The sequence below is a fragment of the Trinickia violacea genome, assembly GCF_005280735.1.
GTDB lineage: Bacteria > Pseudomonadota > Gammaproteobacteria > Burkholderiales > Burkholderiaceae > Trinickia_A > Trinickia_A violacea.
On sequence record NZ_CP040077.1, the window covers coordinates 1426638 to 1657323 of the forward strand.

The window sequence follows — 230686 nt, forward strand, 5'->3', positions numbered from 1 at the left end:
GACACAGGAGGCGCTGGACCTCGTCGCGTACCTGACTTCGCTCAATCACACCTATCCCGTTGCAACCGATGAATCCGGAGCGGCCAAATGAACGACAACCGAAAGCAGGACCGAGTGCGCGCACGGGAATACGCGGAGCCAGCCGAGCGCACCAACCCTGTACCGTGGCTTCTTGGGCTCGTGGCGGCATGCCTCACGGTATGGGGTGTCAGCTACTTCCTGCTCAATCCCGGGCTTATGTCACCCAGGACCGCAGCCTCCGGTGGTGCACCAGCCGCCACGAGTGCGGCGGCTCCGGCTGCAGCGGATGGCGCACAGATCTTTGCCAGCCGCTGTGCGTCCTGCCATCAGGCGACGGGCGCAGGGCTGCCAGGTGTGTTCCCACCGTTGGCAGGCTCTGAATGGGTGAATGGCGACGCAAAGACGGTCGCACTGATCCTGCTTCTCGGCATCAATGGAAAGATCAGCGTCGCCGGCTCCACCTTTAACGGCACGATGCCCGCATTTGGCACGACACTGTCCGATGCGGAAATCGCAGCGGTGGCATCGCACGTTCGAGCGAGCTTCGGCAACAAGTCGTCTGCGCTGACGGCAGACCTCGTCAAGACAGAGCGGACCCAATTGGGTAGTCGCACGACGCCGTGGGCAGGTGGCGACGAACTGAAGTCGCAGCACTAGATCGAGCACGCAACATGCAATCCGACCGCCCCGACAGCGTCGTGCTCGATGTGCGCGGCATGTGGTGCACCAGTTGCGCCAATGCATTGGAACGCGTGCTTCAGCGTCAACCGGGTGTCCTCGACGCCAAGGTGAGCTTCGCGTCGGAATCGGCTTCGCTTCAATGGGACCCGGCGGCGATCTCGCTCGCCCAGATCCTGCAGCACGCCACCAGACTCGGGTACGAGTGCGTGCCCGAAGGCGCGGGCCACGACCGACGGGCGCATTTCGCGAAGATCAGGCATGACCTGCTGGTCCGCCTGGTCGTCGCTGCCTTTTTTTCGATGTGGGTCATGGTCGCCCAATGGACCTTGTATGTCGCACCCGAAGGCAGCCTGTCGCCGGCCGTGCAATATTGGCTCGCGCTTTTCGCGTGCCTGACAACAGTCCCGGTTATCGGCTACTGCGCGCTGCCGTTTTTTCGCGCAGCGTGGCGCACGCTGCGCGCTCGAGCGCCGGGGATGGACTTTCTGGTTGTGCTGGGCGCCAGTTCATCCTGCCTTCTGTCCGTGTGGCACCTGATTCACGGTGCGTCGACTGTCTACTTTGACTCCGCTGCCATGATCGTGACCTTCCTGCTGGCCGGACGGCTGCTGGAAACCGCCGTGCGGAGCGGGTCGTCCGACGCAGTCAGAGGTCTGCTGGAATTGCCTCCCGAGACGGCACGAGTCATCGACGCGACCGGAGCCGAAATCCGTGTGTTGGCCAAACGGGTGGAACGCGGCGACGTCATCCGCATTTGCCCCGGTGAACGCGTGCCGCTGGACGGCGTCGTCACTCGAGGCATGTCATCTCTGGACCGCTCGTTATTGACCGGTGAAACCGTATTCAAGACCGTGGAGCCGGGCGATGTTGTCGAGGCTGGTGCCCTCAATGGGGAGGGCGAATTGCTGGTTGCCGTCAAGCGCATATGGGGTGAACGGCGCGTGGACCTCATCGCGCGCAGCGTGCGGCAGATGCTGGCCCGTAAAACGGCGACCCAGGCGCTCGCCGAGCGATTCACCCGCTATCTGGCGCCGGGAATCTGCGTGCTTGCGGCGCTGACCCTCGCATGGGGCATGGCCAACAGCATGGCAATGGCCGGCGCGATCGAGCGCGCCATCGCAGTGCTGGTCATAACGTGTCCTTGTGCGCTTGGCATGGCCGTGCCGCTCGCGCTCAACGCCGGTGTCGGCAGAGCTGCGCGGGCGGGCATCCTGTTTCGCGATGTAGAGGCGATCGAGAAGGCCGGTCACATCGCGCTCTTCTTTCTGGACAAGACCGGAACGCTGACCGAGGGCACGCCTCAGCTAGTCGGCTCGCGCGTGGCGATGGGAGTTAGCGAGGCCGAACTTGTCGCAGCGGCGGCCATAGCGGGGCGGGGCAGTGAGCACCCCCTAGCGAAAGCTGTCTGCGCGCTCCTGCCTCAGTCGCGCCGGGCATCGGTCGAGGCGGCCGCCGGATCGTCCCGTGCCGTGCCGGGGTCGGGCGTCGAATGGACCGGTGCTGACGGGACTTGCATCCTCGTTGGGCGCGGCGCGTTTCTGATTGCCTGTGGCATTTGCACGCCTGAAGTCACGACCGAACATACGACGATACACGTTGCGCGCAACGGTCAATGGCTCGGTGCGCTTTACTTCTCCGATAAGCCGCGCTCAGGCGCGGCACACGCGCTTTCGCAAATACGGGCAGCAGGCGCGGGTCTCGCCATGCTGACCGGCGACCAGATGGGTGTTGCGCTGCGCATAGCAGAAGCCGTCGGCATCGACGATTGCGCCGTTTACGCGAGTCAGGCCCCCGAAGATAAGGCGCATCGGATTGTGGCCGCGCAGGCCTCAGGCGCAAAGGTGGCCTTCGTCGGCGATGGACTCAACGACGCCCCGGCGCTTGCCGCGGCCGACCTCGGCGTCGCTGTGGGCAGTGCATCGGCATCCTCGATCGCTGCAGCGTCGGTGGTGCTTGTCGATGGCGGGATTGAAAAACTGGACGTTGCGCTCTCGCTCGCTCGCCAGACCGCGCGAGCGATGCGCCAAAACCTGATTGCAGCAGCGATTTACAACGTCCTCGCGATTCCGCTCGCCGTATCGGGACTTGTGTCCCCGGCAATGGCTGCCGTACTGATGATCGCGAGCTCATTGTCGGTCACGCTGAATTCCTCTCGGCTGGCAGTGAAGGGGAAGAAGGAGCGGCGCGTCCCGAAACAGAAACAGGGCAGTGCGCCTTTGCGCATATTGCTCACTAAATAGTCGTAGAGGATTCCTATGAATAAGCATGAACGTGACATCTCCGCTCAGCGGCGCAAGCTGCTTGGCAGTCTCGGCGCGTTGGGCGTCGCCGCGTTCGGTGGTTCCCTCACGGCGAGGGGGGCGGAAAGCAGCACCATTGAGTTGCCGTTCGACAACGGCGAGCGCGCCCTGACGTCCGCCTTTCCACAGAAATCGGGCGTCATTCTGCAAAGAACACGACCGCCGTTGATAGAAACGCCATTCGACGTCTTCGACCAGGGCGTCCTCACGCCGAACAACCGCTTCTATGTTCGGTGGCACTTGGCGAGCATTCCGACTGCGGTGGATCCCGCAACGTTCCGGCTCGACATCCGCGGGCACGTCAACAGGGTAGTCAGCCTGACGCTGAATGATCTCGTAAGAAAGTTTCCGCGCTTCGAGATTGTGGCGGTCAACCAGTGTTCGGGCAATTCGCGGGGGTTCTTCAGTCCTCGGGTGCCAGGCGGGCAATGGGCCAATGGCGCGATGGGCAATGCACGCTGGACAGGTGTGCGACTGAAGGACCTGCTTGAACACGCTGGCGTGGGTGCGAATGCTGTCCAGGCGCGGTTTAACGGCCTCGAAACCGGAGTGATTCCGCAGACGCCCAAATTCATGAAATCGCTGGCGATCGATCATGCGCTCGACGGCGAAGTGATGGTGGCCTATGCGATGAACGGCGAGGCGTTGCCGCTGCTGAACGGCTACCCGTTGCGGCTGGTTGTGCCCGGATGGTACGCAACGTACTGGGTCAAGATGTTGCACGACATTGAGGTGCTCGATAAACCTGACGAAAACTTCTGGACCGCAAAGGCCTATCTCGTTCCGGATAACCATTTTGCAAACGTTCATCCGGGTGAGACAGGCTTCAATCAAGTGCCGATTCACACCATGCTGCCGCGCTCGTTCTTTACCAATGTACGCTCCGGCGCCACGGTGCGATCGGAGCAGCCGATGCTGGTGCGAGGCATCGCGTTTGGCGGCTTGAACGCACTGAAACAGGTTCAGTTTTCCGCCAATCAGGGGCAGACCTGGACCGATGCGAACCTGGGTCAGGACTATGGCAAGTACAGCTTCCGCCAGTGGCACACAGTGGTCAGCTTTCCGCAGCCGGGCAAGCAGGTGCTCATGGTGCGCGCGGTCGATGCGACTGGCCAGGCTCAGCCGAACACCCCGAACTGGAACGGGGCGGGGTTCATGCGCAATGTCATCGAGTCCGTCGACATCGATGTGGTCTAACACGCAAGGCTAAACGATGAATGCGAAGCTAAACCGAATTGCGACTGTCTGGGTGGCGCCCGTTCTGTTAGGCGCGGTTGCTGCGGTGGTGGGCAGCCACTACCTGCCGGAATCCATTGCCGAGCAGGCGAAGCGGCAGGCCGAACTGGTCCCTCCAGTTTATTTCACTGCGGTCAACGTCACGCTGCCCTCAGGCTCGGTGATGTTCCCGCCCGGTGAGGGCTCGGAAATCGCGAACGCCAACTGTGTGATGTGTCATTCGACGGGCATGGTTTTACGGCAGCCCGCAATGACGATAAGCGAGTGGAAAATCGAGATCATGAAGATGCGCGGCGCGTTTGGCGCACCGCTTCCCGCTGATCAAGTGGATGCACTCGCCCGCTACCTCGGTGTCGTTAATGGGAAGAAGAGTGAATCGGGTCCCTCTGCCGTCGACAATCAAGCAAGCTGAGACGGCAGCAGTGGCGCCAGAGGCGACAAGTCAAGGGAGAGCGTTGGCCTCTGAGGCATGCGCCTGCTGCCGCACGGTGCGCTTTCGCAGAGGGGCCAGAGCCGTTGCTGATGTGTCCGGCATCGCGTTGCAGATCGCTGCGCCGAAGTGCGCCATCTGCTGGACCACGTACGCGGGGCTTGTCAATGCGAGCTGGTTCGTCGCAGAGACCGTCAATCCGCTCTGGCTGACGTTCGCGACGCTGACTTTGATCCTGTCGCTCGCCGTCGGCGTGCGAAGGGCGTGGCAAACGCGCCGCATGGCACCGATCATGGGCACAGCGACAGCGTGGGTACTGCTCGTCGTGGGATGGTTCGCGGACGTGTCACCCGTCAGATACGCTGGATTTGCGTTGCTATTAGTCTGCTATGCAACCTCTGAAAGGATCTGGCATCGTGCGACCCTTCAAGCGAGATCTGATTTAAATTCGGACTAAAAACATAAGCAGTACTTGGAATATCGTTCGTCTTTCATCCGAAAACCTTTGATGTGACAAAACTCGTCCAATACCATCGCCGCCGCCGAGTTCCTTCGGCATGGCAGGTTTGAGGTTGCGGAGAGGGGAATGCTTCGTTGTCGGAGGATAAGTTTATATCGCCAAGATCGGTGGTGACATTACATAATCATGTAGGACCAGCGCGGCCTTTCGCGCTTCCGGAGGCCGGTTCTGGAGACTATAATTTCTTATTCGCACGCCCGAGTGAGATGTCCATTCAGCGTGTCTATCGGAGACCGACTCTACCGACGTTAATTGAGGTCTTTACCTGACCCCAGAGAGGTTCCATGGAATCCGCAAACGAACTGGTGTATTTGGTGGACGACGACAGGCGGGTGCAAGAAGCACTTTCTGCGCTGCTGCTCGCAAATGGAAGAAACGTCCGGGCATTCAGCTCCGGTGGAGAGTTTCTGAACACACCGCGTCAAAACGCCGTTGCGTGTCTGATCTTGGATATGAGAATGCCGGGCATGAGTGGCCTGGAGGTGCAGAAGCTCATCCGCATGGATTCTCCGATTCCCGTCATTTTCATTACTGGAATGGGCGACGTGCCGTCTGTGGTCCTGGCCATGAAGGGCGGGGCTGTTGATTTCCTCACAAAACCCGTCGATGAAGACGCGTTGATGCGCGCCGTCGATGCAGCCCTCGCAAGGGCGCACGTTCTTCGCAAGGAGGCGGAGGATGCGACGATGCTCCAAGCTCTCTATCAATCGTTGACGCCTCGCGAGCAGGAGATTTTGCCTTTGCTCGCAAGCGGCCTGCTCAACAAACAGGCGGCAGGAATCCTTGGTATCACCGAATACACCGTGCAGGTGCATCGCGGCCATATCATGAGAAAAATGCAAGCAGATTCATTCGCCGCTCTGGTAAAGCAGGCAAGCAAGCTACAGCTCGAAGCCTCGCCTAAAACCACGTTCAATGCCTGACCGGAGGTGGCTCGCGTTACCACCAGCCGTCGTCAATGTGCTGTTGTGCTCGACCTCGCTATCGGAAGGCTGAAGCTGAAGGTTACCCCGCGGGACACGTTGCGCACGGCCCAAATGTCACCAACGTGTGCGTCGATGATGGATCGGCAGATGGCCAGTCCAATGCCCATTCCCGTTTTTTTCGTGGTGAAAAACGGCTCGAAGATCTTCTCAAAGTCCAGTTGCCCTGGCCCATGATCCACCACGTCGACCACCACATTGTCCGCATCGCGACGCGAGCGGATCACCAGCAGCTTCGGTCGTTCCTCCGTCGTCGCTAACGCTTCGATTGCGTTGCGCACGAGGTTCACGATCACTTGCTGAATCTGAACCGCGTCGGCGCTGATCTTCGGCACGTCTTCGCCCAACATTGTCTCGAGCGAAATCGCGTTGCGCTGGATATCGTCGGCCATCAGCGTGCATACCTGAAGGATCAGCTTATTGATGTCGAGATCGACCTTTTGGGGAGCCGTGTGCCTGAAGAGCGCTCGAATACGGCTTACCACGTCAGCTGCGGCATTCGCGTCTCGGAGCACCTGCTCGGCCGAGTGTTTGGCTTCGTCAATCCTGGGCGGCGTTGCAGCGAGCCATCGCACGCATGCGCGCCCATGCGCCACGATGGCTTGGAGCGGTTGGTTGATTTCGTGGGCGATGGAGGCGGACAGTTCGGCGACAGCCGCGAGCCTCGACGCCTGCGCGAGCCTCTCCTGCGCATCGCGCAAGGCCTTCGACAGTTCTTCGCGATCGTCGATGTCGACATCGAGGCCGAAGAACTTCATCACTTGCGCGCTGGCCGCGTCAGTACCGCGTTGCTCTCGAGCGTGCTCGACTTCGAGCCTTGACAGCAAGTGCGGCTCCTCTGCCAAGCGATCGAGCAGCGCGACAAGATGGTGTCGCACACTTTCGGATTGGCGCGCGCCTTCCTCGATTGCGATGGCCAATTCCGCCCAGCGCGGCTGCCGATATTGCTCAGACAGATAGGCCCGGACAGTGATCTGTGCAATGAGATCGAAGTAATCCAAAAGATACAGCGAGACGTCTGCCAGAAGTTCTTTGGCGATACGCTCGTCCAACTCCCCCAGTGCGATGTATGTGCTCCAGATTTCCCCCAACCCTAGGCGCAACGACTGCAGGAGACTCTGCAGCGGCACGCGTTGATGCTCATGTCTTTGGCTGATTTCCCGAAAGACGTCCATGTCCTGTGCCGATGGGGGTTCGCCCGACAACAGCGTTTCGAACCATACCTTGGCTGACAGCGCAACGGATTCGTGAACGTCCTGTTTCGCTGCCGGTGCGAGCAACTTGTATCCGTCGAGCTGCGTCAGGATCGCAAGCGTACGTTCGACAACAAGCGTCAGATCGGCTGCGATTGACACGGTTCTTTCCCGCAGGTAATTGCTGATTCTAGGAACTTTGGCTAACACGGAAATATATCTATCAGTAACGGGCGTACGATTTCGATTAACAAGGAGCGCTGCGCGGCGATTTCTACGGCCGCGCAATGGCCGATATCCCGCCGCGTACCCTGCAGTGAAAATCGCTGCGGCGTATCATGTGGCGAAAAACGAGCCGTTTCCGGAGAAGCGCCGGTGAACGGCCCGGCAAGGATCGACAAGCGCTACCCGTTGTCCAGGGACGCGGATCTCAATCCTGTGCTCGTATGTTCTTCTGGCGCGACGAGTCCCACCATCCCCCTTACTGGTGGGCATCCCACCATCCCCCAATAAGGGGGATGCGCTTCAATCGATGGGGGATGGCGGCAAGCGCGGGCCCCCTCAACGACAGCGTGTGAGTAAAAAATGCGTGTGATTGTAGAAACGCCCGTGAGCGGGCCGCACCTTTTCCTTGCAACGAAGGTCGTTCCGCCGCGCTTGCCGATGGATTTGATTGATCGTCCGCGGCTCGTCGGTCTGGCTGAGCGCGTCGAGTGCAAACGTCTCACCGTGATCAAAGCGCCCGCTGGGTTCGGCAAAACTTCGCTGGCGGTCGCCTGGTTGGACCGGCTGCGCGCGAGCGGTGCACAGGTGGCGTGGCTGTCGCTCGACGCGGAGGACGACGAACCCGCGCGCTTCCTCAATTATCTGGCGCATGCGTTGCGGCATACCTGCGGCGGTGTGGGCGCTGCGGCGATCAGCCTGACCGCCGACTCCGCGTTTGTCCCTTCACACGTCGTCGTTTCCACGCTAGTTAGCGACCTTGTCGAAGTCGACGACGAGGTCGTCCTGTTTTTGGACGACTATCACCTGGTCAGCGATCCAGCCGTACACGATGCGATGTCGTTCTTTATCGAAAAGGCACCGCCGCATGTGCATGTGGTCCTCTGCAGCCGCACAGATCCATCGCTGCCGCTCGCGAGGCTGAGAGCGGGAGGCGACCTGCTGGAAATCGATGCGTCGGCGTTACGTTTCGACCTCGACGAAACGAGGCACTTCGTCGAACATGCATTGCCCGGTATGCGGAACGCCTCCTACATTGAGACGCTTTTTACGCGCACAGCAGGTTGGGCTGCGGCGTTGCGCATCTCGATGTCCGTGGTGTCGCGCAAGGAATGCCAACCGGCTCAGGGGCGTAATGCGCCGTCGGGTACGTCGCGCCCGTTCGCCGCCTACATCGAACAAATTTTCGAGCAATTGCCCACGGAAATGGTCGAGTTCATGCTGCGCACGTCGATACTCGATCGATTGAGCGCGCCGCTCTGCGAGGCGATAACAGGCCTGCGCACGAGCCAGCGCATGCTGGACGAAATCGCCGAGGGCCAGTTACTGTTGCAAGCGCTCGACTGCGACGGGCGATGGTTCCGTCATCATCATCTGATGGGCGATTACCTGCGAGCGAAGCTCGAGGTACAGCACGCCGATGAGGTGGCGGAATTGCATTGCCGCGCATGCGAGTGGTATGGCGGGCAGGAGCTTTGGGGTGAGGCGGTCAAACACGCGATCGCCGCGGGCAACACAGATAACGCGATTCGCCTGATGGAGCGGTGCGCGATGGCGCTGGTCAAGAAAGGCGATCTGCTCACGCTGCTCGATTTGCAACGCCGGTTTCCCGCGAACCAGGCTGGCGCACGGGTGAAGATTACGCTGGCGACCGCTTGGGGAATGGCGCTCGCCATGCGTTTCGACGAAGCGCTCTTGATGCTGGATACCGTCGAACGTGATATTCCGTCCCACGCTAGCGCTGAACGCGTGGAGGACCGGTGGGAATGCCAGGCGATCCGCTCGGTCGTCGCGGCACTGAAGGACGATCCCGAGCGGGGGCTCGCTCTCGCCGAGCCATGCGTCAAGCGGCAGTCCGCCGATATTTGGACAACCAATGTGGCATCCAATGTCGTGCGCCTCGCGCATTGGAAGGCCGGCAACCTGGAAGACCTTTACGCAACGCCGTGGAGTTCCTATTCAATCGAAGAAGACCAGCGCAACCTGTATTCGTCGGTCTACAGGCTGTGCCTGCTGGGACATGCGGAGATGCAGCAGTTGCACATCGGGCTTGCCGAACGGTATTTCACGGAATCGATGCGAGTAGCCGAACTCTATGCCGGTCCCGATTCGATCGCGGTAGCGCAGTGCGCACCATTGGTCGGACAAATCTGGTACGAGCAAGGCCGGCTGGACGAGACTGAAACGCTGATTGCGGGGTTAATGCCAGTGATTGACGTTGCGGTCTTGCTCGATAGCGTGTTGATCGCCTATCGCATCCTCATCCGAATCGCAGTCGCGCGTTCGGATGTGAGGCAGGCGTACGCGTTGGTCGACCGCGCGCAGGCGTTGGGCCGCGCACGTCAATGGGAACGGATGGCCGCCGTCGCCCTTGTCGAACGCATACGGCTAAATCTTGCGGAAGGTCGTGTGGTCGAGGCTGCTGCATGCGTTGCGCAACTCGATCAGGTGGCACGCTCCCATCCCCATCCTTCACATTCCATCTCGCTCGAGATCGAAAACTACCGTGCAATCGGGGCGGCCTCTGTTGCCGCGGCCCAGCAGCGGACGGAAGAGGCCACCGTGGTGCTGAGCGCCGCGCTGCAGAGCGCCGAACGACGGCATGAAGATTTCCTGGCGATACGTTTGCGAACCATGCTTGCGCTGGTCTGGCTGGCGGCGAACGAACGCACCCGTGCAATCGAGGTCTTTCGCGAAGTCCTGAAGGTCGCCGCTCCCGCAGGGGTGTGCCAATCCATCCTCGACGTGGGTCCGGAAATCGGAGAGCTGCTGCATGCCGTATATGAAGACGCGCATCAGACGGCGCAAACGAACGAGCTAATCTCCTACATCGAACATCTGCTCGATGCCTGGCGGCTGCTGTATCAGCCTGGAGGTTACCGTCAGCGCGACACTGAGCGCGGATCGCTAAGCTCAAGGGAGTGCGAGATCGTCGACTTGATTGCCGGAGGACAGTCGAACAAGGAAATTGCGAAAACGCTCGGGATTGGGGCTGAAACGGTCAAAACCCATGTGAAGAACATCTTCATGAAACTAGACGTCGATAAGCGAGCTCACGCCGTCGCACGTGCGCGGGACCTCGGTCTCTTGGGTCCGCACTAGGCCGCATGCTCACTCCGCGTTTGAACTTTAGACCCCAGCACCTTCAAGCAATACTATCCAGCAAGTCCAACAACGCGTCCCCATCGACAGGCTTTTTGAAGAAGCCCAATGCGCCTCTTTGCAGATAGTAGTCTTCCGTAAGCGCGCCCGGTTTGCCTGTGATAATGATGACGGGCGTTGCTGCGTCAGGATGAACCACTCTTTCGAGCACTTGTATGCCGTCGATGGGGCGCATTCCCAGGTCGGTGATAACGCATACGAGACCGGCGTAGCCGTCGGCAAAAAAATCCAGTGGAGATTCGTAGATCCGAGCGCCATACCCGCCAGAGGCAAGCAGGTTCGCAAGAGCTTCCAGAACGCGTCGATCGTCGTCAATCACGGCAACGGTCCGAACCGGAGGCGGGATCATTATTTTCTCCGGCTCGTCAAGTCCAACAGAGAATTAGCGTTAGCGTCAGCCATCGAACGTCAATCTCATGCGGTCGGCGCCGATAGGAAATTATAGCCGTGAGAATCGTCAGACAGAAGCGATTGAGGCCATATTGTGCATTACATGAATATGTAATGGCACTACTAAATATAAATTTGTAGGCTTATCTTTTTGCATCAGAAATAAATCCTTTGACGTTGGCAAACCCGTTCCTCGCAAGATGCCATTCCTGCACCCAGCAGACGCTCGGTCAGGACTCGCCGCAACGCGGAATTCACCACTTTTCGACAACCACGGTCGTCTATGCCAACCGCGATGGGTTTATCTTAGGTGACTAATATCTTCTATTCTTTGATACGGTTTCGACAGTCGCAATGATTCGATCGTAGGCGCTCGATCGCCCCCAAGCCAGCCTGCCGCGCGCGGCCTTCCAGCGTTCTCGCAGGGACTACGCGTCGTTCTTCAAGACGACGTAGGCCGGCCGCTCACGACTCGGGCAAGCACCAGAATGGATCGAAATTCCATGAACCAGATCGAACTCGATGTGGATCGCGCTCCGTGGCTTCGCGCGCGCGAGCGAACCGTCCTTGTTCCCGAAGATTCGGGCTACAAGCCCCTCGACGGTCTCTTCGATGCCACGATGGACTCCGGGCCCTTCTTGCGCCTCGCTATCGGCATCGCGTCGGCGCTTGCCAAAGTCCACCAGAGTGGGCTCGTGCATAAGGACGTCAAGCCGGCCAACATCCTGGTGAATCCCGATAGTGGTGAAGTCAAGCTCACGGGTTTCGGCCTCGCGACGCGGCTTACGCGAGAGCGTCAACGGCCCGAGCCACCCGAGTCTATCGCCGGTACGCTCGCCTACATGGCGCCGGAGCAGACTGGGCGGATGAATCGTTCGGTCGACTCCCGCAGCGATCTCTACGCGTTTGGCGTGACGCTCTACCAGATGCTCACGGGAAGTCTGCCATTCACCGCTGTGGATCCGATGGAATGGGTGCACTGCCACGTCGCGAGAGAGGCGGTGCCGCCGCACGAGCGCGTGGGCCACTTGGCACCGGTCCTTTCTTCGATTGTGATGAAGCTGCTCGCCAAGACTGCGGAGGAGCGCTATCAGACCGCAGCAGGCGTTGAAGCGGACCTGCGACGCTGCCTGGCGCTTTGGGAATCCAAGCGACGCATCGACGAATTCCCGCTCGGCGAGCGCGACGCATCGGACCAGTTGATGATTCCGGAGAGGCTGTATGGGCGATCAGGCGAGATCGAGACCTTGCTTGCGGCCTTCGATCGCATCGTCACAAGCGGTGCACCCGAATTGGTATTGGTCTCCGGGTACTCCGGCGTTGGCAAGTCGTCCGTCGTCAACGAACTGCACCGGGCGATGGTGCCTTCGCACGCGCTCTTCGCCTCCGGCAAATTCGATCGCTACAAAGACATCCCCTATGCGACGGTGGCGCAAGCTTTCCGGAGTCTGATACGGCCGCTGCTTGGCAAAAGCGAAGCGGAGCTTGCGGCTTGGCGCGACGCTCTGCGGGAAGCACTGGGGCCGAATGCCGGACTCGTCGTGGATCTCGTTCCTGAAGTGGCGCACATCGTCGGGCAGCCCGCACCCGCCCCCGAATTGCCTCCACAAGACGCGCGCCAGCGGTTTCAGCTCGTGTTCCGGCGGTTCATTGAAGTGTTCGCCAGGCCGGAACATCCGCTAGTGCTCTTCCTCGACGATTTGCAATGGCTCGATGTGGCGACGCTCGATCTGATAGAGGACCTGTTGAACCGGTCTCATCCGCAGAACCTCTTGCTGATCGGCGCCTATCGCGACAACGAAGTCGATTCCGCCCATCCGCTGATGCGAAAGCTCGATGCCATCAGGGCCGCGGGCGGCAAGGTGGCGACGATCGCGCTCGCGCCGCTTGCCCGGCCGCATCTCGAGCAGCTGATGGCGGACGCTCTTCGTTGTGAGCCAGCGCGGGTCGCGCCGCTCGCGCGGCTGGTGCATGACAAGACCGCCGGAAATCCGTTCTTCGCCATTCAGTTCATTGCTTCGCTGACAGAGGACGGTTCGCTTATCTTCGATCATGATGCGGCGCGCTGGTCGTGGGACCTCGATCGCATTCGCACGAAGAGTCATACCGACAATGTGGTGGAGCTCATGGTTGGCAAGCTGACTCGCCTGTCAGCAGAAACGCAGCAGGACCTGCAATTGCTGGCGTGCATGGGGAACAGCGCGGAGCTCGCCCTGCTGGAAACCGTTTCCCCGCGCGCGGAAGACGATCTCCATGAAGGGCTTTGGGAAGCCATTCGTGCGGGCCTCATTGCCTGCACGGAGCATTCCTGCAGCTTCGTGCACGACCGGGTTCAGGAGGCGGCGTACTCCCTGATTCCCGAGGAGGCGCGTGCGCAGATCCATCTCCGGATAGGCAGGGTGCTCGCTGACAGCATCCCGCCGGAAAAGCTGCCGGAGATGATCTTCGAGATCGTCAACCAGCTCAATCGCGGCGCACACCTCATCACGTCACAGGACGAGCGCGAGAAGCTCGCCGATCTGAACCTGATCGCCGGAAAGCGCGCGAAAGCATCGTGTGCCTATGCCTCCGCGCTGACGTATCTGAGTGCCGGCGCATCGCTGATACAGGAGGATGCGTGGGAATGCCGGCAGGAGCTTGCTTTCGCCCTGGAACTGCACAGGGCCGACTGCGAACTCTGGACGGGGGCGCTCCCGTCCGTCGAGAGGCGTCTTGAAGCGCTTGCAACGCGCGCTGCCGATACGGTCCAACGTGCGGCCGTCGCCAGCCGGCGTGTGGATTTATACAAGATGCTCGGGGCTAGCGACCGCGCGGTCGCGGTGGGCTTGGAATACCTCCGGCATGTGGGCATCGACTGGGTCGCTCATCCCACCCAACAGGAAGCGCATCGCGAGTACGAGCGGATCTGGTCCCAGCTCGGAAGGCGTGAGATCGAGGAACTCGTCGATCTGCCGCTGATGAAGGATCCGGCGTGTCTTGCCACGCTCGACGTGCTCACCACGCTTGGAGCGCCGACGTTATACACCGACGAGAATTTGTACGCACTCACGATCTGCAGGGCGGTCAATCTCAGCCTGGAGCGTGGCAACAGCGACGCCGCGCCTGCGCGTTACGCCGCGGTCGGACTGATCGCCGGCGACCGCTTCGGCCAATACGACGCAGGTTATCGACTCGGAAAGATGGCCTGCGATTTGACCGAACGTCGCGGATGGAAGCGCCTGGGAGGAAAAACCTATCTGCTCTTCGCGCTCGTGGTGCCGTGGACACGACCGCTTCGAGAGGGTATCGATCCGGCCCGACGTGCTTTTCAGATGGCGAACGAGCATGGCGACCCGACGTTTGCTGCATACGCCTGCCGCAACCTCAGTTCCAATCTGCTGGCCTCAGGCGATCCACTCGATCAGGTTGCCCGTGAAGCCGGTCACGGTTTGGAGTTCGCGCGCACGGTGCGGTTCGAGTTCATCGTCGACATGATCTCTGCCACGCTCGCGCTCGTGGGCACACTGCGTGGCGAAACCGCGAAATTCGGCTCGCTCGACATCGGCGTGTTTACGGAGCGGTCGTTCGAGGCGCGCCTCACCGATCTCCCGGCTCTGGCTTTGCCCGAATGTTTCTATTGGATCCGCAAGCTGCAGGCACGCTTCTTCGCCGGCGACTACGCATCGGCTGTCGATGCCTGCGAAAAGGCGGAAAAGTGCTTTTCGACGTCGGCGTCGTTTTCGGTCATGCTGCTGGAGCGAGCGGACTACCACCTCTATGCCGCTCTCTCTCGTGCGGCATGCTGCGAGCCCATGGGCCTCGATCCGTTTGCAAAACATCGGGAGGCGCTGTCGGCACACGAACGGCAACTCCGGGCATGGGCGGAAAATTGCCCACAGAACTTCGAGGATCGTTCGCTGTTGGTCGGCGCGGAGATCGCGCGCATCGAAGGGCGCTTACCCGAGGCAATGGATCTGTACGAGCGAGCCATTCGCTGTGCGCGTTCGAATGGCTTCATTCAAAACGAGGCGCTGTGCTACGAACTGGCGGCGCGCTGCTATGCGGCGCGCGGCTTCGACGAGATTGCGCACCTCTACTTGGGAAACGCACGGCGTGCTTATCTGCGGTGGGGAGCCTTTGGGAAGGTGCGACAACTCGATCGGCTCTATCCCGCGTTGAAACAAGACGATCGTGCCTCGGGCTCCGCGGGCATGATCGACGCGCCTGTCGAAGATCTGGATCTGGCCACTGTGATCAAAGTGTCGCAGGCGGTGTCGGGCGAGATCGTCCCCGAAAAGCTCATCGAATCCCTGTTGCGTACGGCCATCGAGCATGCCGGCGCGGACCGTGGGCTGCTGATTCTCCCGCGTGACGGCGAATTCCTGATTCAGGCGGAAGCGAAGACCAGCGGCACTGCTGTTTCGGTCAGCCTGCGCGAGACGCCAGTTTCCGCGGACGGGCTTCCCGAGACAGTGGTCCGCTATGCCGCGCGCACCCAGGAGAGCGTGCTTCTCAACGATACTTCAGTCGGCAGCCTGCATTTCAGCGACGAGTACATCGGCGCGCAGGGCGTCCGGTCGATACTCTGCCTGCCGTTGATTAAGCAGGGTGCGCTGGTTGCGCTGCTGTACCTGGAAAACAGGTTTGCTCCAGGTGTTTTCACGCCCGGCAGAATTTCTTTCCTGAAGGTGATTGCCTCCCAGGCTGCGATTTCGCTCGAAAACAGCAGCCTGTATCGCGAGCTGCAGAAACGGGAGGCTGAGATTCGCCGCCTGGTCGACGCCAACATTGTCGGGATCCTGATGTGGGACCGGGAAGGCCGGATTCTCGAGGCCAATGATGCGTTCCTGCGCATGGTCGGATACCGGCGCGAGGATCTCGTGTCGGGTCGGCTGCATTGGACCGACCTGACGCCTCCCGAATTACTAGCCCACCAACTCGAACAAATCTTGCCGCAGCTCGAGCAGACCGGCAGCGTGCAGCCTTTCGAAAAGGAATATCTCCACAAGGAGGGTCACCGCGTTCCCGTGCTCATCGGATCGGCCGCTTTCGACAACGAACATAGGCGTGGCGTAGCCTTTGTCATCGATATGACCGAGCGTAAGCAAGCGGAGGAAGAGCTGCGGCGCAGCCGCCAGTACCTGGCGGAGGCGCAGATGGTCAGCCACACGGGAAGCTGGGCCTGGAGCCCCGTTTCAAATGCCATTCTGTATTGGTCGGACGAGTGTTATCGGGTCATGGGCCATGACCCCGCGAAGGGTCTGCCTTCGTTCGAGCGATTGGTCGAGGACGTTCATCCTGATGACCGCCCCCGAGTTCTGGAGGGCCTGGGGAAGGCCGTGCGCGAAGGTTCCGACTGGGAAGCCGAGTACCGGCTCGTGCACTTCGATACCGGAGTGAGAACCGTCCGTTGCCTGGCGCATCCGATTCTGGACCGCGCGGGCCAGGCGATCGAATACATCGGCACCGTGATCGACGTCACGGAGCGCAAGCGTGCGGAGGAGGAGCGCGAGGAACATCTATGGTTCCTCGAGTGCATGGACCGCATCAACCGCGCCATGCAGCGAACGAACGAAGTCGAGGGCATGACGCGCGGCGTGCTCGAGGAGGCGCTGGCGATCTTCAATTGCGATCGGGCTTGGCTGGCCTATCCCTGCGACCCCGATGCGCCGACGTGTCGCGCGGTGATGGAGCATACGCATCCGGACTATCCGGGCGCCTTCGCGCTCGGCGAGGAACTCCCGGTGGACGCCCAGGCAGCGGAATGCCTGCGCGACCTGCTGCACGCCCCAGGGGCGGTGGTGGATCCAGGCATCCCGTCGGAGATTCGCGAGCGGTACAACATTCTGTCGACGATCGCGATCGCGGTTCGTCCCAGGGGCGACAGGCCGTACCTGTTCGGGCTGCATCAGTGCTCGCATTCACGCTCCTGGACCACAGTGGAGCGTAGGCTCTTCGAGGAGATTGGCAGACGCCTGGAAGATGCGTTGACGAGCGCGATCGCGCACCGCGACCTGCTCGCGAGCGAGGAGGCGCTGCGCACGAGCGAGGAGCGCTTCCGAACCCTGGTCGAACACGCGACCGATGCCATTTTCCTGTACGACGAGCAAGGCATCGTGCGCGACGTGAACCGTCAGGCGTGCGAGGCGCTCGGTTATACGCGCGAAGAGCTCATCGGCATGCGCCCCCGTCAGTTCTCCCCCGACATCACGACCGAACACACCCAGTGGGTCCGGCAGCGGCTGCGCGAGGACGGAAGCGCGACGTTCAATCACCGCCACCAGCGAAAAGACGGAAGCCTCTTTCCCGTCGAAGTGCGGGTACGGGCGTTCGACCGCGGTGGACGCCTTTTCGCCATCGGGCAAGTCAGCGACATCACCGATCGCAGGCGCCGCGAGCAGCGGCTGCTTGCGCAATTCGGCGTCACGCGGACGCTGTCGGAAGCGGGCTCGCTCGAGGAGGCGGCACCGCGCATTCTGCGCGAAATATGCGAGGCACTCGAGTGGGACTGCGGCGCATTCTGGCGCGTCGATTTGGACGCTGCGGTGCTGCGGTGCATACAAAAATGGTATTCGACCTCTGTTGCGCCCCCCAGCCTCGAGTTGGCGACGCGGGAGAGCACCTTCGGCGTGGGGCTCGCCGGGCGAGTATGGTTGAGCGGCGCACCCATATGCATTCCCGACATGACTCTCGATCAGGAGTGTCAACGGGCGGAATCTGCCGCAAAGGAAGGGCTCCACGCGGCCTTTGCCTTTCCTATCACGCTCAAGAAGGGCGTACTCGGGGTGATCGAATTCTTCAGCTGCGAGGTCCGCTATGCCGATCCCGAGCTTCTGCAGATGATGACCACCGTCGGCAGCCAGATTGGACAATTCATCGAGCGCACGCGAGCGGAAGACGCGCTGCGGCATGCGCGGGAAGGGCTTGAGCAGGCGTCACGGATGGCGACTGTAGCCGAGCTGTCCGCGTCCATTGCCCACGAAATCAACCAACCGCTGCAGGCCGTTGTGGCCAATGGGCAGGCTTGCCGGCGCTGGCTCGCAGCGACGCCGCCCGACATCGAGAAAGCCCGGCTCAGTGCCGAAGCCATCGTCCGTGACGGATATGCCACGTCGGACGTAATAAGCCGTATTCGCGCGCTGTTCAAGCGCACGGCTCCTGCAAAGGTCGAACTCGACATCAATGAGCTGATAATTCAGGTCTGCACTCTGATGGCCGACGACATTCACGGGAAGATGATCTCGCTCGAGACTCAGCTAGCCCAAGACGTGCCGATGATCAGAGCCGACGCAGTGCAGATTCAACAGGTGATCGTCAACCTTGTGCGTAACGCCGTCGAGGCGTTGGCGGCGACGTTGGAGCGCAAGAAGTGGCTAGTGATCCGCTCTCGGCGCGACGGGGACAAGGTGGTGGTGGATGTTCAGGACGAGGGCGGCGGGTTGACGAATCTGGAGACGATATTCGAGCCTTTTACCACCACAAAGGAAACCGGTATGGGCATGGGGCTCGCGATCTGCCGGTCGATTGTCGAAGCGCACGCCGGCCGTATTTGGGTCGTGCGTAATGAGGTCCGTGGCGTGACGTTTAGCTTCAGCCTTCCGATTGAAGCTTCGGATGCAACGTGAAGCGCGGCCTGCAATGTCAGTACGGTTCGATTTCGACCTTTCCGCGGAAGATGAAATACTGATAGAGGTTGTAGCCGACCATCACCGGCAAAAGCATTCCGAAACCGGCAAGCATGAAAGCGAGGGTTGAACTATCGGACGCTGCATCGTGAATCGTGAGCCGTCCAGGAATGACGTAGGGCCACAGGCTCGTCGCCAGTCCGATGAACGAACTGAGAAAGAGGGCCGCGGCGCCCGCAAATGGCGCTAGAACTCTATTCATGGCGGTAGTGACGACGATATAGAGACCCGACATCGCAGCGATGAAGGCAAAGACGAGGAGGACATGAAAGATGCTCGGCTCGGTCCATCTGGCCAAGCCGACTTCGCTAAGGGAACGGGTGCCGAAGGAAAGCACCAGCGCGCACACCATTGTGGTGAAGACGCTGAGGATGGTCCACTTCCGGGCGTTTCGCTCGACTCGACCTGTCACCTTCTTGATGAGGTACGTAGCGCCTAGCAGGATGTATCCGGATACCACCCCAAGCGCCGAGACGAGCGAGAACGCGAAGTCGGCTGTGCCCCCGGAAAATCCCGTAATGAGCCTGCCCAGTATCAGTCCTTGCGCAATGGCTGCGAGAAGGCTGCCGACTCCGAAGACGCAGTCCCATGCCCGGGGCTTTCGGGCTGCATGACGAAACTCGATGGCTGCTCCCCGCATGATGAGTGCGGCTATGAGAAGCATCACGACGCCATACATACCGCTGAGAAGCGTCGCATAGACAATCGGGAATGCGCCAAATAGCCCCCCGCCCAGAACGACCAGCCAGGTTTCGTTCGCGCCCCAAACGTGATTGATCGAATGAATCATCTGGTCTCGGTCGGAGGCGCGAGGTGTCATGAGGCTCAGAATGCCGATGCCGAGATCGAATCCGTCGGTGATGACATAGAGCGCCAAAACAATGGCCAAAAGGCAGAACCACAGGTTGGCGAGGATGTTGTGTGCCGATGTGTCTATCATTGAACTTCCCAATTGATGCTGGATTTACCGTGCCGACGGTGTCTTTTCGATAACGACGGCAGCGTGTTCAGGCGGATGCATGGTCAAGTCAGGTCCCGCATGCAACCAGCGCCGCGCGAAAAAAAAGAAGGTGGAAATCAGCACCACGTAGAAAGCAAAGAACATCGCGATGCTCAACATGGTCGCCGTAGGCGTAACGTTCACCGAGACGGCGTCCCGGGTTCGCAGCAGACCGTAGACGATCCACGGTTGGCGCCCCACCTCGCGGACAATCCATCCCGACTCGACCGCAATGTAGGGGAGGGGAATGGCGAGTATCCATGCGAGTAAAAGCCGCTTCCTGGTTGCGAGTTCGTGAGGAGCACGGCGTGTTTTCCTGATTGCCAACGCTGTCCATAGCGCGAGCAGCACGAAAGCGAAGCCGATGCCGGCCATCACCCGAAAGGCGTAATAAAGCAGCGGTATAAAAGGTGGCTGGTCGTTCCTCGGAATGTCCGCAAGTCCGATGACCTTGCCGTGCAGGCTGTGAGTGCCCAGGATGCTGAGCATGCCAGGTACTTCAACCGACCAGTCGTTCTTCTGCTCGGATTGATCTGGCCATGCAAGAAGCGACCAGGACGCGCCCGTTCCAGGTGCGTTCGTATGCCAGTGTCCTTCAATGGCGGCGCCTTTAGCTGGCTGTGTTCTGAAAATATCGACGCCGCTCGCGTCACCTAGCCAGACTTGAAGCGGTGCTACGACAACCAGCGCAATCAGGGCCATGCGAAAAGACTTGAGAAAAAAATCCGTATGGCGCTCACGGAACAGATGGTATGCAGAGATGCCTGCGACAACGAAAAGCCCTGTCTCGATAGCCGCGGTCCACATATGCGCCACACCCCACAGCATGTCGGGACTGAATATGGCCTGTGCGTAACTATCGACGAAAATCTTGCCGTCATGCACGCTCACGCCGGCAGGTGTTTGCATCCATGAATTGGCCACCATGATCCAGAATGCGGACAGAGTCGAACCCAGTGCGACCATTCCTGTGGCGAACAGGTGAACGGCGGCTGGCACGCGCCCCCAGCCAAACATGACGATGCCCATGAAACCTGCTTCGAGCATGAAAGCCATCGCGCCCTCGAAGCCGAGGATGTTTCCGAAGAACTGGCCAGTGAATTCGGAGAAGCCCGCCCAGTTTGTGCCGAACTGGAATTCCATTGGGATACCGCTGACCACGCCAACCGCAAAGTTAAGAATTAGCAGTCTTGCCCAGTGACGCGCGTGCTGGTAGTAGGCGATGTCACCGGTACGAAGCCATCTTGCCTCAAGGAAAAAGATGAATGCGGAAAGGCTAATCGAAAGGATCGGCCACAGGATATGAAATATGGCCGTCATCGCGAACTGTGCGCGAGACAGTTCGATCAGGAGATTTTCGTCCATGCTTTGTTACTGTTGCTATCGTCGATTTGAAGGAGCACCACTGCCCTGACGAGATCGCTGGACAGCCGTTATACGAGTGATGAGAGGGAAGCAGAAGCCATGAGTTGGTTGGCCGCAGATTCGAATTCGCGGACCTTGCCGTCAATGATAAGAAGCTTGTTGCGTGCCGCCTATTACATAAAGCTGCAGTCGGCGCAGTTAACAGATGTAGCGATTCTTCCTCGAGGTGAAGTGGGCGAGTTTTCGCCGGCGAAGCGCCGGAGCTTACCGATGATGCTCTGCGAAGGCGTTTCCCGACACCACTGCGACGTCACAACATAAACATGTAATAACAGTGTCGAAACCAGCTTGCTATCATCGTTCCTTACATGAGCAATGTTCAACGCACTCTGGGCTGCATGAATGAAGACATCGACAACCGAAGGGGCTATGCCTTGAACGAGGTACATGCTCACGTGGCCCAGGCCGGTGTCGATTTCTCTTTGCTTTGCAACGTAGAATCGCGCTTTGTGAGAGCGCGTGCGGCCTTGCTGAGGGAGTTGAGCCGAGCCCTCAGTGGTCTTGAGCTCGGCGTGAACGAAGCGAACGTGTTGATGGCGATCGGTAAAGGTGTTGCTGGCAGTCCTACGGGATTGTCCGAAGTGGTGGGCGTCGACTCGGCGTGCATGAGCCGATTGTTGGACCGACTGGAGAAGAGGTCGTTGCTACAGCGTTCCCGAAGCAGGGAAGACCGAAGAGTAGTGAAAGTTTCGCTGACGGAAGGTGGTACCCGCATGTATATCAGCCTCGACCAGATTACACCCAGCCTATTGAACGAGCGATTTGTCAGACTCTCGCGTGCAGAGCTGCTCGAATTGCAATGTCTTCTTGGGAAACTAATCGGCGATTGAAATAACGAGTGGTATCGACCCAGTTCCTTTTTCGCGCCATTTGTTTAGGATGACGATTTAGGCGTTTCGATTTAAGGCTTCGGGGAGCGAGAGCCCGTAAAATCTGCGATGCCCGTGAAATGGATAATGCCGCCAAAGAGGCCGGTCGCGCCCGAATCCAGCCGAACCAAGCAATTGCCGAGTTTGCCAGGGTCCTCTGGCACCTGCGCGCCATTCTGGTTCTGCTGCTGGTTCTTTTTCTCATTTTGTCTGTCGCCATGTACTACATTGGGGGCGCCGTCGATGCAGCCACGCGCACCCAATCGTCGCTAGGTCAAACTTTCTACTTTTGTGCGGTCACGGCGCTGACTATCGGCTACGGCGACGTTGTGCCGACCACCACGTTTGGTCGGATCGTGGCGGTATCGCTTGGACTGCTCGGCGTGTTGATAACGGGCGTCATAACTGCTTCCGCGGTTTATGCTATCCAGGTGGCCGCGCATCGTGCCGGGCTACTGCCTGGTAATGCAGACGACCGCTGATCTCGATAATGTGTTTAAAAACTCCGCGGCAGTACCTACCGACGACGCACATGGGATAGCGTTTTGAGCGCGCGTCGTCGTGCGAATAGGAAAGCGGCGCGCTTGACGTTTCTACAATGTGGTCCAGCGTGCCGCGGGCGAACAGCGCCAAGGGCGGCATCATCTTGTTGCCGTTTATCGTTCTCGAATCAACTTGTTTTTTCCAGGAGAAAGAATCATGAAGGCAAAGTGGGCACTCGTTTTTATCGCAGCGTCGGCATTTAGCGCGGTTTGCCAGCCGGCAAGCGCGCAGGTAGCGGGCGCGCAGACTATCGGCATCTCGGTCGAGCAGTCGCAGTTGATCGTTGAAGGGTGGAGTGTCAAGAAGAGCCTGCTCGGCAAAAGCATCTACAACGACAGCGGCGAGAAGGTCGGCGTGCTGCACGACATCATCGTCGCGCCGGATAACGCGGTATCGTTCGCAATCGTGGCGGCGCACCAGTTTCTCGGTGTGTCCCAGCACGACGTAGCGATTCCAATGTCGCAACTCGACGTTGTGGACGGAAAACTCGTGTGGGCCGGCGCCACGCGTGATGCAGTCAAGTCGATTCCGGCCTTTCAGTATGCGAAGGTCAGGGAGGTTCCGGTTGCACGCAAGGAGTACGGCCGCCGCTGACTACAGCGCCACCGGCGTGCTGGCGCGCCGCATGTCGACGCATGCTCGAAATACGACAGATGCGCATTTGGAAAAGCCGGTGGCACCCCACAAGACTAGCTCCGACCCGAGGAGCACGAGCCTATCCCCGCACGCGCAGGCTGTTACTGCTTCCCCTCTTCCGGCTTCGCCTTCTCGCTCGTCCCGCTGTCACGCGTCGCGTTGTGGATGGCGCTTTTCGTCGCGTGATACCCGTGCTCGGTGGTATTCGCCACCCAGTGCCCCGCTTTCTTAGCACCACTGGCCGTCGCATGCGCTGCATCGCGCGCACCGTGCCCGATCGCAGTGCCGGCTCCCTTCACGTCTTCCTTGAATTGGTGGGCGGCTTCATGCACGTCCGCGTACGCCGCCGATTGAAACACGCCGAGCACCAGCGCTACCAAAAGCAGTTTTCGAGTTTTCATTAACAAGGTCCCTTAAAAAATCACAAAGACAACAACGGCAGCGATCACGCGTTCGGCTTCGCGGCTTCCCCTAATGAACCCAAACCGGAAGCATCGAGAATTACGGCGGCGCGCCCTGTCATCACAAGCCGGTCACCACAGCGCAAGGTAAAGCTGTAGAGCACGTTATTCGCGTCGCCGCTAATGCGTTCGGCTTCGACAATCAATCGACCGTCGAGTATATCGAGCCGTTCCACCTGCATCTCGACGCTGCGCAAGCTCGCGAGAAACCCCGCACGCGGGCGTTGCGTCTGAGTGGCGAGCACCGCCCCGTGCACGGCCATGGCTTGCGCCGCGTATTCGATGCCGCAGACCGCAGCAAGACGCCCATTCGACCGAAGCGGATTGCTCGGTTCGAGATGACTCGTCGCCACGCAGCGAATCGCTTCGTCGCTCCATGTCTCGACGGCGTCGAGCAGGCACATCGTGCCGCTGTGCGGGATGTGCGCGGCGATCCACGTGTGATCGAACGTTGGCGAGCCGGGAGTCGTCGAGCTCATGACGCGACGTCTCCACACGAACCGCACATCGTGATGTCGACTGCGAGCCGCAGATCGTCCAGATAGTCGAGCACGACGCTCGACGAACGCCGCAAGGCAAGCGCATCGATTAACGGCAGCGCGCGCGCCGCGGGATTGTTGAGTCGCAGTGCTTCGAAATCGGAAGAGGCGAGCGTGGTCGCGGGTTCGTCGGCGAGTCGAACGTCGATGCGCGCCAGGGCTTGGTCGCTCTCTTGCGGCGTCAACACGAGCGCCACGCCGAACGAATCCTCGACAGGACGCACGTCCCGAATCGGCGCGGGGTAGTCCGCATCGAACGCGATCAAGAGCGTCGGCTTCGCATCGATCGCCACCTGCGTGATGCTTTCCAGCAGCCCCGCGGCGAAGCTGCCGTCATACGCGCACAGCACGTTCGACGGCGCCATCGAGCCCATCGCGATGCCCCAGTATCCGGCCGGCGCGTTGTGGACGGAGTTGTGAAAACGCGTCGGCGACAAGTCGCGGTCGTCGCCCGCGAGCGTTTCGCACACGACGTGGCAATTCTGGCCGTCGCCACCGGATGAAGCGAACACGGTGGCGAGCGTCGACGGGTCGCGTCCGCTCGCGAGCGCGGCTTCGCGGCCGACCGCGAGCGAGAGCTTGACGGTGGCGACGGTGCGGCGGCGTTCGGGCGGCGGAAGCTCCGACGGCACGGGCAGCACAGTGCGCTGCGGTTCGTACGCGGCCTTGCCCGCCAGCACTTGAGCCGCTTGCTCCCAGTTGCTCAAGCCCGGCCCGAGCAGCCCGATGCCTTCGATGAATGCGCTCAAGCTCTGCTTCATGACGACAAGCCCATGTTGCGTGCCGCATCCAGGCGGCCCAGCAGCAGCGCGCAATTCGTGCCGCCGAAACCGAACGAGTTGCTGAGCACGGTTCGCAAGCGCGCGTCGCGGCTCGTCGACACGTAGTTGAGCCCTAATGCCGGATCGGGATGCGTCGTCTGTACGCCGGCCGGCACAAACTGATCGCGCAAGGCCAGTGCCGCGATGACCGCTTCGAGCGCGCCGGCCGCGCCGAGCGTGTGGCCGGTCGCGCCTTTGGTGGAGCTGCAAGGCGTGCCGTCGAAAATCGCATTGACCGCGTGGCTTTCAGCGGCGTCGTTGCTCGGCGTGGCCGTGCCGTGCAGATTGATGTAGTCGACTTCGCGCGCGTGGACCTTCGCCATCGTGAGCGCCTGTTGCATGGCGAGCCGTGCACCGAGTCCTTCGGGATGCGGCGACGACATGTGATGCGCGTCGCTCGATTCGCCGACGCCGAGCAGTGCGATGGCGTCGCGGTTCGATGCGTTCGCGCGATCCGCGGCATCGCGCGGACGTTCGACCAGAACGAACGCCGCGGCCTCGCCGATCGAAATGCCTTTGCGCGCAATGTCGAAGGGCTTGCAAGGCTGCGTCGACAGCAGTTCGAGCGAGTTGAAGCCATACAGCGTCGTCAGGCACAGCGAATCGACGCCGCCGACCACGGCCGCATCGATCAACCCGGCTTCGATCATGCGGCGCGCCGAGCCGAAGACTTTGGCGCCCGACGAGCATGCCGACGAAACCGACATCGCCGGCCCGCGCAAGCCGAAGAACGCGCGCACGAACGCGGCGAGCGAATACGGATTGTGCGTATGCGCGTAGCGGAAATGCGCGGGCAGAGTGCCGGTTTCGGGATCGCGTTGCCGGAAGGCTTGTTCGGTTTCGAGAATCCCCGCCGTGCTCGTGCCCATGAAAACGCCGATCCGTCCCGCGCCGTAGCGCGCGGCGGCCGCTTCGACGGCTTCGGCGAAGCCGTCTTGCAGCAGGCCGATTTGCGCGAGCCGGTGATTGCGGCAGTCGAAGTCGCTCAAGTCCGCTCGCACGTGTTGATCGTCGACGCCCGCGACGGCGCCGATCCACGTGTCGAGCGTCGCGCGCTCGAAGTCGCAAGGCGTCAGTCCGGTGCGCCGATCGCGCAGGGCTTGCGCCGTGGCGTCGAGCCCGCGTCCGAGGCAGCTCGTGGCGGTGTAGTGCGTGAAAAGTAGCGGGTTCACTGGGTTCCGTCCGGTTGCGGGCTCGCCTCAGCGCGTGTGCCGGCGATCTGCGGGTCAGGCGTCAGCGTGGCGTGGGCGGACGACGGCTGCGAATCGAGCGCCGCACGCAGTGTTGTCCAACGCAACTGGGCGTCTTGCGCCGCGCGCAGGACCATCGGCAGCACGTCCAGCACAATCGGCCTGCCTTGCGGATTGCGCGAAGCATTGCCATCGTGCAGCAGCAGAATGTCGCGCGCGGCGAGACCGGTGACGAGCCGCCGTGCGACGTCCTCGGCATCGCGGTTGCGCGTGTCGAAGCCGCGCCGCGTCCAGCTCGCCAGCTGCAAGCCCAGCGCGCACAGCACCGGCTCGAGAAACGGATTGCGCAATCCCGCAGGCGCGCGGAAGAAAAGCGGACGAACGCCGCTGATTTCGGTCAGCGTGTTCTGTGCCGCTTCGATTTCGCGCCGCAGCGCGCGCGGCCCTTGCAGCGAGAAATTGTGGCGATGGCGCTGACTGTGATTCTCCACGGCATGGCCGCGTGCCACGATCTCCACGACTAACTCCGGATACCGGCGCACGGCATCGCCGATACAGAAGAACGTCGCACGCGCATCGTAACGATCGAGCAGATCGAGCACGCGCGGCGTGACTTCGGGGTCGGGGCCGTCGTCGATGGTGAGCGCGATTCGATTGCCTGCGCCTGGCGGCAGCGTGGTCCAGTTCGGTCCGAGAAGGTCGCTGCGCGGCCAGAGGCCCGCCGCCGCCAGGGGCACATGCGATGCGATCACGCATCCCGCCGCCCACGGCCACCACGCGGGCTGAGCCGCAACGGCGGCCGCGGCGCCCGCATGCAGCGCGAGGGTGCCGGTGAGTAACGGTGTGGGTTTCCAGCGGCGCGCGCCGCTCTCCATGCCGGCCGACGACATCGTGACGATAGGTGGGGGCGATTTCATATTGGACTCCCGGTGTGCCTGCCTTCGCTCTGTTGCAATGGCGAGCGCGACGCTTGAGGCGCGAGGATGGCGGAGAACAGCAGCGCAAGGATCGCGCCGGGGCCGACCGTCAAGCCGAACGATTCGAGCAGCGGTACGCGCGAGAGCGCAAGCAAGCCGAACCCTGCCACTGTCGCGAGATTCGCGATCAGCAGCGAAACGAGCGTGGGCGCGGCGATGAACGGTGTCTCATGCTGGGCCGTTTCGCTGCCGCGGGTGCCCCGGTTGAAGAACAACGCATAGTTCGAACCGACCGCCACGATCAGCAGGAGTCCGATCAAATGCAGGATCGTGAGCGGCACGCGCGCGAGTGCGAACCCGGCGCTCACGACGAGCACGGCGGCCACGAGCGGCGCGAGCGTACGCGCGACGCGCGCCGGATCGCGCAGCGAGGCGAGCAGCAAGACGACGATGGCCGCGAATCCCGCCAGCGAGAGGCGAATGTCCTCGTTCAAGTAGTTCACGTAGAGCCGGTCGGCTTCGGCTTTCAGGTCGACGAAGAGGGCGTCGGGCACGCCTGCTTGGGCAACGGCGGTTCGGATGGCGTCGGCGTCGAGACTCGAGTCGTCGGGTGCGCTCGTCGCTTGCGCGGACGACGGCGATGGCGCCCGCAGTGTCAACATCGCGCTCCAGCGGCCCGCGCGCTCGGTCAGGAGCGCATCGGCCGCCAACGCCATCGACGTGCCCCGCAGATCCGCGCGAGTCAGCAACGGCTGATGGCGTGCGCGTTCGACGTCGGCGAGGAAGGGCGTCAACGCGTCGGGCTTCAAGTCGATCGATTGGTTGGCGAGCGCGGCGTGAAGGCGCGGCGCGAGAACGTCGGCGGGAGGCAGACTCGCGAGCCGCGCGCGCTGCATGGCCTCGCTCGGCAGATAGCGCGCGGGGCTCTCGTAACCGGCGAGGGTGCGTTTGTCCACGAGCGGCTGCAGTTGCGCGCCGATCTTTTCCGCGCCTTCGAGCACGGCTTGCTCGCTGTCGCCCGAGACCACCACCAGATAACGCACGTCGGGCGCGCCGAGGTCGGCTCGCAGCGAGGCGTCGAGCGCCTGGCTTTGCATCGGCACCGGGCTCAACGCAGACAGTTCGTGACTCCACAATGCGCCGCGATGCAGTCCGAGGATCGCGACAGACGCCGCTATCAGCGCGAACAGGGGCCAACGCAGCGAAGGCGCGGCGCGGACCGCGCGGGCCAGCACGCCGGCGAGCCGCGACACGTCGCGAATCGCACCGGCCTTCTCGCGCATGTGGGGCAGCACGTAGCGCGTCACGGCGGCCGCCGCGAACAATCCGGCGATCGAATACAGCCCGAGCTGCACGAGGCCGGGAAAGCCGGAAAACAGCATCGACGCGAAGCCGCACACCGAAGTCAGCACGCCGAGCCGGATCGTCGGCCAGTACGCCGCGATCCACTCGCGCATGGAATCCGCGCTGCGCGAGCCTTGGGCGCGCGAGGCCGGTTTCGTCGATGGCGGATTCGTCGATTGAACAAACAGATAGATCGAGTAATCGACGGCCTCGCCGATGAGCGTCGTGCCGAAACCGAGCGTCAAACCGTGCACCGTGCCGAAGGCGAGGCTGACCGCCGCGATCCCGGCCGCGACGCCCGTGAGCACCGGCAAGAGCCCGAGCGCGAGCGTGAGCGGCGAGCGGTAGACGACGAGCAGCAAGCCGACGATCAACACGAGGCTCACGCTCGAGAGCCGCTCGACGTCATGCTTGATCGTGTCGCGCGTGTCGACGGAAAACACGCCTGGGCCGCTCAGCAGCAAATGGTACGGGGAGGCGTTGCCGGTATCGTGCGCGGCGGCGTCGAACGCTTGGCGCACCGCGCGCATCGCCCGTTCTTGTGCATCGGTATCGGAGCCTGCGCCGGCCGTCTCGACGACGAGCACCGCACGCTCGCCGTCGCGCGACGCCCAGGCGCCGTCGATCGACGACGGTTGCGCGCCGCTATCGAGCTGGCTCGCGATCGCGGCCACTTCGCCCGTGGGATCGTGCGGCAGCAATGCCTTGACCATCAAGCCCGCCGACGAGCTCAAGAGATCGAAGCTGTCGCCGAGCGCTTGATGCAGCCCTGCCTCGGTGAAGCGCTGTGGCGTCACCGCTGGGCTCAGCAGATAGCGATGGTCGAAGACGAACTGCTGATCGCGCGCCTCCGTGACGGGCTCGCCGTTATTGATGGACGCAAACTGCGGGTCACCGCGCAGGCGCGCGGCCAATTGCTTCGACAGCGTTGCGCGTCCTTGCGCATCGCCGCCTTCGATCGCGACGAGCATCAGCCGCGACACGATCCCCTCGCGCAGCTGATCGACGAGGACGCGCTGCGCCGCGCTAGGCGCGCGCGGCAGAAACGCGGAGAGGTCGGCCGTGAACGACGCGCGATGAATGAGGACCGCGCAGACGACGAGAAACAGCAGCCAGAGCTGCACGGCACGCTTGGCGCACAGCGTGCGAAGCCACGGTCCCGCGGAACGTTGGAGCGCCGGCTCGTCCATCAGTCTCTCGATTCATCCTTGAGCTGCATCACCGAGTGGTCGCCGTCGGCCTGCTCGATCACGACGGTGCGCAGCGCGTCGCGCGCGCCGCGCAGCGTCACGGTGCGGATCGCCTTCGAGGTGCGCGCGTCGAGCGGCGTCAGCGTCAACGTCCAGTCATCGCGATTGCCGTCGAGCGCCACTTGGTAGATGCGCTCGAGCGCCGGGCGATCACCGTCGAGCGTCGCGCGGATGCTCTCGATGAATGCCGACAGCTCCGGATAGCGGTTAAGCGCGAGCGTGACCGTGCGCTGATCGCGCTCGATGGTCAGCTTGTCGCCGTCGACGACGAGGCGCTCGGGCTTCGGGCTCGTCGTGAGCTTCTCCAAATGATCGGGCGCGGCGAACACGAGTTCACCCGAGGACTCCAAGGGCTTCGTCGCGATCGAGAGAGTCTTGGTCTCGACGAACGACGCACGGCCTGACTTGTTATGCGCCAGCATCGACATCAGCGCATCGAGCGTCCAGCCTGCGGTGCTTGCGGTGCCTGGGGCGGACGCTTGGGCCCAGCACGGCGACGCGCTCAAGGAGAGCGCGGCCACCGCCGCCATCGCGGCGAGCGATGCGGCGGCATGCCGGCGAAAACCGAAGCGGCGCAAGACGGTCATGGTTCAGGACTCCTCGACGACGGGCAGCCGCAGCGCAGCCCGCGATTTCTCGTCGTCGCGTTTGACACGCGGCGGGGCAGCGGCAACAGCGGCCTTGCCGCCTTGCCAGAAGTCGAAATAGTTGAACCAGTTGTAGGGCGCCGCGCGACAATGTTTTTCCAGCAGCGCGACGTAGCGCACGAGCGCGGCGTGGACCGCCTCGCTGCGTTCGCTGCGCGGCACAGCGGTGAAATCGGCGAGCGTGTCGAAGTGCACGTCGTAGCGATTGCCGCCGCGATAGAGGCCCGTCATGAAGATGACCGGGCGCCGCAGCATCGCAGCCATGCGCAGCGGCCCGAGCGGAAACGCGGCGGGCGCGCCGAGGAAGGGCAGGCGCTCGAGCGAGTCGCTGTCTTCGGAGAGCAGCGTCCGATCGGCGAGCATCCCGATCATGCAGCCGTCGTCGAGGCTCTCGCTCGCCTTGAGCATCGAATCGGCCCGTCCGAGACTGATGACGTTCGCTTTTGCAGCGGGGTTCACGGTCTCGAGAATCGCGTTGATGTTGCGCGCGTTCTCCTCATACATCATGACGGCGACGCGCAGCTCGGGCAGCGTGCGGCCGATCGTGCGCACGACTTCGAAGCTGCCCAGGTGCCCTCCGAGCAGAAACGCGCCATCGCCTTGCGCGAGCGCGGCCAGCACGTGCTCGCCGCCATGCACGCGGATGTCGAACAGATCGAAGCGCCCGGAGAGCAGGTAGATGCGATCGTGAATCGTCGTGCCGAACGTCAGCATGTGGCGATACACCTCGCGCCAGCCGGCGGGCCGGCCGAGCACGCGGCCGAGGTAGTCGCGCGAGGCTTCGCGCACCTGCGGCGAGCACAGCATGAAATAGGCGGCGATGCCCCGCAGGACGACGCGGCCGAGCGGCCGTCCGAGCCGCAGCGAAAGCCACGTCATGATGCGCAGCAGCGTCGGATTGCTGCGCTCCTCGCGCTCGGCCCAGGCGGCGCGGGCAGTGGTTCCGGGGAGCTTCATGCCGCGGCCTCCCGCTCGGATAGCACGCCTGTCGCGACCGTGCGGGCGCCGACCGTGACGGCGAACTGAATCGCACCGTTGTCGTCCGTGCGATACGTGAGTTCGAACGGCACGCCCGGCGTCGCGGAGTTCGGGAATTTCGCGGAACGGATCTTGAACGCATGCAGCGGGCGCTCGAGCGCGCGGCCGATACCGCTGATCGCATGATCGAGGAGCATCACGCCGGGCACGATCGGCTGCCCTGGGAAGTGGCCGGGCAGGGCGGGGTGGTCGAGCGGGATGTCGAAGGTGAGCGGCTGCGCTTCATGAGCGGCGTGAGGCGCGGCACTTTTCGCTGCGCGCCGCGCATGCTGAGCGGCAAGCGCAACCAGCGCTTCGCGCGGCAGCTTGCCGGCTTCGTTGCGCGGCAGCGCATCGACGAACAGCAACGGACGCGGCATGAACGCGGCATCGATGCGTTCTCGCAGCGCACGCTGCAGTTCGGCGGCTAAGAGCGCGGGGGCCACGACGAACGCAGCGAGCCGCGTGACCTTTTCATGCGCCTCGTGACCCTCGTCGTCGGCGTGAGCCGAGTTGTCCGGCATGAAAAACACGCCGTCCGTCACCCCGGGTATCGCATTCAGTTGATGGTTCAGATAGCCGAGCGACGTGCGCTTGCCCGCGATGTTGATCAGGTCGGCCTTGCGCCCGTGCAGCAGGAAGTGCGACTCGTCGAGCCGCTCCAGCACGTCGCCCATTGGCGCCGGCGCTTCGATGTGCCCTCCGGCGGCCCAGATTTCGGCATCGTCGTCCTGCGTCCCGCCGCGCGCTTGCAGTGCGACCTCCGGCACGAGTTGCCAGACGTCGCCAAGCGCCGTGCGCCGGGTCGCGATCTTGCCGGTTTCGGTGCTGCCGTAGATTTCCATCAGCGGCGCGGCGAGGCGCGCTTCGGCTTCGGCGGCCAGCGTCGTCTGAAGCGGTGCGGTGGCCGACAGGATCAGCGACGTGTGCGGTCGATGCGTGCTTTCGGACATCAACAGCGCGCGCAGATGAACGGGCGATGTGACGAGCACGCGCGGCTCGGGCACGGCTTCGAGCGCCAAGCGGATGTCGGCGGGATAGAACGGCTGACGGTTGCTGAACGCAAGCGCGCCGATCAACGCGAGCAGGATCGTGTGCTCGAAGCCGTACATGTGCTGCGGCGGCACCGTGCCGACGAGCGTCGCGCCGTGTGCGCCGGCGAGGCCGAGCGGCTCCAGTCCGGCGCGCACGCTCTTGACGAGCGCACCCCAGGTCTTGCGATGAGGGACGGGCGTGCCGGTCGAGCCCGATGTAAAGAGGTACGCGGCAACGCGCGAGGCTTCGATGCGCGGCACGGCTTCATGCACAGCGGCAGCGGCGCCGCTTGCGTCCGGGGCCGCGCGCTCCAGCTCGGGAAAGCGAAAACCCGGCAGCCCGATCGCACCCTCGTTCGAATCGTGCAGGCAGAACGTATCGGGCGCGAACGACGCAAGCTGGCGTAAGGATTCCTGCGTGTGCGTCGACGGCAGCAACGTCACTTTGCCGGCGACGAGCGCCGCGCAAAAGCCGACCGCGAACCGATAGCGGTCCTTGCACGCGTTGAAGACGTGCCCGCCCGGCGGCAAAGCCGCGGCGAGCCGGGCCACGTCGGCGAGAAACGCGCGGACCGACACCGGCGCGCCATCGCGCCAGGCAATCGGCTCATCGAGCGACGAATGGGATACGAGCGGAAAACTCGGCATAGCCTCAACAAAAGCAGTAGCAGTGCGCCCGCGCCGCGTCGAAAGCGTGCGCCGCGGACGGCGAATTCAACGTGCCCCCAATGGGCTTTCAGCGTGCCTCTACGGCGGCCCGATCGCGCATCGAGCGCCGGTAGGCGCGGACTCCGTCGAGAATGCTGGAGCGCTCGTCCGGCAACGCGAAGCGGCGGCATCCGTATTCGGCGGCAAACATCAGCGCGACGAGCGGCAACATCCAGTAATTGGCGAACGTCGACCAGACCACGATCGAACTCAGCGCGAACAACAGCGTCGACACGCCGGCCATCGTGATGAAGAACAGCGTCCACGCGAGCGTGATGCGCCGCGTGTACACGGCGACGGCCGGCGTGAGCGGCCCGTGCACCATCGCTGCGAACCGGCTGCATAGCGGCTCGTATCCCGGGCGCAGCGTGCTGCCGAACACGACGGCCATCATGAGATTGAACGACAGGTGCTCGAGATACAGCCCCCATTCGAAATGCCGTGCAAGCGGCGCGCGCAACATCCACAGCGCGGCGCACGCGCCGAGCCAAAGCGGCAGCATCCAGGCGCGACGGCTCGGCTGCAGCGCGGCGGCGAGCGTGAGCGCCAGCAGCGGTGTCAGGGCCAGCGCGAGACCGACGCCCTGCAGTCCGGGCGTGCTTACCGCGTAATGCGCGCCGAGCTCGTACCCGGCGACGAACGCGATGCCGAGCGCCGCGCGCGCGAAGCGAGCCAGCCCGTTCACGCCGCGCCCCCGGCGCGGCCACGCTGCGTTTGCAGCTGGGCGGAAAGCCGATGATTTAAGATACTGAGCATCCTAGTAGTGCGAAGCCGACAAAAAGCCGACGAAATCTGATCCGACGAAATCCGCCTGTGGCGGGGGAGCCATCCCCAACGCCTGGAGTCGACGGATGTTACGGTTTTCCTATGACGCAAAGGTTGCGTTTTGTAACCGTTTGTATGGCGCGCGAGCGGGCGTGCAAGGTGCCGATTTTAACGCATGCGTCGTTTTTTCAAGATATCTGGGCGCTTCCGCCGCCAAGCGGGGCGCCGCCGAGGCAGGCAGCCCAAGAGGTTCTGTAACCGTTTTTTCGGATACCAGGCGTCACCCGTAGTTAGAATCGCTCCGAACCTGAGCGGGCCCCGTTTCCGGGCGTCCCCGCCGCCGGGCTGGCTGCGCGCGAGCGCGGCGGTTGCCCGGCGCCGTCTCAGGCCATTTTTCGATGTCAATCCCCGTTGCACGCATGATGAACGAACTGGAAAAAGAGCTCGCTGGATTGATCATCCGCGAACTGAACCTTGAAGACATTCAGCTCGAGGACGTGTCCGCGGAGACTCCGTTGTACGGCGAAGGCTTCGGGCTCGATTCCATCGACATTTTGGAAATCGCGCTCTTGATCTCCAAGAAGTACGGCTTTGCGCTGCGTTCGGACAATCCCGACAACGCCAAGATTTTCGCCACGCTGGGCGGATTGGCCGCCTACGTCGCGGAGCACCGCGTCCGCTAGGCTCGCGCATTCAGTCTCATTCAGTCTCATTCAGGTTCACATGGGGATCATGACGAACGCACGGAAGAGAGCGCTGGTCACGGGCGGCAGCGGCGCGTTGGGGCAGGCGATCTGCGAAACCTTGGCGAAGGCCGGCCACGAAGTTTGGGTGCATGCGAACCGCAGCCTCGCGCGTGCCGAAGAAACGGTGCAGCGCATCGTCGAGACCGGGGGCGCCGCGCATGCCATCGCATTCGACGTGACCGATGCCGACGCGACACACGCTGCACTGGAAGCCGTGATCGAGGGCGGCGCGTTTCAGATCCTCGTCAACAACGCCGGCATTCACGACGACGCGCCGATGGCCGGCATGACGCAGCATCAGTGGAAGCGCGTGATCGACGTCTCGCTCAACGGTTTCTTCAATGTCACGCAGCCGCTCCTGATGCCGATGATTCGCACGCGCTGGGGGCGCATCGTCAACCTCGCGTCGCTGGCCGGTGTGATGGGCAACCGTGGACAGGCCAACTATGCGGCCGCGAAAGCCGGCTTGATCGGCGCGACGAAATCGCTTTCGCTGGAGCTGGCGTCGCGCGGCATCACCGTCAATGCGGTGGCGCCCGGCATCATCGCGTCGCCGATGATCGAGAGCGCGTTTCCGCCCGAGCGCATCAAGCAGATCGTGCCGGCGGGCAGAGCGGGCGAGCCGGCGGAAGTGGCGGCGATGGTCGCGTACCTGGTCTCGGACGCGGCCGCTTACGTCACGGGGCAAGTGCTGTCGATCAACGGCGGGCTTGCTTGATCCGCGAGCCTGTCCGTCACCGATCGATCGCCGCCCAGCCGCTCAACGAGTTCGTAGCCGAACGCAACGCAAAGCAAAGTAACGCCCGAAACGCCTCCCTTCCCCGATCACCCGATAACCATCGACCCGCTGTACCCATGCCCACTCCACGCGCGTCTTCCACCCATCTCGTCCTGATCCCGAGCTACAACTCGGGCGCGAAGCTCGACGAGACCGTGCGCAGTGCGCGAGCGCAGTGGGCGCCCGTCTGGGTCGTCGTGGACGGCAGCACCGACGGCAGCACGCCGCGTCTGCTGGCGATGGCCGAAAGCGATCCGGGGCTGCATGTGATCGTGTTGCCGGTCAATCGGGGCAAGGGCGCGGCCGTGCTCGCCGGGCTCGACGAAGCCGCGGCGAGCGGCTTCACGCATGTGCTCACGATGGACTCCGACGGACAGCATCCCGCGCATTTGATCGAAGCGTTCATGGAGGCGTCGAAGGCGGCGCCCGGAAGCATGGTGCTGGGCCTGCCGAAATTCGACGCGACGGCGCCGCGAGCCCGCGTCTACGGGCGGCGGCTATCGAATCTTTGCACCAACATCGAAACCCTCTGGGCCGGGATCGGCGATTCGCTGTTTGGTTTTCGCGTGTACCCGGTCGAGCCGCTGCGCGCGCTGATGCGCAAGCGCGCGTGGATGCGGCGCTTCGACTTCGACCCCGAAGCGGCCGTGCGGTTGTGCTGGGCCGGCGTGCGGCCGATCCGGCTCGATGCGCCGGTGCGTTACTTTCGCCGCGACGAGGGCGGCGTTTCGCATTTCCACTACGTGCGCGACAACGTTCTGCTGACGTCGATGCATCTGCGGCTGCTCTTCGGGTTTGTGCTGCGGCTGCCTTGGCTGCTGGCGCGGCGCTTGAGCGGGCATTAGCTGGGCAATGCCTCACCGTGCGTGTCATCATGCGCGGACTCGGCGCAATGGAACCAGACAATGACAAAAGAACGGCGCGGTATTCAATCGATTGAAGTCGGAGGCGCGCTGCTGCAAGCGCTCGTGGATCACGGCGGGCCGATGCTGCTCGGCGATCTCGCCAGAAAGGCGGGCATGTCCTCGGCCAAGGCGCATCCGTATCTGGTGAGCTACGGCGTGCTCGGCCTGATCCAGCAGGACGCGGCCACGGGCCGCTACGAACTGGGCCCGTTCGCGCTGCAGATGGGGCTCATCAGCCTGCAACGCTCGGACGCCGTCCGCACCGCGGTCTCGGTCATCGACGAGATGGCGCCCGGCATCGGCCATACCGTCGCGCTCGCGACGCCCGGCAGCAGCGGCCCCACCATCGTCTATATCCGGCACGCGAGCGATCCGATCTATGTGGCGATGCGTACCGGCACGGTGATGTCGCTCCTGCAGACGGCCACCGGCCTTGCGTTCGCCGCCTATCTGCCGCCCATGACCGTCGCGGCGCTCGTCGCGCTGGAGGAGTCGAACGCGGCCCGGCTCGGCGTCGCGCACCGCAAGTTCAGCCAGAAGGAGATCGACGCGAAGCTCGCCGAAGTGCGGGAGCACACGCTGGCGCGCAGCGTCGACACGCCGGTCGCCGGCATCAGCGCGATGAGCGCGCCGGTATTCGACCACACGCGCAACGTCGTGCTCGCGATCACGGCGATTGGCCCGAGCGGCTCGCTCGACACGGCCTGGCAAGGCGAACTCGCGAATGCGCTGCGCGCGAGCGCGGCGGCTGTCTCCTCCCGGCTCGGGTTTACCGCCGTTTAGGGCCCGTTTTTAGGGCTCTTTATTAGCGTGAACAGGCCCTTCTAACTCTCTTTCGCTTCCCCCTGAACTTCGTTGTCTCGTTCGCGATGCATGCCTGCGCGTGCGTCGCGGGATTTGGCTCGCCTGTTGTCTGAAGTTTCGGGGTAAACCGTGATTCAACATTGAGAAATGATTTATACAATGCTGAACCATGCGCAAGGGATTAACCCATTCGCATATGAATCGAGACATTTGGAGCGAGACAGCATGAGCTATTCCCTTTCCGCGGAGGCAGCGCCGCGCGCCGCTTCCGCCGCCGGCGATCAAGCGATGTTCCGCAAGGTGGCCTGGCGCATCATTCCGTTTCTGTTTCTTTGCTACGTCGTATCGTTTCTGGACCGCATCAACATCGGCTTCGCGCAGCTGCAGATGAAGCACGATCTCGGCTTCAGCGACGCGATGTACGGGCTCGGCGCGGCCGTGTTCTATATCGGCTACGTAGTGTGCGAAGTGCCGAGCAACCTGCTGCTCGCGCGCTTCGGCGCGCGCCGCACCTTCACGCGGATCATGCTGCTCTGGGGGCTCGCTTCGATCGGCATGATGTTCGTGTCGAAGCCCGCGCATTTCTACGTGCTGCGCTTCATGCTCGGCGTGTTCGAGGCCGGGTTCTTTCCCGGCATCGTGCTGTATCTGTCGTACTGGTTTCCCGCGAACCGGCGCGCGGCGGTGATGGCGGTCTTCTTTGCGGGCGTGGCGGTGGCGGGCGTGCTCGGCGGGCTCATGTCCGGCTGGATCATGCGCGACATGGGCGGCGTGCTGGGGCTCTACGGATGGCAGTGGATGTTCGTGATCGAAGGCTTGCCGGCCGTGGTGCTCGCGTTCTTCGCGCTGTTTCGCCTGGTCGACCGGCCGCGCGACGCGCGCTGGCTCGAGCCGGCGGAACAGGATCGGATCGAGGCGCTCTGCGCGGCCGATCAGCCCAACGGCGCAGGCGGGGCGCACAAGGAGCGCAGCTTCGGCGCGGCGCTCGTCAACCCGCGCGTGTACCTGTTCGCGTTCATCTACTTCTCGCTGACTTGCGCGTCGCTGACGCTGAACTTCTGGATGCCGCTCATGATCCGCGACTTCGGCATCAAGGACGTGCTCTCGGTGAGCCTCTACACCGTCGTGCCGAATGCGATCGGCGCCATCGGGCTGCTGCTGATCGCGCGCCGCTCCGACCGGACCGGGGAGCGGCGCAAGCATTTCGCGACCTGCACGATCGGCGGCGGACTCGCGCTTGCGGCGCTGACGCTGCACCTCTCGAGCTTTGCCGCGATGCTCGCGATCCTGTCGGTCGCGTCGATCCTGATCTTCGCCGCGCTGCCGATTTTCTGGGCGATTCCGTCGAGCTACCTGTCGGGCGAGGCGGCCGCTTCCGGCATCGCGCTGATCAGCAGCCTCGGCATCACGAGCGGCATCGTGAGCCCCTGGGTGATCGGCCAGATCCGCACGAGCACGGGGAGCATGGACCTCGCGATCTATCTGCTCGCCGGGCTTCTGCTCGCGAGCGGGATTGCGCTGATGGCGGGTATCCGGCCGGGGGCACACAAACCAGGTTGACGGGGGCGGACATCGTGCGGTGCGGCACGAAGAAAGTCGGCGGAATCTGCGTCGCGGCGGTTGCTTGCTCTATAAATAATAGTGTCGACGCGTGCTTGCGACGATCGCGCTCGTGGTCATGATCACGTTCGGCGTCCAAGGCATCGACACCCTGCTATAGGGACCAAAGCGACCGTTTTGGAGGTGCGCCGTGTTCCGCCGGTCTATTGCCCGCACCTTGCTCCATGCTGCTGTCGCAGCCGGACTTCTCGGGAGCTATTCGCAAGCGCAGCCCGCGGCGCTCGCCACAGGCACCGCGCCGCCGCCCGTCAAGGAGAAACGCGTCGCACCGCTCAACGCCGCGCTGCCGATCGACTATCCCGGCATCGTCGAACGTTACGGGCGGGCGGTCGTCAACATCAGCGCGGCGGCTCCGGACAAGCTGACGTCGCCGCCCGCTCCCGAAGCCGTCGATCCCGGCGATCCCTTCGCCGCGTTTTTCAAACGCGTCGTGCCGCAGCAGGCGGAGTCTCAAAGCAACGCGCCGCGCGCGATAGCGGGCAGCGGCTCGGGTTTCATCGTCACGCCGGACGGCCTCGTCGTGACCGCCGCGCATGTCGTGGATCAGGCGGCCGAGGTGACCGTCACGCTGACCGATCGACGCAAGTTCAAGGCAACGGTGCTCATCGTCGACACCGAAAGCGGCGTTGCGTTGCTGCAGATCGACGCCACGAAACTGCCGACCGTCAAACTGGGCGACTCGTCGCGCGTGCGCGTCGGCGAACCGGTTCTGACGATCGGCTCGCCCGACAGCTTCGCGAATACCGTGACCGACGGCATCATCAGCGCGACGCCTCGCGTGTTGCCGGACGGCAGTCCTTTCCCGTTCTTTCAGACCGACGTCGCCGCCAATCCCGACAACTCGGGCGGCCCGCTGTTCAACCGCGCCGGAGACGTGATCGGCATCGACGTGCAGATCTATACGAATGCGGAGCCTTACCAGAGCCTCACCTTCGCCATCCCGATCAATCTGGTCAACACGGTGCGGATGCAGTGGCAGGCACAGCGCGGCGGGACGAGCGGCGGTCTTGGCGCGGACGTGCAGGACATCGGCCCCGGCTTGGCGGCGGCCCTCGGACTGCCGCGACCGGCCGGCGCGCTGGTCAACGCCGTTGCGCCCGGCACGCCGGCCGCCGCGAGCGGCCTCAAGGCGGGGGACGTCGTCACGCAGATCGGCGAGAAGACCATCGATCACTCGGCCGACCTCGTCGACTATGCCAACGGCTTGCCGCCGGGCACGAAAACGGTTGTTCGGGTGATTCGCGATCGCAGGCCGATGACGCTAAGACTCATGGCCGGTACGGCCGGGGAAAGCCCCGCGGTTGGGCGTACTCCGCAGGCGAAGCCGGGTTTGGAGGCGAAGCAAGTTCCTGCCGCTGAGCCGGTTTCGGAGGCGAAGCAAGTTCCTGCCGTCGAGCCAGTCACTGGGGCGAAGCCAGTCCCTGCCGCTGAGCCGGTCTCGAAAGCGAAGCAAGCTCCTGCCGTCGAGCCAGTCACTGAGGCGAAGCAGGTTCCAGCCGCTGAGCCGGTCACTGAAGCGAAGCAGGTTCCAGCCGTCGAGCCGGTCACTGGGGCGAAGCCAGTCCCTGCCGCTGAGCCGGTCTCGGAAGCGAATCAAGTTCCTGCCGTCGAGCCAGTCACTGAGGCGAAGCAGGTTCCGGCCGCTGAGCCCGTCCCCGAGGCGACGCAAGTCCCTGCCGCTGAGCCCCTCGCGGAGGCGAAGCCGATTCCCGCTGCCGCGCGCGTCCCCTCGGCTGGGCCAATCCCATCCGCCGGACAGAATGCACCGCGCGCGGCGGATCGCCTTGGCTTGAGCATGCATGAGCTCAGCGAAGACGAGAAGCGCGCGAGCGATCTTCCCCTGGGCTTGATGGTCGACGCGGTGACAGGTCCTGCTGCACGCGCCGGCATTCAACCCGGCGATATCGTGCTGTCGTTCAACGGCGAACTGGTCGAGTCGCCGGATGAGGCGAGCTCCCTGGAAGCCAGGGCGAAGAGGCAGATTGCGGTGCTGATCCAGCGCCATAACGTGCGCCGCTTCGTGTCGATCGAGCTGAGATGAACGGCTCATAGAACGCGATAGCGACTACCCCCGCGCCTCGACGATCGCCCGGATCGTGCGCCGAACGAGATCGAGTTCGGTCGACTTGTCGAAGAAATGCTGCGCCCCTGCAGCCAGGCATTCGTGCTTGTATTCGGGTCTGGGGTTGTTGGTCACCACGATCGACACCACCGGCGATGCGCGCTCGGCGAGCTTCTTCAAAAGCGCGAGCCCGCTGCCCCTGGCGAGATGCAAGTCGACGATCGCGATATCCGCGGCGGCCTCGGCAATGCCGTCGAGCGCTGTGTCCGAATCCTCGGCTTCGCCGACGATCAGCACGCCGTCGATCGCGCCCACGAGCTTTCGCAGGCGCCGCCGAATCATCTCGGAGTCCTCGACCAAAAACACTTTCACGGGGGGGCTCGCGCTCGTCGATTTCATGCAACCAGTATGGCGCGCGGACCAGGCTTGCGAAATCAGCGATGGATAAGAGTCCTGTAGGACGGAGGGAAGGCTTGTACGCCGATTCCTACAAGCGCGCTTGAAAGCGCCCCTCAAGTGCTCGTCCCGGCGTTTGGCTCGTTCGATTCGTTCGATGCATTCGGCCCGAATCACAACTCGCCGCTTTCCTCGTCTTCGAACAGCTTGTTCTTGATCGCGTAGCGCACGAGCCCTGCATCGTGCGGAATCTGCATTTTCTCGAGGATGCGGGTCTTGTACGTGCTGACGGTTTTCGCGCTCACGCAGAGCTTGTCGGCGATTTCCGAAATCGTTTCCCCGGCGACGAGCCGCCGGAACACGTCGTATTCGCGGTCGGACAACTTGTGATGCGGCGCTTCGTCGGGCGGCGTGGAGAGGTTCAGCGCGAAGCGCTCGGCCATCGCGACGCTCACGTAGGCGTTGCCCGAGGCGATTCGCGTCACGGCCTTGACGAGCTCGGTGGGCGCGCTTTCCTTGGTCAGATAGCCCGCGGCGCCGGCCTTGAACGCACGCACCGCGTACTGCTCCTCGGCGTGCATGGTGAGCACGAGGATGCGCAGCGCGGGCATTTCTTCGTGAATTTGCTTGAGGAGCTCGAGCCCGTTACGGCCAGGCATCGACAGATCGAGCACGAGGATCTGGGCGTCGCCCTTGCGCGCGAGCTGCAGGGTCGTGGCGGCATCGGCGGCCTCGCCGACCACGGCCACGTCGGACGTGCTTTGCAGGATGCGGCGCAAACCATCGCGAACGAGGGCGTGGTCGTCGGCGAGCAAGACGCGGATCATTGCAAGGCTCCTTTGTCGCGATCGCATCCGGTGTGGCGGTCGCGTCGGTAGCGTAGGAGCAACAATTTTCCATCATACGAATGCGCTTGGCGAGCAGGAATTGCACGCAGATCCGGCGAGGCGCGTCAGCGGGCGCAAATGGGCTGAAGCGGGCTCAATGGAGCTGAATAGGGCTATAGGGCGAATGCGCCGCCGCGCTCAGGCGATTTCCGGCGTCTCGGCGGCGCGCGCTGCGGCCGCCTTCGAGGTCTTGCCGGCGCGCGGCGGCGGGCAGCAGGCGCCGCACACCATGCCGTCGCAGAGGTCGTATTTGTAGGCGACGAATTTGCCGCGGCAACGGCTGCACGGGGCCATCTGCACGATGTCGGCGCCGAAGAAGCGCACGAGCGTCCAGGCGCGCGTCAGATCGAGCAGCCGCTCGGCACCCGCCGTCCGGCAGTGCTCGACGTAGACGCGGTACGCCTTGGTCAAGGCGTCGAGGTGGGTCTCGCCCGCGTCGTGGCGCATGAACAGGTACGCGTTATAGAAGAGCGACGAGTGGATGTTCGCGAGCCACGTCATGTACCAGTCCGCCGACGAGGGCAGCAGGCCGCGCGGCGGCGCCTTGCCCTTGAGCTCGTGATAGAGGCGGATCATGCGCTCGCGCGGCAGCGTCAGCTCGGTTTCCAGCACCTGCATGCGTGCGCCCAGCTCGATCAGCTCGATGGCGCGCAGGACCTGCTGGGCGTCCTCGGCGACGCTTTTCTTCGCGGCATTGGCGGCGGACGGTTTCATGCGAAGACCTCGGCGGGCTGCGCGGCGAGCACGATGGCGGCGTGCGCCGGAATCACGTCCGCGTTCTTGGCCGCGTGCGTGAGCGACGAGAGGATCGTGTAGTCCTTGAAGCGGAAAAAGCACAGTAAATGTTGCGTCGCGGCGATCTTGACGATCTGCGCCGGCGACAGGTTCTTCAGGATGTCCGCCACTTCTGCCGAGATGCCGAGGCGATACATGCCGATCGCCTTGTCGTCGCGCAACAGCCGCTGCGCGAGGAGCATGTACGACAAGTTCAGTTCTCGAATCGAATCCAGCGGGTGCTCGCTTTGGTTCATTTCCTTTTCCCCCGATAGGTGGCGCCGCAAAGGGAGGGCTCGCGGCGTGCCGTGACGGTCCGCTTACGCGGCCACGGATTCGCGGACGGCTTGAGCGAAACGCTCGAGCGACGTCAGCGACCCGAATACGCTTTGATATTGCGCATTGCCGATGCAGCCATCGAGCGTGATCAGCATGCCCACGCCGCGGGCGAGGGCGACGATGTCGAGCGCATGCTTGGGCTCGGTCGGCTTAGGCGCGGCCGGCGTAGACGTCGCCGGCACGAAAGCGGCAGCGCTCGCTTGCTGGCCGCTGGTGTGATGACGCTCTTGAATGGCGTCGTTGTAGTAAAGGCATGTCATGGCGAACCCCCGGTAGTGTGCGGACTGCGTCTCTCAGGTATGGCGCTCGGATATCGCGCTCATGTATGACGATTTGTGACCGAAGTATTGGTCACGTCCGGAGGAATGAAAATCGGCGATGGCTTGAGTTTGCGTAGGCTTACTGGAATGCCTATAGGCGATTTCCTACAACGCGGCGGACGGTGGGTAGAGGGACAGGCGGGTTTACGCGGGGCTGTCGTCGCTGACGGCGGCGAGCGGGAGATCGACCGTCAGGCGCAGGCCCTGGCCCGGCGCGGTTTCGATGGCGGCCGTGCCGTTCAGGAGGCGCACGCGTTCGCGAATGCCGAGCAAGCCGAACGATGTGTCCTTGCGCGGCGCATCGGCGGCGATGCCGCGGCCGTTGTCGGCGACGATCACGCGCCACGCGTCGTCGACGAGCGTCGCCTGAACGTGCACTTGAGTGGCCTGCGCATGACGCGCGACGTTCGTCAGCGCTTCCTGCACGATGCGGAACACCGCAGTCGACGCGCCGGAGTTGAAGCTCGGCTCACCCGTGGGGAAGTCGAGCAGAACGGGGATGCCATAGCGGGTTTCGAAATCGCGCGCGAGCCATTCGAGTGCCGGCACGAGGCCGAGGTCGTCGAGCGCGACGGGCCGCAGGCCGGCCGCGATACGCCGCACCGAGGTCACCGTTTCGTCGATCAGCGATTGCATCGACTGCGCCTGCGCGCGGAGTTCGGGCGACATCGCGCGGTCCTGCAGATCGGCTTCGAACATCGTGAGGTCGATCTTGATGGCGGTCAGGCGCTGGCCGAGATCGTCGTGCAGCTCGCGGGCGATGCGCTTCTGTTCCTCTTCGCGCGCCGCCTGAATGCCGGCCGACAGCAGGCCCAGATGCTCGAGTTCCTTCACGCGCATGCGCTCCTGCAGGTCGCGCCGCGTGAGCGCCGCGAGCCGCGCGTAGAGCATGCCGCTTTCGACGAGCAGCACCACCAGCACGAAGCTCGCGGAGATCAGGCCGTAGATCCGGCCGACGTAGAACCCGAGGTCGAAGCGGCCGTGGTTGAGCATCGCGGCGAGCGCGATGTCGATCATCCAGGCGCACAGCACGACGCGCAGCCACATGTCGAGCGTCGAGCGCGTGCCGTAGCGCAGCAGCACGAGGAACGCGGCGAGGCTGGTCGCCCAGACGAGCGCGATCGCCACGCGATAGACAGGCGTGAAGCGGCCGTCGTGCAGCAAGTCGGGCAGCATCGCGCGGCCCGCGGTTGCAAAGGCCGCAAACCCGAGCACGAGCGCGAGCACGATCGCCGCGCACAGCAGGATCGCGCGGCGCGGCGCGATTTCCAGCATCCGGGCGAGCGGGCCGTCATCGATCCGCTCCCCCTTGAGCAGCGCATAGGCGATCACGAACAACGGAAACCCGGCGTGCCAGAACATGTAGATCCACGCCGTGCTCTGCGGGCCCGCGCCGATCAGGCCGCCGGGCGCGAAGAGGCCGGGAAACGAGAGCGCGTGCGCGACCGTCATGCCGGCCGTGAAGAGATAGCCGCAGGCGAGCGCGAGAAGGCGCTGGGATCTCAGTGAATAGAACTGCCCGAAGAGCAGCATCGAGGTGATCGAATCGGTCACCACGAGCGCCGATTCGTAGGTCGGGATGAATGCCCAGATGACCGGCCACTCGCGCTTGGCAAACGGAACGGCGACGAGAAACGCAGCCACGCTCACGAGCATCAGCGTGAGCGCGAGCCGCCGTTCGCCGGGTCCGGCTGGCACGGTCGACAGGAACATCCGATTGCCTGGCGCGAATTCGCGTCCGGCGTCGTTGCCAGGCATCCCCGAATAGCTGGCGAGCTGTTCCATTCTTGACCTCACTTCACCGCTTGTTCGATTGCCGCGAAGGGCGAGCGGCGTTTTGGAAGTAGGTGCAGAGCTTGGTGCGGGAAGTGTACTACCGGGTCAGCGGATGAGCGACGGATTCAAATACGCGTCCAGCTCGCCGGACATGGCATTGAAGCGCTCGATCAGAAAGTCGAGCAACGTACGCACGCGCGGCGCCATGTAGCGGTTGCGTTGATAGATCGCGTGCACGGGCGCATCGGGAGAGCGCCATTCGGGCATCACCACGCTCAAGCGGCCGGCGCGCAGATCGGCGCCGATGTCCCAGATCGACTTCATCGCGATGCCATAGCCCGCCACGGCCCATTCGCGGGCAACGGCGCCGTCGTTGGTTTCGCGGGCCGTCGCCAGGGGCACCGTAAACGTTTCCCGGTGCTCGCCTAGCGTGAAGCGCCATTCGTTGACGTAGCTGTTGGCCAAGGCGAGCACGATGCAGGGGAACCGTTCGAGGTCGCGCGGGTGCTCGGGCGCGCCGTGTTTCGCGAGATAGTCCGGCGACGCGCACAGCACGCGCCGGTTCGGCGCGAGGTGCCGCGCGACGAGCGCGCTATCGGGCGGCACGCCGAAGCGGATCGCCAGATCGAGATCGTCCTGCAGCAGATTCGAAACCGAATCGGACAGCACGAGCCCGAACGTGACCTCGGGATACTGCCGGTTGAACTCGTCGAGCCAACCCTTGAGGACGTGACGGCCGAAGTCGGACGTCGCCGAAACGCGCACCTTGCCGCGCACGACGCTGCTGCCGGCCTGCAGTGCGGCATGCGCGTCGTCGAGCGCCTGCAGTGCCTGCTGGCAGTGCGAGAGGTACATCCTGCCTTCCTCGGTGAGCCGCAACTGACGCGTCGTGCGCTCGAAGAGCCGCGTGTGCAGCGCTGCCTCGAGTTTGACGAGGCGCGCGCTCGCCGCCGCGGGGGAGAGGCCGAGCTTGCGGCCTGCCGCCGAAAGTCCGCCGAGATTCGCCGCTTCGACAAAAAGCCGGATGTCGCCCAGGTTGTCCACGAGTTTTCCGTTTTGTTTGAAATTGATTCAAAGCCTACGCCAATTATCAATCGGCAGCGTGGCCTGGAGAATGTGGACAAGTCCCGTTCATCACCGCCACCTCATGAAGCTCGATCACGCCACGATCGTTACGAAGGATCTCGAAGCCGCGCGGCACTTTTTCTGCGCGGTCGCGGGTCTGACGGAGGGACGGCGGCCGCCGTTCGGCGTCGACGGCCATTGGCTCTATGCCGACGGGCGGCCCGTCATTCACCTCGTCGAAGCGACCGTGCCGTCGTTCGAAGGCGCGCTTCAAGGCCGTCCCGCGCCGCGCATGGACCACGTCGCGTTTCGCGTCGGCGATGGCCACGCGTGGCGTGCGTTGATCGAACGTCTGCATTTGAACTGCGTTCCGTTTGAAGTCGCCGAGGTGCCGCTGACAGGAGAGCGGCAGGTGTTCGTCGCGCTGGGGCCGGGCGTCGTCATCGAGTTCGTGACCCGGCTCGATCGCTTCTTCGAGCGGGACTTTCGGGGATAATGCGGGCGAACCCACTCCACTTGTCCCTCCCATGCGCGTGCTGATTTCGAGCGCCCGTCTCGTCTGCGTCTTGTTCATTTGGGCCGCCATCGCCAACGGCATCGTCGCCAAGTGGGACAGCCCGGCCTTCACGCTGTCCAACTACTTCAGCTACTTCACGAACATCAGCAATCTGTTTGCGTCGGCGGTGTTGCTGGCCGGTGTATTCAGGAGCGGCCAGTCCGCGTCGCGCACGGCCGACATGCTTCGCGCGGCCGCGACGCTGTACCTGCTGGTGACCGCCATCGTCTACGCGTTGCTGCTCGCGCCGATCGATGCGCTCACGCATGCGACGCCGTCGTTCAACAACTGGGTGCTGCATCGGATCATGCCGCTGGCCATGGTCGCGGACTGGCTGATCGACCCGCCGCGCACGCGCCTGCGCCTCCGTGAGGCGTGGATGCTGCTGATCTTTCCGATCGCCTATGTGACCTACACGCTGGTCCGCGGGCCGTTCGTCGACTGGTATCCGTATTCGTTTCTCAATCCGCAGCGCAATGGCTACGGCTTCGTGTTCGAATATCTGCTCGGGATCGTCGCGGGTTCCCTCCCGTTGATCGCGGCGATTATGTGGTCGGCGAACGTGCGGCGCACGGCAAGCTCGAACGCTTGAGCTCACTGCGCCCGCGCGGGGCCAGTCGAACTTCGCACGATGAGCTTCGGCGCCGAGGTGGTGCACACACGCGGCGCCGATTCCGCCGCGCCGACATAATCCGGCGACGCGGCCAGCAACTCCCTCAATAGCCCCACCGCTAGCTCCGCGGCTTCGGCCGTCGGCACCGCCACGGTCGTCAGCGCGGGACGCGCTTCGCGCGCCGGCTGAATGTCCGTGATGCCGACCACCGACAGATCGCGCGGCACCTGCCGCCCCAGATCCGCCGCCGCGTGGAGCGCGCCGAGCGCGGGCAGATCGTTCGACGCGAAGATCGCGGTGATCCCCGGCTCTGCCTCGAGCAGCGCGCGCGTCGCGGCGTAGCCGCCTTGCACGGTGTCGGGCGCGCGGCGCAAGTGCGATTCGGGCGCGTCGAGCCCCGCCTGCGTCATCGCATCGAGGAAGCCCTGGTAGCGCGCGGCATGAATCCCCGACACCTTGCTGCCGACGATCGCGCCGATCCGCCGATGCCCCAGCTCGACGAGATGCGTGCCCGCCAGCTCGCCCGCCAGCCTGAAATCGACCGCGACGCAATGCAGCCCCGGCGGTTCCTGCGGACGCTCCCACATGCACAGCACGACCGGCGCGCCGCGCGCTTCGGTCTTGTGCAGATCGGCGAAGTCGAGATTGGCGTTCGTCACGAGCACGCCTTCGGAGAGCGTCCCCGCGATCTGCTCGAGGTAGGCGCGGCCCGTCGCCGGATCTTCGTTCGTATTGCAGACGATCACGAAATGGCCGCTCTCGCGCGCCGCGCGTTCGACTGCGAGCGCGAACTCCGGATAGAACGGGTTGGCGATGCTCGACACCATCAGCGCGATGGTCGGCGCGCGGCCTTCGGCCAGCGCGCGCGCCGCGAGGTGAGGGCGGTAGCCGAGCGCCTTCACGGCGTCGAGCACGCGCAGCCGCGTTTCTTCGCCGACCCTGCCGCGGCCGCGCAACACGTTCGACACCGTGGCGGCGGTGACGCCGGCATGGCGGGCGACTTCGCTGAGCGTGGGCATCGGTTTATCTCACTATTTAGGCTGACAGTTCATCATTTGCATCCTGCGATATGACGCGGCACTATCGGCCCCATAGACAGAACGACATCGGAGACGCCGCAAATCACGATCGCCACGCGATCGCTTTTTTCGGTCTGGCTGATTAAGCGCTTAATCTCCGATTGCGTGCCGATTAGATCACGGAGACGAGGCGATGGCGAGCATTTCGTTGAGAGGCGTGCAAAAGGCGTATGGCGACGGGCCGCCGGTGATTCGCAACGTCGATCTGGAGATCGGCGAGAACGAGTTCTGTGTGTTCCTCGGGCCGTCGGGCTGCGGCAAGTCGACCTTGCTGCGCATGATCGCCGGTCTGGAGGACGTGACCGACGGCGACCTCTCGATCGGCGGCAAGCTCGTCAACGACGTGCCCGCCGCGGAGCGGGGCGTGGCGATGGTGTTCCAGAGCTACGCGCTGTTTCCTCACATGACCGTCTTCGAGAACATGGCGTTCGGCCTCAAGCTCGCCAAGAAGCCGAAGGACGAGATCGACCGCCGCGTGCGCGAAGCCGCGCGCATCCTGCAGCTCGAAGCGCTGCTCGAACGGCGTCCGAAGGCGCTCTCGGGCGGCCAGCGCCAGCGCGTCGCGATCGGCCGCGCGATCGTGCGCGAGCCCGGCGTGTTCCTGTTCGACGAGCCGCTTTCCAATCTCGATGCCACGCTGCGCGGCCAGACCCGCGTCGAGATCGCGCGTCTGCACAAGCAGTTCGCGAAGGCGAGTGTCGTCTATGTCACGCACGACCAGATCGAAGCGATGACGCTCGCCGACAAGATCGTGCTCCTGCATTCCGGCAAGGACACCGAGCGCTACGGCAGCATTGCGCAGATCGGCGCGCCGCTCGAGCTGTATCACCGGCCGAAAAGCCGCTTCGTCGCAGGCTTCATCGGCGCGCCTCGCATGAACTTCCTGCCCGCGAAGGTGGCGTCGAGCGATGGACGCGGTGTCATGGTCACGCTCGCGGACACGGGCGAGGCGGTGCGCGTCGCAGTCGACGGCGAGCCCTTGCGCCCCGGTCAGCCCGTCACGCTCGGCGTGCGCCCCGAGCATCTCGAACTCGCCGACGACGCGAGCGCGGAGGCGACCTATCGCGCGCAGCCCGAATGCGCGGTGCTCACACGCACCGTCTCGCTCGTCGAGCAGCTCGGCGAGCACAGCTACGTGCATCTGGATCAGCCCGGCGGCGCGGCGCTGATCGCGAAGGCGCCCGGCGACACGCGCTTGAAGCAGGGCGATGGGGTGCGCTTGTTCGCGCCGTCCACGGCCTGCCATCTGTTTACCGAAGACGGCTTTGCGGTCGCCGCGCTCGAACCGCTCGAGCTTCACGCCTGAACCGGCCGCGCCTCAATCACCCCAACACAAAGACCCCAACACAAAGGACCTTAGATGCGCCTCGGAGTCTGCTACTACCCCGAACACTGGCCGGAAGCGCTGTGGGAAGACGACGCCCGGCGCATGAAAGCACTCGGCATCGAGCAGGTGCGGATCGCCGAATTCGCGTGGAGCCGCATGGAGCCGACGCCTGGCGAATACGACTGGGCCTGGCTCGATCGCGCGGTCGACGTGCTCGGCAACGCCGGTCTCAAAGTCGTGATGTGCACGCCGACCGCCACGCCGCCGAAGTGGCTGATCGACCGCCATCCGGACATCCTGCCCGTGGGCGCCGACGGCCGGCCGCGCGCGTTCGGCTCGCGCCGTCACTACGATTTTTCGTCGCCGTCGTATTACGAGGCCTCGCAGCGCATTTGCACGGCGGTGGCCGAGCGCTACGGCAAGCACCCCGCGGTCGCGTACTGGCAGACCGATAACGAATTCGGCTGCCATCAGACGGTGGTCAGCTATTCGCCCGCGGCGATCGCGCGCTTTCGCGAATGGCTCAAGGCGCGCTACGGCACGATCGATGCGCTCAATCGCGCCTGGGGCACGGTGTTCTGGAGCATGGAGTACCGCAGCTTCGACGAGGTCGACGCGCCGGTTGCGACCGTCACGGAAGCGCACCCGTCGCACCGGCTCGACTACCGGCGCTTCGCGTCGGACGAAGTCGCGCGCTACAACCGCATGCAGGTCGAGATCATCCGCGCGCATTCGCCGGGGCGGCCGATCGCGCACAACTTCATGCAGCTTTTCACGGAGTTCGATCACTACAAGGTGGCGGCCGATCTCGACGTCGCCGCATGGGACAGCTATCCGCTCGGCGCGCTCGAAGAGCTGTGGTTCGCGCCCGAGGTGAAGGCGAAGTGGCTGCGCACCGGGCACCCCGATTTCGCGTCGTTCAATCACGACGTCTATCGCGGCATGTCGAAGCTGCCGTTCTGGGTGATGGAGCAGCAGCCGGGGCCGGTCAACTGGGCGAGCTGGAACCCGTCGCCGCTGCCGGGCATGGTGCGGCTCTGGAGCTGGGAGGCGTTCGCGCACGGCGCGGGCTGCGTGTCGTATTTCCGTTGGCGCCAGGCGCCGTTCGCGCAAGAGCAGATGCACGCGGGCTTGAATACGCCCGACAACCAGCTCGATGTCGGCGGCCGCGAAGCGGAGCAGCTGGCCGCCGAACTGCGCAGCGTGCTCGCCGCCGATGCGGACGCCAAGGCCGACGCCGATGCGAACGTGCGAGCTCAAGTTGCGCTCGTCTACGATTACGAAGCGAAGTGGCTCTTCGAGATTCATCCGCAAGGCGACGACTTCCACTATCCGCGTTTCGCTTTCGAGTACTACTCGGCGTTGCGCGCGCTGGGCTTCGATGTCGATATCGTCTCCGCGCATGCGCCGCTCGACGGCTATCGCTTGATCGTGGTGCCGCCGCTGCCGGTCGTGCCCGACGATTTCGCGGAGCGCCTCGCGCGCTCGGGTGCGCAAGTCGTGATCGGACCGCGCACGGGCTCGAAAACCGTCGACCTGCAGATCCCCGCGAACCTGCCGCCGGGCGCGTTGGGCTCGGTGTTGCCGATGCGCGTGTGGCGCGTCGAATCGATGCGGCCGAACGTGTCCGCGCCGGTGCGCTTTAACGGCAGCGCGCAAGGCACGAGCGACGGCGTCGCGCGCCACTGGCGCGATCTGATCGAGCCCACCAAAACGCGCGCGCTCGAAGTGCGCGCGCAGTTCACCGATGGCCATCCTGCTTACGTGAAGAGCGGCGCATTTCACTACCTCGCGGGCTTGTTCGACGACGCACTGACTCAGCGCCTCTTCGCGCACATTGCCCACGAAGCCGGGCTCGTGGCGGCGCCGCTGGCGTACGGCGTGCGGATCAGCCGGCGCGGTGCGCTGACCTACGTCTTCAACTACGGCGAGAAGGTCTATCAGCACGCAGGCATCGCGGCCGAGCGCTACGTGATCGGCTCGCCTGAAATCGAACCCCAGGGCGTGGCTGTCTATCGATCGAACTGAGGATCGAACTGAGGTTCGAACCGACGACAAACGCCCAACCACGCAGTGCCGACGTATCGATGTATCGACTTACCGACGAAAACGACGCCAGTCCAATGACAAGGAGACACGCATGACTTTGAAACCACGCAGTATCTTCACCGCCGTCGCATTGGCTGCGGCGGCCGTCGCGATGTCGACGGCCGGCACCGCCGATGCCAGCACGCTCTCGGTCAACATCGCGTTCAAGGGTGCAAGCCAGCGCGCGGTGTGGCAGTCGGTGATCGATTCGTTCGAGAAGGCCCATCCCGGCATCGACGTCAAAGTCTCGTTCATCGACGAAGAGGCGTACAAGGTGCAGTTGCCCGGCTGGCTCACGACGGTCTCGCCCGACGTGGTGAACTGGCACGACGGCGAGCGCATGGCGTACTACGCGAAGCGCGGTCTCTTCGACGACCTCTCCGGCGACTGGAAGAAGAACGGCTGGGACGGCATGTATGCGTCGACGAAGGAAGCGTCGTCGTATAACGGCAAGCAGTACGCGGCGCCGACGTTCTACTACTCGTGGGGCCTGTTCTATCGCAAGGACTTGTTCCAGAAGGTCGGCATCGCGAGCGAGCCGAAATCGTGGGACCAGTTCATGGATGCGTGCAAGAAGCTGAAGGCCGCGGGCATCACGCCGATCGCGGTCGGCGGGCGCGACGCGTGGACGCTCGCCGGCTGGTTCGACTATCTCGACTTGCGTCTGAACGGCAACGCGTTCCATCAGCAACTGATGGCGGGCGACATCGCGTACACGGACCCGCGCGTGAAGAAGGTCTACACGACGTGGAAGCAATTGATCGACGACGGCTACTTCATCGACAACTCGCTCTCGTACGATCTCGACGCCGCGCAGCCGTTCCTGTTCCAAGGCAAGGCCGCGATGATGCTGATGGGCACCTTCATCTCCGGGGGCTTCCCGGCGAACGTGAAGCAGGAGATGGGCTACTTCCAGTTCCCGATCATCAATACGAGCGTGCCGACCGCCGAGGATGGTCCGGTGGAAACGCTGAATATTCCGACGAAGGCGAAAAACAAGGCCGACGCCCGCACCTTCCTCGCGTTCGTCGAGTCGCCGGAAATCGGCTCGCGGATCGCGATCGGGATGGGATCGCTGTCGGCGAACAGCAAGTCGCCCGAGCCGGATGACCCGGTTGCGAAGATCGGCTTCCAGATCCTCTCGAACACGAAGGGCGGCATCGCGCAGTTCTACGATCGCGACATGACGAAGGAAATGGCCGACGAAGGCATGAAGGGCATGCAGCAGTTCGTCGCCGATCCGACCAAGATCGACGACGTGCTCGCGCAGCTCGAAGAGACGCGCAAGCGGATTTACCAGAAGTGATCCAGAAGTGATCAGCCCCGAGCGCAGGCGGCCGCGCGTTTTCGCGAGCCGCCGCGTTCGCTCAGGATCGATCGGGAGATTGGCCGTGCCACACACCATTACCCATCACACCGCGCACGCGTTGCCGGAGGCGAGCGCAAGCGGGGCGCTCGAATCGCAGGCAGCGGCGAACGGGCAGAACGCGAGTCGTGCGACTCAGGCGAGCGCGCGCCGCCGGCGCGCCTCGCCGACTTCGCGCCGGCAGCAGCGCGCGGCGCTCCTGTTTCTCGCGCCCGCGTGCGTGATGGTCGGTCTCTATGTGATCTGGCCGATTCTCTCGACCATTCGCATCAGCTTCTACAACTGGGACGGGATGACGCCGCCGGCCTTCGTCGGCCTCGCGAACTACGTCGAGCTGGTTCACGCGCGCACGTTCTATACGGCGCTCAAGAACAATGTGATCTGGCTCTTCCTGTTCCTGCTCGCGCCGCCGATGGGGCTGGCGGTGGCGCTCTATCTGAACCAGGCCGTGCGCGGCATCCGGTTCGTCAAATCGCTGTTTTTCGCGCCGTTCGTGCTGTCGGGCGTCGTGGTCGGATTGATCTTCACGTGGTTCTACGACCCGACGTTCGGCCTCTTGGCGATGATGCTCGGACACGGCATCCCGGTGCTCGGCGACGCCCGCTACGCGACCTTCGGCATCGTGTTCGCCGCGCTCTGGCCGCAGACGGCGTACTGCATGATTCTCTATCTGACGGGGCTCACGACGCTGAACGCGGAACAGCTCGAAGCCGCGCGCATGGAAGGCGCGCGCGGTTGGGCGCTGCTGTGGCATGTCGTGCTGCCGCAATTGCGGCCGACCACGTTCATGGCGATCGTCGTGACGGTGATCGGCGCGCTGCGCAGCTTCGATTTGATTTCGGTGATGACCGGAGGCGGCCCGTTCGAAAGCTCGACGGTGCTCGCGTATTACATGTACGACCAGGCCATCAAGTACTTCCGGCTCGGCTACTCGGCGGCCATCGCGGTCGTGCTGTTCGCGATCATGCTGGTTTATATCGTGTACCACCTGCGGCGGATGCTGCGCACCGAGCAATAGAGGAGCCGATATGTATCCGATGCCCGTCGAGCAATGGAAGAGCCCGGTAACCCGGCGCCTCTACAAATTGAGCCTGCCCATCGCGCTCGTGATCTGGCTGCTGCCGATGATCGCGGTGCTCGTCACCTCGGTGCGTTCGACCGAGGAACTGGCGGAGGGCAACTACTGGGGATGGCCGAAGCATTTCGCGCTGATCGACAACTACCGCGAGGCGCTGACGACCTCGCCGATGCTTCACTACTTCTTCAACAGCGTGCTGATCACCGTGCCTTCGGTGATCGGCTCGATCGCGCTTGCCTCGATGGCAGGCTTTGCGCTTGCCACCTACCGGTTTCGCGGCAACACGGCGTTGTTCGCGACCTTCGTCGCGGGCAACTTCGTGCCGGTGCAGGTGCTGATGATCCCGGTGCGCGACTTGTCGCTGCAACTCGGATTGTTCAATACGCTAAGCGCGCTGATCCTGTTTCACGTGTCGTTTCAGACGGGCTTCTGCGCGCTCTTCTTGCGCAACTTCATCAAGCAGCTGCCGTTCGAGCTGATCGAGGCCGCGCGCATCGAAGGCGCGGGCGAATGGACCGTATTCGTCCGGATCATCCTGCCGCTGATCCGCCCGGCGCTCGCGGCGCTCACGATCCTCGTGTTCACGTTCGTCTGGAACGACTACTTCTGGGCGCTGTGCTTGACGCAAGGCGACGACGCCGCGCCGCTCACGGTCGGCGTCGCGGCGCTCAAAGGGGAGTGGACGACCGCGTGGAATCTGGTGTCGGCGGGTTCCATTCTGGCGGCGCTGCCTTCTGTCGCGATGTTCTTTGCGATGCAGAAGCATTTCGTCGCCGGGCTCACGTTCGGGGCGAGCAAGGGGTAGCGGGCGTTGGCGCGATTGTCGCGCCAACGCGTTGCGCTCACGCGCCGAGCAGCACGCCGGTGCGGATCGGCCGAATGCCCGTGACGCGCCCGAGCGGCGCGCCGGCCGTGACGAAGCGAATCGCGCGCCGCATGTAGAGCACGCCTTCGGTGTTGCTGCGCACCGTCGTCGTCTCGTCGGTCAGCGGGTCGACGATGTCGAAGAGCGCGTCGCCCGCGCGGATCAGGTCGCCGGTCGCCGCGCGATGCACGAGGATGCCGGAGACGGGCGCATAGCACTGCTCGCTGCCGGCCAGCGGCGTCGGCTCGCGAAGGAGCGGCGGCATGGGCTTCGCCTCGCCGCGCACGGCGCCGTGTGCGCGCAGGAAGTCGACGATGGCGTCGGCGTCGTGCGCGGCGGTCTCGTATGTGACGTCGCGCTGCCCGCGGCATTCGATCGTCGCGGCGATCGTGCCCGGCGGCAGCAGTGCGGGGTCGGCGAGCGTCTGCTGCAGCGTCCACCACGGCAGGCTGTGGGCCTCGTCGAACGCCTGGCCGCCGGAATCGGTCGAGATCAGCGACGCCTGCGCGCCCATATAGCGCGCGAGCGATTCGAACTGCGGCCATGCCGCATCGCTCGTGTAGAGATGCAGCGTCGCTTCGAGCGAGCAGTGCAGATCGATCACGACGTCGGCGTCGAGCGACAAATCGAGGAGCGCGCGCTGCAGCGATTCGAATTCGGTGCGCGGCGTGTGCTGCGCGAGCGACTCGCGCATCAGCCGGCGCACGGTGGCGACGTTTTGCTTGGGATCGTTGCCGAGCGCGCCTTCGATTTTTTCCGCGAGGCCGTCGAACGACGGGAAGTGCCGGTTGAAGTTGCGCCCGCTTGCCAGATCGAAGCGGCCGACGAACTGGCCGAGCACATGTTGCGCGAGCCCGACAGGGTTCGCGACCGGCACCAGCACGATCTGCGCGGTGAGCGCCCCGGCGGCTTCGAGTTCGGTCAGGCGCCGCCTGAGCATCACGACGGTGAGCATCGCGGGAATTTCGTCGGCGTGCAGCGTCGATTGGATGTAGATCTTTTCGACGCCTGCGGCTGTGGCTTCGGGGCCGAAGTGAAAGCTGGTCAGTTCGCGGCGCGTGCCGATGGCGGGGGAGATCAGAAAGGTCGAGCGCGTGTGCATGAGCGGGTGAGGGTGGAGTAACGGGAGCGCCGGCGAGTGTCGCACGGCGTGCTCGATCGGTCGGGAATCAACCGTAGATCAAGCGCGGATCAATCGCCGTACGGATTGAAATCGATATATTCGTGCGCCATCGTAGAGCGCCGCTGTGCCGCCGCGAAGTGCTGGCGCGGCTATCATGATCGCTTTTACCGATCACCCCGCGTTCACCTCACCATTGCCCCGGACTGCCCGCCCATGGCCCTGACCCTCGCCCAATTGCGGATCTTCTCGGCCGTCGCCAAGCACGGTAGCCTGCGCGGCGCGGCACGCGCGCTCGACCTTGCGCAGAGCAGCGTCACCCAGCAACTGCAGAATCTCGAACTGGAACTCGGCGCGCCGCTTTTCACGCGCACGAATCGCGGCATCGCGCTCACCGTCTACGGCGAGCGGCTGCTCGCGCGCGCGGGCTCGATTCTCGGCGAGTGCGAGCGCACCGAAGAGGAGATGCGGCAGCTGCGCGGCGACTACGAGGGCAGCGTGTCGTTCGGCATGAGCACCGAGCCGATGATCGACACGCTCGCGCCCGTCCTCACGCAATACCGCGCGCGCTTCGACAAAGTGCGGGTGCATCTGATGAGCGGCACGTCGCGCAAGATGATCTCGTGGCTGCGCGACGGCACGCTCGATTTCGCGGTCGCGCTCGTCGCGCCGAACACCGACACGCACGACCTCGCCGTGACGACGCTGTACGCGTCCGATCCGGTCGTGGTGTGCCGGCGCGATCACCCGCTGCGCCACGCGCGCTCGCTTGCCGAACTCGCCGGCTGCGAGTGGATCGGCACGCGAGCGCCGAATGCATCGAACGCGCCCGCGAACCGGCTGATCGACCTGTTCGGGAGGAACGGCCTGCCGCCGCCGCGCATCGTCGCGACGACCGAGGCGCTGCTCGACACGCTGCACCTCGTCGTCGAGACGGACTGGCTGTCGCTGGAGCCGTCGATCGTCACGCGGCACCGTTTGTTTGGGGGCGCGCTCGCGTCGATCGCGATCGCCGAGCGCGCGGCGCCGTCGAACGTTTGCGTGCTGCAGCGCGCGAGCGTGCCGCTCACGCCCGCCGCGCAGGAACTCGCGACGATGATCGCTTCGTACGCGCGTATGATCAAACCCCACGACTCAGCCTCATGATTCAACCCACGATTTGACCTGCGAGCCCGCACGAGACCTATGAATTCCACTCCCGAAGTTTCCCCGCCGCGATCGATTCGCATCCTGAGCCCGCTGGAGGCGCGCGTGGTGGGCGTGCTGGTCGAAAAGCAGCACACGGTGCCCGATACGTACCCGCTGTCGCTCAACTCGCTCACGTCGGGCTGCAACCAGAAGACGGCGCGCGCGCCGGTGATGAACGTGACCGACGCCGAAGTGCTCAACGCGATCGAAGATCTCAAGCACCTGAGCCTGGTGTTCGAAGGCAGCAGCAGCCGCGTGCCGCGCTTCGAGCACAACCTGAACCGCGTGCTCGGCATTCCGAGCCAGGCCGCCGCGTTGCTGACGGTGCTGATGCTGCGCGGTCCGCAGACCGCGGCCGAGCTGCGGCTGAATTCGGCGCGCTTGCATGGGTTCGCCGACGCGTCGTCGGCCGAGGCGTTTCTGGAGGAGCTCGCGGCGCGCGAGCCGCCGCTCGTCGTCAAGCTGCCGCGCGCGCCGGGCGAGCGCGAAAGCCGCTGGGCGCATCTGCTGTGCGGCGAGGTCAGCGCACCCTTGAGCCTGGGCGCCGGCGATGCGGCGCCGGGCGGCGTCGCCGACGCGGCGATCTCGATCGATGAATTCGACGCGCTGAAGAGCGAGCAAAAGCGCCTGGCGGGCGAAGTGGAGCGGCTGCAGGCGCTCGTCGAGCACATGGCCGCCGAGTTGGGCATCTCGCTCGACAAGATCGGCGAGCGCTCGTAGCGCTCGGCAAGCGCGGCACGTCCGGCGCGCTTTCACGCGCCGGGAAAAAAACCTCGGCAAACGCTATGCTTTCATAGATCCGCGATGCGGCGCGGACGGGGTCACGCGGACTCCGCCCGGCGTGTCGCGCGCAACTGCACGGGTGAAGAATGGATGAACGCGTTCGCGGCGACGCGGCGCCGTCGACGATAACGGCGCGCACGAGGCACGCGATTCGGGAAGTGCTCGAAGGGCGCCGCAAGGGCCTGGCGATGATCGTGCCGCTGGCGGGGCCCGCCGTCGTCGTGTCTGTCGCCTACATGGACCCGGGCAACTTCGCGACCAACATCCAGGCGGGCGCGCGCTACGGCTACGCGCTCTTGTGGGTCGTGCTGCTCGCGAACATCGTCGCGATGCTGTTCCAATCGCTCTCGGCGAAGCTCGGCATCGTCACCGGCAAGAACCTCGCCGAGCTGTGCCGCGCGTACTTCCCGATGCCCCTCGTGCTCTTGATGTGGGGCGTGAGCGAAATCGCCGCCATGGCGACCGATCTCGCCGAATTCCTCGGCGGCGCGATCGGCCTCTCGCTGCTGTTTCATGTGCCGCTCGTCGCCGGCATGATCGTCACGGCGATCGTCACCTATGTGCTGCTCTTGTTCGAGAAGGCGGGCTTTCGGCCGCTCGAGCTCGCGATCGGCGCGCTGGTCGGCGTCATCGGGTTTTCGTATCTGGCCGAGCTGTTCATCACGAAGGTGGCGTGGCATGGCGTGCTCGGCGGCACGTTCTCGCCCCATTTGCCCGACTCCGACGCGGTGATGATCGCGGTCGGCATCATCGGCGCGACGGTGATGCCGCACGCGCTGTTTCTCCACTCGGGGCTGACGCAGAACCGTGCGATCGCGCATACGCCCGACGAGCAGCGCAAGCTCGTCAAGTTCTCCGATATCGAAGTCGTGATCGCGCTGACGGTCGCCGGGCTTATCAACATGGCGATGGTGATCATGGCGTCGGCCGCGTTTCATGCGGGACATCCGGAGGTCGCCGAGATTCAGGCGGCGTATCACACGCTCGCACCGCTGCTCGGCATCGGGGCGGCGGGGATCTTTCTGCTCGCGCTGATCGCCTCGGGCATTTCGAGCTCGGTCGTCGGGACCATGGCGGGGCAGATGATCATGCAGGGCTTCGTCGGTTTTCAGATTCCGCTCTGGCTGCGGCGCGTCATCACGATGGTGCCAAGCATCGTGGTCGTGGCGATGGGCGTGAACGCGACGCGCGCGCTCGTCGTCAGCCAGGTCGTGCTGAGTCTGGCGCTGCCGTTTCCGATGGCGGCGCTGGTGTGGTTCAGCTGCCGGCGCAACGTGATGGGCGAGCACCGCAGCTCGGTGCTGCTGGCCACGACGGCGATTGCCGCCGCGGCCGGGGTGTTGGCGCTGAACGTGATTCTCGTGCTGCAGACGTTTGGGGTGAATATTCCGGGGTTGCCTAGTTAGGCTAAGACCTTACGTGACGTGAGGGTCAGGCGGTCAACGCAGTTTTTTGATCATGTGCTCTTCGTCGTAGAACCGTCCGTCTACCTGCATGGCTCTTGGTTCGACACCGAAGGTCGTAAAGCCCATCGACAGATAAAGCTGCTTGGCTGGGGCGTTTTCCGCGTTGACGCACAGAATCAATTGCGCGCAATTCCAGCCTTGGGAGGCGTGCGACGTCGCGGCATTCAACAGCGCGCGTGCGAGGCCCTTGCCGCGCTGCACCGGATCGACAAAGACGCCCCAAATCGTCGCCGTGTGGCTCGCCTGCGCCAAGGCTTCGCGGCGCACGCCGGTGATGCCGACAAGCGCGTCTCCGTCGAACGCGCCGAATACCGCTTGCGTGGGCGTGCATTCGATACGCGTCGAGATCTCGTCGATCGATCGGCGCTCCTCTTCGGCGCGGGTGGGCAGGATAGAGGTCGGAGAAGTGGTCGCGGCGAGCACGCGTATCGCTTTGAAGCGGCTGGCGTCACCGGTGGCGAGTGTTCGGATCGTTACCATGCGGGGGGTATTGGGAGCGATTAGAAAGGACCCCACAATACCCGACCGGCGTGCCGCTTGGCAAACGAGCGGCCCAAGAAGATTGGGTGATCGTCAGGGCGAATCGCAACGCACGCACTGAGTCTGCGCCGCTGCCTTCGCGCTCTTGCTCGACACACCTCCAAACAGCACGACGCTCATCGCAGCCAACACCCACGCACCGATTCCGCCATACGTCATTACCCAGCCGAAGCCGTGCACGAGTGCATCATGCAGCGCGGTGCCGGACGGATCGAGCCGCGACAACTCCGGCAGCCCTTGCGCGACAGCGGCGACGTTGCCAGCGGCAACTTGCTCCGCGAGACGGCTGAGCGCCGTGACCTCGAGCTGCCCCGCGAAGCGCGCCTTCAAATCGAAGAGGATGCCCGCGACGAGAATCAGCCCCATCAGCGCGATATTGACGGCGAGCGTGATCATCCGCGCGCTCATGTCGATGCCGGACGCCATGCCCGCGCGCTCGCTCGAAACGGAGCCCGTCGTGGTGTTGGTGGTCGGCGTGTTGGTCAGGCCGAGCCCGGCGCCCGCCACGAAACAGCCGGGCAGCATCGTCCAGCCGCTGGCATGCGCAGCGCCGCTGCCGAACTTCATCAGCACGAAGCCGAGGCCGATCGTGAACAGGCCGAACGGAATCACGAAGCCGGGACCGTAGCGGAGCACAAGACGCTCGCCAAGCGGCGGAAACACGAGCGTCGGCAGCGTATAGGCGAGCAGCGCGAGGCCGGCGGCGACGCTGTCGTAGCCGAGGCCGATCTGGAAGTAGATCGGCAAATAGATCATGAACGGCCAGAAGCTGAAGTTCATGCCCATCGAGCCCATCAGCGCGCCCGAGAACTTGCGGACCCTGAAGACGGAGAAATCGAACATCGGCCGCGCGCTCAGTTTTTCTGCCAAGACAAAGGCGGCGAAGCCGGCCATGATCGCGGCCGCCATGGCGATACCCTTGGTGCTTGCGAACCCGAAGTCCGAACCTTGCGTGATGAAGTAGGCAAGGCCGAAGACCGACAGCGAAAGCGTGACGATACCGGCGATATCGAGCGTGTCGGCCTGCGGATCGCGCGACTCCTCCACGCCGTTGAACACGAGAAAGAGCGTCAGCGCGGCGATCGCGACGTGCACGAGGAAGACCCACTGCCAGTTCGACAGCGCGACGATCGCACCGCCGACGATCGGCCCGAAGCCCAAACCGATTCCGAGGATGATGCCCCACGCGCTGAACGCCTTGGCGCGTTCCGGTCCTTCCTGAAACTGATGCGAGAGCACGGCGACCTGGCAAATCAGCATCGCGCCGCCGCTCGCACCTTGCAGAAAGCGGGCGGCGATCAGCATCGGCACGCTTGGCGCGAGACCGCAGAGCGCTTGAGCATGACGCGCTCGGCGGTGGGCAAGGTGGTGACGCGCCTCGAAAAGCGCCTGGGCGTACGCCTCATCAATCGCACGACGCGCAGCCAAAGCCTCACCGAAGACGGCCAGGTCTACTACGACCGCTGCGTGCGTGCGCTCGCCGAGCTGGACGCGGCACAGGCCGATCTCGACAGCGGCCGGCGCGAGCCGCGCGGCCGCTTGCGCGTGAGCGTGCCGCTCGCCTTCGGCCACCACTGCGTGGCGCCGGTGCTGCAAGACCTCGCGCGCAAGCATCCGCAATTGAAGATCGACATCTCGATCACCGACCGCATGGTGGATCTGGTCGAAGAGGGCTTCGACCTCGCGGTGCGCATCGGCAAGCTGCGCGACAGCGCGAGTCTCGCGGCGCGGCGCCTCGGCGAGCAGTACGGCAGCATCGCGGCCGCGCCGTCGTATCTCGCGCGCCACGGCATGCCCACGCGCGTCGAAGACCTCGCCCGGCACCAGGCGATCGCGTACTCGCGAGCCGGCGTGATGGTGCCGTGGGACGTCTGCGGCCCGGACGGCAAGGTCGAGCGCGTGAATGTCGAGCCGCAACTGAGCCTCGACGACGTGCAGGCGATCGTCGATGCCGCCATTGCCGGTCTGGGGCTCGCCAGCCTGCCGTGCTGGCTGCTTAACCACTACGTTCAAAGCGGCGAACTGGTGGCGGTCATGGAGCGCTGCATCCGGCCGCCGCAGGAGATCCATGTGGTCTGGCCGCAAACGCGCTATTTGCCGCTCAAAACCCGCTACGCGATCGATGCGCTGGTGGCCGCGATCCCGCCCATGATTACCGGTTGACCGGCCTTCCCGTGCGCCAGAGCACGGTATCGAGCCGCCGGATGGCGCGAACCTGTCAGCGCGCTGGCGCGGCGGACATTCTTTCGGGAGATGAAAAGGTCTCTTGTCGACTCAGGGATTTTTACCGTTCGTTTCAACGCCTATCCTTTAGCCATTCGCCAAGGACGCTGTGTTCGAAGCGGTTCATAAATCATCTGTCGAGGTAAGAATCATGAAGACCCGTCTGTTCGCTGTCGCCGCCGCCGCCGTGCTGCTTTCCGCTCCGCTCGCTTCGTTCGCGCAGCAATCGAACGCACCGCTCACGCGCGCCGAAGTGCGTGCTCAACTGGTCGAAGCGCAGAAGGCCGGCTACACCCAAAACGACAACCTCACGTATCCCGCCGATATCCAGGCCGTCGACGCGAAGATCGCCGCAGCCGACACCCAGGAGCAGCCGGTCAAGACGGGCTATGGTCCGGCAATCGGCGGCATGTCGCAGTCGGGCGTGGGCCGCGCCGTGTCGAACGACGGCATGAAGCCGACCTTCTTCGGCCAATAAGGCGTTAGGGGCGGCAGCGGGATGCCTCGATAGCGTCCCGCGCCGCCCGCGCGCCGATCTCACCGGCGCGAAGCTCGCCGCCACGGCTTGGCGGCAGCCATCTTTTCTTCGCTTCGGACACTCCGTCCCGAAGCAGCGCTTCTCTCCTCAAGCATCGCTCTCCCTCTTTTCGTTATACGTATCCGTCGGCTTATCGTAAGATTCGGCCCTCGCAGGGCTTGAAACGCCCTCGTTAATCCAGCGCTCAAATAGTCGCCTTAACAGATCCACACTAAGCGTATACACGCGGTCCGCGACGACGAAGCACGGTTTGACGCCGATATAAGCGCTACGACATGCGCTGCATGCTCCTGGCCCGATGGGACGTGATGTCGCGTTCGCCTAACCTTCGCTACGGCAAAGTGCAAATGACGAGGCTGATAGAAAAGCGCGTCGTACAGCGCGAAAAAAACCAGCCGACGCTTCCGAAACGACGAGACGCACAACGGCTCGCCCGTCCCCAAGACGTTGCTGACAAGCCCAACTTAATTAGATTCGAGACAAACCTGATGACGGTCCCGAGCGTGACCGTTTCAGCACGCTGATAAAGGAGCAAGCTCATGAGTGATACCCAGGCGCAGCCGGTCGTCGGCGTCGGCGCGGAAAGCGACTTCGGCACCAAGGGATTCATCGATCGATACTTCGGCATTTCCTCGCGCGGCAGCACGCAGCGCCAGGAAGTCGTCGCGGGCGTCACCACGTTTCTGGCGATGGTGTATTCGGTGTTCGTCGTGCCGGGCATGTTCGGCAAGGCGGGCTTCGACACGAGCGCCGTGTTCGTCGCCGTGTGTCTCACCACGGCCTTCGGGTCGCTGTTGATGGGCCTGTGGGCGAAGCTGCCGATCGCGATCGGCTGCGCGATTTCGCTCACCGCGTTTACCGCGTTCGGCCTCGTGCTCGGCAAGGGGCTGCATCCGACCGTGGCGCTCGGCGCTGTGTTCCTGATGGGCCTCGTGTTTACGGGCATTTCCGTCACCGGCGTGCGCTCGTGGATTCTGCGCAATTTGCCCGCGGGCATCGCGCACGGCACGGGGATCGGCATCGGCCTGTTCCTGCTCTTGATCGCTTCGAACGACGTCGGTCTCGTCGTCAAGAACCCGGGCGCCGGCCTGCCGGTGTCGCTCGGCCATGTCACGTCGTTCCCGGTGATCATGTCGGTGATCGGCCTGGCGGCGATCTTCGGCCTGATTCGCCGCCGCGTGCCGGGCTCGATCCTGCTCGTCGTGATCGCGATTTCGGCGGCCGGCGTCGCGTTCGATCCGGACGTGAAATTCCACGGCTTCTTCGCGCTGCCGTCGCTCTCCGCGCCGGGCCATGCATCGCTGATCGGCGCGATGGACATCAAGGGTGCGCTCTCGCTTGCCGTGCTGCCTAGCGTGCTGGCGCTCGTGATGACCGCCGTGTTCGATGCGACCGGCACGATCCGCGCCGTGGCGGGGCAGGCGGGCCAGCTCGACGAGAACGGCCGCATCATCAACGGCGGCCGCGCGCTGACGGCGGATTCGCTGAGCTCGATCTTCTCCGGTTTCCTCGGCGGCGCCGGCGGCGGCCTATATCGAATCGACGGTCGGCGTGGCCGCCGGCGCGAAGACGGGTCTCGCTGCCGCAGTGGTCGGCCTGCTGTTCCTGGTCGTGATGTTCTTCTCGCCGCTCGCGAGCCTCGTGCCGTCGTATGCGACCGCCCCCGCGCTGATGTACGTCGGCCTCATGATGCTCTCGAGCGTGAGCAAGCTGCACATGGACGACATGGTCGACGCGATGTCCGGCCTCGTGTGCGCCGTGTTCATCGTGCTGACCGCCAACATCGTGACGGGCATCATGCTCGGCTTCTCGACGCTCGTGATCGGCCGCGTGGTGAGCGGCGAATTCCGCAAGCTCAATGTCGGCACGGTGGTGATCGCGGCTGTGCTGGTCGCCTTCTACCTTGGCGGCTGGGCGATCTAGAAACGCATTCCGGGCGTTGCCGCTGGAGATGCGGCAACGCTCAGAGAGGACGTTGTCTCCTCCACCACATTTTCGTTGGTGGTCTTGAAGCCTGGGAACTCGCGTTCTCAGGCTCTTTTTATTTGGGGCATGCGCCCAGGCACGCCCACCTAGGCGCCCCCACCGTTCTTCATTACGATAAGCGCTCTTCAACTTTGGACGCGGCGCGCGGCCCCGTCGTCTCCTTATCCGATGCTCAAATCGTTGCTTGCCTGTATCGCCTCGGCGCTCGCGATGACCTCCGCGGGTGCGCAAACGCCTGCTGCCGCGCCGCTTGAATCGTTTGCGCTTTACTACGGCCGCAATCCGCCCGTCGAGCCCTTGTCGGCATTCGATGTCGCGGTGATCGAGCCGGACAGCGGCTTCGAGCCGAGCGCGCATCGCCTGCCGCACACCGAATGGTTCGCGTATGCGAGCGTCGGGGAAGTGCTGCCGTCGCGCCGCTATTACGCGGCGCTGCCCAAGCGCTGGCTTGCCGGACACAACGAGGCGTGGGCGTCGCGCGTGATCGACCAGAGCCACCCGGACTGGCCCGCGTTCTACGTGCAGCACGTGATCGCGCCGCTGTGGGACGCCGGCTATCGCGGCTTCTTTCTCGACACGCTCGATTCCTACCAGCTCTTCGCGCGCACCGATGCCGAGCGCGCGCGGCAGCAGGCCGGGCTCATCGCTGTCGTGCGCGCGATCAAAGCGCGCTTTCCGGGGGCGAAGCTGATCTTCAATCGCGGCTTCGAGATCCTGCCGCAAGTGCACGACCTCGTGTATGCCGTGGCGTTCGAGTCGCTGTATCAAGGCTGGGACCAGGCACATCAACGCTATGTCGAAGTGCCCGAGGCGGACCGCGCGTGGCTGCTCGCGCAGGCCAAGACGATTCGCGAGCAATACCGTTTGCCGGTGCTGTCGATCGACTATTGCGCGCCGGGCGATGCGGCGTGCGTGCGCGATACGGTCGCGAAGATTCGAGCGCTGGGCATCGTGCCGTATGTGACGGATGGGGCGCTGGCGACAGTCGGCACGGGGCCTTCGACGCCGACTGCGTCTTCGAATTGATCCGCTAATTCGCGACTGCACACAGTCTTGTAAGACAAATTAAGGTATTTGTTAAAGTTGTCCGGCCCGCTGCCGTTAACGAGGATGAACCCGCCCGTTCGGCCTGAACGGGCGGCCCGCTGCGTCATCAAACCATCGGCCAAGGTCCCGTAGCTTGCGCCGACCCGGACGGAGACTCTTTCGTGCGTTCCCTCGTCAAGTGGACTTCGGCTGCTGTGGCATCCCTGGGTGTCGTGACCAGCGCCGCCCACGCCGCCACCATCGTCTATGTTTCGAATGCGGACAGCCGGACCATCTCGGTCCTGAAGCTGAACGAAGAGAGCGGCAAGCTCTCGTCGATCGAGGACGTGCCGGTGACGGGCATGGTGATGCCGCTCACGGTCAGCCCCGACCGCAAATACCTGTTCGCCTCGCTGCGCTCGAAGCCCTACTCGGTCGCGAGCTTCCGCATCGAAGGCGACGGCAGGCTGACGCCGGTCGCCACGTCGCCGCTGCCCGAGAGCATGGCCAACCTGTCGACGGACAAGACCGGGCATTTCCTCTTCGCCGCGTCGTACGGCGGCAATCTGATCAGTGAAAGCCGCATCGGGCCCGACGGCGTGGTGGCGCCGGCCAATCTCGTCATTCCGACCAAGCCGAAGGCGCACGCGATCAAGACCGATCCGTCGAACCGCTGGCTCTTCGCGACCAACCTCGGCGGCGACATCGTCATGCAGTGCCGCTTCGACGCGAAAACCGGCGCGATCACGCCAAACGACCCGCCGACGCTCGACTTCCCCAAGCAGGCCGGGCCGCGGCACTTCGTGTTCCATCCGAACGGGCACGTCGTCTATGTCGTCGATGAACTCGACGGCAAGCTCGAAACGGCATCGTTCGATCCGGAGCGCGGCACGTTGGCGATCCGCCAGACGGTCTCCGCGGTGCCGGCCGGTTTCAGCGGCACGCCCTGGGCCGCCGACGTTCACACCACGCCCGACGGCCGCTTTCTCTACGCTTCCGAGCGTACGTCGAGCACCTTGATCGCCTATCGGATCGACGGGCCGGACGGCCGCTTGAGCCCGCTCGGCGAATACGCGACCGAGAAGCAGCCGCGCGCCTTCGCCGTCGATTCGTCGGGGCGCTACCTGCTGTCGGCGGGGCAATTGTCGAATGCGGTGAGTGTCCATCGCATCGATCCACAGACCGGCCAGCTCACGCGGCTCGGTTCGACCCTCGTCGGAAAGAACCCGTCGTGGGTCGAGATCGTCGACGTCGAATAGTCCAAACCCGTTCGGAAACGCACCATAAAAAACGTAGGCATACGCACGGGGCTGCTCGTCATCCTCGCGGTCTTTGCGGCGATGATCGTCGTCGGCGGCGTGGCGGGCATCGTTTCGCTGCACACCTCGAACCAGTCGACGACGCGCGTCCACGCGATCTCGGCGCAATGCATCCAGCTCAACGACGCGTACAAGGACATGCAGCGCTCGCGCGCCGGCCTCGGGCGTGCCTACAGCTCGGCGCGCGAGCATCCGGGCTCGCCGCCGGACAGCAAGGCACTCGACAGCGCGCAGGGCAAGCTCAAGATCTCGATGGCGGAGTTCCAGGCCTTTACCGAAGCGCCGCGTTTCGAAGGGCGCGATGAAGCCCTGCAGCAGACCATCGTAGAGGCGGCCCGCATGCACATGCAGGTCGTGCAGCACGCCATCGATCTGTTGCGCGCCAACGATACGGCCGGCTACGTGGCGCTCAACGACAAGGACGTGACCGACACCGGCGTCGCCTACTCGAACGCGCTCGAGCGCTTTCAGAAGCAGGCCAATGCTCTGGCCCAGGCCGAAACGGATCTCGGCGACGCGCGCTACGCGCTGATTCTCAAGCTGGTGGTGCTCGGCGTGCTGCTCGCGCTCGCCTTGATCGTGGCGGTGCATTTTGCGCTGCGGCGGCTCGTCTTGACGCCGCTGACCGAGGCGGCGAGCCTCCTCGACCAAGTCGCGGACGGCAATCTGACCATTGCCATCGCGAGCGCGGGCGACAACGAAATAGGCCGGCTGCTGGCTGCGATCGCGCGCATGAAGGAAGGGCTCACGGGCACGATGCGGCGGGTTCTCGACAGCTCCGGTTCGGTGAACATCAGCGCGCACGAAATCGCCGCGGGGAACATGGACCTGTCGTCGCGCACCGAGGAGCAATCGGCGGCCTTGGAGCAGACGTCCGCCAGCATGAAAGAGCTGACCGAGACGGTCACGCTCAATGCCCAGAACGCCCGCCAGGCCAGCTCGCTCGCCGGCGACGCGGCGGAAATCGCGATGAAGAGCGGCGACGTGGTGCGCGGCGTGGTCTCGACGATGAACGACATCAGCAGCAGCTCGGCGCGGATGGCCGACATCATCGGCACGATCGACGGCATCGCGTTCCAGACCAACATCCTCGCGCTGAACGCGGCGGTCGAAGCCGCACGGGCCGGCGAGCAGGGGCGCGGCTTCGCGGTGGTCGCCGGCGAGGTGCGCGCGCTCGCGCAGCGTAGCGCGAGCGCGGCGCGCGAGATCAAGACCTTGATCGACGACTCGATCACCAAGGTCCAGTCGGGCAATTCGCTGGTGGCGCGAGCCGGCGCGTCGATCGACGAAACCGTCGAGGCGGTGCGGCGCGTGGCCGGCATCGTGCAGGAGATCTCGGCGGAGTCGGAGGAGCAGGCGACCGGGATCGTGCAGATCGGCCAGGCTGTCGCGCAGATGGAGCAGGTGACGCAGCAGAACGCGGCGCTCGTCGAGCAGGCCGCGGCGGCGGCCGGATCGCTCGAAGAGCAGGCGCGTCAGTTGGAGGCGGTGGTGGCGTCGTTCAGGTTGGCGAGGGCTTGATTGCCAATCAAGCGACCTTGTCCGCCTTGAGCTTGGCGACTTCCTCCGCCGACATCCCCAGCAACTCACCGAGAACGGCTTCGGTGTGCGAACCGAGTACGGGCGGCGCGGCGCGCACCGGAAGCCGCGCGCCATCGAAGCGATAGGGCGGGGCGAGCACGTCCACGTGTCCAGCGACCGGATGCGCCTGCTTCGTGACGACGCCGCCCGATGTAGCACGCTCGGATGTCAGCGCCTCGTGCAGTCCGAGCACTTCGCCGCACGGAATGCCGGCGTCGCCGATCGCGGCGAGCAGATCCGCGCGACGGCGCCGCGCGAGCTCGCCGCGAATCTCGGGCAGCAGCGCGTCGCGATGGCTCGAGCGTCCGAGATTGGTTTTGAAGCGCTCGTCGCTTGCGAGATCGGGGCGCCCGATCGCTTCGCAAAAGCGCGCGAATTGCGCGTTGTTGCCGACCGTGATGACGATCGGACCGTCGGCCGCGTCGAACACCCCATACGGCACGATCGACGGATGCGCGTTGCCGTAGCGCGGCGGATCATGCTCCATCAAGAGCGCTTCGAGCCCGTAGTAGGCGGTGATCATCAGCCCGCAGTCGAACAGCGCCATTTCGATGCGGCGTCCGCGGCCGGTCGAGGTGCGTTCGTAGAGCGCCGCGAGGATCGCCTGCGCCGAATACATGCCGGTGAAGAGATCCACCGCCGCGACGCCGAATTTGAGCGGCGGCTGATGCGCTTCGCCGTTCATGGCCATCAATCCCGTTTCGCCTTGCACGACAAGATCGTAGCCGGGCCGTCCCGCTTCGGGGCCGGTGCGGTCGTAGCCGGAAATCGCGCAATAGACGAGCTTCGGATTGATCTCGCTGAGCGCCTCGTAGCCGAGGCCGAGCTTTTCCGCGCCGCCGAGCTTGAAGTTGTGAACGACGACGTCGCTTTCCTTCACCAGTTCGCGCGCGATGCGTTGCCCTTCGGCGGTTTGCAAGTCGAGGCAGATCGAGCGCTTGTTGCGGTTCACGCTGTTGAAGTACGTCGTCTCCGTCACGCCCACGCGCAAGCCCCAGTCGCGCGTATCGTCGCCGCGGCCGGGCTGTTCGATCTTGATGACGTCCGCGCCGAAATCGCCGAGCACCATCGCGCACCATGGCCCCGCGAGCACACGCGAGAAGTCGAGCACCCGGATGCCTTGCAGCGGCGATGCGTGAACGTTGTTGTTATCGGTCGCCATCGTTTTGTTCTCCGGGCAAGCGCTCATTGTTTTGAGAGCGCGATATAGCGCGCTAGATGGTGATCCTCGTCGCCGAGCTGGTGATCGATCATCACGAGGCGCTTCGCGTAGTGGGCGAGCGGCAGCTCCCATGTCATGCCGATGCCGCCGTGCAGTTGCACGGCTTCGGTCGCGACGAGCGCGCCGACCCGGCCGATCGTGACCTTCGCCGCCGACAGCGCGCGTTCGCGCACGAGGCGCGGGCCGTCGAGCGCGGCGGCCGCGTTGATCACCGCCGAGCGCGCCTGCTCGATTTCGAGTGCGACGTCGGCCATGCGGTGCTGCAGCGCCTGGAAGCTGCCGATCGGCACGCCGAACTGCTTGCGCGTGCGCAGATACTCGAGCGTGTCGCGCTGCGCGACATCCATTGCGCCGAGCGCTTCCGCGCACAGCGCGAGCACGCCGAAGCCGAGTGCGGATTCTATCGTCGCAAAGGCTTCGCCTTCGGCGCCGAGCAAGGCATCCGCGCCGAGGCGCGTGTCCGTGAACGTGAGCTCGGCGGCGCGCCCGCCGTCGATCAGCGGATAGCCGCGCAAGGAGAGGCCCGGTGCGTTGCGCGGCACGATGAAGAGCGAGATGCCCGCTTCGTCGTCTACGTTACCGCTTGTGCGTGCCGACACGACGAAGAAGTCCGCGTGCTCGCCGTGCGGCACGACGGCCTTGGCGCCCGAGAGTACCCAGCCGTCGCCCGCGCGAGCGGCGCGCGTCACCACGCGCGACGGCTCGTAATGCGTGTCCGGCTCGCCATGTGCGAACGCCGCCACCGCGCTGCCGTCGATCAAGCCCGCGAGCCGCGCCTTCTGGTCATCGGTGCCCGCCGACGAGATCGCACGGCCGGCCATCAGCGCGCCGAGAAACGGCTCGACTACGAGCCCGCGTCCCAGGCTCTCGAAGACCACGGAAATGTCGAACGCGGCGCCGCCGAAGCCGCCGTCGGCTTCGCTAAAAAGCGCGCCGATCGTGCCCAGTTCCGCAAAACGACGCCACATGTCGGGGCTATAGCCAGTATCCGAGTTGGCAACCTTGTCACGCGTCTCGAAGCCGTATTCGCCGGCGATGAAACGCTCGAGCGTATCCGCGAGCATGCGGCGGTCTTCGGTGTGCTGGAAGTTCATGACCGTTGTTCCCTCACAGTCCCAGGATCATCTTGGCGATGATGTTCTTCTGGATTTCGTTCGAGCCGCCGAAGATCGACAGCTTGAGGTTGTTGAAGTAGCTCGCCGCGGCGCTCGCGGCGTCGAGCGGACCGATCGGCTCGCCGGCATAGTCGGCGTCGAGGGCGTCTTCGATGAACGGCTGCGCGTACGGACCCATTGCGCGGCGCGTGAGCGAAGCGATCTCCTGGCGGATCTCGGTGCCGCGAATCTTGAGCATCGAGCTTTGCGCACCCGGTGCGCCGCCGCCCGCCGCCAGCGCGATCGTGCGCAGGTTGGTGGTCTTCATGTTCTCGAGATCGATCTGCACGCGTGCGAGACGCGCGGCGAAGAGCGGATCGTCCGCGAGCGGCTTGCCGTTCTTCGTCTGCGTGGCGGCGATGCGCTGCAGGCGTTCGAGCGCCGCAACCGAAAAGCCCACGCCCGCGATGTTCGTGCGCTCGTACGTGAGCAGATACTTCGCGTAGGTCCAGCCCTTGTTCTCTTCGCCGATCAGGTTTTCCGCGGGCACGCGCACGTCGGTGAAGAACACCTCGTTGACTTCGTGTTCGCCGTCGAGCGTGATGATCGGGCGCACTTCGACGCCCGGCGTGGTCATGTCGATCAGGAGGAAGCTGATGCCTTCCTGTTTGCGCACATCGGTCGCGGTGCGCACGAGGCAGAAGATCATGTTCGCGTAGTGGCCGAGCGTGGTCCATGTCTTCTGACCGTTGACCATGTAGTGCGCGCCTCGATCGTCCATGCCGCGCACGGCCGAGGTTCTGACCGACGCCAGATCCGAGCCCGCGCCCGGCTCCGAGTAGCCCTGGCACCACCAGTCCGAGCCGTCGAGAATGCGCGGCAGCCAATAGCGCTTCTGCGCCTCGCTACCGTATTTGATCAGCACGGGGGCAAGCATGTTGACGCCGAACGGCACGATACGCGGTGCGCCCGCGAGCGCGCATTCGTTGTCGAAGATGAATTTCTGCACCGCGCTCCAGCCCGGGCCGCCGTGCTCGGCTGGCCAGTGGCTCGCGAGCCAGCCGCGCTCGTTGAGGATCGCGTGCCATTGCGCCATGTCTTCGCGCGTCAGGCGCTTGCCGTTCTTGACTTTGCTCGAGATGCGCTCGGGCAGCTTGTCGCGCAGAAAACGCAGCACGTCGGCGCGAAACGCTTCTTCTTCGGGAGTGAAATTCAGATCCATGGGGTGGCCTTTAGGGCTGACTCATTGCCGACTCATTGTTGATTGAGGCTCGCGAAATCCGCGCCGCGCTCGACGAGTTCAACGAGCAGCGGCGACGGCTTCCAGAACAACGCGTCTTCCTTTTCGAACGCGCGCAGGTCGGCGAGGATCGCGGCGAGTCCCACCGTGTCCGCGTATTTCATCGGGCCGCCGCGATAGCGTGGAAAACCGTAGCCGTAGAGCAGCGTCATGTCGACGTCGAGCGGCCTGAGCGCGATCCCCTCGCGCACGATGTTGGCGCCTTCGTTGATGATGATGGCCATCAGGCGGCGCACGATGTCTTCGTCGGTGAAGGTGCGCGGGGTGATGCCGGCGCGCTTGCGTTCGGCATCGATGATCGCTTCGACTTCGGGGTCGGGCGTACCGGTGCGCGCGCCTTCGGGGTACAGATAGAAGCCGCGTTGCGTCTTCTGTCCGAACCAGCCGCGCTCGCAGAGGCGGTCGGCGATCTCGACGTAGCGCGCCTTCGGATTGCGCGTGGGCGCGCGGCGTTTGCGCGCCGCCCAGCCGATGTCGCCGCCCGCGAGGTCGACCACTTGATACGGGCCCATCGGATAGCCGAACTGGCGTATCGCGCTGTCGATCTGATAGGGCGATGCGCCGTCTTCCATGAGGTAGTCGGCCGCCGTGCGGTAGACGGCCAGAATCCGGTTGCCGATGAAGCCGTCGCAGACGCCCGCGCGCACCGGCACCTTGCGCAGCTTCTTCGCGAGTTCGAACGCGGTGGCGACGACGTCCGCGCTGACCTTCGCGGGCACCACGATTTCGAGCAGCTTCATGATGTTGGCCGGCGAGAAAAAGTGCAGGCCGATCACGTCGGAAGCGCGCGAGGTGCTGGCGGCGATCTCGTCGATGTCGAGGTACGAGGTGTTGGTTGCGAGCACGGCGCCGGGCTTGCAGACGCGATCGAGTTCGGCGAATACGGCCTTCTTGACCGCCATGTCTTCGAACACCGCTTCGATCACGAGATCGGCGGAAGCGAGCGCGTCGTACGACGTGCTGCCGTCAAAGCGCGCCAGCACGGCGGCTTTCGCGTCGGCGCTCATGCGGCCCTTGGCGACGAGCCCGTCGTAGACGCGCTCGACATGTGCGCGGCCTCGCGCCAGCGCTTCGTCGTCGCGCTCGATCATCGTGACGGGCAGGCCCGAGTCGAGCACGGCGACCGCGATGCCCGCGCCCATCGTGCCGCCGCCGACCACGCCGACGCGCGCGATTTCGCGCGGCGACGCGCTGCGCGTCTCAGGCGCCTTGGCCACTTCGCGCTCGGCGAAGAACGCATGGATCAAGCCCGCGCGCTGCGGACTGTCGAGGCATTGCAGGAATAGCTTCCGTTCGAGCGCGAGCCCTTGGTCGAACGGCAGGTCGAGCGCCGCTTCGGCGGCTTCGACGATCTTCAGCGGCGAGAAGAGGCCACGCGATTTGCGCTCGGTGTCTTTGCGCGCGGCATCGATGGCGGCCCGGCTCGCATCGCGATCGGCGAGTGCATTGGCCGCGCGGGTGGGGCGCACGCTCGCATGCGACGCGAGCAGTTCCTGCGTGTAGGCGAGCCCTTCGGCGAGGATGTCGTCACTCTGCGCGAGCCGATCGACGAGGCCGAGCTTCGCCGCTTCCGTGCCGCTTGCATGGCGGCCGGAGAGCATCAGATCGAGCGCGGCGGCGGCGCCGATCAGACGCGGCGCGCGCTGCGTGCCGCCCGCGCCGGGCATGAGGCCGAGCTGCACTTCGGGCAGACCGAGCTTGGCGCTCGCGACGGCGAGCCGGTAGTGCGCGGCAAGTGCGATCTCGAGACCGCCGCCGAGCGCCGCGCCGTGGATCGCCGCGACGACCGGCTTCTTGCACGCCTCGATGCGGTTGCAGACATCCGGCAGCGCGGGCGGCAGCGGCGGCTTGCCGAACTCGCGGATGTCGGCGCCCGCGATGAAGTTGCGCCCCGCGCCGACGATCAGCACGGCGGCGACGTTCGCATCGGCATCGGCGGCTTCGATCGCGGCGAGCAGGCCGCGCCGCACCTCGACGCCGAGTGCATTGACGGGCGGGTTGTCGATGCCGACGAGCAGGATCTTGCCGTGCATCGTGCGCGTGACGGCCGGGGCGGAAGTGTCGGGGCTCGAGTCGGGTCTGGCGTGTTTATCAGCCATGGTGTTCGTCTCCGTATGGGGCATTTCGTATTCGGCATTTGGCATACCAAATTCTGCGTTTTGTATGCCGTGATGCCGGGAAGGATGAGGACGATTGTCGAGTGACTAGGCCAGATTGACAATCCTGGTATCGATTGACAGACTGTCAAAATTCTTTTGACACGCATGCTGTGGATGGAATGCAATGGACCTGAACTCACTGTCCTTGCTCGTCGAGATTCTCGAAGCCGGCAATCTCAGCGAGGCCGCGCGCCGCCTGAAGATGACGCGCGCGAACGTCAGCTACCACTTGAATCAATTCGAGCGCTCGCTCGGCTTGCAGCTCGTGCGGCGCACGACGCGGCGCGTGGAGCCGACCGAGGCCGGCCTGCGGCTCTACGAGCACGGGCGCGCGATTCGCAACGAGCTGCTCGCCGCGCAGGAATCGGTCGCCACGCTCGGGTCGACCTTGCAGGGGCGGGTGCGGCTTTCCGTGCCGAGCGGTTACGGACAACTGGTGATGTCGGAGTGGCTCCTCGAGTTCAAGCGGCAGCATCCCGGGATCGTGCTCGACGTGATGTTCGAAAATCGCGTCGAAGACTTGATGCGCGACGAAGTCGATATCGCGGTGCGCGTGATGTCCGAGCCGCCGCAGAATCTGGTCGCGCGGGACATGGGGGCGGTGCGGTACGTGGCGTGTGCATCGCGTGCGTATGCGGACGAGCACGGCATGCCGGTCGAACTCGATGACTTGCGCACGGCGCCGCTGATCACCGCAGCCGTGGTGGGACGGCAGTTGCGAGTGGCCGCTTACCTCGACGACGAGCGGCACGAGGTGCTGCTCGAGCCGACGCTGATCTCGGAGAACTTCCTGTTTCTGCGGCAGGCGGTGCTGGCGGGGATCGGCGTCGGGATCGTGCCGGACTATGTGGTGATGGACGACTTGCGGCGCGGCGAGGTGGTGACCGCCCTCGACGCGTGGCGGCTCAGTATCTACGGCACGCGGATGGTCATGCTCTATATGCCGAACCGGCACCACACGCGGGCCGCCGGCGCGTTTATCGAATTCATCCTGGAGCAGGCGCGGCGGGCGGGGCGGTGAGCGCCCCGTCCGCGCGGGACGTCGTCAAGGCCCGAGCTTGACGACAGCCACGTTGTTGGGAAAGTTGACCGAGGTAAACGGGCTGCCCGCAATCGACGTCAACGCTCCGCTCGAAGGATCGATGCTGTATCCCTGCAGGGCCCCGGCTCCGCCCGAACCGAGTACCGAAACGTAGAGAAATTTTCCGTTCGGATCGACCGTAAGGTTCTCGGGGCTAATCCCCGGCGATACCGCGCTGCCCGCCGTGAGCTGGCCGGTCGTGCTGTTCACGCTATACGCCTGTACCGAATTGCTTCCGGTGTTGGCGACGTACGCGAACCGGCCCGAGGGCGTCAGCGCGATGCCGTTCGGCCCAGACCCTGTCGCCGCCTGCCCAGCCGACGTCAGGGCGCCGGTCGACGCGTCGATCGAAAAGATGGAGACGGTATTGCTGGTCAAGTTCGTCGCGTAGAGAAACTTGCCGGCCGGATCGATGGCGAGGCTGAGCGCCTCACTCGTGGAAAACGGACTGCCTGCGACTGCGGTCAGCGCGCCGGTTGTGGAATCGAGCGCGAACGCCGAAAGATTGTTGGTGGCGGAGCTGCCCGTGTAGACAAAGCTGCCCGTCGGAGAGACCGCTAGAGAAACCGGAGACGCTCCTGTCGACCCGGTGCCTGCCGCGCTCGACGAGAGTCCGCCTGACGCGTTAATGCCGAAGGTCGACAGCGTGCCGTTATTGACCGATACGCTCAACAGAAACTTGCCGAGCGGGTCCATGGCGAGCGCAGGCTGCGACTGGACGGTCGTGAACGGGCTGCCTGCGATGGCCGTCCGCGCGCCGGTCGAGCGATTGATGCTGAAGGCTCGCAACGTGCTGTCGTTGGCGTCGCCGACATAGAGGGTGTTGCCGCTCGGCGAGAAGACCATGCCGCCCAGCGCGATTCCGATGGCGTACGGGCTGCCTGGAACCTGCGTCAGAGCGCCGGTCGCGGGATCGACGCGATACAGGTACAACGCCGCGCTACTGCCCGTGGTGTCGAATGCCACGAATTCAGCCGGTACGCAGCTCACCGCGATGGACGTCACATTCGCCGTGGCGACGCCCGCGCCGTTCGTCACCGTGCAGGTTTCGCCGGCCGGCTGGCTGCCGACGCTGGCCGAATACGAACCGTCGGTCGCGAGCGCCGTCGGGAACGCGAATGCGCCGTTGGCGGAAACCGTCACCGAGTCGCCGCCGTTGTTTTGCAGCGTGACCGATACGCCTGAAGCCATGCTGGACACGGTGCCGCCGACCGCAAATGTCGTGGGCGTAGATGGCGAGGTCGGTGAAGAGGTGGGCGTAGAGGTGGGCGAAGACGTGGACGCAGTCACAGTAGCCACATTGTGTCCACCGCATCCGGAGAGTGCGAGTGCCAATCCCGTTGCCAGACACACGCCCAAGCGATTCGCTTGAGCGCCCCCGTATTGAATGATCCCTCGTGTTGGTCGTCGCATGTGGTTTCTACGTTGTTATGGTTGGTGCGGCAATTTGCGCATTGTGCACAGCGAGGAGAGGCTCAAGGTCTCCCGACGCAACGCCAGCTCTTCGCTACCGGAGGAGAAAAGCGGTTGTCGTATTCGACCGAGCAACGGTCGATGTTCTTTTCCAGCGGCTTGGCGAGGATGACGCTCGTTCCGGAATATTCGCAGCCGACCCAATAGGCGGTTTCCGATTTAGGCAGTATCCAGGTAGCCGTCGTGCTTGCAGCGCGATTGCGTTTCTGCTGCGAGGGCGCCAATTGGGCCTTTTGGTCGGGCGTGCCGGACCAGAAAGAAACGCCCGAAAACGGATATTCGTCTTTGGCATCGTAACGAGTCCAGCCTTCAGGCGCCTGGCCGTCGAGATTTTGCGCGACGGATATTTTGGCGGGGCAAACCGGATTTTCATCCGCCATTGCCGGAAAGCAAATGAATGCCGTTGCCGCCAGCATCGAGGGGAAAATAAATGCGCGCACGGGATTCATGTTTATTTGATGACGGAAAATGCGTCGCCGTTGTTGCTCGGGGTAATGAAATGACCGTTCTTGTCTTTGCCGAGAAAGGGCAGGCGCCGCTTCTTGATCGTGCCGCTCGTCGACCACTGGTCGACGACGATGATTCCGCCCGTGTCCTGGCCGATGTACAAGGCGGCGTGATTGCCGGAGGCGTGGTTCTGGTAGCGGCCGTCGATGAAAGTCGCGATTGCTGTGCCTTTCTTGAGCAGCAGGTTGCCTTTAACGGATTCGCCTTCGTGCCATCACGACGAGGCAGGGGCTCCGGCGAATTCCTTGACGAGCGCGACGCATTGTTTATTGCCGACGGTCGGTAATTTTTCCAGAGATTCGGCATCTCCGTAGACATATGGCATTTACTTCTCCTCGTTTTCCGGTTGATTTGCCGTTTTGATGCCCGGTTTGCGGCGAAGATTCGGATGCCAATTCTAGCCGAATGAATTGAAATTGGATTGGCGGTTTTTTTGTTTTTAGGTATCCGTATTTGGCGGTTGATACCGGCATTCTTCGCCGCATCGCAAATGTTGGGCAAGCAAACAGTGCGTCGCTCGGCGGACGCATTTCGACCCGCTTCTGTCTTTCGATTTTCCCCAAAGCAGCCATTTCCGAACCCGCCACCGTGACCGAACATAGTGCCGGTTGCACTATGTTCGGCGTCGAAACTGTGGAAATAGCCGGCACCCGTGCAATCAGATGTATAAAGGCACGCGCCGGATTTCAACCGCGACAGTTGCAAAACCCGGTCGGACACGTCGGCAAATCTCCCCATCCAGTTGTATCACAACATCTTTCGATTTTCTTTCAGAATTGGCAGGATTTCGCCAAAAAAACATTCAAGATAACTTCGAAACTGCCGTTAAAGAGACTTGAATTGATTTGGCCAGACTCGCATGAAATAAGCGCCCTGAGTTGCTGAATCTATGTGGCGTCAAGCTCTACACGCCATTGAACACAATGAGGGGCCGACGGTCCCGCCTTTCATCGAAGCACCCATCGTCATTAGCCAGGCTCAGTAATGAATCTAAAAAAACTATCGCTATTCTTGTGTTCCGCCGCATTGGCGGGATGCGCGACGACTCCGCCGATCTCTCTGACCACGCAGGAGCAGCACGACCTCGGAAGCGTTACCGGCACGTTGTTTATTCCGCAAAGCAGTTTGCTCATCACCGTTACACCAACCAATGCCGGCGCAACGGGCCTCCTGGGGGCGCTAGTCGCGGCTGGTATCGATGCCGCCCGCCGCTCTTCCGCAGAAAAAGACGCGGCCCCGATCATCGAGCAACTGCGCGATTATGACTTCCGCACAGTCATGAAACAGGCCTCCAATGATGCACTCGGCACAGTCGCGGATATCAGGTTTAGAGCGCCGTTCGACGTAGATACGGTCGCTTCGAGCACGCAGAAAAGAATCATTTATGACAAGTCGTCGGCAAGCGCGATCTTGTTTGTTGATGTTGGCTACCAGATGCAGTCGGGAAATCTCTATATCTCCGCTACCGCGGTGATGTATCCAAAATCCAATGAATTGCTGCAGTTCAGGAAGAAGCCGAACGAGTCTGACCCACTAGACGCTGGCAATGCCATCTATCGAAAAACGTTCTACTTCGGAAAGCAGAATGTTTCGGCGACCGACATCAAAAGTGATCTGACCGAAGGTGCGAACAGTATCGCGACGCAACTGGCAGCCGACCTGAATCATCCGCTTTGATGCACCGGTTCAAACGGGCCTGCCACACGCGCTCTTCACCCAGGTGCGTGCTCGTAGCAGACAGTCACGAGCTGTCTCCGTAACCGTCCGGCTGTAACCGAAGTCAACGATTTTGGTCATGCTGTCGAACGGCTGAAAGTGGCCGAACCCGGAAGTTCGTCGTCAGTCAGTCGTCGATCGCTCCCGCACAGTCCCGAACTTCCGCAACCCGTTTCGGCCACACGGCATCACCATGCCAGCGTCCGCTGTAAAAGTCACGGCGGACGTTTACCGTCGCCACCGCAAGATGCCGGCAGTTCTCAGCACAGACTTGGAGCGCTCCAACCGGCATCCCTATGTCGTCCTGCCGGTGACGACGCGGAGACGCTTAACCTCTTCCTCAAGTTCAGCGATACGCCGATCACGCTGTTCAATCGCAGCAGTAACATCTGCAACGTCGAAGCGATTCGGGATGTGCTGTGGGCAGTTGGCGTCCCAAGCCCTTACTTTGAATAGAATTGCCCGCTCTGCACGGGCCTTGTATTGCTGGGGCATCAACTCTGCAATCAGAGCGTCGTCGCCTTCGACAGCGCGAGCCTCGCCCCAAATCTTGATTCTTTGGCGTTGCGCATAATCGATGAGAAACAGATGTGCCTTTGGATTGTCGGCCAGGTTTCCTATCGTTATGTATTGTTTGTTGCCCGAGAAATCGGCAAACGCGATCGTTGTATCGTCAAGCACACGCAGAAACCCTGCAGGTCCGCCACGATGCTGGATATACGGTTGTCCATCGAGGTTTGCGGTAGCGAGAAATGCGCTCGTTTGTCTCTCAATGAAAGCCGCGCACTCAGGGGTGATGCGCGTCTCCCAGCCGCTCGACTGCTCGAGTCGAGCGTAGGCTGCGCGCGAACGGTGGCGTACCTGCATCGACTTGACGGTCGGCGTGAAAGCCACATCGCTAGCGAAAACGTGGGATCCGGCCATGACTGCCTCCTACTTGCGCTCCGACAGCGCCGCCATAACGAGAAGACCGCCGACGCTTTTGCGCGCCAGCGGTCCGTGTTTTCCAGGGTCGCCGTTTATCCGGCCTCGTGCGCCCGTACGACAGGAAAGTCGATGTCCGTATCCACGGCAACGTTGAGGTAGTTCGTCCATACGTTCAACGCAACGTGCTGAATGATCTCGATGATCTGTGCACTGTCGTAACCGGCAGACTTGACCGCCTGCAAGTCGGTCTCGGACACGCGGCCGCGCATGTCGACCAGCCTTTTTGCAAATTTCACTGCAGCATCGGCTTTCGGATCGTTCGAACTGCCGTTGCGATTCGCAGCAATTTCGTCATCGCCGAGCTTCGCAAAGTTCTTCGCGAGATACGTGTGAGCGGACAGGCAGTAGTCACAGCCATTAGCTTCGGCGACGGCAAGGGCGATGCGCTCACGCGTCGGAGGGGCAAGCGTACCTTTGGCGAGCGCGCCGGAAAGGTTCAGGTAGCCTTCGAGCGCCGCCGGGCTGTTGGCGACGAGCCGGAACAGGTTCGGCACCACGCCCAACTGCCTGTTAACGGCGTCCAACATCGGTTGGGAGGCAGTAGGCGCTTCGGCGATCGTAGCGGGTGTTGGGAGACGGGACATGGCAATTTCCTTTGAAAGAAGGACGTCGGTAACGACAGATACAACGTTACGCACTTCCAATTTCAAAGAGAATCCAGCAAGATCGGGAATCTTCCTCCCATCAGACGAGAGAATCCGATGGACCGGCTCGAATCGATGTCTATCCTTATCGCCGTTGTCGAAACCGGTAGTCTCTCGTCTGCCTCGCGCCGGCTCGGCATGCCGCTGGCGACGGTCAGCCGCAAGGTGGCGGACCTCGAGTCGCACCTTAAAACACGCCTGCTTAAGCGCACGACGCGACAGCTTTCGCTCACCGAAACGGGACAGTCATACGTGGCCGCATGCCGGCGCATTCTCGAGGAAATTGCCGAGGCCGAACGGGCGGCGACGGGTGAGTACACCGCGCCCAAAGGCGATCTCACCATCACGGCGCCAGTGGTATTCGGGCGTCTGCATGTCGTGCCGGTCGTTGCCGAATTTCTCGCGCAGTATCCGGAGATCGACATTCGCCTCATGCTCGTGGATCGCATCGTGCATTTGCTGGAGGAACATGTCGACGTCGCGGTCCGGATTGGCCATTTGCCGGATAGCGCACTGGTTGCAACCGGCGTGGGAGCAATCCGACGCGTGGTCTGCGCAAGTCCGGCATACCTGAATATCCACGGCGAGCCGGCGAAGCCGTTTGACCTCGCCGACAAGCAGTGCATCACGTTCGAGGGGCTGGAATCCGCTCACGCGTGGAGCTTCGGGTCAGGTAAAACAAGGCAGGTCGTGCCTATTCATTCGCGACTTGTCACCAACACGGCCGAAGCGGCGATTGCAGCTGCAATTCATGGTGTTGGACTGACACGGGTTCTGTCCTACCAAGTCGCGGACCTTGTGCGCAATAACGCACTTCGCGTAGTACTCGACAGGTTCGAACCGACACCGGTGCCAGTTAGCTTGGTACATGCTGGACAGGTTCCACTACCCCTGAAGTTGCGTGCTTTTCTTGACTTTGTGACGCCGGGCCTCCGCACGCGGATAGCGCGCGAACCCGGGAACGTCTCCGCGTCGTAACGCCCAATGGACAGCACTTACGGTGCGGATTCAACCGGTGGATGCAATAGTTTGCTGAAATCGTTCGGCTGGCGTTTCGTAGTCCAAGGTCTTCCTCGGACGCTCATTCAGTCATGCACCGATCTCGCCGGGTGCTCAAGGAGACATGGCCATGGCAAAGCTCGTCGCACTTTACAAGACGCCGTCAAACCCGGACGCATTCGACGCGCACTACTTCTCGAATCATGTGCCTCTTGCCAAGACGATATCCGGGCTTCAGCGCTATGAAGTTAGTGCTGGGCCGGTAGCGACCCCGCAAGGCGACTCCCCGTATTACCTCGCAGCGATCCTGAGCTTTGCTTCGATGGATTCCCTGCAACAGGCACTCAATTCACCTGAAGGTCGAGCGACAGCAAGCGATCTAGCCAATTTCGCACAGGCCGGTGTCGAGCTTCTCGTATTCGACACCAAAGACGTTTGAACACTGGCCAGTGTCTCGGTTGCATACGTCAACGTCAGCCAATGCGTTTAGCACCGAATAGCTAGTCGCTATTCGGCTGGGCTCCTGCCATGCATTGCGGCGGCCGAATCCGCCTTGCCGTCGCTGACGCCGAACAAGAACCAGCCGGGAGATACCACCGACGACGCGGCAACGACCCGCTGTCGACTGGCACCAGGCGACCCACTTCGGCCCTTCAGCCCAGCCGATCTCAACGGCGGCGTCCAAAGGTGGAACGGTCGTTAGTTGATCCGAATGACCAGGTGCGGCAGAGCCCGCTAATGTGACAGCGCCATAAAAATGTAAAGGCGCGCTATCGCACACTTCTGCTCGGTTTCGTCTTCGGGTTTCGCGCCCAGAGCACTATTTTTCAGAAGCACGTCAATCGACTGAAAAAACCGGCGCGGAACGCGCCGGCCTGTACGCGACCGGCCGATTTCATTTGCGCCAGACCGCATCCCTTCGCTTGCCAGCCGCCTCAGTAAAAAAGCCATCCGGTCTCCTGATCGCGGCCGTTGCACGTGTTGCAAATTGGGGTAAGTCATGAAACGAATCCTTGCCGCATTTCTTGCGGCAGTGCTGAGCGGTACGATTGCGCCAGAATGTCAGGGGCAGTACACGACTGATTGGATAGCGAATACGTTTGGGACTAACGCAACTCACGTGGGCAATGCTGCCCGGTCCATGTGGGTTGCGCCTGAAGGGGTCATCTATACCTCGTCCCTGTGGGATGAAAACGAAGGTGGAGTTGCGATATACCAGAATGGGCAGAGCATCGGTTCGATCGGCGCTCATGACGAATTTCAGGGTAGTGCGATCACAGGCAATTCTATTGATCTTTTCGTTGCGCTTCAGTTCGATAAAACCTTCGGCAGTGGCGCGGTCGGACGATACAATCGAACGAGTAAGGCTCGCGATCTGCTGATCAACGTCAGCGCGGATACGACTGAACGACATGCGGACGTGGTGACCGGACTTGCAACGTGGGGTCAGTTTTTCTACGTGAGTGACTTTCCCGGAAACCGTGTGCGCGTCTACAAAACCAATGGAACCTGGGTGCGAGATATCACGGTCTCAGGCCCTGGTGCGCTCGCTATAGACCGCTTCGGCAAAATCTGGGTTGCGCAGAAGAGCGCAGGAACAGTCCTCGGATTCAGCCCGACCGGCACCCTCCTGTCCACTATCGGCCTAGCCCCTACCTCCCGGCCTTCGTCGCTGTATTTCGACCCAACTACCAGTAACCTCATGATCGGTGACTCAGGTCCCGACATGAACATCAAGATCTACAATGTCTCACACACCCCCTCGTTAGTCGGCACGTTTGGTATTCAGGGCGGCTATCTCGACACTACGACCGGTATCAAAGGTGAGATAGGCGTCAAGCGTTTCACCCGCGTCGCTGGCATTGGCAAAGACTCCCTTGGCAATCTGTACGTGCTCAATAACCCGTGGGGCGGAACATGGGATCTTGGTCGCGCTGCCGGCACGGACATTCACTCCTACAGTGCTTCAGGTACGTTGCAATGGACGCTTCAGTCCCTCAACTTCGAGGGGATCGCCGCTCCGGATCCGGGTACAGACGGCGCCTTTTTCTATGGAGGCACCAACATCTACACTGGCACCGCTGGAGGAACGTTCGTCGCGAACACCGTCGATCCAATAGCCTATCCATCCGATCCACGAATCAACATCAACGACCGGGGACGCGGTGAGCACTTCGGTCAACTCGCCACCGTCGGCGCAAACCGGATTCTCGTGGCGGCCGGCCAGAATCCCGACATCTTCTACTTCTTCCACTTCAACGCTGCGAATGGCTACATCGCGATACCGGACGCGACGATTCCGGGTACAGCGTTCAATACGACCGCAAGAATCAGGAATGGCTTCTGCCTCGACAGCAAGGGGGATGTCTGGGCCGGTTTGGACAGGACGGGCGCCATCTGGCACTACCCGCTGACCGGCTTTGCTGCCGACGGCACGCCGACATGGGGAGCAGGAATTTCAACTCCCATTCCGGGCACCATCACGCCATTGACGCGGATCATCTACCTACCCGAAAGCGACACGATGATCCTGGCACAAGGCATTGTCGGGAGCATAGACTGGACGTCGATCGGAACGAGGGTCGAGGTGTATCACGGCTGGCTGGCGGGCAACACCACCGCGCCTAATCCAGTGATCAACATCACCAGTGCCAATCCCAAGTCGATCACGGCGGCCGGCAACTATCTCTTCGTCGGATATGTACACACCGTGCCCAACATCGACGCCTTCAATCTCACCACAGGCAGCCTGGACACCACGTTAATCAATAGCAGACCCGATACCGTGTACGTCGGCAACGACGTGGATTCGATGTACGGTCTTAGATCGTACCTTCGAACGACCGGGGAGTACGTGGTCACGAAGGACAACTACAACGGCTCCAGCATCGTTGTTTATCGTTGGACTCCCTGATCACCTGTGCCGGTCTCGCTTACTCCCCCGGCCTCAGATTAGCAATCTGGCAAACCCCAGCGCGCAGACAGCGGTGCGCTGCCAATGGCTCGTTGACCGATGAACGGTGAAACTCGCGGTGGAATCGCGTCCGTCACATGTCGGGTTGCAAGCGGACCGTCGCGACATTTGTTCGAACGGCAGAAACTGGCCGGCTACCGCCTGCCACGCGTTGGCGCCGCGCCTCAGTTCGCAAATAGTCCGCAGACGGGGGGCTGTGGACTGCGGCGCGATGATCGCGATGTAGCCGCCGGCAGGAGACGAAACAGGGCGCGCAAGGGCAAACGGGCGCCGTTTGCGGAAAACCGCGTGCTTAGCGCCCGAGCGGCTGTCTTCGCTGACCCATACGACGCCTGTTCGTCACGATTGGTCATTTTTGTGTATTCCGCAGATTTGCATGCACCGCCCGCGAGCGATATCCCAAGCTGATAAAGGACGAGCGTCGGGTCATCATCGTCAGGAACGATCCACCGATCCGGTCCGAGCTCCCTGTATTGCCACAACAGCTCGCTCGCCGTCATGCCTGGTTCATGCACTTCGGCTAGGAAGTCATCGACGATCCGCTGCGCTTCTGACAGCGCAGCGTCACGAGTTTCGAATGCTCGAGGGCCCGAGCGGTACTCCTCGTCTCGGACGTGCCCGTTGTCGTCTACGAACATCGCAACCGGCATCCGACCTCCCATATCAAGCACTGCTCACGGTACCCATACTACTCGCGTTCGGTCGGTCACGTCAGGTAAGCAGAGACGCGACCACTAATACAACCGTTGTGAGCCGTCGCCGAGCTCGCGCATGTCACGGCATCACCCACAAGCCAGCATGCCCGCCACGGCCCGGATCTCAATTCAGGCCGACCGTTCGCACAGCCGCGCCGCCGCCCACCTGCACATCCCCAAGGCCGTCACCGGCCCGATCTGCGCCCGAATGGCCTTAAGGTGCAATAGAGGCGTCTCCCTCGTGCACGTTGTACGTTTTCTTTTGCTCACATCGATTACGGTTTGTCACCAGAGCAGCGTCAACTCCCGTCATCCAGCCCGCGTTAAACGGGCAGCGCTGAACTTTCTCAGTCGCCACACAAGGAGTCAAACATGAAGACGATTTTCGCTGCTCTCGCTTCGGCCCTGCTGGTTTCGACGGCTTTCGCACAAACTGCTGCACCGGCAGCGGCGTCGGCCACTTCAACTCAAGCCGCCCAGGCCAACCTCAAGGCCAGCACCGAAGTGCAAACCGGCGCGGCGAAGACCGACGCTAAGACCGACGTATCGGCACAGGAAGCCGGCGCTGCGACCGACACCGACAAGGCGACCGCGAAGATGCACGCGAAGAAGACGTCGGTGGTGGCAACGGGCAAGCACGCTGAAAAGGCTACGGCCCACAAGGTCAACAAGAAGACGAGCGCTGTCGAAGCAGGCGCGGACAAGGCCAAGACCGACGCAGGCAAAGAAGCCGACACCGCGCCGGTCAAGGTCGATGGCGCAAAGGCCGATGCAACGATCAAGACGCAATAACGTCATCGGTCTTCGGCACATACCGGCCCGTCAGTCATACAGCCGGATCGTGCTGTTCAGGGCGAGTCGTCGGGCTCGCCTTTTTTTGACCGCTAGGTTCTATCTACGCGACTGTGCGCAACCTGCGATGGTCGCGACCTTCTCCTCGCCGGCGGCGCACCGTGCGCCCTATGAGCGCCCGGGTCTCGATGAGGCCTTGATCGGCGTCCGTACTCTGCAAGGTCTTCGACTGATTTCTAACAGATCTTCTTCTATCTATTCGTTGTGCCGGGTGTACGGTCGATCTGTTTGCCGCAATGTTGTTCGCTAGTGCGAGTGCAATTGATCACCCACGTAGCGGCGGCACTTCCCGTTGCGCTTTTTCTAAGATCCACCCCGGCGGCTCTTCTGTTGAGTGGAGCTTGAGATCCGAAAGGCGAGTTGTCAGATCGGCCTGTTTCTTTGGTAGCGTTTTCTCGTCCGCTACCAGCGCCAAACCGAACTCGTCTGCCATGACAGCGTATCGCCACCGGAGACGGCGACATTCGGTTTGGTGTGGCTCGCAATGCAATGCAGTGTGAAGCGCAGCGATCATGGAAGCCACGAACGATAGAACAGCGCTTATGTGTTCCCAAGGTATGCCAAATACATCGTGACCCCGAAGCAGCGTAAAACCGGCGATGGCAGGCAGTGCTACGCCTGATATGACGGTCATCCACCGAATTGGCGTCAGAAAGCGAAGCCAAAGTTCGTAGGCGCGAGCTCGGACTAAGCATTCGCGGCGCCTCTCATTGAGAAGCGCGACGATTTTATTCGCATCATTTGACATGGTCCCTCCTCAGGTAACGCCGCTGGAGCTAGACTTCGTCGAGCAGGCTGCCGACACGGATAGGTCGGGTAGGACGGCTTAACTCGGGCCGCCGCAACGACCGCTTCCGGCAGCAAAGCGGCACTTGCGCGGTCACGCCGGCCGGCAAGCGTTCGGCCGTATCGGATGCTCGGGGTGGAACGACCACGAAATCGAGCCGGAAGCAGAGCCCATACCCTTCATCGGGCAATGGCTTTTCCTCGGCGTCACCTGTTAGCGCTTGTGCCTATCGATGGTCGATATCGCGGTCTACTTGTCGGTGGATTTGCCGTAGTTCTGAGCGAGGTAGTTCACGATGATCTCCACGTCTTCTTGAGGAATCGGCGCACCAAATACGTTGATCATCTTGGCGACTGACGTGCCCCATCCGGCCTTGTTCAGAAAGGGCGAGTTCATCGGGATATAGTCGAGGCTGTGACAGGTGGCACACTGCATCGCCTTGTCTTTGCCTGGTCCTTCTTTCAGCACGACCTCCGATTCCTGCGCCGTTGCGGCATCGACAAGAACGAGCACGAGGGACAATGCGGTGGCAACCATTCTCGTGAGCGTGCTCATACCACCTCCACGTACAAGCGCTGGATCACGTTGTGGTGATAGCCTGCGGGATTGTGAATGAGTCGCTCGACCTGTGTTTCCCCGGAGCGGCTGGTGGCGCGCGCCATCACCACCATCGAACCGCGCTCGCGCGCCGGCACGACGAGCGTGAATTCGCGGAACGAAAAACGGCCAAGATCGCGGCCAAGTTTTGCTCGCTGCCAGCTCGCGCCAAAATCGATCGACACCTCGACGCTGTCGATGCCTGCACCGCCATCCCAGGCAATGCCTTTCACTTCGATCGGCTTGCCGTGCGGAATTTGCTGCCCGCTCATCAACGAAGTAATGAGCGAGTTCACTACCATGGTGGTGATCGGCTCACTCGCACCCGTCACCTGCGATTTGAAACTCGGCGTCTTGAACTTGCCGCGCGGCAGTCGGTACGCGGTGCTCATCCAGAAGTTCTGCTCGGGCTTGGACACCAACCTGACGCTGATCAATTGTTTGACCCAGTAGGTACCCGTCCAGCCCGGCACGACGAGGCGCGCGGGAAAGCCGTTCAAGTGCGGCAGGGGCTTGCCGTTCATCTCGAACGCGATCAGGGTGTTCTCGTCGAGCGCAACTTCCACCGGTAGAGATTTGACGAAGGGGGGCGTCTTCTCGATAACGGCATGGTCTGCTGGTCCGAACACCACCTCGAGTGCATCGCTCTGCACGCCTACCTTCGCGAGGATGTCCTTCAGGCGCACGCCGCGCCAGACCGCATTGCCCATCGCGCCCACGCCCCACTGGACACCGGCAACGTGCGGCTCGAACAGGCCGCGGCGGTTGCCCGAGCACTGGCACACCGCTGTAATCTCGGCCGGCTCGAAATCCTTCTTGAGTTGATCCAGCGTGAATTCGAGCTCGCGTCCGGCACTTTCGCCGCCGACGCTGAGCCTCCAATCGGCGGCTCGCACCTGCGCAATCCCGGCCAGGTGATAGCGCACGAAAAAAGCGTTGTTTGGTGTAATCGGCGTGCGGAAATACTCGATTGGCGTCTCGAAGTTGGGCGGTCGATAAGTCTTCTTGATCAGCGGCACCTTGCCCGGCAGCGCGTAAAGATGCTGTTCGGCAAGCGCACCGGCGGGAATCTCGGCGAAACCGGATGCAGCCGAGCTGCCCACTTCGGCGGCCAAAATCCGCAGCGGTTTCAGGGCCGCAAGGGAGCCCGCTCCGGCAGCGCCGAACAGCAGTCTGCGGCGCAATCCACTGTTAACGGATTTTTTCATAGAACGCGCTCCGCAGGCCGGTAGCTGGAGCTTACTTCGCGCTGATGCAGAGGCGAACTAGGGTTGACCCCGTTTGGGTGGATGGTGTCCGTTGTCCGGCTGGAACGGACAGATGGACGTCCGGTTGTGAGCAGGAGGGGAGGACCGCTCATGGCCGATCTCGGAAGTCCATCAGCGAGGTGGTGGGCGCCGCCCCTTCTGCCTGCTGACCTTCCGTAATCGACCCTGAACGGACGGTGGGCCACGTGCCCCCCGATTGGCAGCTTCCGGGTGCATTGCGGTCGGTCACTTCTTTGAGTCGATCGGCAGGCCGCCGGTTCGAGCCTTGACGTAACCGCCGCCTGACCCGCAGGCTTGCCCGTCGCGTGCGAGTGCGCGCGACGCGACCGCTCTGGCGCCATCAGCGAGGCGCCGCGTCGTTCAGATAGATCCCCGCCGACAGCCCAGCCTTCACCTGCCGAGTGAATTCGTCAGTGGACACTTCCTCCGCGCCGGCTTCGATCGCGTCGAACGCCTGCCACACGTCGTCCGCCGGCGTCGCCTTCGGAACTTCCAGTCCGCGCGTCAGATCCGTATCGATAAGGCCGGCATGTAGCCCGACGACCTGCGTGCGCTGCTCTCGCAGCGATTGGCGCAGGCCGTTGGTCAGCGCCCACATGGCCAACTTCGACACGCCATAGCCCGACAGAATTGGCCGGTTCACCCAGCTCGCAACGGACAGCACGTTCAGGATCGCGCCGCCGCGGTTGGCGGCGAGAGTCCCCGCGAACGCCCGCGGCGTCGCCAGCAGCCCGAACACGTTGATTTCGAAGTGATCGCGCAACGCGTCGAGCGCGCCATCGTCAAGCAAGCTGCCGAACCGCGCAATGCCCGCAATGTTGATCAGCAGCGTGACGTCGCGCGCCGCGTCGGCTGCTGTGGCCACGGCCGCCGGATCAGTCACGTCGAGCTTCACGGGCACGACGACGCCTGGCAGCGGCACGTTCGCCGGATCGCGAGCCCCGGCATAAACCCTCCGCGCCCCTCTATCGAGCACCTGTTTCGTGAACTCGAGGCCAAGCCCGCGATTCGCGCCCGTCACGAACACCTTCGATTTTCATAATCTTTCCTTTCGCATGATGAATCGCATGCGCGCCGGCGTGCCGTACGCGTGAGATCCGATGGAAACAAGACAGCAGTCGCACACCCGCGTACTGAACCGTTGCGCCGCTCTTCCTGTGCACCAGTTGATCGCGTCGCGCAGTCGGCGCCGGACTGCTTTAGCCGGACGATTCGTGTCGTCTCACGCATCTCATACGCTATGCGTAGGCTATTGCTATGAAAAACATAGTGTCAACTATCAAAGCACGCATGCGATTAAATCTTTTGCGATTGACATCGTGAGTGTCTTTCTTCATTATTCGACGCAAGCGATTACATCGCATGCGATATACATCGTTTGACCCCCTTAGTTACTCAGGAATCCATCATGACCAAGATCGATCAAGTCCTCTTTTCTGGCAACTCCAATGCCACTGTCAATCACGACCCCGATGTCCAGCGCGGTGAGCACGGCGTCCTCGACCTCAAGCTGTCAGCGCTCAACGGTGAAAACCGCGATTTCATTGCCACCGAGCTGCACCCGCGAGCTGAACAATTGTTTTCGGGCGCGTGGTCGGCCTGTTACATCAGCGCGTTCGAGATTGCGGCCTCGATGAGGAAGGTCACGCTGCCGTCCGACTATTCCGTGGACATCAAGGTAAGTATCGGGACGGTCGGTAACGGTTTTTGCCTCGGCGCCCAGTTCACCATTCGCGCGCCGGGTCTGGCAACGGAAGTCGTCGAGGCAATCGCGAACCGCGCCCATCAGATCTGCCCGTACTCGAAGGCCGTGCACGGCAACATCGAGGTCGGCCTGAACGTCGTCACGGCGTAACCGAAACAACGCACACGATTACATCGCGCAACATTTAAATACGCTCAATACCCTCATAAACGTAGGAATCCATCATGGAAAAGATCGAAAAAGTCCTCGCCGCAGGCAACTCCCACGCCACGGTCAATCGCGACCCCAATGCCCAGCGCGGCGAGTTTGGCGTCTACGACCTCAAGCTGACCGCGCCCGGCGTTGATAACCTCGATTACATCGGCACCGAGCCGCACCCGAGAGCCGAGCAGTTGTTTGCGGGTGCCTGGTCGGCCTGTTACACCACTGTGTTCGGGATGGCGGCCCAGCTGAAGAAGGTCACGCTGCCGCCCGACTATTCCGTGGACATTCAGGTGAACATCGGGCAGACCGGTGCCGCATGGTTCCTCGGCGCCCAGTTCGACATCCGCGTGCCGGGCGTGGAAAAGGAAATCGTTGAGGAAATCGCGCACCTGGCCCATCAGATCTGCCCGTACTCGAAGTCTGTGCGCGGCAACATCGAGATCGGCACGAACATCGTCACGGCGTAATCCGCATGGGCACGTGCCTCTCTCTGGGGGCACGCGCCCTTCATTGAACATCTTTTAGGGAATTCCCATCACGAAGACTAAGCTCATCGTTGCCCTGCTCGTGCGTCGAAAGCGTCTGCGGACGTGCAAGCTGCCGGGGCCCGAGATCGCCCTGAACGCAACATTGGTCTACCAATCGCCTTAGGAGAAGCACCATGCCCGACTCTTCGCAGCTCGACATCGACCGCAGCTATCCGGGCCGGTGGACAATCACCTTTAGCAACCCGCCGATCAACATGTTTGTTCCTGCGACGATCGTCGAATTGGGAGCACTATTGACCGACCTTGAGTCGGACCCGTCCGCGAAGGTCGTCGTGTTCCAGTCGGCGAATCCCGATTTTTTCGTCGCCCATCTTGACGTAGCCAAAGCAGCCGAACGGCCAGAGGTGCTGGGCCTTTGGCGCGACTTCGTGCTGCGCCTCTCGTCCACGCCGGTCGTGAGCATCGCCAAGATTCGCGGGCGCACGCGCGGCATCGGCAACGAGTTCGTGCTGGCCTGCGACATGCGCTTCGCCAGCAGGCAGGGTGCCCTATTTGGTAACCCCGAGGTCGGCGTCGGCCTGGTCCCGGGCGGCGGAGCGCTAGAATGGCTGCCGCGCCTGGTCGGCCGTTCGCGGGCGCTTGAGATTATCCTCAGCGCCGACGACTTCGATGCCGACGTCGCCGAACGCTATGGCTGGGTGAACCGCACGCTGGACGATGACGACCTCGATTCCTTTGTCGATACGCTTGCCCGACGTCTGGCCTCATTCGACCGTGAAACACTCGGCGCCGCGAAAGCCCAGGTCAATCGGTTTGGAACGCCGACAGCTGCTGAACTCCAGTCGAGCATCGACCTGTTCTTCCCGGCACTGGCCTCGCCAAGTGGGCAGGCGCGCCGCGCCAAGCTCCGTAGCCTGGCCTACGGAGTTCCGGGCGACTTCGAAATGAACTTCGGCAGGTACCTGCCTACGCTAGGGCGGGCAGGCGACGATGACACGGACCCGCCACTCGCCGGCGCACCGAAGGGCTGAGCCTCTTCGTGCAATTCGTGGGGCGCCCGCCGACGCGGCGCGCCGCAGCCTGTTTGCACCCACCCAGCGCTCCCCGAGCGGCGGGCGGCGTCTCGGCTATCCGAAATGCCGCGGTGTTGTTTGTCCAGCGCTTCCAACGGTAGTCCTGCAGCTGCGAATACTCGGGCGCAACCCCGCCGTTTGATGGCCACCGCCGAATTTGCTCGGAAACCTGTGACTTTCGTCGATAGATGGCGGGGAATTTTCGACGCTATGTGGCGCGAATAGGCGCACCCCAATGGCATTTCGACAATGCATTTTTGAAATAACAATCCAAGCTCCAGTCAACGACCGAGATGGAATGGACACCGTCCTCCCTTCGGGGGCGCAGGGAGGGTGATCGACATGATCGCGAGCGTAAGTCAGCTGTTTGGGCTGGAGCGGACTTTCGAACGTCCGCGCGAAGGTCTGGTTGGACGTCTCTGGCTGGCCGAAGCCGGCCGCACCCCGCATGAATGATGCGGTGGTGAACCGCATCGGCAATGATGTTGATATTGCTCAGCTGCTCAAACGCGAAGCGAGCGTGCGGCGACGCTCGCGGTTCACGGTGCCGCGACAACTCTACGGGCTAGTCAATTCGCGTCAAATCAATTGAACGAGTTTTCTTTCATATACAAAAACCCGGCGGTAGCATGATAGTTTACTTCCGTGACTTGTCGATCGGCTATATCTTTTGGGATAACTTGTGTGCGGGTAAGCCTTGCCTTGTTTTTGCCTTGAGTCCATCCCTCTTCGGACTTTTCCTGTGGATTGACAAAAATGTTCTTCAGATCCAATTTTTCATTTGGCGTACCCTGATTTTTAATTTCCATCCAGTTTCTGTTTTTATATCTCTTGTATAGATAGTTGGAAACAAAATGATCGGCAATTGGAGCGAAGTCATTGCCGGCTCCCAGTAAAAAGCGAGTCACATTTTGCGGGCAACGAAATGAATCGGTAATCAGCGGAGTCTCCTTGCGCGTCCCACCCGTAGTCGGAAAACAATCCACTAGAAGTTGCCAGAGTCGCGTCGAGGTTTCGCCCTTGCTCATCACCATGTAGTCGACCGTTTTTGCGTACAGGTCAGGAACGGGTGTCGTTGTCGTACCGTTCAAAACTTGCGCAGCGACCAGCCATTGGAGGCTATGACTATGTTCACCATGATCGGCACTGATGGCATCTTTCCAAAATAACTTTGTCCTGACCAACGTGCCGAGAAGCAGATCATTAGCGATGAGTGTGACACTGTTAGGCGCTGTGTTGTAATCCGTGTCCAAGGCAAGCCCATGCTGAAAATTAAATCCGTATTGTTGCGCGAGCATGCCTATGCATCGCGTAAACAGATTACCAGGAGCTGGGGCGGGAACGAGCGGTGAATCGGCTGAGTGAGGATGCAAACTGGGCTGGTTGGTGATCGTGCGGTAGTTGTCCCACAAAGCCTTGGAAACCACGGCCAATCCTGCCTTGAATCGATCCTGACTCTCGAAAAGATCGAAAATTGCTCCGAAGTCCCGGTAGTCCGCTTGTAATACGTCCGTTTTTTGCTTCACAATTTCCCTGGGTTCGTCTTTCTTCTTTTTAGTTAGAAGGAATTTCATCTCCTCAATTATTTCGTGGCCGGGCATTCGTTTTCTCCTTGATTATCGCGATTGAATAATCCAGCACCCTTGCTGTGCAGTCGAAATTCAGCCTCAGACAAGTATAGGTAACTGAGCCAAAGGTTGCCTGCACTGCCACGTTAAAACACCGTAAGCGTGCAGGTGCCTAAGCAACTGGCTCGGGCCCGATGCGGCTCGCCGGGCTGGCCCGGCTCGCGGCGATAACCGTAGTCCTCGATCACGAATCGCCGACCGCCCCGTAGCCGCCGCCGCCCGGCGTTTCGATCACGAACACGTCGCCGGCCGCCATCTGCGCGCCGCCCACGTGCGCGATCGGCGCGATCGACCCGTCGGCCCGCTCGACGTAGTTGCGCCCCAGCGCGCCCGCGCATCCGCCCGCTGCGCCGAACGGCGCATACACGCGGTTGTTCGAGAGGATCGACGCCGTCATCGGTTCGAGGAAGCGGATCCGCCGGATCGCGCCGTTGCCGCCGCGCCAGCGCCCGTCGCCGCCCGAGTCGCCGCGGATGCGGTGCGATTCGAGCCGCACCGGATAGCGCCATTCGAGCACCTCGGGATCGGTGAGTCGTGAGTTCGTCATGTGCGTCTGCACCGCGTCCACGCCCGCGTATCCCGGTCCGGCGCCGCTGCCCCCGGCAATCGTTTCGTAGTACTGGTAAAGCGCATTGCCGAACGTGAAGTTGTTCATCGTCCCCTGGCTCGCCGCGACGCGGCCCAGCGCGCCATAGAGCGCGTTCGTGATGGCCGACGACGTCTCCACATTGCCCGACACCACCGCGGCCGGATACACGGGATTGAGCATCGATCCTTCCGGTACGCTCACAGTGAGCGGCTTCAGGCACCCCGCGTTAAGCGGAATGTCGTCGCCGACGAGCGTGCGGAACACATACAGCACCGCCGCCATGCACACGGCCTTCGGTGCGTTGAAGTTGTTCGGCAGTTGGGCGGACGTGCCGCTGAAGTCGATCTCGGCGCGCCGCGCTGCGGCGTCGACGCGGATCGCCACTTCGATCGCCGCGCCGTTGTCGAGCGCATAGCGATAGTGCCCGTCCTCGAGCGCGCCGATCACGCGCCGCACGGCTTCCTCCGCGTTGTCCTGCACGTGCCGCATATAGGCGAGCACGACGTCCTCGCCGAACTGCGCGACCATGCGGCGCAGCTCGTCCACGCCCTTCTGGTTCGCGGCGACCTGGGCGCGCAGGTCCGCCATGTTCTGCTCGACGTTGCGAGCGTGATAGCGGCCCGATGCGAGCAGCGCGCGCGTCTCCCGGTCGCGTAGCACGCCGCCCGAAACGAGCTGCCAGTTATCGATCAGCACGCCTTCTTCGTCGATATGCGCCGAGTCGGGCGGCATCGAACCCGGCGTGATGCCGCCAATGTCCGCATGGTGGCCGCGCGAGCCCACGTAAAAGAGCGGCTCGGCCGATCCATTGGCGAACACGGGTGTGATGACCGTCACGTCCGGCAGGTGCGTGCCGCCGTGATAGGGGTCGTTGAGCATGAACACGTCGCCGTCGCGCATCCGGCCGTGATTGCGCTCGATCACAGTGCGGATGCTCTCGCCCATCGACCCGAGGTGCACCGGCATGTGCGGCGCGTTCGCGATCAGGTTGCCGTCGGCGTCGAAGATCGCGCACGAGAAGTCGAGCCGCTCCTTGATGTTCACGGAGTACGCCGTGTTCTGCAGCCGCAGCCCCATCTGCTCGGCGATCGACATGAACAGGTTGTTGAAGATCTCGAGCCGTACCGGATCGGCCTCGGTGCCCAGCGAGCGGCGCGTCGGCAGCGGCACCACGCGCGTCAGCACGAGGTTGCCCGCTTCGGTCAGCTCGCCGCGCCATCCGGGCTCGATCACGGTCGTGCCGTTCTTCTCCGCGACGATCGCGGGGCCGTCCAGCGTGTCGCCCGCGAGCAGCGCGTCGCGCACGTAGAGCGGCGCATCGTGCCACTGGCCGCCCGAGTAGAAGCGCACCTGTGCATCGGCGCGCGGCCCGCCGTCCGTGCGGTCCGCGACGCGCGCGACATCGACGGGCGCATCCGATCGGCCGATCGCCTCGACCGACGCAAGCTCGATGATGAGCGGCGTGCCTTCCATCAGGAAAGCGTAACGCTGGCGATAGGCCTGCTCGAACGCCTGCCGCATGGCGTCGAGGCTGCCTGCCGGCACGGCGATCGCCGAATCGGTGCCGCGATAGCGCAAGTGCACGCGGCGCACGGTGTCGATGCGGGCCGACGGCACGCCCTGTTCGCGCAGCACGCCGGTCGCCTGGTCGGCGAGCGCATCGAGCGCGTCGTTCAGGCGGGCGAGCGAGGCCGGATCGAGTTCCGCCTCGATGGCGCGCTCGCGCATCGCGGTCTGGTCGGCGAGACCCATGCCGTAGGCGGAGAGCACGCCTGCCAGCGGATGCGCGAACACGCGGGTCATGCCGAGCGCGTCGGCGACGCCGCACGCGTGCTGGCCGCCCGCGCCGCCGAAGGTCGTGAGCACGTAGCGCGAGACGTCGTGGCCGCGCTGCACGGAGATCTTCTTGATGGCGTTCGCCATGCTGCCGATCGCGATCTCCAGGAAGCCCTCGGCCAACGCCTCGGGCGTTTGGCGGCGGCCCGTTTTCGCGTGAATCTCGTCGGCCAGCGCCGCAAAGCCCTCGGTCACGGTGTCGCGATCGAGCGGCGCGTCCGCATGCGGGCCGAACACGCGCGGGAAGTAGTCGGGCTGGATCTTGCCGAGCATCACGTTGCAGTCGGTCACGGCAAGCGGGCCGCCGCGGCGGTACGACGCCGGGCCCGGGTTGGCGCCGGCCGATTCGGGGCCGACGCGCAGCCGGCTGCCGTCGAAGGTCAGCACGGAGCCGCCGCCGGCCGCGACGGTATGGATGCTCATCATCGGCGCGCGCATGCGCACGCCGGCCACCTGTGTTTCGAACACGCGCTCGAACTCGCCGTTGTAGTGCGACACGTCGGTCGAGGTGCCGCCCATGTCGAAGCCGATCACGTGATCGAAGCCCGCCGCCTGCGTGGCGCGCACCATACCGACGATGCCGCCCGCGGGACCGGAGAGGATGGCGTCCTTGCCCTGGAAGGCGTCGGCGCGCGTCAGGCCGCCGCTGCTCTGCATGAACTGCAGGTTCACGCCGGGCATCTCCGCCGCGACCTGCTCGACGTAGCGGCGCAGGATCGGCGAGAGGTAGGCGTCCACGACGGTGGTGTCGCCGCGCGACACCATCTTCATCAGCGGCGACACTTCGTGCGACGTGGAGACTTGGGTGAAGCCGATGCGCTGCGCGAGCGCCGCGAGTGCGCGCTCGTGATCGGTGTAGCGGTAGCCGTGGATCAGCACGATTGCGAGCGATCGGATGCCGCTCGCGTAGACCGCCTCGAGCGCGGTCTGCGCGCGTCCGAGATCGATGGGCTCGACCACTTCGCCATGGGCGCTCACGCGCTCGTCGACTTCGACGACCTGCTCGTAGAGCGCCTCGGGCAGCACGATGTCGAGATCGAAGAGGCGCGGGCGGTTCTGGTACGCGATGCGCAGCACGTCGCGAAAGCCGCGTGTCGTGACGAGCGCGGTGGGCTCGCCCTTGCGCTCGAGCAGCGCATTCGTGGCGACCGTGGTGCCCATCTTCACCATCTCGACCTGGGCCGGCGTGACCGGCTCGTCGGGCGCGAGGCCGAGCAGGTGGCGTATGCCGGCGACGGCGGCGTCGCGGTACTGCTCCGGGTTCTCGGAGAGCAGCTTGTGCGTGGTGAGCGTGCCGTCGGGGCAGCGCGCGACGATGTCGGTGAAAGTGCCGCCGCGGTCGATCCAGAATTGCCAGCGCGGCGTTGCGGGGTCGGCATGCGAGAGGTGTTCGGACATGATGATCGAATCGAATGAGAAGACAGGGAACGGCAACAGCGGGGAAGGGCGAAAGCCGGATCGCGCGACGAAGCGGGGGGCGCGACCCTGTGCAATCCGCGCGGTCGAGTGGTCAGGTGATCAGGTGGACTCGAGCTCGCGGCCGCGGGTCTCGGGCAGCGTGAGCGCCGCGACGATCAACACGCCGTAGGCGGCGACCGCGAAGAGGCCGATGCTCGTGCCGAGACCGTACTGTTTGGCGAGTGCGCCGATCAGGAAGGGAAACAGAGCGCCGATCGCGCGGCCGAAGTTGTAGCAGAAGCCCTGGCCCGAACCGCGCACGCGGGTGGGAAAAAGCTCCGTGAGGAACGCGCCCATGCCCGCGAAGATGCCCGACGCGAAGAACCCGAGCGGGAAGCCGAGCCACAGCATCGCGCTATTGGACAGGTTCAGCGAGGTGTACGCGAACGCAATTGCCATCGAGCCCACCGCGAACAGGATGAAGTTCGGTTTGCGGCCCAGGCGGTCGGTCAGATAGGCGCTCGATAGATAGCCGACGTACGAGCCCACGATTATCGTCGCGAGATAGCCTCCGGTGCCCATCACCGTGAGATGGCGCTCGGTCTTGAGGAAGGTCGGCAGCCATGTCGTGATAGCGTAGTAGCCGCCTTGAGCGCCCGTTGTGAGCAGCGCGGCGCGCAGCGTCGTCGACAACAGCGTCGGCGAGAAAATTTCGACGAGGCGGGGTGGTTCGCCGTTGTCCTTCTGCGCGGCTCTGGCTTGCCGATAAATTTCGGGTTCCTTGACATAGCGGCGAATGGCCAGCACGAGGAGCGCAGGCACGAGCCCGACGATGAAGAGCGCGCGCCAGGCGAGGGAGACTGGCAGCACCGAGAACAGCCAGGCATACAGCAGCGCGGCGGCGCCCCAACCGATCGCCCAGCCGGCCTGCACGAGGCCCACGGCCTTGCCGCGGTCGCGAGCGCGGATCACTTCGCCGATCAGCACGGCGCCGGCCGTCCATTCGCCGCCGAAGCCGAAGCCCATCAGCGCGCGCGCCGCGAGCAGTTGCCCGTAGCTCTGCGCGAGCCCGCAAAGGCCCGTGAACAACGCGAACCAGAGCACCGTGATCTGCAACGTGCGCACGCGGCCGATGCGGTCGGACAGGATGCCGGCGAGCCAGCCGCCCGCGGCCGACGTGAGGAGCGTGAGCGTGCCGATGAAACCCGCGTCCGCGAGACTGATGCCCCACGTCGCGACGAGCGTCGGAATCACGAACGACAGCATCTGCGTGTCCATTCCATCGAGCATGTAGCCGACCTTGCAGCTCCAGAAGGCGTGACGCTCGCGTGGACCCGTGTCTGCGTACCACGCGAACATGCCGGTGGCGCCGGGCTGCTCGATATCGGCGGCCGGCGCCGCCACGGTCTTGCTGTCCATCTTTCGCTCCTTGTCGAAAAGCGCTTGAGGAATCCGCCGCACGAGGCGGGGAGGGGTCGCGTCGAGGACGCATGCTCCCCTCCGGGCGGCGCGGATCCTCGGTTCGCGGTGTGGCACCGCGAAAGGGGTGATAGCGGCGGCACCGCAGGAGGCGGCGCCGCGTGCTGACGAAGACGGCCGCTGACGGTCAGAACACGGCGAGCGACGTGTTCGCGATGTCCGTCATCAGCATGTGGCCCGGCGCATGCGCGATGGCGAGCGGCAGGCGAGCTGCCATGAGCGCGGTCTGCGGGGTCACGCCGCAGGCCCAGAACACGGGTAGCTCGCCGTCGCGGATCGTCACGGGATCGCCGAAATCGGGATGCTCGAGATTCTCGATGCCGAGCTCGGCGGGCGCGCCGATATGCACGGGCGCGCCGTGCACGCCGGGATAGCGGCTCGTGATCTGCACGGCGCGGATCGCGTCGGCGCCGCGCATGGGCCGCATCGACACGACGAGCTCGCCGCCGAACACGCCCGCTCGGCGGTTCGCGATGTTCGTGCGGTACATGGGCACGTTGCAGCCTTCTTCGACGTGGCGCAGGGGAATGCCTTCGCGGGCGAGCATCGCTTCGAACGAGAACGAGCAGCCGATCGCGAACACGACGAAGTCCCGCTGCCAGAAGTCCTTCAGCGACTCGACGCGCTCGGCGAGCCGCCCTTCGCGGTAGATGTTGTAGGCGGGCACGTCGGTGCGGATGTCGAGATCGCGCCCGAGCGTGTCGATACGGTAGTCGCCCGGCTCGCCAACGCCCAGCAGTGGGCACGCCTTCGGGTTCGCATGGCAGAAGCGCAGGAAGTCGTGCGCCTGCGCTTCGGGCAGGATCGCAAGATTGGCTTGCGCGAAGTCGCCGCAATGGCCGGCCGTGGGGCCGCGAAACGTGCCGTTGCGCACGGCGTGGCGAAACTCGTAGGGCGTCATGTCAGGGATCTCGAAAGCGGAGAAACGAAGCTGTCGTCAGCGGATAGGGCGAAGGATAGAAAAGACGAAAATTTGACGCCAACTAGTTTTTCTTGCGCTCGACGAATAGAATTTCTTAACGGCGCGTCGGGTTTTCCCTGATTCTGTGAAGATTTTGTAGTGTGGACGCCGTGCCTCGTCTGCTTCCTCGCCCCATGAATACGCGCTTTCTCGACACCTTCATCACGCTCGCCAAGCTGCGCAGTTTCCGCACGACCGCGACCGAACTTCACGCCACGCCCGCCGCGATTTCGCAGCGCGTGAAGGCGCTGGAAGACGAACTGGGCACGGTGCTCATCGACCGCGAGAGCCGTGAGTTTCGCCTGACGCCGAACGGCGAGTACCTGCTCGGCTACGCGAAGGCGGTGGTCGATGCGACGCGCGAACTGCAGGCGGCCGCGGCCAGCGACAGTGCGGTGCGCGGCAAGCTGCGTCTGGGCGTGATCGAGACGGTGGTGCATAGCTGGCTGGCGCAGTACATGACGCGGCTCTCCGCCGACTATCCGCAGCTCGATATCGACCTGAACGTGGACGTGAGCGTGGTGCTGCAACGCCGCCTGATGGCGGGCGAACTCGATCTGATCATCCGCGTGGAGGGCAGCGACGAGGCGAGCGTGGTGTGCGATGCGCTCGCGAATTACCCGGTGCACTGGGTCGCGCGCGCGGGCCTCGTGCCGAACGGCCGCAGCGGGCTCGCGAAGCGCGTGCTCGAGCATCCCATCCTCACGTTCGGACGGGGCACTGCCCCGCATCGCGCGCTCGAGGACATCGTTACGACGCTCGCGCGCGCCAACGGCGTGCCGGTTGCGCAGACGCGCATCACGGGATCGCCCTCGATCTCCGTGATCGTGCAGCTCGTGCGCGATGGCTTTGGCGTGGCCGCGATTCCGCGACTGTTCGTGGACGCGCTGATCGAGAGCGGAGAGGTGGTGGAGCTGCCGCTGCAGCCCTCGCCGCCGTCGATCGTCGTGTCGATGTCGCGGCGCGCCGATGCGTCGCGCCACGTCCACGCGGCGGCAACGGCCGCGCGCGCCGCATGTCACGAGTACTGTGCGAAAAGCGACCGGCGGCTCGTCGAACCGTTGTGATTCCCGGCACGAAACCGGGCGGCAGAAACCGACCCTCTCCGGTCATACGGGGTCGCGATCGCTCGAAGGCCGCTTCCAAGTGCGGATTCAACCGGTCGATGCAATAGTTTGCTGAAATCGTTCGGCTGGCGGCTGCTCGAACTTTGCCGACGGTTGATCAAGGCCTCGAGCGTGCTTACGTCCAAGCGAAGTCGATCTGGGAGAAGCGTTGTTAGCAGACACTGGTGTGTCGTTTGAGCAATGCCGTTCTTGTCCGAGCTCCGCCTCACGTCCGACTCTGTCCGCTCGTCAACGACAGGATTTTATTTGCCAACTCCGTGCCGATGCTGCCGCCGCTTCTCGCGCTCCTTCATCAGATGCGGCATCAGTTCGTCTATGTACTGTCTCGCATCGCCACGTGTGAATACCTGAGTGAAGCGCTGACGTGCGGCGTCGTTGCCGACCAGCTCCATGTGGGCCTTGCGCAGGACGTGCAGCAGACCCATCAGCGTGCTGGAATCCGGCACGGGTTCGTGGTCTCGCTCATGCCCGGGCGTCGTTGGGGTCATGCTCCTATCCTCTCTGGGCAGTCCTGGCGGCAGGTCTGAGTGATCAGCGACAGCACGTCATTGGCGCTCCTGTCGCGATCCGTCAGCGGCTGGAGACCAAACAGGCGTTGAAGGGTCGCGAGCACTGAGCTGTGATCGTACGGCGTGTGATCGACCTGACCTCGTGCGACCCAAGGCGACACGACGATCGCGGGAACACGCACGCCATAGAGGTCGAACCCGAAGCCGCTCGTGTTCAGCGTCAAGGCCGCGCCGTCGTTCGGAGGGATTGCCTTGTCGGGCTTGACCGAGTCATAAAAGCCGCCGTGCTCGTCGTAGAGGATTAAGAACAGGCTCTTGTCCCACAACGGCGAGTTGCGGATCGCGCCGTAGACGCGGGCGACGAGCTGATCGCCGGCGGCGAGGCTGTCCATCGGATGCTGCGAACTGCCGTTCTCGTAGGTGTCGTTCACGACGTCGCCATAGTTCGGTTCGATGAACGTATAGCGGGCAGTGTAGCCTGCAGCGAGGTCCGCTTCAAAGTGCGACAGATCGTCGACATCGCAGAAGCTTATCCCTTTGATCGACGCGACCTGCGGTATGCGGCCGAACGGATCACCGAGGTGGTCCTGGTACAGGCGGTAGTTGTCTTTGCCGAGCGCATCGAAAATCGATCCTTTTGGATAGGCGAAGCCGTCCAGCTCTTCCCATTTGCACATCTCCACCGAGGTCGGCGAATGATCGAGCCCGGCCGACGACGCGCCGTGAAGGAAATAGCGGTTCGGCCAGGTCGGGCCGGGCAGCGACGAATGCCAGGCGTCGCACAGCGCGAACTGCGTCGCGAGCTCGTACAACGCGGGGGACTGCGTACGGGCGTCGACGCCCCGCATGATGTCGCCCACGTCGCCGCTTTCCGGTGGGGCACCCTCGGTGCGAGTAGTCGCGTAGTTCGAGACGAAGCCGGAGTTGTCCACAGGTGGATAGGGCTGGCCTCGCTGGAACTGCGCGGCCGCGCCGCATAACTGCTCGACCACGTCGATAAATTCATGCCCGGGGTCGGTGGGCATCTGGACGGGTGCGCCGTCGCCGAACGCGTAGGTAGCGTTGTTGTAGGTGTTCGTGTTTCCGTTAGTGGCGGCAGCGATTCCCGGTATACCCGACAGCGCGAATAGATGGTCGAAGGACCGGTTTTCCAACATCAGCACAAATACATGCTGGATGATCTGGCCCAAGCCGCCTGTGGCCGCTGCGTTTGCATTCATGAATGCGTACTCCGGTTGTTCGCTCGACGATCGACCTATTTTTCTGCTTGGTTCTTCATTGTTGACGTACCGTGTCATTCTGGGCACACCGCGCAGGCGGCTCCATCGCGGGTCTCCTAATCGTGCTAGCGCAGCGATGCGTCATTCGTGTTTTTGTAGAAGCACCCTCTCTTTTCCGCCGCTATACCCGTCAATTATCTTGCTGGTGGATTTGTACCCATTGCATCACAACGAACTCTACAGAAGGCGGGCGGATGTTTGCCTGAAAGAACTAACGAGGTAGCTCAATTGAGGTATTACTCGACTGCCTGTCAAAGCCCGCTCGGTTCGATACACCATCTGGACCCGGGCAGATTCTTAATTGCTTGTCTATGATTTGCTCTTTGTCGCGCCGTTGCGCTGAGCGAGGTCCGAAGCCGCGACCTCCTTCTCCTTTTTCGTGGACTTTGGATTGCGCAGAATCTTCGCCGCGTCAGACGCGGCTCTCTTCCCCGTTGCCATGTTTGTCCCTCGAAATGTTCTCATCGGTCGATGAGACTGATTCACGTTGATGGTATGAAGGAATGCGCGAAATTTCAAGATATCCTTTCCCCGACAAACGTCGTATACCTCTTGAGCATGAGGCGGCGCAGTCAGGCACTATGGCGTACGTAGCATCTAGACTAAATGGTCGATTTACCCGATTACGCAATGCCCGACATCGGCAACTAAGCGACCGTTTGGTGGCGCAGAGCTGACACCTGATCGACCGCCCCAATCGGCGAACGAATGACGCCACGTGGCCGAACCCGGCCCGATGCGCAACCGGCGAGTTGGGTCGTCATGCGTCGGCCGGCATCCGGCGCAAGTCGACCCGGAGCGGACGGCCGTATTTTCAATAACAGACATTCGCGCCTTGTGCTGGTCCGCTACAAGTACGTGGCAGGCGTTAGGCTGCCACGGCGCGCCAATTATCCAATTTCGCAAAGATTGGCGCCGATCATGGCTCACTGGATTCTGTGTCTATCGCGAGGTGGATTTCCACAACGGCGCCGTTGCTTGAGATTGTCATGTCCTCGTTCGAAATGCGGCGTGGCGACCGACATGCAAGCCACGGCGTCTTTTCCAAATCATGGTATTTCTGCTCTCGATGACAGACCCAGGTGTACTCTGCGTTCTCCTTTCCGTTATCGCGTATCACAGCGATTGGCGTCGTGAAGAGCGGCCCGCTGGTTACGCCCGGTTCGAATTTTGCGAATCGCAGCACGAATGGCTTCCAACCGCACTCACCAGGTAGATAACGATCAAGAGATAATTTAAAAGCAAATTTCGTGTCTTCTTCAGGCACCCTCACTGAGTCATAGACGACCTGTATGACATCAGGAGCGCCCAGAATTCGAGCGAATAGTGTCTGAGACCTGCAAGCTTCATTGGTGGTTGCATATCCCACATCAAGCCAGATCTCCATCCCTGGCGCTTTGGTTCCTTGCACAAGCAGCGCTTTCTGGGGAGATGGATTCGTTTCGGGTCTATCGGATGCGCGATTTTGCTTCGCTTCCACATGCTCCCGAAACTGCAAAGGAACAGCAGGCGGTTGTCCGGAGTCGCACCATGCGGTATGGCTCCATAGGAGGGTTATGCTGCATAGCAATTGTCGCCTCATGGTGGGTCTCGCTTGCGATTTTATGAAAATGAAGCCCAGTTGCTTTATCGTCTCGCTAGATCGGAACCGGGCGCTAACGTTAGTACCATCAAATCCTGGAACCATGTAGTGCGACGGCGCACGATGACATGCAGATACCCTACAGTGGCGTGGTCTGCGAACGACGGCTATCGGCAACCTTTGTCATTGTCTGCTCCTGGCCGACCTCTGCCCGATGGTGATCGGCAGAACCCGACCCGTAGGGGACCTTGGACCCGCCCGATAGCAGCCGTTCAAATGATCAGTGTTTCTGGCTTAACGATTCATTGCGGCCATTTCCCGATCGCCCCATATTCCTGCCAAAACGCGAGGAGGTGCGTCATCGTCGTCTTTGGCTGCAAGCAATTCTTTAACTTTGGCCGCTCTTACGCCAGTACCTGCTATCTTGAGCACACTGCGCCGCGCGCCGGCGTCGTCTCTACTTCGACGCGTTGACCATTGACCTGAATGTCTCGCAGTCGCGGCTCAACGAGCTGAAACGTCCCCTTCGCCAAGGCATCACGAAGCGCAGCGCAGTTCGGTGCGATCGAAAACTTTCCCACCAGTTGCCACTCTCCATCGCTGACCTGGTCAAACACGAATCCAATACTTCCGCTGTTCGGGAAGAGCACAACGTTCGACTTGTGATCGCCGGTCAGGTCGACGAGGTAAGCATCACATTTCACCGAGGCAACGTTCAGGCAGCCTGGAAGCATCCAGTTTTGCGTGACCCGCTTCCAGTCCGTCGAGAGAAATGACGCCGGAACCGGCTGCCCGGGAGTGCGCGACACAATGTTGAGCTCGAGCGTCGCGGCATTCGGGCGAGCTGCCCCCAAAAGGCCTGGACCAGGCTGACGTGCAGCCTGTGCGCTCAGTTCGCGAACGGTCGCGGCATTGGGTGCCTTAGTCTCTCCCTGCAGGCGCGCAAGCGCCTGCAGCCCGTATCTCGCGGATCTGTACCGCAAGAAGTTGTAATCGAATTTCTCGGGCTCAACCCTCCCCGCGAGGAGACGGTCTACCTGGTTGTCCACCGACAGACGTGCCGGGTCAGCCAGCGGCGTGAATACAGCAACGAGGACAGCGACTGATACCCACGCCGCGACCACATTCACAGGCGCGATCTTCGCGAGGGTGTCAGTGCGAGCGAGCGCCGCCCACGCATAGCCGATGGCATAGAAGTAAGCCACGAACGTTCCGGCACAGGCCAAAATGCGGTGCGGCGTGAACCCATACTGCTTAATGCGCAGGGCGAGCGCGTAAGTCGCAAGTATCACTAGCACGGGAAGCATCAGGCATGAAATCCTCATACAGACACGCAGCACTCGCGGTGCCTGATCAGACCCTGGGCCGCCCTTGAAGACGGCGTTCACGAAGATTATTTTCAGCGCCGCGACGCCGAGCAGGATCCACGTAGCAGACCGCGTGGCCCATAGCAAGCCGAGTCCGGTGAGCGGCAGAGATGCGAGGAATCCGCCAACGATGACAACGAGGACCAGGAGCAGCCACGAGAGTAGCGACAGCACAAGCGTGCGCGAACCCCGGATGATGTCTGGCCTCACATCGGTGATGTGCAGGGCCGACGCAAACGCCATCGCGCTCACGGGAATGTTGAACCACGATTCGCGCAGAAGTTGCTGGAGGAAATTCAGCTTCAGCAACAAGAAGAGCGCTGCCCCCAACCAGAGCACAAGAAAGAGCGCACATACAAACAACCCGGACAGCAAGACTTGGAGCCCGAGTTTCCAGCTGAATTCGAAGTACGACTCGTAGGGGGCAAACCACGACCTTGCCGCCTCGCCGGCGAGAACAAGGCAATAAGCGATGAATACGATCACGCCGCTGTAGAAGGTCACTGCCATTGAAGGCAGCGGAACCTCGGCGCGACCGAATGGTTGCATTCCGACAATTTCAGCGCCTGCCGATCGCCACGCGTCGTGACAGCCAAGCACTGCCACGACTGCGGCGAGCACGGCGGCCCACATCGCGAGCTTAGCTCCCCTCATTCGTTGCAGGCCCACGATAAACGCCGGCGGGATGAATAGGGTAACAAGAAGCAGCGGAAAGAATAGAAGCGGGATAGTTGCGATGCCGCTGCGATTATGCGCAGCGTTCATGAGCAGATACAGCACTAATCCCTGGAAAATGCCGGTGAGGAGTCGCGGTGCGAAGAGATTTTGACCTGGAGCAGCCTGCGGTGTCCCCTGCTGATTATTTTGCATCTCCACCCCGCTTTCCCGAATATGTTTTCTTTTACATTTCGCGCCTGCCTGACCGCCGCAGTGGTGCCGACCGACGCCCGGCCTGTCATGGGGCGGCCCCCTCCCACTGCGTCTGGCGCAAACACCGTGTTCGAGTTCAAAGCCATTATATGCGACCGATTCAGACTGCAGTGTCCGAGAGTCGGTGGGCACATGCGTCAATTGAAAATCATCTAGCTGGCGCTGTCGAACGACGGCAAGTGGCTGCCCGATGCGCCGTGCGGTCGGCGACAGTCGCCCCGGAGCCGTTGGATGCATGTGATCTACCAACGCCATGCATTAATCGGCTTGAGCGAACTCACGTCTATTAGCAAAGGCGTTCGGTGGTGACCTGTCAGCGGAACAACCGGAACGCCTATGACCTGCACCCTATGCCCGATTGCGCTCTCCGCCGCTGAGCGCTGAGAGTCGTGAATAACGACCTGAACAAAGTATGTCGATCTGGCATCCTGGTCTAGCGGGGCCAATGCCTGAGAATCGGAAAGCTGCGTGGCAGGCGTAGCGGGCAACTGCAGAAACAGCGAATGTTCTATTCGGTCGCCATGTGGATTTTCACCGTAGTTCGGCGGTCCGTAAAATTCGCCGATCACCAGGATTCCCTCGAGCGTGATCGAGGGGGAGGGCTCCGCTGCTTTGCCAGCTATTACTGTGCAGAATAAAGCGAGAGTTACGGCGATGCCGGCAGGTTTCATAGGCGCCTAGGTAAAAGGAGTGATCGATGTTTGCCCTGAAGGAGCACGAATTCTCATTCTTGCGCTTACGTCCAGCACGCGGATTGTCGACGATTCGGACCGACGTGTCGATCGTCCGTTCCTGGCCGACCGCTGCCCGAAGCGATCTGCCAGCTCTCTCCACAGCGGACGCTCAACGCGGCCAGTTATCTGTTGAGTTCGTGGTGCCAATATTGCCTTCGACCAATGAAGTCAAAGGCTTCTGGTCACGAGGACTTGTTATCTGCCTCTATGTGAAAGGTTGGGCCGCCTGAAAAGCGAAGCGAAAGTACGTACTGCTTTGTCTGCTCGACCGTGATCACGCGCTGACCGATCAATCCCACGAGCTTGTCACAGAACCCTGTTGTTCCCCGCCAAGCGCTCAGAACATCGTATTCGTGTTGTTGGCCGTTTCCGGTACCGGCTGCAAAACATCCCAGTGCTCGACGATTTTTCCATCGGCATCGAAACGGAAGATGTCGACGCCCGCGGTTTCCTTGCCGCCCCAGTCCAGATAGCGCACGTGAACGAAAGCGAGGTCACCGTCGATCGCAATGCGCTTGACCTCGCACGACACCTTTCCGACCTGCTTGATATAGCCGCAGATGAAATCGGTGCCATCCGGAAACATCGGGTTGTGCTGGATATACGGACCAGCGACCAGGCCCGGTAGCAGTTCGGACTCGCCTTTGTTGAAAACGCGCGCGTAGATGGTATCGATTGCGGCTTGAATCTGTTCTCTGTTCATGGTCTTGCCTTTGTGGGTTGCGTGTCCTCTATTGAAGTCGTTCCGATGAAGACGATCCATACCAATCCATCCATAATGCATGTCGATTCGTCTCATTCTGCTAGGGTGAAGCCATGGAAGCATTGAACGGGTGGTTGAAAGCGGTCCGCGCTGATGGCTTGGTGCTGGTTCGCACGCGCGCGGCCGGGCCGTGGGGATTTGCGGTGAAATCTCGCGATGCCGTGGTGTTCCATTTCGCGGCGGAAGGGCATGCGTTCGTTCGTCGATCCGGCGCGGAAGCGCTGGAGTTACGCGCCGGCGAATTGGTCCTGTTCCCGCGTGGAAGTGCGCATGAAGTCGCGCATTCGAAGCGAGGCAAGGCCATTCCGCTCGATACGTTTCTGGCCAGGCACGATGGTGTCGTCGACCCTGATCCCAAAGCCACCACGCTCATTTGCGGCCAGTTCAACTTGGATCAGCATTTGGCGCTCCCCGCATTGCGGGCGCTTCCGCAGGCTGTATTGCTCCGCGCCGGGATGGAGCCCGGACATTCCCCACTGAGCGATACGCTGCGCATGCTGCGTAATGAAGTTGAGACACCGAACTTTGGTAACCATATCGTGGTGCGGAATCTGCTTTCTTCCCTGTTCGTCTACTTGATGCGCGAATGGGCGGATGCGGCTTCCCCTGCAGATAACGATTGGTTTTCGGCCTTGCGATCGCCGCAAATGACGAGGGTCCTTGCGCGGATACACGAATCACCCGAACGTGCTTGGACACTGGCGGAACTTGCCAAAGAAGCCATGTTGTCCCGTGCTGCATTCGCCCGCAATTTCTGCGCCTTGGTGGGCGAGCCGCCTCATCAGTACCTGACGCGTTGGCGCATGGGCATTGCTGCACAGCTGTTGGAGGAAACCGAGCTACGCCTTGGTGAAATCGCGTCGCGCGTTGGCTATGGGTCGGAATTCTCTTTCAGCCGCGCATTCAAGCTGGCACGTGGTGTCTCGCCGATCCAATACCGCCGTGAACGGCAAGGCGACATGGCATCCGTCTTGCCGATGCCTTGAGCAAGCGATTGGCTCAGCGCACCGTCCAGGACTTCACTGCTCTGTCGTCAAGGTATTGTCCTCGTCGGCCCCCGTCTGTGTCTTCTCCACACGTTCAATCTGCACGCGCATTGACCGCGCATCCGGCAAACCCAGGGCTTCTGCGGCCGCGTAAGAGAGATCGATGATCCGGCCTTTGACGTAGGGTCCGCGATCGTTGATGCGGACGACAACCGACTTTCCGGTAGCCAGCGATCGGACGCGAACATAGGTACCGAGCGGCAATGTTCGATGGGCGGCAGTCAAGGCGCCGCCATCGTAGCGCTCTCCGTTTGCGGTCAGATGCCCCTGGAACGTTGACGAATACCATGACGCCTCGCCGGATTGCGAGATATCGTGCTCGTGCCGAGCGCGACAGGAATCCGATCTGCACGCAGAATACTTGGACGGAATCTGTCCGCAAGCAGTGAACAACGCACAGATTGCCAAGACTCCCAAATAACGAAGTGATAGCGCCATAGGCCACCCGTCAGTCAACGAGACGTGGTTCTAGAGGTATCCAAAAGTTTCCAATGCCGGCATACCCGGGTTACGTAACACGTTGACACTAGTTTAGGCGACACGCGGCGGCCCAGAAAGTCGGACCCTCTTTTCCTCGTCGAGGTCGTCGATCCGATTGGTACAGGCCTTTAGATGTGTATTGGCTTCGTCGCATATCGGTCCTTACGTGCCCCTGACCGGTACGCAATCGTGCGAGAGAAAAGCGGCGTGGTGTAAAACGCGGTGTGAAGAGAGTCTCACTACTGTTGGCGCGCAGCCTGCGCGATTGCTCGCCCACGCCACGCGCCATTGCCGCCATAGCGGCATTCGAACCGGATTAACGCTCGATTTGGCTATTCCACCGCGCATCCCACTGCGCGCGGTGAGCATTGATCACATCCCAATCGACCACATTAACCTTCTTCACCAGGTCGTCGAGATTGCCGAGGCTTTGCTGCATAGAAGCGGGCATCGTCGCGAGGCGGTTGGTCGGAATCTGCTTGCCCGCGATGGCGGCCTTGGTCTGCGCCGGCGCCGACAGCAGGAATTGCGCGAGCTTCTGCGCCAGCTGCGGATCGGGATTGTTGTTGACGACGCACAGATCGACGAGCAGCAGCACCGGTCCTTCCTTAGGACTCACATAGGCGACCGGGATGCCCTTGTCCTGCAGATCGCCGACGCCGGTCGGCGTGAGCGGGAACAAGCCGGCTTCACCCGTTTGCACCATCTCCGAGATCTTCGCCGAGTTCGGAATGTATTCGACGACGTTCGGTCCGACCGTGCTTTGCCACTTCGTGAAGCCCGGTTCGACGTTCTGCTCGCTGCCGCCCCACAGGCGATTGATCTCAAGGAACCCATGCAGGCCGAAGGTGCTGCTCGATGCCGATTGGAACACCACCTTGCCCTTGTACTTCGGATCGGCGAAGTCGAGCCACGAGGTGGGCGGCGCCCAGCCCTTTTCCTTGAAGAGCTTCGTGTTGTACGCGATGCCCGTCATGCCGAGTTGCACGCCCGCGCCCATGTCGTCCTTCATGCGCGCGAACGGATAGAGCTCCTTGAGCACGGGCGCATCGTCGAGCTTCTTGCATACGCCCATGCTGACCGCGCGCGCCATCACGCCGTCGTCGAGAAACACGACGTGAATCTGCGGATTGGTCTTGTTCGCGAGCAGCTTCGCGAGAATGTCCGACGACGTGCCCGGCACGACGACGACCTTCACGTCGTTGGCCTTCTCGAAGTCGGGCAGCACTTGGCTCGTGTATGCCTTTTCCATCGGGCCGCCGTTCATGCCGATGTATATCGTCTTGCTTTGCGCGAACGCGGGGATGGCGGCGGTCAGGCCGCACAAAGCTGCGGCTGCCGCGATCGTTTTGATGAGTTTCATTCGTAGTCTCCTGTCCTAAAGAGCGGATTCACTGCATCTGATGCGTAGTGGAAAGCGATGATGTGGCGTTGGCACGTGTAAAGCGCTCGACCGAAAACGCGCCAATGGGCGTTGCCGTGGCGCCGTCGGCAACGAGGTCCGCCAGGACTTCGCCGACGCCCGGCGCGAGCAGAAACCCGCCGCCGGAAAAACCGAAGGCATGCAACAAACGCGGCGTCGTGGAACTCGCGCCGATGATCGGATTGTCGTCGGGTGTCGCGCCTTCCACGCCGCTCCACGTGCGGATCACGAGCGCGTGTTCGAGCATCGGCAGCAATTGGCAGGCGTCGCGCATCACGGTGCGCGTGGTATCGGTGGACGGCTGACCGAATTCGCCGTTGCCGCTTCCGCGTCCGCCGCCGATCACGACATTGCCGCGCTCGACTTGCCGCGCGTAGATGCCGCCGCCGAACACGCCGAGGTTGTGCGTGATGAACAAGGGCAGCGGCTCGGTCACCCACATGTTCGGATAGATCGGCTCGAGCGGCACCGCTTCGCCGAACTGTGCCGCGAGCGTGTTGCCCCACGCGCCGGCCGTGTTGATGAGCCAGTCGGCGGTAAAGGACGCGTCGCGCGTGCGCAGCCGGAAACGTGCGCCGTCGAAAACGGCCTCGGTCAGCGCGGTGTTTTCGCGAATGTCGGCCCCGGCCTCGCGTGCCGCGCGCGCAAAAGCCGGCGACACGAGCCGCGGATTCGCGTGACCGTCCCGCGCGCACAGCGAGCCGCCGACGGCGCGCGAGCCCAGCCACGGATAGCGGCGATGGAACGTGTCGCCCGCCATCACCTGCAGCTCGAGTCCGTGCTCGCGCGCCATTTGCGCGTAGCGGTGGAGCCCGTCGAGATCGGCATCGCTGCGTGCCAGCCGCAAGTGTCCCGAGACGACGAATTCGCCGTCGCTGCCGATCAGCTCCGGCAAGCGGTCCCATACGCGGCGCGCGCGCAGCGCGAGCGGCAGTTGTTCGGCGGGACGTCCTTGGCAGCGCACGCCGCCGTAGTTCACGCCGCTTGCCTGCGCGCCGCAGAAGCGCCGCTCGAACAGCCCGACGCGCAAGCCGCGCTTCGCGAGATTGAGCGCCGCCGACGCGCCGACGAGACCGCCGCCCGCGATCGCCACGTCGTAATGCGTGCCGTCACTCATCGCGGGCCTCCTCGGCGATTTCGGGGACTGCGCCGGAATGCAGCGCGAGCGAGATCGGCACGGGCTTGATCGGCGCCTGCGCGCGCAGGCGGCCGACCGCTTCGAGCGGCCGCCCGGTTTCTTCCGCAAGCAGCAGCGCGGCGGCTTCGCCGCACATGCGTCCTTGGCAGCGTCCCATGCCGGCGCGCGTCAGCGCCTTCAGCCGATTGATTTCGGTGACGCCGTCGTTGCGGATGCACGCGCGCAACGCGCCTGCGTCGATTTCTTCGCAGCGGCACACGATCGTCTCATCGGGCCAAGGCGACGCGCAGGGCTCGCGCGGCGTGAACGCGGCGTCGAGTCCCGCGCGGAATGCCGCGATGCGTTGCATGCGGTGTGCGATCGCGGCGTCGCTTTCGCGGCCCGGCATACGCGGACGGGCAACGCCGAGATCGTCGATCAGCGCGAGCGCCGCGCGGCGTCCCGCGAGCTCCGCCGCATCGGCGCCGGCGATGCCCGCGCCGTCGCCCGCGAGATAAATCCCGGCCACCGAGCTGCGGCCCGCTTCATCGAGCGAGGGCAGCCATGTGCGGCTGCTCGAATCGAAGCGAAACGCGCAGCCGGCGAGATCGGCGAGCTGCGTTTCGGGACGCAAGCCGAAGCCGAGACCGACCGCATCGCAATCGATCGCGAGCGGCGCGCGTCCTTCTACACGTCCTTCTGCGCGCCATTCGATGCCGGTGACGCAGCGCTCGCCGCGAATGCGCACGAGCGTCGCGCCGCGCACCACGCGTATTCCTTGCGCGCGCAACCATCCGGCGTAGTAGAGCCCTTTGGCGAGCGTGGAAGGATCGCGAGCGAGGCGTGGCAGAGCGGCCGCCTGCTGAGCGAGCGAACTCGTATCGATCACCGCCGCGACCTGCGCGCCCGCCTTCGCGTATTGATACGCGACCAGATAGAGCAGGGGCCCCGTGCCCGCAAATACGACGCGCGTGCCGATCGCGCAGCCTTGCGCTTTCAAGGCGATCTGCGCGCCGCCGAGCGTATAGACGCCGGGCAGCGTCCAGCCGGGCAGCGGCAGTACGCGATCGGTCGCGCCGCCCGCGATGATGAGGTGCGAGAACGGCACGCTTTGCGCGCGCCCTGCATGAAGCGTATCGACGCGCTGCGCGCCGATGCTCCAGGCGAGCGTGTCCGGCCGGTAGTCGATGTGCGGCAGCAGCGCGGCCATGGCCGCATGCACGCCTTCGGCCTTGTTCGCTTCAAAGCCATACAGCGTTCGCTTCGAGCGCTTGAAGTCGCCCGTTGCCGGCGGCTGACGATAGATCTGGCCGCCCCAGCGCGCGTTCTCGTCGAGCACGATCGGCGCGAGCCCGGCGGCGACGAGTGTCTCGGCGGCGCGCACGCCGGCCGGACCGGCGCCGACGATCACGATGCGAGGGGTGTCGTTCGATGTGGTGCTCATCGGGCGGGCTCCGCTTCGGCATGCCGCAGAACATCCGGTGCGCGCGTGACGATCCGCATGCCGGCTTCAACGAGCGTCGAGCACGCGCGGATCCGCACACCGTCCTCCGTTCTCACCCAGCAGTCCTGACACGCGCCCATGAGGCAGAAACCGGCACGCGGCGCGCCGCTGAATTCGCTGTCGCGCACGCGCTTGCCGTCGAGCAGGATCGCGGTCAACACGGTGTCGCCCGCGAGCGCGCTGACGCTACGGCCATCGAGCACGAAAGCGACCGGCGCGCGGCCTTGCTCGGCAACGCGCACGAACTGCGGACCGTCGCCGCCGCTCGCATGCGAGCCGCGTTCGCCGTTGGCGTCGATATCGGGCGAGGTGTGTGCCATGAGGGACGAGGGGGAAGAGGAAGTCATCCGTGATGCCCGACCAGAATGCGGTTGAGGCCGTAGGCGCGGTCGATCAGCAGCATCGCACCGGCCGTGATGACGATCACGAGCGCGGAGACGGACGCCATCATCGGGTCGATCGATTCGGTCGCGTACATGTACATGCGCACCGGCAGCGTCACGGTTTGCGGCGACGTGACGAAGATCGACATCGTCAGCTCGTCGAAGCTGTTGATGAAGGCAAGGAGCCAGCCGCCGGTGATGCCGGGGATGATCATCGGCAGCGTGATGCGCTTGAACGTCGTCCACGGATCGGCGCCGAGCGAAGCGGCGGCGTGCTCGACGCTGCGTTCGAGCCCGGCCACCGACGCGAGCAAGAGCCGCATCATGAACGGCGTGACGATGATGATGTGCGCGATCGTGAGCCACACGAACGAGCCCGTGACGCCGATCAGCGCGAAGAAGCGCAGGAAGGCGATGCCGAGCACGAGGCTTGGAATCACGAGCGGCGAGAGCAGCAGGCCGTTCAGCATGCCGCGTCCTGGAAAATGCATCCGTCCGATCGCGAGCGCCGCGGGTAGCGCAATCGCAAGCGACAGCGTCGCCGACAGAAACGCGAGCTTTACGCTATTGAAAAACGCGCTGATGAAATCCGGATAGTCGAGAATCGCGCGGAACCAGCGCAGCGAGAAGCCGTGCGTGGGCAGCGTCAGGGTTTCGTCGGGCGTGAAGGCGACCAGTACGACGATCGCCAGCGGCGCGAGCACGAAAAGAATCACGAGCGTGTGAAAGACAAGCGCGATAGGGCCGTTTTTTCTCATTGCTTCAGTCCCCGCGCCGTTAGCCCATGCTGCGCTGATAGCGCCGTTCGAGCATGCGGTAGTACGTGAGCATGATCGCGAGATTGGCGATCAGGAGCAGCACCGCAATCGTCGCGCCGAGCGGCCAATTGAGCGAGCTCAGAAACTCGTCGTAGACGGCGGTGGCGGCAACCTTGAGACGGCGTCCGCCCAACAGGCCCGGAATGGCGAACGCGCTGGCGGAGAGACCGAACACCATCAAGCTGCCGGACAGGATGCCCGGCATCAATTGCGGCAGGACGATGCGGCGCAGCGCCGTCGCGGGTGACGCCATCAGCGACAGCGCCGCGTTCTCCGTCTGCGGGTCGAGCTTTTGCAGCGAGGTCCAGACGGGAATCACCATGAACGGCAGCATCACATGCACGAGCGCGATGACGATCGCGAATTTCGTGTATTCGAGCCGATAAGGACCAAGCCCGAACGCGCCGAGCGCCTGATTCACGAGGCCGTTCGTATTGAGCAGCATGCTCCAGCCGAACGCGCGCACCACGACCGATACCAAAAGCGGCGCAAGGATCGCGAGCAGAAAGAGCGAGCGCCACGGGTCGCGCATGCGGTAAAGCACATAAGCCTCGGGCGCACCGATCACGATGCACAGCAGCGTCGTCACGATCGCGATGCCGAACGTGCGCGCGAAAATCTCGTGGTAGTACGACGAGCCGAGCACGTGGGCGTAGTTGCCGAACTGGAACGCGGCGATCGGGCCGCTTTGCGGATCGAAGCGATAGAAGGTCAGGACGACCGTCATCGCGAGCGGCACGAGCACGAGCGTCGCGAACAGCACGAAGGCAGGGGCGCACAGCAGCCAGGCGGGCAGGAACGCATGCCACGGCGCTTTCGACGGCGAGGAGACGTTAGCGTTGGCGGCCGCCGCGCCGCTTAGCGTGCTGGTCGTGCTAGTGGGCATGGCGGGCATCCTCGTCGATGAAGCGCACGGCATCGCTCGTCCAGTCGACGCCGACCGCATCGCCTTCCGCGAACGGCTCGCCGCCTTCGTTCTGGCAGCACACGAGCATGTCGCCGAGCTTGCTGTCGACGCGGTAGAGCCATTGACTGCCGAGGAAGAAGCGGCTCGCTACGCGCGCGGCGAGACGGCCTGCATCGGGCGCGCACAGGCGCAGCTTTTCCGGGCGGATGCAGAGCGTGACAGCGTCGCCGAGGCCAAGCCGGCGCTCGGGGCGCTCGGCTCGTTGCGTAGACGAGGCATCGCGCGTCTCGATCAGATCGTGGCCGAGGTCGATGCGGATTTGATCGTCGGCGGCATGCACGACCACGCCCGGCAGCATGTTCGCCTTGCCGAGAAACTGGGAGACGAATTGCGTTTGCGGACGTTCATACGCACGGTAGGGCGTATCGACTTGCGTGATGCGGCCGGCCTCCATCACGACGACGCGGTCGCTGATCGACAGCGCCTCCGCCTGATCGTGCGTGACCATCACCGTCGTGGTGCCGACCTTGCGCTGGATCGCACGCAGCTCGAACTGCATGTCCTCGCGCAGCTTCGCGTCGAGATTCGACATCGGTTCGTCGAGCAGCAGCACCGGCGGCTCGATGACGAGCGCGCGAGCGAGCGCGACGCGCTGCCGCTGTCCGCCCGACAGCTCGCGCGGAAAGCGCTCGCCGAGCTTGTCGAGACGCACGAGGCCGAGCGCTTCGCGAATCCGCCCGGCGCGCTCCGCTTTGGCGACGCCGCGCATTTCGAGCCCGAAGCTCACGTTTTCGGCGACCGTCATGTGCGGAAACAGCGCGTAGCTCTGGAACACGACGCCGAGCCCGCGCTGGTTCGGCTTCACGTGCGTGATGTCGCGGCCGTCGAGCGCGATGCGCCCGCGCGTCACGTCGATGAATCCCGCGATCATCTGCAGCGTCGTCGTCTTGCCGCATCCGGACGGGCCGAGCAGCGAGACGAACTCGCCTTTTTCCACGGAGAGATTGAGATCGGAGACGGCGTGCAGGTTGCCGTAGGACTTCGAGAGATCGGTGAGCGTGAGGAACGACATGGTCTGGCCTCTGAGTGCGGCGGCGGACGACTGCCGGTGAAGCGACTCTAGCCAGCCAAATTACGCAGCGTCAATTTCAAATTCCGTTCAATGGGATAAAAATTCAAAAAATTCCGTTTGGCGGAATAAAAGTGATGCCGTGGCGATCCTTATTCCGTTGCTATGGTTTGCCGGGAAGGCCGTAAAAATAGGGGTAAATGCGGATAAGCGGCTGCCGTGCGGGTTTGCGCGCGAGGATTATCGGCGGTTAAAAAATTCTATATGATTCCGTCCAATGGAATAAGGCCACGAGAAAAGCGATGAACTCTGCCGATGATCAATTGAAGCCCGCGCCCGGCGCATTGCAACGTGCGTTCACGATCATCCGTGCGCTCGCGCATGCGCCGGCCGAAGGCGCGCGCGTGACCCGCATCGCGAAGGAGGCCGGGCTCACGCAGGCAACCGCGCACCGCATCCTGCAATCGCTCGCGGACGAAGGCATCGTCGAGCAAGACGGCAACTCGAAGCTCTATCGCCTCGGCATCGATTTTTTTGCGCTGGCAGCGCAAGCGAGCAATCCGAGCGGCCTGCGCACGCTCTGCCGTCCGGCGATGCTGCGGCTGTGCGCGAGCCTCGGCGATACGATCTTCCTGCTTGTGCGAAGCGGGTTCGACGCCGTCTGCCTCGATATGTGCGAAGGCCCGTTCCCGATTCGCTCGTTCACCGGCGATATCGGCGGACGCGTCGCGCTCGGTGTCGGGCAAGGCAGTCTCGCGATCCTCGCGTTCCTGCCCGAAGCGGAGCGCGAAGAGATCATTCACTTCAACGTGCCGCGTCTGCGCGGCTATGGCGTGCTCGACGAGGTGTATCTGCGTACCGAGATCGAGCGCGTGCGGCAGGTCGGTTACGCGGGCAGCAATAGCGGCGTGCTGGAGGGGATGGCGGGCGCGGCGGTGCCGATTCTGGACCGCTCGGGTGTCGCCGTCGCGGCGTTGAGCGTCGGCACGCTGGCGAGCCGTTTGACGCCGGAACGCCTGCCGACGGTCGTCGAATTGCTCAAGCGCCAAGCCGATGCGATCGGGCCGCGAACCAATCCGTTCGACGTCGCGTTGCGCCGCACGGCGCAACGCCCGCCCATTGCGCCTATCGCTCCCATTGCGCCCAACGGCGACGGGATCGGGCGATGACCGCAGACGCTTACCGCTCGGTGACGTTCGCCGTCTTGTCGTCCCTGCCGATCAGCGGCTGCAGTGCCGGCGCGAGCGATTTGAGCAGTTGCACCGCGAGCGCGCTCGTATAGTCGTAGCGCGCCGCATATGGCTCGTGCACGTATGCGGTCAGCGTGCCGTAGAAGTGCTGGCCGATCTCGAACACGAACGTCGCCGTGCGGTTGACCTTGCGCGATTCGATCAGCCGGTGTCCCGGTGCATACACTTCGAAGCGCTGATCGCCGGTGCCGGTCTTGCCGTACACGTCGAGCGTCTTGCCGTCGGAAAGCGGCATGCCGTTGGCGAGGCGCTTGGCCGTGCCGCCGGTCACGACGTCGCGCAACAACCCCTGCACGATGCCGACGATTTCCGGCGACAGCACCGGATCGGTCGGTTGGCTCGCATGCTCGAAGTGCGTTTCGTACGGCGTGCCGGTCGCGAAGTCGAGCGAGCTGATGCTCTCGGTGGGCAGCATCTTGCCGCCGCTTCCGATGATGCCGATCAGCTTCGCGAGCGCCGCCGGCCGGTCGCCCGATGCACCGATGGCCGCGGCGAACGACGGCGTGAGCGTCTCGAACGGATAGCCGAGCGCGCGCCACGACTGGCCGATCCGCTGATATGCCTGCAGCTCGACCATGTGCCGGATGCGGCGATCCTGCGTCAAGTGATAGCGCGTCTTGTAGAGCCACTTATAGGTATAGAAACGCACGTCGCGGCTCGCGTCCTGCACTTGCGCCTCGGTCGCCTTCGGATGCTCGCGCAGATAATTCACGGTCCACAGTTCGAGCGGATGCACCTTCGCGATATAGCCGCGGTCGTTGAGGTTGAATTTATCGATGCCGTATTTCTCGTAGAGCCGCGAGAGATCGTAAATGTCGAGCGACGCATCCGGTGTGCCCTTGAGCGCGGTTCGCATCTGCGCGCTGAACCACGTGATCGATGCGTCGGGCGCCACGCTGCGCAGCACCGTCGCGACTCGCTTGCCCGACCTGTGCACGTGCCCGAGCAGCGTGTCGAGCGCGTCGTCGGGCGATTTGCCCGCATAGCGCGTGTAGAAGCGGTGCAGATAGACCTTGCTTTCCCGATCGACGAATTGCGCGAGATACGCCTGGCGCACCGTGGGGTCGGCATACCAGCTCGCCGACGGCCCCGCGGCCTGGATCATTTCGTAGTGGACGATGTCGCGCATCAGCCGCACGAACACGAGGTTCACCGAGTGCTGGAACGCGCGGTGCACGGTGAGGATCTGGCTGTTGTCGGAGGCTTCGAAGTTCGTGAAGGTCTGCTCGCCGCCGCCCGTGTAGAACATTTCTCCGGCGCTAGCCGAATACTTGCGCTCGATCGCTGCATTGAGCATCGCCGATAGCGAATGATCGGGCGTATGCAGCAGATAGTCGACGGCCCATTTGGTCAGCCCGTCGAGCGGATCGGGCTGGACCTGCTTCAATTCGGCGTTGCTCATCGACGCATAGCGCGCGTGCAGATCGCTGACGATCTGCAGATACGTGATCAGCGTGCGGAGCTTGGCGGTCGAGCCGAGATTCAAGCGCGCGCCCTGGTTGATGTCGAACGGCTCGTTCACGCTGTCCGTCTGCACGCGCACGAGATTCTCGCCGTTGCGCCGCTCGAACAGCGTGAAGCTGAACGTGATCTTCGACGGGTCGTCGCCGGGGCGCAGCATCTCGAAGCCGTAGAGCCCCGCAGCTTGCGCGCCGTCCTTGGTCGCGGCCAGCGCGAGACGTTCGCTGATGGCCTGCTGCACCGCGTTGTCGAGCGTCGCGCGGGCGGTGAGGTCGAGCCGGTCGAGATCGTAGAAGCTCTTCACGCCGAGCGTGCTCAATAGATGCGCGCGCAACGACGTGACCGCTTTGCGCTCGATAAAGGAATCGGGAGGCGGCAGCGTCGTCTTGCGCTTGAGCTCGAGATGCGCGGCGAGCGCGGCGTCGCGCAGCGGCGCCGAGATCACGCCGTTGGCCGCGAGCACGCGCAGATAGCTGTCGGTCAGAGGCTCGAGCGCGGAGCCGCCGGGGCGCAGGAAGGACGACGGTGCGCGTTGCGCGACGAGCAGCGAGAGCACCTGCTTGAACGCGAGCGCTTGCGCGTCGAGCGCGCCGGGCGCGATCGGGCCATTGCCGGTTTCGGCGTCGGTGTCGGCGAGAGTCCGGTTGATCTCGTCGAAATCGCGTCCGTACCAGGCGGCGAGACCGTCGCCGAGCCCTTCGATTTCGCCGATGCCGGGCTGCGCCGCAAGCGGCTCGGTGTTCAGGTAGTGCACGAGAATCGCTTTGCGCGCGGGCAGCGTTTCGGGGCCGTCGAGGTAAGCGAGCACCGACGCGGAAGCGATCTGGCGCAGTTTCTCGGGCGGCGTCGCGGTACGGCCGTTGGGCGAATGGCGGAATTTTTCGATCTGCGTGGCGAGCGTGCTGCCGCCCGGCGCCGCCTGATGGCGGTCGACGAGCCGCACGGCCTGGTCCATCAGCGCGCGCGAGAAGCGCCCCCAGTCGATCGCCGGGTTGCGGTAGGGCGCGCCGGGGTCGAGCAGATAGCGGTCTTCGATGAAGGTCAGCGCGTCGATGACGAGCGGCGGAATTTGCTCGAAGTTGTCGTAGGTGCGGATCGGATAGCGCGCGCTATAAAGCGGCGCGCCTGTTGCGTCGAATAGCTGGAGGCCGGCGCGGTCCTTCTCGTCATAGGGAAGATAGAGACCGCGGCTGGCGAGATCGAGCATCGACTTCGAATCGCGCGCTTGGTTCGTGATCGCGAAGCCGCGCTCGGTGAGACGCGCAATGAAGCTGGGCAGCTCCGCGTAGCCGAGCCGCACGTCGTAGGGGCCGCCTGCGGGGAAGTGGATGCTGTCGCTCGGGCCGTCCTCCAACGAGTAGGTCAGGTTGCGCGCGAGGTCGGACAGGTAGCGCGCCTGCAGCCGCGACGTTTCGATTTCGATGTCGGCGAAATGCGCCGCGATCCCGATGACCACTGCTGCGATGAGCAGCAGCAGCCACTTCACGCGCCGGCCAAGCGGCATCGTGGCGATGGCGCGGAACGGCAAGCGAGGCAATCGAGCGAGAGGGCGGTTCATGGCGGCATCCCCGACGAGCCACGGTGCCGGGCTTGGAGGCGGCGGGACTGCGGCGCGGGGCCGTGCGCGGCGGATTCTCTGGCGAGAAACCGGTGCTCGCACCCTCGCGCGACGTGTTTTCCGGCGCGCCCAGCACTCTACATCTTAAGTTTAATCATGCTGGATCGCGCTTGCAGCAGATGTGGGCAAGCACACGTAGCGCGGGTGAGACAAATGCTAGAAAACCAGGGTTTTCCGGCAAAGTTTGGCCCCTTCCAGGCGGCGCCGGCTACTGCGCCGGTAATGTTTGCCGTCGCGCAATTGCGACACGCCGCGATCTCCGCGCTGCACCGCCACGGCAAGGCGAATCGGCCCGCGTGCGAACGATGAGCATGCTGGGCAATTTTCATCTGTGCGCAAAGAAACGCTGCAACTGTCAGAACTAGCAGTTGTAGCCGGCTTTTTCGGTGGGTGAAATCTAAGGCTACAGCCGCGAACTCGAACGCGCCTCAAACGCGTTCCGGCAAACGGCTCCGAAAGCCGCCGGCGATGCCGCCCGTGCGCATATCAATCGGATGTTTGCCATTCAAAACGGGGGAGAGCGTCAATGGAGCTGAAAGCACATTCATTCGCGCGCAGCCATCATTCGTGCTGGACCGACGATCTGCAGGCCGACGCGTACGCGGGCGAAGTCGCATGCGACGCCGCCGAGGACGCGCTGACGCACGGCGGCGTCTATCCGCTCGAGCTGATGCAGCAGGCGCTCGGCGCGTACGACCGCGCCGCGCTGGCCGTGTTGCGGCGCCATCGCGAGCTGCGCGTCGAGACGCTGCCGGTCGTGCCGTCGCGAATGTCGGGCGGCGATTCGACGGGCGGCGCTCCGCTACTGTCGCTCTATATCAACGCGCACGGACGCCTGCATATCCGGCCGGCTTCGCAAGACAAAATCGATTGCGGCGGCGACGCTTGGATCAGCGTCGGCCAAGTGGCGGCCGGCGCGCCGGTGATGGCGGAAATCGACGGCGTGCATGCCGCGTGGCGGCGCAGCGAAGCCCAGTACTTCGTGCAGGTCCGCGCGGCGATCGAACGCTTGTTTAGCGAGGGCGGATTGCAGCGCGCGCTGGAGCAGGTGATCGATCAGATCGACTACATCGACTCGCTGTGCTTCTACATCGGCGACCGCTACGTGACGCTGATCGACGAAGACGGCCGCCCGGGCTTCCTGTACGCGCTGCGTGAACAGCCCTACGCGCGCTGGACCGACGACGAAGTGCTGATCGTCGCGGCGCTGCACGTGCTCGTCCGCTCGGGACGCGCCTCGTGCTTCGACGAATTCAACGGCGCGCTCCTCACCGCGCGCGATCTGATCGGGCGCATCGAGCACTACTCGCTCGGCGATGCGCGCGAAAGCCACGACCGTACGGTATTCGAAAGCCTGGACTTGTTCGAGCGCGTCGCGAAGATCCGCGCGCTCAAACGTTTCTGATCTCGCAATTTCCCTTCTCCAGCCGGCGGCGCAGCACGTGCGCTACGTAACGCCGTCGGCATCCCCGCCATGTCGACGCCCGTGCTGCTCGTCTTGAGCCGATAATGTGCGAACCGTCGCAACGTTCGCGATGCACACTCAACCGGAGACAGATGATGATTCAGCACGCACTGTTCGCTCGCTTTGAGGCCAAGCCCGGCAAGGAAGCCGAAGTGGAAGCGTTTTTGCAGAAAGGGCTGGAAATGGCGAATCGGGAACACACCACGCCGATCTGGTTTGCGCTGAAATTGTCCGATCAGGTGTTTGGCGTGTTCGACGCATTCCACAACGAGGCCGACCGTCAGGCGCATCTCGACGGCGAAATCGCGAAGGCACTGATGGCCAATGCCGAGACACTGTTTGTGGCGCCGCCTGCGATCGCGAAGATCGAGGTTCTCGGGATGAAGAACACGCTATGAGCATCCGCATCGTCCAACTCGGGACGCCCCGCGCGGCCGACGAGGGCACGCGTATCGGCACGGTGCGGCGGCCGCCGCGCGGCGTGCCGAAGACGGAGTTCGCGAAGCGCGATTACTACGACGTGTGGCTGCCGATGCTGTCGCCGAGTGCCGAACTCATGGCGCAAGGCAAGGAGGTGTCGAGCGATGTGCAGTGGAATGCGTTCGCCCGGAAATTCCGCGCGGAAATGAACGATAGCGATGCGAGCAAAGTGCTCGATTTGCTCGCGGTGCTTTCGCAAGGCACGCATTTTTCGATCGGCTGCTATTGCGATGACGAAAGCCGTTGCCATCGCGGGATACTGCGGCAGTTGCTGACGGAGCGGGGCGCTGCTTTGCGCGAATGAGCCAGATCGTATGAGTCGAGTCGTCCGGCGAGGGCCGGATGGTTTGGGTCGTTGCAGCTAAGAAGCTAAGAAGGCGGTGCTCGCGCGCCGCCTTCAAGACGTCTTTAAGTCAGTGGCTGTGGCACACCGTCTGCAAATCGTCGGAAACGGCGCCGAGAATTTCCTTCGACAAAGCCGCGTCGCTGACCGCGCGCGACAACACCATCGCGCCGACGAGTTCGGCCATCGTCGCAATCGCCGTGCGGCGCGTATCGGCCGCTTCGGCGCCGGCGTCGCCGGGCAGCAACGACTCGAGCGATTCGATCATCGACGTCACGCCGTCGGCGAAGCACTGGCGGATCTCGGGGCCTTCGCGCGCGGCGTCGCTGGCGAGCGCGGCGAGCATGCAGCCTTCGCCGGGGCTGTCGCGGTGGCGCTCGGACAGGTAGTGGCCGATGAACGTCGCGAGCGCGCTGTCGGGATGGCTTTGCCCTTGTTCGCGCCACTTCTCGACCGTGCGCGCCATCGACGCTTCGCTCGCCTTCGCGGCGAGGTCTTCTTTCGACGCGAAGTGGCGATAGAAGCCGCCGTGCGTCATCCCGGCGCCGTTCATGATGTCGGCGACGCCGACGCCATCGAACCCTTTCTCGCGAAACATCTTGCTCGCGACTTCGAGAATGCGTTCGCGATTCTCCAGAAACTGCTCTCGGGACACTTTCATCGTCTGGCTCCCTGCTGTTGACATTTTAGATTGTACAAAACATCATTGGAAAATTCGATGTTTGTCGTCATCTATCAGGTGATTTTGTCATGGATATGGACACCCCGACCCTCGTTTCGAACGAACTCGACGGGCTCGCGCAGCTGCGTCAATTGATGGCGTCTGGAAAGAAGCCAGGGATATTGGTGTCGCTGGGTTTCGATTTCGTCGAATGCGACGTCGGCAAGGCCGTTTTCGCGGGCAAGCCGGGCGATCACGCCTATAACCCGATCGGCACGATTCATGGCGGCTACGCGGCGACGCTGCTCGATTCGGCGTGCGGCTGCGCCGTGCATTCGTGTCTATCGGCGACGCAGGCTTATACGACGCTCGAATTGAAGGTGGCCTATCACAAGGCGATGACGCGCGACACACGGGTGGTGAGAGCGGAAGGGCGCGTGCTGTCGATCGGGCGGCGCGCGGCTTTTGCGGAGGCGCGGCTCGTCGACGATGGCGGGAAGCTGTACGCGTCGGCGACGTCGACGCTCATGGTGTTCGAGCGTTAGCCGCTTAGCCGCAGAAGGCGCTGCCGGAGAGCAGGAAGAGCAGCGCGGCGGGCGACAGGTAGCCCGCGAAGCACAGCGTGACGATCGCGAGTCCCAGCAGTGCGAGTGCGGTCGCGATCAGCGCTCGGCGCAACGGTGGCGCGAGGTTCATCGAGATGGGCTGCGCGCGTCTCATGCGGGTTGTGCCAGGGGATGATCGAGGCGCGCGACGCGCTCGTCGTCGATCGGCAAGTGAAGCAGGCCCGCGACGATGCCCAGTGCGATCGCGCCGTACCAGAGCGCATCGTAGGCATGGGTCGCGTCATAGACGATGCCGCCGAGCCACACGCCCAGGAAGCTCCCCAGTTGATGGCCGAAGAACACGAAGCCGAACAGCGTCGCGATATAGCGCACGCCGAACACTTGCGACACGAGTCCGTTCGTCAGCGGCACCGTACCGAGCCAGATCAAGCCCATCAGAAACGAGAACACGTAGACGCTTGCGGGCGTGAGAGGCGCAAGAAAGAACGCCGCCATCGCCGCCGAGCGAATGAAGTAGATCGCCGAGAGCACATACTTGCGGCGCAGAAAGTCACCGAGATAGCCGCACAGGTAGGTGCCGATCACGTTGGCGAGCGCGATCAGCGCGAGCGCCGCGCTCGCGTTGCGGGCGCTCAAGCCCTTGTCGAGCAGATACGAGGGCATGTGCGCAGCGATAAACGCGAGCTGGAAACCGCATGCGAAAAAACCGAAGTTGAGCAGCCAGAAGCCGCGATGCGAGAGCGCTTCGCGAATCGCGGCACCGATCGATTGGGTCGACGCCTCGCCGGACAGGCGGCTCGCAGGACCCACAGGACGATCGCGCAGCCACGCAGACAGGGGCGCGAGCACGACCATGACGACCGCGAGCACGATGAGGGTCGAGACCCAGCCGATGCCGCTCATCAACGTTTGCACGAACGGCACGGTGCAGAACTGCCCAAGGCCGCCGATCGCGCCCGCGACGCCCAGCGCCCAACTGCGGCGCTCCGCGGGAAAGAGCCGGGACAGCGCGCCGTAGACGGCGCCGAACGCCGAGCCCGACAGCCCGATGCCGACCAGCACGCCGGTGCCGAGCGTATAGACGCCCGGCGTACCCGCATAGGCCATCACGACGAGGCCGAGCGCGTAGACCAGGAGACCGGCGAGGATCACCCTCGCGGAGCCGAAACGGTCGGCGATCATGCCGGTGAACGGCTGCGCGACGCCCCACAGCAGGTTCTGCAGCGCGAGCGCAAGACCGAACGTTTCGCGCGACCAGCCGTGGTCGATCGTCACCGGCGTCAGAAAGAGGCCCTGCACGTGCCGCACGCCCAAGGCGGCGCCCATCACCACGCCGCCGGCAATCACCAAGGGCCAGCGCTTGTGCCAAACGTCGTGTTGTCCGCTCACTTGATCTCCTCGCCGTATTGCCGGTACATGCCGGCGCATCCCATGCCGGCCATTAGAGGCCGGCGCGCGGCGCGCTTCAATCAATGCTTTGGGCGCATTCGCATGCATGCCGTGCATGCGAGAGAGGTGACGCTAGCGTTCGGCTTGCTCGGACAGGACGCGGCTCACGATCGCCTCGACCGCGCGCGCCTCCGCTTCGATCCATTCGACGACATCGAGCACGTCCTGGCGCGGCGGCGTCTCGGCTTGAGTTTCGGCTTGATACTCTGCCCGATAGAGCCAGTACCCGTAGGCCGTCGTGCGGCTCGCGGTGCCGTCGGCGAGCGCGACGAGCCGCCCCTGCGCGAGCAGCGGCTCGATCAGCGCGATGCGGCCGAGCGCAATGCCCTGACCGGCGAGCGCCGCCTGGATGACCTGATCGTATTGGTTGAAGCGCAGCATGCCGAGCGGCCGCGCGTCGGCGAGCCCCATCGCGGCGAGCTGGTCGGCCCAGCGCAGGAGCGGCCGGCGCGGCCCCTCGAATTCGAGCAGCACGTGCCGGCCGATCGTGGCCTCGTCGTCGAGCCGTGCGAGTCCGAGCGACGGATGGGCCACCGGCACGACCGCTTCCTCGAAGAGCCGCACCGCGCCGGGCGGCGCACTCGCCGCCGAGCAATAGCGGATGCCGAGGTCGATGCCTTCGGCGCGCAAGTCGAGATTTCTGTCGTTGGCCGCGACACGCAGGTCGATGTTGGGGTAGCGTTGCTGAAACCGGTTGAGGCGCGGCAGCAGCCAGAGGCCCGTCACGCCGATGCTCGCCGTGATCGTGACCGGCAGCCGCTCTTGCTGCTGGCTCAGAATCTCGAAGACTTCCTGCAGTTGCTGGACGGCGGCATCGGCGGTGCGAAAGAGGCGCTCGCCCTCGGGCGTGAACGAGATCGACCGGTAGCCGCGATGAAAGAGCGCGACGCCGAGCAGGTCCTCGAGCGCACGGACCTGTCGGCTTAGCGCGGATTGCGTGAGGCACAGATCCTCGGCCGCGAGCGTGATGCTCATGCGCCGGCCCACGGCGACGAAGCCGCGGATCAGATCGAGCGGCGCGAGCCGCAGCAAAGGCGTTGGCATGCGTGGTCCTCATGCGAGAGATGCGAGAAGGTTGGTTGAGCCGGGCGCTCGAGTCAAGTGCAATATCGAATCGTGCAGGTGTGGCGCGGATGCGCTGCGATTTGCCGAATGTGCGGAGGGAATGCAGCAATGAGGGAGGAAAGGGAGTCGATGACGGCATCAATCACACTCGCACCCGAGCCCGAACCGATCGCGCTGACAGCGGCCGACGGTTGCCCGATCAACGGCTTCGTCTGGCGCCATCGCACGCGCGAGGTGAGAGGGGGCGTAGGCGCGCAGCACGGCACGGCCGTGGCCGCGCGGCCCGTGGTCATCGTCAACGCGGCGACCTCGGTGCGCTGCCGCTACTACTTCCGATTTGCGGCCTTCCTGTACCGGCACGGATACGACGCGATCGTCTACGACTACCGCGGCATCGGCGAATCACGCCCGAAAACGCTGCGTGGCTTTCGCGCGTCGTGGCTCGAGTGGGGCCAGCTCGATTTCGAAGCGGTGCTGCAATACGCGTCGCGTGAATTCGCGGGCCAGCCCATCGACGTCGTCGCGCACAGCATCGGCGGTTTCGTCCTCGGGCTCGCGCCGTCGAACGCGATGATCCGGCGCGTCGTCACGATGGGTGCGCAGTACGCGCATTGGCGCGACTATGCCCCGGCGCACAAGCGCGCGATGCTGTGGCGCTGGCACGTGTTGATGCCGATGCTCGCCGCGCTCGTGGGCTATGTGCCCGCGAAGCGGCTTGGCTGGATGGAGGACACGCCCAAGGGCGTGGCGCAATCGTGGAGCCGCAGCAAGGCGCGTTTCGAGGAGACCTACCGGCGCGGCGCATTCGCGCGCAGCGATGCGGAGCGCGCCCGTCTCGTCGAGCAATTCGCGGCGGTGCGCGCGCCGCTCCTCGCAATCAGCGTCACCGACGACGAGTTCGGCACCGTCCCCGCCGTCGAGCGCCTGCTCGGCTATTTCACCGGCAGCGCGCTCACGCATCTGCGCATCGCGCCGTTGCAGATCGGCCATCCGGCAATCGGGCATTTCGCGTTCTTTCACAGCCGCTTCGAAGACCACTTGTGGTGGATCGCGCTGGCGTGGCTGAAGACGGGCGCATTGCCGCAGGACGCGCCGGGCAGCGTTGTGTTCGAGCGGGATCGTCCGCTACCCGATGGTGCGGCGGAGCCTGAGAAAACGGCGAGTTTGGGCTGATGGCGCGAGTGCCGGAAAACGCGTGGGTGTAGCGCGCTTTAGGAAGGATTCACATCCGATTTAGTGGACTTGCCCGCTGATGGGGGCACCGGCTCACCCTCCATCGCACGGCTCTCCGTTGCGCCGTCCAGCATCGTCCGGTTGCGTCCCTCGGCTTTCGCCGCATAGAGCGCGGCGTCGGCGGCATCGATGAGCGAGCGCAGATCGGCGAAATTGCGATGTTCGGTGCTCGCCACGCCGATGCTGACTGTCAGCACCTGATGCGTGCTGGACACGTGCCGCATGCCGAGCGCCTGCACGGACTCGCGCATGCTTTCCGCCACGAGCCGCGCGCCCTCGAGGCTCGTCGCCGGCAGCAGCACGACGAACTCTTCGCCGCCGTAGCGCGCGGCGTGATCGGCGGGGCGCCGCAAACCGTGTCTGATGCAGCGCGCGACCGCCATCAGCGCGTCGTCGCCGGCGGCGTGCCCGTACAGATCGTTGAAGCCCTTGAAGTGATCGACGTCGATCAAGAGCGCCGACAGCGGCTGCCCGCCGCGCCGCGCGAGACGCCATTCCTTCGGTCCGACTTCGTCGAGTGCGCGGCGGTTGCCGAGGCTCGTCAAGCCGTCGGTGCGCGCGAGCATCCGCAGCTCGGCCTCGACGGCGGTGCGGCGCCGCAATTGCTGCGAGAACAGCACCGCGAACCAGATGATGAGCACGTCGAGCATCGCGACGATCGACCCGAAGATCCACGCGCGGTGCCGCCAATTCGCGTACATGTCGTCGGTCGAGAGCGCGACGTCGTAGATCAACGGGAAGCGCGTGACGTGGCTGAACGCGTACCAGCGCTCGACGCCGTCGATCGCCGCCGTGCCGTAGAACGAACCGCTGGGTGCCTGCGTGAAGCGCGTGTAATTGGCGGTGTGGAGGAGGCTGCGCCCGATGATGTTCGGGTCGTACGGGCGGCGCATCAGCATCGTGCCGTCGGCGAGCATCAGCGCCATCGAGCCGTGCGGCCCGAGCTTCATGCCGTCGAAGAGATCATGGAAATAGTCGAGCCGCAGCGTGCCGACCACGATGCCCGCGAAGCTGCCGTCCGGATTCGACAGCCGGCGGCTCAGGGCGATGCTCGGGCTCTTGCTCGACAGATGCGGAATGAACGGGCGGCTCACGTAGAGGCCCGCATTCGGCGAATCGCGATGCACCTTGAAGTAGTCGCGGTCGGCGACGCTGATCTTGCGCGGCGACTCCGATCGCGAGTCGTAGATCGGGTTGCCGTTCACGTCGATGACGAGGATGGAGCCCAGGTGCGTCGCCATCGCCGAGCCGTCGAACAGCACCGCTTGCCGTATGGGGGGAGGCAGCTTGTCGAGGCCCGGCTGCTTGAGCCCGTTGATGACGGCTTGCAGCGACAGATCGTAGATCTCGAGATTGCGCGCCGTATCGCGCTCGACGAGCAGGAGCAGATTGGTCGCGGCGTCCTGCGCGCGTTGCGCCGCATCCTGCCGCATCTGCAGCAGCACCGAGACGCAGATCGCGAGCACAATCGCCGCCAGCGCGACGCTGAGCGCGACGAGCAGGCCCGGGCGGCGCGTCAGCATCTCGGCGGCGCCGGGCGAGCGGCGCAAGGAAAGTGAGGCTCCAGTTTCATCGGACGATTATTAGTGCGATTGTTGCCGACGAGCGGCATCTGCGAGCGCGATCAGGCGGGGTTCGCAGGCACTGCGAAGCTCGGAAAGTATAGCGGCGAAGCGAGCGTTTGAAAGCCGCGAAAAAGCGCGGGTTTTACCGGAGGGGCAACGTTTTGCCGGTGTCGGTCCGGCAGCGTAACGCGCGGGGAGGGGCGGGGAGGTGCTGGGAAATGCCGGGGGGCACCGCTCCCGCCCGCAGCGGTTGATCGCGCGCCGCGGGTCCGGTGCCTCGCCGGGCGGGGCCGCTCGCAGCGAGGCAGGCTTCGCCAGCCTGCCTCCGCTGCCGGCGGCCGCGTCAGGACTGTGTTTCTTTCAGTTCCTCCGAAGGCGTGATGGTCGTCCGTACCGCTTCTGCAAAACGCGTGAGCGCCGCCAGCGAACCGCTGACGCTCACGTATTCCTCGCGCCCGATTTTTCCGTCGAGCAGGACGGCCATGCCAGACTCCTTCGCCAATTCAATGATGTTCACTTGCGGTTCTCCGTGCGTATTGCCCGTGCTTATCGCTTAAGGCTCACGCTTTGTCGCGGTTGTCGTTCAAGGCGGCCGGATCGGTCCGGTCTCTTGCTTCTTCGAGCGGCCCGTGGTCGAGGCAGGCGGCTCACCTCGACTAAAGCATTGGCTATGCCCGTTTTAGCTTTTTTGCGCCGGTACTGCTTGCTGGCGCCGCCGCCCGCGGGACAGGCGAAACGGCGCGATTCCGGTGCGCCGGCACGTCCATTCTGGTGCGTTGCGCGCGCTTTCCTGGGGCGGACGGGGTAAGGGTTATCACGGACCGTGGAGTTCTTTCAAAACCCGGGTGCGGCAGCGTTTTCGCCGGCGGCGGATAGGGGCTGCGCAGACGATGTGTCTATACAAGTCGGTCGGCCGCACGAATTGTCCTATCTAATGCCTGCGCGGCGGCATCGAATTTGCTGCAAAGCAGAAGAGGAGGGATTCCCAAGAGCCGAGAACGCCGCGATTGCACTAATGGAAAGCCCTGATCCGGAAATCGCAAAAACAAGTTGTATAGACAAGATCGGGGCGCTAGACTGCCTCCACGTTTTCGATATCACAGGACCTTCCAACCCATGTTGACTCTCACGCCCGGCCACCTGACCCTCCCCCAGCTGCGCCAAATCGCCCGCCGTCCTGTGAAGCTCCAGCTCGATCCGAAGAGCTTCGCAGCCATCGACGCCTGCGCCAAGGCCGTCGCCGATATCGCCGCGAAAGGCGAACCCGCCTACGGCATCAATACCGGCTTCGGACGCCTCGCCAGCACGCATATCCCGCACGACCAGCTCGAGCTGCTGCAGCGCAATCTCGTGCTGTCGCACGCGGTCGGCGTCGGCGAACCGATGTCGGCGCCGGTCGTGCGCCTCTTGATCGCCCTCAAGGTGTCGAGCCTCGGCCGCGGCCACTCGGGCATCCGCCGCGAAGTCATCGACGCGCTCATCACGCTCTTCAATCATGACGTGCTGCCGGTGATTCCCGTCAAGGGCTCGGTCGGGGCGTCGGGCGACCTGGCGCCGCTCGCGCATATGTCGGCGGTGCTGCTCGGCATCGGCGAAGTGTTCATCCGCGGCGAGCGCGCCAGCGCCACCGAAGGCCTCTCGGCCGCCGGCCTCGCGCCGCTCACGCTGCAAGCGAAGGAGGGCCTCGCGCTGCTGAACGGCACGCAGGCTTCGGCCGCGCTAGCGCTCCACAACATGTTCGCGATCGAAGACCTGTACCGCACCGGCCTCGTGGCGGGCGCGCTGTCGGTCGATGCGGCCGCGGGCTCGGTCAAGCCGTTCGACGCGCGCATCCACGAACTGCGCGGCCACCCAGGCCAGATCGACGCGGCCGCGGCCTACCGCACGCTGCTCGACGGCTCCGGCATCAACCTCTCGCACCGCGACTGCGGCAAGGTGCAGGACCCGTACAGCCTGCGCTGCCAGCCGCAGGTGATGGGCGCGTGTCTCGACCAGATGCGCCACGCGGCCGACGTGCTGCTCATCGAAGCGAACGCGGTCTCCGACAACCCGCTGATCTTCCCGGACACCGGTGAAGTGCTCTCGGGCGGCAACTTCCATGCGGAGCCCGTCGCGTTCGCCGCCGACAACCTCGCGCTGGCCGCCGCCGAAATCGGCGCGCTCGCGGAACGCCGCATCGCCTTGCTGATCGACGCGACGCTGTCGGGCCTGCCGCCGTTTCTCGTCAAGGATGGCGGCGTCAACTCCGGCTTCATGATTGCGCACGTGACGGCCGCCGCGCTCGCTTCGGAAAACAAGACGCTCGCGCATCCGGCTTCGGTCGATTCGCTGCCGACTTCCGCGAATCAGGAAGACCACGTGTCGATGGCGACGTTCGCTGCGCGCAAGCTCGCCGACATCGCCGAGAACACCGCGAACATCCTCGCGATCGAATTGCTCGCCGCCGCGCAAGGCGTGGACCTGCGCGGGCCGAACAAGACGAGCGGGGCGCTGCAGCGCGTGATGGACACCGTGCGCGAAGCCGTGCCGCACTACGAGCTCGACCACTACTTCGCACCGGACATCGCGGCGATCGCGAAGCTGGTGCAACGCGGCACGATCGCGTCGCACAGCCCGTTCTCGTTTGTATCCGAACAGCACTGAGCGAACCGCACTAAGGCACGCAACCAAGGCACGCAACCAAGGCACGCAGGCCGAACCAAGACGAACGAAGCCGAACCCCACAAGGCACCCGCATGAACGCTCCCGCATACCTGGAAATCAAGAACTTCATCCTCGCGCGCATCCATGCGGGCGAGTGGGCGGAGGGCGACCAGGTGCCATCGGAGAACGAGCTCGCGCGCGACTTCAAGGTGGCGCGCATGACGGTCAACCGCGCGTTGCGCGAGCTGACCTCGGAGCAGGTGCTCACGCGCGTGCAGGGCGCCGGCACGTTCGTCGCCCGGCCGAAGTACGAATCGACGCTCGTGGCGATCCGCAGCATCTCGGACGAGATCGTCGCGCGCGGCCATCGTCATCACGCGAGCGTGCTGCACCTCGGCGCGACGATCGCCGACGACACGCTCGCCGACGAAATGCAGGTGAGCGCGGGCAGCCCGGTGTTCCATTCACGCGTGCTGCACTTCGAAAACGACGAGCCGGTGCAGCTCGAAGAACGCTGGGTCAACCCGGCGGTGGCGCCCGAATACGCGCTGCAGGACTTTGCGCTGACCACGCCGAACCAGTACCTCGTGCGCGTCGCGCCGTTGCAGCGCGTCGAGTACCGGATCGAAGCCGCAGTGCCCGAGGACGACACGCGCAAGCATCTGACGATGAGCGACACCGAGCCGTGCCTGATGCTGCATCGGCGCACGTGGTCGCAGGGCGTGGTCGCCTCGGTGGCCAATCTCTGGCACCCCGGCACCCGCTATCGCTTCACCGGACATTTCTGAACCGAATCCCTTTGCCATTGCGAGGTCGTCCGCACGGTCCCTCGCCAACCCGACGAACCCGACGAAACTGAAGAGAGCCGACATGAACAATCCGAAGCACATCGACCCGCGCCTGGACCCGACCCGCACGATCCGCGCGCCGCGCGGCACCGAAAAGAGCTGCAAGAGCTGGCTGACCGAGGCGGCGTTCCGGATGATCCAGAACAACCTCGATCCCGAAGTCGCCGAGCATCCGCATGCGCTCGTCGTGTACGGCGGCATCGGGCGCGCGGCGCGCAACTGGGATTGCTTCGATCAGATCCTCGCCTCGCTCAAGGACTTGAACGACGACGAGACGCTCCTGATTCAATCGGGCAAGCCGGTCGGCGTGTTCCGCACGCATGCCGACGCGCCGCGCGTGCTGCTGGCGAACTCGAATCTCGTGCCGCATTGGGCGACCTGGGAGCACTTCCACGAGCTCGACCGCAAGGGCCTCATGATGTACGGCCAGATGACGGCGGGCAGCTGGATCTACATCGGCAGCCAGGGCATCGTGCAGGGCACCTATGAGACGTTCTTCTCGGTCGCGAACCAGCACTTCAACGGCGACCCGCAGGGCCGCTGGATTCTGACGGGCGGCTTGGGCGGCATGGGCGGCGCCCAGCCGCTCGCGGCGACGATGGCGGGCTTCTCGATGATCGCGGTTGAATGCGACGAGACGCGCATCGATTTCCGCTTGAAGACGCGCTACGTCGACAAGAAGGCGAAGACGCTCGACGAAGCGCTAGCGATGATCGAAGAGGCGAAGCAGAGCGGCAAGCCGGTGTCGGTGGGCCTCCTCGGCAACGCGGCCGACGTGTTCGCCGAATGCGTCGCGCGCGGCATCACGCCCGATTGCGTGACGGACCAGACGAGCGCGCACGATCCGATCCACGGCTACCTGCCGCAAGGCTGGAACGTCGAGCAATGGCGCGAGCGCCAGAAGGTCGATCCGCAGAGCATCGTGCAGCCCGCGAAGCAATCGATGGCCAAGCAAGTCGAAGCGATGCTCGAGCTGCAAAAGCGCGGCGCGGCGACGCTCGATTACGGCAACAACATCCGCCAGATGGCGCTCGAAATGGGCGTGAAGAACGCGTTCGATTTCCCGGGCTTCGTGCCGGCGTATATCCGTCCGCTGTTCTGCGAAGGCAAGGGCCCGTTCCGCTGGGTCGCGCTGTCGGGCGATCCCGAGGACATCTACAAGACCGATGCGAAGGTCAAGGAACTGATCCCCGACGATCCGCATCTGCACAACTGGCTCGACATGGCGCGCGAACGCATCGCGTTCCAGGGCCTGCCCGCGCGCATTTGCTGGGTCGGCGTGAAGGACCGCTATCGCCTGGGCCTCGCGTTCAACGAGATGGTCAAGAACGGCGAGCTGAAGGCGCCGGTCGTGATCGGGCGCGATCACCTCGATACGGGTTCGGTCGCGAGCCCGAACCGCGAGACCGAATCGATGAAGGACGGCTCGGATGCCGTCAGCGACTGGCCGCTGCTCAACGCGCTCTTGAACACCGCGGGCGGCGCGACGTGGGTGTCGCTGCACCACGGCGGCGGCGTCGGGATGGGCTTCTCGCAGCACTCGGGCGTCGTGATCGTCTGCGACGGCACGGACGCCGCCGCGCGCCGCGTCGAACGCGTGCTGTTCAACGATCCGGCCACGGGCGTGATGCGCCACGCGGACGCCGGCTACGAGCTCGCGCAGCAGACCGCGCGCGAAGCCGGCCTCAAGCTGCCGATGCTGGGGCGCTGAACATGGCCTCCGGCGCGGGTGAGGGAACGACACAGCCGCAGCAGGGGCACGAAGGGCGCGCGGGTGCGGTCACGCTCTTGCGCGCGGCCGATCTCGTCGCGTCGCGCTGGAAGAACGGCGGGGGCGTGACGCGCGAGATCGCCGCGTATCCGTGGGGCTCGGACCTCGATACGTTCGTGTGGCGCGTGAGCGTCGCGGACGTCGAGCAGCCGGGACCGTTCTCGCGTTTTCCGGGCATCGACCGCACGCTCGTCCTGCTCTCGGGCAACGGCATGCTGCTCGACGAGCGCGGCGGCATCACGTACTCGCTGATGAAGCCGCTCGACGCCGCGCACTTCAACGGCGAGACGGCAATCGACGCGAGCCTCGTCGACGGCCCGACGCGCGACTTCAACCTGATGCTGCGGCGCGGCCGCGTGCGAGGGTTGATCGACGTGTGGCGCGGCCAGGCGGAGCACACGCTCGACGCGGACGTGATGCTGCTCTTCTGCGCGAGCGGGACGTTCGACGTCGCGCTGGGCGTGGAGGCTTCCGGCGCCGGCGCGCCGGTCACGCTCGGCGAGACCGATACGCTGTGCATCGAAGCGCCTCGCGCGCTGTCGTGCGCGGTGTCCGGCTCGGGCGTGATGCTCGCCGTGTACATCCGCTACGTGTGAGCAGGCCTTGGCCTGCTTCAAGCCCTAGCCCGCTTCACGCAAACCGTTTCGAGCACGCGATGAACGACACAGTCTGGCAGCACTTTCATCTCTGTCCGCAAGGCGACCCCGATCACACGATCCGCGATGCGGCGCTCGCCGTGCGCGACGGCAAAGTCGCGTGGCTCGGCGCCGCGCGCGACCTGCCCGCCGAATTCGCGGCGTGGCCGCGCGAGAATCTGGGCGGCGCGTGGGTCACGCCGGGTCTCGTCGATTGCCACACGCATCTGGTCTACGGCGGCCAGCGCGCCGACGAATTCGCGATGCGCCTCGCCGGCGTCAGCTACGAAGCCATCGCCAAGCGCGGCGGCGGCATCGTCTCGACGGTGCGCGCGACGCGCGCGGCGAGCGAGGCCGAGTTGCTGCGCGCATCGGCGGCACGCCTCGAGCCGCTGATCGCCGAAGGCGTCACCGCGATCGAAATCAAATCGGGCTATGGCCTCGACCTCGACAGCGAGCGCAAGATGCTGCGCGTCGCGCGCGAGCTGGGCCGCCGCTATCCCGTCTCGGTCTACACGACGTTTCTCGGCGCGCACGCGTTGCCGCCCGAATTCGCCAACCGCGCCGACGACTATATCGGCGAAGTCTGCGACCGCATGCTGCCCGCGCTCGCGGACGAAGGGCTCGTCGACGCGGTCGATGTGTTCTGCGAGCGCATCGGCTTCACGCTCGCGCAGAGCGAGCGCGTGTTCGAAGCGGCCGCGCGCCGCAACTTGCCCGTCAAGATGCACGCCGAGCAGTTGAGCAACAGCGGCGGCACGGCGCTCGCCGCGCGCTATCGGGCGCTATCCGCCGATCACCTCGAATTCCTCGACGAAGCGGGCGTCGCCGCCATGAAGGAAGCGGGCACCGTCGCCGTGCTGCTGCCGGGCGCGTATTACTTCATCCGCGAAACGCAATTGCCGCCGATCGACCTGCTGCGCCGCTACGACGTGCCGATGGCGATCTCGACCGACAGCAACCCCGGCACGTCGCCGTCGACGTCGCTCGTTGCGATGCTGAACCTCGCGTGCACGCTGTTCCGCCTGACCGTGCCCGAAGTGCTGAAGGGCGTCACGCAACATGCGGCGCGCGCACTCGGGCAACACGAGCGGCACGGCGAGCTCGCGGTGGGGCGCGAGGCGGACTTCGTCGCGTGGTCCGTCGATACGCTCGCCGAACTCGCCTACTGGATCGGGCGGCCGCTCACGCAGCGCGTCGTGCGCGCGGGCGACACCGTCTATCTGCGCGACGCGCATCCGATCCTGGAACCGGCACCTCTTCACGCTTTCGATCGATGACTGGAAATCACACGCTTTTTGCCGAGCACGCGTATTTGCCGGATGGCTGGCGACGCAATGTGCTGCTCGAATGGGACGACGCGGGCGTGCTCGTAGCCGTCAGGCCCGATGGCACGGCAGCGCCGAATGTCGCGCGCGCGGCGGGCCCGGTCATGCCCGGCATGCCGAACCTGCACTCGCATGCGTTCCAGCGCGCGATGGCGGGTCTGGCCGAATATCGCGCCAACGCCACCGACAACTTCTGGAGCTGGCGCGACCTGATGTACCGCTTCGCCGCGCGCATCACGCCCGAAGGGCTCGGTGCGATCGCGCGCTGGCTCTACATCGAGATGCTGAAGGCGGGCTATACGTCGGTGTGCGAGTTCCACTACGTGCATCACATGGCCGACGGCGGCCGCTACGCGAATGCGGCGGAGCTCGCCGAGCGCGTGGTCGATGCCGCCGCGAGCACGGGCATCGGCATGACGATGCTGCCGGTGCTCTACCAGTACAGCGGCTTTGGCGCGCGTGCGCCGCGCGACGATCAGCGCCGCTTCATCAATACGCCGGACAGTCTGCTCGAGCTGCTCTCGACGTTGCGCCGTGCACGTCCCGAGCACGCCGCGCTGCGTTACGGCGTGGCGCCGCATTCGCTGCGCGCGGTGTCGGAAGAGTCGCTGCGCGCGTTGCTCGCCGGACTCGATGCGAACGCCCCGGTGCACATCCATATCGCCGAGCAAACGGGCGAAGTCGACGACTGCCTCGCGACGACCGGCGCACGCCCCGTGCAGTGGCTGCTCGACCGCTTCGACGTGGACGCGCGCTGGTGCCTCGTGCACGCCACGCACATCGACGACGGCGAGACCGTCGCGCTCGCGAAGAGCCGCGCCGTGGCCGGACTGTGCCTGACGACCGAGGCGAATCTCGGCGACGGCGTGTTCCCGGCGCACGCGTATCTCGAAGCGCACGGGCGCTTCGGTGTCGGGTCGGATAGCCATATCGGCGTCGATTGGCGTGCCGAGCTGCGGCTGCTCGAATACGGGCAGCGTCTCGTGCGGCGGCAGCGCAACGTGCTGGCGTCGGACGCGCATTCGCACGTCGCCGACCGTCTCTTCGACGCGGCGCTCGAGGGCGGCGCGCAAGCGACCGGGCGCGCGACGGGCGCGTTGCGAGCGGGGTGCTGCGCCGATTGGCTGGTGCTCGACCCGGATCACCCGAGCCTCGCCGAGCACGCGCCCGGCAAGTGGCTCTCCGGCATCGTCTTCTGCGAGCATGGCGAAACGCCGGTGCGCGATGTCTATGCGGGCGGACGGCCCGTCGTGCAGGCGCGCCGGCACGCCGACGAGGCGGTGGCGTATGCTGCGTATCGCGCGGCGATTGCCGAGCTGCTCGACTAATTCGACAACCATTCAGTCACGCGCACTGCCATGACCGATTCCACCGATCTTCCGATTTTCTCCCTGCATCGCGGCACCCAGCCGCTGCTGATCTCGATCCCGCACCTCGGCACGCGCATCGCCGACGACATCGCGGCGACGATGACGTCGGCTGCGATGCGCGTCGACGATTGCGACTGGCACCTCGACCGTCTGTATGCGTTCGCGAAGCGGCTCGGGGCTTCGATCCTGATCCCGGCGTATGCGCGCTACGTGATCGATTTGAACCGCCCGCCCGATGGCGCGAACCTTTATCCGGGGCAGGATACGACCGGGCTTTTGCCTGTCGATACCTTCGATAAGGAGCCGCTCTATCAGCCGGGGCGCGAGCCGGACGAGGCAGAAATGGCTCGTCGTCGCGAGCTTTACTGGAAGCCGTATCATGCGGCGCTCGTAGACGAGCTGGCCGCGCTCAAGGCGCGGCACGGCAAGGTGCTGCTGTGGGAGGCGCATTCGATTCGCTCGCACGTGCCGCGCTTTTTCGAAGGGCGTTTGCCGGACTTCAACTTCGGCACGTCAGGCGGCGCGACGGCGGCCGCGGGCCTCGCCGAAGCGCTGGCCGACATCGTGACGAAGCACGGCGGCTATACGGCGGTGGCAAACGGGCGTTTCAAGGGCGGCTACATCACGCGCCACTACGGGGTGCCCGCCAGCGGCATCCACGCGGTGCAGCTGGAGCTGTCGCAGATCACCTATATGGAAGAGCGGATGCCGTATGCCTATGACGACGCGCTCGCGGCGAAAGTCGAACCGCTGCTGGAAACGCTGGTCAAGACGGCGCTTGGGCGCGTAGCGTCAAACTGACTTTTGCAGGGCATCCGCATCGAGAATTACAGCGTCGGAATCACGCTCGGAATCTCAAGGTGGTATTCCACGCGCTTGACGCCCGGCACGTCCTCGGCCGCAATGCGGATGGCGCGCCTTTCCTCTTCGGATTCGATCATGCCCCATAGATGCGCGACACCGTCCTTGACGAGCACGCCCTGCTTCGGCAACCCCCAGCGCTGCCCGTGCATTTTTAGGACTATCGCGTCGCGCAGGCTTGCGTCATCGTGCGAAATCGAATCCACGGGCGGAGCAACGCTCGCGAGTGCGCGGATCAGATTCGAACGGCTGACGATTCCGACCAGCTTGCCGTCCTTCAGCACCGGCACGCTCTTGAGATGCCGGCGCTCCATGAGGTCCGCGATCTGATCGAGCCGCGTGTCCTCGGAAATCGAAATCACCTGGTCGCACATCACGTCGCCGACCAAATGCCCGTGCTCCTTCACATACCTCGCGGCTTGCTCGCGAGGCGACGACAGCAGAAAATCAAGCCACCACGGGCGCTTCCCATGGACAGTGCCGTTTTCCACGCGATGCAGCAGATCGCTGTGGCTGACGAAGCCGACAACCCGTCCGTTCGCATCGACGACCGGCATGCTGCTGATACGGTTGTCGACGAACAGTCGTGCCGCCTCGTGAATCGACGTTTCCGGCGTGGCGGTGATGACGGACGTCGTCATGATGTCTAGTGCGCGCATGATCGCTCCTCCATGGTGTTCGCGAGGGGTCCCCGTCCGCGGGGCATATCTATCCTAAAGCGGCAGCAGATCTGTCGACTCGAATCGTGCAGGGCGCTCAAAAGCCTGACTGCACCGATTTGGTTACGCCGGCCACGCTTTTCACGCTTTTGAGGCTTTTCGGCGAGCCGTCGGAGGCGACGTCGTTGACTTGCCCGTTGGGCACATTCTGCGCCCAATACGCTTCTATCTTCCCGACCAGGTCCGCCGGCGGGGTGCCGTAATTTTCGACGGCTGCCTCCTGCCGGCCCTCATTGAGCGCCCACCGGAAGAACGCCAGCGCAGCGGTCGAGTCAGCTGTGCTCTCGGTTTTCAGCAAGATGAATACGACGCCGGGAATGGGCCAGGCTCTGTCGCCCGGCGGATTGGCGACGCGCTGGTTGAAATCATCCTCGCGGCCCCAAGCCACGGTTTCCACCGCAGCTTTGAAACTCGCGGCCGATGGCTCGACAAACGCGCCGGCTTTATTCTGCACGGTCGCGTAGGCGAGGGGAGCCAGGCCCGTGTAGGCCAGTTCGACATAGCCGATCGCGCCCGTGATCCGCTTGACATAGGTGGCGACGAGCTGGCTGCTCGTGGCGCCGAGCCCCACGGGCCATTTGACCGTCAGGCCGCTGCCCACCTGCTCATGCCATTGCGCACTCACGGCGCTCAGGTAGTTCGTCCAGTTGAAGGTCGACCCGGACCGATCACTCCGATGAACCACGACGATTTTCAGATCAGGAAGCGCGAGCCCGGGATTGACCGCCTTGATGGCCGGGTCGTTCCAATCGGTGATCTTGCCCAGGTAGATGTCCGCCAGCAGCGCACCCGTCAAGCGAAGCTGTCCCGGCGAAACGCCATCGAGGTGGACCACCGGCACGAGGCCGCCGACCGCCACCGGAAACTGGATGAGTCCCGATGTGCGCAATTCGCCTGGTGTCAGCGGCATGTCCGAGGCACTGAAACTCACCGCAGCCGCTTTCAACTGATCAATGCCGTTCCCGGAGCCATTGGGATGAAAACTCACCTCCTGGCCGGTTTTGTCGTAATAGGAGGCGGCCCACTTCTGCACCAGAGGATCGAAGAAGCTCGAACCGGCGCCCGTGATACCGCCTGCGGCCTGCGCCGCCAGCGCGTGACTCGCGACGAGGCATGCAACCGCGGTCCAACGAAACACGTGCTTCAGGTCGCGAGCCGCTCCAGCGATGAGTGCGGAGAGGGGAGCGACAATGGTTCGCTGGAATCTGGCGTTCATGGCGGCGACCCTCCATCGAGGATTTGGGCTACGCCTGCCGTCCCCGCGCAAGGATTCCGGCACGCCGACAGGCATTGCCGCACTTTATGCGCTGACCGCAAGCACATGAATCAGGCGCCGTTGCTAAAAGAGGCTAGGGGATTGCCTGATTCGGCGGTCGGGCTCCGCCCTATTGGCTCTCGATCCACTGAATGGCGAAGCGCATCAGCTCCTTGCCGCTACGGATTTGCAGCTTTTCCTTGATGTTGGCCTGATGCGCCTCGACGGTCTTCACGCTTCGATTCAGTTTCTCAGCGATTTCGCGCGTGCCGAAGCCGAGTCCGATCAGGTGCAGGACCTCGAATTCCCGTTCCGAAAGGCTCGCGATTCGGCCCTCCGGCTTTTTATGGGGGGCGGTGAGGGCGCGAGCCAGCTTGTCATGCATGGCGGCGCTCACGTAGATATTGCCTGCCAGCACTTCGCGGACGGCGGTCATGACGTGCTCGGTGGCCTCGAGTTTCATCAAATACCCGTTCGCTCCGGACCGGAGTGCGCGCTCGGCAAATAGGCTTTCGTCGTGCATGCTGAGGACGAGGATGACCAGATCCGGGTAGCGGCGACGAAGCGTCTTGACGAGCTCCAGGCCCGAGTCCGATGGAAGACTGATGTCCACGATGGCCATGTCGGGATCGCAGTCCATCGCTGCCAGCGCTTCTTCGGCGCTGCCAACTGCGCAGCAGACGTGCAGATCCTGTTGCAGATTCAGCAAGTGCGCCATCCCGTCCCGGATGATGGGGTGGTCATCCACGATCAGGATTTGCGTCACCCGGCTTGGGCTAGCGGATTTCCCGTGCATGGGCAGGACCCTCCGGTTGCGGATAGCTGATGGCGACCGTGGTGCCGCCCATACCATTGCGGGTCACGGCGCAGGAGCCGCCCAGAAGGCTTGCCCGGTGCCGGAGGTTATGAAGTCCCAGTCCCGAGGCGCGCTCCATGTCTTCCTGGTCGACGCCCGCCCCGTCGTCACTGATTGAAAGCGTCTGCAGACCGTCTGCCTGCTGCAGGTCGATCCAGATGCTGCTGCCGTGGCTATATTTCAGCGCGTTGCTGACGGCTTCCTGTGCCGCGCGATAGAGATTGATCTGCATCAGCGGATCAACCAAGTCCACGTCTGGCGCGATCCGCAGCGTGCAATCCACCCCGTTGAGCGTGCGAGCCGTCTCCGCCAGCCCCTTCAATGCGGCCACAAGGCCACCATGCTCCATCGCGACAGGGTCCAGGCCATGGGCAATCCGGCGGGTCATCGACGACGCCTGCTTCACCAATTCGACAATGGTAGCGGCGTCGGCGGAGGCCGGGTGGCCCTGTGCGTGCAGTTTCTGATTCATGGCGGCGCAATACAGGCCCAGGCTGGTCAGGTGTTGCCCCAGTCCGTCATGCAGCTCCCGGCCGATGAGTTTCTGCTGCTGATCGCCGATCCGGATCAGTTCTTCTTCCAGCAGACGGCGCTGCGCCATCTCCTCCTTGAGTTCGTTGTTGGTCTTCTGCAGGTCTTCGGTGCGCTCCTCCACGCGCCGTTCCAGTTCGATGTGGGATGCCTGCAGCAGGCGATGGGCGCGCTTCTCCTGAGCGCGTGCGGCCACCAGCAGCAGTCCGGTTATCGCCAGGACGTTCGCGAAGGTGCACCACCTCACGAGGCTGTCCACCGCGGATTCGGCAGCGAAGGGGCCCGTGCCGTGGGTGGTACCCCAGATGGCCACGACCGAGACCACCAGGGTCGTGGTGTTGATGCCCAGGTGATCGAAGCGCAGCGCCGCCCAGATAGCGAATGGAAAGACCGCCAGGGCTGCAGGATAGTAGCCGTGCCCGGCAAGTTGCGGGGCGCCGAAGATGAGGTGGCTCACCCACAACGTGGCGATGGCCAGTCCGCACGCCTCTACGGTCTGCCGCGCGGAGCGCACGGGGTTCGAATACGCGAGGAAGCTGAACAGGGGCGGGGCCACGACCAGTACCCCCATCATGTCGCCGAGCCACCATTTCAGAAAGGCCGCGCCGTACTCGGCGGGCGGCACCAGGCCCGCTCCACGCAGGGCGGTCACGCCAAACAGCGCACTGACTGCCGTGCTCACCACCGCAGCCAGGCCGATGAAGGCCAGCACGTCACGGATACGGTCGAGAGTGATCTGGAATCGGGCCGCGCGCTTCAACAATAGTGCTGCCGTCAAGGCTCCGATCATGGAGCCGATGCCGATCAACGCGGCCGCGCCTGCGGGCACGCCTCCCGACAGGTTGGCGAGGAAGGAGCCAATCGCAATTCCCGGCGCAACGGCGAAGCCCATTGCAAGCAGCGCTACCAGGGCGATGCCGCTGGAAGGCCACACCAGCGACACCGCGCCGCCCACCACCGCATAGGCGAGACCTATCTTTGCGCCTGCGTAATATGCCAACGCAACCATCCCGGTGCGCAGGAAGAGGCTGAGTCTGAAATTGCCCCGAATGGTAACCATTGTTCGCGCCAAATTCTCGAAGACAGATTCTTGCGGGCGTCAGGGCGTTCTATCGTCAGCCGGGAGACTTCACGATTGTGGTGGTAGCCACAGCGTTAATCAAACACTACACAGCGCTCCATCGCCTCTACAGGAAGCGCGCCGATTCAGGCAATCCCCTAGTCTGTTTTAGAAAAAATGCCCGATTAAAACGTTTGTGTTCTGAGGCTACAGTACGCGCGTGTTCCGTCGGGTCGGTGCGACCGACGCCTCGCGCCCCCAGCCTGCCGCGAAGGAGGGCGACATGAAATCTGCCATGAACGGCGCAAGCGCGACGCCAGTCGGCTCCAAACCGCCAGCCAGCCGCGAGACAACGATTGTGCAGTCGATTGCCGTCCTCCTCGCCTTTCAGTGCCTCGGGGAACTCGTTGCCTATGTCACACGAGTGCCGATTCCCGGGCCTGTGATAGGCATGGTTCTGTTCCTTGGTCTTCTTTCCGCATCGCCCGCTCTTGCGCAGCGGGTGGAGCCCGTGTCGCGCGGCTTGCTAAATCATCTCTCGCTCCTTTTCGTTCCCGCCGGGGTGGGGGTGATGGCGCTCGCCGACGCAATGAAGGGTCAACTGATCGCGATCTCGGTCGCAATCGTCGCCAGTACGATCCTTTCGATTGCAGTGGGGGCTCTGGTAGCCGGCGGATTGATGGCCAGGATGGAAAGGAAACGGCGCCGCCTGGACGCGCCGAATCCCACGCAAGCTTAGGGCACGACCGCACGGAGGTTGCCGTGAAAATCGGTGAAATAGCCACGATGGCAGCCCCTTTCATGGGCGCATCGCCGCTGACCGCGCTCACCGCGACGATGGGCGTCTATGTTTTCGCATGCTGGGTCCACGCACTTGCGAAGCGAAGTGCCTTGGCCAATCCGGTGGCGATCTCCGTTGCCCTGCTCATCGCGCTCCTGAAGTTCTCAGGTACGCCATACAGCACCTATTTCGAAGGCGCGAAATTCATCCACTTCCTGTTAGGCCCGGCCATCATTGCGTTGGCGGTGCCGCTTCACCGGCAGATGTCGAAGCTGCGCGGAGCGCTGGTCCCGTTGATTGGTGGTCTGATCGCCGGCTCGGCAACGGCGGCCGTCTCAGCTGTCGGAATCACGATGCTGCTGCACGGCTCCGGCGTTGCAGTGGCATCGATTGCGCCCAAGTCAGTCACCGCGGCCATTGCCATGTTGATCTCCAGCAGGATCGGCGGCATCCCCTCGTTGACCGCTGCGATGGTGATTGCCACTGGCATTTCCGGCGCCATGCTCGGAAGCCTCGTATTGGACGCGCTAGGTGTGCGGCGCGACGATGTGCGCGGCTTTGCGATCGGTGTCGCATCGCACGGCATTGGTACGGCGCGCGCCTTTCAGATCAGCGAAGAAGCGGGGGCATTCGCCGGACTCGGCATGGCGATGAACGGCATTCTCTCCGCGTTCGTGTTGCCGATCGTTTTTCCTGTGATCATGCTGTGGCTGCTGACGTGACGCTTCTATCGATCAGCGGCACCCTGTCCATGGCTTGGTCACCGCGTCGTCATCTCCTCTTTAACGCTTCGTCACTCGATCCAGGCGCGCAAATTGCTCGTCTGGCGACACGCCCGCCGCGCCGCGCTCCGGCGCTTTCCTGACGCATGGCCTGCACCGCGCCGTGGCGCCACAACCCGCGCCCGGTAACGGATGTTTTCAATTTCGCGGATTGCGCGCGGCGCGGCGTAGCGACTAGTCTTTCATCGAAGAGCAATTCCGACTTCGCGCGGCACGGCCCATGAGGCCGCGCCGCCCCCGCCTCGGAGGGTTTGAATCGATGGACAACTCGGCAATGGAAGATTCCGACGAAGCCATGGTGCAGGTCTGGCGCGAGAACCTCGGCGTGCTGACGCAAGCGGTCGGCGCGGTCACGCGCCTGGCGCGGATGATGTCGCTGTCCGCGAGCTTGTTGAAGCTGATCTTGGCCGGCCAGCGCGAATTCAGCGAAGAGTTCGTGCGCGGGGTCGAGACGGTGACCGGGCTGCCGGCCGGCTGGATGGACGCGCCACATGGCGCCGGCGACATCCCCGAGAGCACCCAGACGGCGATCGACACCGAAACGCCTTTCGCCAGGTTCCGGGGCACCGTGCATCCGGTGCGCAAGCGGACCGTGCTCAAGAGCGGCGGCGATCTTCTCGGGCGCAGCGAAGGCGCCCGGCGCGCGGCCGAAGCGGCCAGCGACGAAGCCGAACAGAACCGGCGCCGCACGCACTTTCGCAAGGTTCGCGATCTTGCCGCGCAGGAAGTGCGGCGGCTCGAATGGCACCTCAACCATCCGCCGGCCGAGTTGACCGTGCTGCGCGCGAAGGTCGAAGAGGTCATGGATGCCGCGAATGAACTCGATGAACGCGCGGCCGCCGATCTTGCCGGGCGGATCGAGCAGATCGAGAAACATCACGATCTGCTCAAGCGCCATGTCGAGAAGCTGCATGCGCTGCTGACGCGGCTCGATCTCGCCGAGCGCGGGAGCGAGGGTTCGGAGTAGGCGGCGCTTCGTTGGCCCAACCGCTCAAACCCGCAGCTCGCTCAATATCTGTTCGGCCAGAAAATCGCACGGCGCGCGGTTCGAACGCGCGCTGCGCGCGAGCACGATTTCGAGCGCGGGCAGGGCGGGCAGACTCTCCGCGCGGCCGAGTTGCACGAAGCGCTCGGGTACCGCGCAGCGCGCGAGCGGCGCGATCGCGAGGCCCGCATCGACCATGCTGAACAAGCCGAGCAGGCTTGGGCTTTCATACGAGGTCCGGTACGCGATCTTCGCGCGTTCGAGCGCATGCAGCGCATTGGCGCGCGCGACGCTGCCCGTGGCAAAGACCGCGATCGGCAACGGCCGTTCCTTCCAGATCTCATGGCCCGTCGATGTGGCCGCCGCACTCGCCCACACCATCGGCTCGAGCCGGATGAATTCGCCGCTCGCGCCTTTCACGCGCGTCATGCACGCGAGGTCGACCTTGTTGTCCTTGACGAGCGGCACGAGCGCGTGGCTCGGCAGCCCGACCACTTGAATCTCCACCTTCGGATACGTCGCCGAGAACTTGCGCAGCACGGATGGCAACAGCGACGACGCGTAGTCGTCCGGCACGCCGATCACGACACGCCCCTTCACTTCGGGATGCACGAGCGACGCCCACGCTTCGTCGCGCAGCGCGAGCATGCGGCGCGCGTAGGCGATCAGCACGTGTCCGTCCTGCGTCGGCGTCACGCTGCGCGCGCGCCGGATGAAGAGCGTTTTGCCGAGCGCGGCTTCCAGCGTCTTCACCTGCATGCTGACGGCCGACTGCGAGCGATGCACGAGCACGGCGCCGCGCACGAAGCTGCCGGCATCCGCGACGGCGACGACCATCGCGAGCACATCGAGATCGAGGGCTTTCATCGGGTTTCGACCATGGAATGAGGTATCAGAAAATCTGAACGAAGTCTTCAATATATCGCGTTTGTCTGAATGTATCGCGCTGGGCATACTTGGCACGCCGTATACCTCATTTTGTATGCCAAACACACGCCGCCACCGGCGGGAGACGATGCCGATGACCTACGACGACTTCAAGCTTCTGGGACTTTCGATCGACATGACGCGCGGCAAGCCCGCAGCCGAACAACTGGACCTTTCGCGCGCGCTCGTCGACGAAGCGGGGACGGTGGGGTACCTATCGCGCGACGGCATCGACTGCCGCAACTATGGTCACGTGCTCGGGCTGCCCGAAGCGCGCGAATTCGGCGCGCAACTGCTCGATTCGCCCGCGGCGCAAGTGGTCGCGGCGGGCAATTCGAGTCTCGAGCTGATGCACGATGCGCTCGCATTCGGCATGCTCTTCGGCATGCCAGGCCACGAAGCGTGGCGCAAGCGCGAGGACATCGCATTTCTGTGCCCGGTCCCCGGCTACGACCGGCATTTCGCGATCTGCGAGGCGCTCGGTATCCGGATGATTCCAGTGCCGATGCACGACGACGGTCCGGACATGGCCTTCGTCGAAGCGCAGGTGGCCGCCGATCCCGCGATCAAAGGCATCTGGTGCGTGCCGCTCTACAGCAACCCGACGGGCGCGATCTACTCGGCCGACGTGGTCCGCCGCCTCGCCGCGATGCCCACGGCGGCCCCGGACTTCCGCCTCTTCTGGGACGACGCCTATCGCTTCCATCACCTGACCGATCACGAGCACGTGAGCGCGAACATCCTCGAAGCGTGCGCGGCGGCCGGCAATCCGGATCGCGCGTTCGTGTTCGCGTCGTTGTCGAAGGTGACGTTCGGCGGGGCAGGTGTCGCGTTCTTCGCGTCGTCGCCGCGCAATGTCGAGTGGTGGCAGCGCCATGTGTCCATTCGCACGATCGGTCCGGACAAGCTCAACCAGTTGCGCCACGTGCGCTACTTGCGCGACCGCGCGGGGCTCGTGCAACTGATGGCGCGGCATCGTGCACTGCTGCGTCCGAAATTCGATGCGGTCACAACCACTTTCGAGCGCATGCTCGCAGGGGTGCCGGGCGTCTCGTGGAACGTGCCGCAAGGCGGCTACTTCATCAGCCTCTATACGCCGGACGGGCTCGCGAAGCGCACCGTCGCGCTTGCCAAAGAAGCGGGCATCGTGCTGACGCCGGCGGGCGCGGCGTTCCCGCATGGCGTCGATCCGCGCGACCGGCACTTGCGTATCGCGCCGAGCTTCCCGAACCTCGCGGTGGTCGGGCAAGCGGCTCAGGGTATCGCGCTGGCGCTCCTGCGCGCGATCGATGAACGCGCGTGATCGACAATGAGCGGCCTGCAACCCCTGAAAGTCCGCCGTAAGCGCGCAAGACGCTCGGCACACCGCCAAGGGGCGTTTTGAGGTAAAAGGGAGCGCATGACCGAACGCTCCCGACTCATTCCGCTCATCGTTGCCTGCCCGCTCTTTCTGCAAAATCTCGATACATCGATCATGGCGACGGCGCTGCCGTCCATCGCCCGCTCGCTCGATGTCGAAGCGCTGCATCTCAATCTCGCCATCACGTCTTATCTGCTGAGCCTCGCGGTGTTCCTGCCCGCGAGCGGCTGGCTGGCCGACCGCTTCGGGCCGCGCCGCGTGTTCTGCGGCGCCATCGTGTGCTTCTCGCTCGGCTCGGCGCTCTGCGGACTCGCGCAGTCGCTGCCGCAACTCGTGCTGTTCCGCGTGCTGCAGGGGATGGGCGGCGCGATGATGGTGCCAGTAGGGCGCTTGATCCTGCTCAGAAGCGTGCCGAGTGCGCGCATGGTTGCCGCGATGGTCTGGTTCACCGTGCCGGGCGCGTTCGGGCGGCTGGCAGGACCGCTGTTCGGCGGGCTCATCGTCACGATCGCATCGTGGCGCTGGATCTTTTTGTTGAATATCCCGTTCGGCGTGCTCGGCGTGACGCTCGCGTTGATCTTCATCGACGGCGAATACGAGCCGCTCGTCGAACGCTTCGATGTCGTCGGCTTCGTGCTGCTGTCGACGGGGCTGGTCGGGATGGTCGGCGGGCTCGACACGGTCGGGCGCGGGCTCGTGCCGCATGCGGTGACGCTCGCGTTCATCGGTGCCGGCGCGCTGTCGTTGCTCGCTTACGTGCTCTACGGACGTGCCCGCGAACGCACGATCATCGATCTGGGCATCCTGCGCTACAAGGCGTACCGGACGGCCGTGGTCGGCGGCATGCCGCTGCGCATCGCGATCGGCGCGTCACCGTTTTTGTTGCCGTTGATGCTGCAGCTCGGGTTCGGGCTGTCGCCGCTGCAATCGGGGTCGCTCTCGGTTGCGACGGCCATCGGCTCGCTCAGCGTGCGCACCGTGATGACCACCGCGATTCGCCGCATCGGCTTTCGCACGCTGTTGATCGGCGCGACGTTCACGACGAGTGTCTTCTATGCGTGCTACGGCCTGTTTCGGCCGACGACCCCGCATTTTCTGATCTTCGTCGTCCTGCTGTTCGGCGGCCTCTTCAATTCGCTCGCGATGGTGACGCTCAACACGCTCGGCTATTCCGACATGCCGAAGCCGAAGATGAGCCGCGCCACGGCGCTCTCGAGCATGATGCAGCAGTTGTCGGTGAGCTTGGGCGTCGCGTTCGGTGCGTCGCTCGTCGCGCTGACCGCGCATCTGCACGGCGGCAGCACGGCGCATCTCGCCGCGCGCGACTTCTCGCCGGCGTTCGTCGTGGTCGGTGCGATGACGCTGTGGTCGCTCATGTTCTTCGTGCGGCTTTCGCATGGGGAGGGCGCGGAGCTTCGGCGGATTTAAGGCGCTCGAACGCTAGGGCCCGTGATGGGCGCGAACAGGAACAGAGCGCTCGATGCGTCACGGGCCCGTGCGCGTCGCGAGGAATTCCCCTTCGAGACGCCACGCCGTCGCACCCGGGGCGAGCGCGTCGCCGATCCAGTGAAACGAGTCCGGCGTGATCTCGGTGAAGCGCCAGCGCGTCGCGGTGCCGTCTGCACGCGTGCCCAATTGCACGATGTCGTTGCTTTCGCGGCGCCCGATCTGCTCTTCGCGATGGCCGTTCACAGGATTGGTCCAAGTGATGCGCCAGGCGCGCAGCGCAGGGTCCCAGACGCGCTGCGTCGTGCCGTACATGTTCCAGGCCGGATCGGGCGGAGCGGTGCGCGCGCCGCGCGCGGGCATGATCCAGACGTCCTGGATCGCGCGGCCCTCCAGCACCCAGCCGAAATGCGCTTCGCCCGTCAGCCGCGCGGCGGGGACTTCGCCGCGATAGTGCAGGACGTCGAGCTTCCAGCTGCCGACCAGCCAGCCGTAGAGATCGTCGGCGGCGTCGATTTCGGCGCTGCGCTCGGGTGTGCCGAGTGCCGAAAGGAAGGCGCGCGGCAAGCCGTTGTCGTCGAGATTCATCACCAGTTCTCCATGATGGGTGAATAGCACAGGCAGCCGGTAAGGCGGCCGGCGATGTGATAAAACCATCGTAGGCACGGATGGGAGGCAAATCTTGGGGAAAATTGCGGCCGATCTGGAACGGGCGCTCGCGCGCCGCGAAGCGGAGGGCGTCAAGGGCGCCGTGACGCCGCGCGTGCTGGCGAGCGGCGCGGGCTGGTCCGTCGACGACGTGCTGTGCACGAGCGGCCCGCACGACAAGCCGTTCGAGGAGCGCCACGGGCAGGTTTGCGTCGCGATGGTGACGGCGGGCGCGTTCGAATACCGCTCGCCCGCCGGGGCAGGGCTGATGACGCCCGGCGCGGTCATGCTCGGCAATGCGGGGACATGCTTCGAATGCGGTCACCGGCACCATGCGGGCGACCGCTGCGTGGCCTTTCGCTACACGCCGGGCTACTTCGAACAGATTGCGGCGGACGCGGGTATTCGCAGCCGGGAGGCCAGCTTCGCCGCCGTGCGCATTCCGCCGCTGCGCCCACTCGCGCCGCTGATCGCGGCCGCGTGCGCGGGCGTCATGTCGGCGAGCTCCGTTGCCTGGGACGAGCTGGCGCTGGCCGTGGCCGGACAAGCCTTGCGGCTCTCGGCCGGCATGCCGGCAACCGATGCGCGCGGCGTGCCCGAGACGGCGCTCGCGCGTATCGCGCCGATACTGCGTCTGATCGACAGCGCGCCCGATGACGCTTTGAATGTGGAACGGCTGGCGCAACACGCGGGTTTGAGCCCGTACCACTTCCTACGGACGTTCGAGCGCGTGACGGGTGTCACGCCGCATCAATACCTGCTGCGTGCGCGCTTGCGCGCGGCGGCGCAACGGCTGGCGCAGGAGCACACAAAGATCGTCGATATCGCGCTCGATTGCGGCTTCAACGATGTATCGAATTTCAATCACGCATTTCGCGCGGAGTTTGGCGCGAGTCCGCGCGCGTATCGCGTGCGGATGCGGGGCTAGGCTCGGCACCGCGATGTGCATCCCCGTGCTGTCTCGTGCGCTCGCCGTCCGTCTACTGATCTGCGCGGCATGTGCGGCTGCGCTCTCGTGTTGCCCGGCGGCGCTGGCTCAGTCCGCCTCGGCTCCAGGCAACCCCGCGCCGTTCACGATCGAATCCGATGTGCATGTGTTCGTCGTGCAGCACGACGGCACCCTCGAAGAGCATGACGACTCGACGCTGCGCGCCAACACGACAGCCGGCGTCGACGCCATCGCCGAGCGTTACGTCTGGTTCAACAAGGACACCGAGAAAGTCGATTTGCTGACCGCCGAATCGATCGATCCGGACGGCCGCGCGCACCCGGTCGGCCCGGAGGCGATACGCGACGTGCAGGAGCCGCGCTCGGCAGGCGCGCCGATCTTCGAGGACGGCGTGCTGCGTACGGTGATCTTTCCCGGCGTCGAGCCCGGTTGGCGCGTGCATCTCGTATTCGCGAAGAAGCGCCTGAAGCCGGTGCAGGCGGGCATGTTCGAGTATTTCGACGAGCCGACGCGCGATCCCGTGGAGCACCAGGCGCTCATCTTCGACCTGCCCGCCGACATGCCGCTCTATGCCGATGCGCGCGGCTACGCCGCGCTCGGGCCGGTGACGGCGAACGGGCGCACGCGCTACGCGTTCGAGTACAGCCACGGGCCCTATGCGTCGATCGAAAACGGCGCGGTGGGGTACACGGACTACGGCGACCGGCTGATGGTCTCGACGGTGCCCGATTTTGCCGCGTTTGCCGCGCGCTACGGCCAAGCGTCGGTGGACCCGAGCGCGAGCGATCCGGCCGTCGTGCGCTTTGCGCAGGCGCTCACGGCGAAGGCCCCGGACGCGCGCACGAAGGCGCGCGTGCTCTACGACTGGATGCGCGCGAATGTGCGCTACGTCGCGCTCTTTCTGGGCGAAACGGCCGCGATGCCGCACCGCGTGACCGACATCCTGCGCAACCGCTATGGCGACTGCAAGGACCACGTCGCGCTTTACGGCGCGCTGCTCGCCGCGGTGGGGATACGGAGCGAGCCGGCGCTGATCGGGCTGGGGCCCGTCTATTCGCTGCCGTCGGTGCCCGGCTACGGGGCAACGGCAATCAATCACGTGATCGTATGGATTCCTGAGTTAAAGGTCTTTGCGGATACGACCGCGGGCGGCACCGAGTTCGGCTATCTGCCGCCGATCCTGATGGACCGTCCGGCGCTCTTCGTCGACGAGGGCGTCCTTGCGCGCACGCCGGCCACGGAGCCGCGCGAGCGCACCGCGCGCCTGCAGATCGGCATCGACGACAGCGGCGACGCGCGCTACGCGTACCGCGTCGAAGACTCGGGCTGGACCGCCGAACTCGAGCGCAACATGTTCCGCCGCGCGACCGGGCAGCGCGTGCAGCAGATCGCCTTCGACCGTTTGAAGCAGACCGGCCTGCAAGGCACCGCGCGTCTCGATACGGACGATGTCGCGGCGACGGGTGGCCCGTTCTCGGTCTCGATGACGGGCACGCTCGAACACGTCGTGTGGCCGACGGGCATGACGGCGGTGCCCGCGTTATCGAGCTTGTCGGGGGGCATCGCGACACAGGTCCAGAGCTGGCTCGCCGAACCGGTGCGCACGCAACCGTATGTCTGCATCGGCGGCGAGTTCGACGAGACGGGGCACATGGTGTTGCCCGCGAACGTGCAGATGGTGGGCTTGCCCAACGACCTCGCGGTGCACGACGCGTTCTACGATTACGACTCGCACTACGTGTTCGATCCGTCGACAAGAGCCGTGCAGATCACGCGCCGGTTGCGCGCACGATTCGGAAAGCAGGTGTGCTCGCCGCAGGAGTATGAAGCGATGCGCGGGACGCTGGTGAAGATCGAGCGGGATGCGTTGGCGCAGGTGGTTGTTCGGGGCGATTCGAAGTGAGGTCCGGTTTACGGCGGCTAACCTCTATACAGGTCGTTCTTCCGCACATTCAGATCACGGAGCGGGTGTGTAGACAAAGCTGCCATGAGGCCCGGCGCCTCCGAGATGAAAGAGATAGCGGCTGACGAGTCGCGCGGCAACAGCAGCGGCGTCGTGTGCCCCATGATCGGCGTCGCCTATTTCCACGAATTCCATGCCGACGATATCGAAAGTGCTTAGTAACTGCTCAAAGCAGGCCAGCAACCGGTAGAAGCTGAGACCGCCCAACACGGGCGTGGTGGTTTGAGGGAAGTCTGCGTGGCTAAGCGCGTCAACGTCAAAACTTATAAACCAAGGCAGAGAGCGGTCCATCTGCGCAAGCAGTCGTCCATAACCTTGTGTTTCCGCCTCAAAAGCAGAGAGCGATTGAATCTTGGTGTCCGCTTCACAGCGAAGATTGAGCGTCGGCTGATGGAAGAAGTCGCGGACGCCGACCTGCCAGATCGATGCGACGTGCTTCATCCGGCGTATCCAGTGCATGACATTGGCATGATTCAACTCTGCATCGCACGGTGCGCCCATAGCGTATAGGTCGGGATGAGCATCAAATTGCAGCACACCCAAGTGCGGGTAGCGGTCCGCCAATGCGTCGATGCTGTAGAAGGCTTGGGCGTGGTCACCGCCTAGCACGATCGGTCTTCCACCGGACTCGACGATACGGCGGCAAACATAGCGCAGACGCTCGCCTACGTCTTGCGCGCTGTCCATGCTCGGACGAAATGACACGTCACCTAGATCGAAAAGACGCAGGTTCTTCGTATGCAGTATGGCCCCGAAGTCTAGATCGATCACCACGCCCTGGCCGTCTCCGCCCAGTGGATGCCTCAAGCTCTGCGCCAACTGTGACCGTACCCGTTGTCCGCCTGCCGCGACTGAGACGCTACTATTGGCAGTGGTTTGGATTGGGGCGTGCAGCAATACGGCGTCGCCGGCACACAGCGTTTCTATGTCGAACACGCTTAAGGGTTGGCCTGCAGGTTGCGCCGTTGGCACGCAAAGTCCACCTATGAGTGCGGGACTGGCATCTTCCGGCAGAACGAAATGGTATTTCACAAGCGCTTCAAAGATCACGGTCCCTACGGCTTTCACGAGGGTCTCCCGCGCGAAGCTGGGTTCTATGCTCAAGCGTTCCAGCCGCGCGCCAATTTCCCGCGCGAATCGCAGGCGCTTGGTCCCGAACGGAGCGCTAATCTCGACCCGGCTGGCGTCGATCGGCATGGAGCGCAGTGCCGGATGCACGCGATATCGACTTCCCGTCTCTACGCTCATGCCATCTCCCTTTCGAGCCACGGCAGCAGTGCAAGGTGTCCCTGCTCGCGGGCACGTGCGGCTACGGAGCCGACGATGTCAGGCGACGCGAAATTGCGTGTCAATCCAATCGTAGGTCCTTCGTTGACGACTTCGTGCCACCAAGTGGCAGGAATAAAAAGCAGGTCGCCTTTAGCGACCTCGAGGTAACGCCACGCGCCGCGATTGCGGCGGGTTGCGAGCACATGCCGCGCGCTTTTCCGTTGCGCATCGTAATCGTCATCGCAGGGTGTAGGTGGATGCAGCGCGAGACGCTTTTTACCCTCGATTACTGTCAGCCAGGCGTGGGTGTTCAGCACATCATGGTGCAGGGCGGTGCCTGAGCCCTCAGCACCGATGAAGACCCAAAGGAGCGGCTTGAAAATCCGCTCAGGAATGCCCTGCAGTCGATCCTGAGAAATGGTAATCGGCTCTGGGAAGTCGCGTAGCATGTCAGGACGCTGCTCAAAAAAGCGCCATCCTGCGGCGTATAAGCGGGACATCCGCCAGTTGCCCCCTTTTTGCAAGGCCTGCACATAGTGGCTTACCCTCACCTCAAGCGATGGGTTGCCGGCGGCGTCGCTCAACTCCAAATGTTCGTTCCGCATGGCAGCGAAGAAGTCCCAGCTCCAGCGCCGCTGGGCGGACCAACTCAGTGAGGCGCCTCCAAGCAGCACGGGCTCCGTTAGCGACAAAGAATTCAAGCTTCGGCTCCATGAGAGAGGGACCGGTCGACCGACGCCGCCTGAGCGGGCTCTTCGGGATCACTCTGAAGAAGATGTCGATACAGACTGCTGCGTTTCATCAACTCGCATGGGGTTCCGGTATCGACGATTTGCCCGTGATCCATGATCAAGACCAAGTCAAAGCGATTGAGCGTCGCTACACGATGGGAAACGACGATGACAGTCCGTCTTGGCATCTCGTTGACCAAATGTTCAAGAATGCGTGCCTCGGAGATGGCGTCCACCGACGACGTTGCCTCGTCGAAGATCAGAAGCGGAGTGTTCTTAAGCAGTGCTCGAGCAATGCTCAGCCGCTGCCGCTCGCCCGTGGACAAGGCGGCTCCGCGCTCACCAACCAAGGTGTCGGACCCGTTCGCTAATCCGTCCACTAATGCTCGGGCTTGCGCTAGCGTCAGCGCCCGCGTTATGGCGTCGGAACTGGCGCTTTGGGGGCCGTAGGCCACGTTTTCGAGCACGCTTCGATTGAACATCAACGCCGACTGTTGTGCTTCGCTGGCCGCGCTGTGCAGATCGGTCGACGAGAGCGAGGATATCGGCACGCCGTGCAGTTCGACGTCACCCGAATCGGGTGTTACGTCACCACGCAGGACGGCTAGCAGCGTGGACTTTCCGGAGCCTGACGGGCCGACGATCCCTACTTTCATGCCCGGCTCGATGCAAAGGCTGACGTTGCGCAGCACCGGTGTTGTTCCGTAGCTGGTGCAGACTTGGGACATCATGACACGGCCCGGCATCGACAGGCGTGGCGCGAACGCGTTCGGCGCGATATCGACGGGGATGGCCGAAAGCTCCCGTAGGCTCGAGCGCAACACACCGAGAGCGTCGAATAAGTCCACGAAGTGGAATGCCACCGACTCGAAGTGCCATGAAAGCGAGATGATCAAGGAGCACACCGTGATCAACTGTGGCAGGCTCAACTGCCCCTGGGAATACTGATGCGCTGTGTAGCCGGCAACCAAAACACCGAACAACCATTTGTATGCGGTCTCGATCAGCAGCACGAAAACCCAATAGCTGCGCACCCGGCGACAGGCATAGAGGTCTTTTCGCAGCTCTCCGCCAAAGCGCTCTCGCTCGGAAAGCTGGGCGAGAAAACTCCTGATGAGGGGCACGTTCGTCACGATCTCCGCCAGCTCGGCGATTACCTTGGCATGTGCATCGCTTGCGTCCTCGACGATGTTCATGCCGGTGTACGCCATGTAGCTGGAGAACAAGAGCGCCGTCAGCATCCAGATCCCTGCAGTCAACGCCAACGGCGTGGACACACCGAGTAGTACCAGGGTCGCCAGCAGCGTGACCGAAGCAAGCTTGACAATCATTTCCGTCACCGACCCAACGACGCTTTGCAGGCTATTCGAAGCCAACTCAACGCGCTCGACCAGGTTCCCGACTGCGCTTTCGGCCAAGGCTGCGGGCCGGGCATGCATCAGGCGCGTCGTCAAATGGTCGGTGACGCCGATGCGCAAGTTCTGACTCGAGTAAAGCAAAGCCAGGCTGTTTAGCGCCTGCAGAAGCGGCGCGACCATCCAAAATGCTATTAGCGTGACTAACATCAGCGTGACTTGCTGTGCGTGGCCGAGGAGTGCTTGTTCGGTCAGGCCGCCAAGCACATACGACTGACCGAGGTGACACATGGCGCCAAGCATAGTGGCCGCAACCATCACAAGCGTGCTTGTCGGCGCGCAGGCGCCGATCGCGGTGCCGATGTAGCGCCATGTGTGAGCGCACGAGACTTCAAGCTGTATCGGCCGCGGTCGGGCTAGGGAAAGGGACGCTAGCCGTGCCAGAGTGTGCGTCCAAGCGGTTTGGAGAAGATTTCGCATAGAAGACTTCAGAGCGGCTCAATGGTCAATCCACCAAGACGAGAAACGGATTGGACAAGTTCAACAACCGCAGCGCATTGAATCGTGCCAGCCACGCGCTGCCTTAAACTTTCGAAAGGAAGGCGTTCGGCACCGTTCAGCATCTCGCAGAGGGCGGCAAACAGGGCGTTAGGGCGACCCCAGATCAGGCGTCGCCTTACGAGCAGGGCCGCCCGGTTCGCAAGACGTGTATGCAGCAAGGGCCAGCCCGAGTGGGCGCGCAATGCGCTGTTGCGCAGCACGGCTTCATCGTAAGACGCTCTCGCTACAGTACTCAGTTCCGGTGGGGTGATGAGGTAGTTGTTGCTACGCACCGCCATTCGCCTCAGTTCGGCCAACTCCTGTAAGGTGACTGACTGATTAGCGACCGCCGCGAATGACTTGGCATTGGGCGCGAACAGCCGCAGACCTTCCGCGCACTCCAGCATTGGGTCATCGGGAAACAGCGTTAGCCCGAGCGTTGTTGAAAACTCTCGGGTCTGAAGTACGTGAAAGTCTCCCATTGGGATGAAGAGCAAGTCGCCTGGCTGCAACTCATAGCGCAGCGCGTGCGGAAGTAGGAGCGAGTAGTCAGTAGTGGACAGCGTGCCGCCTGTGAGCTCAAAGTAACGCTGGCGCGGCCAGATATAAGCAGTCTTGCTTGCTGGACCTAAATGCCAGAGCAGGGACTGATCGACGTCGTCATGCACGCCGAATGGCGTATAGCCGTAGTTTCCAAAAAACGCATAGAAATCTGCCCCGCATGCAGGGGGCGCGCCGAGCGCATCGAACAGGGGTATGAGCACCTCTTGCCGCATAAGCTCGGTGAATTGCGGGCACCAGCCGCTCAGTCCATTGAGTGTCGTGCAATATTCCGCGCTTTCGTTGGCAGTTGCGAGACGCTGGTCAAGCGTTAGATCGGTCCGGTTCGCTAATGCGACAAGCGCGTCAGTTATTGTGTAACGCTGTCCGCCTTGCACCCAAGCTCGAACGCGAGGTAGTTCTTGCGGTGAGAAGCGCGTAAACATACGACTCACCGCGTTTAGCATGCGCACATGGCCTGGCATCGCGGCAACCAGTCGTACTGGCCGTGTCAGGCCTTTCGATTCGGCCACCAGTCGGCTTGCCCAACCTGGAATTATTTCCATATGATGCTCCTCCTATTTTCACCGGCAACGGGGGCTCCATCATTGCTGGGCGGTTGCAGAGATTGGCAGCACGCCGCCGAGTCGGCGAAGCTGGACTAATATGCCCAACAGCGCTTCCAAAGAGACGTTTCCCTTCAACGATGAATACAAATCACGTGCGCTGAACGGCGTGTGCGGGATGGCCTCGAGCAAGGTTGTACCTACCGCGCCGCGCCTAAGACGAATGTGGTTGCCACGCGCAAACACCAAGAGGTCGTCACCGACCTCCACCGTGTTAAGTGGGAAATCGGGATCGCGAATCCAGCCGGCATCGGGTGTGACCGTGTCCTTCTCATGACAGGTGTAGGAATAGCGCAGCCAGCGCCGACTTGCGGTCGGTGCCCCGTGCTCGATCCGGATGCGTCGAAGCCATTCGGCCATCGTGTCACCAGCGGCCTCGGCGCGCGCGATGATCTGACTAACGTTTCCTCGCAGACGCTGCTCGGTAATGGCGTGTTGCAGCATCTGCTGGCTCACCTTCTCGTCGGTGTATTTCGATATGGCGAACGCTATGCCGATGGAAAAACCATCGGTATTGCCGATGTGGTACCAGTGTGGAGGGAGCAAGAAGACATCTCCAGATTCAATCGAAAAGGTTTGGCCATGAGGTGTCAGAAGTTCCGGATTGAAGCAATTCTTGCGCGGACCGTTTAGCCGATGGAACGCACTTCTGCTGAACAGCGTCATCGCTTTGGTGGTCGGGCCCGCATGAAAGTGGACGACCGACGTATACGGATCGTCTATGTGAATCCCGAAGGGCGTATAGCCGTAGTTGCCGATGAACAGAGTGACTTCAATCATACTTCGCCAATGCCCTTGCGCTTCGACGACTGGCGCGAAAACCCGGGCTGCCATGCGCGCCAACGGATCCGACCATTGCTCCGCCCCGTTGACGACTATTCCGAACTTGCGGCCGCCGGTGACGCGCGACATAAAGTGCGGGAAGTTCTCGCCTGAGTCCGGCGAATTGAGCAGAACCTCGTTCTCGTACTTGGGGCTCAGCATGCCGTCGATGTACACGCGAAACCATCCGTTGATGGCTCGCTCGGCTTCCGTCGCCATGCCGGCAAAGAGATCGAAGAACAGCGCGTCATTGAATAGGGATGGGTCGAACACGTGCTTCAGTAACAGAGGATCCATCACGTGAGGGGACTTGACCGGATCGTATTCGGCGGTCGCGACGGCGGCTTCGTGGGCGCGGATGTGTGAAATCAGCGGCTGCACACGCCTGATGGTGTCGGCAGAGATTGGAACGTTGGGGTGTTTCACATCGAACATTATTGACGCTCTATTAATACGGAATGCGAAACGAATAGGGCGGCTGAGCCGCCCGGTGAAGATCACGAAAACAATGGATTACCGGCGGATGTGGCGTACGGGGCGAACCAGCGAGATCTGAGGCGTGTCTTCGACGACCTCCAGGCCGAATTGCTCAGCGCCGGCCTCCGGTTGGTTAGCTTCAACGTTCTCGATTTCCTTCTTCTCGAATTCATTTTGCATGAGTTTCTCCGGTCTAGAGAGGGGCAAAAGAAAAAACTTCACGTGTGCAGCCACTTTCTCCTTGCCAATGCGGTAGGCATGGAGATTCGATGCATCAAAGATGCTGGAGCTCCGCCAACATTTTGCTAACGAAGCCATTTCATACTAACTACAGAGGTTGTGGCTCGTCAATGATTATTCGTTAGGAATCCATGTTGATAGGTAGCGTCATCAGATTCGCACAACCTGCTTAACTTTAATTAATTCGCATATCAGTATAAAGAGGCGAGAATGGACTGTCCCAATGGACATTGAAATTTTCGTCAGGGGCTGTCCCCGGTGGGGGATGGATTTGTGTCGCACGTTATCGAGGGCAGATGTCGGTTGTGGCGTTGGCAAACGAGCTGCGATGCCGCACCGCGTGACCGACATCCTGCGCAACCGCTATGGCGACTGCAAGGACTACGTCGCGCTTTACGGCGCGCTGCTCGCCGCGGTGGGGATACGGAGCGAACCGGCGCTGATCGGGCTGGGGCCCGTCTATTCGCTGCCGTCGGTGCCCGGCTACGGGGCAACGGCAATCAATCACGTGATCGTATGGATTCCTGAGTTAAAGGTCTTTGCGGATACGACCGCGGGCGGCACCGAGTTCGGCTATCTGCCGCCGATCCTGATGGACCGCCCGGCGCTCCTCGTCGACGAGGGCGTCCTCACACCCGCGGCCTGAACAAGCCGTCCTACCGAGGCCGTGTCAAATCACATTGCGCTCGACGAGCGGCCGTCCCTGCAGCACCCGCTCGAACCCCAGCGCCGATAGATCGAGCGTGACGAATCGGCCGTGCAGGATGAGCTCGGCGACGCCGCGCCCCGTCGCCGGCCCTTGCTGCAACCCGTGCCCGGTGAAGCCGTTGGCGAACACGCAGTTCTCGACATCGGGGTGATAGCCGATGATCGCGTTCTGGTCGAACACGTTGTACTCGTAGTAGCCGGACCACGCGTTCTGTATCCGCAGCGCTTCGAATTGCGGCACGCGGTGCGCGAGCGCGGGCCAGATCTTGTCGTCGAAGATCGTGTAGTCGACGTCGTCGAGCGGCAGATCGTCGGGGTCGGGACCGGAGGAAGGGGAGGCGCCGCACAGGAACGTCTTGCCTTCGGGGCGGAAATAAACGCCCGTCGGGTCGATCACGAGCGGGCACTTGTCGAGCTTCGCGGGCGAGCTCACGTTGAAGATGCTGCGGCGCCGCGCGTACACGGGCAAGTCGATGCCGACCATCTCGGCAATGCGCCGCGCCCACGGCCCGGCGGCATCGACGAGCACGTCGCAATCGAACGTCTGCCCCTGCTTGGTCAGCACTTGCTGAACGCGCTGTCCGTCGCGACGCACGCTCGCCACTTCCGCGGCTACATAGCGCGCCCCTAGCGCCTGCGACTTCTTTCGCAAGCCCTGCACGAGCCCGTAGCCGTCGAACCAGCCTTCGCCGGAGACGCCATAGGTGCCCGCCACGAGATCGTCGGTGTTGAGCCACGGAAACGCCGCTTGCAATGCGTCGCGCGGCATGTACCGGATCTGCGCGCCGAGCGAGGTCTGCAGCGCATGGTTCTCACGCAGGATCGACTCGCCGGCGGCGGTGGCGAGAAAGAGATAGCCGCCCTCGTGCAATTCGATCGACGGTTTGTCTTCGCCGATGGCGAGCCGCTCGCCGATCGAGCGCAGAAACTCGATGCCGAACAGCGACATCTGGACCGACAGCGCGGTGGAAAACTGCTGCCGTATCGACGCCGCCGACAGTGCCGACGATGCGCGCGCATAGGTGGGATCGCGCTCGATCACGGTCACGTCGACGGTCGCGTCGGCCGAGCGCAGAAAATACGCGATCGAGCTGCCGATCACGCCGCCGCCTACGATGACGACTTTCGAAGTCATACGGACTCCGCCAAAAGAAAACACGACGCCCGAAGGCGCCGTGTGCCGATCACGACGACGGCGTCCGCTTCATCGATCGGACGCCGGCCGCACCGCGCGGCTCACTCGGCCGTTGCGGTGCGGAACCGCTCAGGTCAAGTCGCGCTCTTCGTCACGATCGTAACCCATTGGCCGTCTTTCACCTGATAGAGCGTCGACAAACCGCTCTTCAACGATCCGTCCGCATTGAACGAGATGTGTCCCGTGATGCCTTCGAAATCGATCTTCTTGAGGTACGGGCGATAGGCGTCGGGCGAGGTCGAGTTCGCGGCCTGCATGGCCTTGATCGCGGCCCACGCGGCGTCGTAGCCGAACGGCGCGTACGACAGCACATCGACGCCGAAGCGCTTCTTGAAGCGCTCGGCGAAGGTCTTGCCTGCAGGCAGCTCGTCGAGCGGACGCCCGTATTCCCACGCCATCGCGCCGCTGGCCGCGTCGCCCGCGAGCTTGATGAATTCGGCATCCTTTACGCCGCCGCCGCCCAGGAATTGCGCGGTCATGCCGAGCGCTTTCATCTTCTTCACGACGCCCGCGGCCTGCGTGTCGAGGCCGCCGAAGAAGATCAGGTCGGCGTTGGCCGACTTGATCTTCGTGAGCTGGGTGGAGAAGTCGACCGCCTGGTTGTTGGTGTACTCGCGCGCGACGATCGTGCCGCCGTGCGCCTTCACCGCTTTCTCGAACTCGTCGGCTTCGCCCTGGCCGAACGCGGTGCGGTCGTCGATGATCGCGATGCGCTTGGCCTTCGTGATGTCGACGGCGTAGGCGCCCGCGTTGCCCGCGTTCTGCGCATCGTTCGAGATCACCATGAACACGTTGGCGAGGCCGCGGCCGCTGATCGTCGGGTTCGTGGCGGCGGGGTCGATCATCGGGATGCCAGCCTTGTCGTAGATCGGCGAGGCGGGCAGCGTCGTGCCCGAGTTGAAGTGGCCGACCACCACGGCGACGTTCTGGTCGACGAGCTTCTGCGCGGCCTGGACGCCCGCGCGCGGGTCGGCCTGGTCGTCTTCGGCGACGAGCTGGAAGCTCGGCGCTTTGCCGTCGATCAGGATCTTCTGCGCCTTGGCGTCTTCGAGCGCGAGCTGCACGCCGTTTTGCAAGTCTTTGCCGTAGCCGGCGTTGGCGCCGGTGAGCGGCGCGGCATAGCCGATCTTGATGACGGCGTCCTGCGCGTAAGCGGCGAGGGGTGCTGCGGCAAGCAGGGTGCTGAAAGCGGCAGCGGCAATAGCGTATGGCTGAAACGTCTTGCGAAGGCTCATGTTTTTCTCTCGGTTGTCGAACTGGAGGAAAAATCTCACGTGTGCCACCTCTGCTGAACGGCTTGTTCAATGGCAAGCCACAACGTCATTCGAAGCGGTCACATGGCGCGAATATAGAAAGCCAATATGGGCCCGTCTTGACTGTTCGCAGCGTCCGGCATGCGCATTTCGGCATAGGCGAAAAACGCGCGGCAGTAGGGGTAATACTGAGGAAAGGCTGGTCGGGCGGGCGCGCGGGGAAGTCCGCGTGCGCGAGTGGCGCGCGCTGTACCGAGTGGTCCCGGCACAGCGCGGCAAGAGCATGTGTCAGTGTTCGTGCTGCAATTGGGCAAGCGTGTCGCGCAGTGCGACGAGCGGCGCTTTGGTTTCGTCGTCGGCCCAATGATCGAGATCGTCGAGTGCGCGCTCGCAGCCGTCGAGCAACACGTCGAAGTCGATCGGCACGCCGTTCGCGAGCGCGAAGCGGATTATTTCCGCAAAGCGTTCGCACTCGTCGTCGCCGTACGAGATGTCGAGATTCTCCGCGATGATCGCGGCGATGTTGCTGCGTGCGCGGTCGTCTTCGTCGACCATGTCGACGATGCCGCGCGCAACCGCAGGCGAGTAATACAGTGCGATGTCGAGCCAATGCGCGGCGTCGAAATCGGGCTCGCCGAGCTGCGCCTCGAAGTATTCGATGCCTTCCTGTTCGTGTGCTTCGTCCGCATCGATAGTGATGCATAACTGCTCGAAATATTCTTCCCGCTCGCTGCGGATGTTGCCGCCCATCTGATCCTCGTTGGCTGGTGATTCGATAGCGCCGTTCGGTGCGCAACGGATTATAGGCGGTCGGAACGCGGCAAACGAAAGACGAAGCGGGAACCGAGGGCAACGATTCACAGCGATTCGCATCGGCGCGTAATACGAGGTAAGGAAACGCTTAATCGGCCCGCTGGCCTTGGCGGCATGCGGCTGCACGAACGTTCGCGCTGGAGACTTTTCTCAAGAGTTGGGATTTCCGGCCGTTATCGCGCCAGAGGATCACGAGTCCTCGAAAGCCTATTCGTCCGAAGGAACCCTCCCTCATGTTTGATTCGATCCGCTCGCGCGTGCTGGCAGCCTGTCTTGCCATTGTCGTCTGCTCGCTCGTCGCGAACGCCGCGCTCAACTACTTCGTCGTCAGCTCCTACGACAACGATTCGATCAACAACAATCTGATCGCGCTCGCCAACGGGCACGATGCGGGCATCGGCGATTGGGTCGCGTCGAAGACGGCGGCGATCGTCTCGCTCGAAGATGTCGCGCTCACCGCGGACCCGGTTCCGACGTTCAAGCAAGTCGCCGCGGCCGGCGGCTTTACGAACGTCTATGTCGGCACCGCCGACAAGGCCGCCAAGTTCTCCGATCCGACCGGCGTGCCCGCCGATTACGATCCGACCGGACGCCCGTGGTACAAGCAGGCCGCCGCAGCCGGCAAGCCGGTGGTGACGCCGCCGTATGTCGATGCGGGCTCGGGCAAGCTCGTCGTCACGTTCGCCGTGCCGATCGTGCGCGACGGCGCGCTGAAGGCGGTGGTGTCGGGCGACGTGAACATGGACAGCGTGATCGCCAACGTCAAGTCGATTCATCCGACGCCGTCGAGCTTCGGCATGCTGCTCGATGCGAGCGGGACGATTGTCGGGCATCCCGATTCGAAGCTCACGTTGAAGCCCGTCAGCGAGCTGATGCCGGACTTGAGCGTAGCGAACCTCGCATCGCTCACGACGGCGGATCATCCGCTCGAAGTGCACGTCGACGGTCGCGCGAAGCTGCTGCGCGGCCAAGCGGTGCCGGGCACCGACTGGATCACGGTCGTGGCGCTCGACGAGTCCGAGGCCACGGCCGGCATGCGCTCGTTTCTGACGACCTCGGCGATCGCGTTGATCGTCATCGTCGCGCTCGCGGCCGCCGTTGTCAGCGCGATCACCGCGACCGCGTTCAAGCGCCTCTCGCTCGTGCGCGACGCGATGGATGCGATCGGCTCGGGCACCGGCGACCTGACTCAGCGTCTACCGTCGGACGGCCGCGACGAAGTCGCGCAGATCGCGCGCTCGTTCAACACGTTCGTCGACAAACTGCACCACGTGATGCGTCAGATCCGCGATACGAGCGAATCGGTGCGCACCGCCGCCGACGAAATCGCGGCGGGCAACCTCGACCTCTCGGGCCGCACCGAAGCGGCGGCGGCGAGCCTGCAGCAGACGGCGGCGTCGATGGAAGAGATCACGTCGACGGTCACGCAATCGGCGAGCGCTGCGCGCCAGGCCAACGAGATGGCGGGCTCGGCCTCGGCGGTGGCGTCGCGCGGCGGCGAAGTCGTGTCGGAAGTGGTGAGCACGATGGGCACGATCGAGACGGCGTCGGGCAAGATCGGCGACATCATCGGCGTGATCGACGGCATCGCGTTCCAGACCAACATTCTCGCGCTCAACGCGGCCGTCGAAGCGGCGCGCGCGGGCGAGCAGGGGCGCGGCTTCGCGGTGGTCGCGGGCGAGGTGCGCAGTCTCGCGCAACGCAGCGCGCAAGCCGCCAAGGAGATCAAGTCGCTGATCGAATCGACGATCGACAGCGTCTCGTCGGGCTCGAGCCAGGTGCGGCGCGCGGGCGACACGATGACGGAAATCGTGAGCAACGTGTCGAGTGTGACGACCATCATGGCCGAGATCACGAACGCCGCCGACGAGCAGACGCGCGGGATTCAGGAAGTCAATCGCGCAGTGACGCAGCTCGACGAGATGGTGCAGCAGAACGCGGCGCTGGTGGAGGAATCGGCGGCTGCCGCATCGGCGCTGCAGACGCAGGCGGTGCAGCTTGCGGGCGCAGTGGGGCAGTTCAGGCTGGATTGAGGGCGGCGTGGCGGTGTGCCGGGCATTGAATCACTGGATCACGCCGCGTCCGTCACCCACGCCCCAAACCATTCGCTCGGCTGAGCAATTTCATTTTGCGCGGCGACGATCTCGAGCTCGTAGCGCCCCGCATCGAAGGTCGCCTTAACGACCGCGTGCACGGCCGCAAGCGTATGCTCGAACGCCGCGCGCACCGAGTCGCCAAGCAAGCGGCGCGCAACGAACACCGCGCTCGTCAGGTCGCCCACGCCCACTGGCTGCCGCGCGAACGGATAGAGCGGCCGCTGGCCCATCCACGCTTCGTTCTCGGTGACGACGAGCATGTTGAAGCGGTCAGCGAGACTGTTGCGATCGAGCAAGTGCTTCACGAGAATCACCTGCGGCCCGCGCCGGATGATTTCGCGGCACGCCTGCACCGCTTCTTCGACCGTTTCGATCTTGCGTCCCGCGAGCTTTTGCAGCTCGTTGTGGTTCGGCGCGAGACCGTCGGCCACTTCCGGCATCGTGTTGACCAGATACTGCTGAATGCCGGGCTCGACGTTGTAGCCGCCCGTCTGTCCCATCACAGGGTCGCAGAAGTACCACGCATGCGGATTGGTTGCCTTCACCGCGCGCACGATTTCGACCACCGCCTCGGCTTGCTCGGGCGAGCTGAGGAAGCCGGAGAGCACGGCGTCGCAGCGCCTGAGCACGCCGATCGCGCCGATGCCTTCGACGAGCTCTTGCATCTGCGACGCGTCGATCGCGCTGCCGGCCCAGTGGCCGTACTGCGTGTGATTCGAGAACTGGACCGTGTTGAGCGGCCAGACGTTGACGCCTAGCCGCTGCATCGGGAACACGGATGCGCCGTTGCCTGCATGGCCGAACACGACGTGCGACTGGATGCTGAGGACGTTTTTCATAATTGACTTCGCTGCGCCATGCGCGATATAGGCCCGAAGGGCGGGGCACCCTTGTGCTTGGACTGTGCCGCGGGCGGTTTGGCGATGCGGGCTTGCGCCAGGCAAACCGCTGCGATGCATCAACCGGGGGCGCCCGGAGCAGACCGTTTCGTCTAGCGGCCGCGGCCGCCAGGGACGCGCCGCACCGCCGCATACGAAAGAACAATACCTAGACTTTCGGCCGGCGCAAAGGGGCTTGGCGTCCAAATTGTTGCGCCGCGGCAGCGGATCGGCAAGCGGAAGGCGACTTTCCGGCGCGTCAGGCTGGAGCTCGGCCGCCGTCTGTGCGCGCGTCAAACGAGTTCGCGATAGAGCGCGAGATAGTGCTGCGCAGACGCGCCCCAGCCGAAGTCCTGCGCCATCGCGCGGCGCTGCACCGCCTTCCAATCCTTGCGCCGTTCATAGAGCGCGAACGCGCGCCGAATCGCCGCCGTGATCGAGACCGGTTCGAAATGGTGGAACACGAAGCCGGTGGCGAGATCGTCAGCGAGGTTTTCGAGCGACGCGTCGGCGACCGTGTCCGCCAAGCCGCCGACCCCATGCACGAGCGGGAGCGACCCGTAAGCCAGCGCGTACATCTGCGTGAGCCCGCACGGCTCGAAGCGCGACGGCACCGCGACGACGTCGCTGCCCGCGATGATCGCGTGCGCGAGCGTTTCGTCGAAGCCGAGCTGGACGGCGACCGCATCAGGATGCGCTTGCGCGACCCGCAGCAGGCCCGCTTCGAGCGCCGGTTCGCCGCTGCCGAGCACGGCGAGCTGACCGCCGCGCTTGACGATCTCGGGCAGCACTTCGAGCAGCAGGTCGAGGCCCTTTTGCTCGGTCAGCCGCGAAACGAGGCCGAAGAGCAGCGCGTCGCTTTTCTGAGCGAGCGAGAGACGCGCCTGCAACGCCGTCTTGCAGACGCCCTTCTTGGAGAGCTTGGCCGCCGTGTACGTCGCGGCGATGGTGTCGTCCTCGGCCGGACTCCACACCGCGTAATCGACGCCGTTGAGGATGCCCGTCAGCTCATGGGCGCGGCCGCGCAGCAGCCCGTCGAGCCCGGCGCCTTGCGCGACGGTGCGGATCTCGCGCGCGTAGGTCGGGCTCACGGTCGTGATGCGGTCGGCGAAGTGCAGGCCCGCTTTGAGGAACGAGAGCTGACCGTAGAACTCGACGCCGTGCATGTCGAAGAAATCTTCCGGCAGCCCGAGCTGGCCGAACAGCGCCGCCGGAAAAATCCCCTGGTACGCGAGGTTGTGCACAGTGATGACCGAGTGCGCCAGCGGCTTGCCGTGCCGGCGCTCGGCCGCTTTCAGATAGGCCGGCGCGAGCCCCGCGTGCCAGTCGTGCGCGTGCACGACGTCGGGCTTCCAGTCCGGATCGAGATGCTGGGCCATGAGCGCCGCCACCCAGCCGAGCAGCGCGAAACGCTGAGCGTTGTCGCCGTACGGCACCTGCGCGGTGTCGAGGTAGGGGCTGCCGCCGCGATCGTAGAACGAATCGGCGCGGATCACGTAGATGCCGACGTCGTTGGCGGGCAGCGTGCCGTATTCGAGGCGCACGTCTCGCGCGCCGAAGCGCGGTTCGAGCGCGGCGACCGGCGCCAGGTCCGCCAAGCCCGCGACGATCGACGGAAAGCCCGGCAGCAGTACGCGCACGTCGGCGCCGTGCTCCATCAAGGCGGGCGGCAGCGCGCCGACGACATCGGCGAGCCCTCCGGTCTTCAGCAACGGATACAGCTCGCTTGCGACGTGCAGCGCGCGAATCGTCATGGGCTTGGCTCCGCTAAGGCGTGTCCTGAGAAGGTGGCGATGAGGGGGCCGTGCCGCAGCGGCTCAACGCGCGATCCGCGCGAGCGCGTCGCTCGTGACGAGCACGATGCCGGCTTCGGTCCGGTAGAAGCGCTCGTTGTCGAGCGCCGGGTCCTCGCCGATCACCGTGCCTTCGGGAATCGCGCAGCCGCGGTCGACGACCACGCGCTTCAAGCGGCATCCCTGGCCCACCTGCACCTGCGGCAACAAGACTGCCTCATCGAGATGACAGAACGACTGCACGCGCACACTCGACGACAGCACCGTGCGCGACACCTGCGAGCCCGCGATCACGCAGCCGCCGCAGACGAGCAGATTGGTGGCGACGCCTTGCTCGCCCTTGAGGTCGCGCACGAACTTCGCAGGCGGCAACTGCTCCTGGTGCGTCCAGATCGGCCAGGTGTTGTCGTACAGATCGAGCGCCGGAATCGTCGAAGCAAGATCCAGATTGGCCGCCCAGTACGCGTCGATCGTGCCTACGTCGCGCCAATACGGCTCGACGCTCGCATCCGAGGACACGCACGACATGGAGAACGGATGCGCGATCGTGGTGCCGACGGTGACGACGCGCGGAATGATGTCCTTGCCGAAGTCGTGGTCGGTGCCGTGGCTCGCGATGTTGTCTTCGAGCAGGGAATACAGGTAGTCGGCGTTGAACACATAGATGCCCATGCTCGCGAGCGCCATGTCGGGGCGGCCCGGCATCGCGGGCGGGTCCTTCGGTTTTTCGACGAAGCCGGTCACGCGGCGCGACGCGTCGACGGCCATCACGCCGAACGCGGTCGCGTCCATGCGCGGCACCTCGATGCAGCCGACAGTGCAATCGGCTTGGCTCTCGGCGTGATCGAGCAGCATGCGCATGTAGTCCATCTTGTAGATGTGGTCGCCCGCCAGCACCACGATGTACTTCGGTCTCATCGAGCGGATGATGTCGAGGTTCTGGAACACGGCGTCGGCCGTGCCGCGATACCAGTGCGCGCCCTCGACGCGCTGCTGCGCGGGCCACAGGTCGATGAACTCGTTGAACTCGCCGCGCAGGAAGCCCCAGCCGCGCTGCAGGTGGCGCAACAGCGAATGGGCCTTGTATTGCGTCACGACGGCGATGCGGCGGATGCCCGAATTCAGGCAATTGGACAGCGCGAAATCGATGATCCGGTATTTGCCGCCGAAGTGGACGGCCGGTTTGACGCGCTTGTTGGTCAACGGGCCGAGGCGGGTGCCGCGGCCGCCCGCGAGCACGATCGCAAGCGTCTGGCGCTGGATCAGGTTGAGCCGGGGCGATGTCTCCATGTTCGTGTCTCCTTACTCGGGTCTCATTCAAAGCCGTCGTACAGGTAGCCCCCAAGGCAGCGCTTGGTCTCGATTGTTGTTTTTCACACGGATTCAAGCGTTGTAGCACCGAAACGCGCGGCGCGGGTAGTCGCGTTTTTCTGTAGACAACACGCGCCGCGATGGCGCGCTGGGGCCACCCAGTTCAGCGAAGGGCGGGGCGGCTGTCTGTGCGCGAAGACGCTTTTCGAACGATGGCCGGCCGTATCGGCACGCAGGAAAAAATATCCCGGTATTACTCGGTGCGTGTACTAAGCTATTTTTCAGACAAATAGCGACACACGGATAAGCAACAGGCGCAATGCAAACCGCATTACCGGGTTTTCATTTCTTACGGAATGAAAACCGAAAACACGCCATTTGAATTTATCTGGGGGAGACATGAAAAATAAATGGTCGCTGTTGATTTGCGTGATTTGCGTGGCGGGAATGCTGGCGGGGTGTGCGCAGTTTCCGAGCGGCGGCAGAGGCGGGCCGCTCACCGAGACGGCCGCGTGTACCGGCTCGATCAATGTGCCCTACGGGCTCGTCGAAGTGACGGACGACAGCTTGCTCAAACAAGCGGTTTATCCGGCCGGGCAAGGCGGGTTATGCGACGCGAAAGTCTTCAAGGTGCAACAGCCATTGACGGTTTATCGCGTGTGGGACGACGCCAATCAGAATTCTCAATACGGGCGCTGGTGGTCATTCAATCCGCCTGCCGGGCCGGTGAATGCTTATCGCACGGAAAATGCGATTTGCCCGGAATTCAGCGCATTGAATCGCGTGAAACAGTGCCGCTTGAAAGTCGGCGCCGAAATCGTCATCGGCCCGGGGCAGAGCATGGTGTGCAAGAGCAACGTTGCGTATCCCCAATCGGCGGTCAATCAAGTCTTCGTTCCCAACGACACGCGAGATCCGAGCCACGTGAAGCTCGCTGTCGACGACTGCCTCGCGGATGCGACCTGGCCGTGATGTGGCCATGATGCGGCTGTGACGCCGCTTACGGCGAGCGGAACCGCTCGCGGTACTGCATCGGCGTCACGCCGATGCGCTTCGTGAACACGATGCGCATGCGGTCGGGATTGCCGAAGCCGCAGTCGTAGGCAATCGCCTTGAGCGCCGCGCCGCCGCTTTCCAGCAGCTTGCGCGCGGCGTCCACGCGCGCGCGTTCGATGAATTCATGCGGCGTGATGTTCGTCTCCTGCACGAACACGCGCGCGAAGTTGCGCGCGCTCATGCCCGCCACCTTCGCGAGCTGCTGCACCGTGAAACGCTCGCCGATGTGCTGCATCACGTGCGCCTGGACTGTCGCCACGGGCGACGCGTCGTCGGCGGGGGCCGTCAAGTACGGGCTGAATTGGGACTGTCCGCCTTGCCGCTGCGCGAACACCACGAGTCGCTTGGCGACGGCGAGGGCCACCTGCGGCCCGTGATCCTCGGCGACCAGCGCGAGCGAGAGATCGATGCCGGCCGTGACGCCGGCCGAGGTCACGAGCCGCTCGTCGCGCAGATAGATCCGGTCGAAATCGACATTGGCGCGCGGAAATTGCTCGGCGAGCTGGGCCGCGTGCTGCCAGTGCGTCGTCACGTTGCGGCCGTCGAGCAGGCCCGCGTGTCCGAGCGCGAACGCGCCGGTGCAGACCGAGCCGTAGCGGTCGCAGTGCGCGGCGGCGCTCGCGAGCCAGTCGACGAGCGGCGCGTCGGGCGCCGCCTCGGGCAAGGCCGGGCCGCCTGCGATCAGCGCCAGCGAGAAATGGCGCGGGGCGCGCTCGAAGGTGTCGTCGGCGGTCAGGGTCATGCCGTTCGACGCGCGCAGCGGGCCCGCCGTGGCGGCGAGCACGGTCACCTCGTAGCGGTCCTGCGGCGCGATGAAGCCGTTGGCCTCGGCGAAGACATCCATCGGGCCCGTGACGTCGAGCGCCTGGACGCCAGGAAAGATCGCGATGGCGACGGTATGCATCGGGGCTCCTGTTCTGCGTTTGTTCTAGAGCGTGATCTGCGTGAACAGGCCGGCCCTAGGCCGCCACCAGCTCCTCGCGCACGTGCGCGGCGATCTCGAACGAGCGCAGCCGCGCGACGTGGTCGTAGATCTGCGCCGTGAGCATCAGCTCGTCGGCGCCGGTCTCGGCGATGATCGACGCGAGCCCGGCGCGCACGGTCTCGCGCGAGCCGACCACCGAATACGCGAGCGAGTGCGCGACGCTCGACAACTCCATCTCCGTGGCGTCGATCCGCTCGACGGGCGGCTGCAGCTGCCCGGGCGTGCCGCGCCGCAGGTTCACGAATTGCTGCTGCAGCGAGGTGAAGAGCCGGTGCGCCTCGGCGTCGGTCTCGGCGGCGAACAGATTGACGCCGACCATGGCATACGGCTTGGCCAGTACCGCCGACGGACGGAATTGCGCGCGATAGACCCGCAGCGCGGTAAGCAGGTGGTCGGGTGCGAAATGCGACGCGAACGCGAACGGCAGCCCGAGCGCCGCCGCCAGTTGCGCGGAGAAGAGGCTCGAACCGAGCAGCCAGATCGGCACCTCGAGCCCGGCGCCGGGCACCGCGCGCACGCGCTGCCCGGGCACGGGATGAGCAAAGTAGCGCTGCAGCTCGACGACGTCGTCCGGGAACGACTCCGCGCTGTTGACGAGATCGCGCCGCAGCGCGCGGGCGGTGGTCTGGTCGGTGCCGGGCGCGCGGCCGAGTCCGAGGTCGATGCGGCCGGGGTAGAGCGATGCGAGCGTGCCGAACTGCTCGGCGATCACGAGCGGCGCATGGTTCGGCAGCATGACGCCGCCCGAGCCGACGCGGATCGTCTTCGTGCCGCCCGCCACGTGGCCGATCACGACGGCCGTGGCCGCGCTCGCGATGCCGGTCATGTTGTGATGCTCGGCGAGCCAGTAGCGCAGGTAGCCCCAGCGTTCGGCGTGCTGCGCGAGGTCGAGCGTGTTCGCGAACGCCTGTGCGGCAGTCGCGCCGGCGGCGATCGGGGAAAGGTCGAGAACGGAAAACGGGATCATGAAGCGGGTCCGGTGGGGTTCGTGCGCCGCGGTCCGCGCGGGCGGCCGGCGTGCGGCCTGAGCGGAACGAACCCGCGGAGCGAACCCCGCGGCGCCAGGGCAGAGCTCGATTGTGCCAAAGGGCGCGCGCGCCTGCTGGCGGGCCCGGCAAGCCCATGGGCGCGGCAGGGATGCTGGTTTGCCGGCGGTCGCGGCGGTCGAATTCGGGACGGATTGTTTCGGTGCATGCCTGCTGACCCCGTTAATCGACGCCGCCGTTTGGAATCGACGAACAACCCTAATCCCGTTGCTAAAATAGGGCTATTGTCAAGACGGGGTTCATCGAATGTCGAGCCGATGGGGGCGGAAGACGGGCTCGGCGGCCGGCCGCAAAGGCCCGCCAGGCGGGCGTTTCGGCGGGTTTCGATGGATGCGGGGATGAATCGCCGCCAATTCATAGCGTCGCACGGAAACACTGTTTCACAAGTTTACGAGGGCAAGTCAGCGTTTTCACGGATGTCCTGCTAAAATTTCACGATTCCAAAAACCAACTTGCGGTTTCCGTTCAATCGATTGAACGCGCGGCATCTTGCGCGCGCCCATTCGAGAACCTATTGCATTCGCAGCCTTGCTCCGCATCAACAGAATAGAAAGCACCTTGCCGACGGCTTGCCTATCGAATTGCTCCGATGAATCGCTGGCTAGTCCCATGCTTTTGCATTCTGTCGCGTTGCGCCCGCTGCGCCCGCACCGCAAAGCCGGATACCGGCCGCGTGCCGTGCCCATGCCGCACCGGGCCCGCAACCGCATGCAGAACGAAGGAGCAGCGAACGTGTTTTGTCACAATTTGAACAGCCAGGCGCCCGGCAGGGCGGCGGCCGCGCGCGTCATGCGCGCCCGGGGGGGCGGGCAATGACGGTGTCTTCCGTGTCGGACTGGCTGCTGGTCCTGCTGTGCTGTGTGGCGACGATCTATGCGGTGATTGCGGCAGCCGCCTTTGCCTTGGGCCCGAGCGTGCCGCGGCACGGCCGTCGCCGCGGCCGCGCGAGCGCGGCGCTGTCGGTGAGCGTGCTCAAGCCGCTGTGCGGCGCCGAGCCCCGCCTCTACGAGAATCTCGCGACCTTCTGCGAGCAGGACCATCCGCGCTTCCAGTTGCTCTTCGGCGTGTCCTCGCCGGCCGATCCGGCCATCGCGGTCGTGCGCCGGCTGCAGGCGGCGTACCCCACGCACGATATCGAGCTGGTCGTCGATTCGCGCGTGTACGGCCAGAACCTGAAGGTGAGCAACCTGATCAACATGGTCTCGCGCGCGAAGCACGAGGTGATCATCGTGGCCGACAGCGACATCGCGGTCGAGCGCGACTACCTCGAGACCGTCACGGCGCCGCTCGCGGACCGCAATGTCGGCATCGTCACGTGCTTGTACCGCGCGGTCAGCGTGGGCGGCTTCTGGCCGCGCGTCGGCGCGCTCTTCATCAACGAATGGTTCGCGCCTTCGGTGCGCGTCGCGCACGCGGGCGGCTCGACCGATTTCGGCTTCGGCGCCACGCTCGCCTTGCGCGCCTCGACGCTCGAGGAAATCGGCGGTTTCGAGTCGTTGAAGGACGATCTCGCCGACGACTACTGGCTCGCCGAGCACGTCCGCCGGCTCGGTCTCTCGACGGTGCTCTCCGAGGTGACGGTCGCGACCGACGTCGTCGAGCCGGATCTGGCAACACTTTGGCTGCGCGAGACGCGCTGGCTGCGCACGATCCGCTCGATCAATCCGCTCGGTTTCGCGTTCCTGTTCATCACGTTCACGACGCCGTGGCTTCTGGCCGGCGCGCTGCTCGCCCACGGCTTCGAAGGGGTGTTCAGCGGCTCGATGCGCGACATCGTGCTCTTGGCCAGCACCGGCGCGGGTGTGCTCGCGCGTGTCGCGCTGCATGCGAAGAGCGCGTGGCAAGGCAAGAACGGCACGTTCTGGCGCGATCTGCCGCTCGTGCCGTTGCGCGACGTGCTGCTCGCACTGCAATGGCTCGTTGCGGCATTCGGCTCGTACGTAGTGTGGCGCGGCGCGCGCGTGCCGGTGGTCGGCGCGACGCGGGCGTCCGTGGTCGAAGGGTCGGACGGTTCGTAAGACAGATTCGGAAAGCGGCGGTCGGCGCAGCCGGCCGCCCGAACCTTATCGAGCCTTATCGCGCATCGGTCGCACATAAGGTTCGCATCAGGTTCCTTGGTTTACAGTTCTCAATCATTTATTCAAGCCCCATGCAAGTTGCCGGAGCATTCATGAAAACGCTGTTTTTGCAGGCCCCGTCCTATGACGGCTTCGATGGCGGAGCCGGTTCGCGTTACCAGGCGAAGCGCGAGATCCGTTCGTTCTGGTATCCGACATGGCTCGCACAGCCCGCCGCACTGGTGCCGGGCAGCCGCGTGATCGATGCGCCCGCCGACGGCATGTCCGTCGAGGAAACGCTCAAGATCGCCGAGCAGTACGACCTCGTCTTCATCCACACGAGCACGCCGTCGTTCCCGACGGACGCGATGTTTGCGCAAGACCTGAAGAAGCATAAGCCGTCGATCCTGGTCGGCATGGTCGGCGCGAAGGTGATGGTCGATCCGCACAATTCGCTCACGGCGACCGAAGCGATCGATTTCGTCTGCCGCGAAGAATTCGACTTCACCTGCAAGGAAATCGCCGAAGGCAAGCCGTTTGCCGAGATCAAGGGCTTGAGCTGGCGCGCGAAAGACGGCTCGATCGAGCACAACGAAGCGCGCCCGATCCTCGAGAACATGGACGAGCTGCCGTTCGTCGCGCCCGTCTACAAGCGCGATCTCAAGATCGACAACTACTTCATCGGCTACCTGAACTACCCGTACGTCTCGATCTACACGGGCCGCGGCTGCAAGTCGCGCTGCACGTTCTGCCTGTGGCCGCAGACGGTCAGCGGCCACCGCTACCGCACGCGCTCGGTCCAGAACGTGCTCGAGGAAGCGAAGTGGATCCGCGACAACATGCCGGAAGTGAAGGAGCTCATGTTCGACGACGACACCTTCACCGACGACTTGCCGCGCGCCGAAGCGATCGCGATCGGCCTGGGCAAGCTCGGCATGACGTGGTCGTGCAACGCGAAGGCGAACGTGCCGTACAAGACGCTCAAGGTCATGAAGGAAAACGGCCTGCGCCTCTTGCTCGTGGGCTTCGAATCCGGCGACGATCAGATCCTCGTGAACATCAAGAAGGGCGTGCGCACGGACTTCGCGCGCCGCTTCAGCGCGGACTGCAAGAAGCTCGGCATCAAGATCCACGGCACCTTCATCCTCGGCCTGCCGGGCGAGACGAAGGAAACGATCAAGAAGACGATCGAGTACGCGAAGGAAATCAATCCGCACACGATTCAAGTCTCGCTCGCCGCGCCTTATCCGGGCACGACGCTCTACAAGCAGGCCGTCGAGAACGGCTGGATGGAAGAGAACAAGACCATCAACCTCGTGAGCAAGGAAGGCGTGCAGCTGGCGGCTATCGGCTACGCGCATCTGTCGCGCGACGAGATCTATCACCACCTCGAGCAGTTCTACCGCGAGTTCTACTTCCGCCCGTCGAAGATCTGGGAAATCGTGCGTGAAATGCTGACGAGCTGGGACATGATGAAGCGGCGTCTGCGCGAAGGCGTCGAGTTCTTCCGCTTCCTGCGCGCGCACGAGGCGTAAAGCGGGATGTCTTCGACGGGACCGGTGCCAACGTTGCCGGCATCGGCTGAGCGCGCGCTCATCTTCACGGCCGACGACTTCGGCCTGCATGAGCGCGTGAATGCGGCGGTCGCGCGTGCGCATCGCGATGGCGTGCTCACCGCGGCGAGCTTGATGGTGAGCGCGCCGGCAGCGCAGGATGCGGTCGAGCGCGCACGCGCGCTGCCGAGCCTGCGCGTCGGGCTGCACCTCGTGCTCGCCGACGGCGCGGCCACTTTGCCGCACACGGCGATCCCGGCGCTCGTCGGCCCCGACGGTCGCTTCGGCGACAACATGGTGCGCGACGGCTTCCGGTTCTTCTTCCTTCCTCACGTGCGCGCCCAGCTCGCCCGCGAGATCCGCGCACAGTTCGAAGCGTTTGCCGCGACCGGGTTGCTGCTCGATCACGTCAACACGCACAAGCATTTCCATCTGCATCCGACGGTGTTGTCTCTGATCCTGTCGATCGGCCGCGAATACGGGCTCGCCGCCGTGCGGCTGCCCGCCGAGGCCAACGAGCCGTGGTGGATCAAGCCGTGGATCGCGCTCGTGCGCTCGCGCCTCGCGCGCGCCGGGATCGCGCACAACGACTACGTCGTCGGCATCGCGAACACGGGCGGTATGGACGAAGCCGTGCTGCTCGACGCGATCGCGCGCCTGCCGCGCGGCGTCGGCGAGATCTACTGCCATCCGGCGGAGGCGGGTGAGGCGCTGACGCCCTCGATGCACGCCTACCGCCATGCCGACGAACTCGACGCGCTGCTCTCGCCGCGCGTCGCGGCGGCGCTCGTTGCGGCCGGCGTCGGCCCGGGTTTGCGCGGCGGCTTCGCCGACGTGTTCGGCAAAGGCCGGGCCCCGGCAGCCGTTCAAGGAGCCCGCGCGTCATGATGGCGTGGGTCAAGCGCGCCGGCTGGCCGGTCGGCATCGCGATCCTGATCGCGCTCGTGTTGCGCGAAGGCGTCGGCGACGTGATGCACGTGATCGGCCAAGCCGGATTCGTGCTGCTCTGGCTCGTGCCGTTCCATGCGCTGCCGCTCCTGCTCGATGCGTACGCCTGGCATTTGCTGCTCGCGCGTCGCGCGTCGCTCCCTTTCCTCTGGTGGATCGCGACCGTGCGCGAAGCGGTGTCGCGGCTGCTGCCCTCGGCGGGCATCGGCGGCGAGATCGTCGGCATCCGGCTGGCGCGCTGGCGCGTGCGCGATGCGAGCTTCGTCACCGCATCGGTGATTGTCGAAGTGCTGGTGACGATCGCGGTTCAGTATGCGTTCTCGGCGCTCGGGCTCGTGCTCATCATCGCGTCCACGCAGGGTGGCGGCGCGACGTCGATCGGTCTCGCGCTGCTGTTATCGCTGCCGTTGCCCGTGCTCGCCGTTCTGCTCTTGCGTCGCGGCGGCGTGTTCCATGCCATCGAGCGCTTCGCGGCGCGCGTGCTCGGCAGCGAGCATCGTTTGCTGCAAGGCATCGACGGCAAGCGCCTCGATGCGGAGATCGACGCCTTGATGTGCCAGACGGGCCTCGTGTTCCGCTCGTTCCTCTGGCAGCTCTCCGGCTACGTGATCGGCGCGCTCGAAACCTACTGGGCGCTCGCGATGCTGGGCCATCCGGTGTCGATCGGCGGCGCGCTCGCGATCGAAGCGCTGACGCAGGCCGTGCGCCACGCCGCGTTCATCGTGCCGGCCGGGCTCGGCATTCAGGAAGTCGCGGTGGTGCTGCTCGCCCAGATGTTCGGCGTCAATCACGACGTCGCGCTCTCGCTTGCGCTCGTCAAGCGGATGCGCGAGGTGCTGTTCGGCTGCCTCGCGCTCGGTTCGTGGCAGCTCGCCGAGCTGCGCCGCACCCGCCGGCAGGCGCTCGCGCAGGCGGACGAGCACGTGCCGGCTGTCGTGCCTACTGTCGTGGCGGTCAGCGGCGCCGGCCGCGAGCCCGAAGCCGAATCGACGCGCTGAGCCTTCGCGCCGCGCGACCCGGCCGGCCGCGTTCGGGGCTTGGCCCGCGCCGCGCCAAGCATCCGGAAAACATTACCGTTCGAACAGCGAAATAATCATCTGATTCGGTGTAAACACTCTCTGGTTGCAAGGCGGCGATACGTCTACATTGAGTTCACTGGACACGACATCGCACACATCGCATTAAGGCTAGACGACCGCGAGCAGAGGTCACATCCGAGGGGAGTGCGCATGGGCGAGGACGCTTCGGTTCTCGCCGCCGCACGCGGAAGACGCTGCGATTTTCTTGACGCCGATCGGCCCTGTGTCCAGCCAGTTTTGCCGACGTATTTTTTGCGTCGCGCTTCAAAGCGCTTACCGGCCGCCTACGTTATGTGACGGCCGGTTTCGTTTTTTCGGCAGGCGCAACCCGGCCAGCCGTTATCCTATGGGCCATGACGAGCCCTAATCTCCATACCGATGCGAATCCGTAGCCAAGCGCGTAACCGGCTCCTCACCGCCGCTGTGCTGTGCGCGTCGCTGGCGCTCACCGCATGCAACGATCGACAAAGCGACCTCGCCGTGCAAAGACTCAAAGACTGGTTCAACTCGATCAAACCGGAATCGATGCTGCTGCGAGGGCTGACGCCCGGCGTCACGACCGAAGCCCAGATCCGCGACCAGATGGGACGCCCCGAGACGGAGCGCGACTTTCCCAGCGGCGCCAAACGCCTGGAATATCCGCGCGGCCCGGCGGGCCTCAAAACCTTCATGGTCGATATCGGCCCCGACGGCCGGCTGAAGGCGATCACGCAGGTGCTGACGGCCGCCAACTTCGCCAAGATCCACGCCGGCATGAGCGAGGACGAAGTCCGCGAGCTGCTCGGCAAGCCGAGCGAAATCGCCGTCTATCCGCTCAAACCGGAGACCGTGTGGAGCTGGCACTGGTTCGAAGGCGGCGTCGATCAGGATGCGTATTTCAACGTGCACTTCGCGCCGGACGGCCTCGTGTACACGACCTCGCGCTCGGACGTGATCCGCGGGCGCTGAATATCGAAAAAGCGACCCAAAACGTGTAAAAACGCGGCGCGGGTAGCGCCGCGAACCCCGAGGCGTACCGGTCGGCCAACACCGAAATCACCGTTGCCACGGGCATTTGCCGTCCGTCCCTGCAGCGGTTCGCGGCATGCTGCGCCGCAACACGGCCATCCCTTTCGGTTTGAGCAATTTAATTTCGCTTGCGAGTATCCGCGCCAGGCCGCAGCACCGCTTCGGCCCACCCAACCCAACTCCCAACAACAGACGGAGACGCGCGTGTTCCTCTACGGCTTTGGCCCGGTGCTGCTGGCCGGCACGATACAGACGATCGAGCTGTCGGCGCTGTCGCTGGCGGTGGCGGTGCTGCTGGGTCTCATCGGCGCGGTGGCGAAGCTCTCGCACAACCGCGCGTTGCGGTCCACGGCGACCGCCTATACGACGCTGATCCGCTCGGTGCCCGATCTGGTCCTGATGCTGCTGCTGTTCTACAGCATCCAGATCGCGGTGAATCAGATGACCGATGCGCTCGGCTGGAATCAGATCGACATCGATCCGTTCCTCGCCGGCGTGATCACGCTTGGCTTCATCTATGGCGCCTACTTCACCGAGACGTTCCGCGGCGCGTTTCTTTCCGTGCCGCGCGGCCAGCTCGAGGCGGGCAGCGCGTACGGCATGAGCGGCATCCGCGTGTTCATGCGGATCATGTTCCCGCAGATGATGCGCTTCGCGCTGCCGGGCATCGGCAACAACTGGCAGGTGCTCGTGAAGGCGACGGCGTTGGTGTCGATCATCGGCCTGGCCGACGTCGTCAAGGCAGCCCAGGACGCCGGCAAGAGCACCTTCAACATGTTCTTTTTCATCCTCGTTGCGGCGCTCATCTACCTCGCGATCACGACGGTGTCGAACCTCGTGCTCATGTGGCTCGAAAAGCGCTATTCCATCGGCGTGAGGCACGCGGAACTATGATCGAGATCCTTTCGCAATTCGGGCAGGCGTTCCTCTACTGGGACGGCCAGCGCTTCTCCGGGCTCGCCGTGACGGCATGGCTGCTGGTGGCGTCGATTGCCATCGGTTTCGTGATGGCGGTGCCGCTCGCGGTGGCGCGCGTGTCGAAGAAGCGCTGGCTCTCGACGCCGGTGCGTCTCTACACCTACGTCTTTCGCGGCACGCCGCTCTACGTGCAGCTGCTCCTGATTTACACGGGCGTCTACAGCCTCGAAGTCGTGCGCTCGCACGAACTGCTCGACGCGTTTTTCCGCAGCGGCTTTCACTGCGCGATTCTCGCGTTCGCGCTGAACACCGGCGCCTATACGACGGAGATTTTCGCGGGCGCGATCAAGGCGACGAACTACGGCGAGATCGAGGCGGCGCGCGCCTACGGAATGGGGTGGTTCACGATGTACCGCCGCATCATCCTGCCGTCGGCCTTGCGCCGGGCGCTGCCGTTGTACAGTAACGAGGTGATCCTGATGCTGCACGCGACCACCGTCGCCTTCACGGCCACCGTGCCGGACATCCTGAAGGTCGCACGCGACGCCAATTCGGCCACGTACATGTCGTTTCAGGCGTTCGGCATCGCCGCATTGATCTATCTTGCTGTATCGTTCGCACTCGTCGCGGCGTTCAGGCGCGCTGAAAAGCACTGGCTCGCGTATCTGGCCGTCGGCCGCCACTGAAATATTCGGGAGAGCATGGTGTCCCAGACCAATCCATCCGCCGCCGTCAAACTTTCGGCGCTCGACATCCACAAGCGCTTCGGCGACAACGAAGTGCTCAAGGGCGTGACGCTGAACGCGAAGGCCGGCGACGTCATCAGCATCATCGGCGCATCCGGCTCGGGCAAGAGCACGTTTCTGCGCTGCATCAACTTTCTCGAGCGGCCGAACGCGGGGCAGATCGTCGTCGACGGCGAGGCCGTGAAGACCAAGACCGATCGCGCGGGTAATCTCGAGGTCGCCGATCACAAGCAGCTGCAGCGCATCCGCACCAAGCTCTCGATGGTGTTCCAGCACTTCAATCTGTGGGCGCACATGAACGTGCTCGAGAACGTGATCGAAGCGCCGATCCACGTGCTCGGCGTGCCGCGCAAGGAAGCCGAGGAACGCGCGCGCCAGTATCTGGAGAAGGTGGGGCTCGCGCCGCGCGTCGAGAAGCAATATCCGTCGCATCTGTCGGGCGGCCAGCAGCAGCGCGTCGCGATTGCGCGCGCGCTCGCGATGAACCCCGACGTGATGCTGTTCGACGAGCCGACTTCGGCGCTCGATCCGGAGCTCGTCGGCGAAGTGCTGAAGGTGATGCAGAAGCTCGCCGAGGAAGGCCGCACGATGATCGTCGTGACGCACGAGATGGGCTTCGCGCGCAACGTGTCGAACCACGTGATGTTCCTGCATCAAGGGCGCACCGAGGAAGAGGGCGATCCGAAGATCGTGCTTACGCAGCCCACGAGCGAGCGCTTGAAGCAGTTCCTCTCGGGCAGCCTGAAGTAAGCGGCGTGCCCGGTTCCATGCAGGACGCCGTACTTCTCTTGCCGTGCCGCTGATGGTTCGGCCCGCAAGCCCCGCACACGCGACGCAGGTGGCGATCGTCGCGCTGCCGCCTGTGTCGATGTCGGGCGTCGGGCCGATCGTCGATGCGCTCACGCTCGCCAACGAGATCGACGGGCGCCTCTTGTACCGCTGGCAAGTCTGTTCGTGGGACGGGCGGCCCGTGCCGCTCTCGGGCGGCGCGCTTTGGCCCGCCGATACCGCGTTCAACGACGGCATCGCCTGCGACTGGCTGATCCTCGTCTCCGAGCGCTTCCAGCAATTTGCCGACTACCGCCTCTTTCTCGCCAGCCTTGCGCGCGTGGGACAGCGCACGCCGCTCGTCACCGGCATCCATCACGGCGTCTGGTGGCTCGCGATGGCGGGGCAGCTTTCCGGCTATCGCGTGAGCGTCAACTGGGAAACCTATCAGCAGTTCACCGAGCAGTTCGAGCGCTCGATCGTCACGCAGCAGATCTTCGAAATCGACCGCGATCGCGCGACCTGCGCGGGCGGTCAGGCGACCGTCGACTTCATGCTCGCGATGATCAAGCGGGACCACGGCCCGGAGCTCGCGGAGCGGATTGCCGATGCACTCGGCGTCGGCGTGTTGCGAGCCGGCGAAGAGCGCCAGCGTATTCCGTTCGTCACCGCGCCCGGCGAGCGGCATCCGCGCTTGAACGATGCACTGCAGCTGATGGAAGCGAACACCGAAGACCCGCTCACGACCGATGAAATCGCGACCCTCGTCGGCGTGTCGCGCCGTCAGCTCGAACGCCTCTTTCGCCAATATCTCGCGTCGATGCCGTCGAAGTACTACCTCGGCCTGCGTCTTCTGAAAGCGCGCACGCAGCTGCAGCGCACGAGCAAATCGGTCGTGCAGGTGAGCCTGGCGTGCGGGTTTTCGTCGGCGGCGCATTTCTCGAATGCGTACCGCGAGCGCTTCGGCGTGACGCCGCGCGAGGATCGCCGCAACTGGATCGAAAAGCAGCACGGCGGCGCGGCGGAAGGCGCTGCGAAAGGCCATGCGGGCGAGCCGCGCGCGGGCGCGATGATCGAGCGGCCGGAAGAACCATGATTCGACTGACTTGAACCCCGATATTTTGCGTCGCGTATGCGCAAGACGATGCGCGTCACGTTTCCTAAACTACTGAATATTGCCCAACGAGGATTTGCCATGAACGACCTGACTGTGAACCGCCAGACCTTCGACGAAGTGATGGTGCCGGTGTTCTCGCCTGCCGCCTTCGTGCCGGACCGCGGCGAGGGCTCGCGCGTCTGGGACACGCAGGGCCGCGACTATATCGACTTCACCGGCGGCATCGCGGTGACGGCGCTCGGCCACTCGCATCCGGAATTGCTGCGCGTGCTGCGCGAGCAGGGCGAGAAGGTGTGGCACGTCAGCAATGCGTACACGAACGAGCCGGTGCTGCGTCTTGCGAAACGCCTCGAAGCCCTGACGTTCGCGGATCGCGCGTTCTTCGCGAACTCGGGCGCCGAAGCGAACGAAGCGGCGTTGAAGCTCGCGCGTCGCGTGGCAGTCGAGCGTCACGGCGAGGACAAGTACGAGATCGTGTCGTTCACGCAGTCGTTCCATGGGCGTACGTTCTTCACGGTCAGCGTGGGCGGCCAGCCGAAATATGCGGAAGGCTTCGGCCCGCAGCCGGCCGGCATCATCCACCTGCCGTACAACGACATCGAAGCCGCGAAGCAGGCGATCGGCCCGAAGACCTGCGCGGTCATCGTCGAGCCGATCCAGGGCGAAGGCGGCGTGATTCCCGCCGATCCGGCGTTCCTGCGCGCGCTGCGCGAAGCGTGCGACACGCACGGCGCGCTGCTGATTTTCGACGAAGTGCAAACGGGCGTCGGCCGCACGGGTCATTTCTACGCGTACATGGACACGGGCGTGACGCCGGACATCCTCACCACGGCCAAGTCGCTCGGCAACGGCTTCCCGATCGGCGCGATGCTGACGACGAAGGAAGTCGCCGCGCACTTCAAGGTCGGCGTGCACGGCACGACGTATGGCGGCAATCCGCTGGGCGCGGCCATCGCGGACAAGGTCGTCGAGCTCGTCAGCGCCCCGGCGCTGCTGGAAGGCGTTCGGGAGCGCAGCGCCGCGATCAAGGCGAAGCTCGCCGAGTTGAACGAGCGCTTCGGCATCTTCACGGAAGTGCGCGGCAAGGGTCTCTTGATCGGCGCCGAGCTGACGAGCGCCTACGAAGGCCGTGCGAAGGACTTCGTGAACGCGGCGGCCAAGCATGGCGCGATGCTGCTGATCGCCGGCCCGAACGTGCTGCGTTTCGCGCCGTCGCTGATCATCCCGCAGGCCGATATCGACGAAGGCTTCGCGCGTCTCGCGAAGGCGATCGAAGAAGTGGTCGGCGCGACGAACGAAGCGCACGCCAAGTAACGCATCCGGTGCCGCGTCGGCTTATGCGGACGCGGCTTCTGCTGCGACCCATTCAAACATTGGAACGATGATGCTCTACGTACGCCCGGGAAGACTGTCCGATCTCGATGCGCTCGAACACATGGCGCGCACCGCGCAGCCCGTGCTGCATTCGCTGCCGCGCGACAGGAAGGCGCTGGAGGCGCGCGTCGCGCTGTCGGAGGATTCGTTTCGCGCGGATGTCGATTTTCCGGGCGAGGAGTTCTATCTGTTCGTGCTCGAAGACGGCGCGAGCGGCAAGCTGCTCGGCACGGCGAGCATCGTCGCCGCGGCCGGCTACTCCGAACCGTTCTACGCGTTCCGCAACGACGCGCTGATTCATGCGTCGCGCGAGCTGCACGTGAACCGCAAGATTCACGCGTTGACGATGTCGCATGAACTGACCGGCAAGAGCCGCCTCGCCGGTTTCTATATCGACCCCACGCTGCGCGGCGATGCGGCCGCGCACCTGATGTCGCGCGCGCGGATGATGTACATCGCCGCGAACCGCAAGCGCTTCACGCCCGAGGTGTTTTCGCTGCTGCTCGGCGTGACCGACGAGAACGGCGTGTCGCCGTTCTGGGAAGCGGTGGGCCGCAAGTTCTTCGGCCGCGACTTCACGGATGTCGATCTCGCGTCGGGCGGGCGCAGCCGCACGTTCATCGCCGAGGTGATGCCGAGCTATCCGCTCTATGTGCCGCTGTTGCCGGAAGCGGCGCAGCGCGTGCTCGGCGAGCCTGACGAGCATGCGCTCCTCGCCTACGACATTCAGCTCGAAGAAGGCTTCGAGCCGGATCGCTACGTCGATATCTTCGACGCGGGTCCGGTGCTGACGGCGCAGGTCGATCGCAGTGCGTGCGTCATGCGCAACGAAACGCGCACCGTGCACGAGAGCGCGGTGCCAGGCGCAGCATCGGCTACGACCTACCTCGTGTCGAGCAACCGCGCGGGTGACTTCCGCTGCGTGCTGGCGGAGCTGCCGCAAGAACGCGCGGCGGGCGCGCCGCTCGCGAGCGCCGTGCGTGCCGCGCTCGGCGTGCAGGACGGCGACGCGGTGCGCTGTGTGCCGTTGCATCAGCGTGAGTCCGAAGCCGACACGGATAACCAGCAAGGAGTTGGACAATGATCGTCGTTCGCGTCGTCAAGCCGAGCGATGTGGACGCGCTCGTCTCGCTCGCCCAGGAGACCGGCCCGGGCCTCACAACCTTCAAGCCCGACCGCGACGCGCTCGCCGCGCGCATCGCCCGCTCGCAAAAGACGATGGATGGGCACGCCGCGCCGCACGAGGCGGGCTACTTCTTCGTGATGGAAGACACCTCGACGGGCGACGTCGCCGGCGTGTGCGGCATCGAGACGCAAGTCGGCCTCGAGCAGCCGTTCTACAACTATCGCGTGAGCACGGTCGTGCATGCGAGCCAGGATCTCGGCGTGTGGACCCGGATGTCGGCGCTCAACATTTCGCACGACCTCACGGGCTACGCAGAGGTGTGCTCGCTGTTCTTGAGCCCGCGCTACCGGACGGGCGGCGTCGGCGGCTTGCTGTCGCGCTCGCGCTTCATGTTCATCGCGCAGTTCCGCGACCGCTTTCCGGAACGGATCTGCGCCGAGTTGCGCGGACACTTCGACGATGACGGCACGTCGCCGTTCTGGCGCTCGGTCGGCTCGCACTTCTATCAGATCGATTTCAACGCGGCCGATTATCTGAGCGCACATGGCCGCAAGTCGTTTCTCGCGGAGCTGATGCCGCGCTATCCGGTGTACGTCGACTTGCTGCCGCAGGAGGCGCAGGACTGCGTCGGCATCACGCATCGCGATACGGCGCCCGCGCGCAAGATGCTCGAAGCCGAAGGGCTGCGCTATCAGAACCACGTCGACATCTTCGACGCGGGCCCCGTCCTCGAATGCCATATCGCGGACCTGCGCACGGTGCGCGAGAGCGTCGTGGTGCCGGTCGAGATCGGTGCTGTTGCGGCGCCGGCCGATGCGCCGCGTTCGCTCGTGTCGAATACGTCGCTTGGCGATTTTCGTGTGGGCGTGGCGGCGGGACTTGCCGATGAAGGCGTGTTCCATTTGACCGCTGAAGAAGCGGCTGCGCTGAACGTCAAGGCAGGCGACCCCGTTCGCGTGTTGCCGCTCAAATCAAAGCAAGGATGACCATGACTCAAGAACTCTTTATCGACGGCGAATGGGCCGCCGCGAGCGGCCCCGCCTTTGCGTCGCGCAACCCGGGCACGGGCGCGACCGTGTGGGAAGGCAAGGGCGCCTCGGCCGACGACGTCGATCGTGCTGTAAAAAGCGCGCGCCGCGCGTTCGCGAAATGGTCCGCGGTGAGCTTCGAAGAGCGCTGCGCCATCGTGCGCCGTTTCGCAACGCTGCTGACCGAACGCAAGGAAGCGATCGCGCACGCGATTGGCCGCGAGACGGGCAAGCCGCTGTGGGAAGCACGCACCGAAGTCGCCACGATGGCGGCGAAGGTTGAGATCTCGATTACGTCGTACCAAGAGCGTACCGGCGAGAAGCGCGCGCCGATGGCCGATGGCGTGGCCGTGCTGCGCCACCGTCCGCATGGCGTCGTCGCCGTGTTCGGGCCGTATAACTTTCCGGGCCATTTGCCGAACGGGCATATCGTGCCCGCGCTGATCGCGGGCAACGCGGTTGTGTTCAAGCCGTCCGAGCTGGCGCCGGACGTTGCGCGCGCAACGGTCGAGGTATGGCGCGACTCAGGCCTGCCCGCTGGTGTGCTCAATCTCGTGCAGGGCGAGAAGGACACGGGCATCGCGCTCGCGAATCATAAGCAGATCGACGGCCTCTTCTTCACGGGCAGCTCGGATACCGGCACGCTGCTGCACAAGCAGTTCGGCGGACGCCCCGAGATCGTGCTCGCGCTCGAGATGGGCGGCAACAATCCGCTCGTCGTCGCCGAGGTCGACGATATCGATGCCGCCGTGCATCACACGATTCAGTCGGCGTTCCTGTCGGCGGGGCAGCGCTGCACGTGCGCCCGGCGCATCTTCGTGCCGAGCAACGCGTTCGGCGACCGCTACCTCGCGCGTTTCGTCGAAGTGAGCTCGCGGATCGCGTATGGCCTCTACGACGCCGATCCCCAGCCGTTCATGGGCGCAGTGGTGTCGGCGCGCGCGGCGTCGAAGCTGGTTCAGGCGCAAAGCCGTCTGATCGAGAGCGGCGCCCGCGCGCTCTTGACGATGGAACAGCGCGACCCGCAGCTCGGTTTCGTGAGCCCGGCGATCCTCGATGTCACGGCGGTCGGCGATCTGCCCGACGAAGAGCACTTCGGGCCGTTGGCGCAAATCGTCCGCTACTCGACCTTCGATGAAGCGATCGAGCGCGCGAACGACACCGTCTACGGCCTCTCGGCGGGCCTGCTCGCCGACGACGAAGCCACCTGGACGCATTTCCAGCGCACGATCCGCGCCGGCATCGTCAACTGGAACCGGCCGACCAACGGCGCGTCGTCCGCCGCGCCGTTCGGCGGTACTGGACGCTCGGGCAACCATCGCCCGAGTGCTTACTACGCAGCCGATTACTGCGCGTACCCGATGGCTTCGGTCGAAAGCGCGCAACTGCAAATGCCCGCGAGCGTCTCGCCGGGCCTTCACTTCTAAGGACTGGCTATGGAAGCTCGGGAAGCCAATTTCGACGGACTCGTAGGTCCGACGCACAACTACGCAGGGCTCTCGTTCGGCAACGTGGCCTCGCAGAACAACGAGAAGTCGGTTGCCAATCCGAAGGCGGCGGCGAAGCAGGGCTTGCGCAAGATGAAGCAGCTCGCGGACCTCGGTTTCCTGCAAGGCGTGCTGCCGCCGCAGGAGCGTCCGTCGCTGCGCCTGTTGCGCGAGCTCGGGTTCTCGGGCAACGAGACGCGCGTGATCGAGCGCGCCGCGAAGGAAGCGCCGGAGTTGCTCGCGGCCGCGAGCTCGGCCTCGGCGATGTGGACAGCTAACGCGGCGACGGTGAGCCCGTCGGCCGATACGCACGACGGCCGCGTCCACTTCACGCCTGCGAACCTGACGAGCAAGCTGCATCGCGCGATCGAGCACGAAGCGACGCGCCGCACGCTGCGCGCGATCTTCGCCGACGAAGCGCGCTTCGCGGTGCACGATGCGCTGCCGGGCACGCCCGCGCTCGGCGACGAGGGCGCCGCCAATCACACGCGCTTTTGCGCGGAGTACGGCAAGCGGGGCGTCGAGTTCTTTGTCTACGGCCGCAGTGAATATCGCCGCGGACCGGAACCGAAGCGCTATCCGGCGCGCCAGACGTTCGAAGCGAGCCGCGCCGTGGCACAACGCCATGGCCTCGACGACGCAGCGACCGTCTACGCGCAGCAGAGCCCCGACGTGATCGATGCGGGCGTCTTCCACAATGACGTGATCGCGGTCGGCAATCGCGAGACGCTCTTTTGCCATGAGCGCGCCTTTGTCGATCAGAGCGCCGTCTACGATCAGTTGCGCACGCAACTGTCGAAGCAAGGCGCGGCGTTCAACGTGATCGAGGTGCCGGACGCGCAAGTGAGCGTGGCCGACGCTGTCACGTCGTACCTGTTCAACAGCCAGCTGCTCACGCGCCCGGACGGCAAGCAAGCGCTTGTCGTGCCGCAGGAGTGCCGTGAGAACCCGCGCGTGGCCGAGTATCTGGACCGGCTCATGAGCGGCTCGGGCCCGATCGACGATCTGCTCGTCTTCGATCTGCGCGAAAGCATGAAGAACGGCGGCGGCCCAGCGTGCCTGCGCTTGCGCGTGGTGCTGAACGAGCAGGAGCGCACGGCGGTGAAGCCTGGCGTGTGGATCGACGACACGCTGTTCGGCCGGCTCGATGCCTGGATCGAAAAGCACTATCGCGACCGCCTGGCGCCGGCCGATTTGGCCGATCCGAGCCTGCTCGTCGAATCGCGCACTGCGCTCGACGAACTGACGCAAATCCTCGGCGTGGGCTCGCTCTATGACTTCCAGCGCTGAGCGCGGCATGCCGGATTTCACCGGCGATTTTCTGGCGTTCACGCTCGCCGGCGGGCGACCGGCAGCGGGGCAGGAAGCGCTGATCTGCGCGAACGGCGTGCGCGCGACGTGGCTCGACGACGGCATCTTGCGACTGGAGCCGTCGACGATCGACGGCACGACGCGCAGCGTTCTGGTTTCGGCGGGCATTCACGGCGACGAAACGGCGCCGATCGAGCTGCTGTCGTTCATCGTGCGCGATATCGCGAGCGGGGCGCTGCCGCTTGCGTGCCGCTTGCTGATCGTGCTCGGCAACATCGACGCGATGCGTACGTCGTGCCGCTATGTCGACGACGATCTGAACCGCCTGTTCACCGGCAAGCATGCGCAACTGCCGCAAAGCCACGAGGCGCCGCGCGCGGCGGCGCTGGAGAAAGCGGCGAGCGATTTTTTTGCGCATGCCGCGAGCGACGCCGGCGCACGCTGGCACATCGATATGCATACGGCGATCCGAGCTTCGGTGTTCGAGCAGTTTGCACTGCTGCCGCATACGGGCGCGCCGCTGTCGCGCGCGATGTTCGAGTGGCTGCGCGATGCGCGGATCGCCGCTGTGCTGCTGCATACGGCCAAGGGCAATACCTACTCGCACTTCACCGCGGAAACGTGCGGCGCGCAGGCTTGCACGCTGGAACTGGGCAAGGTGCGGCCGTTCGGCCAAAACGACTTGACGCGATTTGCCGGTGCGGATCGCGCGGTGCGGCAGATGGTGTCGGGCGGAGAAGGCGTAGAGGACGCGTCGATGCCGCGCGTGTTTACGGTGATCGACCAAATCACCAAGCAGAGCGATCAGCTCGAACTGCACGTGGCTGCCGACGTGCCGAACTTCACGGCGTTCGCCAAGGGCACGTTGCTCGCGCGGGATGGCGAATACCGTTATACGGTGCGGCACGATGAGGAGCGGATCGTGTTCCCGAATCCTTCGGTCAAGCCCGGCTTGCGGGCGGGATTGATGGTCGTGGAAACGACGCAGCAGACGCTTGCCGCGCTTGCGGGATGAATGATGTCGCGCTCGATATGCCGCGACACGAATTAAAGCCTTTTTAAACTGGGCAAAAAACAAAGACAAAAGAAATAGAAAAAAGAGCCAACGTAATTGCCCAATAGCGACATCGATTTACGCATTTCAATCGCGGCAAACCGGGCGCTGCACTGGCGCCATCCGCTGTAAAATCGCCGCCTCGCGTGTATTGCAATGCACCATTCAATCCGCATGGATTTGAACCGCGATTTTGTTATTGCGACGATGCGCGACAGGCTCCAAGCCTCAACAATTCCAACCTCTGTCCAGGATCACGCCGATGAAATTGAATTTGCGCAAAACCACCGCTTTCGCCGCACTCGCCGCGGCCGCTCTGATGACCGGCACCGCCATGGCCGCCGACATCAAAGAGGTCCGCTTCGGCCTCGAAGCCTCTTACGCCCCGTTCGAATCGAAATCGGCATCGGGTGAACTGCAAGGCTTCGACATCGATGTCGGCAACGCGGTCTGCGCAAAACTGAAGGCCAAATGCGTGTGGGTCGAAAACTCGTTCGACGGTCTGATCCCTGCGCTGCAAGCGCGCAAGTTCAGCGCGATCAACTCGGACATGACGATCACCGAGCAGCGCAAGCTTGCGATCGATTTCACCGACCCGATCTACTCGATCCCGAACCAGCTGATTGCGAAGAAGGGCAGCGGTCTCCTGCCGACCGTTGCTTCGCTCAAGGGCAAGCGCGTCGGCGTGCTGCAAGGCACGATTCAGGAAACCTATGCGAAGGCGCGCTGGGCGACGGCGGGCGTCGACGTCGAGTCGTATCAGACGCAGGACCAGGTCTACGCCGACCTCGCATCGGGCCGCCTCGACGCGTCGTTCCAGGATTCGGAAGCGGCATCCAAGGGCTTCCTCACGCGGCCGCAGGGCGCGGGCTTCGCGTTCGCGGGCCCGGCCGTCGTCGACGACAAGCTGCTCGGCTCGGGCGTCGGCTACGGCGTGCGCAAGAACGATCAGGCGCTCAAGGGCGCACTCAATCAAGCCCTCAAGGAGCTGAAAGCCGACGGCACGATCGACAAAATCGCCGCCAAGTATTTCGACGTCAAAGTCGTGCTGAAGTAAGCATTGCGCCAAGCCGGGGCGCGGCCGACAGACCGGCTGCGCAACCGCTAAGGCGCGCTCAAAAGGCAGGTCCGGTTTTCAAGCCGGCCTGTCTTTATTTTTTTAGCGCTTCAGCTGTCGGACGGAGTGAGTGCTTCAGCACTGACTTCGGCCCCATGCAGCGCTCTGACTGTGATCCCACGCAAAGCCGAACAGGAATATCCCTCCAAGTAAGCACCTGCCTCACGGACGCCATCGTATAATCACCGGCAAATTCGAGACGGAAGCCGCTCAGGTTTCCGACAAAAGACGCCGAAATTAAAGATATCAAGCGCACGTTTGGGGGGAATTCGAGATGGAGACCAGGGACGGGCCCACGCTACATTCCGACGCCGGTCCTGGCGGCGCCGCGGCTTCTTCCGGAGCTCCCGAAGGTTTCGCCCATCTGGGCCGGCAGCCGGTGCTCGATCGCGACGGCATGCTGTGCGGTTTCGAGCTGTTGTTTCGCGGTAACGTCGAGAACCACGCCGACATCGAGGACGAGGACAGCGCCACCGCTCAGGTCATCATCCGCACGATCGGCGAATTCGGCGTGCGCGCCGCACTCGGCGGCCACAAGGGCTATTTGAACGCGAGCCGCGCGATGCTGCTCGCCGATGCCATTACCCTGATTCCGCGCGATCGCTTTGTCTTCGAGCTGCCGCCCGATATCGAGGTGGACGCCGCGCTGCTCGGGCGGCTCGTCCAACTGCACGCGAAGCGCTACCGTTTCGTGCTCGACGAAGTCGTGCAGCCCGACGCGACGTTCGCGAAGCTCCTGCCGTACGTCGAGTCGGTCAAGATCGACGTCAGCCGCTGCTCGCCCGAGCTGCTGCCGAGGCTCGCGAAGGTGCTGAAGTCGGCGGGCAAGATTCTGATCGCGATGAAGGTCGAAACGCAGGATGCGTTCGAGGAAGCGAAGGCGCTTGGCTTCGATCTGTTCCAGGGGTATTTCTTCGCGCGGCCGCAAATGCTGACGGCCCGCCGCGCGAGCGCGCCGCGTCAGGCGCTTCTCAATCTGCTGCAACTGCTGTCTTCGGACCCGAGCGTCGCGCAGCTCGAAGCGGAGCTCAAGCTCACGCCGGTGCTCGTCATGCATCTGATGCGGCTCGCGAATTCGGGCGAGGAGAGTTTCGGCCGCAAAGTGACGACGCTGCGCGATGCGATCATCGCGACGGGCACCAATCGCATCACGCGCTGGACGCAAATGCTGCTGTACGCGGACGGCCGCAAGGTGCCGATCGAAGACGATCCGCTCCTGCAGCTCGCGGCTACGCGTGCGCGCTTCATGGAGCTGGCCGTCGCGCGCTTGCCGAACGCGAACCGGCAGGTGATCGACGCGGCGTTCCTGACGGGGGTGTTCTCGCTCGTCGACGCCGTGTTCGGCGATACGCTCGAACGCACGCTCGAAGACCTCACGCTTTCGCGCCATATTCGCGCGGCGATCCTCAACCGCGAAGGCACGCTAGGCACGCTGCTCTCCGCCGTGGAAGCGCTGGAGCACGGCGATTGGACGACGCTCGATCGCGCGTGCGAAAAGCTCGCGCCGCTCACGCCATCCGAGCTGGCCGAGCTGGCGCTTAACGCCGCGGCATGGGCGACCTCAGCCGATCACAGCGCGGATAGCCAAGGGCTCGAACGGCTCGAGGACTAGTCGAAGGGCAGGGCGGCAGCGCGGCATCGCGCGTGCGCCCGGCATACCGAACGCACGTATCGAAGCACCCCCCGCCGAATCAAAGCGTTTCGACTTCGCGCGTCGGCGCGTGCGCAAAGAAGCGCCCCAGCTCGCGCGCGAGTTCGTTGAGTGCGCTCATCTCGCGCTGCGAGATCTTGCGCGGCTCCTTATCGTGCGTCCAGTCACCGTACATCAGCGCCACCGTCGAATGATTGGCGCTCACCGGCAACAGGACGAACGAACGCGCGTCGTCGAACGATTCCTTGAACCAGGCGGGCAGGCGCGCGACCATCTTCGAGTCGTGCGCGTTTTCGATGAAGATGCCGACCGAATTGGCGATCGCGAGATGAAAGACGTCAGGCTCGAACGCCTCGGGGAATTGCAGCGACGACAATAGCGTATCGATGTCGCGTCCAAAGCCCAAGCGCGCCTTGAACACGCCCGGCGCTTGCCGCACGAAGACGATCGTCCGGCAGAAGTTGAGGCCCGCGAGCACGGTTTCCGATGCGAGCGCGAGCACCGGCGCGAGCGCATTCTCCGACGGCAGCGCGCGCAAGTCTTCGAGACCTTCGCCGATGCGCGCCTCCGGCGTGACGGCCGCGCGCGCGATGGCGTCGGCGTTCGCGCGCAGCTCGACGATTTCGCGCATCACGCCGTCATCGGTTTCCTCGTTGGCAAGCGCGACGCTCATCTGCACGAGCGTGTCGGCATCGGTCGCGAGCGGGCGGCTGTAGCGATTCGCGAGCTCGGCGATGCGCGTGTCGCGCACGTGCTCGGCGACGTCGGCCGCGGTCAGAACGTCGGCGACTTCGGTCGAATAGTTCGTGATCGCGCGCAGCCACTGCACCTGGCGCGACTCGTTCTCGTTGGGCTCGTACGTGCCCATGCCCGAGCGGATCATGTCCGGCAGCCGCCAGCGCGTGGCGGCTTCCATCCCGAGTTCTTCGAAGCTCACGCCGAGCACGGCGATGCAGGCGGCTCCCTCGCCAATGCCTTCGGCCTCGGCCTTGCGGCGGATCTGGTCCCACTCGCCTTCGAGGTAGAACACGACGAGCAGCTTGCCGACCTGCCGCATCAGCGTGCAGACGACCGCTTCTTCGCTCGCGCGCAGGTCGCCCCACTCGGTGAGCTTGCGGGCGACACACCCCGAGAGCATCGTGCGGTTCAGCTCGAGCTTCGCGTCGATGCGGCGCGGCGCGCTGTGATGAAAGTGATCGACGAGCTTCAAGCCGACGACCAGATGCCCCACGGCATCCATGCCGAGCACCATCAGCGCGCGCGTGACGGTCGTGATGTTGCCGCCGAAGGCCATGTACATCGCCGAGTTCGCAAGACGCAGCACCTTTTGCGTCAGTGCGAAGTCCGACAACACGACTTGCACGAGCGCCGTGAAGTCGAGGTCGTCGTTGTTCATCGCCGCCATCGTGGTGCGCAGCGATTGCGAAAGCATCGGAAAATCTCCGCGCTCGCTCATCCGTGCCCACAGCTTGTCGAGCAGCGCTGCCTTTACCATTTCAATTCCGTCAAAACCATACGCATTTCTGTGTGTGCCGTGCCGCCGGTCAGCAGACGCTGGTCCTGGATGAGCGCATCAGTCATCGCCGCTCTCATGCAGGACCAGGGTCCGCGCTTCGAAGCGCCGGGCCAGCTCCTCGGACGGCAGCGCCTTGCAGACGAGCCAGCCCTGGATGTGGTCGCAGCCCATTTCGGTGAGCAGCTCGCGCTGCGCTTCGGTTTCCACGCCCTCCGCGACGAGTTCGAGATCGAGCGTCTGCGCGAGCCCGACCACCGCGGAAACGATTGCTTGATCGTTGCGGGAGGTTAGCAGGTTCTCGACAAAGCTGCGGTCGATTTTCAATTTAGCGAGCGGAAAGCGTTGCAGGTACGCAAGACTCGAATAGCCGGTGCCGAAATCGTCGACGGCGAAGCGGATGCCGATGCTCGTCAATTCCTCGAGCAGCACCTTCGCGTGAGCGGGGTCGTGCATCAGCAAGCTTTCGGTGATCTCGAACACGACGCGGCGCGGGTCGAGCCCGGTCAGCTCGATCGCGTCCTTCACGCTCTGCGTGAAGCGCGGGTCGCGGAACTGCTGTGCCGACACGTTGACCGCCACGTATTGCAGCGGGATGCCTTGCGCGTCCCATTGGACGAGCTGCATGCACGCGATCTTGAGCACCCAGTTGCCGAGGTAGTTGATGAGCCCGATCGATTCCGCAAGCGGAATGAAAGTCGACGGCGGCACGAGCCCGTGCACGGGATGGTGCCAGCGGATCAGCGCCTCCACGCCGACGACGCCACGCGTCGCGCTGCTCGTGATCGGCTGGAAGTGCAGCGAGAACTCGCCGTTGCGCACGCCGTCGTAGAGGTCGGCTTCGAGCTTCAGCCGTTCGGCGTCGGCCGGGTCCGATTCCGGCGTGTGGAACGTCAGCATGTTGCCGCCCGCGGCCTTCGCCTGCGCGAGCGCGTGATCGGCGCAGCGCAGCAGCTGGCCGTAGTGAGCCTGCTCGGGACCATGGCTGTGGCCGTGCACGTGGTGAGGCTCGTCCGGATAGAGGGCGATGCCGATGCTCGCCGACAGGTGCACCGGCTGCCCGCCGAACGTGTACGGCTGCTGGACGACGGTCATGAGGCGCCGGCCGAGCGCTTCGGCGGCGAGCGCCGCCTCTTCCTTGTTCGGCGCGGTGAGCAGGATCGCGAACTCGTCGCTCGCGATGCGCGCCAGCGTCTCGCCCTGGCTTGCGGCCGTCTGCAGGCGGCGCGCGGTCTCGCGCAGCATGTCGTCGCCGGCGTCGTAGCCGAGGGCGCGGTTCACGCGCTGGTAGTCGTCGATGTCGAGCAGCAGCAGCGCTGCGCAGGTGCCGCGCTTGTCCGCGTCTTCCTGGGCGCGCGTGAGCGCCGGAACGAGCCCGGAGATATTGGCCAGGCCCGTCATGCGGTCGTGGTGCAGTTCGTAGGTGAGCCGCTCCTCGGTCGCGCGCCAGGCCGAGATGTCAAAGCCGGCGATCGCGAAGCCCGCCACACCGGCGTGGCTGCTCTTGACGACGCGCAGCTCGACGGCGATCGGGTAGGTCAGCGACTTGACGATGTGCAGCGTCGCCTTTTCGACGCCGCCGGAGAGCTCCGCGCGGGCGAGCAGCGCTTCGAGCGCGGCCGCTTCGCCCGCCGGCACGAGGTCGTGCAGCGTGATGGTCTGCAGGTACTCGCGGCGATAGCCGATGAAGCGCAGGCTCGCGTCGGACACGTAGAGGAAGCGCTGGCCGAGGTCGATGTGCGCGAGGAAGTCGACGGCGCCGACGGTCTCTTCGAGCCGGGCCTGCACGGCGGCGCCTGCCGCTTCCGGATCGGCGGCGTCGGTCTGCGTGCCGGCGGTGACGCTCGACCGGTTGCGCAACTTGTCGAGGGCGGCGCGCCAGGAGGCCCGGCGGGGCGCGGTGGTCCTATTCGCATCCATGTATCTTGTCGGCGACGGGTAGTCTCGTTGCGGCCGGCCTTGGGTTTGCCATCCTTGCCCCAGAGCCGGCGGGTTTTCGCGAGAGGCGGCGCCGGCTGCCGCTGGGTGGGCAGTCCGTGATGCCTCTCATCAGAACAATATATCGGCGGTGCCCCGAATTTCTTTAGTGCGGCAAGCCCACAATCCGGACACGTTTTTAGTTCGTCTGCAGAATCGATAAATTTTGAGACAATGCTGGGCAGCATGCCCGCCCGCCATGCTTACCAAGCCTTACATGCGGATTTGATCGAATTCACTTGGCTCTGACTCATGGTCGAAAACCCGTCCACGCGCACGACGCAAGAATCCGAATGCGTGTACCTGGGGCGCCAGCCGATTATCGAGCGCAATGGCGCGCTCAATGCGTATGAGCTGCTGTTTCGTTCGAGCAGCCAAAATTACGCGCTCGTGACGAACGATGCCCAGGCGACCGCCCAGGTCGTGGCGCGCACGATCGGCGGCATCGGCGTGTCGGCCGCGCTCGGCACGCACCGCGGCTACGTGAACATCAACCGCGAGCTGCTGTTCGACGACATCATCCACGTGATGTCGCCCGAGCGCTTCGTGCTCGAGGTGCTGGAGACCGTGTCGTTCGACGCGCGGCTGATCGCGCGGATCGACAAGCTGCGCCGAGCGGGCTATGCCGTTGCGCTCGACGACGTGTGCGAGCTGTCGGACGGGCTGCTCTCGATCCTCAACCACGTCGATATCGTCAAGGTCGACTTTCTGCAGACGCCGCGCCCGAAGCTCGCGGCGCTCGCGGAAGCCGTGCGTGCGCGCGGCAAGACGCTGATCGCCGAGAAGGTCGAGACGCAAGAGGACTTCGCGCTCGCTCGGCAGCTCGGCTTCGACATGTTCCAGGGCTATTACTTCGCGCGCCCGCAGGTGCTGACCGCGCGGCGCACCGATCCGTCGCGGCGATCGTTGTTGCGCATGCTCGCGCTCCTCGCGAGCGACGCTAAGCTCACCGAGCTCGAAGCGGAGCTCAAGCACAATCCGGAAGTCGTCGTGCAACTGCTGCGGCTCGTCAATTCGAGCGCTTACGGGCTCGGGCGGCGCATCGCGTCGCTGCGCGAGGCGATCATCGCGGCGGGCACGCGCCAGATCGCGCGCTGGGCACAGCTGCTGCTCTATGCCGACAGCGGCGATCTGCCATGGCGCGTCGATCCGCTCGTGCAGCTCGCGGGCGCCCGTTCGCGCTTCATGGAGCTGGCCGCGAGCCGTGTGCGTCCCGATGACGAGCGTTTCGTCGACGCCGCGTTCATGACCGGCATCTTCTCGCTCGTGCACGTGGTGCTCGGGGTGGCGTCGCCGGCCGAGGCGCTCGACAAGCTCGGGCTCGTCTCGGAGATTCGCGACGCGATCGTCTACGGCGTCGGTCCGCTGGGCGCGCTGCTGGCGATCGCGCAGGCCGGCGAGGAGGGCGGCGCCGAGCGGCTGACGGCCGCGGCACAGCTTACGCACGACCCGTTCGCAATGCTCACGCCCGAGGTGCTCGGCGAGTTGAGTCTCGCGGCCGCCGCGTGGTTCGGCGTGCATGCGGACGAGTGATTTTCTTATCCGCCGGTTGTAATGGCGGGCAACGCTCGCGCGCCGCGCCAAACGCCAATTTCCGGGGCGTGGTCCAATAGCGATCTGCGCGGCTCGCAAGCCGCACAGGCCGGATGCACGCGCCTGACGGCCGCGGAGTCATCCGAGGTGTCACCCGGCGCCGCGTTGCGCGTTGAATCGATCGAGCCGTCCAATGTTTCGAGGGGATGTTATGAAGCGAAAAGCAGGGCTAATGGCGAGTGCGGTGGCGTTGGGCTTGAGCATGACGCTGGGAACGCTGCCGGCGCAGGCGGAGCTCAAACCGGGCGATAAGGCTCCGGATTTCAGCACGCAAGCGTCGCTGGGCGGCAAGACCTTCGACTACTCGCTCGCCGACGCGCTCAAGAAAGGTCCGGTGGTGGTGTACTTCTATCCGGCGGCCTTCACGAAGGGCTGCACGATCGAAGCGCATTTGTTTGCCGATGCTGTCGACGAGTACCAGCAATACGGCGCGACCGTGATCGGCGTGTCGCACGACAACATCGATACGCTGACCAAGTTCTCGGTGAGCGAATGCCGCAGCAAGTTCCCGGTCGCGGCCGACCCGGACAATCACATCATCGAAGCCTACGACTCGGCCCTGCCGATGAAGAAATCGCTGGCGAATCGCGTGTCATATTTGATCGCGCCGGACGGCACGATCCTCTACGAGTACACGAGCTTGTCGCCCGACAAGCACGTCGAGAACACGCTGCAAGCGCTCAAGGATTGGTCGGTGACGCATAAGTCGCCATGAGCTAAGCGCGTAGCCGCGTGTTGCTCAATTGACGGCGCCCGGGGGATGCGAGTCATCGCGTCCCCCGGGGCGCCGGTGCATGGCTCGCGGTGCCGGAGTGCCACCGGAGCTTTTCTTGCTCGATCGGAAGATGTTGCGCAAGCCGATCGCGAGCGGACCGTCGATCAATAGCCGGGCGGCGGCGGAGCGTAATAGGCGCCTGGCGGCGGAGGCGGCGGCGCGTAGTAGTTGTAGTAATAGGCGCCCGGAGGCGGCGCGCTGCTCATTGTGCGGTTGACCATCGGTACCTTGTTCCCCGACGCATACATGCACTGGATATATGCTTGATCGTAGCGTCGCTGCGAGCCGTAGCCCGACGCTTGGGCGTTGCCCGCGCCGACGACGCTGCCTGCCAACAGGCCCACGCCCGCACCGACCGCGGCGCCTTGACCGCCGTTGAACGCCGCGCCCGCGGCAGCGCCGAGTGCCGTGCCGACGACGGCGCTGCCGACCGCCGCGTTCGCGGCCGCTTGATTCGCGGTCACCCCGCCCACTTGCTGATAGGCATAGTTCCGGCACGAGGCGTCGTCGGCCTTGAACTGGTCGAAGGACTTGCCGGTGCCCGGGAGCGCCATCACGGACGGTCCATCGGGCGTCACGGCGCAAGCGCTCAACCCGGCAAGGGCGGCGAGCGCGAGCCATTTTGCTTGTTTCATGGCGAAACTCTTCCTGTCATTGATTCGGCGCCGGCGGGTTCGCCGGCACGGCGCGCCAGCCGCCCGCGCATTGCTTGATGTACGGGTAGTAGGTTTTCGCGGCGTCGCAGTAGTACCAGGTGCCCGGTTGCTGCTGAGGTCCGGCGTCAGGTCCGGCAGCCGGTCCGGCTTGACTCTGCTCGACGTAGACCGGAGCCGGATCGGCGGGCGCCACGACGACCGGCGCCGGGTAGTAATACGGAACCGGCGCAACTGGGTAGTACGGATAGACCGGCACGCCAATGCCGACCCCGACGAACACGCGCGCTTGCGCGGCGCCGCTGACCCCGATCGCAGCCAGCGCGCAGACAGCGATGGAAGCTTTCAGCCACTTCACGATCGACTCCTGATTCAAATAAATAGTTTTGTGTAAATGCGGTTGCAGTACGCGATTGAAGGCTAGGGCATCCGTGCCCCCAATACAATTACCGGGGATATCGGAGTTGTTTCAGTTGCTTACACGTGAAACGATTTCTTTAAAACAAGCGGCACGTAGGCCGTTTTATGACGATGCGGGGAGTGAAGGGCGCGCAAGAAATTGGTAGTCCGATGGAAATGAAAGACGCGCCGGCTGCGATAAAAGGGGCAGACGAATTTTGGTCGCGCACTTTATACGAATCGTAACAACGTGATCGCGCAACCCCTCGAAAACAGGCGATTCGGTATGAACGCGGTAACGAAGTAACGACTTGAAACAACCCTGTAGCGGTTTTGCCTTCCCGGGCAGGTAGGATGCTTCGGATGACCTGAAAGCGACTCAAGCTGAATGGAGAAGCGGATGCTCAGTCCTCACGAAATATCCACGCTGCTGCTCGTGCAGCGTGCCCCGTATCAAGTGGAAGTCCAGCGCCTCGATTTTGTGATGCTGGAGAAGAAGGCGCTCGTCGAGATCGAGCGGCGCGCAAGCGGTGTGAAAATTGCCAGATTGACGCCGCGAGGCTCGGCGGTGCTGCGCAAGCTCGATGGGCTTGCCGTGGAAGACGAAGCCTGATGCGGCGAACCGGCCGCGTATGAAACCCAGGCCGCCGCCGCACGAGGCTTAAGGCGGCCTCCCGCCTCAAGCCTGCTCGCCAGGCGCCAAACCGTCCGCCTTGCGGTTTTCCCACCGCACCCGAATGCGGTCCATGTACAAATACACGACGGGCGTCGTATAGAGCGTCAGCAACTGGCTGACGATCAGCCCGCCGACGATCGAGATCCCCAGCGGCGCCCGCAGCTCCGCGCCTTCGCCGTTGCCGAACGCGAGCGGCAGCGCGCCGAGGAGGGCCGCCATGGTCGTCATCATGATCGGGCGGAAGCGCAACAGACACGCCTGACGGATCGCGTCGAACGACGACATGCCTTGCCGCGACGCCTCGATGGCAAAGTCGATCATCATGATCGCGTTCTTCTTCACGATCCCGATCAGCAGAATCACGCCGATCAGCGAAATGATGCTGAACTCGGTCTTGAAGAGCAGTAGCGCGAGCAGGGCGCCCACGCCCGCCGACGGCAGCGTCGACAGGATCGTGATCGGGTGGATATAGCTCTCGTAGAGAATCCCGAGCACGATGTAGACCGCCGCGAGCGCCGCGAGAATCAGGAGCGGCTGGTCCGACATCGACTGCTGGAACGCCTGCGCGGTGCCCGAGAAGCTGCCGTGGATCGTGTCCGGCATGCCGATTTGGGCCATCGTTTCGTAGATCGCATTCGTCGCGTCCGAGAGCGACTTGCCCGGAGGCAGGTTGAACGAGATCGTCGATGCGACGAACTGCCCCTGGTGGTTCACCGACAGCGGCGTGTTGCCGGGACCGAACGACGCGATCGCCGACAGCGGAATCATCGGCTCCTTCGAGGTCGATACCGACGCCCCCGTCGACGCGCTCGACTTGCCGCTGGCTGCGATCGCGTTGTTCGCGAGGTTGCGCGCGGAATCGGCGGCCACGCTCGCGGCGCTCGACGAGGACGTGCTGGACGTGCTGCTTTTCGTCGAGGCCGTGACGGTGCCCGCCACCGCGTTGGTCGTCTGCGCGCCGCTCGGCGAGCCGCCCGTCGTGCTGATGTAGATCTGGTTCAGCATGTCGGGGCTCTGCCAGTAGCGCGGCGCGACTTCCATCACCACGTGATACTGGTTCAGCGCGTTGTAGATCGTCGAGACCTGCCGCTGCCCGAACGCGTCGTAGAGCGTGTTGTCGATCTGCGAGGGCGTGATGCCGAGGCGCGACGCCGTGGCGCGATCGAACGTCACCATCGATTCGAGACCGCCTTGCTGCTGGTTGGAGTTCACGTCGGCGAGTTCGGGGCGCAGCTTCAGGGCGTCGGTGAGCTTGGGCCCCCACTTGTAGAGATCGGGCGTCGAATCGGCGAGCAGCGTGAACTGATACTGCGCGTTCGATTGCCGGCCGCCCACGCGGATGTCCTGTACCGCCTGCAGGAACGTCTGCGCGCCGGCAACGTGCGAGAGCGGCTCGCGCAATTGCGCGATCACCTGGTCGGCGGAGAGCTTGCGCTCGCTCTTCGGCTTGAGCGAGACGAACATGAAGCCCGAGTTGGTCTGCCGGCCGCCCGTGAAGCCCGCGACACTGTCGACGGCCGGGTTGCTCTGGACGATGCGCATCATCTCCGCGAACTTGACCTTCATCGCCTGGAACGACGTGCTCTGGTCGGCCATGATGCCGCCCACGAGCCGCCCGGTGTCCTGCTGCGGGAAAAAGCCCTTCGGGACGACGATGTAGAGGAACACGTTCAGCCCGACGGTCACGATCAGAATCGTCACGATCAGAAGCGGACGGGCCAGTGCCCAAGTGAGCGTGCGCTCGTAGCCGCGTTGCATCGCCATGAAACCGCGTTCGAGCCAGCGGGCGAAGCGGCCTTCCTCCGCCTCCTTGTCATGCGTCTCGCGCAAGAGGCGCGAGCACATCATCGGCGTGACCGTCAGCGAGACGAGCAGCGACACGCCGATCGCGAGCGAAAGCGTCAGCGCGAACTCGCGAAAGAGCCGCCCGACGATGCCGCCCATCAGCAGGATCGGCAGGAACACCGCGACGAGCGAGATGCTGATCGACATCACCGTGAAGCCGACTTCGCGCGCGCCGAGGTAGGCGGCGCGCATGCGCGGCACGCCGGCCTCGATGTGCCGCGAGATGTTCTCGAGCACGACGATCGCATCGTCGACGACGAAGCCCGTCGCGACGATGAGCGCCATCAGCGAGAGGTTGTCGATCGAGAATCCCATCAGCCACATCGCCCCGAACGTGCCGATGATCGAGATCGGCACCGCGACGCTCGGAATCAGCGTCGCGCGCCAATTGCGCAGGAACAGGAACACGACCATCACGACGAGGCCGACCGCGATCAAGAGCGTGTGCTCGGTGTCTTTGAGCGAGGCGCGGATCGTGGTCGAGCGGTCGACGGTCGGGATCACCTCGACGTCGGCGGGCAGCGACGCCTTCAGCTGCGGAATCATCGCCTTCACGCGGTCGACGGTATCGATGATGTTCGCGCCCGGCTGCCGGTACAGGATCACGAGCACGGAGCGCTTGCCGTTCATGAGACCGAGGTTGCGCAGGTCTTCGACCGAATCGACCACCTCGGCGACATCCGACAGCTTCACCGCCGCGCCGTTGCGGTAGGCGATCACGAGGTCCTTGTACTGCTCGGCCTTGCTTGCCTGATCGTTGGTGTAGAGCTGGATGTGGTTCGGGCCGAATTCGATCGAGCCCTTCGGGCTGTTCGCGTTCGCGGAGGCGAGCGCCGCGCGCACGTCCTCGAGGCCGATGCCGTAATGAAAGAGCGCCTGCGGTTCGAGCTCGACGCGCACGGCGGGATTGGCCGACCCGCTGACGTCGACTTCGCCGACGCCGTCGACCTGCGACAGCGCTTGCTGCAGCACGGTCGCCGCCGAATCGTAGAGCTGGCCGGGCGGCAGCGTCGGCGAGGTGAGGCCGAGGATCAGGATCGGCGCGTCGGCGGGGTTGACCTTGTGGTAGGTCGGATTGCTTCTGAGGCTCGCGGGCAAGTCGGCGCGGGCGGCGTTGATCGCGGCCTGCACGTCGCGCGCGGCGCCGTCGATGTCGCGGTTCAGGCCGAACTGCAACGTGATGCGCGTCTGGCCGACCGAGCTTTGCGACGTCATCTCGGTGACGTCGGCGATCGTGCCGAGGTGCCGTTCGAGCGGGCTCGCGACGCTGGTCGCGACCGTCTCCGGGCTCGCGCCCGGCAGTGTCGCCTGCACGGAGATGGTCGGGAAGTCGACCTGGGGCAGCGGCGCCACCGGCAGCTTCACGAACGCGAAGACGCCGGCAAGCGCGACGCCGACCGCGAGCAGCGTCGTCGCGACGGGGCGGGCGATGAAGGGGCGGGACAAATTCATCGCTTATGCACCGGCGTCGGCCGCGGGCTTTGCGCCGCCCTGAAAGCGTTCGCGCAGCCGCCGCGCGAGCGAGTCGAAGCCGAGATAGATCACGGGCGTCGTGAAGAGCGTCAGCAACTGGCTCACGATCAGGCCACCCGCAATCGCGATGCCGAGCGGATGCCGCAGCTCCGAGCCTGCGCCGGTGCCGAGCATCAGCGGCAAGGCGCCTAACAGCGCCGCCATCGTCGTCATCAGGATCGGCCTGAAGCGCAGCAGACACGCCTGGTAGATCGCCTCGCGCGGCGGCTTGCCTTGCTCGCGCTCCGCTTCGAGCGCGAAGTCGATCATCATGATCGCGTTCTTCTTTACGATGCCGATCAACAGCACGATGCCGATGATCCCGATGATGTCGAGGTCGTGGCCGGAAATCATCAGCGCGAGCAACGCGCCGACGCCCGCGGACGGCAGCGTCGAGAGAATCGTGATCGGGTGAATGAAGCTCTCGTACAGCACGCCGAGCACGATATACATCGTGACGATCGCCGCGAGGATCAGGAACAGCTCGTTGGCGAGCGACGCCTGGAACGCGAGCGCGGCGCCCTGGAAGCGCGTCTGGAACGAGGCCGGCAGGCCGATGTCCTGCTCCGCTTGCTGGATCGCCTTGACGGCGGCGCCGAGCGAGGCGCCCGGCGCGAGGTTGAACGAGACCGTGGTGGCCGGGAACTGGCTCAGGTGGGTGACGAGGAGCGGTGCGGGGCGCTCGATGAACTTCGCGATCGACGACAGCGGCACTTGCCCGCCCGATGCGGTCGACGACGGCAGGTAGATCGATTTCAGCGATTCGATGTAGTGCTGCTGCGTCGGCTCGGCTTCGAGAATCACGCGGTATTGGTTCGACTGCGTGAAGATCGTCGAGACGATGCGCTGGCCGAACGCGTCGTACAGCGCGTTGTCGACCGTGGCCGGCGTGATGCCGAAGCGGGCGGCCGTGGCGCGGTCGATTTCGACGTAGACCGACTGGCCGTTTTCCTGCAGATCGGTGGCGACGTCGGCGAGTTCCGGCGCCTGTTTCAAGCGCTCGACGAGCTTCGGCACCCAGCTCGCGAATTCGTCCGGGTTCGGGTCGGTCAGCATGAACTGATACTGCGTCGGGCTCACCGTCGAATCGATCGTCAGATCCTGTACGGGCTGCATGTAGAGCGACACGCCGGGCACATGCGCGACGTCTTTCTGGATATCGCGGATGATCTCGCTCGCCGTCTTGCTGCGGTCATCGCGCGGTTTCAGGTTGATCAGCATGCGGCCGCTGTTCAGCGTGATGTTGCTGCCGTCGACGCCGATGAACGACGTCAGGCTCTCGACGTCCGGATTCTTGAGAATCGCCTCGGCAAGCGCCTGCTGCCGCTCGGCCATCGAGGCGTACGACACCGACTGCGGCGCCTGCGTGATGGCCTGGATCAAACCCGTATCCTGCGCGGGGAAGAAGCCCTTCGGAATCACGACGTAGAGCACGCCGGTCAGCACGAGTGTGAGGACGGCGACGAACAGCGTCGAGCGATGCCGGTCGAGCACCCAGCGCAGCGCGACGGCGTAGCGGTCGATCACGTAGTCGATGAACCCATGCACGCGCGCCTCGAAGGTGTGGCTGCCCTTCGGCGGCGTGTGGCGCAAGAGATGCGCGCACATCATCGGCACGAGCGTGAGCGAGACGATGGCCGAGATCACGATCGTCACGGCGAGCGTGATCGCGAACTCGTGGAACAGGCGCCCGACCACATCGCCCATGAAGAGCAGCGGAATCAGCACCGCGATCAGCGACACCGTCAGCGAGATGATCGTGAAGCCGATCTGCTTCGAGCCCTTCAGCGCCGCTTCGAGCGGCGTGTCGCCTTCCTCGACGTAGCGCGCGATGTTCTCGATCATCACGATCGCGTCGTCGACGACGAAGCCGGTCGCGATCGTGAGCGCCATCAGCGAGAGGTTGTCGAGCGAGAAGCCGCACAGGTACATCACGGCGAGCGTGCCGATCAGCGACAGCGGCACCGACAAGCTCGGGATGATCGTCGCGTAGACGTTCGCGAGGAACAGGTACATCACGAGCACGACGAGCACGACCGACATCGCCAGTTCGAACTGCACGTCGCGCACGGAGGCGCGGATCGTCGTGGTGCGGTCGGTGACGACCGAGACGTCGATCGACGCCGGCAGCGACGCCTGCAGTTGCGGCAGCAGCGCCTTGATGCTGTCGACGACCTGGATCACGTTCGCGCCCGGCTGGCGTTGCACGTTGAGGATGATCGCGGGCTTGACCGAGGGCGCTGCGTCCGGCGTGACGGCGTTCTGCGAGCCGACCCACGCGCCGAGCTTCGTGTTCTCCGAGCCGTCGATGATTTTCGCGACGTCGGTGAGCATCACCGGCCGGCCGTTCTTGTAGGCGATGACGGCGCTTTGATAGGCGCCGGCGTCGGTCAGCTGGTCGTTCGCGTTGATCGTGTAGTTGCGCGTCGGGCCGTCGAAGTTGCCCTTCGGCGTGTTGACGTTGAGGTTCGAGATCGTCGTGCGCAGGTCGTCGAGATTCAACCCGTACGACGCGAGCGCGAGCGGGTTCGCCTGAATCCGCACCGCGGGCCGCTGGCCGCCGCTCAAGCTCACGAGACCCACGCCCGCCACCTGCGAGATCTTCTGCGCGAGACGCGTGTCGGCGAGATCCTGGATTTGCGTGAGGGGCAGCGTGTCCGACGTGAGCGCGAGCGTGAGGATCGGCGCATCGGCCGGATTCACTTTCGCGTAGATCGGCGGCGCGGGCAGATCGGACGGCAGCAGGTTGCCGGCCGCGTTGATCGCGGCCTGCACTTCCTGCTCGGCGATGTCGAGCGGCAGATCGAGGCTGAACTGCAGCGTGATCACCGACGAGCCCGCCGAGCTTTGCGACGACATCTGGTTGAGCGACGGCATCTGCCCGAACTGGCGCTCGAGCGGCGCGGTGACGGACGAGGTCATCACGTCGGGGCTCGCGCCGGGGTAGAACGTTTGGACCTGGATCGTCGGATAGTCGACTTCCGGCAGCGCCGAGATCGGCAGGAAGCGCAGGGCGACGAGCCCGACCAGCATGATGGCCGCCATCAAGAGGGCGGTGCCGACCGGGCGCAGGATAAAGGCGCGGGATGGATTCATGCAGTATCAGCAAATCTCAGCGGGGGAGCGGGGCGTCATTGGCTGTCGCTGCCCGAGGCTGCGTGCTTGCGACGGCCGGGGTGCGCGCCGGATGCCGCCGCCGCTTCGGACGCTCGCGAGGCGCCGCCCGCGTGCGCGCCCGATGCGCCCGGCGCGCCATGCGCGCGCTCGGCCGGAATCGACACCTGCGCGCCTTCCTTCAAGCGGTCCGAGCCATCGGTGACCACGCGTTCGCCCACTTCGATCCCCGCTGCGACGCTCGTGCGCTCGCCGTCGACCGGGCCGGTCTTGATCTGCCGCACGGTGACGGTGTTGTCCGGCTTGACGACGTAGACGAACGGTCCTTTTGCGCCGTTGAGCACGGCGGAAGTCGGCACGATCACCGCGTCATGGATCGTATCGACCAAGAGCCGCGCGTTGACGAACTGATTCGGGAACAGCATCAGCTCCTTGTTATCGAACATCGCGCGCAGCTTGACGGTGCCGGTGGTGGTGTCGATCTGGTTGTCGAACGTATCGAGGTAGCCGGATTCGAGCGGCGCGGTGTTGTTGCGGTTGTAGGCGGTGGTCGAGAGCTTCGCGCCGCTTTGGGTCCGCTTCACGATCGACGGCAGGTTGTCTTCCGAGGTCGTGAAGATCACGCTGATCGGCTGCAGCTGCGTGATGACGACGATGCCGTTGGTGTCGCCCGGCGTCACGTAGTTGCCCGGATCGACTTGGCGCAGGCCGACGCGGCCCGACACCGGCGCCGTGATGCGCGCATAGATGAGGTCGAGCTTGTAGGTATCGATGTTCGCCTGGTCGGACTTGACCTGGCCTTCGTACTGTTTGACGAGCGAGGCTTGCGTGTCGACCTGCTGGCTCGCGATCGAGTCCTGCGCGAGCAGCGTCTGGTAGCGCTTCAAGTCGACGCGCGCCGTCTGCAGCAGCGCCTGGTCCTTGAGGAGCGCGCCCTGCGCGTTGTCGAGCGAGATCTGATACGGGCGCGGATCGATTTGCGCGAGCACGTCGCCCTTCTTGACCATCTGGCCTTCCTGGAACTCGACCGACTGGAGCGTGCCCGAGAGCTGCGTCTTGACGGTGACAGTGGCCAGCGGCGTGACCGTGCCGAGCGCGTTGAGGACGATCGGCATGTCGCCTTGCACGGCGGCGGCCACCTCCACCGGCTGCGCCTGGTTCGGGAAGCCGCCGCGTCCGCCGCGTCCCGCGTGCGGCGCGCCCGTGGCGCCCGAACCGTCGGGGCTCGTGCGGCTCCACGGATGCCACCAGGCGATCACGCCCGCCGCGATCAGCGCGGCGACGACGAGCGTGCCGAGCCTGCGGCGCGGCTGGCGCCCGCGAGCGATTGCCTGATCGGCGCCGGGCGTCCCCTTCACGGGCGTGAGGGAGCGTTGCGATTCAGTGACGTTTTCTTGTTCGGCCATCGGTTCGATGAATAGCGTGCGTGGAATTGTCGAAGCTCGCGCGATGCGTTCGCGTCCGTCGTCGTCACCGCTCGCGGGGCGCGGACAGAAGACACACTGGCTGACTGACTGAATTCGCGATGCTTTGCGAAGACCATGAACAGACGCGGAAAGCGTGGCGTTCGCGCGATGTGCGAGGGGCCTGGCGTGGTGCCGGGCGGCGGTGCGCCGGCGGCGTTTCGACGAAGCAAAGAGCGGTGGCGCGCGGCGCCGGTCCAAGGCGAGAAGCTGCGGCCGCGCGGAAAGCATGATCCTACAAGCGGGGCTCAGGTCCAGTCCAGCGGCGTATTTTTCAAGGGGTTACGGGCGTTACAGAATGCATCGGCGCGGCGCGGGAAGGGGACCGGGCGTCGACTCCGAGCGGCGATGCATTGCGTTAGGGCGCGTTCCGCGTGCGCCTCAGACATCGAGCCGGTAGCCCGGCGAGCCGCCGATCTCGCGCATGATCTTCTCGACGCATTCGCTGAGCGCGGGCGCCGCGTGCTCGATCAGCCATTCGCGCGGGCACATGTGCGCTGCGCCGCCGCAGTTCACCGCGTAGCGCGCGCCCGACGGCCCGACGAAGCCGGCCGCGATCGCGTTGAGCCCTTCGTACCATTCGCTCGTGGCGATCGCAAAGCCGTTCGCGCGCGTTTCTCCGAGCGCCGCCGTGAGGCGGGCGTGTGTGTGGGGCCAATCGTCGCCCGAGGCGACTTGCAGGCCGCTCAGCAACGTATCGAGTTCGTGCGGATCGAGCGCCGCCATGTACGCGCGGCCGACGGCGGTGCGCGTGAGGTCCATCCGCGAGCCGACTTCGAGGCGCGAGACCAGAATCGCCGAGCGCGGCCGGATCACATCGATCACGACCATGTCGAGCCGGTCGCGCACCGCGAGATGCACGGACAGCGACGTGCGCTCGGCCAGCTCGATCAAGAACGGCCGCGAACGCGAGCGGATGTCGAAGTTGCGCAGGAACCCGTTGGACAGCTCGAGCACCGACGCTGTGAGTACGAAGCGTTCGCTGTCGGGAAGCTGAAACAGGAACCCGGCGCTGACGAGCGTCGCCGTGATGCGCGACACCGTCGGCTTGGGGATGCCGGTGAGTTCGGTCAGCTCGCGGTTGCTGACCGGGGCGTCGGCTGCGGCGATTCGACGCAGCACCGTGAGGCCACGCGCCAAGGCGGTGACTTCGTCGCCGGAGCCTTCTTTTTCGCGGGGCTCGTTGGCCGCGCCTGCTTTGCTTGGGAGTGTGGACATGGTCGTCATGCGCTAATTATTCTGAAACTTTATTTCATTTTTAGAATTTGCTTGCATCCGGCGGGAGGATTTATTGTGTTTGGTGCCGTGCCGCACAGGTTTGAACAAGTTTCAGTTTCTTATTATGAAATCTTCGCGCAGAGTGTAGTGCAGGCTGTACAAGTCTTCCGAGAATTTTCTTGACTTAGTCAACGTAACCATAAAAAATGGAACCCGATTTCGGTTTGAGGTCTCAGCAGGCGCACGCTCGGCGTGTCTCAAAGCTGCTTTTCGAGGCCCTCGTCGCCTACGGCGAACGTCGAATCCCGTCTCTCAGGTTCTAGCACGGCCCTCGGAATGGCTAGAACTTTTTGATGGCGCCACGGTTTCGTGGCGCCATTTTTTTTGCTATCGGTGCACAACAAAGTCTGCTGGAACGTAAGGTTCGCCCTTCGTGTACAACAAAGTCTGCTGCTTTCCAAAAATCCGTTGCGCGTTGCACAATTTCGACGAGGTTCCAGCTATCCGTAATTTAGCTTCGATGGGCCGAGAGTGCGGGTTTGCTTCAATCGGGGACGAGTCGTTTCTGAACGCATGGAAGCCGGATGCGGTGATTGACGTGCACGGCGGCGTTCTCAACTTGTTCAGGCGTTTCACCCATACCGGCACATACTTTTGCCGCGGCCATGGAGCAACCAGACACCAGGCCGTCCTAGATGTGGGGAGTCGGTGCAAATCGATCCGCAGGCGAGTCGAGAAAGCCCTCCATCAACATGGGGACCGCATCACGCGCACACACCGAACTCATCACGATCCCGAGGATTTATTCTGCTCCACCCGATTTGCGGCTGCGCTTTCGAACGATGCGCGACGTGCCCGAACTCCTCGCAGGTTTTTCTGAAATTTTTGCAATGAAGGCGTCGATTGCGGAAGTTGCCGTTGACAGGAATGTTGAGGACGCTCCTCCAACGATGCCGGCTGCGGTAAGGAGTGCGTCGGTCGGGTTTGGACAATACGCAGCGGCCACGACGGAGAGTACGAAGCCAGATGGCACCCCCGACAACAGACGATTTCGCAAATAACTCACATGCTCCTTCGACGCGGGTTCTTTGCCCAAAAGTGTCAGGCCAAGGCGTTCATCGTCGCGAAGCTTGGATGCTACGAAAGCCAAGACCCCGATTGTTCCACCCAGTACGCCATTCGACGTTCCACGCCATGACAGAGGCAAAATATGTTTGAACAGGTCATATGCCGGTGTAGCGAGAAGGAAAGCGATCGCCATGGCAAAACCAGCCACTGATACCTGCAAGCGCCAACCTTCTAGCGCGTCAGGCGCGTGAGCAGTGGTCGTCTGAACGTCCGAATCGTGTTCGTTTGTGTCTTTTTGCACTAGTTCTCCCCAGATGGTGAATCGATGGGCTGACGCGACTAACGGTTGATTCGAGCGAAAACCGTACTCGGGGCTTGCAGAAACACCGACAGATCCTGATAGGTACCGGCTACCGGCCGGCGTGCGCGGCGCAACATGCTGTGTCTGTCCCGATGAGGAAATGGCTGCGATCTTTTCTTTTAGGGGTAGTCTCAGATCTCTCTGGGGATTATCGACGCAGCTCAATAAATCTTTAGCTATACCTACTCTCGGACAGCCGAATTGATTGATTACTCGTCGAGCTCCCCTCGCTGGACACTCATCGCGACCCGTCTCTAATTCTTTCATATCAGTGCATACCGGGCAGGCACTGGCACGATTTCCCGCGAGTCATTTGGTATGCTTGAAGCGCTGCCTTATCGTGACCCGAAAATGAAGTTTCGAAAAACCTGACGCAATTTGTTGCACGACCACGTTGGACACGTTAGTCCATCGAAAGCTTCCCATGCTCTGACAAACCAAGCGAAGAAGTGAGAACTGCAGATGGCCAAGGTCAATATGCGGAGAAAAAGAAGAGGTGCCGGGAATGATGCAAAGCTATTCTATAGGGGTATGGACTTAGGCGACCAACCACGCTTTGCTGCGCTGGCAAACACGGAATTTAGGGATGCTTTGGTCCGCGCGAATGTCATTGGCTGCGCATATGGTCTCGATTACATTGACGGATCGAGGCAGCAAGTGCCCGTCATATCCCTTGTAGGCACTAACCCGGAGGGACTTGTTGACGCATTTCATCAGTTTGAGCAGTGGGGGTGTATCGAAGACGGGGATGCCGTCGACATCTCAATCCTGCTCAAGAAGGACGGTACATATGACCTGTGGGTTGGTCCGGAAGTCCACAGACTCTTCTACAGAACGCTACCAAACGCAGGGCTACATCGATCACTCGCACTCAATGTTTCGTGGATCAAACGACTCGATTCGACCCACGAAATGGTGCGAGACCTGAAGAACTATTGCGCAACGGCGTTTCACCCCGTCAAATTCCTGGCTGCGACTTGCGACCCAGCAAGAACGACTCCTCAGGGCATGCGCACGGTTCAAGGGTGGAAGGGATTTGTGAAATTCGACCTGCGGGTTTTGGATGAGAATGATCACCCCGACGATCCGCGCTTTCAATTCGATGCGCCCGCGCGGAAGCGCGACATCCCCAACGAACCCGATATTTCACCCAGTGATTTGTCTAGATTGCGCGAGAGAACGCTGGATATTGCTTTCCCAGTGTCACGAGAGCGAGTGCGACGCTCGAATTTGCTTGCCAATGTACGTGCGATCACCGGATTCGATTTGGTGAAGGAAGTGCAGGTTGTTCAAGCCGTCATCAATCTGATGCTGAGTGACTATCTTCACAAAGGCGACCGTCATTACGGCAGGATCAAGGGGGATTGGAAGAGGAGTCTTTGGCAGGCGGTGATGAATCATGCTGAAAGGGCGGACGGCGAGACCCAGCTTTCCGACCAGATTCCTGAAGTTGTGGCCAAGCAAATTGAATTGGATGTTGAGTACGCGCTTGGAAGTCAGCACCTAACTATCCGAGACGTTCCGTTCAAAGAGCGCCAGATAATGTTCCTCTCGATGGGCTTCGTCGATGAATAAGCCGTGGAGGTACCAATCGACGCGCGACCAGTTGCGGATATTCGTCAGCTCGCGCATAGAGGAATGTCGACGAGAGCGCGAGGTCATCCGAGACGCGATACGTGAACTTCGACATCAACCTATCCTTTTCGAAGCGATCGGTTCCAGACCCTACCCGCCTCGCGATTTATATCTTTCACGTTTGAGCGATTCGGACGTTATGGTGGCGATTTACAGGTCAGGCTACGGCTATATCGACCTGGCCAACGATATGAAAATTTCCGGGCTAGAGGACGAATATCGATACGCACTCGAGGAAGGCATCGATACGGTCTACTACGTCTGGCGAAATAGGGAGGGACGAGAACCACGGCTGGCAGAACTTATCGACGAGATCGGGAACGGCCGGACGCTGGTTTTCTACGACGAGCCGGAACAGTTGGGTGAATTCGTCAAGCGGGACCTGACTGCAGTCATCACGTCGCGATTTTTGGCGGCAACTTCGCAGCGCGGAGTGCTAGAGGAAGGGGCGAGGCAGATTCTCGCCCGAGCTGCGACGCACTCGGCAACGATGGCCCCAAGGAACGAGATAAAGAAGAGGGTGCTAGATGCGCTTAATGACTCATACGTTGTATGTCTAAACGGGCCGCGAGGCGCGGGGAAGACAACGCTTGCAGCGCAAATCTCGGAAGATCTTGATGGTATTCTTTTGCGAGCGACGGGGCTCGCCCCAAAAGAGATATTCGCGCTATGTACGGTGCTCGTTAGTGGAGGAGATCGTGATCACGTGCCATCGTACTCCTCCCTTGAAGGGGCTCGGCTAGCGCTGGCGTCAGCCTGGGCAGAAGCTTCATCAGCGAAACTGGTCGTCGACGAGTGCGACTTTGTTGCGGAACTTCGGGCCGCCCTCGTGGATGGGGGGGGATTTGCGAGAGACAAAACTCTTTTATTTACCAGCGTGGGCACGTCTGGCGATAGCCCCAACATTGAAATTCCAGCGCTTACTGCGGAAGAAGTCGAACTCATAGTAGGAAATCAATTCGCGGAAACGCACGTGCGAACTTCGGAACAGTTCGCCGGAACTCCACTTGATGTCCAGAACGCGCTCGCATTTGCCGCAAGGAAACCTGGCGCACTGCTCCCCGCTGACGTGCGTGGATCAGCAGGCGAAGTGCTGCGCTATCTTGCACTTGCGCGGACATATGTAACGGCTGACGAAATTCTCCGTCTACGAGCCGATGTCGAATACTCCATTGACGCATTGACAGATGATATCCAGCAGTTCGGCCCCCTCGTTGAAGACACTGCCCGCGGATATCGGCTAATAGACGACTCAACGATCGAAGCGGTCATGGCGGAATTAATCGCGAGGCCGCAGCGTCATCGCTTCTTCGCGACGCGCTTGATACAACTGGCGGAAGACAAGGGCGCAATTCGTTTGGCATACGCTATAGCTTGCAAATTGAATGATGAGAGTGAGCGGAAGTATGTAGGTGGTGCCATTCGTGAATCCGTGCGGCTTGGTGACATGCAAAATGCGATAGCGTTGGTCGAGCAGTCGTTGAGTTGGGCTATCGACGAAGGCAGCAAGTCGGAGGTGCTTCACCATATGCTGTCTCTCGTCTATCCGTTGGAAGTGGTTGGTAACACAGTTCGTGCTGCAGCGATGCTTGATCAGGCATGCGAGTTTGCTCGAACTCTCGGAGAAGAGTCGTTGCTCCTCTGCGAGGAGGTGCGCGTCAGTGCGAACGCGCGTAGAGCGCTAAGTGCGGCTGACGTCGAGAAGCTTAAGCAAATAAGAACTCGATATGCGGAAAAAGGCAACCGTTTCGATGAGGCTAGAGTCGGTCTTGAACTATCCGCGCTATATGTTTCTTCAAAGAATTATGACGATGCTGTGCAAATCCTGCGCCCAACATTGGAGACGTTTATAAGCCTAGGCGACGATTACGGCGCCGACCTCGCCGAACGCAATCTCGCCTCTGCGCTATCCGAAACTGATGACGCGGAAGAAGAAGCCGAACGTCTGATTCAAAGAATCGCGGCTCGTACAAAGGCCGACCCTGAAGCGCGGCGTCAGCGCGCATGGCTTTGCAATGTTTTGACGCGTCGAATGCATAGCGCAAAGCGCTTTGATGAAGCAGAAAAGCTGGCTAGAGAAGCCATTTCGTTAGCGGAAGAACTCGGTGATGAGTCGCTGCGCGCGATAAACCTCGTTAATTTGGGCAATATCTTCAGAAGCAAGGCTGCGCCTGAGGATGCTATCGAGGCTTACGAAGCGGCCGCCTTGGCTGCTAGCAGATGTGACCGTCGAGATATACAAGGTGACGCATCAAGACTCGTCGCTCAAATCTACAACGACTTCGATGTTGTTGAAGGTGTCTCCGACCGTCGACATCGGGCTGAACTGTACGCCTTGTCTGCCGTAGCAATGCTTCGCGATTCCGTGTATCACGACGCGTTGGCGCGCGCCTACTGGGAACTCGCAGAGGCCCTCGAAGCTCTTGGGAAGATGGAGGACGCGGTCGCAGCGGTTTTCTCATCTGCGCACTCCTTTTGGCAAGACCGAGACTTCGACAACTTCGGTCGTGGGTTGCTCTATGCAACACGCATTGCGCTGCCCAATCATCGTGCCGCATACGTGCGGGGTTTGGCATTTGCCCTCGACCTTGATCCAAAGAAGTTGACCGAATCCCTACTGGAAGATTTTCTTCTGCTTGTTCCGCGAATCTTGTCAGTTGCGCCGAAGGCAGCATTGATTGGAATGCTGGGTATGCATCTTGAGTACGCGTATTCTCGGCTGTCACTTACGTTGCAGCGTGGCTTCGCGCAAGAGAGCGTAGAGAGGTTGAGGCAGTTCTCAGGTACGACGGAGGCGGGGAAAGAGCGATGGCGCGTGCTTTACGCGGGCATCGCGGTTGCGTCCGTGATGAAACAGAGCAAGCAACCCTATCTACATCACCGGCTCGCGGAATCAGTGGTGAACAATGTACCGGATATTTCGTTCCGTGAGGAAGGAGACGGGTCACGCGGCTGGACGGTTGTGGCGAATATGGGGAGGCGCATTACCCTCTCAGTGTCTCCTCTTGACGTTACGCCGGCGACAAGTCTCGCGTGCTTCGTGCTGGCCGTTTTTCTTAAGGCATTCGAAAACGAACTATATTCCGAGTTGATTGGATCGGGTACCGACGTCAACGAGCTACTTATACAGGTGGCTTCTATCGATGCTATGCCAACCGACATTCGAAAAGTTGCTGATGATGCGGTGTCGCTCGAAGAGATATTGTCCAGACAAGTTTGCGTCGCGAGTCGTCGGTTGGGCTTCGAAAAGAACGTCCCTACCTACGTATTCCTTGCGTCAGATTTCCTCGAGCAAGTCTCCGTTTTTGGCGAGGGCGGGCACGCCCTTGAGTTGCTCTTGGGATTGACGCTGACGGAGGTGGTATTTCAAATGCTTCGCGGCCAAGTAGAGATGGAAGCGATCAGTCCAAAGATTGTTTCGCTCTTGCGAAAGGCGCGACCATAGTCGAACCGGTTGAAAGTGCCACTGACCACTTCGTGCAAGCAGATCAACGACCGGCAACCTCATCGGGCAATAGGCCCACACGATGTCTGGCGCGTTCACTTTCAAGTACATCGGACAAAGAATCCACAGTGGACTTTGATGTGAAAGGGTGATGTGGGAGGTCTACCTGAAGCTCAACTTTTCGCCTAGTGACCGTCGAACCACTTTGTGTGCTACATCGCCTGTAAAGATCAAAGGGGGCGGTTCGGTCATGGCGAGCGCCTTTCTATTCCGTAATGCTGATGTCGATGATGTTGGGGTTGTGCCTTTCAATCTGCGCCGTTATGTGCGAGTCGCAGGTTTTAACGCGACGGGAAACGCTGCGCCAAGTGCCGCCGAACTCGGTGCAACGCAGGCGACGCAGTTGCCAGAAGAGAGAGGCCAGGCGCTCATTTGCATCAGCAATAAACCGGCCTATCGGACAGGGTAACTAACTTATGGAAAGAACCAGAACTCTCGTTGGCAACTTGCTCGGCGCTGCTGCAGTTGTCACAGGTCTGTGGATCGCGATCGCTGACCACGTCGCTGCCGCGACTGCCTGTCTGTCGGCAGGCATCTTGATCTTGCTGCTCGCGAATATCAACCACTTTGAGTTCATCAAGGGATTCGGTTTTGAGGCCAAGACTAAAAAATTGGACGAACAGATTGAGGAAGCCGACCGGCTTCTCGCGAAGTTGCGGCTGGCGAGCCAGTTGTTCGCTGACATCTCAGTTCAATTGATGGCCCGCGCGGGGCGGTGGGCTGGCCCAATTCCTAAGCCTGAAACCCAAGACCTTGTCACGCGGATTCAAGCACTTTTGGAGTCCCTCGACGTAAGGGGTGCCGACATCGATAAGAGCCTCGATCCGTTTCACCGGATCACACTTCGCGATCTGGCGACATCGTGTTTTAACGCATTTTTTGCTGAGCTGGACAGACATGTGGCGCTCGTCAACGATGCAATGGCACGGCGTGCGGCGGACGAACAAGCGCGGACGGGCGTGCCCATTGCATCCGACGATGAGCGACATCGTGCGCTTCAGGATGAGTGGAAGGTTATGCAGCAGTTCGCGCAAGCAACGCGGCAAGAGTTTGAAAACGCGGACCCATTTGCATTGGGCAGCCTGCTCGAACGTGCAGTTGCCGGCGTGCCCGGATGGAAAGACACGGACCGGCGAGCCTTCCTCGATGCAGTGAAGCCGATGCATGATGAGTTGAAATTCTACGCGAAGCACCGGCGGATTAATGATGTCGGCGCGTGGCTTGCTCGCGAGTACGGTCACTAGCTCTTGCTGCCCAGACGCCAGCCGACCTAGTCGAGCGAAGGACCGCAGTACCTTTACTGTGTTGAAAAACTCCCTTCTCCGCGCCGCAGGACCGGTGCGCGAAAAATTGGCCTCGCAGTTCGCTCTATACCCCGCTCGTGAGCATCGGTTTTCCGCTCACAGCTGTTCGACGAAATGCGGTGCCGAGCTGACGCGCACGCCGTGCATCGTTGCCATGGAGATACGTCGAGGTCGTCGCAATGGACGCATGGCGCAGGTTGTCGCGCACCGCGATCAGTTCAACACCTTGGTCTAGCGCATGCGTGGCGTGCGTATGGCGCAGCCAGTGCGGGCTCGCGTGCCGCAACTTCGCGGCCAACCCTGGATTGCGCGCTTCTGCACGGTCGGCGGCCTCCCGAAAAAACTCACCCAATACTTGCCGCAGCCGCGTCGCACAGATGCCGTCACCAGCGGGACTGTCCTGCGTGTCATACCGGACCGCCCGGCGCGCCGCGTCGAGCGCCCCCACCAGCGTCGTGGCTGGATGCCAGCGGGCGCGCGCGACCGGCAGGCCCCGTGCTTTCAAATAGCGGCGCAATGCCTCGCGGGCGAGCGGCGGCAGCGCCACGCGCCCGGGCTTCGCGCCCTTGCCGGTCACCTCGAGCCATAACGCGCCGCGCGCATCGGTCTGGATGTCGCCGAGCGTCGCGGCCACGAGTTCGTGCGCCCGCAGACCCGTCGCGTAGCCGAAATCGAGCACGAAGCGCAGCCGCTGCGCGGCGGAGTCGGTCCAGCCGACACGTTCGAGCCGCTCGGCGATCGTTCGGACGGTCTTCCACTCGCGTCCGGTTAAGGCCCGTCCTGAATCGAACGGCGTGCGCGGGGTGCCACCACGCACGGTGACGCCCGCAAACGGGTTGAGGACAACGTAGTGCTGGTTGACGAGCCACGCGAAGAGCGCGCGCAGTACCGCCAGTGCGTAGGCGGTCGAGCGGGCCGTGAGGCCCCGCACGAACGGCCGCCAGGCGGGTGAACTGCGGGGACACGGCGGCCCGATCCATCGCGCGGCGGGCGCCGGGCGCCGCAGGAAGGCGCGGTAGGCGATCGCGTCGTCGGTGGTGAGCGACGAGAGCGGCGTGCGGCGCTCGACGAGGCCCCACAAGAGCAGCCGCTCGGCCTCGCGCCGGTAGGCGCGCGCGGTGTGGGGCGCCTCGTGCAGCGCGAGCCACGCTTCGATCGCCTCGACATCGTTCGTGGCGGCCAGGCCACACGTGTCGGCGGGCGCGCGGAAGCGCCCCCGCGAACCGTCGAGCGCGGTCGGCAGCGACTGGAGGGACCAGGGTCCAAGCAGCGCGCCTTCGGCGCGGTTGAGAGCAACGAGCTGCTCGGCGCGGCGGGTGAGGTCGGGGTGCGCCATCAGGAACGCCTCGACGGCGTGCGCACCGGTGACCCCGAGCCCGGGTATCGGCTGCCACCAGCGCCGCCGTCGCTGGATGAACAACGTCAGCTCCACGAGCGTGCCGACGCCGGTGGTGGCGAGCGCGCGCGTCGCGCGTGGCGTGAGCCACCGGCCGACGGTATCAGCGGGCCGCGGTGTCGGGATTGGGGTCGCGCGCAGCGCATCGAGCGCCGTGACGACTTGTGCGGCGGTCCGGGTGCGGTCGGCGGCTGGGTGAGTGAAGAGCGGGACGAGATCGTCGCGCTGACGGGCGGTGGCGCACACGACTATCTGGCGGCGGATGCGGGCGATTACGCCGCGCGAGGACTGGCCGTCGCTGCGGGCGTGGCCGAGGTAGCGCGTGACGGCGGCGCGCGCGGTGAGCCCTTCGTGCCAGGCGCGCAGCGCGGCGAGCGAGGCCAGGTTGGGGAGGTCGGGCAGGGCAGCAGCCGTTCGGGCGGAAGGTCGGTTCCCCGGCCCGGCGACCGGGTGGACGGGGACAGAGGCAGGGTTCATGCAACCAGTTTAGGTCGCGCGGAAGACGCTTGCGATAGGAGGATTTATCGCAAACGACGTTTTTGCATATGCGTGTCGCATAGCACTTAGGAGGACGAATAGGCTGCCAGGCAGGTGACCTGCCACATTGCGCTGTTGTTGGCGTGGGTGTCGGGCCCACGATGCGAGCGACTGAATCGGATGGAGCGGCCTCTGCGCCGGCAGACTGGAGCGATTGGGGTTACGTAGGGGGCGTTACTCAAGAGAGCATGCCGGGATCGAGCGGAAAGCGCTGGCCGAGCAGCTCGGCGCGACCGACGAAAGGCGGCGGGGGATTGGTCGACCGTAAGATGGCCGTCGTGCGAGCGGATTCCCGCGGAATGGGGGCGTTCTGAACGAACTGACCCTTCAAACAATTAATTGCAATGCTGAGAATAACCGTTATCAGGATGGAACCGCGCAAAAGAAAACGCCCGCGTTCTCGTCGGAGGCGTTTCCGTGGCCCCGCTACCGCGTCCCATGGGGAGATTTCGAGCCCCGTGCTGTTATCAGGACCGGCTTCCGCGCGGCTTCCCTCAAGTATAGGGGGGGAGCGCATGGTGGAGTAATCCAAGTTTGCCATTCGACGGCAACGCGGCGAGCCAGATTGGGCGCCGTAGCGCGCAACAAATCTGTCACTACCGCTGCCTCGCGACACCTGGATCGAGGTCGTGGGAAAAGGCGGCAAGGCGGGCAAGGTAGCGCTGCCGGTGTTCGCCCGCGTGGCGCTCGATTGCTACCTGGTCGAACGTGGGCTACCGGTCACACCGATTCGCCGGTACCCCGAGACGCCGTTGATCCCGAATCTCGACGAAGATGGCGCCACGGCGATTACCTGCGTGCGGCTCTTAAACGTGGTCAAGCGTCTTTTTCGGCTGACGGCAAACCAGACCACTGTCAATCATCCGCCGTTTGCGGACAAACTGCGTCGCACGAGCCCATACTGCACGCGGCGTGGAACTCACGACGGTGCAGAACAACCTCCGTCACGCATCCATTTGTACAACCTCGATCTACTTGCACAGCGACAACGTGAAGCGGGGGCGACAAAACGGAGGCGTTTGCCGCGCACTAGCGGCAACCAGTTGTATCGGCCGAGCGACGGTTGGAAACATGCATTCGGGTTAGAGACACGCACGACTCACGTTGTATGCTTGGCAAAGTTATTCGAGGGGGTCCATCATCGTGCGGCGCGTAGTCGTCCGGCGGTCGCCGGTTCATGGCAAAGGGGTATTTGCGTTACGTCAACTCGCAGCGGGCGAGCGTGTGCTTGAATACGCGGGGGAAGTGACAAGCTGGCGCAAGGCGGCTGGCCGGCTGAGGCGCAACGGCATGGTCGGACATACCTTTGTCTTCGGGTTGTCGGACGGCCGCGTCATCGACGGCAGTCGCGGCGGCAACAGTGCGCGCTGGCTGAACCACGCGTGTGTGGCGAACTGTGAGGCGATCGAAGAGGATGGGCGGGTGTTCATCGAGACCCTGACCGATATCGATGCGGGTGCGGAACTCTTCATTCGCTATGGCCTGACCGTGGACGGTGCGATCACTGACGAGATCCGCGCGCAATACAGCTGCTATTGCGGAGCCAGCATCTGCACGCGGACCATGCTGGACGACGCGGCGTGATGTCTACGGCGAACCTGGGGCCTTCCCTGCCGTTGCTCAACTGACTACCGTTGGGTCAACAGCATCGGTTGCGATTCACCGTGTTCGGATCAGTCACGATGTGACATTTCATTTTCTCGTTTTGCTCATGCCCCAGCACATCATCGTAGAGAAGACTCGCAAACGCCGCGTGCCGAACGCGCCCATCGTGGCAGGCCGGCTGTGCGTTCCGGTTGTGATCGTCATCCTCGCGGTGCTTGCTTCGCTGGCGGTGCTTTTGAGGCACTACCGCTGACGGTAGCAGGCCCGGAGGCGGGGTCTCGTCAACTTCTAGGAAAGACTCCGGAACGTCAAGCTTCTGTAGGTCGCTCTCGGCAAGGTACATCCTCCGATAGACATGATTAATTGGCCTGCCCTGTCCGCCCATTAAACGCAACGGTGATAGTACAAGCTATCACCGTTGCATAGGGTGCGAGCCTGTATAAGGGAATCGCGAAATGGTGCATTAGGACTGCCGTGCGGGCGTTCTTTGGGGAGGTCGATTCCTGTCGGTCAGGAATCGGCCGCCCGGTTGCCGCGTGGCCGGCATCCCTGGCACGCACGTGTTTGCTCCGTATTTGCCTGTCACGCCTGCGATGCGGTAGGGTGCAGGTTTTCCTCACTGAACACAAATATCCATGAACAAACAGGAACTCATCGACGCGGTCGCAGCGGACGTTGGCGAGAGCAAGGCCGCGACCGGCGAAACGATCCAAGCCGTGCTGGCCGTCATCACTCGCGCGGTGACGGAGGGCGAGACCGTGCAACTGGTTGGCTTCGGGTCGTTCTCGCAGGGGCAACGCGCTGCACGCACCGCCCGCAATCCGTTGACAGGTGGCGAAATGCAGATTGCGGCGGCGAAAACGGTCAAGTTCACGGCAGGCAAGGCGTTTAAGTTGCGACTTGAGGTCGCGTAGTTCGTTGTTTTATCGCCGAAGTCTGGCGACAGAAAACCGGGCATTCCGTTGCCCGTAGCCTACCGGTGCATGCGAGATTGGTAACGATCTGGTGTGAAGCCACCGGGACAAAGTAACCCGGCGAAAGCCACGCTTGAGTCGTGAGGCTGATGCGCGTCTGCTAGTGCCAATGCGGATGGGGTGCAAGGCTGGATGGCATGGTTAACACACGTGAACTGTCGCTAAACGTCGTCACTTTGAAGGGCCAAAGGTACTGATAGGCCCCGCCCAACACGGGAAGTAGTGGGACTGCTCTCTCTTGAATGGGGCAGCACGGACACCAGCACTACCGGCGGACAGACAGAACCTAAACCATTCGTGCGAACCACGCGGAACAAGGAAACCCCGTATCGCCGCCCATTGGGCAGGTTAACCGTAAGGAAAGCTGTTGGTGATGCGGGCATGGGAGTGCAGAGAAAGCGAACGCTGTCCTGTAACCGGACGGATAGGGGTTGAGTCGCGAGGCAACATCATCCCACGCGAAAGCGGGCAGACTTCTGCATGGTCTTTCGTCACGAGAGAGCTTGAGTAACCGTCAAAGGAGGAGATGCAGATGACTGGGCAGAAGTTCGGCACAGGTGCGTCCTCCGATCTAGCCATTCACTGGCACGGCATTGATTGGGCCAGATGTTATCGCGAGGTCCGACGGCTGCAGGCGCGTATTGTGAAGGCTACACAGGACGGCAAGCGCGGGAAGGTGAAAGCCTTACAGTGGTTGCTGACCCACTCGTTCAGCGGCAAGGCACTCGCCGTCAGACGGGTGACTGAGAATCAGGGAAAACGGACGCCGGGCGTGGACGGCATCACATGGTCCACACCGAAGTCCAGACTCGAAGCAGTGTCGTCACTCAAACGGCGTGGCTACCAGCCGCGTCCGCTGAGACGGATATATATCCCAAAGGCCGATGGGACAAAAATGCGGCCGCTAGGAATTCCATGCATGGTCGACAGGGCGCAGCAGGCGCTATATCTGCTTGCCCTGGAGCCCGTTGCGGAGACCGAGGCTGACCCGAATTCCTATGGATTCCGCGTCAGCCGATCCGCCGCCGATGCAATCGAGCAGTGCTTCATAGCGCTGGGCCGCCCCGAGTGCGCGCGGTGGATTCTGGAGGCCGATATCCGTAGCTGCTTTGACGAAATTTCGCACGACTGGCTGGTCGCCCACATCCCCATGGACAAAGCGATTCTGCTGAGGTGGCTGAAGGCTGGCTACCTTCACAACCATGTCTTTCACGCAACGGAAGCGGGTACCCCACAAGGGGGCATTATCTCGCCGACGTTAATGAATATGACTTTGGATGGACTCGAACGGATGCTGCTATCGAAGTTCCGCAAGCACGTTCGCGATGCGTCCAAGGTCAATCTCATTCGGTATGCAGACGACTTTATCATCACCGGTGCAACGAAAGACGTGCTGGTCAATGAAGTTCGTCCGATGGTCGAGCAGTTTCTGGCGCAACGTGGCTTGTCACTATCGCCGGGGAAGACCCGGATCACGCATATCGACGAGGGATTCAACTTCCTCGGCATGAATGTTCGCAAGTATGGTGGCAAGCTGTTGATCAAGCCTGCCAGAAAGAGCATTCAGCGCTTCCTGCGCAAGCTGCGGGGAGTCGTGAAAGGCAGCGCGGCGCTACGACAGGATCTACTGATACGTGTGCTCAATCCACTGATTCGCGGATGGGCGAACTATCATAGTCATGTTGTGGCGAAACAGATCTTCAGCGCAGTTGGTCACGCGATCTGGCAGTGTCTATGGCGCTGGGCGCGGCGTCGGCATCCGAACAAAGGCGCACGCTGGGTACAACGGAAATATTTCTGGACCGTTGGTGCACAGCGCTGGGTTTTTGGAACGACCACCGGCAAAACGCTCAGCACGGGAAAGCCTGAACTCCTGACGCTATACGATATTGCCAGCACGCCGATCCGGCGGCACCGGAAAATCCAGGCTGTCGCTAACCCGTTCGACCCGCAGTGGGAAAGCTATTTTGAAGCTCGACTTGGCAACATAATGGCGGACTCCCTCAAAGGCCGGACGCGGCTGATCCGGTTGTGGCTCGCACAGGACCGGGCCTGTCCAGTTTGCTGTCAGATGATTACGAAATCCAGTGGGTGGCGTTTGTTCCACGAGATTCGTAAAATCGACGGTGGCACGGATGCGGTCGGTAACCTGAAGATGCTACATCCGGACTGCCATCGGAACGCGCGTGCTCTCAGACACTCAGTTGTGGAACCGGCTTATTCCTTATAGGTTTTGAAAGGCTTGAGCGGAGTGCGGGGAAACTTGCACGCTCCGTTCTGAGGGGGCGGCGGCGCAGCAATGCGCCGCTGCTACCCGGCGATGCGGTGAACGCGTCATGACGAAGCAGGTGAAGTCGTGCGACTGCACCGCGCTTCACCAAGGAGTGCCGCGTGGTCGAGCCGGTAGATAGCGTCAAATGGAACCATCAATGTCAGGAACTGATTTCGGGCGGGTGATCAGCGCCGAGTCGAACGGCGTGCTTTCCCTCCCGGGGGCGTGCAGTCAGCTCGCTTCGCTCATTGTCGGCTCGGCGCGCATGTACGCACTCCACCAGCATATGACCGGGCGGCTCGAAATATGTCCCGAAACGAACGAGTCCCGCCTTTTTCAGGTGACAGCTCATCCAGAAGCTGACCAGCAGGCCGGGGTCCGGGCTGTCGTCGATATCGACATCAATTGTTCGGGTACGCGGTTCGAACTTGAGCAGCGTTGCCTCCATCTGGTTCCTGAGGTCGTGAACTACTTACGCTCATCTTCTCAACACGTACCTGCCATCCTTATGAATGACTTTTCCTCGGTCGCTCACCACCACGCCTTTTGAACGCTGCAGCGTCGAATGATTAGCAAAGCCGGCAACCGACGAGCGTGCACGACGCTCGTCGAGCTGGCCTGGCGCTGGTTACGCCTGCAGCCCGACAGCCCCCTGACTCAGTGGTTCAATCGACGCTTTGCGGGCAACGGCAAACGCATGCGACGTGTGGGCATCGTCGCGTTGGCACGGCGTACTCGCCATCGCACTATGGCGCTATCTCGAGCACGGTGAGATTCCAGCCGGGGCCTCGCTCAAGCCCGATGCCCCCTGACGTTCTGCAACGGTATCGTTTGCATAGCCTGGCAAGGCACACATCATGATCAAAGGTCGACGCGCCCGAAACGCGTACGGGTCACCACACCGTGACCGCTCAGAAAGATGGGGCGCGCCCACAACTGGGGATTGTCAGTGCGCCTTGCGCGCATGCTGCATGAGGTGCGGGACCTCCACGTCCTGCACGGAAGAAGTCCGTTCCGGCACTGGCTGGAAAGCTCGTCACACCCCGACCTTGGATCAAGATCAACTGGCTAATGCGGGCAAGGCCGCTTCGTGTCGTTAAAGGCGTAAAGGTGTCGCCATGAAATCCGATCCGCTTACATGGCCATTGACGGCTTGACAAACAAGTCCTCATAGAAGCAGCCGTTCGACTGGCGGAGGTGAACAATCCTTCATCGGCCGCTTCAACCGTTCTGGCCTCAGATCGCGGAGACTGCTTACTGGGAACAGCGGACATGCAACACGGAACATCGCCAAGCATCCGGAAGGGCGGCTCACGTCCCCGCCGTTGCCATAGCGACATTCGCCCGCCACGCGCCACGCAGCCCAATTCAGTCTGGGTCTCGGACTTGGCCTATCACCAGTTGGCTGATGGCTGGAGTCGGAAGGAGAAACTCAAATGTCCTTCATCAATCGGAGCGCGTCATGAATGGCGGCGTGCGTATTTCGTGCAGATACAGCGTCGCCGATCCGGAAGAGCGAAAATCGACCATTCGGATTTCGATCGACGGCCTGCGGCTTTCCGGCGATGAGATCGTCGTAGTCGACTGCACCGAGGTTTCGAGATTGCGGCTTTAGCTCGAAATAAAGCTCGTCAGACGGCACGGTTCCGTTATTGACGACGACTTGATCATATTGTCGCTCTTTGTGGATCTCGACATAGTCGCTGCCGATGACGGCAACGAATCCATTGCCCTGGCGGCGCACGGCCTCAAGCGTATACGCGACCGTGAATCTGACATTCAGCTTCTGCAGCGAACGCATGTACGGCACCAGATTCATACTCATCACTTCCGGTGAAAACGTGCGATCGCGTGTCATGATCTCGACTTGACCGCCGGCACCTGCGATCGTTTCCGCCGCTTGCAGCGCGGCGTGGTCGCCGGCATCGTCGTAAATCAAGACGTTCATCCCGGGTTTGACCTCACCGGAAATGATCTCCCACGTCGACACCAGGTGTTCATTGCCTTCGCGCAGCACGTCGACATGCGACACGCCGCCGGTCGCTATCACGACGACGTCCGGATTCTCGCGTTTGACGATGTCCGCATCCGCCCACGTTTGAAACGAGAAACGCACGCCCAGCTTCTCGCACTGCGACATGCGCCAGTCGATGATGCCCATCATCTCCTTGCGGCGCGGGTTGCGCGCCGTCAGGCGGATCTGGCCGCCCGGCGCATGCATAGCTTCGAACACGACGACGTCGTGACCTCGTTCACCGGCCACCCGCGCGGCTTCGAGCCCCGCGGGCCCTGCACCGACGATCACGACTTTGTGCTTCTCGGTCGCGGGCGCGATCGAATGGGGCATCGTCAACTCGCGGCCAGTCGCCGCGTTGTGGATGCAAAACGCGGCGCCGCCTTGATAGATCCGGTCGATGCAATAGTTCGCGCCGACACACGGCCGGATCTCGTGCTCCCGTCTCTCGATGATCTTGCGCACGATGTGCGGGTCAGTCATATGAGCGCGGGTCATACCGACCATGTCGACTTTACCGGACTCGATCGCATAGCGCGCCGTCGCCACGTCCTGAATCCGGGCGGCATGGAAAGTCGGGAAATCCGTCGCGTGCCTGATCTCGCCGGCAAAATCCAAGTGGGGGGCGCTCTTCATGCCCATGATTGGGATGATGTCGGTCAAGCCCGCGTCGGTCTCGAGATGTCCGCGAATTACATTGAGAAAATCGACGAGCCCGCTTTCCTTCAGTCGCCTTGAAATTTCGATGCCTTCATCCCGCGTGATGCCGCCCGCGATGATTTCATCGGCTGTATAGCGGATTCCAACCACGAATGCATCGCCGACTCGTTGCCGGATCGCGCGCAACACGTCGAACGTAAAGCGCAGGCGGTTATCGAGCGAGCCTCCGTAAGGTGCATCCAGCGCGTTGGTGAGCGGCGACCAGAATTGGTCCATCAGGTGTCCGTACGCTTCGAGCTCCAGCCCGTCGAGTCCGGCCGCCTTCACGCGCTCTGCAGCGTCCGCGTAGTCTTTGACGATGCGCTCGATGTCCCAGTCTTCCGCCTTCTTCGGAAACGCCCGATGTGCCGGTTCGCGACGGTGAGAAGGCGACACGGCCGGCAACCATTCACCTTTGTCCCACCGTGTACGACGTCCGAGGTGAGTCAACTGGATCATCACCTTGGCGCCATGCTCGTGACATGCGTCCGACAGATCCCGCATCCATGGTACGACTTCGTCCTTGTAGATCAGGATGTTGTTGAAAACCGGCGGGCTGTCCTTCGAGATTGAGGCCGATCCGGCGGTCATTGTCAGTGCGATGCCGGCCTTGGCCCGCTCGACGTGATACGCGCGGTAGCGCTCCTTTGGCATGCCGTCTTCCGCATAGGCCGGCTCGTGTGCCGTAGTCATGATGCGATTGCGGAACGTCAGATGTTTGAGCGTGTACGGCTGCAGAAGTGCATCGCTGGGCATGGGATCTCCAAAGCGGTTGGGTCGTTGCGTGGCCTAATCGTGCAATCAAGACTACGATTCGTGTACACTACTGTCAAGTACATGGACATAAGTGTACACACGACACATGCCCGGCCGGGCGAAATCGGCATCATCCGGGCCGGCGGCACGAGGCTGACGCCTGAGCGACGCGCCAGCTACCCGGGCAATCCGACGAAATAGAGGCTCGATCTGATGGAACATATGAACGCCGATGAGGCACGCGGTTCACCGGAGCGATGGCTCGAGGGCGCCTATGACTGTTTGCTCGAAGGCGGCGTCGAGTCGGTGCGCATTCTCCCGCTTGCCAAGAAGCTCAATCTGTCGCGCACAAGCTTCTATTGGTTTTTCAAGGACCGGGAAGCTTTGCTGGACGCGTTGTTGAGCCGATGGAAATCGAAGAACACGGGCAACTGGGTACAGCAAACCGAAGCCTATGCAGAGAGCGTCTGCGAGGCGGTGTTGAACGTGTTTGACTGCTGGTTCGACGACTCGATTTTCGATTCTCGTCACGAGGCGGCGATCAGGAGTTGGGCGCAACAATCTCCGACGATCGCGAACGAAATCGCGGACGCCGACGCGAAGCGGATTCGGGCATTGACCGGACTCTTCGAACGATTCGGCTACGAGACGCTGACCGCCGATGTGCGGGCCCGCGCCATGTACCTTACCCAGCTTGGTTACGTGTCGATGAGAATTCAAGAGGATATGTCGGTGCGCATGATGCGCATTGCTGGGTACGTCGAAATCTTTACGGGGCACCAAGCGGAGAATCGCGAATTGCGGCGTTTTTTTGCTCGTCGTGGCGTGCCCGAATTTCAGTGCTCACACGTTGATTGAGACGGCGAGTGCACGAGCGGCTGATTTTTCTGCCCGATATAAAGCATCCCGACCGCCAACAACCAGAAACGTTGTGA

General features: G+C 63.5%; 191 protein-coding genes and 9 pseudogenes (1 of these 200 running past the window's edge). 103 read left to right on the forward strand and 97 right to left on the reverse strand.

Annotation, left to right across the window (positions count from 1 at the left end; translation table 11 throughout):
* The 7 genes from FAZ95_RS06555 to FAZ95_RS06585 all read left to right on the forward strand — a co-directional run.
* A protein-coding gene (locus tag FAZ95_RS06555; protein WP_137331707.1) for a cbb3-type cytochrome c oxidase subunit II crosses the window boundary here: on the forward strand, positions 1-91 show its 3' end. The gene continues 506 nt to the left of window position 1, outside the view; only the last 91 of its 597 coding nucleotides appear in the window; its start codon lies beyond the left edge, outside the window; it ends in the stop codon at positions 89-91.
* Entirely contained in the window at positions 88-678 is a 591-nt protein-coding gene (locus tag FAZ95_RS06560) for a c-type cytochrome (RefSeq protein WP_137331708.1), read from the forward strand. Before FAZ95_RS06555 ends, FAZ95_RS06560 begins: the two co-directional genes overlap by 4 nt.
* A 14-nt stretch (positions 679-692) precedes the next feature.
* Positions 693-2942, forward strand: a complete 2250-nt coding sequence (locus FAZ95_RS06565) for a heavy metal translocating P-type ATPase (protein ID WP_137331709.1) — start codon at positions 693-695, stop codon at positions 2940-2942.
* A gap of 15 nt (positions 2943-2957) precedes the next feature.
* On the forward strand, positions 2958-4199 hold the full coding sequence (locus tag FAZ95_RS06570) for a molybdopterin-dependent oxidoreductase (RefSeq protein ID WP_137331710.1): 1242 nt from the start codon (positions 2958-2960) through the stop codon (positions 4197-4199).
* A 16-nt stretch (positions 4200-4215) separates the two neighbouring features.
* Entirely contained in the window at positions 4216-4650 is a 435-nt protein-coding gene (locus FAZ95_RS06575) for a c-type cytochrome (RefSeq protein WP_137331711.1), read from the forward strand.
* Between the two features lie 112 nt (positions 4651-4762).
* Positions 4763-5125 carry a hypothetical protein gene (locus tag FAZ95_RS39740; RefSeq protein ID WP_137331712.1) on the forward strand — a complete coding sequence of 121 codons (363 nt, stop codon included), beginning with the start codon at positions 4763-4765 and terminating at the stop codon, positions 5123-5125.
* A 347-nt stretch (positions 5126-5472) separates the two neighbouring features.
* Positions 5473-6111: a response regulator transcription factor gene (locus tag FAZ95_RS06585; RefSeq protein ID WP_137331713.1), complete on the forward strand. Its 639-nt coding sequence runs from the start codon at positions 5473-5475 to the stop codon at positions 6109-6111.
* Positions 6112-6143: 32 nt separating this feature from the next.
* Here the strand turns inward: FAZ95_RS06585 and FAZ95_RS06590 are convergent, their stop codons facing one another.
* Entirely contained in the window at positions 6144-7526 is a 1383-nt protein-coding gene (locus tag FAZ95_RS06590) for a sensor histidine kinase (RefSeq protein WP_254699821.1), read from the reverse strand.
* A 423-nt stretch (positions 7527-7949) separates the two neighbouring features.
* On the opposite strand from FAZ95_RS06590, the gene FAZ95_RS06595 reads away from it, so the two are divergent.
* Positions 7950-10688, forward strand: a complete 2739-nt coding sequence (locus tag FAZ95_RS06595) for a winged helix-turn-helix domain-containing protein (protein WP_137331715.1) — start codon at positions 7950-7952, stop codon at positions 10686-10688.
* A 43-nt stretch (positions 10689-10731) separates the two neighbouring features.
* Here FAZ95_RS06595 and FAZ95_RS06600 read toward each other — a convergent pair whose 3' ends face one another.
* Entirely contained in the window at positions 10732-11067 is a 336-nt protein-coding gene (locus FAZ95_RS06600; protein WP_254699822.1) for a response regulator, read from the reverse strand.
* Positions 11068-11641: 574 nt separating this feature from the next.
* Between FAZ95_RS06600 and FAZ95_RS06605 the strand changes: the two genes are divergently transcribed.
* Positions 11642-18742, forward strand: coding sequence for a PAS domain S-box protein (locus FAZ95_RS06605; RefSeq protein WP_137331717.1), 7101 nt, complete (start codon positions 11642-11644; stop codon positions 18740-18742).
* Positions 18743-18758: 16 nt separating this feature from the next.
* Here the strand turns inward: FAZ95_RS06605 and FAZ95_RS06610 are convergent, their stop codons facing one another.
* Together FAZ95_RS06610 and FAZ95_RS06615 are read right to left on the reverse strand one after the other, a co-directional pair.
* The gene (locus FAZ95_RS06610) at positions 18759-19739 is read right to left on the reverse strand and encodes a cytochrome d ubiquinol oxidase subunit II (protein WP_137334446.1); all 981 of its coding nucleotides are present in this window, start codon (positions 19737-19739) and stop codon (positions 18759-18761) included.
* A 27-nt stretch (positions 19740-19766) separates the two neighbouring features.
* Entirely contained in the window at positions 19767-21167 is a 1401-nt protein-coding gene (locus tag FAZ95_RS06615; protein WP_137331718.1) for a cytochrome ubiquinol oxidase subunit I, read from the reverse strand.
* Between the two features lie 398 nt (positions 21168-21565).
* Here FAZ95_RS06615 and FAZ95_RS06620 point away from each other — a divergent pair, with 398 nt between their 5' ends.
* From FAZ95_RS06620 to FAZ95_RS06630, 3 genes are all read left to right on the forward strand, one after another.
* On the forward strand, positions 21566-22057 hold the full coding sequence (locus FAZ95_RS06620) for a MarR family winged helix-turn-helix transcriptional regulator (protein ID WP_217497429.1): 492 nt from the start codon (positions 21566-21568) through the stop codon (positions 22055-22057).
* 119 nt (positions 22058-22176) lie between these two features.
* Positions 22177-22578 carry a potassium channel family protein gene (locus FAZ95_RS06625; RefSeq protein WP_137331720.1) on the forward strand — a complete coding sequence of 134 codons (402 nt, stop codon included), beginning with the start codon at positions 22177-22179 and terminating at the stop codon, positions 22576-22578.
* A 217-nt stretch (positions 22579-22795) separates the two neighbouring features.
* A complete protein-coding gene (locus FAZ95_RS06630; protein ID WP_137331721.1) occupies positions 22796-23233 on the forward strand; it encodes a PRC-barrel domain-containing protein in 438 nt (145 codons plus the stop codon).
* A gap of 143 nt (positions 23234-23376) precedes the next feature.
* Here FAZ95_RS06630 and FAZ95_RS06635 read toward each other — a convergent pair whose 3' ends face one another.
* The 10 genes from FAZ95_RS06635 to FAZ95_RS06680 all read right to left on the reverse strand — a co-directional run bounded on the left by FAZ95_RS06635 (position 23377) and on the right by FAZ95_RS06680 (position 33888).
* Positions 23377-23676, reverse strand: a complete 300-nt coding sequence (locus FAZ95_RS06635) for a hypothetical protein (protein ID WP_175425528.1) — start codon at positions 23674-23676, stop codon at positions 23377-23379.
* Between the two features lie 44 nt (positions 23677-23720).
* A complete protein-coding gene (locus tag FAZ95_RS06640) occupies positions 23721-24215 on the reverse strand; it encodes a hotdog family protein (RefSeq protein WP_137331722.1) in 495 nt (164 codons plus the stop codon).
* Positions 24212-25036, reverse strand: a complete 825-nt coding sequence (locus FAZ95_RS06645) for a beta-ketoacyl synthase chain length factor (RefSeq protein ID WP_137331723.1) — start codon at positions 25034-25036, stop codon at positions 24212-24214. The genes FAZ95_RS06640 and FAZ95_RS06645 overlap by 4 nt, the downstream gene beginning before the upstream one ends.
* Positions 25033-26268 (reverse strand): beta-ketoacyl-[acyl-carrier-protein] synthase family protein, encoded by a 1236-nt coding sequence (locus tag FAZ95_RS06650; RefSeq protein ID WP_137331724.1) that lies wholly within the window; start codon positions 26266-26268, stop codon positions 25033-25035. The genes FAZ95_RS06645 and FAZ95_RS06650 overlap by 4 nt, the downstream gene beginning before the upstream one ends.
* A complete protein-coding gene (locus FAZ95_RS06655) occupies positions 26265-27203 on the reverse strand; it encodes a polysaccharide deacetylase family protein (RefSeq protein ID WP_254699823.1) in 939 nt (312 codons plus the stop codon). The genes FAZ95_RS06650 and FAZ95_RS06655 overlap by 4 nt, the downstream gene beginning before the upstream one ends.
* The gene (locus tag FAZ95_RS06660; protein WP_137331725.1) at positions 27200-29737 is read right to left on the reverse strand and encodes an MMPL family transporter; all 2538 of its coding nucleotides are present in this window, start codon (positions 29735-29737) and stop codon (positions 27200-27202) included. Before FAZ95_RS06660 ends, FAZ95_RS06655 begins: the two co-directional genes overlap by 4 nt.
* Positions 29737-30384, reverse strand: coding sequence for a LolA-related protein (locus FAZ95_RS06665; RefSeq protein WP_137331726.1), 648 nt, complete (start codon positions 30382-30384; stop codon positions 29737-29739). The genes FAZ95_RS06660 and FAZ95_RS06665 overlap by 1 nt, the downstream gene beginning before the upstream one ends.
* A gap of 3 nt (positions 30385-30387) precedes the next feature.
* On the reverse strand, positions 30388-31401 hold the full coding sequence (locus FAZ95_RS06670; protein ID WP_137331727.1) for a lysophospholipid acyltransferase family protein: 1014 nt from the start codon (positions 31399-31401) through the stop codon (positions 30388-30390).
* A complete protein-coding gene (locus FAZ95_RS06675) occupies positions 31398-33143 on the reverse strand; it encodes an AMP-binding protein (RefSeq protein WP_137331728.1) in 1746 nt (581 codons plus the stop codon). Before FAZ95_RS06675 ends, FAZ95_RS06670 begins: the two co-directional genes overlap by 4 nt.
* 88 nt (positions 33144-33231) lie before the next feature.
* Positions 33232-33888 (reverse strand): COG4648 family protein, encoded by a 657-nt coding sequence (locus FAZ95_RS06680; protein ID WP_137331729.1) that lies wholly within the window; start codon positions 33886-33888, stop codon positions 33232-33234.
* 502 nt (positions 33889-34390) lie between these two features.
* Here FAZ95_RS06680 and FAZ95_RS06685 point away from each other — a divergent pair.
* The 7 genes and pseudogenes from FAZ95_RS06685 (at position 34391) to FAZ95_RS40660 (ending at position 40862) form a co-directional block, all read left to right on the forward strand.
* A complete protein-coding gene (locus tag FAZ95_RS06685; protein WP_254699887.1) occupies positions 34391-34651 on the forward strand; it encodes a phosphopantetheine-binding protein in 261 nt (86 codons plus the stop codon).
* Positions 34652-34700: 49 nt separating this feature from the next.
* On the forward strand, positions 34701-35432 hold the full coding sequence (gene fabG, locus FAZ95_RS06690) for a 3-oxoacyl-ACP reductase FabG (RefSeq protein WP_137331730.1): 732 nt from the start codon (positions 34701-34703) through the stop codon (positions 35430-35432).
* Between the two features lie 137 nt (positions 35433-35569).
* Complete coding sequence (locus FAZ95_RS06695; RefSeq protein WP_137331731.1) at positions 35570-36337, forward strand: glycosyltransferase family 2 protein; 768 nt, start codon at positions 35570-35572, stop codon at positions 36335-36337.
* A 60-nt stretch (positions 36338-36397) separates the two neighbouring features.
* Positions 36398-37180, forward strand: coding sequence for an IclR family transcriptional regulator (locus FAZ95_RS06700; RefSeq protein ID WP_137331732.1), 783 nt, complete (start codon positions 36398-36400; stop codon positions 37178-37180).
* A gap of 246 nt (positions 37181-37426) precedes the next feature.
* The gene (locus tag FAZ95_RS06705) at positions 37427-38761 is read left to right on the forward strand and encodes an MFS transporter (protein ID WP_137331733.1); all 1335 of its coding nucleotides are present in this window, start codon (positions 37427-37429) and stop codon (positions 38759-38761) included.
* A gap of 190 nt (positions 38762-38951) precedes the next feature.
* Positions 38952-40118: pseudogene (locus FAZ95_RS40655) on the forward strand (trypsin-like peptidase domain-containing protein); the annotation flags it as partial.
* A gap of 552 nt (positions 40119-40670) precedes the next feature.
* On the forward strand, positions 40671-40862 hold the full coding sequence (locus FAZ95_RS40660) for a PDZ domain-containing protein (RefSeq protein ID WP_367872609.1): 192 nt from the start codon (positions 40671-40673) through the stop codon (positions 40860-40862).
* Between the two features lie 24 nt (positions 40863-40886).
* On the opposite strand, the gene FAZ95_RS06720 is transcribed toward FAZ95_RS40660, so the two are convergent.
* The 7 genes from FAZ95_RS06720 to FAZ95_RS06750 form a co-directional block, all read right to left on the reverse strand.
* A complete protein-coding gene (locus FAZ95_RS06720; RefSeq protein ID WP_175425529.1) occupies positions 40887-41255 on the reverse strand; it encodes a response regulator in 369 nt (122 codons plus the stop codon).
* Positions 41256-41452: 197 nt separating this feature from the next.
* On the reverse strand, positions 41453-42106 hold the full coding sequence (locus tag FAZ95_RS06725; RefSeq protein WP_137331735.1) for a response regulator: 654 nt from the start codon (positions 42104-42106) through the stop codon (positions 41453-41455).
* A 198-nt stretch (positions 42107-42304) separates the two neighbouring features.
* Positions 42305-42880 carry a flagellar transcriptional regulator FlhC gene (flhC, locus tag FAZ95_RS06730; RefSeq protein WP_137331736.1) on the reverse strand — a complete coding sequence of 192 codons (576 nt, stop codon included), beginning with the start codon at positions 42878-42880 and terminating at the stop codon, positions 42305-42307.
* Entirely contained in the window at positions 42877-43197 is a 321-nt protein-coding gene (gene flhD, locus FAZ95_RS06735) for a flagellar transcriptional regulator FlhD (protein WP_137331737.1), read from the reverse strand. Before flhD ends, flhC begins: the two co-directional genes overlap by 4 nt.
* A 63-nt stretch (positions 43198-43260) precedes the next feature.
* On the reverse strand, positions 43261-43539 hold the full coding sequence (locus FAZ95_RS06740) for a hypothetical protein (RefSeq protein ID WP_254699825.1): 279 nt from the start codon (positions 43537-43539) through the stop codon (positions 43261-43263).
* A gap of 204 nt (positions 43540-43743) precedes the next feature.
* A complete protein-coding gene (locus FAZ95_RS06745) occupies positions 43744-45384 on the reverse strand; it encodes a sensor histidine kinase (protein ID WP_137331738.1) in 1641 nt (546 codons plus the stop codon).
* A 96-nt stretch (positions 45385-45480) separates the two neighbouring features.
* Positions 45481-46419, reverse strand: a complete 939-nt coding sequence (locus tag FAZ95_RS06750) for a LysR family transcriptional regulator (protein ID WP_137331739.1) — start codon at positions 46417-46419, stop codon at positions 45481-45483.
* 103 nt (positions 46420-46522) lie between these two features.
* Here FAZ95_RS06750 and FAZ95_RS06755 point away from each other — a divergent pair, with 103 nt between their 5' ends.
* Positions 46523-46936, forward strand: a complete 414-nt coding sequence (locus tag FAZ95_RS06755; RefSeq protein ID WP_137331740.1) for a VOC family protein — start codon at positions 46523-46525, stop codon at positions 46934-46936.
* A 31-nt stretch (positions 46937-46967) separates the two neighbouring features.
* A complete protein-coding gene (locus FAZ95_RS06760) occupies positions 46968-47588 on the forward strand; it encodes a Pr6Pr family membrane protein (protein ID WP_137331741.1) in 621 nt (206 codons plus the stop codon).
* 2 nt (positions 47589-47590) lie between these two features.
* On the opposite strand, the gene FAZ95_RS06765 is transcribed toward FAZ95_RS06760, so the two are convergent.
* The gene (locus FAZ95_RS06765) at positions 47591-48628 is read right to left on the reverse strand and encodes a LacI family DNA-binding transcriptional regulator (RefSeq protein WP_137331742.1); all 1038 of its coding nucleotides are present in this window, start codon (positions 48626-48628) and stop codon (positions 47591-47593) included.
* Positions 48629-48821: 193 nt separating this feature from the next.
* On the opposite strand from FAZ95_RS06765, the gene FAZ95_RS06770 reads away from it, so the two are divergent.
* The 5 genes from FAZ95_RS06770 to FAZ95_RS06790 all read left to right on the forward strand — a co-directional run bounded on the left by FAZ95_RS06770 (position 48822) and on the right by FAZ95_RS06790 (position 55352).
* The gene (locus FAZ95_RS06770) at positions 48822-49994 is read left to right on the forward strand and encodes an ABC transporter ATP-binding protein (RefSeq protein ID WP_137331743.1); all 1173 of its coding nucleotides are present in this window, start codon (positions 48822-48824) and stop codon (positions 49992-49994) included.
* A gap of 54 nt (positions 49995-50048) precedes the next feature.
* Positions 50049-52043, forward strand: a complete 1995-nt coding sequence (locus tag FAZ95_RS06775) for a beta-galactosidase (protein ID WP_137331744.1) — start codon at positions 50049-50051, stop codon at positions 52041-52043.
* A 112-nt stretch (positions 52044-52155) separates the two neighbouring features.
* Complete coding sequence (locus FAZ95_RS06780) at positions 52156-53409, forward strand: ABC transporter substrate-binding protein (RefSeq protein WP_137331745.1); 1254 nt, start codon at positions 52156-52158, stop codon at positions 53407-53409.
* Positions 53410-53494: 85 nt separating this feature from the next.
* Positions 53495-54487: a carbohydrate ABC transporter permease gene (locus FAZ95_RS06785; protein ID WP_254699826.1), complete on the forward strand. Its 993-nt coding sequence runs from the start codon at positions 53495-53497 to the stop codon at positions 54485-54487.
* Positions 54488-54497: 10 nt separating this feature from the next.
* Positions 54498-55352 (forward strand): carbohydrate ABC transporter permease, encoded by an 855-nt coding sequence (locus FAZ95_RS06790; protein WP_137331746.1) that lies wholly within the window; start codon positions 54498-54500, stop codon positions 55350-55352.
* Between the two features lie 37 nt (positions 55353-55389).
* On the opposite strand, the gene FAZ95_RS06795 is transcribed toward FAZ95_RS06790, so the two are convergent.
* A complete protein-coding gene (locus FAZ95_RS06795; RefSeq protein WP_137334451.1) occupies positions 55390-56514 on the reverse strand; it encodes a succinylglutamate desuccinylase/aspartoacylase family protein in 1125 nt (374 codons plus the stop codon).
* A gap of 234 nt (positions 56515-56748) precedes the next feature.
* On the opposite strand from FAZ95_RS06795, the gene FAZ95_RS06800 reads away from it, so the two are divergent.
* From FAZ95_RS06800 to FAZ95_RS06810, 3 genes are all read left to right on the forward strand, one after another.
* Positions 56749-57678 carry a LysR substrate-binding domain-containing protein gene (locus FAZ95_RS06800; RefSeq protein WP_137331747.1) on the forward strand — a complete coding sequence of 310 codons (930 nt, stop codon included), beginning with the start codon at positions 56749-56751 and terminating at the stop codon, positions 57676-57678.
* A 39-nt stretch (positions 57679-57717) separates the two neighbouring features.
* Positions 57718-58440 (forward strand): YceH family protein, encoded by a 723-nt coding sequence (locus FAZ95_RS06805; protein ID WP_137331748.1) that lies wholly within the window; start codon positions 57718-57720, stop codon positions 58438-58440.
* A gap of 149 nt (positions 58441-58589) precedes the next feature.
* Positions 58590-59909 carry an Nramp family divalent metal transporter gene (locus FAZ95_RS06810; protein ID WP_137331749.1) on the forward strand — a complete coding sequence of 440 codons (1320 nt, stop codon included), beginning with the start codon at positions 58590-58592 and terminating at the stop codon, positions 59907-59909.
* A 33-nt stretch (positions 59910-59942) separates the two neighbouring features.
* Here the strand turns inward: FAZ95_RS06810 and FAZ95_RS06815 are convergent, their stop codons facing one another.
* Entirely contained in the window at positions 59943-60449 is a 507-nt protein-coding gene (locus tag FAZ95_RS06815) for a GNAT family N-acetyltransferase (protein ID WP_137331750.1), read from the reverse strand.
* Between the two features lie 93 nt (positions 60450-60542).
* A pseudogene (locus FAZ95_RS06820) lies at positions 60543-61841 on the reverse strand (MFS transporter); the annotation flags it as partial.
* Here FAZ95_RS06820 and FAZ95_RS06825 point away from each other — a divergent pair.
* The 6 genes and pseudogenes from FAZ95_RS06825 to FAZ95_RS06850 form a co-directional block, all read left to right on the forward strand.
* Positions 61836-62672 (forward strand): annotated as a pseudogene (locus FAZ95_RS06825) (LysR family transcriptional regulator); the annotation flags it as partial. The pseudogenes FAZ95_RS06820 and FAZ95_RS06825 sit on opposite strands and share 6 nt — an antisense overlap.
* A gap of 211 nt (positions 62673-62883) precedes the next feature.
* Complete coding sequence (locus FAZ95_RS06830; RefSeq protein ID WP_137331753.1) at positions 62884-63210, forward strand: DUF4148 domain-containing protein; 327 nt, start codon at positions 62884-62886, stop codon at positions 63208-63210.
* A 599-nt stretch (positions 63211-63809) separates the two neighbouring features.
* Positions 63810-65193 (forward strand): annotated as a pseudogene (locus FAZ95_RS06835) (NCS2 family permease).
* 231 nt (positions 65194-65424) lie between these two features.
* A pseudogene (locus tag FAZ95_RS06840) lies at positions 65425-66264 on the forward strand (endo alpha-1,4 polygalactosaminidase); the annotation flags it as partial.
* Positions 66265-66464: 200 nt separating this feature from the next.
* The gene (locus FAZ95_RS06845; protein WP_137331755.1) at positions 66465-67541 is read left to right on the forward strand and encodes a lactonase family protein; all 1077 of its coding nucleotides are present in this window, start codon (positions 66465-66467) and stop codon (positions 67539-67541) included.
* 81 nt (positions 67542-67622) lie between these two features.
* Positions 67623-69122, forward strand: a complete 1500-nt coding sequence (locus tag FAZ95_RS06850) for a methyl-accepting chemotaxis protein (RefSeq protein WP_254699827.1) — start codon at positions 67623-67625, stop codon at positions 69120-69122.
* 7 nt (positions 69123-69129) lie between these two features.
* On the opposite strand, the gene FAZ95_RS06855 is transcribed toward FAZ95_RS06850, so the two are convergent.
* From FAZ95_RS06855 to FAZ95_RS06870, 4 genes are read right to left on the reverse strand one after another with little or no spacing between them, the layout of a single operon-like run.
* Positions 69130-70344, reverse strand: coding sequence for a CaiB/BaiF CoA transferase family protein (locus FAZ95_RS06855; RefSeq protein WP_137331757.1), 1215 nt, complete (start codon positions 70342-70344; stop codon positions 69130-69132).
* A gap of 23 nt (positions 70345-70367) precedes the next feature.
* Positions 70368-71498, reverse strand: a complete 1131-nt coding sequence (locus tag FAZ95_RS06860; RefSeq protein ID WP_137331758.1) for an acyl-CoA dehydrogenase family protein — start codon at positions 71496-71498, stop codon at positions 70368-70370.
* 13 nt (positions 71499-71511) lie between these two features.
* Entirely contained in the window at positions 71512-72720 is a 1209-nt protein-coding gene (locus FAZ95_RS06865) for an acyl-CoA dehydrogenase family protein (protein ID WP_137331759.1), read from the reverse strand.
* Positions 72721-72752: 32 nt separating this feature from the next.
* Positions 72753-74897, reverse strand: a complete 2145-nt coding sequence (locus FAZ95_RS06870; RefSeq protein WP_137331760.1) for a 3-hydroxyacyl-CoA dehydrogenase NAD-binding domain-containing protein — start codon at positions 74895-74897, stop codon at positions 72753-72755.
* 184 nt (positions 74898-75081) lie between these two features.
* Here FAZ95_RS06870 and FAZ95_RS06875 point away from each other — a divergent pair, with 184 nt between their 5' ends.
* Positions 75082-75978: a LysR family transcriptional regulator gene (locus FAZ95_RS06875; RefSeq protein ID WP_137331761.1), complete on the forward strand. Its 897-nt coding sequence runs from the start codon at positions 75082-75084 to the stop codon at positions 75976-75978.
* A 24-nt stretch (positions 75979-76002) separates the two neighbouring features.
* Here FAZ95_RS06875 and FAZ95_RS06880 read toward each other — a convergent pair whose 3' ends face one another.
* From FAZ95_RS06880 to FAZ95_RS39950, 3 genes are all read right to left on the reverse strand, one after another.
* Entirely contained in the window at positions 76003-77229 is a 1227-nt protein-coding gene (locus tag FAZ95_RS06880; protein ID WP_175425531.1) for a lactonase family protein, read from the reverse strand.
* Between the two features lie 284 nt (positions 77230-77513).
* Positions 77514-77960, reverse strand: a complete 447-nt coding sequence (locus FAZ95_RS06885; protein WP_137331763.1) for an STY0301 family protein — start codon at positions 77958-77960, stop codon at positions 77514-77516.
* Between the two features lie 2 nt (positions 77961-77962).
* Positions 77963-78202 (reverse strand): BPSL0067 family protein, encoded by a 240-nt coding sequence (locus tag FAZ95_RS39950; protein ID WP_367872612.1) that lies wholly within the window; start codon positions 78200-78202, stop codon positions 77963-77965.
* Between the two features lie 269 nt (positions 78203-78471).
* On the opposite strand from FAZ95_RS39950, the gene FAZ95_RS06895 reads away from it, so the two are divergent.
* Positions 78472-78903, forward strand: coding sequence for a hypothetical protein (locus FAZ95_RS06895; RefSeq protein WP_137331764.1), 432 nt, complete (start codon positions 78472-78474; stop codon positions 78901-78903).
* A 99-nt stretch (positions 78904-79002) separates the two neighbouring features.
* A complete protein-coding gene (locus FAZ95_RS06900; protein WP_137331765.1) occupies positions 79003-79695 on the forward strand; it encodes a hypothetical protein in 693 nt (230 codons plus the stop codon).
* Positions 79696-80028: 333 nt separating this feature from the next.
* On the opposite strand, the gene FAZ95_RS06905 is transcribed toward FAZ95_RS06900, so the two are convergent.
* Positions 80029-80658, reverse strand: coding sequence for a pyridoxamine 5'-phosphate oxidase family protein (locus FAZ95_RS06905; protein ID WP_137331766.1), 630 nt, complete (start codon positions 80656-80658; stop codon positions 80029-80031).
* A gap of 95 nt (positions 80659-80753) precedes the next feature.
* The gene (locus tag FAZ95_RS06910; protein ID WP_254699828.1) at positions 80754-81371 is read right to left on the reverse strand and encodes a carboxymuconolactone decarboxylase family protein; all 618 of its coding nucleotides are present in this window, start codon (positions 81369-81371) and stop codon (positions 80754-80756) included.
* Between the two features lie 51 nt (positions 81372-81422).
* Here FAZ95_RS06910 and FAZ95_RS06915 point away from each other — a divergent pair, with 51 nt between their 5' ends.
* Together FAZ95_RS06915 and FAZ95_RS06920 are read left to right on the forward strand one after the other, a co-directional pair.
* Positions 81423-82343 carry a LysR family transcriptional regulator gene (locus tag FAZ95_RS06915; RefSeq protein WP_137331767.1) on the forward strand — a complete coding sequence of 307 codons (921 nt, stop codon included), beginning with the start codon at positions 81423-81425 and terminating at the stop codon, positions 82341-82343.
* A 151-nt stretch (positions 82344-82494) separates the two neighbouring features.
* Complete coding sequence (locus FAZ95_RS06920) at positions 82495-82803, forward strand: EthD family reductase (RefSeq protein ID WP_137331768.1); 309 nt, start codon at positions 82495-82497, stop codon at positions 82801-82803.
* 296 nt (positions 82804-83099) lie between these two features.
* Here the strand turns inward: FAZ95_RS06920 and FAZ95_RS06925 are convergent, their stop codons facing one another.
* Positions 83100-83366 carry a hypothetical protein gene (locus FAZ95_RS06925; protein WP_137331769.1) on the reverse strand — a complete coding sequence of 89 codons (267 nt, stop codon included), beginning with the start codon at positions 83364-83366 and terminating at the stop codon, positions 83100-83102.
* Here FAZ95_RS06925 and FAZ95_RS06930 point away from each other — a divergent pair.
* The gene (locus FAZ95_RS06930; RefSeq protein ID WP_137331770.1) at positions 83365-85278 is read left to right on the forward strand and encodes an NHL repeat-containing protein; all 1914 of its coding nucleotides are present in this window, start codon (positions 83365-83367) and stop codon (positions 85276-85278) included. The genes FAZ95_RS06925 and FAZ95_RS06930 overlap by 2 nt on opposite strands.
* A 1127-nt stretch (positions 85279-86405) precedes the next feature.
* Positions 86406-86825 carry a hypothetical protein gene (locus tag FAZ95_RS06935; protein ID WP_137331771.1) on the forward strand — a complete coding sequence of 140 codons (420 nt, stop codon included), beginning with the start codon at positions 86406-86408 and terminating at the stop codon, positions 86823-86825.
* A gap of 325 nt (positions 86826-87150) precedes the next feature.
* On the opposite strand, the gene FAZ95_RS39205 is transcribed toward FAZ95_RS06935, so the two are convergent.
* The 4 genes from FAZ95_RS39205 to FAZ95_RS06950 form a co-directional block, all read right to left on the reverse strand.
* Positions 87151-87318, reverse strand: a complete 168-nt coding sequence (locus tag FAZ95_RS39205; RefSeq protein ID WP_175425532.1) for a hypothetical protein — start codon at positions 87316-87318, stop codon at positions 87151-87153.
* A 603-nt stretch (positions 87319-87921) separates the two neighbouring features.
* The gene (locus FAZ95_RS06940) at positions 87922-88227 is read right to left on the reverse strand and encodes a cytochrome c (RefSeq protein ID WP_254699829.1); all 306 of its coding nucleotides are present in this window, start codon (positions 88225-88227) and stop codon (positions 87922-87924) included.
* On the reverse strand, positions 88224-89477 hold the full coding sequence (locus tag FAZ95_RS06945; RefSeq protein WP_137331772.1) for a molybdopterin-dependent oxidoreductase: 1254 nt from the start codon (positions 89475-89477) through the stop codon (positions 88224-88226). The genes FAZ95_RS06940 and FAZ95_RS06945 overlap by 4 nt, the downstream gene beginning before the upstream one ends.
* A 400-nt stretch (positions 89478-89877) precedes the next feature.
* Positions 89878-90564: an SDR family oxidoreductase gene (locus tag FAZ95_RS06950; protein ID WP_137331773.1), complete on the reverse strand. Its 687-nt coding sequence runs from the start codon at positions 90562-90564 to the stop codon at positions 89878-89880.
* A 381-nt stretch (positions 90565-90945) separates the two neighbouring features.
* Between FAZ95_RS06950 and FAZ95_RS06955 the strand changes: the two genes are divergently transcribed.
* The 4 genes from FAZ95_RS06955 (at position 90946) to FAZ95_RS39210 (ending at position 93599) form a co-directional block, all read left to right on the forward strand.
* Positions 90946-91392 carry an Ohr family peroxiredoxin gene (locus tag FAZ95_RS06955; RefSeq protein ID WP_137331774.1) on the forward strand — a complete coding sequence of 149 codons (447 nt, stop codon included), beginning with the start codon at positions 90946-90948 and terminating at the stop codon, positions 91390-91392.
* Between the two features lie 74 nt (positions 91393-91466).
* Positions 91467-91913 carry an OsmC family protein gene (locus tag FAZ95_RS06960; RefSeq protein WP_137331775.1) on the forward strand — a complete coding sequence of 149 codons (447 nt, stop codon included), beginning with the start codon at positions 91467-91469 and terminating at the stop codon, positions 91911-91913.
* A 194-nt stretch (positions 91914-92107) separates the two neighbouring features.
* Positions 92108-92965 (forward strand): enoyl-CoA hydratase/isomerase family protein, encoded by an 858-nt coding sequence (locus FAZ95_RS06965; protein WP_137331776.1) that lies wholly within the window; start codon positions 92108-92110, stop codon positions 92963-92965.
* 490 nt (positions 92966-93455) lie between these two features.
* Complete coding sequence (locus tag FAZ95_RS39210; RefSeq protein WP_175425533.1) at positions 93456-93599, forward strand: hypothetical protein; 144 nt, start codon at positions 93456-93458, stop codon at positions 93597-93599.
* On the opposite strand, the gene FAZ95_RS06970 is transcribed toward FAZ95_RS39210, so the two are convergent.
* The 4 genes from FAZ95_RS06970 to FAZ95_RS06985 all read right to left on the reverse strand — a co-directional run bounded on the left by FAZ95_RS06970 (position 93592) and on the right by FAZ95_RS06985 (position 100838).
* The gene (locus FAZ95_RS06970) at positions 93592-94608 is read right to left on the reverse strand and encodes a LirA/MavJ family T4SS effector (RefSeq protein WP_137331777.1); all 1017 of its coding nucleotides are present in this window, start codon (positions 94606-94608) and stop codon (positions 93592-93594) included. The two genes, FAZ95_RS39210 and FAZ95_RS06970, sit on opposite strands and share 8 nt — an antisense overlap.
* 211 nt (positions 94609-94819) lie before the next feature.
* Positions 94820-98458, reverse strand: a complete 3639-nt coding sequence (locus FAZ95_RS06975; RefSeq protein ID WP_137331778.1) for a hydantoinase B/oxoprolinase family protein — start codon at positions 98456-98458, stop codon at positions 94820-94822.
* Positions 98459-98578: 120 nt separating this feature from the next.
* On the reverse strand, positions 98579-99877 hold the full coding sequence (locus FAZ95_RS06980) for an MFS transporter (protein ID WP_137331779.1): 1299 nt from the start codon (positions 99875-99877) through the stop codon (positions 98579-98581).
* 187 nt (positions 99878-100064) lie between these two features.
* Positions 100065-100838, reverse strand: coding sequence for a putative hydro-lyase (locus FAZ95_RS06985; RefSeq protein WP_137331780.1), 774 nt, complete (start codon positions 100836-100838; stop codon positions 100065-100067).
* A 194-nt stretch (positions 100839-101032) separates the two neighbouring features.
* Between FAZ95_RS06985 and FAZ95_RS06990 the strand changes: the two genes are divergently transcribed.
* Positions 101033-101965: a LysR family transcriptional regulator gene (locus FAZ95_RS06990; RefSeq protein ID WP_137331781.1), complete on the forward strand. Its 933-nt coding sequence runs from the start codon at positions 101033-101035 to the stop codon at positions 101963-101965.
* Between the two features lie 302 nt (positions 101966-102267).
* On the opposite strand, the gene FAZ95_RS06995 is transcribed toward FAZ95_RS06990, so the two are convergent.
* The 5 genes from FAZ95_RS06995 to FAZ95_RS40665 all read right to left on the reverse strand — a co-directional run bounded on the left by FAZ95_RS06995 (position 102268) and on the right by FAZ95_RS40665 (position 108364).
* Positions 102268-102513: a hypothetical protein gene (locus FAZ95_RS06995; RefSeq protein WP_137331782.1), complete on the reverse strand. Its 246-nt coding sequence runs from the start codon at positions 102511-102513 to the stop codon at positions 102268-102270.
* The gene (locus FAZ95_RS07000; RefSeq protein ID WP_137331783.1) at positions 102510-103754 is read right to left on the reverse strand and encodes an alkaline phosphatase family protein; all 1245 of its coding nucleotides are present in this window, start codon (positions 103752-103754) and stop codon (positions 102510-102512) included. Before FAZ95_RS07000 ends, FAZ95_RS06995 begins: the two co-directional genes overlap by 4 nt.
* Positions 103755-104733: 979 nt before the next feature.
* Entirely contained in the window at positions 104734-105294 is a 561-nt protein-coding gene (locus FAZ95_RS07005; RefSeq protein ID WP_137331784.1) for a hypothetical protein, read from the reverse strand.
* A gap of 521 nt (positions 105295-105815) precedes the next feature.
* Entirely contained in the window at positions 105816-107633 is a 1818-nt protein-coding gene (locus FAZ95_RS07010; protein WP_254699890.1) for a DUF4153 domain-containing protein, read from the reverse strand.
* A 302-nt stretch (positions 107634-107935) separates the two neighbouring features.
* The gene (locus tag FAZ95_RS40665; protein ID WP_137331786.1) at positions 107936-108364 is read right to left on the reverse strand and encodes a DUF4431 domain-containing protein; all 429 of its coding nucleotides are present in this window, start codon (positions 108362-108364) and stop codon (positions 107936-107938) included.
* Positions 108365-108390: 26 nt separating this feature from the next.
* On the opposite strand from FAZ95_RS40665, the gene FAZ95_RS07020 reads away from it, so the two are divergent.
* Positions 108391-108657, forward strand: coding sequence for a hypothetical protein (locus FAZ95_RS07020; RefSeq protein ID WP_137331787.1), 267 nt, complete (start codon positions 108391-108393; stop codon positions 108655-108657).
* A gap of 107 nt (positions 108658-108764) precedes the next feature.
* Here FAZ95_RS07020 and FAZ95_RS07025 read toward each other — a convergent pair whose 3' ends face one another.
* Positions 108765-109130, reverse strand: coding sequence for a nuclear transport factor 2 family protein (locus FAZ95_RS07025; protein ID WP_137331788.1), 366 nt, complete (start codon positions 109128-109130; stop codon positions 108765-108767).
* A gap of 113 nt (positions 109131-109243) precedes the next feature.
* Between FAZ95_RS07025 and FAZ95_RS07030 the strand changes: the two genes are divergently transcribed.
* Positions 109244-110176: an AraC family transcriptional regulator gene (locus tag FAZ95_RS07030; RefSeq protein WP_137331789.1), complete on the forward strand. Its 933-nt coding sequence runs from the start codon at positions 109244-109246 to the stop codon at positions 110174-110176.
* Positions 110177-110209: 33 nt separating this feature from the next.
* On the opposite strand, the gene FAZ95_RS07035 is transcribed toward FAZ95_RS07030, so the two are convergent.
* From FAZ95_RS07035 to FAZ95_RS07070, 8 genes are all read right to left on the reverse strand, one after another.
* A complete protein-coding gene (locus FAZ95_RS07035) occupies positions 110210-110674 on the reverse strand; it encodes a septal ring lytic transglycosylase RlpA family protein (protein WP_437437720.1) in 465 nt (154 codons plus the stop codon).
* A gap of 358 nt (positions 110675-111032) precedes the next feature.
* On the reverse strand, positions 111033-112079 hold the full coding sequence (locus FAZ95_RS07040; RefSeq protein ID WP_137331790.1) for an ABC transporter substrate-binding protein: 1047 nt from the start codon (positions 112077-112079) through the stop codon (positions 111033-111035).
* Positions 112080-112107: 28 nt separating this feature from the next.
* The gene (locus tag FAZ95_RS07045) at positions 112108-113256 is read right to left on the reverse strand and encodes an NAD(P)/FAD-dependent oxidoreductase (RefSeq protein ID WP_137331791.1); all 1149 of its coding nucleotides are present in this window, start codon (positions 113254-113256) and stop codon (positions 112108-112110) included.
* Positions 113249-114700, reverse strand: coding sequence for an FAD/NAD(P)-dependent oxidoreductase (locus tag FAZ95_RS07050; RefSeq protein WP_137331792.1), 1452 nt, complete (start codon positions 114698-114700; stop codon positions 113249-113251). Before FAZ95_RS07050 ends, FAZ95_RS07045 begins: the two co-directional genes overlap by 8 nt.
* The gene (locus FAZ95_RS07055) at positions 114697-115080 is read right to left on the reverse strand and encodes a (2Fe-2S)-binding protein (protein WP_137331793.1); all 384 of its coding nucleotides are present in this window, start codon (positions 115078-115080) and stop codon (positions 114697-114699) included. Before FAZ95_RS07055 ends, FAZ95_RS07050 begins: the two co-directional genes overlap by 4 nt.
* 23 nt (positions 115081-115103) lie before the next feature.
* Entirely contained in the window at positions 115104-115901 is a 798-nt protein-coding gene (locus FAZ95_RS07060) for an ABC transporter permease (protein WP_137331794.1), read from the reverse strand.
* A gap of 19 nt (positions 115902-115920) precedes the next feature.
* Positions 115921-116847 carry an ABC transporter permease gene (locus tag FAZ95_RS07065; RefSeq protein ID WP_137331795.1) on the reverse strand — a complete coding sequence of 309 codons (927 nt, stop codon included), beginning with the start codon at positions 116845-116847 and terminating at the stop codon, positions 115921-115923.
* Complete coding sequence (locus FAZ95_RS07070) at positions 116837-117940, reverse strand: ABC transporter ATP-binding protein (RefSeq protein ID WP_137331796.1); 1104 nt, start codon at positions 117938-117940, stop codon at positions 116837-116839. Before FAZ95_RS07070 ends, FAZ95_RS07065 begins: the two co-directional genes overlap by 11 nt.
* A 299-nt stretch (positions 117941-118239) precedes the next feature.
* Here FAZ95_RS07070 and FAZ95_RS07075 point away from each other — a divergent pair, with 299 nt between their 5' ends.
* The gene (locus tag FAZ95_RS07075) at positions 118240-119106 is read left to right on the forward strand and encodes an IclR family transcriptional regulator (RefSeq protein WP_137331797.1); all 867 of its coding nucleotides are present in this window, start codon (positions 118240-118242) and stop codon (positions 119104-119106) included.
* Between the two features lie 10 nt (positions 119107-119116).
* Here the strand turns inward: FAZ95_RS07075 and FAZ95_RS07080 are convergent, their stop codons facing one another.
* Positions 119117-122206, reverse strand: coding sequence for a transglycosylase domain-containing protein (locus FAZ95_RS07080; RefSeq protein ID WP_137331798.1), 3090 nt, complete (start codon positions 122204-122206; stop codon positions 119117-119119).
* Positions 122207-122792: 586 nt separating this feature from the next.
* On the opposite strand from FAZ95_RS07080, the gene FAZ95_RS07085 reads away from it, so the two are divergent.
* The 3 genes from FAZ95_RS07085 (at position 122793) to FAZ95_RS07095 (ending at position 124515) form a co-directional block, all read left to right on the forward strand.
* Positions 122793-123671 carry a hypothetical protein gene (locus tag FAZ95_RS07085; RefSeq protein WP_137331799.1) on the forward strand — a complete coding sequence of 293 codons (879 nt, stop codon included), beginning with the start codon at positions 122793-122795 and terminating at the stop codon, positions 123669-123671.
* A 155-nt stretch (positions 123672-123826) separates the two neighbouring features.
* A complete protein-coding gene (locus FAZ95_RS07090; protein WP_137334455.1) occupies positions 123827-124129 on the forward strand; it encodes a putative quinol monooxygenase in 303 nt (100 codons plus the stop codon).
* A complete protein-coding gene (locus FAZ95_RS07095; RefSeq protein WP_137331800.1) occupies positions 124126-124515 on the forward strand; it encodes a DUF488 domain-containing protein in 390 nt (129 codons plus the stop codon). The genes FAZ95_RS07090 and FAZ95_RS07095 overlap by 4 nt, the downstream gene beginning before the upstream one ends.
* A gap of 109 nt (positions 124516-124624) precedes the next feature.
* Here FAZ95_RS07095 and FAZ95_RS07100 read toward each other — a convergent pair whose 3' ends face one another.
* Positions 124625-125215: a TetR/AcrR family transcriptional regulator gene (locus tag FAZ95_RS07100; RefSeq protein ID WP_137331801.1), complete on the reverse strand. Its 591-nt coding sequence runs from the start codon at positions 125213-125215 to the stop codon at positions 124625-124627.
* A gap of 89 nt (positions 125216-125304) precedes the next feature.
* Here FAZ95_RS07100 and FAZ95_RS07105 point away from each other — a divergent pair, with 89 nt between their 5' ends.
* Positions 125305-125760, forward strand: coding sequence for a PaaI family thioesterase (locus FAZ95_RS07105; RefSeq protein WP_254699830.1), 456 nt, complete (start codon positions 125305-125307; stop codon positions 125758-125760).
* 4 nt (positions 125761-125764) lie between these two features.
* On the opposite strand, the gene FAZ95_RS39215 is transcribed toward FAZ95_RS07105, so the two are convergent.
* From FAZ95_RS39215 to FAZ95_RS07115, 3 genes are all read right to left on the reverse strand, one after another.
* On the reverse strand, positions 125765-125935 hold the full coding sequence (locus FAZ95_RS39215; protein ID WP_175425535.1) for a hypothetical protein: 171 nt from the start codon (positions 125933-125935) through the stop codon (positions 125765-125767).
* A complete protein-coding gene (locus tag FAZ95_RS07110; protein WP_254699831.1) occupies positions 125932-127170 on the reverse strand; it encodes an MFS transporter in 1239 nt (412 codons plus the stop codon). Before FAZ95_RS07110 ends, FAZ95_RS39215 begins: the two co-directional genes overlap by 4 nt.
* A 132-nt stretch (positions 127171-127302) precedes the next feature.
* Complete coding sequence (locus FAZ95_RS07115) at positions 127303-128274, reverse strand: LysR substrate-binding domain-containing protein (protein WP_137331803.1); 972 nt, start codon at positions 128272-128274, stop codon at positions 127303-127305.
* 150 nt (positions 128275-128424) lie between these two features.
* Here FAZ95_RS07115 and FAZ95_RS07120 point away from each other — a divergent pair, with 150 nt between their 5' ends.
* Positions 128425-129468 carry an alpha/beta hydrolase family protein gene (locus FAZ95_RS07120; protein ID WP_137331804.1) on the forward strand — a complete coding sequence of 348 codons (1044 nt, stop codon included), beginning with the start codon at positions 128425-128427 and terminating at the stop codon, positions 129466-129468.
* Positions 129469-129506: 38 nt separating this feature from the next.
* Here the strand turns inward: FAZ95_RS07120 and FAZ95_RS07125 are convergent, their stop codons facing one another.
* Both FAZ95_RS07125 and FAZ95_RS39220 read right to left on the reverse strand, forming a co-directional pair.
* Positions 129507-131051 carry a sensor domain-containing diguanylate cyclase gene (locus FAZ95_RS07125; RefSeq protein WP_137334457.1) on the reverse strand — a complete coding sequence of 515 codons (1545 nt, stop codon included), beginning with the start codon at positions 131049-131051 and terminating at the stop codon, positions 129507-129509.
* Positions 131052-131436: 385 nt separating this feature from the next.
* Positions 131437-131610 (reverse strand): hypothetical protein, encoded by a 174-nt coding sequence (locus tag FAZ95_RS39220; RefSeq protein ID WP_175425536.1) that lies wholly within the window; start codon positions 131608-131610, stop codon positions 131437-131439.
* Positions 131611-132209: 599 nt separating this feature from the next.
* Between FAZ95_RS39220 and hutH the strand changes: the two genes are divergently transcribed.
* From hutH to hutG, 7 genes are all read left to right on the forward strand, one after another.
* Positions 132210-133736 (forward strand): histidine ammonia-lyase, encoded by a 1527-nt coding sequence (gene hutH / locus FAZ95_RS07130; protein WP_137331805.1) that lies wholly within the window; start codon positions 132210-132212, stop codon positions 133734-133736.
* Positions 133737-133828: 92 nt separating this feature from the next.
* Positions 133829-134524, forward strand: a complete 696-nt coding sequence (gene hutC / locus FAZ95_RS07135; protein WP_137331806.1) for a histidine utilization transcriptional repressor HutC — start codon at positions 133829-133831, stop codon at positions 134522-134524.
* An 82-nt stretch (positions 134525-134606) separates the two neighbouring features.
* Entirely contained in the window at positions 134607-136295 is a 1689-nt protein-coding gene (gene hutU, locus FAZ95_RS07140; RefSeq protein WP_137331807.1) for a urocanate hydratase, read from the forward strand.
* 2 nt (positions 136296-136297) lie between these two features.
* Positions 136298-136951 (forward strand): HutD/Ves family protein, encoded by a 654-nt coding sequence (locus tag FAZ95_RS07145; RefSeq protein WP_137331808.1) that lies wholly within the window; start codon positions 136298-136300, stop codon positions 136949-136951.
* 59 nt (positions 136952-137010) lie between these two features.
* Positions 137011-138270: an imidazolonepropionase gene (gene hutI / locus FAZ95_RS07150; RefSeq protein WP_137331809.1), complete on the forward strand. Its 1260-nt coding sequence runs from the start codon at positions 137011-137013 to the stop codon at positions 138268-138270.
* The gene (locus tag FAZ95_RS07155) at positions 138267-139646 is read left to right on the forward strand and encodes a formimidoylglutamate deiminase (protein ID WP_137331810.1); all 1380 of its coding nucleotides are present in this window, start codon (positions 138267-138269) and stop codon (positions 139644-139646) included. Before hutI ends, FAZ95_RS07155 begins: the two co-directional genes overlap by 4 nt.
* A 30-nt stretch (positions 139647-139676) precedes the next feature.
* Positions 139677-140489: an N-formylglutamate deformylase gene (gene hutG, locus FAZ95_RS07160; protein WP_137331811.1), complete on the forward strand. Its 813-nt coding sequence runs from the start codon at positions 139677-139679 to the stop codon at positions 140487-140489.
* Positions 140490-140515: 26 nt separating this feature from the next.
* Here hutG and FAZ95_RS07165 read toward each other — a convergent pair whose 3' ends face one another.
* From FAZ95_RS07165 to FAZ95_RS07180, 4 genes are all read right to left on the reverse strand, one after another.
* Positions 140516-141208: a CBS domain-containing protein gene (locus FAZ95_RS07165; protein WP_137331812.1), complete on the reverse strand. Its 693-nt coding sequence runs from the start codon at positions 141206-141208 to the stop codon at positions 140516-140518.
* A 97-nt stretch (positions 141209-141305) separates the two neighbouring features.
* Positions 141306-142484, reverse strand: coding sequence for a phosphate ABC transporter substrate-binding protein PstS (pstS, locus tag FAZ95_RS07170; protein ID WP_137331813.1), 1179 nt, complete (start codon positions 142482-142484; stop codon positions 141306-141308).
* A gap of 169 nt (positions 142485-142653) precedes the next feature.
* Positions 142654-143319, reverse strand: a complete 666-nt coding sequence (locus tag FAZ95_RS07175; RefSeq protein ID WP_137331814.1) for a response regulator — start codon at positions 143317-143319, stop codon at positions 142654-142656.
* Positions 143300-144970, reverse strand: a complete 1671-nt coding sequence (locus tag FAZ95_RS07180; RefSeq protein WP_137331815.1) for an MASE1 domain-containing protein — start codon at positions 144968-144970, stop codon at positions 143300-143302. Before FAZ95_RS07180 ends, FAZ95_RS07175 begins: the two co-directional genes overlap by 20 nt.
* Before the next feature lie 355 nt (positions 144971-145325).
* Between FAZ95_RS07180 and FAZ95_RS07185 the strand changes: the two genes are divergently transcribed.
* The 3 genes from FAZ95_RS07185 to FAZ95_RS07195 all read left to right on the forward strand — a co-directional run bounded on the left by FAZ95_RS07185 (position 145326) and on the right by FAZ95_RS07195 (position 147500).
* Positions 145326-145709, forward strand: a complete 384-nt coding sequence (locus FAZ95_RS07185; RefSeq protein ID WP_137334458.1) for a CidA/LrgA family protein — start codon at positions 145326-145328, stop codon at positions 145707-145709.
* Between the two features lie 62 nt (positions 145710-145771).
* Entirely contained in the window at positions 145772-146473 is a 702-nt protein-coding gene (locus tag FAZ95_RS07190) for an LrgB family protein (RefSeq protein WP_254699832.1), read from the forward strand.
* A gap of 334 nt (positions 146474-146807) precedes the next feature.
* Positions 146808-147500, forward strand: a complete 693-nt coding sequence (locus FAZ95_RS07195; protein ID WP_137331816.1) for a hypothetical protein — start codon at positions 146808-146810, stop codon at positions 147498-147500.
* Positions 147501-147524: 24 nt separating this feature from the next.
* Here the strand turns inward: FAZ95_RS07195 and FAZ95_RS07200 are convergent, their stop codons facing one another.
* Entirely contained in the window at positions 147525-148385 is an 861-nt protein-coding gene (locus FAZ95_RS07200) for a LysR substrate-binding domain-containing protein (RefSeq protein ID WP_137331817.1), read from the reverse strand.
* Positions 148386-148539: 154 nt separating this feature from the next.
* On the opposite strand from FAZ95_RS07200, the gene FAZ95_RS07205 reads away from it, so the two are divergent.
* Positions 148540-149748, forward strand: coding sequence for an aspartate aminotransferase type Ic (locus tag FAZ95_RS07205; RefSeq protein ID WP_437437721.1), 1209 nt, complete (start codon positions 148540-148542; stop codon positions 149746-149748).
* A gap of 96 nt (positions 149749-149844) precedes the next feature.
* Positions 149845-151233 carry an MFS transporter gene (locus tag FAZ95_RS07210; RefSeq protein ID WP_137331819.1) on the forward strand — a complete coding sequence of 463 codons (1389 nt, stop codon included), beginning with the start codon at positions 149845-149847 and terminating at the stop codon, positions 151231-151233.
* 57 nt (positions 151234-151290) lie between these two features.
* Here the strand turns inward: FAZ95_RS07210 and FAZ95_RS07215 are convergent, their stop codons facing one another.
* Positions 151291-151839, reverse strand: a complete 549-nt coding sequence (locus FAZ95_RS07215; RefSeq protein WP_137331820.1) for a hypothetical protein — start codon at positions 151837-151839, stop codon at positions 151291-151293.
* A gap of 94 nt (positions 151840-151933) precedes the next feature.
* On the opposite strand from FAZ95_RS07215, the gene FAZ95_RS07220 reads away from it, so the two are divergent.
* Both FAZ95_RS07220 and FAZ95_RS07225 read left to right on the forward strand, forming a co-directional pair.
* Entirely contained in the window at positions 151934-152827 is an 894-nt protein-coding gene (locus tag FAZ95_RS07220; protein ID WP_137331821.1) for a helix-turn-helix transcriptional regulator, read from the forward strand.
* A 13-nt stretch (positions 152828-152840) separates the two neighbouring features.
* Positions 152841-154751, forward strand: a complete 1911-nt coding sequence (locus FAZ95_RS07225; RefSeq protein WP_137331822.1) for a DUF3857 domain-containing transglutaminase family protein — start codon at positions 152841-152843, stop codon at positions 154749-154751.
* A gap of 54 nt (positions 154752-154805) precedes the next feature.
* Here the strand turns inward: FAZ95_RS07225 and FAZ95_RS07230 are convergent, their stop codons facing one another.
* From FAZ95_RS07230 to FAZ95_RS39225, 6 genes are all read right to left on the reverse strand, one after another.
* Entirely contained in the window at positions 154806-156059 is a 1254-nt protein-coding gene (locus FAZ95_RS07230) for an arginase family protein (RefSeq protein ID WP_137331823.1), read from the reverse strand.
* Positions 156056-156781 carry a cupin-like domain-containing protein gene (locus tag FAZ95_RS07235; protein WP_137331824.1) on the reverse strand — a complete coding sequence of 242 codons (726 nt, stop codon included), beginning with the start codon at positions 156779-156781 and terminating at the stop codon, positions 156056-156058. The genes FAZ95_RS07230 and FAZ95_RS07235 overlap by 4 nt, the downstream gene beginning before the upstream one ends.
* Entirely contained in the window at positions 156778-158484 is a 1707-nt protein-coding gene (locus FAZ95_RS07240; RefSeq protein ID WP_175425537.1) for an ABC transporter ATP-binding protein, read from the reverse strand. Before FAZ95_RS07240 ends, FAZ95_RS07235 begins: the two co-directional genes overlap by 4 nt.
* Before the next feature lie 170 nt (positions 158485-158654).
* A complete protein-coding gene (locus FAZ95_RS07245; RefSeq protein ID WP_137331826.1) occupies positions 158655-159812 on the reverse strand; it encodes a hypothetical protein in 1158 nt (385 codons plus the stop codon).
* A gap of 39 nt (positions 159813-159851) precedes the next feature.
* On the reverse strand, positions 159852-161129 hold the full coding sequence (locus FAZ95_RS07250; protein ID WP_137331827.1) for a hypothetical protein: 1278 nt from the start codon (positions 161127-161129) through the stop codon (positions 159852-159854).
* 78 nt (positions 161130-161207) lie between these two features.
* Positions 161208-161351: a hypothetical protein gene (locus FAZ95_RS39225; protein ID WP_175425538.1), complete on the reverse strand. Its 144-nt coding sequence runs from the start codon at positions 161349-161351 to the stop codon at positions 161208-161210.
* A 373-nt stretch (positions 161352-161724) separates the two neighbouring features.
* On the opposite strand from FAZ95_RS39225, the pseudogene FAZ95_RS07255 reads away from it, so the two are divergent.
* Positions 161725-162051, forward strand: a pseudogene (locus FAZ95_RS07255) (transglutaminase-like domain-containing protein); the annotation flags it as partial.
* A 30-nt stretch (positions 162052-162081) separates the two neighbouring features.
* Here the strand turns inward: FAZ95_RS07255 and FAZ95_RS07260 are convergent.
* The 3 genes from FAZ95_RS07260 to FAZ95_RS07270 all read right to left on the reverse strand — a co-directional run bounded on the left by FAZ95_RS07260 (position 162082) and on the right by FAZ95_RS07270 (position 165317).
* Positions 162082-163254: an NAD(P)/FAD-dependent oxidoreductase gene (locus FAZ95_RS07260; protein WP_137331828.1), complete on the reverse strand. Its 1173-nt coding sequence runs from the start codon at positions 163252-163254 to the stop codon at positions 162082-162084.
* A 134-nt stretch (positions 163255-163388) separates the two neighbouring features.
* A complete protein-coding gene (locus tag FAZ95_RS07265; protein WP_137331829.1) occupies positions 163389-164549 on the reverse strand; it encodes a branched-chain amino acid ABC transporter substrate-binding protein in 1161 nt (386 codons plus the stop codon).
* A 306-nt stretch (positions 164550-164855) separates the two neighbouring features.
* Complete coding sequence (locus FAZ95_RS07270) at positions 164856-165317, reverse strand: hypothetical protein (RefSeq protein ID WP_137331830.1); 462 nt, start codon at positions 165315-165317, stop codon at positions 164856-164858.
* Positions 165318-165613: 296 nt separating this feature from the next.
* Between FAZ95_RS07270 and FAZ95_RS07275 the strand changes: the two genes are divergently transcribed.
* Positions 165614-167413 carry a methyl-accepting chemotaxis protein gene (locus tag FAZ95_RS07275; RefSeq protein WP_137331831.1) on the forward strand — a complete coding sequence of 600 codons (1800 nt, stop codon included), beginning with the start codon at positions 165614-165616 and terminating at the stop codon, positions 167411-167413.
* Between the two features lie 38 nt (positions 167414-167451).
* On the opposite strand, the gene pdxY is transcribed toward FAZ95_RS07275, so the two are convergent.
* The 3 genes from pdxY to glgC form a co-directional block, all read right to left on the reverse strand.
* Positions 167452-168315, reverse strand: a complete 864-nt coding sequence (gene pdxY, locus FAZ95_RS07280) for a pyridoxal kinase PdxY (RefSeq protein WP_137331832.1) — start codon at positions 168313-168315, stop codon at positions 167452-167454.
* A 332-nt stretch (positions 168316-168647) separates the two neighbouring features.
* Positions 168648-170108, reverse strand: coding sequence for a glycogen synthase GlgA (glgA, locus tag FAZ95_RS07285; protein ID WP_137331833.1), 1461 nt, complete (start codon positions 170106-170108; stop codon positions 168648-168650).
* Positions 170109-170171: 63 nt separating this feature from the next.
* Complete coding sequence (glgC, locus tag FAZ95_RS07290; protein ID WP_137331834.1) at positions 170172-171437, reverse strand: glucose-1-phosphate adenylyltransferase; 1266 nt, start codon at positions 171435-171437, stop codon at positions 170172-170174.
* Between the two features lie 420 nt (positions 171438-171857).
* Between glgC and FAZ95_RS07295 the strand changes: the two genes are divergently transcribed.
* Positions 171858-172430 carry a hypothetical protein gene (locus FAZ95_RS07295; protein WP_137331835.1) on the forward strand — a complete coding sequence of 191 codons (573 nt, stop codon included), beginning with the start codon at positions 171858-171860 and terminating at the stop codon, positions 172428-172430.
* A gap of 28 nt (positions 172431-172458) precedes the next feature.
* Here the strand turns inward: FAZ95_RS07295 and FAZ95_RS07300 are convergent, their stop codons facing one another.
* From FAZ95_RS07300 to FAZ95_RS07310, 3 genes are all read right to left on the reverse strand, one after another.
* Entirely contained in the window at positions 172459-173418 is a 960-nt protein-coding gene (locus tag FAZ95_RS07300; RefSeq protein ID WP_137331836.1) for a GlxA family transcriptional regulator, read from the reverse strand.
* 55 nt (positions 173419-173473) lie between these two features.
* Complete coding sequence (locus FAZ95_RS07305) at positions 173474-174466, reverse strand: LLM class flavin-dependent oxidoreductase (protein WP_137331837.1); 993 nt, start codon at positions 174464-174466, stop codon at positions 173474-173476.
* Between the two features lie 489 nt (positions 174467-174955).
* Positions 174956-175156, reverse strand: coding sequence for a hypothetical protein (locus FAZ95_RS07310; RefSeq protein WP_137331838.1), 201 nt, complete (start codon positions 175154-175156; stop codon positions 174956-174958).
* A 201-nt stretch (positions 175157-175357) separates the two neighbouring features.
* On the opposite strand from FAZ95_RS07310, the gene hpnI reads away from it, so the two are divergent.
* From hpnI to FAZ95_RS07395, 17 genes are all read left to right on the forward strand, one after another.
* On the forward strand, positions 175358-176563 hold the full coding sequence (gene hpnI / locus FAZ95_RS07315) for a bacteriohopanetetrol glucosamine biosynthesis glycosyltransferase HpnI (protein WP_137331839.1): 1206 nt from the start codon (positions 175358-175360) through the stop codon (positions 176561-176563).
* Between the two features lie 152 nt (positions 176564-176715).
* Entirely contained in the window at positions 176716-178137 is a 1422-nt protein-coding gene (gene hpnJ / locus FAZ95_RS07320; RefSeq protein ID WP_137331840.1) for a hopanoid biosynthesis associated radical SAM protein HpnJ, read from the forward strand.
* 6 nt (positions 178138-178143) lie between these two features.
* Positions 178144-179043 carry a hopanoid biosynthesis-associated protein HpnK gene (gene hpnK / locus FAZ95_RS07325; RefSeq protein WP_137331841.1) on the forward strand — a complete coding sequence of 300 codons (900 nt, stop codon included), beginning with the start codon at positions 178144-178146 and terminating at the stop codon, positions 179041-179043.
* Positions 179040-180101 carry a lysylphosphatidylglycerol synthase domain-containing protein gene (locus tag FAZ95_RS07330; RefSeq protein WP_137331842.1) on the forward strand — a complete coding sequence of 354 codons (1062 nt, stop codon included), beginning with the start codon at positions 179040-179042 and terminating at the stop codon, positions 180099-180101. Before hpnK ends, FAZ95_RS07330 begins: the two co-directional genes overlap by 4 nt.
* Positions 180102-180560: 459 nt before the next feature.
* Complete coding sequence (locus tag FAZ95_RS07335; protein WP_137331843.1) at positions 180561-181130, forward strand: outer membrane protein assembly factor BamE; 570 nt, start codon at positions 180561-180563, stop codon at positions 181128-181130.
* A gap of 264 nt (positions 181131-181394) precedes the next feature.
* Positions 181395-182084, forward strand: coding sequence for an ABC transporter permease (locus FAZ95_RS07340; protein ID WP_137331844.1), 690 nt, complete (start codon positions 181395-181397; stop codon positions 182082-182084).
* Positions 182081-182794: an ABC transporter permease gene (locus FAZ95_RS07345; RefSeq protein WP_137331845.1), complete on the forward strand. Its 714-nt coding sequence runs from the start codon at positions 182081-182083 to the stop codon at positions 182792-182794. The genes FAZ95_RS07340 and FAZ95_RS07345 overlap by 4 nt, the downstream gene beginning before the upstream one ends.
* Positions 182795-182809: 15 nt before the next feature.
* Positions 182810-183604 carry an ABC transporter ATP-binding protein gene (locus FAZ95_RS07350; RefSeq protein WP_137331846.1) on the forward strand — a complete coding sequence of 265 codons (795 nt, stop codon included), beginning with the start codon at positions 182810-182812 and terminating at the stop codon, positions 183602-183604.
* Between the two features lie 52 nt (positions 183605-183656).
* On the forward strand, positions 183657-184718 hold the full coding sequence (locus tag FAZ95_RS07355; protein WP_137331847.1) for a GlxA family transcriptional regulator: 1062 nt from the start codon (positions 183657-183659) through the stop codon (positions 184716-184718).
* Between the two features lie 99 nt (positions 184719-184817).
* Positions 184818-186053: an aspartate aminotransferase family protein gene (locus FAZ95_RS07360; protein WP_137331848.1), complete on the forward strand. Its 1236-nt coding sequence runs from the start codon at positions 184818-184820 to the stop codon at positions 186051-186053.
* A 70-nt stretch (positions 186054-186123) separates the two neighbouring features.
* Complete coding sequence (gene aruF, locus FAZ95_RS07365) at positions 186124-187197, forward strand: arginine/ornithine succinyltransferase subunit alpha (RefSeq protein WP_137331849.1); 1074 nt, start codon at positions 186124-186126, stop codon at positions 187195-187197.
* Positions 187194-188225: an arginine N-succinyltransferase gene (gene astA / locus FAZ95_RS07370; protein ID WP_137331850.1), complete on the forward strand. Its 1032-nt coding sequence runs from the start codon at positions 187194-187196 to the stop codon at positions 188223-188225. Before aruF ends, astA begins: the two co-directional genes overlap by 4 nt.
* Before the next feature lie 2 nt (positions 188226-188227).
* Positions 188228-189694 carry a succinylglutamate-semialdehyde dehydrogenase gene (astD, locus tag FAZ95_RS07375; RefSeq protein ID WP_137331851.1) on the forward strand — a complete coding sequence of 489 codons (1467 nt, stop codon included), beginning with the start codon at positions 188228-188230 and terminating at the stop codon, positions 189692-189694.
* Positions 189695-189703: 9 nt separating this feature from the next.
* Entirely contained in the window at positions 189704-191044 is a 1341-nt protein-coding gene (astB, locus tag FAZ95_RS07380; protein ID WP_137331852.1) for an N-succinylarginine dihydrolase, read from the forward strand.
* Entirely contained in the window at positions 191028-192080 is a 1053-nt protein-coding gene (astE, locus tag FAZ95_RS07385) for a succinylglutamate desuccinylase (RefSeq protein WP_137331853.1), read from the forward strand. The genes astB and astE overlap by 17 nt, the downstream gene beginning before the upstream one ends.
* A 301-nt stretch (positions 192081-192381) precedes the next feature.
* A complete protein-coding gene (locus FAZ95_RS07390) occupies positions 192382-193176 on the forward strand; it encodes an ABC transporter substrate-binding protein (RefSeq protein WP_137331854.1) in 795 nt (264 codons plus the stop codon).
* Positions 193177-193510: 334 nt separating this feature from the next.
* Positions 193511-194848, forward strand: coding sequence for an EAL and HDOD domain-containing protein (locus tag FAZ95_RS07395; RefSeq protein ID WP_137331855.1), 1338 nt, complete (start codon positions 193511-193513; stop codon positions 194846-194848).
* A 79-nt stretch (positions 194849-194927) separates the two neighbouring features.
* On the opposite strand, the gene FAZ95_RS07400 is transcribed toward FAZ95_RS07395, so the two are convergent.
* Positions 194928-196382 (reverse strand): HDOD domain-containing protein, encoded by a 1455-nt coding sequence (locus tag FAZ95_RS07400; RefSeq protein WP_137331856.1) that lies wholly within the window; start codon positions 196380-196382, stop codon positions 194928-194930.
* Between the two features lie 78 nt (positions 196383-196460).
* Complete coding sequence (locus FAZ95_RS07405) at positions 196461-198320, reverse strand: putative bifunctional diguanylate cyclase/phosphodiesterase (protein WP_137331857.1); 1860 nt, start codon at positions 198318-198320, stop codon at positions 196461-196463.
* 309 nt (positions 198321-198629) lie between these two features.
* Between FAZ95_RS07405 and FAZ95_RS07410 the strand changes: the two genes are divergently transcribed.
* Together FAZ95_RS07410 and FAZ95_RS07415 are read left to right on the forward strand one after the other, a co-directional pair.
* Positions 198630-199910, forward strand: a complete 1281-nt coding sequence (locus tag FAZ95_RS07410; protein WP_137331858.1) for an EAL and HDOD domain-containing protein — start codon at positions 198630-198632, stop codon at positions 199908-199910.
* Positions 199911-200121: 211 nt separating this feature from the next.
* Positions 200122-200685, forward strand: a complete 564-nt coding sequence (locus FAZ95_RS07415; protein WP_137331859.1) for a peroxiredoxin — start codon at positions 200122-200124, stop codon at positions 200683-200685.
* Positions 200686-200849: 164 nt separating this feature from the next.
* Here the strand turns inward: FAZ95_RS07415 and FAZ95_RS07420 are convergent, their stop codons facing one another.
* Together FAZ95_RS07420 and FAZ95_RS07425 are read right to left on the reverse strand one after the other, a co-directional pair.
* Positions 200850-201380, reverse strand: coding sequence for a hypothetical protein (locus tag FAZ95_RS07420; protein ID WP_137331860.1), 531 nt, complete (start codon positions 201378-201380; stop codon positions 200850-200852).
* A 16-nt stretch (positions 201381-201396) separates the two neighbouring features.
* Entirely contained in the window at positions 201397-201756 is a 360-nt protein-coding gene (locus FAZ95_RS07425) for a hypothetical protein (protein ID WP_137331861.1), read from the reverse strand.
* A gap of 441 nt (positions 201757-202197) precedes the next feature.
* Between FAZ95_RS07425 and FAZ95_RS07430 the strand changes: the two genes are divergently transcribed.
* Positions 202198-202410: a hypothetical protein gene (locus FAZ95_RS07430; protein ID WP_137331862.1), complete on the forward strand. Its 213-nt coding sequence runs from the start codon at positions 202198-202200 to the stop codon at positions 202408-202410.
* Between the two features lie 66 nt (positions 202411-202476).
* Here the strand turns inward: FAZ95_RS07430 and FAZ95_RS07435 are convergent, their stop codons facing one another.
* The 5 genes from FAZ95_RS07435 to FAZ95_RS07460 all read right to left on the reverse strand — a co-directional run bounded on the left by FAZ95_RS07435 (position 202477) and on the right by FAZ95_RS07460 (position 212994).
* On the reverse strand, positions 202477-205770 hold the full coding sequence (locus FAZ95_RS07435) for an efflux RND transporter permease subunit (RefSeq protein ID WP_137331863.1): 3294 nt from the start codon (positions 205768-205770) through the stop codon (positions 202477-202479).
* Between the two features lie 3 nt (positions 205771-205773).
* On the reverse strand, positions 205774-208926 hold the full coding sequence (locus FAZ95_RS07440; protein WP_137331864.1) for an MdtB/MuxB family multidrug efflux RND transporter permease subunit: 3153 nt from the start codon (positions 208924-208926) through the stop codon (positions 205774-205776).
* A gap of 35 nt (positions 208927-208961) precedes the next feature.
* Positions 208962-210350 carry an MdtA/MuxA family multidrug efflux RND transporter periplasmic adaptor subunit gene (locus tag FAZ95_RS07445; RefSeq protein WP_137331865.1) on the reverse strand — a complete coding sequence of 463 codons (1389 nt, stop codon included), beginning with the start codon at positions 210348-210350 and terminating at the stop codon, positions 208962-208964.
* Positions 210351-210788: 438 nt separating this feature from the next.
* Positions 210789-211634, reverse strand: a complete 846-nt coding sequence (locus tag FAZ95_RS07450) for an IclR family transcriptional regulator (protein ID WP_437437722.1) — start codon at positions 211632-211634, stop codon at positions 210789-210791.
* 793 nt (positions 211635-212427) lie between these two features.
* A complete protein-coding gene (locus tag FAZ95_RS07460) occupies positions 212428-212994 on the reverse strand; it encodes a hypothetical protein (protein ID WP_137331868.1) in 567 nt (188 codons plus the stop codon).
* Between the two features lie 522 nt (positions 212995-213516).
* On the opposite strand from FAZ95_RS07460, the gene FAZ95_RS07465 reads away from it, so the two are divergent.
* From FAZ95_RS07465 to FAZ95_RS07480, 4 genes are all read left to right on the forward strand, one after another.
* The gene (locus FAZ95_RS07465; RefSeq protein WP_137331869.1) at positions 213517-214629 is read left to right on the forward strand and encodes a hypothetical protein; all 1113 of its coding nucleotides are present in this window, start codon (positions 213517-213519) and stop codon (positions 214627-214629) included.
* On the forward strand, positions 214622-218134 hold the full coding sequence (locus FAZ95_RS07470; protein ID WP_137331870.1) for a DUF4062 domain-containing protein: 3513 nt from the start codon (positions 214622-214624) through the stop codon (positions 218132-218134). The genes FAZ95_RS07465 and FAZ95_RS07470 overlap by 8 nt, the downstream gene beginning before the upstream one ends.
* A 151-nt stretch (positions 218135-218285) precedes the next feature.
* Complete coding sequence (locus FAZ95_RS07475; protein ID WP_137331871.1) at positions 218286-218603, forward strand: hypothetical protein; 318 nt, start codon at positions 218286-218288, stop codon at positions 218601-218603.
* A 7-nt stretch (positions 218604-218610) separates the two neighbouring features.
* Positions 218611-219438 (forward strand): hypothetical protein, encoded by an 828-nt coding sequence (locus FAZ95_RS07480; protein ID WP_137331872.1) that lies wholly within the window; start codon positions 218611-218613, stop codon positions 219436-219438.
* A 124-nt stretch (positions 219439-219562) separates the two neighbouring features.
* Here the strand turns inward: FAZ95_RS07480 and FAZ95_RS07485 are convergent, their stop codons facing one another.
* The gene (locus tag FAZ95_RS07485) at positions 219563-221371 is read right to left on the reverse strand and encodes a site-specific integrase (protein WP_137331873.1); all 1809 of its coding nucleotides are present in this window, start codon (positions 221369-221371) and stop codon (positions 219563-219565) included.
* A gap of 671 nt (positions 221372-222042) precedes the next feature.
* On the opposite strand from FAZ95_RS07485, the pseudogene FAZ95_RS39955 reads away from it, so the two are divergent.
* The 5 genes and pseudogenes from FAZ95_RS39955 to ltrA all read left to right on the forward strand — a co-directional run.
* Positions 222043-222517: pseudogene (locus tag FAZ95_RS39955) on the forward strand (site-specific integrase); the annotation flags it as partial.
* A gap of 57 nt (positions 222518-222574) precedes the next feature.
* Complete coding sequence (locus FAZ95_RS07495; protein ID WP_137331874.1) at positions 222575-223015, forward strand: SET domain-containing protein; 441 nt, start codon at positions 222575-222577, stop codon at positions 223013-223015.
* Between the two features lie 127 nt (positions 223016-223142).
* Complete coding sequence (locus FAZ95_RS39230) at positions 223143-223289, forward strand: hypothetical protein (protein WP_175425540.1); 147 nt, start codon at positions 223143-223145, stop codon at positions 223287-223289.
* Positions 223290-223671: 382 nt separating this feature from the next.
* A complete protein-coding gene (locus FAZ95_RS07500; protein ID WP_137331875.1) occupies positions 223672-223950 on the forward strand; it encodes an HU family DNA-binding protein in 279 nt (92 codons plus the stop codon).
* 592 nt (positions 223951-224542) lie between these two features.
* On the forward strand, positions 224543-226240 hold the full coding sequence (gene ltrA, locus FAZ95_RS07505; RefSeq protein WP_137331876.1) for a group II intron reverse transcriptase/maturase: 1698 nt from the start codon (positions 224543-224545) through the stop codon (positions 226238-226240).
* A gap of 316 nt (positions 226241-226556) precedes the next feature.
* On the opposite strand, the pseudogene FAZ95_RS07510 reads toward ltrA, so the two are convergent.
* Positions 226557-226748: pseudogene (locus FAZ95_RS07510) on the reverse strand (type VI secretion system baseplate subunit TssE); the annotation flags it as partial.
* Positions 226749-226850: 102 nt separating this feature from the next.
* Between FAZ95_RS07510 and FAZ95_RS39960 the strand changes: the two are divergent.
* Positions 226851-227094 (forward strand): annotated as a pseudogene (locus FAZ95_RS39960) (IS110 family RNA-guided transposase); the annotation flags it as partial.
* A gap of 620 nt (positions 227095-227714) precedes the next feature.
* On the opposite strand, the gene FAZ95_RS07520 reads toward FAZ95_RS39960, so the two are convergent.
* Complete coding sequence (locus FAZ95_RS07520; protein WP_137331877.1) at positions 227715-229751, reverse strand: oxidoreductase; 2037 nt, start codon at positions 229749-229751, stop codon at positions 227715-227717.
* A gap of 213 nt (positions 229752-229964) precedes the next feature.
* On the opposite strand from FAZ95_RS07520, the gene FAZ95_RS07525 reads away from it, so the two are divergent.
* Positions 229965-230609, forward strand: coding sequence for a TetR/AcrR family transcriptional regulator (locus tag FAZ95_RS07525; protein WP_137331878.1), 645 nt, complete (start codon positions 229965-229967; stop codon positions 230607-230609).
* The last annotated feature ends 77 nt before the right edge of the window (positions 230610-230686 follow it).

Excerpts from the sequence above, each read along its gene's own strand:
- FAZ95_RS06560 (WP_137331708.1), top strand. The coding sequence starts at position 88 with ATGAACGACAACCGAAAGCAGGACCGAGTGCGCGCACGGGAATACGCG.
- FAZ95_RS06565 (WP_137331709.1), top strand. The coding sequence starts at position 693 with ATGCAATCCGACCGCCCCGACAGCGTCGTGCTCGATGTGCGCGGCATG.
- FAZ95_RS06570 (WP_137331710.1), top strand. The coding sequence starts at position 2,958 with ATGAATAAGCATGAACGTGACATCTCCGCTCAGCGGCGCAAGCTGCTT.
- FAZ95_RS06575 (WP_137331711.1), top strand. The coding sequence starts at position 4,216 with ATGAATGCGAAGCTAAACCGAATTGCGACTGTCTGGGTGGCGCCCGTT.
- FAZ95_RS06585 (WP_137331713.1), top strand. The coding sequence starts at position 5,473 with ATGGAATCCGCAAACGAACTGGTGTATTTGGTGGACGACGACAGGCGG.
- FAZ95_RS06595 (WP_137331715.1), top strand. The coding sequence starts at position 7,950 with ATGCGTGTGATTGTAGAAACGCCCGTGAGCGGGCCGCACCTTTTCCTT.
- FAZ95_RS06605 (WP_137331717.1), top strand. The coding sequence starts at position 11,642 with ATGAACCAGATCGAACTCGATGTGGATCGCGCTCCGTGGCTTCGCGCG.
- FAZ95_RS06615 (WP_137331718.1), bottom strand. The coding sequence starts at position 21,167 with ATGGACGAAAATCTCCTGATCGAACTGTCTCGCGCACAGTTCGCGATG.
- FAZ95_RS06620 (WP_217497429.1), top strand. The coding sequence starts at position 21,566 with ATGAATGAAGACATCGACAACCGAAGGGGCTATGCCTTGAACGAGGTA.
- FAZ95_RS06625 (WP_137331720.1), top strand. The coding sequence starts at position 22,177 with ATGGATAATGCCGCCAAAGAGGCCGGTCGCGCCCGAATCCAGCCGAAC.
- FAZ95_RS06630 (WP_137331721.1), top strand. The coding sequence starts at position 22,796 with ATGAAGGCAAAGTGGGCACTCGTTTTTATCGCAGCGTCGGCATTTAGC.
- FAZ95_RS06635 (WP_175425528.1), bottom strand. The coding sequence starts at position 23,676 with ATGAAAACTCGAAAACTGCTTTTGGTAGCGCTGGTGCTCGGCGTGTTT.
- FAZ95_RS06640 (WP_137331722.1), bottom strand. The coding sequence starts at position 24,215 with ATGAGCTCGACGACTCCCGGCTCGCCAACGTTCGATCACACGTGGATC.
- FAZ95_RS06645 (WP_137331723.1), bottom strand. The coding sequence starts at position 25,036 with ATGAAGCAGAGCTTGAGCGCATTCATCGAAGGCATCGGGCTGCTCGGG.
- FAZ95_RS06655 (WP_254699823.1), bottom strand. The coding sequence starts at position 27,203 with ATGAAATCGCCCCCACCTATCGTCACGATGTCGTCGGCCGGCATGGAG.
- FAZ95_RS06660 (WP_137331725.1), bottom strand. The coding sequence starts at position 29,737 with ATGGACGAGCCGGCGCTCCAACGTTCCGCGGGACCGTGGCTTCGCACG.
- FAZ95_RS06665 (WP_137331726.1), bottom strand. The coding sequence starts at position 30,384 with ATGACCGTCTTGCGCCGCTTCGGTTTTCGCCGGCATGCCGCCGCATCG.
- FAZ95_RS06670 (WP_137331727.1), bottom strand. The coding sequence starts at position 31,401 with ATGAAGCTCCCCGGAACCACTGCCCGCGCCGCCTGGGCCGAGCGCGAG.
- FAZ95_RS06675 (WP_137331728.1), bottom strand. The coding sequence starts at position 33,143 with ATGCCGAGTTTTCCGCTCGTATCCCATTCGTCGCTCGATGAGCCGATT.
- FAZ95_RS06685 (WP_254699887.1), top strand. The coding sequence starts at position 34,391 with ATGAACGAACTGGAAAAAGAGCTCGCTGGATTGATCATCCGCGAACTG.
- fabG (WP_137331730.1), top strand. The coding sequence starts at position 34,701 with ATGACGAACGCACGGAAGAGAGCGCTGGTCACGGGCGGCAGCGGCGCG.
- FAZ95_RS06695 (WP_137331731.1), top strand. The coding sequence starts at position 35,570 with ATGCCCACTCCACGCGCGTCTTCCACCCATCTCGTCCTGATCCCGAGC.
- FAZ95_RS06700 (WP_137331732.1), top strand. The coding sequence starts at position 36,398 with ATGACAAAAGAACGGCGCGGTATTCAATCGATTGAAGTCGGAGGCGCG.
- FAZ95_RS06705 (WP_137331733.1), top strand. The coding sequence starts at position 37,427 with ATGAGCTATTCCCTTTCCGCGGAGGCAGCGCCGCGCGCCGCTTCCGCC.
- FAZ95_RS40660 (WP_367872609.1), top strand. The coding sequence starts at position 40,671 with ATGGTCGACGCGGTGACAGGTCCTGCTGCACGCGCCGGCATTCAACCC.
- FAZ95_RS06725 (WP_137331735.1), bottom strand. The coding sequence starts at position 42,106 with ATGATCCGCGTCTTGCTCGCCGACGACCACGCCCTCGTTCGCGATGGT.
- flhC (WP_137331736.1), bottom strand. The coding sequence starts at position 42,880 with ATGAAACCGTCCGCCGCCAATGCCGCGAAGAAAAGCGTCGCCGAGGAC.
- flhD (WP_137331737.1), bottom strand. The coding sequence starts at position 43,197 with ATGAACCAAAGCGAGCACCCGCTGGATTCGATTCGAGAACTGAACTTG.
- FAZ95_RS06740 (WP_254699825.1), bottom strand. The coding sequence starts at position 43,539 with ATGACATGCCTTTACTACAACGACGCCATTCAAGAGCGTCATCACACC.
- FAZ95_RS06745 (WP_137331738.1), bottom strand. The coding sequence starts at position 45,384 with ATGGAACAGCTCGCCAGCTATTCGGGGATGCCTGGCAACGACGCCGGA.
- FAZ95_RS06755 (WP_137331740.1), top strand. The coding sequence starts at position 46,523 with ATGAAGCTCGATCACGCCACGATCGTTACGAAGGATCTCGAAGCCGCG.
- FAZ95_RS06760 (WP_137331741.1), top strand. The coding sequence starts at position 46,968 with ATGCGCGTGCTGATTTCGAGCGCCCGTCTCGTCTGCGTCTTGTTCATT.
- FAZ95_RS06765 (WP_137331742.1), bottom strand. The coding sequence starts at position 48,628 with ATGCCCACGCTCAGCGAAGTCGCCCGCCATGCCGGCGTCACCGCCGCC.
- FAZ95_RS06770 (WP_137331743.1), top strand. The coding sequence starts at position 48,822 with ATGGCGAGCATTTCGTTGAGAGGCGTGCAAAAGGCGTATGGCGACGGG.
- FAZ95_RS06775 (WP_137331744.1), top strand. The coding sequence starts at position 50,049 with ATGCGCCTCGGAGTCTGCTACTACCCCGAACACTGGCCGGAAGCGCTG.
- FAZ95_RS06780 (WP_137331745.1), top strand. The coding sequence starts at position 52,156 with ATGACTTTGAAACCACGCAGTATCTTCACCGCCGTCGCATTGGCTGCG.
- FAZ95_RS06790 (WP_137331746.1), top strand. The coding sequence starts at position 54,498 with ATGTATCCGATGCCCGTCGAGCAATGGAAGAGCCCGGTAACCCGGCGC.
- FAZ95_RS06795 (WP_137334451.1), bottom strand. The coding sequence starts at position 56,514 with ATGCACACGCGCTCGACCTTTCTGATCTCCCCCGCCATCGGCACGCGC.
- FAZ95_RS06800 (WP_137331747.1), top strand. The coding sequence starts at position 56,749 with ATGGCCCTGACCCTCGCCCAATTGCGGATCTTCTCGGCCGTCGCCAAG.
- FAZ95_RS06805 (WP_137331748.1), top strand. The coding sequence starts at position 57,718 with ATGAATTCCACTCCCGAAGTTTCCCCGCCGCGATCGATTCGCATCCTG.
- FAZ95_RS06810 (WP_137331749.1), top strand. The coding sequence starts at position 58,590 with ATGGATGAACGCGTTCGCGGCGACGCGGCGCCGTCGACGATAACGGCG.
- FAZ95_RS06815 (WP_137331750.1), bottom strand. The coding sequence starts at position 60,449 with ATGGTAACGATCCGAACACTCGCCACCGGTGACGCCAGCCGCTTCAAA.
- FAZ95_RS06830 (WP_137331753.1), top strand. The coding sequence starts at position 62,884 with ATGAAGACCCGTCTGTTCGCTGTCGCCGCCGCCGCCGTGCTGCTTTCC.
- FAZ95_RS06850 (WP_254699827.1), top strand. The coding sequence starts at position 67,623 with ATGATCGTCGTCGGCGGCGTGGCGGGCATCGTTTCGCTGCACACCTCG.
- FAZ95_RS06855 (WP_137331757.1), bottom strand. The coding sequence starts at position 70,344 with ATGGCGACCGATAACAACAACGTTCACGCATCGCCGCTGCAAGGCATC.
- FAZ95_RS06860 (WP_137331758.1), bottom strand. The coding sequence starts at position 71,498 with ATGAACTTCCAGCACACCGAAGACCGCCGCATGCTCGCGGATACGCTC.
- FAZ95_RS06865 (WP_137331759.1), bottom strand. The coding sequence starts at position 72,720 with ATGGATCTGAATTTCACTCCCGAAGAAGAAGCGTTTCGCGCCGACGTG.
- FAZ95_RS06870 (WP_137331760.1), bottom strand. The coding sequence starts at position 74,897 with ATGGCTGATAAACACGCCAGACCCGACTCGAGCCCCGACACTTCCGCC.
- FAZ95_RS06875 (WP_137331761.1), top strand. The coding sequence starts at position 75,082 with ATGGACCTGAACTCACTGTCCTTGCTCGTCGAGATTCTCGAAGCCGGC.
- FAZ95_RS06880 (WP_175425531.1), bottom strand. The coding sequence starts at position 77,229 with ATGGCTTCAGGCGTATCGGTCACGCTGCAAAACAACGGCGGCGACTCG.
- FAZ95_RS06885 (WP_137331763.1), bottom strand. The coding sequence starts at position 77,960 with ATGAATCCCGTGCGCGCATTTATTTTCCCCTCGATGCTGGCGGCAACG.
- FAZ95_RS06900 (WP_137331765.1), top strand. The coding sequence starts at position 79,003 with ATGAATCTAAAAAAACTATCGCTATTCTTGTGTTCCGCCGCATTGGCG.
- FAZ95_RS06905 (WP_137331766.1), bottom strand. The coding sequence starts at position 80,658 with ATGGCCGGATCCCACGTTTTCGCTAGCGATGTGGCTTTCACGCCGACC.
- FAZ95_RS06915 (WP_137331767.1), top strand. The coding sequence starts at position 81,423 with ATGGACCGGCTCGAATCGATGTCTATCCTTATCGCCGTTGTCGAAACC.
- FAZ95_RS06920 (WP_137331768.1), top strand. The coding sequence starts at position 82,495 with ATGGCAAAGCTCGTCGCACTTTACAAGACGCCGTCAAACCCGGACGCA.
- FAZ95_RS06930 (WP_137331770.1), top strand. The coding sequence starts at position 83,365 with ATGAAACGAATCCTTGCCGCATTTCTTGCGGCAGTGCTGAGCGGTACG.
- FAZ95_RS06925 (WP_137331769.1), bottom strand. The coding sequence starts at position 83,366 with ATGACTTACCCCAATTTGCAACACGTGCAACGGCCGCGATCAGGAGAC.
- FAZ95_RS06935 (WP_137331771.1), top strand. The coding sequence starts at position 86,406 with ATGAAGACGATTTTCGCTGCTCTCGCTTCGGCCCTGCTGGTTTCGACG.
- FAZ95_RS39205 (WP_175425532.1), bottom strand. The coding sequence starts at position 87,318 with ATGGCAGACGAGTTCGGTTTGGCGCTGGTAGCGGACGAGAAAACGCTA.
- FAZ95_RS06940 (WP_254699829.1), bottom strand. The coding sequence starts at position 88,227 with ATGAGCACGCTCACGAGAATGGTTGCCACCGCATTGTCCCTCGTGCTC.
- FAZ95_RS06945 (WP_137331772.1), bottom strand. The coding sequence starts at position 89,477 with ATGAAAAAATCCGTTAACAGTGGATTGCGCCGCAGACTGCTGTTCGGC.
- FAZ95_RS06955 (WP_137331774.1), top strand. The coding sequence starts at position 90,946 with ATGACCAAGATCGATCAAGTCCTCTTTTCTGGCAACTCCAATGCCACT.
- FAZ95_RS06960 (WP_137331775.1), top strand. The coding sequence starts at position 91,467 with ATGGAAAAGATCGAAAAAGTCCTCGCCGCAGGCAACTCCCACGCCACG.
- FAZ95_RS06965 (WP_137331776.1), top strand. The coding sequence starts at position 92,108 with ATGCCCGACTCTTCGCAGCTCGACATCGACCGCAGCTATCCGGGCCGG.
- FAZ95_RS39210 (WP_175425533.1), top strand. The coding sequence starts at position 93,456 with ATGAATGATGCGGTGGTGAACCGCATCGGCAATGATGTTGATATTGCT.
- FAZ95_RS06970 (WP_137331777.1), bottom strand. The coding sequence starts at position 94,608 with ATGCCCGGCCACGAAATAATTGAGGAGATGAAATTCCTTCTAACTAAA.
- FAZ95_RS06975 (WP_137331778.1), bottom strand. The coding sequence starts at position 98,458 with ATGTCCGAACACCTCTCGCATGCCGACCCCGCAACGCCGCGCTGGCAA.
- FAZ95_RS06980 (WP_137331779.1), bottom strand. The coding sequence starts at position 99,877 with ATGGACAGCAAGACCGTGGCGGCGCCGGCCGCCGATATCGAGCAGCCC.
- FAZ95_RS06985 (WP_137331780.1), bottom strand. The coding sequence starts at position 100,838 with ATGACGCCCTACGAGTTTCGCCACGCCGTGCGCAACGGCACGTTTCGC.
- FAZ95_RS06990 (WP_137331781.1), top strand. The coding sequence starts at position 101,033 with ATGAATACGCGCTTTCTCGACACCTTCATCACGCTCGCCAAGCTGCGC.
- FAZ95_RS06995 (WP_137331782.1), bottom strand. The coding sequence starts at position 102,513 with ATGACCCCAACGACGCCCGGGCATGAGCGAGACCACGAACCCGTGCCG.
- FAZ95_RS07000 (WP_137331783.1), bottom strand. The coding sequence starts at position 103,754 with ATGAATGCAAACGCAGCGGCCACAGGCGGCTTGGGCCAGATCATCCAG.
- FAZ95_RS07010 (WP_254699890.1), bottom strand. The coding sequence starts at position 107,633 with ATGCAAAATAATCAGCAGGGGACACCGCAGGCTGCTCCAGGTCAAAAT.
- FAZ95_RS40665 (WP_137331786.1), bottom strand. The coding sequence starts at position 108,364 with ATGAAACCTGCCGGCATCGCCGTAACTCTCGCTTTATTCTGCACAGTA.
- FAZ95_RS07020 (WP_137331787.1), top strand. The coding sequence starts at position 108,391 with ATGTTTGCCCTGAAGGAGCACGAATTCTCATTCTTGCGCTTACGTCCA.
- FAZ95_RS07025 (WP_137331788.1), bottom strand. The coding sequence starts at position 109,130 with ATGAACAGAGAACAGATTCAAGCCGCAATCGATACCATCTACGCGCGC.
- FAZ95_RS07030 (WP_137331789.1), top strand. The coding sequence starts at position 109,244 with ATGGAAGCATTGAACGGGTGGTTGAAAGCGGTCCGCGCTGATGGCTTG.
- FAZ95_RS07035 (WP_437437720.1), bottom strand. The coding sequence starts at position 110,674 with ATGGCGCTATCACTTCGTTATTTGGGAGTCTTGGCAATCTGTGCGTTG.
- FAZ95_RS07040 (WP_137331790.1), bottom strand. The coding sequence starts at position 112,079 with ATGAAACTCATCAAAACGATCGCGGCAGCCGCAGCTTTGTGCGGCCTG.
- FAZ95_RS07045 (WP_137331791.1), bottom strand. The coding sequence starts at position 113,256 with ATGAGTGACGGCACGCATTACGACGTGGCGATCGCGGGCGGCGGTCTC.
- FAZ95_RS07050 (WP_137331792.1), bottom strand. The coding sequence starts at position 114,700 with ATGAGCACCACATCGAACGACACCCCTCGCATCGTGATCGTCGGCGCC.
- FAZ95_RS07055 (WP_137331793.1), bottom strand. The coding sequence starts at position 115,080 with ATGGCACACACCTCGCCCGATATCGACGCCAACGGCGAACGCGGCTCG.
- FAZ95_RS07060 (WP_137331794.1), bottom strand. The coding sequence starts at position 115,901 with ATGAGAAAAAACGGCCCTATCGCGCTTGTCTTTCACACGCTCGTGATT.
- FAZ95_RS07065 (WP_137331795.1), bottom strand. The coding sequence starts at position 116,847 with ATGCCCACTAGCACGACCAGCACGCTAAGCGGCGCGGCGGCCGCCAAC.
- FAZ95_RS07070 (WP_137331796.1), bottom strand. The coding sequence starts at position 117,940 with ATGTCGTTCCTCACGCTCACCGATCTCTCGAAGTCCTACGGCAACCTG.
- FAZ95_RS07075 (WP_137331797.1), top strand. The coding sequence starts at position 118,240 with ATGAACTCTGCCGATGATCAATTGAAGCCCGCGCCCGGCGCATTGCAA.
- FAZ95_RS07080 (WP_137331798.1), bottom strand. The coding sequence starts at position 122,206 with ATGAACCGCCCTCTCGCTCGATTGCCTCGCTTGCCGTTCCGCGCCATC.
- FAZ95_RS07085 (WP_137331799.1), top strand. The coding sequence starts at position 122,793 with ATGGAGCTGAAAGCACATTCATTCGCGCGCAGCCATCATTCGTGCTGG.
- FAZ95_RS07090 (WP_137334455.1), top strand. The coding sequence starts at position 123,827 with ATGATTCAGCACGCACTGTTCGCTCGCTTTGAGGCCAAGCCCGGCAAG.
- FAZ95_RS07095 (WP_137331800.1), top strand. The coding sequence starts at position 124,126 with ATGAGCATCCGCATCGTCCAACTCGGGACGCCCCGCGCGGCCGACGAG.
- FAZ95_RS07100 (WP_137331801.1), bottom strand. The coding sequence starts at position 125,215 with ATGAAAGTGTCCCGAGAGCAGTTTCTGGAGAATCGCGAACGCATTCTC.
- FAZ95_RS07105 (WP_254699830.1), top strand. The coding sequence starts at position 125,305 with ATGGATATGGACACCCCGACCCTCGTTTCGAACGAACTCGACGGGCTC.
- FAZ95_RS39215 (WP_175425535.1), bottom strand. The coding sequence starts at position 125,935 with ATGAGACGCGCGCAGCCCATCTCGATGAACCTCGCGCCACCGTTGCGC.
- FAZ95_RS07115 (WP_137331803.1), bottom strand. The coding sequence starts at position 128,274 with ATGCCAACGCCTTTGCTGCGGCTCGCGCCGCTCGATCTGATCCGCGGC.
- FAZ95_RS07120 (WP_137331804.1), top strand. The coding sequence starts at position 128,425 with ATGACGGCATCAATCACACTCGCACCCGAGCCCGAACCGATCGCGCTG.
- FAZ95_RS07125 (WP_137334457.1), bottom strand. The coding sequence starts at position 131,051 with ATGCTGACGCGCCGCCCGGGCCTGCTCGTCGCGCTCAGCGTCGCGCTG.
- hutH (WP_137331805.1), top strand. The coding sequence starts at position 132,210 with ATGTTGACTCTCACGCCCGGCCACCTGACCCTCCCCCAGCTGCGCCAA.
- hutC (WP_137331806.1), top strand. The coding sequence starts at position 133,829 with ATGAACGCTCCCGCATACCTGGAAATCAAGAACTTCATCCTCGCGCGC.
- hutU (WP_137331807.1), top strand. The coding sequence starts at position 134,607 with ATGAACAATCCGAAGCACATCGACCCGCGCCTGGACCCGACCCGCACG.
- FAZ95_RS07145 (WP_137331808.1), top strand. The coding sequence starts at position 136,298 with ATGGCCTCCGGCGCGGGTGAGGGAACGACACAGCCGCAGCAGGGGCAC.
- hutI (WP_137331809.1), top strand. The coding sequence starts at position 137,011 with ATGAACGACACAGTCTGGCAGCACTTTCATCTCTGTCCGCAAGGCGAC.
- FAZ95_RS07155 (WP_137331810.1), top strand. The coding sequence starts at position 138,267 with ATGACTGGAAATCACACGCTTTTTGCCGAGCACGCGTATTTGCCGGAT.
- hutG (WP_137331811.1), top strand. The coding sequence starts at position 139,677 with ATGACCGATTCCACCGATCTTCCGATTTTCTCCCTGCATCGCGGCACC.
- FAZ95_RS07165 (WP_137331812.1), bottom strand. The coding sequence starts at position 141,208 with ATGCGCGCACTAGACATCATGACGACGTCCGTCATCACCGCCACGCCG.
- pstS (WP_137331813.1), bottom strand. The coding sequence starts at position 142,484 with ATGAACGCCAGATTCCAGCGAACCATTGTCGCTCCCCTCTCCGCACTC.
- FAZ95_RS07175 (WP_137331814.1), bottom strand. The coding sequence starts at position 143,319 with ATGCACGGGAAATCCGCTAGCCCAAGCCGGGTGACGCAAATCCTGATC.
- FAZ95_RS07180 (WP_137331815.1), bottom strand. The coding sequence starts at position 144,970 with ATGGTTACCATTCGGGGCAATTTCAGACTCAGCCTCTTCCTGCGCACC.
- FAZ95_RS07190 (WP_254699832.1), top strand. The coding sequence starts at position 145,772 with ATGGGCGCATCGCCGCTGACCGCGCTCACCGCGACGATGGGCGTCTAT.
- FAZ95_RS07195 (WP_137331816.1), top strand. The coding sequence starts at position 146,808 with ATGGAAGATTCCGACGAAGCCATGGTGCAGGTCTGGCGCGAGAACCTC.
- FAZ95_RS07200 (WP_137331817.1), bottom strand. The coding sequence starts at position 148,385 with ATGAAAGCCCTCGATCTCGATGTGCTCGCGATGGTCGTCGCCGTCGCG.
- FAZ95_RS07205 (WP_437437721.1), top strand. The coding sequence starts at position 148,540 with ATGACCTACGACGACTTCAAGCTTCTGGGACTTTCGATCGACATGACG.
- FAZ95_RS07210 (WP_137331819.1), top strand. The coding sequence starts at position 149,845 with ATGACCGAACGCTCCCGACTCATTCCGCTCATCGTTGCCTGCCCGCTC.
- FAZ95_RS07215 (WP_137331820.1), bottom strand. The coding sequence starts at position 151,839 with ATGAATCTCGACGACAACGGCTTGCCGCGCGCCTTCCTTTCGGCACTC.
- FAZ95_RS07225 (WP_137331822.1), top strand. The coding sequence starts at position 152,841 with ATGTGCATCCCCGTGCTGTCTCGTGCGCTCGCCGTCCGTCTACTGATC.
- FAZ95_RS07230 (WP_137331823.1), bottom strand. The coding sequence starts at position 156,059 with ATGAGCGTAGAGACGGGAAGTCGATATCGCGTGCATCCGGCACTGCGC.
- FAZ95_RS07240 (WP_175425537.1), bottom strand. The coding sequence starts at position 158,484 with ATGGTTGCGGCCACTATGCTTGGCGCCATGTGTCACCTCGGTCAGTCG.
- FAZ95_RS07245 (WP_137331826.1), bottom strand. The coding sequence starts at position 159,812 with ATGGAAATAATTCCAGGTTGGGCAAGCCGACTGGTGGCCGAATCGAAA.
- FAZ95_RS07250 (WP_137331827.1), bottom strand. The coding sequence starts at position 161,129 with ATGTTCGATGTGAAACACCCCAACGTTCCAATCTCTGCCGACACCATC.
- FAZ95_RS39225 (WP_175425538.1), bottom strand. The coding sequence starts at position 161,351 with ATGCAAAATGAATTCGAGAAGAAGGAAATCGAGAACGTTGAAGCTAAC.
- FAZ95_RS07260 (WP_137331828.1), bottom strand. The coding sequence starts at position 163,254 with ATGACTTCGAAAGTCGTCATCGTAGGCGGCGGCGTGATCGGCAGCTCG.
- FAZ95_RS07265 (WP_137331829.1), bottom strand. The coding sequence starts at position 164,549 with ATGAGCCTTCGCAAGACGTTTCAGCCATACGCTATTGCCGCTGCCGCT.
- FAZ95_RS07270 (WP_137331830.1), bottom strand. The coding sequence starts at position 165,317 with ATGGGCGGCAACATCCGCAGCGAGCGGGAAGAATATTTCGAGCAGTTA.
- FAZ95_RS07275 (WP_137331831.1), top strand. The coding sequence starts at position 165,614 with ATGTTTGATTCGATCCGCTCGCGCGTGCTGGCAGCCTGTCTTGCCATT.
- pdxY (WP_137331832.1), bottom strand. The coding sequence starts at position 168,315 with ATGAAAAACGTCCTCAGCATCCAGTCGCACGTCGTGTTCGGCCATGCA.
- glgA (WP_137331833.1), bottom strand. The coding sequence starts at position 170,108 with ATGACGATTCGCGCGCTGCACGTCGCAAGCGAGCTGTATCCGTTGCTG.
- glgC (WP_137331834.1), bottom strand. The coding sequence starts at position 171,437 with ATGGAGACATCGCCCCGGCTCAACCTGATCCAGCGCCAGACGCTTGCG.
- FAZ95_RS07295 (WP_137331835.1), top strand. The coding sequence starts at position 171,858 with ATGAAAAATAAATGGTCGCTGTTGATTTGCGTGATTTGCGTGGCGGGA.
- FAZ95_RS07300 (WP_137331836.1), bottom strand. The coding sequence starts at position 173,418 with ATGCATACCGTCGCCATCGCGATCTTTCCTGGCGTCCAGGCGCTCGAC.
- FAZ95_RS07305 (WP_137331837.1), bottom strand. The coding sequence starts at position 174,466 with ATGATCCCGTTTTCCGTTCTCGACCTTTCCCCGATCGCCGCCGGCGCG.
- FAZ95_RS07310 (WP_137331838.1), bottom strand. The coding sequence starts at position 175,156 with ATGGGACTAGCCAGCGATTCATCGGAGCAATTCGATAGGCAAGCCGTC.
- hpnI (WP_137331839.1), top strand. The coding sequence starts at position 175,358 with ATGACGGTGTCTTCCGTGTCGGACTGGCTGCTGGTCCTGCTGTGCTGT.
- hpnJ (WP_137331840.1), top strand. The coding sequence starts at position 176,716 with ATGAAAACGCTGTTTTTGCAGGCCCCGTCCTATGACGGCTTCGATGGC.
- hpnK (WP_137331841.1), top strand. The coding sequence starts at position 178,144 with ATGTCTTCGACGGGACCGGTGCCAACGTTGCCGGCATCGGCTGAGCGC.
- FAZ95_RS07330 (WP_137331842.1), top strand. The coding sequence starts at position 179,040 with ATGATGGCGTGGGTCAAGCGCGCCGGCTGGCCGGTCGGCATCGCGATC.
- FAZ95_RS07335 (WP_137331843.1), top strand. The coding sequence starts at position 180,561 with ATGCGAATCCGTAGCCAAGCGCGTAACCGGCTCCTCACCGCCGCTGTG.
- FAZ95_RS07345 (WP_137331845.1), top strand. The coding sequence starts at position 182,081 with ATGATCGAGATCCTTTCGCAATTCGGGCAGGCGTTCCTCTACTGGGAC.
- FAZ95_RS07350 (WP_137331846.1), top strand. The coding sequence starts at position 182,810 with ATGGTGTCCCAGACCAATCCATCCGCCGCCGTCAAACTTTCGGCGCTC.
- FAZ95_RS07355 (WP_137331847.1), top strand. The coding sequence starts at position 183,657 with ATGGTTCGGCCCGCAAGCCCCGCACACGCGACGCAGGTGGCGATCGTC.
- FAZ95_RS07360 (WP_137331848.1), top strand. The coding sequence starts at position 184,818 with ATGAACGACCTGACTGTGAACCGCCAGACCTTCGACGAAGTGATGGTG.
- aruF (WP_137331849.1), top strand. The coding sequence starts at position 186,124 with ATGCTCTACGTACGCCCGGGAAGACTGTCCGATCTCGATGCGCTCGAA.
- astA (WP_137331850.1), top strand. The coding sequence starts at position 187,194 with ATGATCGTCGTTCGCGTCGTCAAGCCGAGCGATGTGGACGCGCTCGTC.
- astD (WP_137331851.1), top strand. The coding sequence starts at position 188,228 with ATGACTCAAGAACTCTTTATCGACGGCGAATGGGCCGCCGCGAGCGGC.
- astB (WP_137331852.1), top strand. The coding sequence starts at position 189,704 with ATGGAAGCTCGGGAAGCCAATTTCGACGGACTCGTAGGTCCGACGCAC.
- astE (WP_137331853.1), top strand. The coding sequence starts at position 191,028 with ATGACTTCCAGCGCTGAGCGCGGCATGCCGGATTTCACCGGCGATTTT.
- FAZ95_RS07390 (WP_137331854.1), top strand. The coding sequence starts at position 192,382 with ATGAAATTGAATTTGCGCAAAACCACCGCTTTCGCCGCACTCGCCGCG.
- FAZ95_RS07395 (WP_137331855.1), top strand. The coding sequence starts at position 193,511 with ATGGAGACCAGGGACGGGCCCACGCTACATTCCGACGCCGGTCCTGGC.
- FAZ95_RS07400 (WP_137331856.1), bottom strand. The coding sequence starts at position 196,382 with ATGGTAAAGGCAGCGCTGCTCGACAAGCTGTGGGCACGGATGAGCGAG.
- FAZ95_RS07405 (WP_137331857.1), bottom strand. The coding sequence starts at position 198,320 with ATGGATGCGAATAGGACCACCGCGCCCCGCCGGGCCTCCTGGCGCGCC.
- FAZ95_RS07410 (WP_137331858.1), top strand. The coding sequence starts at position 198,630 with ATGGTCGAAAACCCGTCCACGCGCACGACGCAAGAATCCGAATGCGTG.
- FAZ95_RS07415 (WP_137331859.1), top strand. The coding sequence starts at position 200,122 with ATGAAGCGAAAAGCAGGGCTAATGGCGAGTGCGGTGGCGTTGGGCTTG.
- FAZ95_RS07420 (WP_137331860.1), bottom strand. The coding sequence starts at position 201,380 with ATGAAACAAGCAAAATGGCTCGCGCTCGCCGCCCTTGCCGGGTTGAGC.
- FAZ95_RS07430 (WP_137331862.1), top strand. The coding sequence starts at position 202,198 with ATGCTCAGTCCTCACGAAATATCCACGCTGCTGCTCGTGCAGCGTGCC.
- FAZ95_RS07435 (WP_137331863.1), bottom strand. The coding sequence starts at position 205,770 with ATGAATTTGTCCCGCCCCTTCATCGCCCGCCCCGTCGCGACGACGCTG.
- FAZ95_RS07440 (WP_137331864.1), bottom strand. The coding sequence starts at position 208,926 with ATGAATCCATCCCGCGCCTTTATCCTGCGCCCGGTCGGCACCGCCCTC.
- FAZ95_RS07445 (WP_137331865.1), bottom strand. The coding sequence starts at position 210,350 with ATGGCCGAACAAGAAAACGTCACTGAATCGCAACGCTCCCTCACGCCC.
- FAZ95_RS07450 (WP_437437722.1), bottom strand. The coding sequence starts at position 211,634 with ATGACGACCATGTCCACACTCCCAAGCAAAGCAGGCGCGGCCAACGAG.
- FAZ95_RS07465 (WP_137331869.1), top strand. The coding sequence starts at position 213,517 with ATGGCCAAGGTCAATATGCGGAGAAAAAGAAGAGGTGCCGGGAATGAT.
- FAZ95_RS07470 (WP_137331870.1), top strand. The coding sequence starts at position 214,622 with ATGAATAAGCCGTGGAGGTACCAATCGACGCGCGACCAGTTGCGGATA.
- FAZ95_RS07475 (WP_137331871.1), top strand. The coding sequence starts at position 218,286 with ATGTGGGAGGTCTACCTGAAGCTCAACTTTTCGCCTAGTGACCGTCGA.
- FAZ95_RS07480 (WP_137331872.1), top strand. The coding sequence starts at position 218,611 with ATGGAAAGAACCAGAACTCTCGTTGGCAACTTGCTCGGCGCTGCTGCA.
- FAZ95_RS07485 (WP_137331873.1), bottom strand. The coding sequence starts at position 221,371 with ATGAACCCTGCCTCTGTCCCCGTCCACCCGGTCGCCGGGCCGGGGAAC.
- FAZ95_RS39230 (WP_175425540.1), top strand. The coding sequence starts at position 223,143 with ATGCCCCAGCACATCATCGTAGAGAAGACTCGCAAACGCCGCGTGCCG.
- FAZ95_RS07500 (WP_137331875.1), top strand. The coding sequence starts at position 223,672 with ATGAACAAACAGGAACTCATCGACGCGGTCGCAGCGGACGTTGGCGAG.
- ltrA (WP_137331876.1), top strand. The coding sequence starts at position 224,543 with ATGACTGGGCAGAAGTTCGGCACAGGTGCGTCCTCCGATCTAGCCATT.
- FAZ95_RS07520 (WP_137331877.1), bottom strand. The coding sequence starts at position 229,751 with ATGCCCAGCGATGCACTTCTGCAGCCGTACACGCTCAAACATCTGACG.
- FAZ95_RS07525 (WP_137331878.1), top strand. The coding sequence starts at position 229,965 with ATGGAACATATGAACGCCGATGAGGCACGCGGTTCACCGGAGCGATGG.